We start from the raw sequence: 230,686 nt of genomic DNA, 5'->3' as shown, positions 1-230,686 counted from the left end.
CAAGGTCGCCCGCACGGTGCCGGATTGCGCATCCACCACCGGAGCAATGCGATTCAGCTCGGCCCGCAGTGGCGCATGGCCGGCCAGCTGCAGCAACACGCCCTGGCCTACTCTGGCCTGTGCCAACTGCTGCTCTGGCAGGTGCACCACTGCTTCCAGCCGTTGATTGGAAATCAGATGAAACAGCGATTTGCCGGTAAACTGATTGATCAGCTGGCCGGTTCTGGCATAACGGCGCGAAATCACCCCGGCAAAAGGGGCGCGGATTTCGGTTTCAGCCAGCGCCAGTTCGGCCAGGTCTACTGCAGCTTTGGTGGCATCCAGCTGCCAGCGCAGTTTGTCGTACACCTCGGTGCTGACCAGCTGGCGCTGGTGCATTTCACTCATTCGTTTCAGCTCGCCTTCCAGCCGGCTGAGCTCGGCCCGCTCTTTGGCTAGCAAGAGCCGCTGACGCTCGTTATCCAGCACCGCCAGCAACTGACCGGCCTCTACCGCATCGCCTTCTTCGACCAGAATTTTTTCAATCACGCCACTGGCCTTGCTGATCAAATCCGCCTCTTCGGTGGCCGCCAAAGTGGTGGTGGTGCGGTAGCTGCTGCTGATTTCGCCCTGGCGACTGATGGCCACTTCGACCGGAATGGCAATGTCATCTGCCGAGGCTTTGTTAGGACTGCTCTGCGCCTGATTGCAACCGGTTAAAACCAGACCGGCGGTGAATAGTGCGCTGACAAAGAGAAGCTTGTTCATGATGGTGTTCCTTGCTAAAAGCTGAATCATTTCACCAGCTAGTGCAGCCATCGTGCCAACACAAGAGAATTAACATAACAATATGAATTAAAATGAAATAATAGATTGCGCATAACAAGGGATGTCTGTTGTCATTTTGCTTAAATGGTCAAATCCCCCACTTTTTTGGTCAAATGATTCACCAATGCAGCAACCTGCCAGGCTTGGAGATAGTTGCCTCACTATGGCATAGTGTTTTAGATTGGACAGTGTCTTTGAGAACAGCAGCGATGCCAAAAATAGTGGTTTTTTACGACGGTGCATGCCCGGGCTGTGTGCGCGACCGGGCCTGGTATCAGAAGCATGCCGGCCAGGGTGTGCAGGTCGAATGGCTGGATATCAACGGACGTGACGACGAACTACGGGCACTGGGCATTGAGCCACGCGCTGCGCTCCTTGAGTTGCATGTCCAGGATGAACAGGGACAGATACTGCGTGCTCTGCCAGCCTACCAGCTGCTGCTGTCACGGCTGCCCGGCTACCGCTGGCTGGGCTGGTTGATTGGCCTGCCGCTAATACGATCTATTCTTTCCTGGCTGTACCGGCATTGGGTGCGCCACCGTCTGGCGCGGGAAGGGCGGCTTTAGTACGCTGCAGCAGCAACTTCAGCCATCAATCCCCATCATTTAAATCGAAAGCTTATTGATCTCAGCCAAAATTCGCTGATCCTGACTGCTGGCTTTTAATGGCTCCAGCAAAGCAAGAGCCAGCTCGGTTTCCTCTTGCAACAAATACAATTGTGCCAGGCGCAAATCTGCCCAGTCCATATCAGGCAGTGCTGTGAATTCGGCTGTATCCAACTGAGTGCGGTAATGCTGCAAGGCGGCAATGCCTTTATCCAGCTGGGTTTTCCCCACTAAGGCGCTACGCCCCAACTGATACCAGGCCGTCAACACCTGCGTTACGGCCGTCTTATCGTCTGGATCGATACTAAGCTGAGTCGCCTGCTCAAACTCGGCTATGGCCTGTTCATGCGCATCCTGCTGCTGTTGATAAAAACCGCGCAACACAAAAGGCTCCGGTCGCGCTTGCAACAACTCGGATCCGCCCACCAGGGCTTCAAAGGCCGTCAGATCCTGGTTGGCTACATGCACTTCGAGCTCCAGCAAGTCGCCTTGCAGCGCATCCAACTGCCTGACGCGTTGTGCAATCGATAAGGCTTCTTTTTTATCGCCACCGGCAATGGCAGGGGCCTGAATATGAAACTGAGCCAGCGCCCGCTGGTAGCTGAGATTTTCCGGCTCCAGTGTCGCTGCTGCAGCAAAGGCATCGCGGCAGCGAATGGCAAAGCCCCGTGCTCTTAGCATATTGACGTTTTGTGCCTGATTGCAGCTGCTTTGCCCGTACCAGAATTGATACTCAGCCTGATTGCTATTGAGCTCAGCGGCTCTTTTCAGATGCTTTTCCGCCGCAGCGGTATCGGACAAACCCATAGCAGCCCGCCCCAGCAAATACCAATAGTTGGCATCACGCCGGTACTGGCGCTGAGCTGGCTCCAACAATGCTTGCAGCTGTTGATAGTTCTTTTGCTCCAGTAATGCATTGGCTTGCTCTAAGGGCGAAGCGGCCGCCCAACCATAACCAGCCCAAATAAGTCCTGCAACCACGGCTATTTTTGTTGTCAATCCCATCGCTCTGCTCCTGTCCATTGCCATCGATTGATGGTCCGCTAGCTTTTGAGCAGTGGCATTACAACAAGTTCACGCTTCACACTGTAAAAATATAACTTTCTTTCAAAGTAAGGATGAGGCGGCAATCAGTTCTGTCTGGCCGGGGGACCGAATCGCATAATTAAAGCCTGGCTGCAGGCAAAAACTCCCCCAATCTCCCCTGTTATTGATGGCAATAAAGCCAATCTGAGTATCCGCAATGGCCGCATTCCGCAGTAGCAATTTCTGATGGATGCGCCGGACGGCCTCTTCACAGGCAGCTTGCGGCGTCAGCCCTTGCCGCATTAATTCAACCACCAAAAATGAACCGGTCACCCGGATCACTTCTTCGCCATGCCCTGTGGCTGTAGCGGCCCCGACTTCATTATCCACATAAAGGCCAGCGCCGATAATCGGGGAATCCCCGATTCGACCATGCATCTTATACGCCATACCACTGGTGGTGCAGGCACCGGACAAGTTGCCATGGCTATCCAGCGCCAGCATCCCTATGGTGTCGTGATTTTCAATATTCACCACCGGCCGGTAGTTGCCTTCTTTTAACCACTGCCGCCACTCCCGCTCTGACTGCTCGGTAAGTAAGTTTTCCAGCTTAAAGCCCTGCTCAAGCGCAAACTTCTGCGCCCCTTGACCGACCAACATTACATGGGGCGTTTGCTCCATCACAGCCCGGGCCACGGCAACCGGATGCTTGATTTGTTCTAACGCTGCCACCGAGCCAATGTTGGCCTGGTGATCCATGATGCAGGCATCCAGCGTGACTTTGCCATCCCGATCCGGTCGGCCGCCGTAACCAACACTGCGTTCGGTTGGATCCGCTTCGACCAGCATCACTCCCTGCTGCACGGCATCCAAAGCAGCCCCGCCTTGCTGCAGCAGTTGCCAGGCTACTTCATTGGCCTGCAGCCCAAAATCCCAGGTGCTGATCACCACAGGTTTAACCGCTGCCGATGGCTTGGCGGCAGTGGCTTGCAGCATGCTGTGTGCCGGCCAGCTGCTTGCCAAACCGAGGGCTGAAGCCAGCTTGAAAAAATGTCGCCGGGTCATCATAAGGTTGTCTCTCCTTATCCTGTCAGGATGCTTGTCCGATACATTGCAGTGCCTGAGCCAACAGCTCCGGTTGCAGCCGGTGTTGCTGCAATAAAGCACTGTGGAAATGCCAGTAGGCGGGCTTTAGCGTTTGTTGCAGCTCAGGAAGTAGCTGAAGGGTAAGGCCACCACCAAAGATCCATTGCACCTTGCTGCTTTGCTGCAAACGCTTGAGCTGTTCATAACCGTGCTCAATACCGAGACCTGATTGCCAACGACAGCCATTGGTTAAAATCCGCTCTAACGGGTAGGCTGCCAGCGCCTGCAGCATCACCTCGTGCGGCTGGCCGGCATCAAAAGCCCGATGAAAGGTGCTGCTTAATCGGTAATCGATGCAAAGCTGCATCAACAGATCCATCGCCTTCTGATCAAGGCCGCCATTTTCCGTCAGGCAACCAAACACCACCCCATCGGCGCCCAGGTCTGCGGCCTGGGCAATTTGCTGTGCCATTAATTGCCGCTCCTGCGGTCGATAACAAAAACTACCAGCTCTGGGCCGAATCATCACCCTCAGTTGGGTCCTACCCGTGCAGTACCGCCGAGCTAAAGCGATGGCTTCACCCGTTGGTGTCAAACCACCTGTATCCATAGCGGCACACAACTCTATGCTGCCCACACCGGCTGCACTGGCCAGTTGGATATTCTCAGCCAAAGGCCCCTGGTCGCTGGCCAGACAGAGCTCTAATTGTGCTTGCATGGTTTTACTCAATGATTAATTGCCCCAACCAGCCCCGATAATCCGCGCTGCCTTCAGGCAGATACATACCCAGCCGGATGATGTTTCTACCAGCATAATCTGCCAGCGAGAAGCGCTGCGGTTGCCAGTTGTCTTTGCCGGCCAGCAACTCAAAATACAGACTGCTGCCATCATCCAGCTCTAACCACAACTGCATAGCAGCGCTATCTGCTGGCTGCCAGCTTATGACTGTGAGTTGCTGCTCGCCCGTGAGCGCTAACTGAGTCAGGTACAGCGGGATCCTGACACTACCCTGGCGGGTATCGGCCTGCATCAGCAATGAGCTGCCACCTTGCCAGGCACGCTCAAAATCGTACTGCAGCTTGGCCAAACCTTGTCCTAACACCGCAAATTGCCAACTGGGCAACAGATCTTGCTGTCGGATATCATGCCAGCTGCCCGCCAATGGCTTGCCCTGATCGAAGGCATAATAACCATGGCCGGTATTAAAGCTGGTTTGGAAAGGGACTTGCTGGATCACGGTTCTTGCCGGGATAGAGCGTTGCAGCCCCGGCCAGGCACCGGCCCCGATACTGGCAGCGACATTGAGCTCGTCGCCAGCAAAAAATCGTTGCTCGGTCCGATAAAATTGCTGCACCTGGGTCGGATCCTGACTGAACTGATGAAAAGCGGCCTGGCGTTCATCGCCATCAAAACGGTAGCTAAAATTAACGCCAAACAAAGCCAGCGAGGTCCAGGCTTGCCCGGACTCCGGGTCAAACAATGCCTCTAACCACTGATGGTTACGAAAGGCTGGCTGATCGTTTCGCCCAGGCCAAACATCGGCCCCGGTGAAGATCTGAAAGGGATCGATGCCATGCAGCCTGGCCAGTTGATAACTGCGCTCTGGCTGGCCTTGCTGCCAGAAATAATTGAGAAAGACCGCATCAGCCAATAAGTCTTGTTCAGGCCGCAGGAACTCAGCCAGTGGCTGGTTGTATTCGTTTTGCCAGCGAACAGCGCCGGAGGTCAGCATGGCATCGTACCAATGGATTTCCATCCCCTCAGGCCGGCGCTGCATCAGATACGCCATAAATTGCTGCATCTTCGCAGCGATATGCCGCGCTTCTTGTTCAGGCAAAGCCGATAAGTCCGTTTCTTGATTTATCAACCAACCATCAAAGCCATAAAAGAGAGCCATTGCCAGCAGTTGATCAGCCAATGGAAAACCACCTTGCTCATCCTGCTTAAGCGCTGCAGCCAAGCGTTCAGGCTGCCCTCCCCAGGCGGTGGGAGCAAAAAACACCGAGCCTATCACTTTGACCCCATTCCGATGAGCTACATCCACCCAGGAAGCGGCTGGCAGATTCACCGTGTTATCCGCCGTACCGGCAAACCAATTCAACACATCAATGGAGCTCCAATGCCGGAACAGATAATGATTCATCTTGGTTTGAGGCTGCTCAAACGCCAGGTTATCCATGCCATCCGGGGCTATCAGCACTTGCAGACGTTTGTCCAGGTTAGGCCAGAGCTGACCGGCTGTGGGTGTACCTCGTGCCGCCAAAGGCTCTGTAGATCGGGCATGTTGCTTTACTTGTTCATCCTGCCCGCTCCATTCAAGCGCCTGCTCCAAAGTAAACGACAATGAGCCAGCCCAGGCATAGGAAAATAAACAACTTAAAAACAACCCCAAACACCATCTCATCCCATGCTCTCCTGTAATACGTCGGGAAATTCATACTGCCGCCGGGCCAACCAGATGGCACCTTCCAATGCCGAGGCTGCCGGTACGACCAATTGTTGACGTGTCGTTGTTGCAAGCCAGGGCGTAATGGATTCCGATACGCCGCCGAGCAAACACAAAGGCAAAGCCCCTTGCTGCTGCAAGCGATGGGCAACCTGATCGATAAAGGCCGCTCCCTGTTGCAAAATAGCGATGGCTATCTCATCTTGTCTGCTCGCGGCGGCAAAAACGAGCGGTGCCAAGCGGGCATAGTGCTCCGGAGTCGCCCCCAGAAACTGCTCAGCCAACCGATAGCGACTGCAGCCCAACTGTTGTTGCAACTGCTCAGTCAGTTGGGTAGCTGGCCCAACATGATCAATCGCCAGCAGTACCGCCTTAATGGCTTCCAGTCCCAGGCCAGCACCACTGCAGGTAGCATTGATGGGAAAACCATAGCCGCCAATCAATTGCTCTGGCTGCCCTTGCCGCAGCGCTATGGCGCTAAAGCCGGTGCCGAGAATAATCACGGCACCGTCCTGACCGGCATGAGCGCCCAGGCAAGCTGTGTGCAAATCTGTGGTCAATTGCCACTTAGCAAAAGGCAGCGACCAGCTTTGTGCCTGTTGCCGCAGCTCTGGCAGATGCGCACCAGCCATACCGGCGGCCACATGCAATCTGGCCATATCCGCTGTCGCCATGCCGGCTTGCTGCAGCAGCAGATGAACACCTTGCATAATCTCCTGCTGCACGCGTTGCCTGCCCAAGCCCAAATTCGCAGGGCCCGTTTGCGCTGTTGCCAGCAACTGGCCTGTCGCATCTTCCAACCGCAGACGACAGTGACTGCCACCTGCATCCACTCCAGCAAACAGCTGGCTGAGGCCGCTCATTCATCAGTTCCTTTGCTGCTGGCTGAAAAAAGCCGCCAAATCGGCAATATCCGTATCCGACAACCCTTCAGCCATTGCAGTCATCATCGCAGCCATGCCACCTTGGCGGCTCCCCGCACGATAATCAATCAGCGCCTGCGTTAACTCCGTCACCGACTGCCCTGCCAGCGTCGGATACATGGTTGGCACCGGACTGTTGCCATCGGCGCCGTGGCAGGCACTGCACACCGCAGCTTTTTGTAGGCCAGCCGCGGAATCGCCTGTCGCTTGTGCAGCAAAGCTGCTAAAACCAATCAATAACAACAAGCCAGCAAGGTGACCAAATCCTGTTCTTCGCATCGTTTTCCTCCTTTCGCAGGGCAGCGTTTGCTCTGCCCTGCTAGTTGCTGGTTAGAGTGCCGGGCCAATCAATTCAAAGTTGGCAACCTGCATCAAACTGTCATCACCTTTGTTTTTAGTGATTTCAATCCGGTAATGGCTAAAGTCACGACCATTCAGGAAGGGGAACTCACGTCGCTCAAAGCGCTGCGCAAAAGACTCCCCACTCCAGGTGCCCAATAACTGCCAATCGCTGCCATTGTCGGAGCCCAGCAAACGGAAGTTTTCCGGATCCCGGCTAGGGGCATCGTTGGCACTGGTGACTGCCAGGGTGTGCACAATCACCGACTGTGGCAGCACCAGTTCCACCCAGGCTGGTTCTTCTTCCGAAGGTACACCGGCATTGTCCAACCATTTGCTGTTTGGATTGTTGTCAAATGCCTTAGCACCGGACTCGCCTTCACTGATGCTGGCACGTTCAGTAATACTGGCTCCTCCAGTTAAGCTATGATTCACCGCTTGCCACACCGGACCAATCAGCTCAATTTCGGCCACCTGCATCAAACTGCTGTCGCCTTTGTTCTTGCTGATATCCAGCCGGTAATGGGTGAAACCTAACTGATTGGTCAGCGCAAAGCTTTGGCGCTGAAAACGCTCGTCAAAACTAACTCCGGTCCAATGCCCAAGGCGAACCCAATAATCGCCATCGTGCGAAGCCAGCAAACTAAAGTTTTCCGGATCGCGCTCGGGTGCATCATTGGCACTAGTCAACGCCAGCATGGTAACCGCCTGAGATTCAGCCAGTTGCAACTGGATCCAGGATGGTTCTTCGTCCGAGGGCACAGCCGTATTGTCCAGCCATTTGGTGGTACTATCGCCATCAACGGCATAGATGCCGGCTTCACCTTCACCGATAGCGCCCCGTTCCTCAATCTCTGCAGCATTGAGTGCATGATTTAGCGATGGTTGAGGCGAACCTATCAATTCAATTTCAGCAATTTGCATAAGGCTGCTATCACCTTTGTTTTTGCTGATCTCCAGCCGGTAATTACTAAAAGCCAGCTGATTATTCAAGGAGAACAAGCGGCGTTGAAAGCGATGGTCGAAGGCTTCGCCGGTAAAGCTGGCAAGCTCTAACCAGTTCGCTCCACCATCAGTGGATGCCAACAATCGAAAGTTTTCTGGATCTCGGTCAGGCGCATCGTTTGCACTGGTGATCGCCAGGTAGGACACTGACGCAGCTTCTGCAAAACTTACTTCAACCCAGGATGGATCTTCATCTGTTGGCACGGCAGTATTATCCAACCACTTGGTTTGGACATTTTTATCAAAAGCTTTGTCTGCTGTCTCACTGGCACTGATAGCGCCGCGGGCACTGATGCTGGCAGGCTGTTGCAACTGATGCGGATACACCGGGCCAAAAAGCTCAATTTCGGCCAGTTGCATCAGATTGCTGTCACCACGGTTTTTACTGATCTCCAACCGATAATGCTGATAGGGCAGCGTATTGCTAAAAGCAAAATCCCGCACTTCAAAGCGCTGCTCAAAGCGCTCACCGGCCCAGCTGCCAAGCACCAACCACTGCTCTCCATCCTGCGAGGCCAGTAGCCGAAAGTTTTCCGGATCGCGATCGGGTGCATCATTGGCACTGGTGATCGACAGCACATTGATGGCTACAGGCTCGGCATAACTGAGTTGGAGCCAACCTGGCTCTTCGGCTGACGGCACAGCGGTATTATCCAACCACTTGGTTTGCACATCGCCGTCAAAAGCGCTTAGTTCGTTCTCAGCTTCGCTGATAGCACCGCGGGCGGTGATGGTGGCACCTTGCAAATAGGCTGCTTTGGTGTAAGAGCGAATTGGGCCTGAGCTACCACTGGCTTGAAACAAAGGTAAGTCCAGATCCAGAATATCATCAACCTCAAAGCCCAGCTCAGTCAAAGCGTGATGTTGTGCTAGTGCAGCTGCTAATTGCTGACGTAACAGGATAGCAGCATCCACATCGCCTGCTGCCGCCAGTTGCAGCCACTCAGCAGCTTGTTGCATATGCGCAGCCAAAGTACTGTCTGCCTCAAAGCCAGCAAAGGCAGCATTTAGCAAAGATAATCGTTGCTCCAGTGGCGTAAGCTCAGCCAGTACCGTCGCAGACTCGGCACTATGAAGTGGCTGTTGAAACAGGTTGACCCCAATCAGATCGACTCCGAGAATACGCAATAGCTGGTTAGAAAACTCCAGTTGAGCTGGCTCGAAAGTCGCTAAAGCAGTTATGTTGCGTCCACCTGCCACAGCTTCTGTTAGTAATTGACTGGTAAAATGCGTCAGGGCATTCACCTGAAAAGCAACCGCTGTGCCGGCGTTGCTACCCAGCGGAGCTCGTAACCACAGCAATGTGTGCAGCTGCACAGCCCCCAAATCAGTCGCATCCAGCTCACCACCAGTAGGGGTATCCCCACAAAGTACCGCATCACAAATCATCTGGCTGTTGGCAACAACAGTAGCAGTTAGCCGGTGCATCCCATTGAATGCATAGCCTGGTGCTGTCGTCAAAATCGCGCTGACGCGACCTTGAGTATCAGAAACCAATTGACCACTGACACTGATCTGAGTGCCATTCAATGCCAGCACACCTAATTCGGCACCGGCTAAAGTACCTTTGATAAAATTGCCATCAATAGCGGCCGTTGTAGTTGCCGGCATGGGCACTGCCTGTACATCCGGATCATCACCCGAATCGCAAGCCGTCAAACCAGCCAGTGACACCAGCATAAATATCGCCAATTTCGATTTTTGTTTGTTCTTCATCATGATTCTGCCTTTTATTCTTGTCAGTTAGCGGACACCCTGTTTTTCACAGGCTGCAGGCATTAAAAGTTGTACGTAAAACCAGCATAGTAACGTCGTCCGCTGTAACTGTTGTTCAGCAACCTGGCTTTGGTGTCCTTACCAACACGAGAGATAGACTCAGATCGGGTCAGGTTGATCACCGAAGCTGTCAGCATAAAGTGGTCAGTCAGGCTGTACGATGCATTCAAATCCACCTGATCGTATGGGTCCTGATAAACGTTCAAACCACTGTTTATTCCAAGAACAGTCTGTCCACGCTTGTTATAGGAGGCCCTAAGGCTGTAACGGTCGGTTTCATAAAATGCTGACAGGTTGTATTGGTATTTAGCACTACCAACCAGCGGGGATTCCCCCACTTTTTCCCCCTCGACATTCACATCGGCTTGATTGGTACGGTTGTAGGTGTAATTGGCATACAGGCCAAAGCCACTGGCAAAACTATGCTGCAGAAACACCTCCAAACCTTTCGATTTGGCATTGCTGCCATTGCCAACCGTGCTGTAAGGACTGATGGTGATTTGCCCGGCTTCAACAATCCCCGGCATACCTGCAAAATCGCGGGTGGTTTCAATCACCAAAGGTACGACGAAATTATCAACATCTTTGTAGAACACGGCCATACCAACGGCAGAGCCCTCATCGTAATAATACTCCACCGAAACATCCGCCTGCGTCGACAGATAAGGCTTCAGGTTTTTGTTGCCGCCACTACCGCGAAAGCCTGGCAGCTCATTGAACTCGGCGCGATCTTTGGCCCATTCATCTGAAACAAAGGTAATGCGCTCCTGGCTACCCAGGGCATTGTAGCCAGGCCTTGATATCACCCTGGCTAAAGCCCCTCGCAATACCCAATCGTCGGCCAGGTCCCACACCAGATTAAGGCTGGGTAAAGCATAGGTATCGGTATTCACCTGGGTTATCAAATCCCAGCGCTCGATAAAGCGATCATCACCCGTTACCGGTTCACCGGTTTCATCGTCGGTATGATCCAGGAAATAGGTATATAAATCGGTAGAAGAGCCTGTGGTTTTAGTGCGGACCAGTCGTAAGCCCATATTGCCGCGGAAATCGCTGAACTCGAAGTCACCTTGCAGGTAGGCGGCAGTGATCCGTTCTTCGATATCGTAGACAAAATTGTCTTCAATCCGGGTGTAAGGTACGTAGTTACTCAAAATGATGTCCCGGTACTTGTCCCAGTCAATCACCGGCATCAGATTGGTAATAAAACCACCGGCGATATTGCCCTCTCCTTGAGGTTTAAACACATCTTTTGCCAACGGCATGCCACCGTTCCACTGATAGCTGTCAAAGACAGTGATGCCCCGACCACTGGCCAGTGCCGCTTCGATATCAAAATCTGGCGCTAAGAAAAAGTTATTACCTGTTTCGCGGTGCAGCTCTGCATCACGTAATTTGGCCCCAGTCCGCACAGTATGAAAAATACCCCAATCGACATCCACATCAATATCAAACTGTGCATAACGCTCTTGCAAAGTGCTGCGCACAAAGCTGGAACTCGAAGAACCAGGATCACGACCACCGCCCATGCCAGCCAACAGATTGTTTAAGGTATTCGGATCCATGTACATCGAAACCTTGTCGCCTAATGACCAGCCAGCAAACTGGGCAGCATTGATGATACTGTCTTCACCCTCACCCCAGTTTGAACTTTTGTATGCAGCCTCCCAACTTTCCGTCGGCCCTCCTTTCGCCTTCGTTTGGCCGGCTACGGCTCTGAAGGTAAAGCGATCGCCCTGATAACTAAAGTTAAAATCGAAGGTATCGGAGGTAGATTTCTCCCGAACATAGGTACCACGCATCCAGGGAAACTGCATGTCATTTTCGATACCGCCAGCCCCGGCGCTGTAATCCATACCGGTAATAATAGTGCCGGAAGCATCCACAGTGACGCCGGTAAGAAAGTTCGGGTTGAGTGACCATTCCGGAATATCGACTACCGATAGGGTATGATCCTGCCCCAGCCGAAAACCAAAATAGTTAAAACCAAGCTCAATGCGCTCAGAAGGGCGCCACTGCCCGGTCAGTTGCAGACCATCCCGCTCTCTGCTTTCTTTCGTAACAGCAGTTCGAACCACTTGTGGAAACCAATAGCCCTGATAACGGTTACCATCAGCATCATTGATTGGCCCCCAGCGATTGGTATTATTGACCGCATTGCCATCCACATCGACAGCGCCATCGGCACCATTCCAACGCCAGATATTGCTGCTGGTACCACCAGATAGAGTCCGGTTGGTACGGTGTTGCCTGGTAAATCCAACCAAAAGACCTAAAGACTCAGCGTCATTCTTCCAGGAGTAGACACCGGTAAACTGGGGTTCATGCTTATCGGTTACATCGGCGTAGGTCGACTCTAGATTTACAATGCCGGTACCAGAGGGCATCGCTAATGGCTTATGGCTGTGCAGCAATACGGTGCCACCAACACCACCCGCATCTAAACGGGCCTCTGGGGATTTAAACACTTCAACCCGCTGAATCATCGCCGATGGCAGCAAGGTATAATCAAACGATCGGGATGGCTCACCCGGAGAGGAGGCAATAAAATTACCATTTAGCTGGGTGAACGTTAAGTCCGACGACAAACCGCGAATACTGACAGTAGCTCCCTCACCGCCACTTCTTTGTATAACTACACCAGGCACCCGCTGCAGCGAATCCGCTACGTTCTTATCAGGAAACTTGCCGATGTCCTCTGCTGTAATCACATCCACCACCGCACTGGAATAGCGCTTTAGCAGCATGTTTTCGGCCATGCTGGCACGAATACCGCGAACCTGGATTACTTCAACTTCATCGTCTTCCGATTGCGTGGCTGCCGAGACTTCAGCCGCCTGGGCAGAAAGTGTGAGACTAGCGCCATACATTAAAATCATAGCGACATGATAGGCCAGTTTGTTTTTACGACCGACAAAGCCGGACTGTTTTACCCTCGTCTTGTTGCACATAATTTGCTCTCATTTTGGTTTTATTATCAAGTTCTGAGCAAGAGTTTCTCTAACTGCCTAAACGCAGCCCGAACCCTGTTGTGATAGTGTGAGCGGAGCTTCGCGCAAGGAAGCTCCTAAAGCGACGCCGACAGGCGCTTTATGACTTGAGTTTCAGCATACGCAGCACCTCATCAGATGGGCCTTCGAAGGTTTGCATCGGCCGGTTGCCAATATAGCCAATATCGGCCATGCCTTCGGTAGTGGTGTAGTAGGCGGTTGCAGTTAAATCCCGTACTTTGGTAAAGAAACGAGCGCCATACCGGTGTTCGGGTTTGGCTTTGGGTATATAGCAAATGTCATCGCAGATGGCTTCGCGCTGCTGGTTGCTCAGTTGACGAAAACCTTGACCAAAGCGTCGCTGCGATTCGGCGTTCAGCCAAACAATGCCGCCTCGCACTAAGACCAGATCACGCTCTTGCTGTGGGTAAGGCGCACTAACCCACTCATTGATAAAATCCTGGGCTCCCAAGCTGCTGGCAGCCGGTGATTTGTCATCGGCAGGAATAATCATATCTGCCAGCGCCGCCAGCTCGTCGAGCTCTTGCCGGGTCAGTTTTAAAGCCCAGTGGATCTGCGGGTTCAACAAGTCCGGATCGGTTGGGCTAAAGATGATCTCTGCCCCTTTGGTTTTTGCCTGGACAGCAGCTGAATTGGCTGCGAAACCAAGCAAAGGGGCTGAAGCAGCAGCGGCGCCCAATAACTTTAAAGTTTTGCGACGGTGTAAATTGGTGGTTGCCTCACTCATGTTAAATAGCCCTCTGCTTAAACTGTTCAACAATGTAATCGCTGGTACGCCAGGCCAGCGCCATAATGGTCAAGGTTGGATTTTTATCGGCTTTGGCCGGGAAAGGAGCGCCATCGGCCACAAACAGATTGGGCACATCCCAACTTTGACAGAATTGATTTAACACCGAGCTATTGCGATGGGCGCCCATAATAGTGCCGCCAATCTCATGAATGATGGAGCCACCATTGCTAATGGCATTGCGGCCATCGGTATGAAGGGTACTAGTGACTTTGCCGCCCATGTTTTCAATGATTTCAGCAAAGGTTTTATGCATATGCGCCACCATATTGGCTTCATGATCGGACCACTTCCAGTGGAACTTCAACACCGGGATCCCCCACTGGTCCACCCGCTCCGGGTCAATCTCACAAAAGCTGTCTTCATTCGGAATCATGGCGCCCCGGCCAGCAAAATGCACAAAGGTGCCGTAATAGCGACGGCAAGAATCTTTAAAGCCCGCGCCATAAGCCCCATCGGTTAGAGACTCCAGACCGCCAAAAACACCGGCCCCAGGCATGGTACGGCCACCACTCATTTCAATGTGATAGCCCTTGGCAAAATTCAGCTTGCCCGCTTTTTGCTCTTTGTACAGCCACCAGGGTTGATACAAATGGTGGCCTGAAGAGCCGTCCTCGTTCATGGGCGGCAAGCCCTCCAATGCCGGGATTTGGCCGGTAACACCACCGCCCACAGAATCCATCAGGTATTTGCCAACCAACCCTGAGCTGTTGGCAATACCATCCGGGAAAAGAGTGCTGCGTGAGTTTAAGAAAATGCGAGCCGTCTCTGCGGCACTGGCGGCCACCACCACAGCCCGAGCTTTGACTTTGCGCTCCTCGCGACTGGTTTTATCAATGTAAATCACGCCATCCGCTTTCCCCGCTGCATTGAGCGTCACTTCACGAACCATAGCGTTGGGGATAATATCCAGATTGCCAGTAGCAAGCGCTGGCGGGATCAAGACCGTGGTCGATTGGAATGCCGCTTTAATGGAGCAGCCCCGGCCACAATGGGTGGCCCAAAAGCAGGCCGCCCGGGACTGCATCGAGTCTGCGGTCACCTTTTGCCCTAAAGGGTTATTTGGAAAAAGTTTTTTTGGTAATACCCGATGATCCTGGCGCTCGGTTAAAATCGCCAGATGGCCGGGGATCACCGGAATATTCATCTCATTGCAGGCTTTTTTTGCCAACAGCTCGTACGCTCTGGGCTTTGGCGGGGGTTGCAAGATCCCAGGAGGTGAGTCCGGGATATTTTCCAGCTGATGACCGGTATCACCATAGACACCGATCAGCATCTCAGTTTTGTCGTAGTAAGGCGCTATATCCTCGTAACTGACCGGCCAGTCAAAGCCCAGACCGTCGCGGCTGTATGGCTTAAAGTCGTAAGGGCCATTTCGAAGTGAAATCCGCCCCCAATGATTGGTCCGACCGCCCATCATGCGGGCCCGCCACCAGCTAAACTGCCGCTTTGGATCCGAGCTGGCTTGGCTGTATGGCTCACCCGGTACCTGCCAGCCCCCATCCACGGTAGCATTGTAAAAACCAAAGGGCCGGTCTGGTGTGCCGGCATCACGCAGTGGCGCATCTTTCGGCCAGTTAAACATCGGGGTTTCTTTCACTGGATCATAGCTACGGCCTGCTTCCAGCATCAGTACTTTTAAACCGGCTATCGTCAGCACATAGGCCGACATCCCCCCCCCGGCACCAGAGCCAACGACGATCACGTCGTACTCCTTACCCTCGTTATCGGTCATTGCCATCTCCCCCTCCTTCCTCATTTTTTCTAGTTATTTTATTGTGCTCTGCACCCACTGTAACCGGTTACAGTGGGAATTAAAAATAGTTTTTATGCCAGGGCGTCAGCAGACCATAGCTTCGCTATAGTACGTTGCAGCAGTTGCTGACTTTGCCGAATACCAGCCACTTCATCCGGCTGCTCTCCTTCGTATTCAATGCCAATATACCCCTGATAGCCAGCTTGCTGAATACTCTGCATCAATCTTAAATAATCCATACTACTTTCGGTGCCATCTTCATTAAAAGCAAAAGTTTTAGCACTAATGCCTTTGGCAAAAGGGAGCAGCAATTCGGTACCCTGATACAAATCGCCCTTGAAATTACCAAAGTCGGGCAAACTACCGACATCACTACGTCCTACCCTGTTAAGAATAGCTGCCAGCCAGGCTGCATCCATCGAATGCCCCATGTGATTCTCGACAATGATCTGGATCGCATAATCTTTGGCAAAATCAGCCAAACGGTTTAGACCAGTCACGGCTGACTGCAGGGCGGCCCCTTTCTCTGTCCCTGAATCGCCAATACTGACCCGGATGGAATGACAACCCAGTGCATGAGCAGCTTCAACCCATGGATAATGATTCTCGATAGCCTGCTGCTGTGCCAATACATCGGTTGCCGCCAGATCACCTTCGCCATCGATCATAATCAATAGGCTTTTCACACCCACATCGTCAGCACGCATTTTTAACTGGTTTAGGAAGTGCTTATCAGCGGCTTTATCGGCAAAGAATTGGTTGACGTACTCCACAGCCTCCAGCCCAAACCAATCGCGGCTAGCTGCAGGGAAGTCCAAGGTGGTCAGTTTGCCCGCCCTTAAGGTACGATGCAACGACCATTGCGCCAGTGAAATAGCCGGAGCTTTTAATGCTGGCCGCACTGGGCTGCAACCGCCTCCACTTAACAATGTGGCGCTGGCCGTTAGGCAGGCGGCTAATTGTAAAAAATGTCGTCTATTCATAGCCCATCTCCAGCCTGGCGTCGCTTAGTCGAGCCGACGAATACGAATGTTGCGAAACTTCACCACATCATCATGGTCTTGCAACGCAATGTGCCCTTCCGACAGACGACCGAATAACTCGAGATCATGAAACTTACTGGCCGCAACCCGTTGGTTCCAGTCTGCAGAGCCCAGCGTATAACGAACCACTAAGACACCATTCAGCCAGTGCTCAACCTGTTGATTATGAATACGGATCCGGGTGGAGTTCCACTCACCGGCGGCTTTTGTCACACTTTGGCTTGGTGGATACAAATCGAAAACAGAAGCACTTTGCTGAATAGGATCCGGATGAGCAGGATAGTTGGCATCGTCCAGTAACTGATATTCTGGCCCGCTAAACCAGACTGGGCGAATATCGCTGTGTACCCGGTAGAAAATTCCACTGTTGCCACCATGAGCTATTTGCCATTCCAGCTCCAGCTCAAAATCACCAAAACTATCACGAGTCAGGATATCCCCGCCGCCAGCAGCAGTCAGCACCAAAGCACCATCGACGATTTTCCAGGGCTCTTGCAACGGACTGCCATCGGCTTGCATCCAGGCATCCATCGAGCGACCATCAAACAACCATTGCCAATTGCTATCCGAATCAGGCGACGCTTTAACACCAGAGTCGCAGCCCAGTAGCAAAAAGGCAAGGCTACACAACACCACACAACCAACATCTTTTAAACGCATTCCATCCCCCTGTTGTTTTTGTTGTTTAAATCACCACTGTAACCGGTTACATCAACCATAGAAGCTCTGCAACTAAATGTCAAGCTTGTTCTGCTATTCTGTGAAGCTAACATTCAACAAACTCTGGTACTGCCACGAATAACTAACTGATAAGGCAGCACCAGATGTGGCTGTGCCAATGGCTGTTGGTGCATCAATTGGTACAAAGCACGCATGGCCTGCCGGCCAATGGCTTCAGCAGGCTGATCAATGGTGGTTAAAGCAGGATCGGTATAGCCAGAAAATTCGATATTATCAAAACCAGCGACAGAAATATCCTTAGGGATGCGCAAGCCATGCGCTTTGAATGCGGCCATGGCACCTATCGCCATTTCATCATTCATCGAGAAAACTGCATCCGGCATCTGACTTAGTTGCAATAATTGCTGTGCTGCAGCAAAGCCAGAAGGCATGGAAAAATCTCCTGCTACAAGGTGCTCTGCTGCGAGTTCCAGACCCGATGCCAGCAGAGCATCCTGCATGCCTGCCAGGCGATCACGTACAATAGGACTTTCTGCCGGGCCGCTAATCACCGCAATGCTTTTGTGACCAGTTTCCAGCAGGTATTGCACCATGGCACGTGCAGCTCCCCTGTTGTCCAATTCCACCACCGGATAACTGGAGTCATTGCAAATACGCTCACATGCATTGACGAAAGGGACAGAGGCAGCCAAGGCTTTATCCTCTTCTGAAAATGGAAAGCGTCTGTCCAGTTGAATTAAACCATCGGCCTGACTGGTCAACCCCATCCGGGCGTACTCTTGTTCCCGTTCAACAGAACCCTGTGTATCCCCTAACAGGATCGCATAGCCTTTGGCTTGTGCTTCCTGTTCAATGCCTCGTATTACCCGTGAAAAAAAAGGGTTGGCAACATTAGGCACCAACACCACCACATTGTAAGAGCGACCAGAGCTGAAATTTTTTGCCAGCTGATTGGGACGATAGCCAGATTCTTTCACGGCCGCCATGACTTTTAGCCTGGTTTCCGGCGCCACCAGCTCAGGATCTTTTAAAGCTCTGGATACCGTAGCTGTCGACACACCAGCCAACTTGGAAACCATTCGAATGGTGCTCATAATATCTTGTTTTCCCTTCAATACTCAGCGATAAGCTTACACCAATTCAGCAAAAACCGGCAGTATTCGCTGCGCTTTTACCGCTTTACAGGAGCCCCAGGATCCGTCGGTTGCGCTTGCTATCGCTCGCTGAGCCGGCAAAGTCATCGAATGCACGCTCTGCCAGGCATATCAAGTGCTGACGAATAAAAGCAGCGCCTTCAGCCGCCCCTTGCTGCGGGTGCTTCAGGCAACACTCCCACTCAAGCACAGCCCAGCCCTGAAAGCCATACTGAGTTAATTTGCTAAAAATCGCAGTAAAATCAATTTGACCATCCCCAAGTGAGCGAAAACGGCCAGGTCTATCCCGCCAACTGGCAAAGCCGCCATAGACACCCGCTTTACCAGATGGTCGAAACTCCGCATCTTTCACATGAAAGGCTTTAATACGGGGATGATAAAAATCGATAAACTGCAAATAATCCAGTTGTTGCAACACAAAATGGCTCGGATCATACAAAATACAGGCCCGGGGATGTTGATTAACGGCCTGTAAAAAACGCTCAAAACTCAACCCATCGTGCAAATCTTCACCTGGATGTAACTCAAAGCACAGATCCACTCCCGCTTTATCAAACGCATCCAACACCGGTAACCAGCGTCTGGCCAGTTCAGCAAACCCCTGCTCAACCAAGCCTTCTGGCCTTTGTGGCCAAGGGTACACTGTATGCCAAAGCAAGGCTCCGGAAAAAGTCGCATGGGCCGTTAAGCCCAGCCGTTGCGATGCTTGTGCCGCCAATAGTAGCTGCTCTGTTGCCCACTGCTGCTTTTGCTCAACGTTATCCACCCCTGTTGGTGCAAAACCTTGAAACATATCATTGTAAGCTGGATGCACCGCCATCAATTGGCCTTGCAAATGCGTAGATAACTCGGTGATAGCCACCTGATACTGCCGGCACAATGCCAGCACTTCATCGCAATAAGCTTGGCTCCTTGCGGCCTGTTCAAGATCAAACAGTCGCTTATCCCAGGTTGGAATTTGCACACCAACGTAGCCTAAGTCAGAAGCCCAGCTCAGCATTTTCTCCAGATTAATACTGGCATCATCAGGTATAAATTGTGCAAGGAAAATCGCTGGTCCTTGAATTGCACTTTGCATAACAGTGGTCGACATGTAGGCTCCAAACTAAAAAATCGTTCTATCAGGCACTCTTTGCAGCAAGCAACGATGCTACAGATACCCAACTTGCATTCTGTTGGCTGCTGCTAACAGCAGCGCGAATAAATGCCATACCGCGCACAGCCGCTTCAATACCACAAACTGGCACTGATGAGGTTTCCTGCCGTATCAAAGCGGCAAAGTCACGGTACAGATTTGCAAAGGCTTCGATATAGCCCTCAGGATGCCCGGCAGGTGTACGACACGACTGTTGCACCGCAGGATCTAAATAACGGCAATCAGTCCCCGCGGTAAGTAACTGTTGTGGCTCACCACGCCGTTGCAGCCAAAGCTGATTTGGATGTTCCTGTTGCCAGTACAAAGATGCCAGCTCTCCATACACGCTAATCTGCAAGTTATTACCCAGTCCAGCGCAGGTCTGACTTGCAGTTAAGGTTGCTCTGGCCCCCTGGGTAAGGCGAAGCAAAGCCGCTCCGTCATCGTCCAAAGCTCTGCCCGGCACCTGACACAACAAATCGGCAGCGATCTCTTCTACCTGTAAACCTGTGATGTACTCTAGTAAGTGAAAAGCGTGCGAACCAATATCAGCAAAGCAACCACTTTCCCCGGATTGACTGGGATCAGTCCGCCAGGATGCCTGCACACTGGCATGGCTATCCGCCGCACTGGCCAGCCAACCTTGCGGGTAACTCACACTGACACGCCGAATGGCCCCCAGGATTCCTTGCTCAATCATCAAACGGGCCTGGCGCACCAGAGGGTATGCCGCATAGGTATGGGTTAAACCGTAATGCAGCCTGCTTTGCTGTACCAGCAACTGCAGTTGCAAAGCCTGCTCAAGACTGATGGTGGCAGGTTTATCACTAAGTACATGCAAGCCGGCTTCCAAAGCAGCTTTGGCAATAGGAAAGTGCAAATGATTAGGAGTGACAATACTCACAAATTCAATTCGTTCATCCACCGGCAAGGCAGCCTCAGCTTGCAGCATCTGCTGGTAACTGGCATAACAACGCTGAGCCGGCAAGCCAAGTGCTTTGCCCAACTCAAGAGACTTGTGATGATCGCGACTAAAGCAGCCTGCGACCAGCTCGACACGATTATCCAGACGCGCGGCCATGCGGTGAATACCAGCAATAAATGAGCCGGCAGCACCTCCTATCATCCCCATACGCACCTTACTTTTCATAATAAAACTCCTACTCGACACATCTGGCTTGCTGTTCACCAAAAAGAAACCGGTTACATCAAATCACATACCATTGCTCGGCTGTTGCCATCTTTTTACTGTGATCTGTCCTGAAAAAGTAGCGCAAACAAGAGCAACACCACAGCTGCAAATGCTGCCGGAAGCATCCAAATCTGGTACCACTGATACCCCGTTGCCACTGTATAACTATCCGTTACCCAACCTGCTAAACGAAAACCTATCAACATACCAACCCCGTAGGTGGCTAGGGTAATCAAGCCCTGTGCTGCCGCTTTGTGATGTGCCCCAGCTTTTTGCTCGGTGTAGATTTGTCCGGTGACAAAGAAAAAATCGTAGCAAATACCATGCAATAAAATGCCAACGAACAACATCCAGACCAATTCACCACTGTTACCGTAGGCAAATAATACGTAACGCAGTACCCAAGCCAAAATACCGATTAACAACGTCCATTTGATGCCAAAGCGTTTGAAGAAAAAGGGCAACAACAACATAAAAGCAATTTCTGACATCTGGCCCATCGACATCTTGGCAGCAGCTCCACTGATACCAATGTCATTTAAAAACAAGTTGGTATTTTGGTAGTAAAAAGCCAAGGGTATGCATATCAGCACAGACGTCATAAAAAAGATCAGATAACTACGATCACGCAGTAAGTTGAGCGCATCCAGCCCCAGCATCTGACGCAAGCCGGTGGCTTCTTCCCGCGCGGCTGGCGGCGTATGGGGTAAAAAGAAACTGAGTAAACCCAGCAAAACTGAAGCCGCAGCAGCCAGCATAAAAGTGTTCTGCAATTGTTGACTCGTTTCCCAACCGAAATAACCAATCAGCAAGCCTGCTACAATCCAGCCTAAAGTGCCAAACACCCGGATTTGAGCAAACTTTTCCGGCTGTTGCTGCAACTGCCTGAAAGAAATGGTGTTCACCAAAGCTAGCGTCGGCATGTAAAACAACATATAAAGCAAAATTAGAGGGTAAAAATTACTGAAGGTAGTACTGGTTACTACCAGAAATAACAACAAGCCCCCAAGTAAGTGCAAACAACCAAGAATTTTCTGCGCAGAAAAATAGCGATCGGCAATCAAACCAATGATAAATGGAGCCAGGATAGCGCCAATCGACTGGGTTTCATAAGCCATGCCCATTTGACCGCCAGTGGCAGTGAAACGCTGAGCTAAAAAAGTACCCAGCGTAACAAACCAGGCCCCCCAGATAAAAAACTCCAGAAACATCATGCTTGATAACTGAATTCTTGTTGTTGTTTTCATCGGCTGTCCTTTCAATCAAAAAAGTTGTCCAGAGCAATGCTTTGCATGAAGAAGTTGCATGCTTTCACGACACTGTAACCGGTTACACCAGACATTTCAAGCACTCAGTTTCCAATTTTTAACGGGCAAATTATGATGCAAATTGCTGTAAATCAGCCAAAGTGCCGGGCCTTGCCAGATAATAGCCCTGAAACTGGCAGCAGCCCATTTGTAGCAGCTCCTTGTTCTGGGCAGCGCTTTCCACACCTTCTGCGATAACGTCCAAATGCAGACTGTCCCTAGGGCTAGTATGGTACGAATGATGGCCTTGCCGAGGCGCATAGTAGAAATTCTGGTAATGATATAGGCTAAAGCTTATGCCATGCCTCTGAAAATGCATACATGGCCCGCTTTTACTTCATGCCGTCATAGCAGCCGAAATCCAACCTTATTTGCTTTCCCTTTCACCGCCATCTAGGCTTGATAAAGACAAAAAAAGATACAGAGGAAAGATAATGACATTACGGGTACTTGGCCTGAGCGGCAGCTTGCGGGCAAAATCCACCAACCGCGGGCTGTTGCGTTATGCCCAGGCCCATGCACCGGCGGGCATGAAAATCCATATTGCCGACTTGCTGGAAGTGCCACTGTACAATGCCGATTTGGCAGAAAAGCCACCCGCGGTTGTGCATTTATTGCAGGAATTTGCCGAAGCCGATGCACTCTTGCTGGCCTGCACCGAATACAATTATTCCTTGGCCCCGGCACTAAAAAATGCACTGGACTGGGCCTCACGCGAGCCGGATAACACTCTGCTGCGTGGCAAAGCGGCCGCTTTGGTCGGTGCCGGTGGTGGCATGGGTACAGCCCGGGCGCAGTACCATCTGCGTCAGGTGTGTGTCTATCTGGATCTGCAGGTGATGACCAAACCAGAATTTTTCGCCAGCGCCTTTAACAATCATTTTGATACCGATGGTAATTTGCAGGATGAAAAGTTGCAGGAAAAGCTGCTGCAAAGCCTGCAGGCATTGAAAGACTGGCATCAGCAGTTGCATGGGGTGAAATAAGTTCTGACATCTTTCGCTAGTACCAAAAGATACCCATAAAAAAGCGAAGGGGATCCCTTCGCTTTTTCTGATACTACGGCGTCTTTAACTACCGTAACGGTACATCACCCGGCCACGATCCAGTTCAATCACCTGGCCATTGACCACCGCATAAGGGATCTCCCCCTCGTCATTGCGCAGTAAAAAGGTGGCACTTTGCTGGCGCACCAAAGACTCCATTGGCAAACGACGGGCAGGGTTAAACAGCACGGGTAAACGGCTATTATTGCGCAGCAGCTCTTGATCACCGATAAAGTGGGTATAGCCTGCCCGCAGCAGCTCAATATAGGCATCCTGCTCCAGCGTCATGGGCTGAGTCAAGCGATAACCACGCCCGGCTTTAAAGTGCAGGCCTTCGGCATCAAAGCTATGATAAGCACCAAAGATAGATAAGTCACCAATATCGTCAATACGGGCACGACGGCTGGCTTCCCAATCCAGATCAAACGCCAGATCCAGCAATGCAGGCTGCTCATTCAGCGTAAAAGTCACATTGTGAATGAGTACATCTTTCATGCCACGCTGATTAAAGGGGATCGCATCATGATCAGCGACATCCGCAGTGCGGTAACTGCCACTGGCAATACCGTTTAACCACTTCACATACATCAGAAAGTTCAACCGGCGAGCAACCTGGCGGTTATCATCGTTGCGATGACCACCCGCTTCCACCAACACCGTACTAATACCAAACGAGGAAAAGGTATCGCCAAAAGATCGCACCGAGAAAGTATCGTCGTACCGACCCAGGTGATTTGGAATTTCCTGGTCAATCAGTGGCTTGACATAAGCAATCAACTGCATCGCGCGTTTACGGCTTTCATTGATGTCCCGTGCTTCATTGTAGGCAGGTGCCAGCAAGGAAATGGTGGCCGGGTTTTTCGCATCGCCCGCCGCATGAAAACGATTCTGATCATGCAAATTAAAACCATAATGCGGCTCGATACGTTTGGCCGCTTCCATCAGAATACGGCCTTCCGGGCTTTGCAGCACCAGTGCATCCCGGTTGATATCAATGCCCTGGGCATTCACCCGGGTATTTGCCTCGGCACCATCCGGATTGACCATCGGGATAATGTAAAGTGTAATGTGCTCCATCCAGCTTTCACGCCACATGCTCTGAGCATCATCGGCTATAAACTTCAGCAAATCAAAAATTGCTGCTGTTGCGGTAGGCTCATCACCATGCATCTGCGTCCAGGCCAGTACTTTGGTATCACCCCGCCCCATTTTTATCTGATAAATGGGGGTACCCAACAGCGAATGGCCTAACTCGGTAAATTCGAACAAAGGGTTTTGCCGGTGTTGCTCCAGCAAAGGCGCAATATCCCCGAAACGGATCACCGGCTTATCCAGCCCTTCTTGCTTAAAGGCGTCAAACTCATCAACCGTCATGGCGCTGACTCCTGTTATCAGTCCCAGACTTAGCCCCAGGGCAACCAACCACTTCATAGCAACTCCTTTCTTATTGTCAGGCCAGGCCTTGCACGAAATGCGCAAATGACTTCAGCATAGTACATCACCATTATCGAAGAACCGCTGTCACCTGTCGCCTTAACCTGCGTTTTGTCGAATATCTATCCATTCCAGTGTATTCATTATTTATTCCAACCTCAACACTAGATAGGAATATTTTAGTTTTAATGACAAGCCAAACAAAACTTAATCTGTATCAAAGTTTTGTCTTACAACCGCAGAGAACACATGGAAAGCTTGATCTGGAACAGGTTTTTAAATACGAACTTAAGCACAATAGCCACCAGAATCTATCCCAAATGGAGTACGCCATGCACAACAACAAACTGACTTCAGCGCTTAAAGTATCTGCCATCGCAGCCACCCTGTTCTCACCACTGGCTCTGGCCAATTTTAGCGTCAATGTTGGTGCCATCCATGTGAACCCGAATGATAGCAGCAGCTACCTGAATGCGGTGGAGAGTGCAGCGGGTTTGCCTGCGAACTCAGCCAAGGTGAGTGTAGACAGCAATACGCAGTTGGGCCTGACCTTTGATTACGCGTTGGATGATAACTGGAGCCTGCAATTGATTGCAGCGACCCCCTTTTCTCATAACATCAAAGTAAAAGGCTCAGCCGTCGATGGCCTGCCGGTGGGCAAAACCAAGCATCTGCCACCGACGTTTCTTGCGCAGTACAACTTTGGTAGCGCCAATGCGGACTTCCGTCCTTTTGTTGGTGCCGGCCTGAATTACACGCTGTTTTTCTCAGAAAAAGTCGCGCCAGAGCTAAAAGATACGCTGGTTGCTGTAGGTGCTGCGCAGGCAGGGGATGATGTATCTTTATCACTGAAAAATTCAGTCGGTATTGCCTTGCAAGCGGGTTTTAACTACAAGCTGAGCGCCAACTGGGGCTTGCACGCCATGATCGCATGGGCCGACATTGATACCGATGCCAAAGTGAAAGTCAACGGTCAGACTGTACAACCAGTCGATGTCAGCATAGATCCAACCATCGTCATGGTTGGCTTGCGGTATAGTTTCCGTTAAACACCGCATCACCTATTTGCACTTCAAGGAGCAGCCGGGCTGCTCCTTTTTTATTTTTACCGGAGCATGACAAGGCTCCACTCCTGCTCTACAGTAGTCCTGGCATTGCTGAACAGACAAATATTGATTTATTCCATATTTGCAGGCTTAATAAGAATAATTTAGTAAAAAGAACAAGCATTCTGGGGAGCTCATTTTGTCAGACTGGTTAACCATCCTGCCGGCCCTGGTGGCCATTGCGGTTGTGCTGTGGCGCAAAGAAGTGATTCTGGCCTTACTGGTCTCTTTGTGCAGCGCTGAGCTGTTGTTGTTGCTGCAAGCTGGTCAATTTGGTGTCAGCTCTGCCCTGCTGGATGGGCCGGTGCAAACTCTGGAACGAATTGTCGGCGTCACGTCATCGACCGACAACGCCCGTCTGTTGATGTTCTCCCTGATGGTGGGCGCTGTACTGGCTTATATGCGCTACTCCGGTGGGGTCTCGGCCATGGTCGAGCTCTTTGTAAAAAAAGGCATTGCCCGCAATCAACGCCAGACCGGCTTGCTGACGTTTTTTATCGGCATTATGGTGTTTATTGAATCCAACTTAAGCTCGCTCACCGCCGGTATTACCGCCCGCGGTCTGTTCGATAAATTTAAAATGAGCCGGGCACGGCTGGCTTACATTATCGACAGCACCAGTGCACCCATTTGTATTCTGATCCTGCTCAATGGCTGGGGCGCGTACATTCTTGGCCTGGTTTCCATGTACGAGTTGGAAAAAAGCACCATAGCGGTACTGATTGGCACCATACCACTGAATTTTTACGCCATCATCACACTCTGTGTGGTGCTGTACACCATTATCAGCGGCAAAATCTATGGTCCGATGCGCCAGTCGGAAAAAGATTTAAATACGTTGGATAAACACACCGAGCTGGAAATTGCGCCCAGTCATCCATCCTTTATGCTGGTGCCCTTACTGACCCTGGTATTTGGTATGGTGGGTTTTATGCTGTGGACCGGCAATGGCAACCTGGTGGATGGTTCTGGCTCGAAATCGGTGCTGTACGCCACCACCCTGGCTTGTCTGATTGCCTACAGCATGATGCTGATTAGCCGTCGTTTTAGCCACAAAGAGCTGGTGGGCATTGGTTTTAAAGGCATGAACGAATTACTGCCGCTGGTTACCATTGTGCTGCTGTCACTGGCACTTGGCGCCAGCATGCGCCAATTGGGTACCGGTGATTTTATTGCCTCCATTGTCAGCGATGCGCTGCCGCTGTTTCTGATCCCGGCGTTGTTGTTTTTAGCCGGTGCCATGATTTCTTTTACCACCGGCACTTCCTGGGGCACCTTTGCCATTTTAATTCCGATTGGCATGCCGATGGTAATGGTACTGGGCCTGCCGCCCGAGCTGGTGCTGGCCGCTATTTTAAGTGGCGGGGTTTTTGGCGACCACTGCTCGCCCATCTCAGATACCACCGCCGTCAGTTCCGTAGCGGCTGGTTGTGATCTGTTGGAGCATGTGAAGACCCAACTGCCCTATGCGCTGTTCTGCGGCATTCTGGCCTTTTTTGCCTTTATGACGGCAGGATGGATCATGATTTGATGGGAAGGAAACAGGGCATCGGTTGCTGCCCTGTCACTGAAGAAGTTTGTAAAAAGAACCAGGGCTAACGCAGCACCAGCAAGGAGCACTTGGCTTTGCTAATCATCGCCGTGGTGGTACTGCCCAAAAAGAACTGCCGGATGCGGCTATGGCCATAAGCGCCCATCACCAGCAAACCGATATCGTGATCCTGCTGGTACTGGTTCAGTACCACATCCGGCTCACCGGCCACAATCGCAACGGTCACTTCAAAGCCCTCGCTACGCAGCTTAGCCGCCGCCTGTTCCAGCTGCACCCTGGCCGCTTCCACATCGGCACCCGCCATCACCAGATGGCAAGGCAAGCCTTTGCATAAAGGACTTTCCGCCAGCATGTTCAGACTTTTCGTTGCGGTTTCACTGCCATCAAAAGCCATCAGCAAGCTTTTCGGCTCTACAAACTGCTGCTGCGTTAACAGCACCGGCTTATGAATGCTGCGAATTAAACCTTCAACATGCATCCCAAGCTGACCATGGGCATCGGCACTGCTAAAACCGCGTTTGCCCAATACCAGCAAACGGATGTCAGCTTCCAGCTCCAGCAGGCTGGTAACAAACTGACCATGGCGCAAGCGCTCATCCACTTCAGAGACACCAGCCGCTTCAGCTCGCGCCTTGGCGGCATCCAGTATTAACCGGCCGCGCTCCAGCGCCAGCTTGGCGTGCTTTTCATCCAGCTCGGCCAGTTGCTCCAGCAGGATCTCCTGCGAGCCAAGGCCAATGGTACCGCTTAAATCCGGCGTATTGGTGTGCTGGGCTCTGTCCAGAATATGCAGCATCGTCAAAGGCGCACTCAGACGATTGGCGGCCCACACACTGTAATCACAAACCGCCTCGGCGTAGGGCGAGGCATCAATGCAGGCCATTACTTTTTTAATCATGGTTATTCTCCTAATGTCCCATCAGTTTTTCGACCGCATCCGGGCGGTTGTGTACAGCAAATTTATCCACCAAAGTCGCGCTGGCTTCGTTCAAGCCAACCAACTCCACCTCAGTGCCTTCACGACGGAACTTGAGTACCACCTTATCCAGCGAACTGATGGCGGTAATATCCCAAAAGTGTGCCCGGCTTAGATCGATGCGGACTTTTTCAACCGCCTCTTTAAAATCAAAGCCTGCAATAAACTGCTCGGCCGAGCTGAAAAATACCTGGCCAACCACCTGATAACTGCGCTCCTGACCATCGCTCGACAAGCTGGAACCAATGTACAGGATCCGGCCCACTTTGTTGGCAAAAAACAGTGCACTTAACAGCACCCCCACCAGTACACCATAAGCCAGGTTATCGGTAAAGACCACCACCACCACGGTCGCAATCATCACCACACTGGAGCTTTTCGGATTGGTTCTGAGATCCCGCAATGAGCTCCAGTTAAAGGTACCAATCGACACCATAATCATCACAGCCACCACTGCCGCCATTGGGATCAACCCCACCCATTGATCCAAAAACACCACCAAGATCAGCAAAAAAATACCCGCCAGCAAAGTAGACAAGCGAGTGCGGCCACCCGATTTGACGTTAATCACCGACTGACCAATCATGGCACAACCGGCCATACCACCAATCAGACCTGAGCCGATATTGGCCACACCCTGGCCGAAGCACTCACGGTTTTTATTGCTGCTGGTATCGGTCAAATCATCGACTATAGTGGCTGTCATTAAAGATTCCAGGATACCAACCACAGCCAGCGACAGTGAGTATGGAAAGATAATGGCTAAGGTTTCAAAATTGAGGGGCACATTCGGCCACAGGAACACCGGCAAGCTGCTTGGTAGTTCGCCCATATCACCCACCGTACGGATATCCATACCAAAATACAGTGCCAGCGGAGTCAGCACCACTAAACAGACCAACGGTGATGGAATTGCTTTAGTGACATAAGGAAACAGGTATATGATGCCAAGGCCAAGCGCCGTCATGCCAAACACCAGTAAAGAACCATGTGGCCCGGTCAGCTCCTCTAACTGCACTAAAAAAATCAGAATGGCCAGCGCATTGACAAAACCGACGACCACAGAGCGCGAGACAAAGCGCATCAGTTGATCCAGTTTTAGCAGGCCAAAGACAATTTGCAGCAAGCCACACAGCAAAGTAGCCGCCAGCAAATACTCCAGGCCATGCTCTCGCACCAACATAACCATCAGCAGCGCCATAGCACCGGTAGCCGCCGAAATCATGCCTGGCCGGCCTCCCAAAAAGGCAGTGATCACGGCAATGCAAAAAGAAGCGTACAGGCCGACCTTGGGGTCAACTCCGGCAATAATGGAAAAAGCGATGGCTTCAGGAATAAGCGCCAAAGCGACCACGGTGGCGGCTACTACATCGCCACGTAGATTGGAAAACCAGTTTTGTTTAATAGAAGCAAGCAACTTGTTCATCCCGCGTCGTTCGGTTGAAAGTAAAGATAGCTGGCACAGGCATACAACTGATGACAGCGCGTACCTTTGACAGCAATTTCATTGGATCGTACGTAGGAAAAACCCTTACATTGGCCCGCGCCCTCACAAACTGGTGTCAGAAAAAGGCGCGTAGTGTAGTGGAAAGCCGGCTTAAAAACCAGAAATGCCACCCAAACAGAGGTATTTGATGTCCAGATAATCATCCAGCCCATACTTCGAACCTTCCCGACCGTAGCCGGATTGCTTAACCCCGCCAAAGGGGGCCGCTGCATTGGAAATCATGCCTTCATTGACCCCCACCATGCCAAACTGCAGCCCTTCGGCAACCCGAAAAATCCGGCCAATATCCCGGCTGTAAAAATAGGCGGCCAGGCCATAATCAGTAGCATTGGCCCTGGCCAGCACCTCGTCTTCAGTATCAAAGCTCTGCAATGCCAGCACCGGACCAAAGATTTCTTGCTGTGCTACCGCCATGCGGTCATCCACCTTACTGAGCACCGTCGGCAGATAAAACAGACTGTCCGGGCTTTGCCGCTGGCCACCACATATCAAGTTGGCCCCAGCAGCTACGGCATCTTGCACCAGCGCTTCGACCTTGCGACAGGCCGCGTCATCAATTAAGGGACCAAGGTCCACCTTGCTATCACAACCATTGCCGAGCCGCAAACTGGTTACCGCTTGTTGCACCTTCTGACTAAAAGCCTTCGCAACCGAGGCCTGCACATAAACCCGGTTGGTGCAAACACAGGTTTGGCCGGCATTACGAAACTTCGATGCCATCAACCCCTGTACGGCGGCATCCAGATCCGCATCCTCAAACACGATAAAAGGCGCATTGCCGCCGAGCTCCATCGACACCCGTTTTACGCCCTGAGCGCACTGTGCCAACAGGGTTTTACCAACAGCAGTCGAGCCGGTAAAACTAAACTTCGCCACCCGCGGATCCTGAGTGAGCACCTCACCGATACCTTGGGCATCGCTGCTGGCCAGCACATTAAAAACCCCGGCCGGGATCCCCGCCTGCAGCGCCAGCTCTGCCAGCGCCAGCGCAGAGAGCGGTGTCTGTTGTGCCGGTTTTACCACAAAGGTACAGCCTGCAGCCAAAGCTGCCGCCGCTTTACGCACAATCATCGCATTGGGGAAATTCCAGGGAGTAATGGCCGTGACCACCCCAACCGGCTGTTTCAGCACCAGAATGCGCTTATCAGCTGAGGTAGCCGGTATAGTATCGCCATACACCCGTTTCGCTTCCTCGGCAAACCACTGCACATAAGAAGCACCATAGACAATTTCACCTTTGGCTTCGGCCAGCGGCTTGCCTTGCTCCAGTGTTAGCAACAGCGCCAGCTCATCCTGATGCGCCAATAATAGTTGATGCCAACGCAGCAACAAGGCCGAGCGCTCGGCTGCAGACAATGAAGACCAGCTAACGAAGGCCTCAGCTGCAGCGCTAACCGCTTGCTGTGCTTGGGCTGGCGTGGCATCCGCCACCTCTGCCAGTCGCTCACCGGTGGCAGGGTTGGTGACGGCAAAACGTTGTGTGGCACCATACCAGTTGCCTTGCCAAAAATTCTCGGTTCTCAAAAGCTGGCTATCGCTTATCATAACGGACTCTCCTGATTGTGCCCGACCAAACTCCTTGTCGCAGGGTTAAACTTGCATTTAGTCGCTGGCATGCGAAGATGGTGTTTTCCTGCCAACATGATAGCAAGATGCAGCCAAAACACATTGCTGAATTGATTTTAAAAGGCTTTAAACGCCATTTTGCGCTGTTTGAAGACAGCACAGCCGCCGCCAGCCGCTATTTTAACCAGGCCGACTGGCCGGGCTTTTTGCAGCTCAGCTCAGAACGGATTTCCTTTTACGATCAACGAGTCAATGAAACGTTGCAGCAACTCAAACAGCAGCTGCCGGATCCGGGTGGCTCCGCTGGTTTCTGGCAGGATGTCAAACAGCAGTACAGCGACTTTTTGCAGATGCACCCGCAGGCGGAGCTGGCCGAAACCTTTTACAACTCACTGTTTTGTAGGCTTTTTGAGCGCAAGTACTTTCACAACCAGAATATTTTTGTGCAAACCACGCTCAATCGCCAGCAGTTGCCGGCTCCGCTCGCTTCGGTGTACGACAGCTACTTTCCGATCCAAAACAGCCTGAAACAAACCCTGCGTCACATCATTGCCGATTTTCGCTTCGGTCCCGCTTTCATCGATTTGGAGCGCGATATCCGTTATCTGGTGCGCAGCTTTTTGGACCAGTCCAGCCATGGCCGTTTCCCGCTGCACCTGATCCGCTTTGATATTTTAAAAAGCGCCTTTTACCGCAACAAGGCCGCTTACATCATTGGCCGGGTGGTAACACCCGAAGGCCAGCAGCCCTTCGTGATCCCGGTGTTGCATCAGCAGGCTTGCTCCACCGCCCCTAGCGAAGGGCTGTACTTGGATACCCTGATCACCGAGCCCGAGCAACTGTCGGTGGTGTTTGGCTTTTCCCGCGCTTATTTTATGGTGCAAAGCCCGGTGCCTTCGGCCTTGATCCAGTTTCTGCGTGAACTGATGCCGCACAAAACCCTGGCCGAGCTTTATGCCAGCATCGGTTTGCACAAGCAGGCCAAAACCGAGTTTTACCGCGAGCTGCTGCAGCATTTAACCCGCTCCAGCGATCACTTTGTCGCCGCGCCCGGGATCCGGGGCCTGGTGATGATGGTATTCACCCTGCCATCGTTTCCCTATGTGTTTAAAGTGATCCGTGATGAGTTTCCGGAAAGCAAACCCATCAGCCGCGCCACCGTCAAAGCCCGCTACCTGCAGGTGAAAAAACACGACCGGGTCGGCCGGATGGCCGATACCATGGAATACTCGGATGTGGCACTGCCCATCGACCGTTTTGCCCCAGAGCTGCTGGCGGAGCTTCAGCAAAGCATCGGCGGCTCGCTGCGGATTGAAGATGAGCTGGTGGTGATCAAGCATCTGTATATTGAACGGCGGATGATCCCACTTAATTTGTATCTGGAGCAGGTGGGCAGCGATGAAAAAGCCCGCATCATGAAAGATTACGGCCAGGCACTGAAAGACATCATTGCTGCCAATATTTTTCCCGGCGATATGTTGCTGAAAAACTTTGGCGTAACCCGCCACAAGCGGGTGATTTTTTACGATTACGACGAAGTGCAGTACCTGCTGGATGTGAACTTTCGCGCCCTTCCGAAAGCCGAAAGCATTGATGACGCTCTTTACAGCGATGTCTCTGTCGCACCGGGCGATGTCTTTCCGGAGCAAATCAGCACCTATGTTACGGCTCAGCCCGAGCTACGGGATTTACTGCTCAAGTCCCACCCCGAGCTGATGGACCCGGCTTACTGGCAACAGATGCAGCAACGCATCCGCGCCGGTCAGTTTGACGATGTGTTTCCCTACCCGGATGGCATGCGCTTTAGTGCCCGTTTTCACGAGAGCTCAGCCTGAGCTTGCCGGGCAAAGCGCCCAGCGACTTTGAAACTCACATCTTGAGGGTATATACTGCCGCCTCTTTGCCCTGGAGCCTGCCCTTTGACCTCTGCTGCCACACCACATAATGCCGTTATGGCGCTGCGCGAACGCGAATTGCTGGCATCCAAACGGGTGTTTTTGGCCCGAGGCGCCAAACTAAAGCGCTGCCCGGCCTGTTTGCTGGCCGAGGCCCACTGCATCTGCGCTGCCAAACCCGAGCCACAACAAGGGGCTGCGTTTTGCCTGCTGATGTACAAGGGCGAAGCCTACAAACCCAGCAATACCGGCCGGCTGATTGCCGATGTGATGGCCGATAACCATGCATTTTTATGGCAGCGCACCGAAGTAGCCCCTGATTTGCTGGCGCTGCTGGCCAACCCGGCTTATGCCCCGGTGCTTATTTTCCCGCACGAATACGTTGAGCCAGCCCGCTGCATTTATACTTCGACCCAGCTCGCCAACCACACGGATGGCAAGACCCCGCTGTTTGTGCTGCTGGACGGCACCTGGCGTGAAGCCAAGAAAATGTTGAAAAGCCCTTACTTGCAATCCTTGCCAGTGCTTGGCATCGCGCCAGAGCAGGCCTCGGATTACCGGCTGCGTGAGGCCGCCCACCTGCACCAGCTGTGTACCGCTGAAGTGGCCATCGAAGTGCTGCACCTGGCAGCTTTGCCTGAGGCAAGTACCGCCTTGCAGCAGTATTTTCGCGCCTTTCGCGCCGCTTACCTGAAAACCAAACCGCATTTGGATCCCGACAAACAAAAAGCCAGTTAACCCACAGCATCAGCCTGCTTGAAATCATCACGCCATATAAAAATTACTGCGGGCTGGTAATTTCTACAGACTCCCGCCTTTCAGTCTGCTTTGATAACCCAGCGCAAAAAATGCAAGATATTGATTTTAAATGACATTATCATACTAATTAACCTGGCGCAGCCATTGCTTAGTATTCCATGAGGGATTACACCAACAACTTTTGGAACAGAGCTGTATGCGAAATACAGTAAGGAGCAACCATGTTAGGCTGGGCATTAACTTTTTTAATTGTTGCCATTATTGCAGCTGCACTTGGCTTTAGTGGTATTGCCGGAACTGCGGCGGGTATTGCGCAGATTATCTTTTACATCTTTGTGGTGTTGTTGCTAATTTCATTAGTAGCAGGCGCATTGCGGGGCAGGCCACCCAGGATGTAGCTCCTGCCGGGGGCGCTCTTCTGGCACAGCGATCAATCGAACTGATACTTTTCCAGCTTGTTGTACAAGGTTTTGACGCTTACCCCCAACTGCTGGGCAGTATCGGTTTTATTCCCTCCATTTTGGGCCAGGGTACGTAAAATCACTGCTTTTTCCACTTCATCCAATCGAACACCTACGGGCACCGAACCTGATTCCAGCTCGCAATCATTCTGGCCCGGCATGCATTCATCCAATAAAAGATGGTTGGGCTCTATGATGTTGTCTGCCAGAATATAGGCCCGCTCAACGGCATGCTTTAACTCCCTTACATTGCCAGCCCAGCTATGGCTGGCTATCAAGCATTGCGTTTCGGCTGAAAATTGCTTGGTTTGCTGCTCCTGCACATTGCGATAAGCCAGAAAATGTTGTGCCAACCCCAGCACATCCTGTTCCCGTTCGCGCAGTGGCGGTACATGAATGGGGAACTGTGCCAGACGGAAATACAAGTCTTCTCTGAGCATACCATCAGCAATGGCCTGCATCGGATCACGATTGGTTGCCGCGGCAATACGCACCTGCGCTGAAAACACCTTGTCACTGCCCACAGGCCGATACTCACCATTTTCCAATACCCGCAACAGCTTGACCTGATGCTCAATGGGCATTTCGGTGATTTCATCCAGAAATAAGGTACCGCCTTTTGCCTGAGCAAAAACGCCCTGATGATCACGATGGGCGCCGGTAAAAGCGCCTTTGTTATGACCAAACAACTCGCTGTCAATTAACTCTGGACTTAAAGCACCACAATTAATGGCCACAAATGGTTTGTCCGCACGCATGCTAGCCAGATGCAACGTATTGGCGACTAGCTCTTTACCAGCACCACTTTCTCCTACAATCAGTACGTTGGCATCTGTCACCGCAACCTTACGGATAGTCCGGTACAGTTTTAGCATTGGTTTGGAAGAACCCACCAGTAAACCAAACTGATCGAGCTCACTGCAGGTTGCGCTCACATCGGTGCGCTTAGTACTTAACTGCTGATAAAAATCATGCAGCGTGTCGAGCAATGAGGCCACATCCAGCGGAGCTCTGAAATGGTAACCTGCCCCCTTGCGCATCAGTTGATCCAGTCTGTCATTAGGGGTACCGCTGCTGATAAAAATGAAATCGATTTCTGTCAGAATCTTACTGTCAAGCAGGGCCTGATGATCAGCATCATCATGTTGATCGGTCTCAATCAGTGCCAACTCGCAGTCTTGCTGCTGCAGTTGCTCTGACCAGGTTGAATCATCACCACTTTTCACAATGATAAACTGCCTGATTATGGCAGAGCGCTCTAATTCATCCGCCAGCTTAGGATCGCGCACATGAATAAATAACCTGGGTCTGCTCATAGCAACTCTCTGTGGTGTGATGCCCTACTCTAGACCAGCCATGTAAAATGAACAATGGTTTCCGGTAAAACTTACTTAAAAAGTGGGACAGGACAAAAGCAATACAGTTTTTTCTTTATAATTCATTAGTATAGAATTGGTACATGAATTGAATATGAATTTATGGAGACAGATACTTCAGGAGAGCACATTGTGTTGGATAACCAGCCAAAATCGATCATTCTGGCAGCACAGGATCAAGCCATCATCCGGGAAGTCGCCGCTATCTGCATACAAGCCAGACACTTTTATCAGCAAGTGATCCCCGAAATAACCAACAACAACATACGACGTTATTTTGTAGCGCTGGTACAACTTCATCAACTACCACCTGCATTGCGCACAGCTCAACGACCGAAGGCGGCAAGAGCCAACGACACTGCTACTCTCTGGCAGTGGTATCACAGTCACAGCAAGGCCATAACGGCAAACCAGGCTCATTGGAGCACAGAGTTGCCTCAGCAGCTACTTTTCCAATTGGCCATCTTTAAACGCCTTAGCCGTCAACTCGTTCAACCTGACCATGCCAGGGAACTGGCAAAGCTGACAGCCAGCTTACAAATACTGGCAGATGAGTTCATTCCATTGCTACTGAACGAGGAACTCTGAAATTTTTACCGATAGGCAGGTTAAAATTACAATCAAAAAATTAACACAAAATGAACGAAATCACTCATTCCACGATAAAACAAATACTTACGATACGACAAAATGTTGGCATCAAACTGGCAACCTTGAAAGTGTCCCACAACAAAAGGAGTCTATATATGAAACGCACACTTGTAGCCGCAATGATGACCCTGACCCTGGCTGGTACTTCTGCTGCTGTCTCTGCCAACGACTGGCAAGATACAGCTAAAGATGCCTGGATTGTTGGTAAAGCCGAAACAACCTTGCTGCTAAACAGCAATTTAAATTCCTTTAAAATCAATACCAATGTCGAAGACGGGAACGTTATCTTAACCGGTCAGGTTGCCACTGAAGTGGATAAAGCCCTGGCTGGCGAACTGGTTGAAAATCTGGAAGGAGTAAAATCCGTCGACAATCAGTTAACCGTCATGCCAGCCGACCGGGCGCGCAGTGACGATGAACAGGATAGCAACAGACTAACGGATGCCAAAATTGCCACCGTGGTAAAAACCCGCCTGCTGCTCGAATCCGAAGTCAGCGGCACCGCCATCAAGGTTGATGTCAGTAATGGCGTTGTGACCCTGCAAGGTGAGGTAGATTCAGCTTCCGAACGCGATCTGGCTGAAGCCCTGGCCAAAAAGTCAAAAGATGTCACTCGGGTAGATAATCAACTGCGAGTAGCCAGTTCCTGATTTATCCGCATAACTTAATTTCGGTAAAACTATCTGGCCGGCTTGGCAACAAGCCGGCTTTATTTTAGTTGAAAAAGATTGATCTGCATCAAATCTCACTTATAATACTTTCAGAAATTTCTGAATATTCAAAAAGAGGTACCCATGCGGATGACACCGATGATCGAGTCTTTTGTATTTCATTTTGGCGAGATGGGCAGTCGCTGGGGCTTTAACCGCACTGTTGGTCAAATCTACGCGCTGCTGGTGATAAGCGAACAACCACTGAGTGCCAATGATATCGGCGAAATGCTGGGGATTTCCCGTGGCAATGTCAGCATGGGTCTAAAAGAGCTACACAGTTGGCAACTGGTGCACACCACCCATCGCCCCGGCGATCGCAAAGATTACTACCAAAGCCGTGGCAGTATTTGGGATATGGCCAACCGGGTGTTTGAAGAGCGCCGCAAACGCGAAATGGACCCAACACTGTCACTGCTGCGCGATATTCTGCTGGATGAAGCAGGCAATGCCGAAGAGGCTTATGCCCAGGAGCGCATCGCCGAAATTCACGACTTACTGGAAAACATCACCGAATGGACGCAAAGCCTGCAGTCCTTGTCGCCGGAAAAGCTCAATACCTTAATGAAGCTGGGCTCCGGTGTAGGCAAGGTGCTGGAATTTAAAGACAAACTGATGGCAAAAAAAGCCGACTAACGAGGTCATTATGTTGGACACTCTTATCCTGTCGCGGATCCAGTTTGCCGCCAATATCAGCTTTCATATCCTGTTCCCCACCATCACCATTGCGCTGGGCTGGTTGCTGTTTTACTTCAAAGTCCGCTTTGATATCTCCAAACACCCGGTCTGGATGCGGGCCTACCGCTTTTGGGTGAAAGTCTTTGCCCTGAGTTTTGCCCTGGGCGTGGTCAGCGGCATTACCATGTCGTTTCAGTTCGGCACCAACTGGCCCGGTTTTATGGAAACCGTCGGCAATATTGCCGGCCCTTTGCTGGCCTATGAAATCCTGACCGCTTTCTTTTTAGAAGCCACTTTGCTTGGCATTATGCTGTTTGGCTTTCAGCGGGTGCCGGGCTGGGCTCATACCGGCGCCACCTTTTTGGTGGCGCTGGCCACCACCTTGTCGGCCTTTTGGATCCTGGCGCTCAATTCCTGGATGCAAACGCCAGTCGGCTTCGAAATGCGCGATGGCGTGGCACATGCCACCGACTGGCTGGCGATTATCTTTAACCCCTCTTTCCCCTATCGGCTGGGTCATATGCTATTGGCTTCGGCATTGACGGTCTGTTTTTTGGTGGCTGGCCTGTCAGCTTATCGCCTTTTGCGCGGGGACAGCAAAAAAGCACCGCAACTCACCTTAAAAACCGCCTTGTTCAGTGCTGCCTTGCTGGTTCCACTGCAAGCCTTGGTCGGTGACTTGCATGGTCTGAATACGCTGGAACATCAACCACAAAAAGTAGCTGCAATGGAGGGGCTTTGGCAAACCCAGCAAGGCGCCCCTTTTGTCCTCTTTGCCATTCCAGATGAAGACAGCCGCCAAAACCGCTTTGCGCTGGAAATACCCAAACTGGCCAGCCTGATTTTAACCCATGAACTCAATGGCGAGCTGCAAGGCTTAGATGACTTTGTCGGCAAACACCCACCGGTTGCACCGGTTTTCTTTAGCTTTCGTATTATGGTGGGCATCGGCCTGTTAATGCTGGCCATCGCCTGGTGGTGCAGCGCCCGTTTGTACCGCCATGGCAACCTGACACAGCTGCAACTCAAACTGCTTGTCGGTATGACCTTTTCTGGCTGGATTGCCACTCTGGCAGGATGGTATGTAACCGAAATTGGCCGCCAGCCATACCTGGTGTATGGCGTACTGAAAACCCGCGTTGCAGTCACTACCATCGCCAGTGAGCAGGTGGCCATTACCCTTACGTTGTACCTGCTGCTGTATGCGGTGCTGCTGTTTGCCTACATCAAAACCCTCTTTGTACTGGCCAAACGGGCGGTTGATGTCGAAGAGTATGATCTAACTCAGCCTGGCCTGCCCGAGCGCAAAGCCTGTGCACCAGCAGAAGGAGCCTCCGCATGAGCTGGTTAACCGCAGACAATCTGGCACTGGCCTTTGCGGCTTTCACTGCCTTGTCGTTGTTGCTGTATGGAATATTGGATGGCTACGATCTGGGGGTAGGCATTACCCTGCCGATGGAAAATGAAGCCTGGCGCGATACCGCCATTGCGTCGATCGGTCCCTTCTGGGACGCCAACGAAACCTGGCTGGTAATGGCAGTTGGCTTGCTACTGGTGGCCTTTCCTGCGGCCCATAGTGCTATTTTAAAAGCCATGTACTTACCCGCAGCCTTTTTGCTGATTGGTTTGATCCTGCGCGGTGTGGCCTTTGACTTTCGTGCTAAAGTCAAACCAGCGCAAAAACGTAACTGGGACTGGACCTTCAAAGCCGGCTCCTTGCTGGCCACCTTCAGTCAGGGTTTTATGCTGGGCATTTACGTGATGGGCTTGAACTACCAACTGAGCAGTGTGCTCTTTGCCAGCTTCAGTGGCTTGTGCGTCACCGCCGCCTACGCCATGATTGGCAATGCCTGGCTGATTGGCAAAACCAGCGGTGAGCTGCAACGCCACGCCATCGCCACCTGCAAAAAAGCCGGCGTACTGACCTTTGGCGGTATTCTGGCAGTCAGTATGATTAATCCCCTGGTCAATGCCAATGTCTATGCCGTCTGGACCGAGCCACCATTGGCGTATTTTTATGCTGCCATCCCACTGCTCTGCTTTGGTATGTTTGCTTTGGGCTATCTGGTGTTAAAACGCCTGCCACTGCCGGATGACAAAGGCGCCTGGCTACCCTTTTGGCTAACGCTGATTATTTTTATCTGCTGCTTTGCCGGCCTGGCACTTAGCTTCTACCCCTTTGTAGTGCCAAACGAAATGACGCTGTACGAAGCTGCCAGCTCGAAAGAATCCTTGCAGATTATTTTCTTTGGTGCTGTATTCGTATTGCCATTTTTGTTGGCTTACACGGCTGTGGCCTATTACGCCTTTCGTGGCAAGGCCGATGATTTGAAATACTACTGAGCTGACGTAGCTCCGAGTTTAACCGGGCGCTGCCATAAATTTTGATGCAGCGCCCATTCACCAATGTTATGATTCAGCCAATCAATGTCCAACCAAATAAGCATTGAACGGATGAATATCAACAAAGTCGATTTAAACCTGCTGGTCTATCTGGATGTGTTGCTGCGGGAGAAAAACGTCACCCGCGCTGCCAACCAGCTCAACATCACTCAACCGGCGATGAGCAATGGCTTAAAGCGCTTACGCGATTTGCTAAACGATCCTATTTTGGTCCGTACCTCCGAGGGCATGGTGCCCACCGAGCGAGCTAAAGAGCTGGCACCCATTGTACGCGGTGTACTGCTGACGCTGGAAGAAAGCCTGCAGCCACACAAGGATTTTGACCCCAGCCAGAGCAGCCGGGTGTTTCGCATTATGGCCAGCGATTACGCAGCCTCCACTCTGATCCCGGCGCTGCTGAAAAAAATGCGCGAGCAGGCACCGGCCACCACCCTGGATATTATGACGCCGTCCGATGTCACTTTTCACGATGTGGAAAACGGCAAGGTGGATATGGCGATTAACCGCTTCGATCAACTGCCGCAGTCATTCCATCAGAAAACCGTCTGGCGCGACAGTTTTGCCTGTCTGGTCAATCGGCAGAACCCGGTATTAAAGCAGTTTAATCTGGAAAGCTACCTGAAAAGCCGTCATATCTGGGTTAGTAAAACCGGTTTTGGCGTTGGGGTTGGCATGGATCCCAAAGACATTCAAAAGCTCGGCTGGGTCGATGAAGCCCTGGCCAAGCTGGGCAAACAGCGCACCATCAGCGTTTTTACCCGTAATTACCATGTCGCCATGCATCTGGCGGTGGAAATGGACTTAATCGCCACCCTGCCGCTGCGGGCGGCCCGGCTGTACGAAAACGACGACAGCATGGCGATTTTAGACCCGCCCTTTGCCATCCCATCCATCGAGCTGAAAATGATCTGGAGCCCGTTGCTGCATCAGGATGCCAGCCATATCTGGCTGCGCCGGCTCATCACTGAAACAGCGGATGAGATTAACGCCTGAAAGAATACAATAGAACCAATAAGCGTCTACACACCCTCAAAAGATCCAAGGAGAATATCGTATGATCGAAGTGTCTTATTCACACAACAAGGACGGCACAGGTGAACTGGTTGAAAAAACAACTCAGGTTACAACCTATCAGGAGTTGTGCGACCTTATTGATGCTTACCCATGGGATACTGAGATCGCGTTATTTGAAAAATCAGGCGTAGGTGGTGGTATCACAGTGGTCAGCGGGGATGTCAAACAGCAATGTGCCAGCTATTTGCTGATCCCTGTTGAGACTGGCAAAGCTTTGCTCAATTTAGACATCCTTTTAAAGCCTGGCTTTTTGGCGATCTTCGGTCGCAAGGCAACAAGTACCGATTTTGGTGAAATGACCGTTAAGGAGGCTAAACTCAAACTGAAAGAGCTGTTTGATCACTCCATCGCATCGCTTTATCAGAAGTATAAGTAGCGGCGACTGCTAACAAGAACCGATGTTCAGGTTATGTCACGGCTCTGCATTGGCTGGATCCAGACACAACGCCCACATAAGCTGATAACACCAACGATGCTCTGTGCGTTGGGCAGGCAGGCCAGAATAAGGATTCAATGGGAAATCAGATGACTGCAGCGTATCGGCTCCTGTTAAATCAGCCAGCAGTATTGCATGCAGTAAATGCAACTGGCTATCCAATCGAATCCTGTCAGCCAGGCCATGGTCCTTGGGGGGCATCAAGAGTTCAACCAGTTGGCCTCCCAGATAATTTCGATAGTGCCGCCGTAACATATCAAAGCCATCGACCGGGTAATAAAACTCATCCTGCTCTGCGTTCAGCTCGAGTTGCAGTTGCTGATACAACTCGGCCTTACTCTTCATCATTGCCGCCTCTGCTATACCGCTGCGCAAAAACAATGCATTGAGTGTCATCTTCGGTTTGTACCATTTATGGCTGTTTGATTGGGTATAAATATCTGGATCAACACTACTCAGCAACTGCACCGTGCTGGCAAATTCTCCCTGTTTGGCTGGTAAATTCGTCACCTCTGCCAGGGTCAATGGCTGTAAAACCGCTGCAAGTCTGGGTAAAGGTCCTGGCTGATGCTTTTTTAGTTCCAACACCAACGGCAAGATGTTTCCCTGCAAAGCAGCATAAATTTGCATGCTGTGCAGCAGGCTACCCGGCTGCTGCAATAACCGCCTTTGCTGCCCGATATAATCAACCAGCCGCTGCTCCGCTTCCGCAAACTGTTGCTGGAGTATCAACTGATAAATGGATAATGCATACAACTGTTGCAGCTGCAAAAGCTGCATCCAGTTGATCGACAACTGATTCGTATTGATGGCGGTCAGTTCAGTATTTGTCTGCAACAACTGATAGGAAGCCAGCAACTCAGAAAAAGAGCTCAACAACTGCTCCAGCTCAGTGCGGTGATGCTGCAACAGCTCCCGGCATTCTGTTGTTTCCAGTGAACACCAGAGCGGGTGATCATAGATGTGAGCCAGGCCAGGGAGTATTGGTAATCGATCACGTTGCCCCCCCAGCTCAGCTTGCTGGTAGCGCAATAAAGTGCTGGCGGGATCAAAACCCTGCTCCGATAGCGACATCAGTTGAATGTAATAATTAGCAGCGGTAGTCTGATCGTCAGCCAGCGGTGCAATCAGCGACGGAATACTTGGGTGCAGTGGCTCATCAGTCAGAATTTTGTAACCCAAAAAAACAGCCGCAGGAGCGATCATCGCATAACAAAAGGCCCCCACCAACAACAGTATTCGAAGATGTAATCGCATAAAAAACACAACAGCTGCAAACTAAACGCTATAGTAGTCACATCAGGTAACGAAAAACACTTTAATTTGACTATGATTGGTAAAATTCAGCCGCTGCCAACATCAGCAAGATCAGCAGCGGCTGCAGTGGCTCCCAGCATCCCAGGTTAGGAAGAGCCAAAGTCTTTAAAGGTGTTTGGTGTTACGGCAGTAAGTCGTAAGCCGGTAAGGTTAAAAAGTCCACCAGTTCATCGGCGGTGGTAATATCCAGCAGCAGGCTTTTGGCCCGCTCAAAGTTCTGGCTGGCCCAGGCGTCGCTGCCTACTTCCCCTTTCACTACCTCGGCTTCTTCATCCAGCATACGGGCAAACAACTGCTTGGTGACCAGTTGGCCGTTGCTCAGCGTTTTGCCATGCTGGATCCACTGCCAAATGGAGGCACGCGAAATTTCAGCGGTGGCGGCATCTTCCATCAGGCCATAAATCGGCACACAGCCTTTACCGCTGATCCAGGCCGCCAGGTACTGCAGCGCCACCCGAATATTGGTGCGCATCCCGACTTCGGTGCGTTCGCCCTCGCACGGCGCCAGCAAGTCGGCAGCCGTGACCGGCGCGTCCTGCTCGCGCAGCACCTGCAATTGATTGGGTTTGTCCCCCAAGTGCTTGTTCAGCACAGCGCCAGCTGTCGCAGCCAGGCCTGGGTGCGCTATCCAGGTGCCATCGTGACCATTGCTGGCTTCCAGCTCTTTGTCGGCGGTGACTTTGGCCAAAATGGCTTTATTTTGCTCCGGATCTTTCGCAGGAATTAATGCGGCCATGCCGCCCATCGCCAAGGCACCGCGCTTGTGACAGGTTTTGATCAGCAAACGCGAATAAGCGCTTAAAAACGGCTTATCCATGGTGACCACCTGCCGATCAGGCAGCACCCGATCCGGGTGGTTTTTCAAGGTTTTAATGTAGCTGAAAATATAATCCCAACGGCCACAGTTCAGCGCTACGATATGATCGCGCAGGCTATAAAGGATTTCATCCATCTCGAACACCGCCGGCAGGGTTTCAATCAATACGGTAGCGCGAATGGTACCGACCGGCACACCAAATTTTTGTTCAGTGTAACGAAACACATCATCCCACCATTTGGCTTCCTGGTGGCTTTGCAACTTCGGCAGGTAAAAATAGACGCCGGTACCCATGTTCTGACGCTGTGACAGATTGTGAATAAAGTACAGGGCAAAATCCATCAGCGCGCCCGGTATCACTTCGCCATCAACCTGCAGGTGCTTCTCCCAAAGATGCAGGCCCCGTACCCGGGCAATCAGCAAGGCAGGGTTTTCTTGCAGCGCATACTGCTTGCCACTGTGCGGATCGGTATAGCTGATGGTCCCCAGGTTGGCATCGCGCAAATTTATCTGGCCTTCGACCACCCCCTGCCAGGTCGGCGACTGCGCATCTTCAAAGTCGGCCATAAAGACTTTCACATCGGCATTCAGTGCATTGATCACCATTTTGCGATCAACCGGGCCGGTAATTTCCAGCCGGCGATCCTGCAGATCGGCTGGAATAGCAGCCACCTGCCAGACATCTTCCCGAATGGCCTTGGTCTCTGGTAAAAAATCCGGCAAAGCACCGGCATCAAAACGCGCCTGCTTTTGCCCACGCTCGGTCAATAACTGCTGCAAACGGGGCCTAAACTCGCGCGTTAGCTCCACCAGCAAAGCACAAGCCTCCTCCGTAAAAACCTGCTCCAATTGTTGTTGAAAGCCAGCATCGGCCGGATTGGTTTGAATAGACAGGTTTTGGCGTTCAATCATTGTGGTCGTCATGGGCGTCTCCTGCTCGGCCAGCAACACTGGCCAGATGATTAGTTTCTATCCTGAAATAAAGACTCAGGCGGCAACTTGTTAGCAATACCCCACTATAGGCTGCGGCACATCATAATTAAAATCAATGAGCGATATACTTGCGATTCATTTAGGAAATACACAGTACAAACAAAGCCATTAATGTTGGCACGCCTTATGCTTTATTCCGGTCAGAACAGGAAAGCACTTGTGTTTACGTCAATTTCTTGTCGGAGGAATCATGGAGTTTGTCTTGCTATTGCTGGTTGCCTTGGTGGTGGTTGCTGCACTTGTTGCCAGTCGCTTTGTTGAGCAGGGTAATCCATTCCCGTTTCAAAAGCGTGGGCCCATTTTCACTTCGGTAGAGCGCGGTTTTCTGCGTATGCTTGAACAGGCAGTAGACAACGAGTACAAAGTTTTAAGCCGGGTAAAGCTAGCCGATGTGCTGGAATTTAAGAAAAACACTAGCTCGAAAACCAAGCGCACAGCTTTGCTGAAAATGAACAACAAGTACCTGGATTTTGTGCTCTGTGATCCGAACGACATGAGCATTGTGGCGGTCATAGATTTGGTGAATCAGCACTCCAAACAGGGCCACAAAGCCAGCCACGACTGGTATGTCAGTGGAGCTCTGGAGGCGGCTGGTTTGCCATATCTACGGATGAAAATCAAACAAGGCTACAGTATTGGGGATATCCAGCAATGCCTGATTAGTCGCCTGGGTGCCACTATTAAAAAGACTGAGCCACTGATTAAAGGCCGGTTTAAAAAAGGCCCAACCCGTCCGGTCCGCCCCATGCGGCCAGTGATGCCTGCAGCCAATCCATCGGATACCATAGCAGCTCTGCCTTTAAAGCCAACCATGGCACGAATTACTCCAGGTTTATCGCAGTCGCAAATTAAAGCGCAGTCGACGGCCCTGGTACAAGCTTCTTAACGCATTGGAGAAATGAGTCACTCCTGCGATAAGTCGGATGCCGCCTGCTGCAACAGGCGGCATCATTTTTCCTTTCATAACACCGAAACCGGCAAAAAAGTGCTAAAGTCACACTCCGGGCTGCCGATAACCTGATGACGTTTGACCCAACCCAAGGAGGTTTTATGAGTCAATCTGTTGGCGCTACGGCTTCGGCCCAGGCGTTTGAAGTACTGGGAGCTGTGATGGCAAAGAAGCAGCAAAACCAGGAAGCACAAATGGCGACTTTGTTGGTAGAAAGTGCGATGCAGACCAGCGCTGCAGTTCAAAGCCCTTCGCCTGTTGGCAATCTGGGGATGAACATCAACATCAAAGTCTGATGTGGCAAAGGCAGTTCAGTAACGTCCCTTCTGGGCCATACTGGCTGCCTTTTTTATGGCAGAATTATGGTAAAGCACTATACTGGAAATGCAGTGGTTTTATTGATATTCTATTAACACAGCAGCACAGCAAAAGGAAATTGCGATGGACACCAACACAGCTCTGATCATTGATGACAATGCCACCATTCGTGAATTGCTGCGCCAAACCCTGAAATTACTTGGTTTCTCACACATCGTGGATGCAGACACAGGTCATCAGGGATTGCTGCAACTTGAAAATCAAAACTATGATGTGATCTTTCTTGATCTTGAACTGCCAGATATTCATGGCACCAAGCTGCTGCACCAACTGAAAGCGCGAGCACCGACCAGCCCTGTGGTTGTGGTCACCGCCCATAATACCGTAGAAAACCTGAAGTTTAGTGTACAGGCAGGGGCCGCTGGCTTTATCGCCAAACCCTTTTCTGCCGGTAAAATTCAAAGCATTCTGCAAAAAAACCTCAGCAACACTCCGCGTCCGGCTACTGCTAAGGGCTTTGGCTGGGCCAGCCGTAGTTAATTGCATCTGCGGGATCTTGCTAAAATGCTGCATCACCCGCTTAAAACAACAGCTGCACCAGCACAATTGTACAAAAAACACTCAAGTCATCCCCCCTTCAGCCGATAACCAGATATCATCCCCCAGCCGGAGCCTGTTATGGAACTTATGACAGCAACGCAACAACTCCGGGCGACGGAAGTCAGTGCAGTGTTTCAGGGTCGCCAGGAGCAACGAAGCCAAGTGCCTGCCAACCGGGCAGTTACACCTGTATTGCCTGCGCAAGCAACAGAGCGGGCGCAACAGGCACTGCAACGCAACCGCATTGAGCCAGCAGCAGAAGCCGTTGATAACCAACCGGCTGACGAAGAGCAAGCACTGGAAGAAAAAGCCTTCAATGCCTATCAGACTGTTGGCATGGTCAAGCGTATTCTGGAGCAGCTATCCAACCGCCAGATTGAACTCTACCAGCTCAGTCCAACTGGAGAAACACCTCAGATCAGAGCTGCAGAGCCAACCGGCAACGATGAGCTGATCCGCATTACCGACTGGGAGTTTGGCTATCAGGCAGTCTCTGCCAGTTTCAGTGGCTCGGCACAATTGGCTGATGGCCAGCAAATCAACTGGGACTTTTCGTTTCAGATGGAATACAGCTGGGCTACCATCAGCAGCCGAACTCTGCTGGCCAGCGAGCTGCAGGATCCTATCGTCATTAGCCTGAATGGCATGCCAGCGCAACTAAGCGGCGATACTTTCAGTTTTGATCTCTTTAATACCGGTGTGCCGGTGCAACTGCCCAACCTGGCAGCGCAGCAATTTTATCTGGGGCTGGATAAAACCGGCAATGGCAGGATTGAGTCCGGTGCCGAACTCTTTGGCCCCAGCACCGGTGAAGGTTTTGCCGAACTAGCTGCTTACGACCTGGATGGCAATGGCTTTATTGACCAGCAAGATGCCATCTGGCAAGACCTGTACCTGTGGCGGCCGGATGGTCAGCAACTCAGTATGACAGAGGCGCAAATAGGTGCCGTCTCGGTGCAGTCGGTCCCCACCCGGATGCCGCTGTTTTTTGACAACAGCGACCAGCTTGCTGGCATGCTGCAACGCAGCAGTGTCTTTTTAAACACCACAGGTAAAGCTGGACTGGTCCAACAAATCGACTTGCTGGTGTAAAACCAGCAAGGTACTTTGCCATTCACTGCGCTACTAGGCTGAGCTCTTGCTGGTAACACCGCTGCAGCTCGGTCAACGCATAAAAGAAACGTGTTCCCGGGTATGGCTGACAGCTGGCTTTAAAAGCTGTTTCAGCTTCATGATGCAGCATTCGGACCAGCAACTGGCCGGCAGCATTCTGGTAAATATCCCATTGCACATTGGCGGCCATTGGGGATACCAGCGCCGCACGCCAGGGATTGTTCTGATAGCTGTACAGCACTGTCTCAGGCATTTGCTGCGTTGCGCCAGCCACTCCAAGTAAGGTCGCAAAAGGGATCATCACTTGCGCATGGGTAAAACGCAGTTCCATCATGTACGGCTGCTCACCACGCTGCAGGGCCGCCACACTATCCAGCATGTCCAGCATCAACCTGGCTGCCATTTGAAAGGTCACATTCTCGCCAGCAAAAGCCGGGCCGCGCTGATAGAATGACTCCGCATCATCCAGATAAGCCATAAACTTTACGGCTTCTGGCTCCATAAAGTCGTGCAAGGTCCAGTCGCCTTCATAACTCAGGTTGGATGCGGTGACATACAGGCTGAACAAGGCCTGAGCTGCATCCATCACGCTGCGAAGCTCGGCATCATCCTCGCGGGCCTGAAAGCGATAATGACCCGCCGCCAACCGGGCGATGAAATCCTCCTGATAGACAGTAGCCAGTAGCTGCCGGGCTTGCTGCTGTGCCTGTGGTGACTGATGCAAGCGCTCCAGCACCAAAGCCAGTCTCGGATCCGACTTACGGTAGGCACTGTAGGCTTCACTGCCAGCCGATTTATGAAAATACAGACTATCCGTTGCAACGGCCGGTGCATCCAATAAAGCTTCAAGCTCTGGTACCAGCTCAAGCAAACGATCCGCAAATGCCAGAGCACTATCGACCGCCCGCTCCCGGCCTGAGTGCTGTAAACGCACACGACGTTGTTGCGCCTTTCCCTCTGCCAGCAAAGCAGGATGGCGCTGAAGCAAACGCTCAGCCATCTGCCGATGCTCTTCTATCCCTAATGCCGACAAATTGCCATAGCCCAATTGGGCATTGGCCTGCTGGAAACGCCTGAGTTGCTCACCCAACTGCTGCCCCTTTGCGGTCAGTTGCTGCTCCTGCTGTGCCTGCTGCCACAACTGCAAGCTGAGATCATCATCATCCGGGCTGGATAACCCCCGCGAGCCATGCCGCGCCACATGCTGCACCATGACAGCAGTAAACCCTGCGGGCGCCACTTCGTAGCTTTGCCAATGCTGGCGCGGCTGATAGGGTGCTTTGCTGCCATATAGCTGCCACTGCTCACCCCAGGGCTCACCCCATAATGTTACACTGCTGAGCGCACTGCTTTGCACAGTCGCCATGCATAGAGCGCTGCTGACACCAAGGACACACCCCAGGGCGAACCGTCTGGCCGCTGCTCCGGGCACAACAAATTTCTTAAGTACCTGCATGTTATTCTCCTGCGCCAAACGCATCGCCCTGCCAGCAACGGCCGGCCTCTCTGGTGGCTTGATCCGGGTTTTCACAAAAACGTGGCGCAACCAGGGATGAACCTGGTTGCAAAACTTTACTGCCATCGGCCTGACGCAGCAGGCTGAATGCATCGTACAAACGTCCGGTTGCAGTCAGCGCCTGATAGTGCAATTGGTTTTCTTCGACCGAGATCACCTGGAATAACTGAGTATCTTCAGCAACCGGCTGCATCTGCCGTTTGGCATCATCGGAAACCAGATACATCTTGGGGCCAGCTACCGACACCAGATAGACGGTGCCAGCCTGTTGTGCATTCTTGCCTTCGCTGACATTGCGGCCATAGACATGATCATGGCCCTGCAGCACCAGATCCACGCCATAGCGAGCAAACAGTGGCTGCCAATAGTGGCGCAGTCGTTCATTATCGCGCCCTTTTGATACAGAGAACATCGGGTGATGGTAGGTGACAACAGTCCAGCGGGCTTGATTCTGCTGCAGCACCTGCTCCAGCCATTCGGCCTGCAGCCTGGCCATCGCCTCGTTCATCAAAGCTTCGGTCGAATTCAAAGAAATAAAGCGCACGCCCTGATAGTCCACGTAAAAGACGGTATCCTGCAACGGGGCCGGGCCATTGCCGGGCACCGAAAACTGGGCAGGAAACTGTGGCACTAAAGTACGGCTATCCGATGCCGGGTCCAGCTGCACGTATTCATGGTTACCGGTCGTCACCAATTGATTGATCATCCTGGCCTGCCAGCCGCTGGCGTCAAACCACTCCCCCCACTCGTTATCCAGAATACCGTAGCGTGAATTGACCAGATCACCGGCATGCAGCATCAAGCTGGCATTCGGTGCCTGCAGCAATGCGGCCCGGGCGACTCTGGAAAAATGTGATTTCAACGCATTTTGTGCGTCCCCAAAATAAATAAACTGAAAGGGCACAAAGTCTGCGTGCGCAGTGCGAAACTGCAACCACTCACTCCAGGTATGCTGCCCCCGAACCCTGTAAGCATAGAGCGTATCGGGCTGAAGGCCTGTGACCAGCACCTGATGGTGATGTGCCAGCCCATTGTCGGTTTGCAGCGCCTGAGTCTTGCCTTCAAAGCGTACAGCTGTTTGGTGCAGGCCAGGGCCATCCACCGCCTCGGTCAGTTCCAGCTCAGCAAGCACCACCGCATGATTGGTTCGCCAGTTGATAAATTGACTGTGCGCCGGTGTCTGAGTGGGCGTCAGTACAATACGATCGGGGAAGGCCGTGGCCTGATAGCGGCTTACTCCTGCCGGAACTAATGTATTTTGTGCCTGAACCAGGCCAGATACTAACAGCGCAAAAACTGCAACATATTGTCGTAACATCATTAATTTTTTTCCTGTCAAAAAAAGACTTTCCTGGCAACGACTGACGGCCAGAATCTGACTGGCCGCAGAGGCTTTAGCTGGTCATTTTTATGCCAGCCAGAGTTCAGAACTGGCCTCGTACACCAAGTAGCCAGGTCCGTCCAAATTGCTCATGCTCATACACCCGACTCCGATCGCCCTGAAAACGTACAGCTTTGCTGTTCGTCAAGTTACTGGCTTCGGCATAGACCGTTAGCTGTGGCATCAAGCGGTAGCTTACCGATCCGTCGAGCGTGGCACGGCCATCCCACCAGATAGAAAAGTCAGGTTGCAGGGTGTTGAGTGAATCGATAAATTCAGAGCGATAGTTGTAAGCCAGCTGGCTGGAAAATGCCCCACGATCGTAACTCAAAGCCAGGTTGTAACTGGTGCGGCTGGTCCCCGGCAGTCTGGTTTTCACATCGGAATCCGGTAGCCTTGCTGCTGAATCGGTCAGGGTCAGGTTGGCCAGTAAGCCAACCCCTGGCAGGGCAGTCAGTTGCTGCTGCCAGTTGAGCTCCAGTCCCAGCAGATAGCCTGAGCGGCCATTCTCCTGCTGCGTAGCGATAAAGCCGCTAAAATCACCTTCGGTGATCAAACTGCGAGCGGTAAAAATAGGTTGGCGGATATGTTTGTAAAATAAACCAGCAGACACCAACCCCAAAGGTTCCATATAGTATTCAGCCATGGCATCCAGATTGTAGGCATAGGCCGGCTTGACCGACATATTGCCCTGGCTCAGGCGGCCGCCGGAGACGCCCCGCTCTTCAATCACCAGATAAGGCACCAACTCTTCAAAGTTAGGCCGGTTTAATCCGGTACTGAACGCCGAGCGTAACACCAGGCCAGAATCCAGCTCATAGCGCAGGTGCACACTTGGAAACAGCTGTTGCTGTCGGCGACTGGCCTGCTGCAACTCTGCCTCTTCGGTCTCGCTGTCAAAGCGAACAGCCTCGCCCCGGGTGTAGGAGTGCTCCAGTCGCACTCCATACAACAAGGTCAACTGCTCCCATTCCAGGGTATTCATGGCATAGACGGCATAAATATCTTCTGACACCTGGTAATCATTCACCAAAGAGGCTTCGATACGCTGTTGGTAGTCCATACCTTCCAGTGCAGCGCCATACAAGGCTACAAAGTCACGCTCAAGCTTGGCGCCATTGTGGTAACGGCCGCCAAATGGTAAAGATTGCTCTGTGCGAACCACGTCGGCATAGCCCGGAGCCAGCGAGGCATTGCTGTTACGAAAGCGATCTTCATCATTCCTTTTGTCTTTCAGGCGGGCTTTCAAACCAAACGACAAAGTGCTGTATGCTTGTCCCCAGTTTAGAGGTACCTCCAGATCCAACCCATAGGATTGCTCTTTCTCTTCCGACGCACCAAAGCGGCGCTCATAACGACGGAAGCCCCAGTCATCACCCAGCAGATCAAAACGATTGACAGCCTGCACACTGCCATCCTGGATCAGTTGGTACGATGGCAAATCGGTATCGCTGAAGTCATAGTGCAAGGCTGGCCGCTCATTCGCCCGGTACAGCAAGTAGTCCCTGTTCGGGTAGGTCTGGGTCGCTTTAGACCAGGAGGCATGGTAATTCAGGTTAAAGCGCTCAAAGACGGAGTGTCCGCCAAACTGAGTCGCATCGATGGTGTTGACCACGGTACGGTGACGTAACTCCTTTTCAAAGGTTGCGCGACCAGCTTCGCCCTGCACCGCATTGGCGTCATCGCCAAAACGCTCCAGGCTTATCACCAGCGCATCACGGTACTCGTCATCTTTGAAACGTGAATGATTGTGCAGCAGGTACAGGTGATGTTCAGGCGCTGGCCGCCAGTCCAGCCGGGCTGACAAACCATTACGGGTTCTGGTTAGCTGGTAATCTTTAAACACCGTTTCATCCACCAGGAAGCGACCATCGGGTAACACAGTCCAGTCATGCTCGATGTTGTTGGTTACCCGCTCTGTCGTACTGTGACTGGCAGAAATCAAGACACCCGCCTGCTGCTGGCTACCAAAACGGCTCCCCAGCGTCAGGCCGCCGCGATAGAGATCACCATTCCCAAGCTGGTTCTTACCGGCAGCCAGTTGGTAGCGGGCAATGCGTTCCGGGCTGTCCAAAGCACCCTGCGTGACGATATTGATGGTGCCGGCAATAGCATCAGCGTCCATTGCGGGTGTCAATGCTTTGGTTAACTCGAGCGTGGCTATCACATCCGCCGGTATGGTATCCAGTTCAATCGCGCGGGTCCCACTGTCTGGCGATGGCAACGACATGCCATTTAAGGTGACATTGGCAAACTCCACCGGAGCGCCACGCACATTGACATAGCGGCCTTCCCCCTGATCCCGTTGAATGGATGCGCCTGGAAGGCGCTGCACAGATTCCGCCACATTGTTGTCCGGAAAGCGTCCCAGTACATCAGCAGAAATCACCGACTTGATGTTATCCGAAGCTCGCTGCATGTTCAGCGCACGCGATTGACCACTACGACTTCCAAGCACCTGCATCACTTCGGTATCATCCCGTTGCAACCGTACCTGCAATAAGGTTCCCTGCTCCGCACTCAGTTCCACAGAGAGTTGATGCCGGCCATAGCCCAGATAACTGATTTCCAGTTGGTAGACCCCAGGCGTAAGTCCATCAAAGCGAAAACGTCCTTCACGATCTGTGCTGGTTTCCCGGTTTGTGCCCAGCACCCGCACTTGAGCGCCCTGTAAAAAAGAGTTTTGGCCATTTTGCAACTGACCACGCAAACCAGATTGCGGAATTGGCGAAACAGCGACCTGTAACCGGCCATCGGCCACAACCTCGGCTTGAGCTGGCCCCATAGTGGCGCACAAGCTCCCAATGGCCAGGGCGCTGAGCCGAAACTGAAAACGAGTGAGCATTCGCTGTTTTTTTATCGGTGTGCTGATCATGACATATCCTGTTGTAGAGACATTGAGTGACGTTTTAAAGTGGTATTGAATGGCGCTGAGTATGAGGCAGTTTTATGACAGCTCATGGTCAGGAAATGCAGCCAGTTGCTCCCAAATGACCCGGGTCCGGGCCGTTCACTTCAGCGGTGTTTGTGTCATTTTTTTGCAATAAACCTTTGGGACCATCATGCTTTTGCATCGGAACTCAACGCATGTGGCGTCTGCATCAAATCAAACTTGCACTGACAAGCCTGAGCCTGGTTATAGGAGCCTGGCTGGCGGTATGGCTCGGGCAACCAAAACCAGCGGCCATCATTGACTGGTTCGATGTATTAGGCGAAGGGACCACCTTGCTGGTCTGCCTTGGCTGGTTGCTGCTCATCGTCAGCCGCAGACCGAAAAGCCAGGTCACCAACTGGCTGTTTCTTGGCTGCAGCCTGCTGACATTTTCCTACCTGCTGGATGTGCTGGATGAGTTTTTCCGCTACCCGGAACACCTGCGGCTGATGAGCTGGCTGGAATCCATCCCTGCCCCCTTTGGCATGCTGGCGCTGACCCTTGGGGTGCTTGGCTGGTTAAAAGAGCAGCGGGTGATTGAACGGCAGTTGCAAAGCCGAGAGCAGGTACTGCGTGAGCACCAATGGATAGATCCCCTTACTCAACTCTACAGTGCCGCCTACCTGCAGGCATTACTGCAGAGGGAACAAGCTGCGCAGCAGCAGCTAAACCTGTTGGTGCTTGATTTAAAAGGCTTTAGCCATTACAACCGGCAACATGGTGTTGCCGCTGGTGATACCCTGCTGCGACACCTCAGTGAGCTCAGCCTGAGCCTGCTGCGACCAGCGGATGTGCTATGCCGCTTCGCCGGCGATCGTTTTGTCGCCCTGTTACCAGCAACCGGGACTACAGCAGCCGAACTGCTGGCTTTGCATCTGAAACATCAGCTGGATAAGCACCTGACAACAGGCGCCGCAGTCCAACTGCAATACGCCGTGCTGCCTGTCTCGCCTTCCGAGCGGATAGATGCCATCTTTACCAGGATTGAGCAGGTCCGCTTTCAGCCATCTCAGCCGTCACCAGTCACGCAGCCAGCCTGATGCACTATTTTCTGCAGGATGATCCTTGCCTGCCAGCCCGCAGCAGCCTGATGGAGTTATTGGCCCTGTGTGAGCGCCGTGGCCTGTCTGCGAATGAATTACTCTCCGGTACCTCCTTGTTTGCCGCCGATCTGCACAAACCCAATGCCAGATTGTCGCCCCGGCAACTGGATAAAGTCATCCAGCGCGCTTCGCGCATCAACTATGGCGACAGCCTGCCATTGCTGCTGGCCAGTGCAACCTTGTACCAACAGGACTTGCCACTTGGCAAATTACTGTTGCAGCAAAAAAATCTCGGCAAAGCACTCGCCTGTCTGTATTTTTTCCGTCAGCAGTTACAGCCCCTAGTATCACTGAGTGTGCTATGCCATCAGGGCCGTTTAAGCCTGTATTTCAGCGACAGCATCGGGCTGGCACCACTGCACCAATTTACCATTGAACACAGCATCAGCCTGCTGTTGGTGCTGTTTAGTCACTATGGCCTTGATGCCAACAGCTGTCGTCAGCAGGTGAGAATTGAACTGTGCCGGCCAGCCCCTGCACTGTTGCATGACTACCGGCATCACTGGCCAGCGGATATTCATTTTATGCAACGCCATAACCGGCTGAGCTTTCCGCTGGCCTTTTTACAGCAACCGGGCAGTACTGCAACAACAAAGGAAGTGCTCTGGCTGTGTCGCTTACAGCGCCATTACAGCCCCTCCGGCATGGGTCTGCTAAGTTACAGCCGGCGTTTCCTGCAGCGCTGCCTGCCGGTACAACCCACACCGGAACAACTGGCCAACGAACTTGGCTTAAGTCCTGCACAGCTAAAACGCCTGCTGCGCCAGCATCATAGCCACTTCAGCCAATTACTGGATGAAGCCAGGCAGCAACATGCTTTGCAGCTAATGCTAAAACCGAAACAGTCCAACCGCCAGTTGGCATCCGAGCTGGGTTATTCCGACGAGCATAACTTCCGTCGGGCTTTTAAGCGCTGGACCGGTCTGCAACCAAGCGCTATCAAAGACTGGTTTCTGATCTGAAGACACTTTGGAGTTGCTTCAATACCACTCAAGCTAGCCAAGACTTTTCATTCAGTGCCGGATCCGGCCAGTATGGTCCTGATAAGTTGGTATACTGCAGGTAATTTGATGATTGCAGGTGCCTGTGATGCTAAGTGCTGATGTATGCCAACAAGCCCGCCAAAGCCGCGACCCACGCTTTGATGGTGCCTTTTTTACCGCGGTAAAATCCACCGGCATTTTTTGCCGCTCCATCTGCCCAGCCAAAACACCGCTGGAAAGCAATGTCGAGTACTTTGCCAGTGCAGCTGCAGCCAGCGTGGCGGGCTATCGTCCTTGCCTGCGCTGCCGGCCGGACAGCGCACCGGGCTCTCCGGCCTGGCAAGGCAGCCACACCAGCTTACAGCGGGCACTGCGCTTAATTGATGAGGGCGCCTTGCAACAAAGCAATCAGGCCCAATTGGCCGAGCGACTTGGCATCAGCGAGCGCTACTTACGGCGCTTGTTTCAACAACATCTGGGGATTGCCCCCAAGCAGTATGCGCTCCATCAGCAAGTACTGTTCGCCAAAAAGTTGCTGCACGAAACCCAGCTTCCGATCCAACACATTGCGGTAATGGCTGGTTTTCACAGCATTCGCCGTTTTAATGATGCTTTTGTCAAGCAGTTGCAGCTAAGTCCCAGCCAGATAAGGCGCAGCACTGTGCCAACATCAGATGGTTTACTCACGCTGGAGCTTAGTTACCGCCCGCCTTTGGCCTGGCCATCCTTGCTGGCGTTCTGGCAAGCACGAGCGCTGGACAAAGTAGAATGGTGCACGGCTACCGGCTATGGCCGCAGCTTTCACTGGCAAGGTCATACTGGTAGTTTTTATGTCGAGCCTGGCACGGCCAACCAGCTTCGACTGCAACTTCGCTATCCGGCTGGCCACGAAATCTGGTCGCTTATCCGGCATATTCGGCGGCTACTCGATCTGGATGCCGACTGCACCCTGATTGAGCAGCAACTGCGTCAACATCCCTGGTTTCAGCAGCACTTGATCAGTGGCCTGCGGATCCCTGGTGTCTGGAGTTTGTGGGAGGCTGGTATTCGTGCCATTTTAGGCCAGCAAATTAGTGTAGTTGCCGCCAGAACCCATTTAAACCGTCTGGTTGCAGCGCTGGGTGAACCATTACCACAACAACCGGACAAGCGCTTGTTTCCAACGCCAGATGCGGTCGCTGACAGTGATCTGCAGATGTTGAAACTACCACAGACCCGGCGCCAGACCTTGCGTGATTTTGCCAGCCTGATGCTACAGCAACCAGAAGCCCCCCCTGAGCAATGGCTTGCGATCAAAGGCATAGGCCCCTGGACCTGCCACTACGCCAGTCTGCGCGGTCTGCAAGACAGTGATATCTGGTTAGGGGGCGATTTAGGCATCAAAAAAGCCCTGCAACGACACGACAACAATATGAGCCACCAACAGTTAGCTCCCTGGCGCAGTTATGCCACCTTGCAACTTTGGTTTCAAACAGCAGCGGTTGCAAACAACAACCCCCAAACAGGACAACGCCATGACTGAATGCATTATCCAAGGCCCATTTGGTGCCATCTCAATCCGTACCAATCAGCAAGGGATCAGCGCCATCCACTTTCTTAAGGAGGAAGCCGCTCTGATTGCCCCAACATCAGCCCTGCACAATGAAGCTGCCCGGCAGTTGACGCGTTACTTTGATGGCTCACTGCAAAGGTTCAGCCTGCCGCTCGCGCCAGCCGGCACCGCATTCCAACAAGCAGTCTGGCAAGCACTTCAGCAAATTCCCTTTGGTGAAACCCGCAGCTACCAGCAGATTGCCAATGCCATAGGTAACCCTAAAGCCGTCCGAGCCGTTGGTATGGCCAACAGCCGCAATCCGGTTGCGATAGTGATTCCGTGCCATAGAGTAATCGGTGCCAATGGGCACTTGACCGGTTACGCAGGCGGACTGGAAAAAAAAGCCTGGTTGCTGCAGCATGAACAACAACCAGGCCAGACGCGCTGCTGAAGGATGGGCAGCAGCACAGAACGAGGTGAAGTATCAGAACTGGTAAGATACACCCAGGCGAAACTCATTGGAGCGATTGCCACTGTTCAAAGCAACACTGGTCCGGGCTGCCCAATCCGGGCTAAAGTAAAAAGCAAGACCACCACCAAGGCTGGTATAATCACGACCAATAGTGTGGTAGCTCAGCTCAGTAAACCATTCCACTTCCGGCGTCAGCTTGTCGGTGATACCGACACCAGCATAAATACCGGTATCACTGGCATCTTCAAAAGCATGCTGCAGCCCACCGCGAATATAGGTTTGAATGGATGGTGCAAAATCCAGCTTAAATTCTGTGAGATAGTTGGCACCCAAAGAAAACTGACTGACATCGACCGAGCGCTTCGACACCCGCTCTAAATCGGCACGCACTACCCAGCGAGGCTCCAACTGATGGCTCAGGTTCAGGTAGGCACCAGAGCCAAAATGATCCACATAACCAACGCCAACATAATCCCAGTTCACAGCCGCAGCCTGAGCCGCAGCCATTGATAATGCCAACGCACAACTTATCCGGGTCAATTTTTTCATTTTAGATCCTCCTGGTCACTGCCTTGAAAATACCACCGTAATTCCGGCAGTTATTGATTTGTCTGATCTCAAGCTAACAAAAGCCAGCTTAACCAAGCCTGAACCCATACCATTCAATAAAATAGATTTATACATGCCAATATATGCAATTTTCTTTCGAATGATCTTGGGGTTTAATGCTACTACTTACTCCTTAAGGAACACGCCATGAGCATTCGTACATTGCAACAACTGATCCCCGCCCGGCAGGTTTCCGATGGTGCCGGCGTGAAAATTAAACGCAGCCTGGGTCTGAGCCAACAGCTGCGGCTGGACCCATTTCTGATGCTGGATTGCTTTGGCTCAGACGAAGCCAGCGATTACATTGCCGGCTTTCCAGCTCACCCACACCGTGGCTTTGAAACCGTAACCTACATGCTGCATGGCCATATGCTGCATCAAGACCATATGGGCAATAAAGGCCACCTGAAAAGTGGAGGTGTGCAATGGATGACCGCAGGCCGTGGGATTATTCACTCGGAAATGCCGCAGCAGGAATCCGGTTTGATGCAAGGTTTTCAGCTGTGGCTGAATCTTCCTGCGGCAGAGAAGATGAAAGCAGCCGCCTATGTGGATATCGCCCCCGAGCTGATCCCGCATGCCGCCTTACCCGATGGTGGTGAGGTCAAAGTAATTGCTGGTCGTTTCCAAACAGCTGGGCTCAAACTGGATGGCGCCATTCGGGGCCTGAGCACGGATCCCCAGTTTTACGATTTACACTTGCTTGCTGGTCAGTCCATCGCGGTGCAGTTGCCGACAGAGCACAATGCCTTGCTGTATGTATACGAAGGCAGTGTAGAACTGCCCTCAGGCCCGCAACCGGCAACCATCGGCCTTCACCATGCCGCCGTTCTTGGCCAGGGGGATGAAGTGCATGTCACAGCCCTGGTCGATACCAAGGTGATTGTGCTTGCTGGCAAGCCGATTGGTGAACCGATTGCGCAATACGGACCTTTCGTGATGAATACACCCGATGAAATTGAACAGGCCATACGCGATTATCAGGCTGGCAAACTGACCGGAGATCAACCCTTGCAAGCCATTCAAATCTGACAGGAAAAGCTGTATACCTAAGTAACTTCAAGATGCAGGATTCAGCGGGAGATAAAAGCACTTTAGGCAAGGCGGCTGTTGGAAGATTTGGTGGTTCCAAAGCAAGAACAGCAAACGCGGCATAAAGTGCTTTTAACCCCGCCCTACGGGAGCCGCTGGGCGCTTCCACTGCGGTGTTACCCTGGCTAGCAAGGTGGTCGACATTGCGTCGCCAGTGTGCCTTGCATTGAAAGCGCCCAGTAACTCTGAAACTCGCATCTTGAAGTTACTTAGGTATATACTGCGGCTTTCTCCTCCAGGAATACACATGACAATGCAGCGGATTGGAATCATTGGTGCCATGGAACCAGAAGTGGCGCTGTTAAAACAGCAACTGACCGACGCCAGTACAGAACAACTGGGGCCGTATCAGTTTTATTGTGGTCAGTTGGCTGGCATGGCGGTAGTGCTGGTGCAATCAGGTATAGGCAAAGTCGCTTCGGCACTGGCAACCAGCCTGATGATTCAGCATTTTCAGGTCGATGCCGTGATCAATACGGGCTCGGCTGGTGGCTTTGATCCTGAATTACATGTTGGCGATATCGTGATTGGTACTGAGCTGTGCCATCACGATGTTGATGTGACGGCCTTTGGTTATGCGCCAGGCCAGGTTCCGCAAATGCCAGCGACCTTTAGCAGCGATCCCCGCCTGGTAAAAGCAGCAGAACAGAGCATCCACCAATTGGGTTTTTGCCAGACCAAGCAAGGCCTGATTGCCACTGGTGACAGTTTCATGTGCGATCCGGTCCGGATTGAGCAAACCCGTCAAACCTTTCCCACCATGTTGGCGGTTGAAATGGAAGGCGCAGCCATTGCTCAGGTCTGTTACCAAATGCAGGTGCCCTGCGTGGTGATCCGCAGCCTGAGTGACATTGCAGGTAAGGAATCGCCGGACTCGTTTGAGGCCTATCTGGCAGTAGCATCGAAGAACAGCTCTGCCATGGTGGTGGGCTTGCTGCACCAGCTTAACGCCTGATACCTATGCCGGAGTTTGAGCTACTGCTATCTGGTCCGGTGTTGTTCTGGCTGACTCTGCTGATGGCAGCTTTGCTGCCACTGCCACAAAGTTATCAGCCACTGACCTTCTACCGTTTTTTTGCACAGAAACTGGCGCACAAGGTCAATCCCGATCCCAATCGCAGCAAGCAACAGCTCCGCTTATCCGGCACTCTGGCATTATTACTGGCTGTGGTGCCTTTTATTATCATTCTGGCTGCTTTTTCCTGGCTGATGGCCTGGCCGGAAGTGTATCAATTACTGCTGTTGTATCTGTGTCTTGATTTTGGTCCTTTGCGGCATCGCATCAGCCGACTGCAACAAGCACTGCAAGGCCGGCAACTCAGTCTCGCCAAAGATCTGGCCAGCCATGTTTTGCTGCGCCAAACCCAGCCATTATCGGCAGTAGGCCTGAGCAAGGCTGGTATTGAAAGCCTGTGGTTGCAGTTTGCCCAAATCTGGCTAACGACCTTGTTCTGGTACCTGATAGGTGGCATCTGGCTGGCCATCACCATTCGACTGCTGTTAATCCTGCAGCAAGAGTGGAGCCCGAAATTAGAGCACAATCGTCACTTTGGTGCTACTACAGCCATCTTAGCTCGCTACCTGCTCTGGCCTGGCTACTGGCTGTGTTTTGCCCTGGTTTGTATTCGTTTGCGTTGCCGAAGTACCCTAAGCCACTTTCGTCACAGCCGAACTACCTACTTTGATATCGCGCAACGTGCTTGCCTAATCAGTGCCTGCAGTAGCCTGCGCTGTCGCTTGGGAGGCCCGGCCATGTACAGCACCACTAACAAAATCAACCGGGATAAGCTGGCACCAGAGTACCCGGAGCCCAATCACTCACATTTACTGCATGCCCTGAGCGCACAACAACAATTGCTGCATTTTATGCTGGCTATTTTGCTGCTCTTTACCGCTGGCTGGTGGTTATTCACCATCTGAACTTGTTTCGCTTTAGAGGCTGGACTTATTTCTGCAGCTTAGTATAGTGAATGCCTGCTTGATTTACAGCAACAATGAGTGCGCGCAGATGGTTCAGCATAAAACAATAACAAGACTGTGGACTGAGGGGCGGCGGTGAATCTATTTAGCGTGGCTCTTGCCTTCGTTGTATGCCTGCTAGCTGGCATGCAAACAATACAGGCCCGGCCAGTGCTCCAGCCGTTAACACCTGAACATGGCCTGTCTCAGGGTACAGTGCCACATATGATGCTGGATGCTAAAGGTTTCTTATGGCTGGCCACCGACGGTGGTTTGAACCGTTTTGACAGTGCACGTATCAGCCAGTTAACCGATCCCCAGCAAACACTGCAAGATACCTACTTCTCCAAAACCGTGCAACTGACCGATGGCTCCATTTGGGCGGCAACACCAAGAGCCGGCATCTATCGTTATGATGCCACAGCTGGGGTGCTGGAACCCTACTTTTCACTGCCTGGCTTACATGAAGTCACCTCCTTGCAATATCTGACGGATCTGATTGAGCTGCCACAGCAACAACTGCTGGCATCAACTAATCTTGGTGTTTTTATACTGGATATCGAAAGCAAACAAAGTTCTTTGCTGTATCAGTTACCAGCAGCATCACATGCCAATGAGTTCATTCGAACCCTGCATCCTTATCGGGACTGGTTATTTATTGGAACCAACCGGCAATTGCTGTTGTTGGATCTTAGCAGCAGTCAGGTGCACTCTTTACCCTATTTGCCAGGCAATGCCAATGAGGACCAACGCCATGTCAAATTTTTCTCCATCCAGCAACAACAGCTTTGGGTTGGCACCGTAGAAGGCCTTTATTCGCTGCCGCTGGCTGGGATAGAAGCCTTTATCCGGCAAGGGACCACTTTAGCTGGCACTGCCCGTATTCAGGATCGCAATATCTGGCACCTTGAGTGGCAGCAAGATCATGCCCTGGTTGCCACGGAGCAAGGCTTGTTTCATTTTGAGCCCGAGCAAAACAGGCTGGAATTACTATGGCGCTTTAGTGACAGCGAGCATCAGCTAACAGATAACAACATCATCAGCATGGTCGCCGATCAGCATGGCGGTTTCTGGCTTGGTAGCCGTTTTGATGGCGCTTATTACTGGCATCCACGTACTCTGGCATTTCGCCATCTTGGCGCTGAGCCCGGAACCACAGAACAATTAAGCAGTATCCGGGTTCAGGTGGTGGCCGAAGAAAACCCCGAAACGCTCTGGATAGGCACCAACAATGGCCTCAATCGTTTAAACCTGCAAGATGGTAGTATGCAAGCTTACCTGCAAAACCCGGATCCAAAAGCAGTTTGGCATGACAGTACCATTTTGAATATTTTCCCGGATCCACAGTTCGGGATATTTTTTAGCTCCGCCACCGGGCTGCACTTATTTGACCCACAGACAGAGCGATTATTAGCCTTGCCATTGAGCGAAGATGCGGACCCAAGCTTGCTAAAAGGAGGTGCCAGGCATTTTTGGCGCGATCAGCAAGGCACTTTCTGGTTTGTTACCAACCGCAGCTTTTATCATTATCAGCCAACAAACGGCAGTATCAGGCCTGTGACCGCATTGAATCAGTTAGCTCTTGATCGTTTTGGTGGCTTTTTAGGGTATCTGCCAGGCTCGAACGAGCAGCTGCTTTTAACGACAGCTGATCGACTCTGGCTTTATCACCAAACGTCAGAGCAGCTGGAGCAGGTGTTCCATGCCGAACACCATAGCCCGGGTTTATTACGTATCGCTGAGAATACTTTACAAGATCAGTTTGGCCGGCTGTGGGTTGCTTTCAATGGCGTTGGCATTCTGGTATTTGATCAAAACTTTCAGCTGTTACAGCATTTTGATCAACGCAACGGCTTACTTAGTAATCTGGTATTCAGCCTGCAACAAGATCGTTATGGTTATATCTGGTTTGCTAATCACCACGGTTTGTTCCGTATGCATCCACAAAGCTTTCACCTGGAGCGTTTTAGCCGGGCCGATGGTTTGCTGACCCACGAGTACAATGGCAGAGCAGGAATCCGCTTAAGCGATGGCAGATTGGCTTATGGCAGCATGCGCGGCCTGACGTTAATTCAACCTGAACACTTGCAGGGCCACAGCGAAGAGAGCAGAGCCGTAATCACCGAGTTCAGTTTATTGGATGGCCGCTTTGCCACCCCCTATAGCCACCTGAATGACCAACATATTCAATTGCCGCACAATGCAGAAGGCTTAAAGCTTAACTTTAGCAGCATGAATTTTCGTGACAGTAAGAAAATGACCTTTCAGGTATGGTTGGAAGGCAAACAAGCGTTTCGCTTTCCCAGACAGTCTGATCACCAACTGATTATCCCCAAATTGCCGGCTGGCGATTACATTTTTAATGTGGTGTCCATCTCGCCCTTAACAGGGGAAGAAAGTGAGCCTGCCAGGCTTTTCATCAGCATCGCAACCCCCTGGTGGGCCTCTGGCTGGGCCTATCTGGGTTACACGCTGTTTCTATTGCTGATGTTACTGCTCTGGCGCAACAATCGAAGACAGCATCAGCGGATATTAGCGCAAGCTCATAGCAAATTAAAAGCCAGTGAACAACGAATGAAGCAAGCTCTGGCCGCGGTCGATAGCGGAGCCTGGGAATGGCATGCCAGTAAAAACAGCCTGTTTGCCTCACGTATTCACAGCATGCTGGGCTATCGCGAGTCACTCAACCCGCTGACGCTGGAACAGCACCTGTCGTTGATCCACCCACAAGATAAAACACAATTTGAGCAAAAGTGGCAGCAGTTTATTGCCCAAAAAACGGGCAGCTTTGATCACACCTACCGCCTGCAACACAAAGACGGCCACTGGCTGTGGTTTCGTGATATTGGCAAGATCGCAGAGCTGGATGATGAGCAAGAAGTGATACGGGTGATGGGCACCTTTAGCAATATCACCGAAACCCGCGCCAGCCAGGAAAAAGCACGGCTCTTTGGTGAAGCTTTCCAGAAAACCCGTGACTGGGTGGTGATTCTGGACGAACAGCAACGTATGATTGCAGCCAACCAATCCTTTGCCGATGCTTTTGGTCCGGTCGAGCACTATCTTAGCAACCCGCAAACCCATCACCTGGGTATCAGCCTGGATCGCCGCCGTTATTACAGCAATTTATTGCGCGAATTTCGTATCAACCAACATTGGCAAGGTGAAGAGCTTGTTATCACTCCGGACGGACGAGAACGCCCTACCCTGATCAACATCAGTGCTGTCGGGGAGCAGGATAAAGTCGGTTTCTTCGTGCTGGTATTTACCGACATTACAGATCAAAAGCTGGCTGAAGACGAACTGCGCTATCTGGCCAATTACGATGCTCTGACCGGTTTGCCAAACCGGGCCTTGCTGATGGATCGTATTCATCACGGTATTGAAAATGCAAAACGCAGCAAACGCTCTCTGGCCTTGTGTTTTTTAGATTTGGATAAATTTAAACAGATCAACGACTCCCTGGGTCATGATATTGGCGATCTGCTGTTAAGAGAAGTCGCCAGACGCCTCAACCTGGCCTTGCGTGAAAGCGATACCGTCGCACGCCTCGGCGGTGATGAGTTTGTCGTCCTGCTGGAGGGCTATAAGAGCAGCGACAATATCAGCCATGTGGCTCGGAAAATGTTGCAAATTATCGGTGAGCCCATGCAACTTGGGCCTCATACGGTTGGAGTCTCCCCCAGTATCGGCATTGCGGTCTATCCAAGCGACGCCTATACAGCCTTTGAGCTGATGAAGCATGCGGATGTCGCCATGTACCATGCCAAGGAAGCTGGCCGGAATAACTTCCAGTTTTTCACCAGGGAGATGAATGAAAAAGCTCACATGCAGCTGGCGCGTGAAACCCGGCTACGTAAAGCCTTTCAACAACAGGAGTTTGTCAATTACTACCAACCCATTATCGACAGCGAACACAAATGCATGGTGGGTGCAGAAGTATTGCTGCGCTGGTACAGCAGCGACGGCGTGGTATCACCGGTAGAGTTTATTCCGCTGGCAGAAGATCTCAGTCTGATTATTCCAATGACCCAACAGTTATTAGAGCGTGCCCTGGCAGATCTGCAAGGCTGGCATCAGGCTGGGTATCCACTGTATCTTTCCGTCAACTTATCGGCCCGTCACCTGGAACATGACAACCTGGCCGAACAGGTAGAGCAGATGCTAAGAAAGTATCAGTTGCCATCACACTGTCTGCGTTTTGAAGTGACAGAAAGTGCCCTGATGCGCGATCATAGCAGTGCCATTGCTACCATGCATGCATTGAGTAAACTGGGCATTAAACTGGCGTTGGATGACTTTGGTACTGGCTACTCCTCATTGAAATATTTAAAAGAACTGCCGATTGATGCCATAAAGATCGATCGAAGTTTTGTCAAAGACATCGGCATAGACCAAAACGACGAAGCCATCATCGAAACCATGCTCAGCATGGCAGCCAGTCTGAGCATGTACTGTGTGGCCGAAGGGGTTGAGACAGAACAACAACTGCACTTCTTTACCGAGCGGCGCTGCACTTTGATTCAGGGCTACTTTTTTGCTCAGCCGATGCCTGCTAATCAGCTCAGGCAACTGTTAGAAAGCAAACGGTTTGCGACCTGCGGTACCGCTGAACCGGAATCGTTGTAAAACAGCCTCAAGCTCCCCTGCACAAGCTTACAATCTGCTACAATGCCGGCTTTTGTAAACCGGGCCCATCATGCGAAATCCTCTCCTGCAAGGTGCTTTACTACTGTTATTGGCAGAAGCCTGTTTTGCTGGCATCGGTGCTTTGGTGAAATACAGCAGCGGCATGGCCACCGAGGCTCAGGTGGTATTTTTCCGCAATGCCTTTGCGTTGGTATTGATGTTGCCATTTTTGTACAGCAAAGGCTGGAGCCTGCTGAAAACAGAACGTTGGTACCTGCATGCCTTTCGTGCATTAACTGGCCTGGTATCCATGTACTGCTTTTTTTATGTGCTGGGCCAGCTGCCACTGGCACAAGCAATGGCGGTGCTACTGCTCACTCCCTTTATCATCCCGGTTATTGCTCGTATCTGGTTAAAAGAGCGTCCCAGTCAGCTTACGCTGATTGCGATTGCGCTGGGCTTTGTAGGCGTCTTGCTGGCTCTGCCAGCACCGGCACCAGGCATGACTCTGGTCCTTTTGGTGGCACTGGCTGCAGCCACCTTGGTAGCTATCACCAAGACCACCATCCGTTATATGTCGAGTACTGAACCTGCCGTTCGTACGGTGTTTTATTTCTCTCTACTGACGGCTGTGTTTTCGGTCATTCCGCTACCGTTTTACTGGCAACCACTGCCACACGAAGCCTGGTTGGCTTTTATCGGCATGGGCATCCTGGCAGCCATCGGCCAGTTGGCAATGACCCGGGCCTATGCACTGGCACCTGCCAGCGCCATTGGTATCTGGACCTACAGCAGCGTTATCTTCGCCGGCCTCTTTGGCTACCTGTTCTGGCAGGAGCCGGTCACCATGAGCTGGCTGGCCGGCGTGCTGGTGATTTTTTATGCCGGCTACGTCACTACCCGGCAACGTTTGCTTTAAGCAAACACCCAGCCGACAGGGCTGGCACTTCCGGTCTGGCTGGGCTAAAATATGCGCCCTTTATGCGCAGTAACGACACAGGGTCCATCAAAGCATGAGCAAAAAGCTACACATCAAAACCTGGGGCTGTCAGATGAATGAGTACGATTCGTCGAAAATGGCAGACCTGCTGGATGCCACCCATGGCTACAGCCTCACCGAACACGCTGAGGAAGCCGATGTGATCCTGCTGAACACCTGCTCAATTCGTGAAAAAGCGCAGGAAAAAGTCTTCCATCAGTTAGGTCGTTGGCGGCCACTGAAAGCCAAAAACCCCAATCTGGTGATTGGCGTGGGTGGCTGTGTCGCCTCGCAGGAAGGTGCTGCTATCCGTGAGCGTGCGCCCTATGTCGATATTGTCTTTGGTCCACAAACCCTGCACCGCCTGCCTGAAATGATCAAAGCGGTTACTGGCGATCGGGCGCCTGTGGTCGATGTATCCTTCCCGGAAATCGAAAAATTCGACCGTTTGCCAGAGCCCAAAGCCGATGGCCCAACGGCTTTTGTTTCCATTATGGAAGGCTGCTCCAAATACTGCAGCTTTTGTGTGGTACCTTATACCCGCGGCGAAGAAGTCAGCCGGCCGCTGGATGATGTATTGTTTGAAATCGCCCAACTGGCGGAGCAAGGCGTGCGGGAAGTCAATTTGCTGGGCCAGAATGTCAATGCTTACCGTGGCAGCATGCACGACGGCAGCATTTGCAGCTTTGCTGAATTGCTGCGACTGGTGGCCGCTATTGATGGCATCGATCGCATACGCTACACCACCTCGCATCCGGTTGAGTTTACCGACGACATCATCGAAGCCTATCGCGATATTCCGGAGCTGGTTGATCACCTGCACCTGCCGGTGCAATCCGGCTCGGATCGCATTTTAACCCTGATGAAGCGCGGTCACACAGCATTGGAATTCAAGTCGCAAATCCGTAAGCTGAAAAAAATCCGGCCCAATTTAAGCATGTCATCCGATTTTATCATCGGCTTTCCGGGCGAGACAGCCGAGGACTTTGCTGCCACCATGACCTTAATCCAGGCCATTGACTTTGATATGAGCTTTAGCTTTATCTACAGTGCCCGGCCAGGCACCCCAGCTGCCGACTTGCCGGATGATGTCAGCGAAGATGAAAAGAAACAACGACTCTATATTCTGCAGGATCGTATCAACCAGCAGGCACTGCGGATTGCCCGCGGTATGCTGAATACGGAGCAACGCATTCTGGTGGAAGGCCCATCGAAAAAGAACCTGATGGAGCTGTGCGGCCGCACGGAAAACAACCGGGTGGTCAATTTTGAGGGCGATCCAAAACTGATTGGTCAGTTTGTCGATGTGCTGATCACCGATGTCTATGCCAACTCCTTAAAAGGCACCTTGATCCGGACCGAACAGGATATGGGATTGCGCCGGGCGGTATCGCCGCAGCAAATTCTGGCGCGCCAACCCAAAGCCGATGAGCTGGGAGTGGCTCAGTTTGCCCCCTAAGCTCCCCTTCTTGCCAACAGGCTGGCGCTGCCAGCCTGAGCCATTGAGAATTTGCCATTGAGCACTGCAACCAGCCATAAAACCTTTACCGCCAGCCCGGCCGAGCAGCAACGTCTGTTGTCTTTGTGCGGCCCGTTCGATGAGCACCTGCGTCTGCTCGAACAGCGCCTGCAACTGAGCATAGCGCACCGTGATGAAGCCTTTAAACTCAGTGGCTCTGCCAGTGCCGTTCAGGCCGGCTACTTTGTGTTGGATCAGCTCTACCGAGAGACGTCACAACAAGGTAAAGTGGTGGAACTTAGCATTGAACAGGTACATTTAATGATTCAACAGGCGCAAAACGCCAGCACGGACCAAGAGACAACCGCGGACTTTAGCCTGAAAACCAAAAAAGGCTTGCTGACCCCGCGCAACCCGCACCAAAAAGCCTACGTCAAGCATGTGCTAAAGTACGATGTAATCTTTGGCATAGGCCCGGCCGGCACCGGTAAAACCTACTTAGCCGTCGCGTGCGCCGTCGATGCATTGGAAAAAAATCTGGTACGACGCATCGTACTGACCCGCCCGGCGGTGGAAGCCGGTGAAAAGCTGGGCTTTTTACCCGGTGATTTGTCGCAAAAAGTCGACCCCTACCTGCGCCCTTTGTACGATGCATTGTTTGAGATGCTTGGCTACGACAAAGTAGAAAAGTACCTGGAACGCGGCATTATTGAAATTGCCCCGCTGGCTTACATGCGTGGCCGCACTTTAAATGATGCCTTTATTATTCTGGATGAAGGCCAGAACACCACCGTCGAACAGATGAAAATGTTCCTGACCCGCATCGGCTTTAACTCCAAAGCGGTGATCACCGGTGATGTCACCCAGGTCGACCTGCCACGCGGTCAGTATTCCGGCCTCAAACATGCCATCGATGTGCTATCCAATGTTGATGCCATCAGCATGAACTTTTTTGATGCCAAAGATGTGGTGCGTCACCCTATCGTGCAAAAAATTGTCCTGGCTTACGAAGCACACGAAGCCGAAAAACTGGCTGCCGAAGCCGACGCAACACCGGCAGAAAAACGCCCGCGCAGGCCTAAAACATGAAGCTGGAGCTGGATCTGCAGCAAGCCAGCACTGCTTCCGACTTACCGACCGAGGCGCAGTTTGCCCAGTGGGCAGCGCTCGCTCTCGCCCCCTATCGTAGTGAGGCGGAACTGACCATTCGCCTGGTGGATAGCAGTGAAAGCCAACAGCTAAATAGTCAGTACCGCGGTAAAGACAAGCCAACCAATGTGCTGAGTTTTCCCTTTCAGTGCCCACCCGGCCTGAGCCTGCCTTTACTCGGCGACCTGGTGATTTGCAGCCAGGTGGTTGCCGAAGAAGCCAGCCAGCAAGGAAAAACTGCAGAAGCCCACTGGGCCCATATGGTGATCCATGGATGCTTGCATTTAGTGGGATTTGACCATATAAAGGAAGACGAAGCCGAGCAGATGGAGCAGCTGGAAATAGCGCTGCTGGCAGAGCTGGGTTTTACCAACCCTTACCTGACGGATGCAGAGTAAGATACCGATGATTAGCTGGAGCATACAGTTCATTAATGAGTGACGATAACCCCCACTCTAGCCGCGGCTCTGCGCCGAAATCCTGGCTGGATCGCATTGCCGGAATATTTAACGCAGAGCCCCAAGATGTCTCGGAACTTGAAAACGTGATCAGCGAGGCTGCCAATAACCTGCTGATCGACGAAGATACCAAAGGCATGCTGCATGGTGTGCTGGATGTATCCAAGATGCGTGCCAGGGATATTATGATCCCACGTTCACAAATGGCGACCCTGGATGTCGAACAATCCATTGCCGACATTCTGCCCATTTTATTGGAAAACAACCACAGCCGATATCCGGTGGTCAATGAAGACAAAGACCACATCGAAGGCATTCTGCTGGTAAAAGATCTGCTTAAATTCGCTTTTCAGCCCGATGCACCTCCATGTCATCTGCGTGATATCATGCGACCAGCGGTGATTATTCCCGAAAGCAAACGGGTGGACGCGCTGCTGAAGGAGTTTCGCCAAAAACGCTATCATATGGCGATGGTGGTCGATGAGTATGGCGGTGTTTCAGGCTTAGTCACCATAGAAGATATTCTGGAGCAAATCGTCGGTGAAATTGAAGATGAACACGATGATGCCGAAGATGCCGATATCAAAAAAATGGCCAGCAATGTGTTTCAGGTCAGTGCGCTGACGCCGCTGGATGAATTCAACAACCACTTTGGCAGCCACTTCAACGAAGAAGAAGCCGATACCATCGGTGGCATTGTGTTGCATGCTTTTGGTCATATGCCGGAGCGTGGTGAAACCATTGAGCTGGATGGGCTGTTGTTTAAAGTCAGTAAAGCCAACAGCCGGCGGTTATTGCAACTGCAAGTGATTAATGGCAAAGCACCGGTTAGTAGCGAGTCCGATTGAGGTGTTCAATCCGCCACAGCTGACAAGGGTGTTTGACTCACGCTGGCTTAGTGCCTGCTTGATGGCACTGACCGGTGCCATTAGCACCTTTGCCTTTGCGCCCTATAGCTTCACCTTACTCCCTGTGCTCACCATCGCCATACTGTGTTATGCCGCCTGTTGCAGCAGCCGCTGGCAGCAAGCCGCCTGGCTGGGTTTTAGCTGGGGGCTGGGTTACTTTGCGGCAGGCCTGAACTGGGTGCATATTCCGATTGAGCAATTCGGTGGTTTGCCCTTGCTGCTTAGCCTGGCGCTGCTGCTGCTGTTAAGTGCCTATCTGGCACTCTATCCCTTGCTGTTTGCCCTGCTGGCTTTTCGGCTGAAAGCACATTCGATGTTACCGCTTTATCTGGCCGCAGCCTGGATGCTGCTGGAGGCCCTGCGCTCCTGGTTTCTGACCGGCTTTCCCTGGCTCTCGCCGGGCTACAGCCAAACGGACAGCATTCTCAGGCACTGGGCCCCGCTGATTGGTGAAACCGGCCTAACCTTTGTTTTGGTGCTGAGTGCTGCTGCGCTGATGCAACTGCTTGCTAAGCGGCAGTTTTGGCCCACTGCACTGGCAGTACTGCTCTGGCTAAGCGCCCCATTGGTAAGTCACTGGCATGGGTGGCAAACTACCGGTGAAACACTGGATGTTGCGCTGGTACAAGGCAATATCAAACAAGAATTACGTTGGGACCCGGCCCTTGAAGTCAGCACCATGCGTCTGTACCTGGAGCTCACCCAGCCGCATTTAGGCACCCCCTTGATCATCTGGCCGGAAGCGGCTATTCCGCGGGTAGAAATTCTGGCAGAACCTTACTTGTTTGAACTCGATGCCATTCTGGCAGAGCATGGCAGCAGCCTGGTCACCGGTATCATCGAGTACAACTTTTACACGGAAGAGGCCTGGAACAGCCTGATCACTCTGGGGAAGCGCCAGCAAAGCGACGCTGGTGGCCATTATCAACCCAGCCACAGCAACCGCTTTGAAAAGCATCACTTACTGCCCATTGGTGAATTTGTCCCTTTTGAAGACCTGCTGCGCCCCTTGGCACCGATTTTTGATTTGCCGATGAGCTCTTTTAGCCGGGGCAGCTTTGTGCAGCACAATCTGCTGGCCAATGATCACAAGTTACTGCCGGCCATTTGTTTTGAAATTGCTTTTCCACGGCAGCTGGCAGCGAATTTCCAGCAGGATACCGGCCTACTGCTTACCGTTAGCAACGATGCCTGGTTTGGTGACAGCATAGGGCCGCACCAGCACCTGCAAATCGCCCGGATGCGGGCACTGGAGTTTGGCCGGCCCTTGCTGCGCGCCACCAACAATGGCATTACCGCTACCATAGCGGCCAATGGCCGCATTCAACAGCAATTACCGCAGTTTGAAGCGGGTGTTTTGACCGACCAGATGCAGCTTACCACTGGCCAAACGCCCTACAGCCGTTACCGGGATTGGCCGCTGTGGTATTGCTCTTTATTATTGTTACTGCTGGCAGGCTGGCAAAGCCGGCGCAAACCAGCTTAACGGATCACCCGGGTACCGACTTCCAGCTCCACCGGCTGAGCCAGCTTTTGCTCAATCAGGCTTTTGATGTCATCCATCTGGGTTTCATTAATGGTAGAGCGTGATACCAGCGTCAGCGAGATGCGGATTGGGTTGCCAGGCCTAACCTGCACCTGACGCAGCTGAATATCCTCCAGCACAATGCCTTCCAATTGCTGTTTAATGCGCCCTTCCTGCACCATATGGGAGAAACTAAGCGCCAGTGGAATACTCAGTAACACCACCAGCCCAAAGGTCAGGGCCAGGCCACGACGGGCCCGGTGAAATGGGCTGTAGCCGAGGAACAAAAAGGTCAGCACAGCGGCTAAGATAATACCCACCAGGTTGGTCAGATAAAGCAAAAACGCGCCCCAAAACACGGTGAAATCGGCCCAGCCCAGGCCAATGCCTGCCACCGCCAGCGGCGGCACCAATGCCACGGCGATAGCCACCCCAGCTAAGCTTTTGGCCACTTCCGCCCTGGCATGGGCATAGGCACCGGCAATACCAGAAACCACCGCTACACCTAAATCCAGTAAAGTGGGACTGATACGGGCAGCAATCTCACTGTTGATGGTATTGAGCGGAATAAGCCAGGTGGCGATCACCGCGCAACTGATGGCTAACGCTGTGCCTACGCCGATACTGCGGGCACTGGTTAGCATCAGGCCTTCATCCTGTCGCAGGGTGCCAAGCGCCATCGAAATAATTGGCCCCATCAATGGAGCCAGGATCATGGCGCCAATAATCACCGGGGTGGAGTTGGCAAACAGGCCAAAAGTTGCCAGCAAAGTCGCCAGCAGCATCAGCATCAAATACGACGGCGTAGCTTTGGCACTTTCCCGAAGCGCCAAAAATAAATCCTTAAACTCTTCGGTCGCAGCGTGATGGATCCAGGGCAGTGGATAGGTCACCAACTCGGTTTTTGCTTTACCGGCCGGCAAAGGCTGGGTTTTAAAGACTTCTTTTTGCTCGGGCAGTTTCTCCTCAACCGCCAGGTAACGGCCCGGCACCATCGTCAGACAACGCGGCTCGACCCTGAGCACCAGTTCTTTGCTTTTTTCAATCAAGCCATCGTGGGTGTAGCTGATGGTTTTCGGGCTTTGGATGCGTAAACTGCTGGTTTTTAAGTGCCCGACAAACGATGGGGTCCCTTTGTTCCAGTAATCCCGTAAAAACAGGGCGGCAAATAAAAAGCGCAACATCTCAAACACACTGCGTGGTACCAGTACCAGCGCATGCAGCATGCCATCGTTAGCGCTGGAGTCGGCTACCAGCCGACGCGATAGCACCGAACTGCGACCATGCTCTACCGCAACAATGCCAAGGGCAGCAGTATCCAGCTCTTTGCCTTTCTGGGTAGTCAGTTTAAAGGCACTGAAGGTGACCTGGCCCACTTTACTCAGCAAACGGAAAAAGCGCTTTAATCGCAATGCAAAACGCTCGGCCAGTGCTTCGCCCGGGATCAGTGAAAAGGTATCGCCCACTACTACCGAGTTAAAAACCGGTGTTTCGTTGCACAACATCAGATCCAGCTGCTCAGTCTCTCGATAAACAGCATCTTCCAGCGCCGAGGCCAAATCACCGCTGATGCCAAAACCATAACGGGCATGGCGCATCTCCGGGTGCGGCAACAAGGCCAGCTGCCAGTGGTTTTGCCGTGCCTGCTGCACCAGTTCACGCAAGGCCTCATCGGGTAAATAGCAGAGCAAGCGTTGCTCTGCACTAAACAAATGGCTGAGCTTGCCAGTCCAGAGCAACAGCTCAGCTTGCTGGCCATGTTCATCAATAAGAGGCAGAATGTGCTGACGCACAAACTGCTCATCCATCGGCTGGCACAAGAGGACCAGTTGCATACTTACCGGCTGATTAGTCATCATCGCTGCAACCATTGACAATTTCGGCAATCTCCGCCAGGCGTTTCAATACCATGGCATTCAGCGTTTTCTTCGGGTAAGCCCCTCGTTTTGACTGCTCACCAGCTTCAATGCCGGTCAGTAAATACAAGGCTTCATCGACATTTTTTACTACATAAATATGAAATTCACCGCGGCTTACCGCCTGCCGCACTTCCTCATTCAACACCAGGTTCAACTGATTGCTGGCTGGGATCACTACGCCCTGATCACCGGTCAGGCCACGCAGCTGGCAAAGCCGGAAAAAGCCTTCGATTTTTTCATTCACACCACCTATCGCCTGCACTTCACCATGCTGATTGATGGAGCCGGTCACCGCCAGGCTTTGCTTGATCGGTACCTGGGTAATGGCCGAAATCAGTGCACAAATCTCTGCCAGCGAGGCACTGTCCCCATCGATATGGCCGTAAGATTGCTCCATCGCAATATTGGCCGATAAGGTCAGTGGGAAGTCCCGCGCATAACGCGCGCCTAAAAAGCCGTTTAAAATCAATACACCCTTTGAGTGAATGGCTTTGCCAAGCTCGACTTCCCGCTCAATATCCACCACACCGGAAGCACCGGCAAACACCGTCGCACTGATGCGGGCCGGGGTACCGAAGGTGGTATCGCCAATTTCCAGCACCGTCAGGCCATTGACCTTACCGACCGCCAGCCCATCGCTGTCGATCAGAATCTGCCCTTGCTGGATATCCTCCAAAAAGCTTTCACTAATGCGACCGGTTCGGTACTGCTTGCCAGCCAATGCCTGACGGACATGCTCAGCAGTCAGGCTATCGCTGCCAGCCTGAGTGGCGTAATAACACGCTTCACGCACCAGCTCCAGCACATCGGCAAAACGAGCCGACAATTTGTGTTGGTGCTCGGCCTGACGAAAACTAAACTGCAACAGCCGTTCAAAACCGCACTCGGATAGCTGCTCCAGCCCCAGCTCGCGCATTTGCAGGCGAATTTGCCGCACCATGTAATTCATGGTTTGTTGCTGATACGGCAGGTAGTGTTCAAAATCCGCCAATACCCGAAACAGCTCATTAAACTCTTCATCCACTTCCTGGATCAGATAATACAGATCGCGTGAGCCCATCAGGATCACTTTGACCTGCAATGGCACGGCTTTGGGCGTAATGATGGTGGAGTTGGTAACGGCATGGTCACTGAGAGTATCTATCACCAGCTCGTTGCTTTTAAGCGCCTGCTTCAACGCTTCCCAAACCTGCGCCTGCGGCAGCAGTTTGTCCGCATCCAGAATCAAGTAGCCCCCATTGGCACGATGCAAGGCCCCCGGGCGGATCATGCGATGATTGGTGTACAAGGATCCGCCGCTGGTAGCGTACTCGACCCGGCCAAATAAGTTCCCGTAAGTAGGTAGCGGTTCAAACACTACGGGTGCTCCATCCATAGCGGCATGATGCACCAGCACATTGGGCACAAACTCTTCAATAAATAAAGTCCGGATATCCAGCTCTTCGGCTTTTTCCGGTTCAGTTTCTTCCGGCAGCAGTTCCAATACCAGTTTTACCAGATGCGGCCGCATATCACGCAGATAACGCAGCACACCCAGCTCAGCCACATAATGATGCTCCAGCGCTTTAAACAGCGGCTTAAACACCTGCTCGATGGTGGCTTTTCTTAGCTCACGTAGTTGCTCAGACACCTCACGCTTCCACTGTGGCAATTCAATCAACTGCTCGTTTAAAATGGTTTCCAGCTCGCCGACCAGATCGTAGAAATACTGCCGCTCTTCGTCACTCAGCTTGTTAAACTCGCTGTCATCCAGTGGTTTGCCATCGATCAGTGGGGCGAAGGTAACGGTGCCGTTTTCTTCGTACAGCACCACTTTTTTCTCCAGTGCCTTTTGTTCAACCGCCTCTAATGCTGCTTCGTAGCGGGTATCAAAGGTACGCTGAATGGCTTTTTTCTGCCGCTGGTAACCAGGGTTATCAAACGCAGCCGGAAAGGTATCCAGCACTTCGTCCACCAAATCTTCGATACGTTTCGCCAGCGCTCTGCCCTCACCAGGCAAAAGCCGCAAGGTGGTTGGCAGGCGCTCATCATCAAAGTTTCTCAGGTAACACCACTCGTCTGGGGTCGCTTTTTCGGCCGCTGCATGCTGCAGAATGTCCTGCACCAAGGTAAAGCGCCCCAGCGCAGGCTCCCCCATCACATAGAGGTTGTAACCCGGCATGTCCATACCAATAGCAAACTGCAGGGCCGCTTTCGCACGCTCCTGACCAATAAAAGCCGGGGTTAACTCGGTTTGTGAGATGCTGTGTTTCAGCCAGTCATTGCGCAGTTGCGGCGCCAGTTGGTGAGGGGCAAGCGCCAGAGTCTCGAGAGTTTGGGTCATGAAGTTCCTTGCAATCCATGGGGCTCATGTTGAATGAAGGGTATTATACGCACAGACAGAATGCAGCGACCAGTGAATTACTGGCCGCTTCGAGCCTTGGTTATTTCAACTTTAATCGAGTGGTACCCCTTCCCGGTTAAAACTCACCCCACCACAGTTGGTGCAGGCCAGTAATTCCGCCGGATGGTAATAATTGGCCCGCTCGCCACAGTGTTCACAGCGATAGCAACCCATACCAACTCGCTCGCCCTGAAAATAAACGCCTTTGTGCCGGAAGTCTTCCAGAATTTCCTGCCACTCCACCTGGCTGCGATCGGTGATTTGTGCCAGCTCATACCACAAGGCCTCTGGCCACAAGGATGGCTGCTCTTCAGCATCTGTCTCGGTATCCTGCCACTGGCGTTTTAAGGTTTCGACAAAAAGCCGGGTTTCATGGGCGGTTAAGTCTTTACCCGCCTGAAAATAAGCGCGGACTTGCTTATTCAATGCCATCAACTGGTCGACCGAGTCTTTCTCAGCATTGCTAACCATATCCGCCAACTGCGTTAACCAAGCCTGGTATTTCTTTTTTAGTTCCATCGATACTCCTGCTGGCTGCATTTGACTTCAGTATAGCAAAGCTGTTTTCAAGTTGTTGTAAGTCAGTGGCTGCGGTATCCTATAGCGAATTTTTCGCGCCCTCGAAAAGCTGCACTTTTTGCAGCAGAGAGCCCTTCGTTGATGCTTAGTTTGGAAGACCTTAATGCACGAACAGTACAATCCGCACCAGATAGAAACTGCCTTGCAGCAGCAGTGGGACAACGACCAGGTTTTTAAAGTGGTTGAAGATGACAGTAAAGAAAAATTCTACTGTCTCTCCATGTTTCCTTATCCAAGCGGACGTCTGCATATGGGCCATGTCCGCAACTACACCATTGGCGATGTGATCAGCCGCTTTCAGCGTATGCAGGGCAAAAATGTGATGCAGCCGATGGGCTGGGATGCCTTTGGTTTGCCGGCAGAAAATGCCGCCATTAACCACAAAACGGCTCCTGCCAAATGGACCTACGAAAACATCGACTACATGCGCACCCAGTTAAAGCGCCTTGGCTTTGGTTACGATTGGTCGCGCGAACTGGCCACCTGCAAGCCCGAGTATTACCGCTGGGAGCAGTGGTTCTTTACCAAGCTGTACGAAAAAGGCCTGGTGTACAAAAAAATGTCGACGGTGAACTGGGATCCGATCGATCAGTGCGTTCTGGCCAACGAACAAGTGATTGATGGCCGCGGCTGGCGCTCTGGTGCCCTGGTCGAACAACGCGAGCTGGCGCAGTGGTTCATTAAAATCACCGATTACGCTGAAGAGTTGCTGGCCGACCTGGATCAACTGGACGAATGGCCAGAGCAGGTTCGCACCATGCAGAAAAACTGGATTGGCCGCTCGGAAGGGGTGGAAATCACCTTTGATGTGGCTGACTCTGATCAGCAGGTCTCGGTGTTCACTACCCGGCCAGATACGCTGTATGGTGTCACCTATATGGCAGTGGCTGCCCAGCACCCGCTGGCGCTGCAAGCCGCGGCAAACAATCCGGCGCTGGCTGCCTTTATCGAAGAATGCAAAGGCGGCAAGGTAGCCGAAGCCGAGCTTGCCACTATGGAGAAAAAAGGCATGGCAACCGGCATCTACGCGGTGCATCCGCTGACCGGCGCCAAGTTGCCTATTTGGGTCGCTAACTTTGTATTGATGGATTATGGCTCTGGTGCCGTGATGTCGGTACCAGCCCATGACCAGCGCGACTACGAATTTGCCGGCAAGTACCAGTTGCCTATTCAGCAGGTGATAGCCCCGCTGGATGACAGCACAGCACTGGATTTAACCAAAGCGGCTTATACCGAGAAAGGCACACTGGTGAACTCGGCCGAGTTCGACGGCCTGGATTTTACGGCTGCCTTTAAGGCCATTGCCGATAAACTGGCGTCACTTGGCCGCGGTGAAGTACGGGTCAACTACCGGCTGCGCGACTGGGGTGTCTCCCGTCAGCGTTACTGGGGTACCCCCATTCCAATGCTCACCCTGGAAGATGGTTCTCAGGTGCCGGTGCCGGCTGAGCAATTGCCGGTTCGGCTGCCGGAAGATGTGGTGATGGACGGCGTACAATCGCCGATCAAAGCGGATCCTGAGTGGGCCAAAACCAGCTATCAGGGCCAGCCAGCTTTTCATGAAACCGATACCTTCGATACCTTTATGGAGTCGTCCTGGTACTATGCCCGCTACACCTGCCCGAACAACGACAGCAGTATGCTGGATCCGGCCAAAGCCAATTACTGGCTGCCGGTCGATCAGTACATAGGGGGCATTGAGCACGCCATTTTGCATCTGCTGTATTCCCGCTTCTTCCATAAGCTGTTGCGTGATGTTGGCCTGGTGCAATCGGATGAACCCTTTAAACGTTTGTTGTGTCAGGGCATGGTGCTGGCTGAGACCTTCTACCGTGAACACGACAATGGCAGCAAGAGCTGGTTCTCACCGCAGGATGTCAGCGTCGAACGTGATGACAAAGGCCGCATCCTAAGTGCCACCTTAAATAGCGATGGTCAGCCGGTGTTGTCGGCGGGCATGAGCAAGATGTCAAAATCAAAAAATAATGGCATCGATCCACAGCAAGTCATCGAGCAGTTTGGCGCGGATACCGTGCGGCTCTTTATGATGTTTACCGCGCCACCAGAGCAAACACTGGAGTGGTCGGACTCAGCTGTAGAGGGCGCTCACCGCTTCCTGAAACGGATTTATGCGCTGGTACATAACTACAGCCAGCATCAGGCAACCACAGCTTTGGATCTGCCTGCACTTACCAATGAACAAAAAGTGCTACGGCGTGAACTGCACAAAACCATTGCCAAAGTAACTGATGACCTGGCACGGCGTTATACCTTCAATACCGCCATTGCCGCCATTATGGAGCTAAGCAACAAACTGCAAAAAGCGCCGTTGGAGACTGAACAGGATAAAGCCGTAATGCAGGAAGCCGTGCTGGCCTTGCTGCAAATGCTGAATCCGATTACACCGCACCTTTGTCAATTCCTGTGGCGTGAGCTGGGTCAGCAAACCGCTTTGGAAGATGGCAACTGGCCACAAGTTGACAACAGCGCTCTGGTGGAAGACGAAAAGCTGATTGTAGTGCAGGTCAACGGCAAAGTGCGTGCCAAGCTGACCGTCGCCGCCGATGCCAACCAGGAGCAGGTGCTGGAGCAAGCCAAAGCCGATGACAATGTGCAGCGCTACCTGGAAGGTGTCAGCATTCGCAAGGCTATTTATGTGCCGGGCAAACTGCTGAACCTGGTGGTGGGTTAAGTGAACACTACCAAAGCGCTACGACTACTGTTGTTCGTAGTACTGGCCTGGCAACTGACCGGCTGCGGCTTTCAGCTGCGTGGCCAGTTGCCATTGCAATTGTTTGATGGCGTCTATTTGCAGGCAGAGCGCCACTCAGAGCTGGCGACCATTTTGCGCCAGCGCCTGCAAAGCCATCAGATTGTGTTGCTGAACCAACCCGAGCAAGACAGCCCCAGTGTCTACTTGCTGCACGACTCGCTGGAGCGCCGCACCCTGTCGCTTTTCCCCAATGGACAAGTGGCGGAGTACGAGCTGATTTATCAGGTGCGCTACAGCATTCAGACACCGGGCGCAGAAGCTCAGGTATTTGAGTTTGAATTGTTCCGTGATTACCAGGACGATCCAAACCGGGCGCTGGCCAAAGCACGGGAGCTGGAACTGATGCTGGCCGAGCTGCGTGAGCAGGCCGCGCAGCGCATCCTACGTCAGTTAGGGCGTATTGGTACATGAATAAGCTGTATGCCAACCAGCTGTCGCAGTATCTGCAACAGCAACTGGCTGGCTGTTATCTGTTGTTTGGTGAAGAACCGCTGCAAAAACAAGAGGGCCTGGATCTAATTCGGGCCAAAGCACGCCAGCAAGGCTTTGATGAACGTCAGCAATTTCGTCTGGAAGCTCAGTTTGACTGGGAGCCGTTGTACAGCGCCATCCAGAGCTTGTCGTTATTTAGCCAACGGAAGATCATAGAGCTGGATTTTCAGAACCAGAAATTAACCGCAGCCATTGGCAAAGAGTTGAAACAGCTGCTGGGCCTACTGCACCCAGACGTCCTGTTGCTGCTGCACGGTGAACGCAGCCCGGCAGAAATCAACAAATTAAGCTGGGTTAAAGCCTTGCCCAAAGACAGTGTATTTGTCAGTATTTATCCACTGGATGACCAGCAGTTTCAGAAGTGGTTGCAACAGCAATTGCGCCAAAACGGACTCCAACTTACCCCAGATGCCTGTCAGCTGTTTTTGCACCATTGCAGCGGTAACCTGCTGGCAGCAAAACAAAACCTGGACAAGCTGCTGTTGACCTTTGGCCGCGGCAGCCTGGATGAACATGCACTGGCCGAGTTTTTATCGGACCAATCCAGCTTCTCGGTGTTTCAACTGTGCGATGCCTTGCTGGCAGGTCAGAGGCAGCAGGCATTTCACCGGCTAGAGCGACTGCTTGGCCAAGATGAAGAACCAACGTTGCTGTGCTGGCAATTGCATCGTGAAGTACAGCACTTAGTGCAGCTGCAACAAGCCTCATCTACAGAGCGGACTGGGCTATTCAAACAATTGGGTATTTGGCCGAAACGTCAACCACTGTACCAGCAAGCCATGCAACGCTTGCCATTGAACTGGTTGCACTACCTGTTGCAAGAGCTGGCCAGCTTTGATCGTCAATACAAAGGTGGTCAATTAACTCAATTGCCACTGGCCTTAACCCACTTGTGTAGTCTGTTTTTAGCACCCGTCCCCAAAACTTTTTCGTTGCAGCGCCATGAACACTACTAATCCCCTGCTTGGCATCTTTGGTGGCACCTTCGATCCCATTCATTACGGCCATCTGCGCACAGCACTGCATGTACAGCAAACCTGCCAATTGGAGCAGGTGCGACTGATGCCGTGCCATCTGCCAGCACACCGCGCTAGCCCGGGTGTGAGTGCTGTGCAACGCGCAGAGATGGTTCAATTAGCCATTGCACCCTACCCTCAACTGGCATTGGAGCCACTGGAGCTCAGGCAACACCGTCCCTCCTACAGTGCTATCAGCCTGGCACAGCTGAAGCAACAATACCCAAAGCATCAACTGGCATTTATACTGGGAATGGATGCCTTTAATCAGTTTACCCGCTGGCATCGCTGGCAACAGATCTTGCAACTGGCCGATTTGATTGTCTGCCAACGCCCCGACTATGAACAACTTTCTGCTGAAAGTCAGGCCTTGCTGGTAAAACGGCAACTGCAGCAGCCCCAGGAGCTGCAACAACCCGGTCAGGGAAGGATTTTGGTGCTGGAAAATCCATTGCTGGCTGTTTCGGCCAGTCAGTTGCGTGCAGAGCTGCCCAAGCTGGCAAGCTGCCCGGAGTGGTTACCATCAGCTGTATGGAACTATATCCGCCAGCATGAACTCTATATAGCAGGGTAACCTCACAGCCATGAAGCTCACAGCTTAAGGCTATTTGGCTATAGTTACAGTGCCTGGAAGAAAGAGTCGGCTAAAGAGAGTACAAGTCGCGTTAAAAAGTGATAAAATTTAGTTTTTACCCCGTGATAAAGGAAAACAGGTGCAAAGTAGCGAATTACTTAGTTTTGTGCAGCAAAAAGTTGAAGATATGAAAGGCCGCGATATTGTCACACTGGATGTTCGCGGAAAATCCAGTATTACTGATTTCATGGTCATTTGTTCCGGTACCTCCAACCGCCATACCAAATCCATCGCCGATCATGTGGCTCTTGAAAGCAAGCAAGCTGGCATAGACATTATGGGTATTGAAGGTGACAAAGCCGGTGAATGGGTTCTGCTGGATTTAGGCGATGTGGTGGTGCATGTTATGCTGGACGATACCCGCAGCTTTTATCAGTTGGAAAAGCTCTGGAGCGCTTAAAAACCATGCAGATTAACGCTTTGCCACAGCAGGACTAGCACCAGCATGAAGCTGATACTGATTGCTGTGGGTAGTAAAATGCCAGCCTGGGTACAAAGTGGGTATCAGGAATATGCCCGGCGTTTTCCGCGTGATCTGCCATTGGAGCTGATTGAAATCCCTGCACAAAAACGCGGCAAAAATGCCGATATCAAACGTATTTTGCAGCAAGAAGGGGAAAAAATGCTGGCTGCTGTACCTAAAGGAGCTCGCATTGTCACACTGGAAGTAACCGGTAAGAACTGGGATAGCCCTACCCTGGCCAGCCAGCTTACCCAGTGGCAGCTGGATGGCCGCGATGTTTGTCTGCTGATCGGAGGCCCTGAAGGCTTGGCCCCCGAATGCATGGCAGCCAGTGAGGCCAAGTGGTCGCTATCGGCTCTGACCCTACCGCATCCCCTGGTGCGGGTAGTACTGGCTGAAAGCTTGTACCGGGCCTGGAGTATTTGTACCAATCACCCCTATCATCGCGAGTGACTATGCGCCGACAGCGAGAAGCCATCCAGGATCATGCCGCCGAAGCCTTGTTGTTCAAACGTCGCGCTTTGGTGGCTTTTTCCATCGTGGTGTTATCCTTCATGGTGGTGCTATTCAATCAGTATCATTTACAGATACGTTCGTACCATGAGTATCAAACCCGCTCAGAGGGGAACCGCATCAAGGTGGTGCCGGTAGCTCCCAATCGAGGGCTGATTTACGACAGAAACGGCATTTTGCTGGCGGAAAATACCCCGGTACATTCACTGGAGATCATCCCGGAGCAAGTGGCTGATATAGAGCAAACACTGGCGGAACTGGCTAAGCTCATTGATATCAGCCCGGAGCTGCAAGAAAGCTTTCTGCAGGATGTGCGTCGTCAACGCCGCTTCAATAGCATCGCTTTAAAAGAGCAACTCAGTGAGCAGGAAGTGGCCATCCTCGCCGTTAATCAACACCGCTTTCCAGGGGTTACTTTAGAGGCCCGTCTAAGCCGCACCTACCCTTTTGGTGATCTGTTCACCCACTCGATAGGTTACATTGGCCGTATCAATAGCAATGACCTGCAACGGCTTCGCGAGCAGGAACTGGCGGCGAACTATGCTGCCAGCCGTCATATTGGCAAAATTGGCCTGGAGCGCTATTACGAGCGATTGCTGCACGGCAGTGTTGGTTATCAGGAAGTCGAAGTCAACAATCGTGGTCGGGTCATTCGTACCCTGCGCTCGGATCCAGCCATTTCAGGTCAGGATCTGATATTGAGTCTGGATGTTGGCTTGCAGTTGACCGCACAGCAGGCACTGGAAGGTCTGCGAGGTGCCGTGGTCGCACTGGATCCACGTACCGGAGCAGTGTTGGCTTTTTACAGCAACCCGGGTTACGATCCCAATTTGTTTGTACATGGTATCAGTAGTAGCAACTACAACGCTCTGCTCAACTCTTTTGATCGGCCATTGATTAACCGGGTGACGCAAGGTATTTATCCCCCCGCATCGACCATTAAACCCCATCTGGCTTTAATTGGTTTGGATCAGGGCATCATCACGCCAAGCAGCCGCATCTGGGATCCTGGCTATTATCAGCTCCCAAACTATTCACGTCGCTTTCGTAATTGGCGCCGACATGGCCAAGGTTGGGTCAATGTGTACGGCGCCATTATCCAAAGTAATGACACCTACTTTTACGATATGGCTGTCCGGTTAGGTATTGATGCCATTTCGGATTCGATGAAGCAATTTGGTTTTGGCCAGCGCACTGGTATCGATATCCACGAAGAGTCTGCCGCCATTATGCCATCTCGTGGTTGGAAACGAGCTCGCTATAATCAGCCTTGGTTTCCGGGTGATACCGTCTCACTGGGAATTGGCCAGAGCTATTGGACTGCTACCCCACTGCAGTTAGCCACCAGTACCGCCATCCTGGTCAACCGTGGTGACAGTGTAGTGCCAACTTTATTGCAGGGCACGCGCTTTCAAGGCGAGTTTGAAGCTGTCTCCTATCAACGTGAGCAGGCGGTTCGTATCCAGGACCCACAGCATTGGCAAGTAATTCTGGATGCCATGGAACAAACGGTAAACACCAGAGAGGGCACCGCGTTTCGCGCTTTTCAGAGGACTAATTACAGCTCCGGTGGGAAAACAGGAACAGCCCAGATAGTAGGCATTGCCCAAGATGCTAAATACGATGCGGATGCCTTGCAGGAGCAGCACCGGGATAATGCCATGTATATTGGTTATGCGCCGGCAGAAGATCCCACCATTGTGGTTGCCATAGTGGTAGAAAATACCGGTGGTGGTGGCAGCACCGCAGCCCCTGTCGCCCGCCAACTTTTTGACTACTATTTCAGCGCTGGGGTGAATCAGTGAATGATGTAATCAGCGAATCTCAGCGGCCACGCGGCCTGGCTATTTTTCATATCGATGCACCTTTACTGCTCGGCTTATTGGCGTTGATGGGTTTTGGTCTGCTGGTATTGTACAGTGCCAGTGGCCAAAGCCAGGCGATGATGCAGGCACAACTGATCCGACTTGGTTTGGCTTTAGCGGTGATGGTGGTGTTTGCCCAAATCAGTCCGTTAACCTATAAACGCTGGGGCTTGCCGGTTTTTATCCTCGGTTTATTGATGCTGATCGCCGTCTTGCTGGTTGGAGAAGTAGGCAAAGGTGCTCAGCGCTGGCTAAACCTTGGTTTTATCCGTTTTCAGCCATCTGAACTCATGAAGCTGGCCGTACCGCTGGCCATTGCCTGGTTTATTTCCAATCATAACCTGCCGCCCAAAATTTGGCGTTTACTGGTAGGCTTTGTGATGTGTGTGGTTCCCACCTTACTAATTGCCAAACAACCCGATCTGGGAACTGCGCTGCTGATAGCCACTTCAGGTATTATGGTGCTGTTTTTAGCCGGCATGAGCTGGCGCCTGATCGCATTTATCGGGCTGTTAATTTCTTCGTTTTTACCCGTCATGTGGTTTTTTGTGATGCATGACTACCAAAAGCGCCGGGTACTGACCTTTTTAAATCCGGAAACCGACCCGCTCGGCTCGGGCTATCACATCATTCAATCCAAAATTGCCATTGGCTCTGGTGGCTTGCAAGGTAAAGGCTGGTTGCAAGGCACTCAGTCCCAACTTGAGTTTTTGCCAGAGCGTCATACCGATTTTATTTTTTCCGTGTTAAGCGAAGAATTCGGCCTGATGGGAGTGGTCCTGCTGGTGAGCCTGTATCTGTTTGTGATTGGCCGCTGCATGCTATTGGCTATCCGGGCACAGGACAGTTTTTCCAAGCTAGTCGCAGGTAGCTTAACCATGACCTTTTTTGTCTATGTATTTGTTAACATTGGTATGGTATCCGGGCTCTTACCGGTGGTTGGTGTGCCACTGCCCCTGATCAGCTACGGCGGTACCTCCATGGTTACATTGCTGGCGGCTTTTGGTATTCTGATGTCAATCAGTACTCACAAGCGTATTTTAGCATCCTCATAAACAGGAGTTTTTGTGATGCATCTTCGTTGTCTGACTCTGTCGCTTTGTTTACTCACCCTGGCTGCTTGTAGCCATCGCCCGGCAAATAATGACCATGTGTCTCCCAATGCCGGCCGCTATCAGTTTGAACAAGACCATAAACCGGATCGCTTGCCTTCACTGCTGGAAATGACCGATCCTGAACCCAGCATTCAACCACTAAGTCGGGGTGGCAATCACGCCTACCGGATTTTTGGTGTTGATTACCAGCCGAAAACTGATTTGACCGAGTACAAAGCAACTGGCATCGCCTCCTGGTATGGCATGAAGTTTCATGGCCATAAAACCTCTAATGGCGAGGTGTATGATATGTTCAGCATGAGTGCGGCCCATAAAACACTGCCCTTGCCCTCCTATGTCCGGGTCACGAACCTGGTCAACCAGCAAAGCGCCATCGTCCGGGTGAACGATCGCGGCCCTTTTCATCAGGAGCGTATTATTGATTTATCCTACGCCGCTGCCCATAAATTAGGCATGCTACAACAAGGTACAGCGCCAGTTCAGGTTGAGCTGATAGCATCGCCGGCAATGGTGAACCAAAGTGCTGATTCCGAAGTGTTGGTAGCTGCTGCCCGGCCAGAGTTTACTGAAAACCTGGTTGCTATCGAACCCGTAACGGCAACCACAGCACCAGCACAAGTTGCCGGCTCTTGCTACATTCAGGTCTTTGCCAGTCAAAACGACCAAAGAGCCAGTGAGCTCGGCCAGCAAATAGAGCAGCAACTGGCTTTTACCACCAAAATAAGTCACCATAACGGAATTTTCCGTTTGCTGGTGGGTCCTATTGCTGATCGCTCTCAGGCCCAGGACTGGTTGCAACAACTGCAAGCAGAGCTGTATCCATCGGCTTATTTTACCGACAGTCGCCTTTGCGGCTGATTCAGACAAGTTCCACTGTTAATAAAAGAAAAGGTGCTATGAAAACTGTTACCCGTTGTATTGCATTGATCATTGTTGCGCTGGCCTGTTCCCAGGTTCAGGCTGTATCCGTAGTGCCTGCACCTCCAGAAATCAATGCAAAAGGACATATTCTGCTGGACTATGATACCGGTAAAGTTCTATCAGAACACAATGCAGACATGTTGTTATCGCCGGCCAGTCTGACCAAAATGATGACTGCCTACATCATCGGCTCTGAACTAAAAAGTGGCAACATCGCCGATACCGATATGGTTACTATCAGTGAGCGAGCCTGGGCGCGAAACTTTCCGGGCTCTTCCCTGATGTTTATTGAGGTTGGCACCCAGGTAGCCGTGGCCGATCTCAATCGTGGTATTATGGTGCAATCAGGTAATGATGCCTGTGTCGCCATGGCAGAGCATATCGCCGGTAGCGAGAGTGCTTTTGTTGATTTGATGAATGCTCATGCTCAGCGCTTGGGCATGCACAGCACCACCTTTGGTAACAGCCATGGTCTGCAGCATCCGGACCAGCGCACCACCCCCCGCGATATGGCCATTTTATCCAAAGCCTTGATTCGCGATGTACCGGATATGTATGCGCTCTATTCCGAACGTGAGTTTAGTTACAACAATATCCGCCAATACAACCGCAACTCGCTGTTATGGGACCGCAACCTGGCCGTGGATGGCATTAAAACCGGCTTCACCTCAGAGGCTGGCTATAGCCTGATTACTTCGGCAACCCGTGATGATATGCGACTGATATCGGTTGTTATGGGCTCACCAAGTGAACAGATCCGTGCCCAGGAAAACCGAAAGTTACTGAATTATGGCTTTCGCTTCTTTGAAACCATCACACCTTTTCCTGCCAGCCAGGTCTTTGCAGAGCCCCGTGTCTGGCAAGGTGAAGTCGATAGCGTTCGCTTAGGTGTTGGTCAGCAAAGCCTTATCACTATTCCTCGTGGTCAGCAGCGTAATTTGCACACTGAAGTAAAACTGGAGCAGTCATTGGTGGCGCCGATTGAGCGTGGCCAGGTCGTTGGCCGCCTGCAGCTTAGCCTGGACGGCGAAGCTATTGCCGAATACCCATTGGTCACTCTGGATGCGGTAGAGCGCGGTGGCTTTTTCAAGCGCATGATGGATTACCTGAAGATGCAGTTTAACTGATTCCATCCGCTCGACCAGCTGCCTCTGTTACAACCCGGCGAAATGCAGTAAAATAGCCGGGTTGTTTGATCTGGAGGCCTGGCATGGTTACCCCTGTAAAAAATACCAACTTTGATGCACTGCTTGATTTCCCTTGCACCGTTCAATTTCGAGTGATGGGTGTGGCTCATGAACGCCTGGTGGACGACATCATTGGTGTGCTGCAACAACACGCCGAAGCCGCTGATTACAGCCCCAGCGTCAAACCAAGTACCAAAGGCAACTATCACTCCGTATCCATCGGCGTACGTGTCGTCGACAAAGACCACATAGAGTTACTTTATACCGAATTAAGTAAACTGGAACTGGTGCGCTACGTACTCTAATGACAACAGCCACCAATGCCCTGATCATCCGTCAGCTCGGTATTCAGCCGTACCTGCCGATTTGGCAGGCCATGCAAGCCTTTACCGATGAACGCAATGAGCATAGCCTGGATGAGCTATGGTTTTTACAGCATCAGCCGGTCTTTACCCAGGGTCAGGCTGGCAAAGCTGAGCATATTCTGGCCACTGGAGATATCCCGGTGGTACAGGTTGATCGGGGCGGACAGGTCACTTACCATGGCCCCGGTCAGCAAATGGTGTATGTGCTGCTGGATTTAAAGCGACGGAAAATCGGGGTTCGCGAGCTGGTGACCTTACTGGAGCAAGTACTGATTGATACTTTAGCCAGCTTTCAGATCCAGGCATACGCCAAGCCAGATGCACCTGGAGTGTATGTAGACAACAAAAAAATTGCCTCGCTTGGGCTGCGCATTCGTAAAGGCTGCAGCTTTCATGGCCTGGCACTGAATGTTGATATGGATTTATCGCCATTTTCCCGCATTAATCCCTGTGGTTATGCCGGCATGGAAATGATTCAATGCCGTGATTTTGGCCCTATGACTATCAACACCATTGAGCAACAACTGATTCAGCAGTTCAGCCAAAAGCTTGGTTGTGATGAACTGCGTTACCATACAGGATTGGACAGGCAGCATGACTAAAACCGCACGTATGCAACCCGGTGTCAAACTTCGCGACGCCGACAAGATGGCGCTGATCCCGATCAAGGTGTTACCAACCGAGCGCGACCAGATGCTGCGCAAACCGGACTGGCTGAAAATCAAACTGCCAAAAAGCTCCGAGCGCATTGACGAAATCAAAGGCGCGATGCGCAAGCACGGCTTGCATTCGGTCTGTGAAGAAGCGGCCTGCCCTAACCTGCCAGAGTGCTTTAACCATGGCACCGCTACCTTTATGATTTTAGGGGCTATCTGCACCCGGCGTTGCCCGTTTTGCGATGTAGCCCATGGCCGGCCACTGCCACCAAGCGCCGAAGAGCCAGAAAAACTGGCGCTCACCATCCGGGATATGAAGCTAAAATACGTGGTGATCACCTCGGTAGACCGGGATGACCTGCGCGATGGCGGTGCCCAGCACTTTGCTGATTGCATCCGCGAAATTCGCCTGCACAGCCCAGCCATTAAAATTGAAGTGCTGGTACCGGATTTCCGAGGCCGTATGGACACAGCACTGGATATTTTGACCCAGACCCCGCCGGATGTGTTTAACCACAACCTGGAAACCGCCCCTCGTCTGTACAAACTGGCACGGCCGGGCGCCGATTACAAATGGTCTTTGCAGCTGTTAAAGCGCTTTAAAGCCGCGCACCCGCATATTTCCACCAAATCCGGCCTGATGGTCGGCCTTGGCGAAACCACCGAAGAGCTGATTGAAGTGCTAAAAGACTTGCGGGCGCACGATGTCGATATGCTGACCGTTGGTCAGTACCTGCAACCCAGCAAGCACCACTTGCCGGTAGAGCGCTACGTGCCACCAGCCGAGTTTGATGAAATTAAGCGCATTGCTTATGAGCTGGGCTTTAAACATGCTGCCTGCGGGCCTTTCGTGCGATCCAGCTACCATGCCGATCGCCAGGCTGCTGGTGAAGAGATTGTCAGCAGCTTTAGCCCTGCTTAAGCAATGATGACTTGCAACGATAAGTAGCACGCTACCATGCTGTTCTCTAGCTCGCTTAACCGACCGGCATAGGCAATTGCCGGTTTTCTTACCTTTCACTTTACTGGTTGGTGCACTTATGCACCAATTTTAGCTTCAAAACAAAATATGCGATGTTACTCTGTTATTGGGTGGAGTTAGGAGGAGCGACGATTCATGTTACTGCTCCACCATGCTATCTAGCCGCTAACTTGTTTATATCGCCCGCTGCTTCGTAAATATTCAAACCGAAACGGGACATGCCACGCTACCTGGCGTGGGGATAGATGTTGTTCAAAAAACATCCATCCACAGACTGTCAGCATCGATATAAACATCAGCAAAAAAGAATCAAGCAGCATCGGAAACACCATCAGGTGCCAACACGAAACTATGCACCAACTACCTTTTTTAATACCAAAACTCAAGCAATCATAAAAATAGCGCCAGCCAGAAAGCGCCAGTCTTTGGTTGTAGTGGCAGTAATTCAATCCCCACTGTTTCATTGGTGAGGCTTGCCATAACAGGACAATTGCGCTGGCAACAAGGACGATTTGCGTCAGAGGTATGTTGTGTAGTGCCATCAGCATCAGGTTACACAGTAAGCCAACCACAAACCACAGCGATAAATAACCTAAACAAAAAAGCACGCTTCCTAAAAGGCGTAATCTCGGCAAACTCCGTTGCCAAATATGACGAATGGCATTGTGCAGCAGTGGAAACATCATGGCCAATACCATCATCGCCCAACCGGAAAGTTGAACAAGAGCGGAGTGAAGCAGCTCTCGGACCGGGGCAAGGGGTTGGCTGTACATTTGATGTTGGTGAGCCATTGGCATATCTTGCATGGTTGAGGAGAGTTGATGGGCAGTGTGCTCGTGACCACCAAAGTACAATAATAACCAGGCAATGGCTGAAATCAGGAGCAAAATCGGCAATGGCGGCTGAGCTAAAAACCAGATATAGCTTCTAATTTTCATAAGTTACCCTTCTCTAACGGCCTGCAAGGAGTGAGACCTGCATAATCTGCAATGGCTCTTGATCATTGCGCTTATAGCGTGGCTGCAACACCAGAGAACAGATGCTGTGGCGACTTAAACACTGCTGACAGAGCTGTTGTAACTCTGCCGATATATCGGTGCAAATCGATAGCCCGCCTGAGAACTTACTGGCACTTTTTAACCCGTACAGCCCCTCAGAGATCAGTAATATTGAGCTGTTTTCCGAGCGCAGATACACCTCAAGCGTAATACCTTCGCGAGCACCACTGATCCCTAGTATTTGCAGGTATATTGGGTGCTGGCTCTGTATCCATTCGCTTAATTCACTGACTTTACCTAATGGTAAAACCAAGTGTTGTGCAAAATGTAGCTGGGCATGGATTCGCCCAAAATGAACAGCCTGATTGTCTGCTGTGCTCATGCGCCAAAATCTCTGTAGACCAATGTATGATTGTTGGCAGCGGCAAAAAATTTAGTCAACCGCTGCCCGGTTTTTACTGCTGACGATAGAGACTAATGCGCTCAACACTTAAACCAGATCCTTCGGTGTTAGCGGTGCGTGGCGTGAGCTTCACCACAACATCCCTGAGGTTTTCAATACCCTTACTCTGATGCAGCTGATCAAACTCGTCGGTAACATCCAAAACAATGGTTAAACCGGCACCGCCATGCGCTAAGTCTTGACGTGAAGCATTTTTGATACCAAACAACCCCAGAGGTGCTAGCCTAACCTCTTTAGTATCTAGCAACAAATGCACATCAAGACTTAAGCCTTCACGGTTGGCTCGAATAGACTCCAGGTTAAGGAAGAAGCGATCGGGCTCTTGACTGGCCGACTCTACCAACACATCAGCTTTAAAACCACGGGCACTACGCTGCATCATACGATGATCAAGCTTAATGACGCTCTGTTGAGGACTGTCTAAAGTGATGATTGCATCGTTGGCTCCCAAAAGCTCTGTATGGGAAGGAGGCTCGGCTGGCGGTAACGCAGGTGCAACCAAAGCCCTTAAGCCCAACTGTTCCAGTCGAGAGCTTTTACTGCTTAGTGGAACAATATCGCCATTGTCTAATGGGTCGTAACGATAGCCAAGCTGCTCAGGGATAAGAACATCTTTGGGTGCATATACCCAGTCTTGCCCATTAGGCATGGGCATAATGAAGCGACGACTAACTGGACCTTGCAACCAGCTCTGATCGTTAGGGTTGGCACGGCCATCCCCCAGGCTGAGCCAAAGTGCCCATAGCCTGTCTATATTGGCATGGTGCAAATAAAAAATAGGATCCAATCCTGCAAGATCCGGATCGGCCATAAGACCCGCTCCGCCACCATACTCCTGTCCCACATCGACATGCACAATGTTATGAGGCAACGATTCTAAGCCACCAGAGAAGCCTCCACCATGATGAAAGGCTGTTTTAGGCCCGCCAAAACCGGGACTACCGCCGGAAGTGCCGACATAAGGAATGATGTTGAGGTTCTTTAGCGATACATCATCTACTGGTAAAGGTAACGTTGGAGGATTCACCATAGCACCATAACGTTGTTGGACAAACAAAGGGTTAGGACTGCCATCAGGCAGGGTTGTGGCGCTAAATGCTGGCGGTAAGCCCCTGGCAGTTGGGCTTGGGTTGCAGTAGTCCCAGTAAGGAAGTGCCCAATCAGATGGACCACCGAGTTTGACGATGGCGTCACGTACAATGGATTCTAACGATATCAAATAGCCGCGATGCCAAGGTAAAAAAAACCAAGATTGATGCTGACATTGATTCCAAAATGCATCTTGCTCTGCCTTGCTGGGTAATGACTCACCAGGCGTATAATAATGGTAGCGCTCCCAAAAGGAAGTCCCGCTGTTATTGCTAAAGTCTTCACCGTGGATAGCAGCTAGAAAACGCCAACTGGTTTTGTCGCTTAAAGGCCGTTTCATTAACTCTGCAACGCCTTTGGCATACCAAAATAGTAGCGGGTCGCTAAAGTCACCACCTTTTGCCCACACACTTTGCCGTAAAAACATAATTGAATTCCTTCTAGTTATTAAATACTGTACCAACCTTGCGCTTTTAGGGATAAGACATGAGCTCCCATTAAAGAAGTGAACGATTGCCTGCTTTAGAAAAAGCACGTCGGATTTTCTGAATGGTTTGCTACCTGCTGGGCATTGGCAGCAACATGCAGCACTGAAATCCAGCTTTCAATGAGCTTAGAGTTACAGCACATTGGTCACTTGCTGTTGAGGATCACAAGACTTCCGCTCTGCCACCTTGTGTCGTTCCAATATGCTACTTGAGTATAGACGAGATAATTAAAAAGATTGTTACAATAGTGCGCGTTATTTCGAACTGAAATTTACCAAACGCTCCAAATAATCACATTACTCCGAACCAGAACCATGCTACTTTCTTGCACTCGCGTACACAGCCAATAGAACATAGTGATGGAAATCTGGGGACATTTACGGCTGACTAGAGCAGGTAGAGTTTGAAAGCGGTTATGGAAGCCTAAAGACTATGCCGCACAATGAGCTGCCAGGCATTCTTCTTAACAGAGCCGTTCAACTTTTGATGTGCGTAATCAGAAGTTTTTTCATAGCATCCAAGTAAGCTCAACTCTTCACTGCTGCCTTGCGCTGCTGCTTCACCTGATACATGGCCTGATCTGCTTGCTGGATCAGGCTTTCCATATCTGCGCCTCCCGGCTGCCACAGTACCATGCCAATGCTGGGCCCAGCGTATTGCAACGATACCCCTTGTAAGACGAAGGTACCGCTGGTGGCTTGCTGCAGCTTTACGGACAGGCTATTACTAGCCCGATTGGCATCGTCCTCGGCTGCCAGGCAAGCCATCACAATAAACTCATCGCCGCCATAGCGCGCTACCAGATCGCCTTCACGCATCACGGCCTGCAGACGGCTAGCCAGCGCCACTAAAAAAGCATCCCCGATTTGATGGCCATGTTCATCATTGATCTGCTTAAACTTGTCCAAATCAATAAAAGCCAGCAACAACTGCCCACCATGGCGGCTTTTTTGCGCCATGGTGCGTTGCAAACTTTCCTGCAAATAACGCCGGTTGGCTAAACCAGTTAAGGGATCATGCAGTGCATGCACACTGAGTTCTTTGTTCATTTGCAGCAAACGGCTTTGGTCGTATAAGCGGGTAGCCAGCAGTGACAGGTAATTGGTGCAGCTAAGAATTAAGGATGGGTCCGGTAAGTCGTCGCTTTGGCTGAGCAATAAAATACCGCCTTCCAGTTCATCATGATTCTCGGCCGTAATACAGGCCACGGCACCGGTCGGTTTTAATCCCAGCATGGCTCGCATGGCACTGACCGCTTCATTTTCTTCCTGGCACAACCAGAGCACCTCGCCCTGCTCCATGGCTTTTTTGCTGTAACAGCGGATCAGGTAATACACGGCTTCATGTTGATCAGGCGTCAGTTTAAGCGTTACCAATAGTTCCGCCTTAGCTGCACGCTGCCGGAACGGCAGCACCAGGGGCCAGTCGGGCAAACGCTGTAATAAGACACTGGCTTTTTGCAGCACTTCGGTCAAGGAACTGGCCAATAAACACAGATCACCCAACTCGGCCAGTAATGACATGCCATGCAACCGATGCTCCGCATCCTGCGCCCGTTGAGATTGCAGCGACAATTGCCGTTCCCGTTCCAACTGCCAGGCAATCAGTTGAGCAAACAGCTGTAAAATCTTACTGTGTTTGGCCTCGACTTCGGTGGGTACCGCACTGGCTCCACAAAGGGTACCAAACAACTCACCATCACTTAAATACACGGGGACACTGACATAGGTTTGCAGCCCAAGCTCCCGGGCTGCATCCGAATCGCCCCATATCGCAGATACATCCTGAGTGACAAAACGCTCTTGTAAAATAGCCCGACGACATAGGGTATCTTCCCAGGGGACTTTAAGACCTTCAGGCAAGGTCAATTCAGCAGTATTCATTGCATAGAGAATTTGCTGGAAGCCAGCCGTTTGATCAACTTTGGTAAGATAGGTGGAGTCCAAACCGGTCATTTCCTGCAACAAAGCCAGTAAAGGCCTGGTCAGGCTTTCCAGGTCCGATGCGGTCGTTACCGACTGCGCCAACTGCTCCAGATAGACATTCATAGCCACCACTATCGATTGCCAAATATGCCGGATACCCAAAGTGTACTGCAGCGATTCGATGTTTGCCAATTCAGGCAGTAAAAGAGATGATAATGTGTACTGAACCAGCTATGCTTAACCAAATTCTTTCACGGGGTACTTTGATGGATAACCGCCGCTTTCATCGCATTTCATTTCATGGGCCGGCCAGTGTTAAAACGGCTACTAGCACTTATGCGACTGAGCTGTTGGATCTATCGCTCAAGGGTGCTTTGGTTGCAAGACCAGCAGATTTTCCCAGCGAAACTGACTTGCTGGAGTTACATTTCCCACTGCAAGACAGCGCTCTCTGCATTGTGATGCAGGCCCGGGTAGCGCATCAAACCGAGCAACTACTAGGCCTGCACTGTGAAAAAATCGATCTGGACAGCATCAGTCACTTAAAGCGGCTGGTGCAGTTAAATCTGGGCGATGATCAGTTACTGGAGCGGGAGTTATCGGAGTTAAGCCACGCTGACTAAGCAGCCGGCTGGCATCCGGATAGCCCAACAGTTCTGCTAATTGCATTAAACGCCACCAGTCTGCTTTCCAACCATGCACGCGTGCTTTATAGGCCAGATAATATTGTACCGGCATCAGCAACTCCGGTTGCTTTAATTGTTGCTGCACCAACTGCAGGTAATAATCCGGTAAATCCAGCTGATAAAACTCCATGCTGTTGCTTTCAGCGATTAGCCGGTAGGCCTGATAAGGGCTATGCAAACAAGTGGCTACCGGAGTGAGCACCAAAGGCTCAGGCAACCGGCCCCAGTGTTGTTGGTAGGCAGGTAGTTGCTCCTTTCCTATCAGAATATTCGGATAGATCTGCTCAGGCTGGCAGACTTCAGCTGCCGCTGCCGGCGGTAAAGCGTATTCGTCCATAAAGCGGAAAATGTGTAAAAACTCATGCCGCAGCAACGACAGTTCAGCACGCTCCGGCAACTGAATAATGCCATTGTTGTAGCTGGCCTTGCCACGCCCTGCCAGAATGACCAGTTGCTGCGCCCGGTGATCGCGAATATAGGGGACCAACTGTTGATAATCGCAAGCTATGCGGCTGTCAGAGCTTTCGCTGCAGGCAAGCTCAGTACTGCTCACCAATTGCAGTGCGCTAAAGCAGACCGGTAGCTGCGCCAATTGCGTATCCTGTTGCCAGGCCTGCTGTAAGCTTAACCACTGCTCGGCAGCAGCGGCATTAACGGCAACAGGCTGAATGGTCAACTGACAGCCCAGCTCGGGCTGCCAGCCAGGTTGGTCGGTCAGGCCTTGCTGCTGCCAAAAAGGCCAATCCATGCTTTGTTGCGGCTGTAAGTGCCAAAGCCCAAGTTCCGCCAACTCAAGCCCCTGCTCGCTTAATTGCTGCATTTGCAGTTGCTGCTCCAACCACTGAGCTGTTGCTAATTTTCCTGACTGGCGCTGCCTTAGCATCAAGGCAGGTGTTGCGGCAGCATTTTGCCCCAGTGCCCAGGCATGTTCAAACCAGTGCAATGCTGCATCCAACTCTTGCCGGGCCAAGCGCCGTTGTGCCAGCCGGTAAGCTGCTTCGGCATCCTGATGAGCAGCATCCATCAGTGCTTGTTCCGGGCTGGGCTGTTGTGGCTGGCACCCCAGCAGCAAACCAAGAGCAAAAAAGCCAGCAAGCTGGCTTTTCGATAAACAACGGTTGAGTTTAGAAGAACTCATCTTCCACGCTCAGAGGTTCATCACGCAACCGGGCTAACTCCAGCCGGGCATAGCGATGCTCGAGGAACTCGAACACATTGGTGGCCAGCGACAGCTTAAAGTTATGTATGGCACGCTCGGTATCTCCTTGCATGCTGTGCCATTTGGCCAGATAAAAATAAGCCTCACACAAACGCTCTGCCAGTTGCTTCTGGCTGGTCAGTTCATTGGTGACGCTATACAACAAGTCGGCTTCACTCAGGCGTCCTAAAAAGAAATCCGCTAACTGAGTCCCCCAGTTGTTGTCATTCAGAGTCGCGCGCTGCATAGCCAGCTGCTCTGCCGCTGTAGCAGGATCCAATTCCGACTGAGCCAGAAACAACCAGACTGCCCGGTATGGATCGGTCACATCACGCTGCTGAAACTCTACAAAGTCGTACAAGGACAAATCAATACGGCCGGCGTAGTACAGGGCCAGCGCCCGGTTTAAATAAGCAAATTCGTAACCTGGGTCCAGTTCCAACACAGAGTCAAAAGCCTCATAGGCTTGATCAAAGTTACCGGCCAGGGTGTAGTGAATGCCCATGAAGTTATAAGCACCCGCCAGATCCGGCTGCAACCGTAATGCCCGCATAAAGTCAAAGCGCGCCAGTGATGTCAGGCCAACACTTTCGTACATCACTCCACGATCATAGTGCAATTGCGCCGATTGCTGTTCCGTCAATTCCGCGCGATGCAGAATTTCCGTCAAACGGGCAATGGCCACTTCAGTTCGCTCTGGAACAGGCAAAGGTTCTGGCGTTAACCAGTAGGCAGGAGCATGGCTGTGCTGGGCAGCACAGCCAGTCAGTCCCAGCAGCAAAGCTGCTGCCAGGACACACAGCTGGATAGACTTAGGCATCAGCAGATTCAGCAGGCGCATCTTGCTTGCTTTGTGCTTCTTTGATGCTCAGGCGAACCCGTCCTTGCTTATCCACTTCCAGCACTTTGACCTTGACCTTCTGGCCCAGGGTCAAATGATCCGATACGGTATTCACCCGCTCTTCCGCGATTTGTGAAATGTGGACCAGGCCGTCTTTGCCAGGCAGCACATTAACAAAGGCACCGAAGTCTACGATACGGACTACTTCACCGTCGTAGATCCGCCCCACTTCCAGCTCAGCAGTGATCAGCATGATCTTATCGATCGCAACCTGTGCCTGCTTGCTGTTGGTGGCAGCTACTTTGACCGTGCCGTCGTCTTCGATTTCGATGGTACAGCCAGACTCTTCGGTGATCTGACGGATCACAGCACCACCTTTACCAATCACATCACGGATTTTTTCCGGGTTGATGCTTAAGGTGTAGATACGTGGCGCATGCTCAGATAGCTCTTCACGGTGCGAAGAAATCGCCTGATCCATCACTTGCAGAATGTGCAAACGAGCCGCTTTGGCTTGCTTTAACGCAATTTGCATGATGTCACGGGTAATGCCATCAATTTTAATGTCCATCTGCAGCGCAGTGATGCCTTCGGCAGTACCGGCTACTTTAAAGTCCATATCACCCAGGTGATCTTCGTCACCCAGAATATCGGACAGTACGACAAAGTTATCGCCTTCTTTCACCAGCCCCATGGCAATACCGGCCACAGAGGCTTTGATTGGTACACCGGCATCCATCATCGCCAGTGAAGAGCCACAAACAGACGCCATTGAGCTGGAGCCGTTCGATTCGGTGATTTCAGATACCAGACGAACCGTGTACGGGAACTCATCAAAAGCTGGCATTACCGCTTGCACACCACGCTTAGCCAAACGGCCGTGACCGATTTCGCGACGCTTCGGTGAACCGACCATGCCAGTCTCGCCCACACAGTACGGAGGGAAGTTGTAATGCAGCATGAAGTAGTCTTTTTTCTCGCTCAGCAAGTCATCGACGTTCTGTGCATCTCGGGCGGTACCTAAAGTACAGGTAACCAGCGCCTGAGTTTCACCACGGGTGAAGAGTGAAGAACCGTGGGTACGTGGCAGTACACCGGTCATCACGCTCAGAGCACGTACCATATCCGGCTCACGGCCATCGATGCGCGGCTCACCGGCAATGATGCGGCTACGCACGACCTGGCTTTCCAGGTTATGGAAAATCTCGCCAACTTCGTTTTCATCCAGCGTCTCGCCTTCGGCCAATTGCTCTTTTAAGGTAGCGATCAGCTCTGCTTTGATTTCGCCAACGCGCTCATAGCGTTTGGCTTTTTCAGTGATGCGGTAGGCTTCGCCGACAGCGTCGGCAGACAGGCTGCGGATTTTTTCAATCAACGGCTCGTTCTTCGCCGGAGGTTGCCAATCCCAAACTGGCTTGCCAGCTTCGGCTTTCAGTTCGTTGATGGCAGTGATAGCGACCTGCATTTGCTCATGGCCGTAGACAACAGCGCCCAACATGATGTCTTCCGACAGCAGGTTGGCTTCGGATTCCACCATCAGCACGGCATTGTTGGTACCAGCGACTACAAGGTCCAGCTTGCTTTCTTTCAGCTCTACTTCTGATGGGTTCAGCACGTACTGGTCGTTGATGTAACCAACCCGGGCGGCACCGATAGGGCCAGCAAACGGAATACCAGACAGCGCCAGCGCCGCGGAGGTACCGATCAAAGCCACGATATCCGGCTGGATTTCAGGCTGCACAGAGACCACAGTCGCAATCACCTGAACTTCGTTGGTGAAGCCTTCAGGGAACAGCGGACGAATTGGGCGGTCGATCAGGCGCGATGTCAGGGTTTCACCCTCAGACGGCCGGCCTTCACGCTTGAAGAAACCGCCAGGCACACGGCCGGCAGCGTACATTTTTTCTTGATAATTTACGGTCAGTGGGAAAAAGTCCTGACCTGGTTTTGGTTGTTTTTTACCAACTACAGTGACCAGTACGGTGGTATCACCAATGCTGGCCAAAACAGCTGCGTCGGCCTGACGGGCGATAACGCCGGTTTCTAAAGTACAAGTGTGTTGGCCGAACGGGAAAGATTTAATGATGGGTGTCACGTGGGATTTTCCTTACAATTAACGCCTCATGGCGCATTCTATCTGTTTTCATTTCATTCCTGGCTAGTATACGCGTTCAGCGCGGGAAAAAGAAGCAGTGGGCCAAGGTTTCATCGGATTGACATAATCGGCGGCAGGCTTAGCGGTCGTTTTCAAGCCCATGCCATACCCTTAGCACGATGATCGTGCTTGCATGCAGCGAATAACGCACTATGTACTTGCCAAAAATCATATCGCGGATGTCTGCGGGGACTGGTGCGCTTTGCACCGGAATGCCCATTTTGGGGGCCGTGGGCAGGAGTTCTATTTTAGCCACCAACTCGGCGGCTATGCGATGAGCTGCTGTTGGGTTATGTGCGGCAATAAAGGCCCGCAAGCGTTTTAAATCGTCAATCGCCTCAGCAGAATAAACAAGTCTCACTTGCCCGGCGCATCCAGCTCATTATCCGTGCCCCAACTGCTTAACCAGCGGTGCACTTCACTGGCATCCACCACTTTGCCCTGAGCAACCGATTCCATCGCATCCAGGGTTTGTTGCCAGCGCTGTTGCTCCCGTTGCTGCTTTTCAATGTATTCCGACAGAGCCTGGTTGATCACCCAGCCCTTGCTGCGCTGCAGCTTGTCCGCTATCGCTTCCAGTTGCTGCTCTACATCGGCCTGCAATCGAACTGTTGTCACGCCCATACTCATCACCCTCACACAACAATGTAATACATTGTAGTAAGCTGGGGGTTGGTATGCAATTTAGCGTTCAAAGCAACTGCGCGGTGTAATCAGTGGCAGGAATGGTGGGTAAGCTGTGTGAGTGTTGATTTTCAGGCATAAAAAAAGGGCTGAAATTCAGCCCTTTTCCTCTGCGTTGAATTAACGACGCAGGCCAAGACGCTTGATCAAATCAGCGTAACGGCTTTGATCTTTACCTTTCAGGTAGTCCAGCAATTTACGACGCTGGCTAACCATACGCAGCAGACCGCGGCGTGAGTGGAAATCGTGCTTGTGATCAGCAAAGTGACCTTGCAGGTGGTTGATGTTTGCAGTCAGCAAAGCAACCTGTACTTCTGGTGAACCTGTGTCACCTTCTTTTTGTGCGTAATCCGCAACGATTTTTGCTTTTTCAGCAGCAGTTAAAGCCATGGTGTACTCCAATTCTGAGTGAGTTAATGAATGTATTGCCGCCGATCACTCATTCAGCCAACAATAAAAAGCGGGCGCATTGTACCATGCCGGTACGGCTTTACAAGCTTTATTGCTTGTTGGTACTTAGCAAACGCCGCGGTTTCAGCTCGCCCTGCTCCCGTTTACCAATCCCAAGAAATTGCTGCTTGGCACTGTACAAACGCACGGCTTCGGCATCCGGCAGCTCGCAGCCAAAGCTTTGGCCGTGGGCAATACGGCGCTGCTGCTCGGCGCTTAGCGTTAAGGCTTCCAGGCCATGCAAGGCCGCATCGAGTGGCAGCAGCAGCTGATCCAACGTCGAAAAGTCCCGGCTTTGATGGCACGGCGCTGCCAGGGCTTCCAGCTTGGGCAGTGGCTGCATGGCTTCGGCCTGAAAAGGCCCGACCTGGGTACGGTGCAAGGCACTGACATAAGCGCCGCAGCCTAAGGCTTCGCCCAAATCATCAATCAGGGTGCGAATGTAGGTGCCTTTGCTGCAATGCACTATAAAATCGGCGTCAGTTTGCTCGCTGCTTTGGCGCAGGGCCAACAACTCAAAACGAAAGATGCTGATGGGCCTGGCTTCACGCGGTACCGTGATGCCCTGACGGGCGTACTTGTACAGCGGCTGGCCCTGGTATTTTAGCGCCGAAAACATGGTCGGCACCTGCAGGATATCGCCCCGAAAGGCCTGCATCGCCAGCTCCAGCTGCGGCTGGTTAAACGCCACCGGCCGGGTACTAACCACCTCACCGGCTGCATCGCTGGTATCGGTACGGATGCCAAAGCGGGCGCTGACCAGATAGGTTTTATCGGTATCCAGCAAAAACTGACTAAACTTGGTGGCTTCGCCAAAACAAATGGGTAGTAAGCCACTGGCTAAAGGGTCCAGTGCGCCGGTATGGCCGGCTTTTTGCGCCTGATACAGCCAGCGCACCTTTTGCAAAATACCATTGCTGGTAAATTCCAGCGGCTTGTCTAAAAGCAGAATGCCGTCAACGGCACGGCGTTTGTGTTGCTGTGTCATTTAATCCTGCTTGTCGGACTCGGTCGTGTTATCAGTGTCATGCTCTGCGGTATCATCGGCTGGACGCTTGGCTTCATCGGCGCGACGGGCAGACTCGACCAGCGCGGTCAGACGAATACCTTCATCCAGCGTGCTGTCGTAGTAAAACTGCACCTGAGGCACAATGCGGGTTTGGATCCGCTTGCCTATCAGGCTGCGAATAAAGCCCTTGGCATCGTTTAAGATCTTCAGGTTGTCTTTAACCTTGTCCTGCTCCAGGCCAAGAAAAGTGACGTAAATTTTGGCGTAGGATAAATCGCGCGACACATCCACCTGCGACACCGTAATCATATGATGCAAACGGGGATCTTTAATTTCGCGCTGCAGGATCACAGCCAGCTCTTTTTGCAGCTGCTGCGACAGCCGGTCGACACGGGAAAACTCTTTGTGTGCCATCTTTTTTTCCTTTAAAAAAACAAACACCACCAGAAAGCACAGCCCCTGATGGTGTCTGATTAAGCGGTCGGATTACAGCGTACGTTCGACCTGAACCACCTCAAAGACTTCGATTTGATCGCCTTCGCGGACATCGTTGTAGTTTTTCACACCGATACCACACTCGAAGCCATTACGAACTTCGTTGACGTCGTCTTTAAAGCGGCGCAGTGACTCCAGCTCACCTTCGTAGATCACCACGTTATCACGCAGTACCCGGATAGGGGCATTGCGTTTGATCACGCCTTCACTGACGATACAGCCGGCAATAGCGCCGAACTTCGGTGAACGGAACACATCACGTACCTGTGCCAAACCAATGATTTGCTGTTTGAACTCAGGGGCCAGCATACCAGTCATCGCCTGCTTCACTTCATCCAGCAGCTCATAAATGATGCCGTAGTAACGCAGATCCAGACCTTCATCTTCAACGATACGGCGGGCTGACGCATCCGCACGCACGTTAAAGCCGATAATAATGGCTTGCGAGGCAGCTGCCAGGCTAACGTCGGTCTCAGTAATACCACCCACGCCACTGCCGATGATTTTGATTTTCACTTCATCGGTCGACAGCTTGCTGAGTGATTCGGTGATGGCTTCCACCGAGCCCTGTACATCGGCCTTCAGTACGATGTTCAGTTCAGACACATCGCCTTCCGCCATGTTGGCAAACATATTTTCCAGCTTGGCTTTTTGCTGACGCGCCAGTTTCACATCGCGGAACTTGCCCTGACGGTACAGTGCGACTTCACGGGCTTTACGCTCGTCTTTCACCACGGTGACTTCATCACCGGCCTGCGGTACACCCGACAAGCCAAGGATTTCGACCGGAATGGACGGGCCAGCTTCGCTGACGTTACGGCCATTCTCATCACGCATAGCGCGAACTTTACCGTACTCGAAACCACAAAGTACCACGTCGCCCTGATTCAGCGTGCCTTCCTGCACCAGAATAGAAGCGACCGGACCACGACCTTTATCCAGGCGTGATTCAATCACCACACCACGCGCCAGACCCGCGCGAACGGCGGTCAGTTCCTGAATTTCAGCCAAATCAAGCACCGCATCCAGCAACTGGTCGATACCTGTACCTGCTTTGGCAGACACTGGCACGAACTGGGTATCACCGCCCCACTCTTCCGAGATAACATCGTACTGCGACAATTCGTTGCGCACCCGATCCGGATCGGCTTCTGGCTTATCCATTTTGTTGATGGCAACAATCAAAGGCACCCCAGCTGCCTTGGCATGCTGGATCGCTTCTTTGGTTTGCGGCATGACGCCATCGTCGGCAGCCACGACCAGAATAACGATATCGGTTGCTTTGGCACCACGAGCCCGCATCGAGGTAAAGGCAGCGTGACCTGGGGTATCCAGGAAAGTCACCATACCGCGATCAGTATCCACATGGTAAGCACCGATATGCTGGGTAATACCACCGGCTTCGCCATCGGCGACTTTGGCTTTACGGATGTAATCCAGTAACGAGGTTTTACCGTGGTCAACGTGGCCCATCACGGTCACTACCGGTGCACGTGGCTCCAGCTCACCGGTCTCGCCACGCTCGGACATTACCGCTTCTTCCAGCTCGTTCTCTTTGGTCAGCACGAACTTATGGCCCATTTCCTCACAGACAATGGCCGCAGTTTCCTGATCGATCACCTGATTGATGGTCGCCATAGCGCCCATTTTCATCATCGCCTTGATCACTTCCGTCGCTTTTACCGCCATTTTAGCAGCGAGTTCAGCCACAGTAATGGTTTCACCAATACGGACCTCACGCTCAACCGGCTGAGCTGGCTTGTTAAAGCCGTGCTGCATGCTGGACGGGGTTTTCTTTTTCTTGCTGTGTTTGTTGGCACGGTTGAAGGCTTCACGATCATTCCGATCATCTTTCTTTTTGCCTTTGGCCGGTGCTACTTTTTTCGCAGCAGCACCACGACGGCCAGCCCGCTCTTCGCGTGCATCGACTTCGTCTTCAGCTTGTTTGGCAAATTCGTTGCTGGTCAGGTGATAATCGCCATCTTCAGTACCTTTGGCTTTTTCTTCCTGCTCCCAACGCTCACGATTTTCTTCCGCCAAACGCTTGGCTTCTTCTGCCTGTTTGCGCGCTTCTTCTTCCAGCTTACGCAGAGCCTCCGCTTCTTGCTGTTGCTTCAAGCGCTCAGCTTCTTTCCGTGCTTCTTCACGGGCAGCACGACGGGCTGCTTCTTCAGGATCGTCTTTTTTCTGCTCTTCACGACGCTTGGCTTCAGCAGCTTTACGCTCAGCTTCTTCCTTCGCCCGACGCTCCGCTTCAGCTTTAGCCTTACGCTCTGCTTCCTGACGCTCACGCTCGGCACGTTCGGCGTCGGCCTTGGCCTTTTCTTCAGCCAGTCGTGCCTCTTCCTGTGCTTTTAAAGTGGCCTCATCCAGCATCGGCTTTTTGATGTACGTCTTTTGCTTACGCACTTCCACCGTCACTTCACGATTGCGGCCAGCACCGCCAGGAATACTCAGGGTGCTTTTCTCTTTGCGTTTTAACGTCAGCTTGGATGGCGTTGCAGCCTCCGCACCATGCTGCCGGCTTAAATGTTGCAGCAGGGTACGTTTTTCATCTTCAGTGACCATGGCTCCAGCAGTTTTACTGATACCGGCGTCTGCAAATTGTTGCACTAAGCGATCAACAGTTGTGTTTACATCTGTGGCGAGCTTTTCTATGGTGACATCTGCCATATAGGTTGTTACCTCCGTTGATCCATTAATTTTCTTCGCTGAACCAGACAATATTTCTGGCAGCCATGATCAGCGCCGCAGCCTGATCTTCACTCATTTCGGCTAAATCCAGCAGGTCATCAACGCCCTGCTCGGCCAAATCATCCAATGTCGCCACACCTTTGCTGGCCAGCACATAGGCGGTATGGGTATCCAATCCTTCCAGTGCTAACAGTTGCTCGGATGGCTTAGCACCTTCCAGCGACTCTTCTGAGGCAAGCGCCTGAGTCGTCAGATAGGCTTTAGCGCGATTACGTAGTTCTTCTACAATCTCTTCATCAAAACCATCAATGGACAACAACTCAGAGACCGGAACATAGGCAATTTCTTCCAAGGTGGAGAAACCTTCGTCTACCAGCACAGAGGCAAAATCTTCATCAAGCTCCAGCGTGCTGGTGAAAAGATCCATAACTTTACTGGCTTCTTCCTGATGCTTCTTCTGCATGTCAGCAACCGTCATCACGTTCAATTCCCAACCAGTTAACTGGCTGGCAAGACGGATATTCTGACCATTGCGGCCAATGGCCATCGCAAGGTTGCCTTCCTCGACCGCGATATCCATGGAATGCGCTTCTTCATCTACTACGATGGAGGCAACTTCAGCAGGTGCCATCGCATTGATGACAAACTGGGCATCGTTATCGTCGTACAACACAATATCCACCCGCTCACCGCCCAGCTCACCGGAAACCGCCTGCACGCGTGAACCACGCATACCAACACAGGCACCGACCGGATCGATACGACGGTCATTGGTTTTTACTGCGATTTTAGCGCGTGAACCCGGATCGCGGGCTGCACCACGCAGTTCAATCATTTCTTCACCGATTTCCGGCACTTCAATACGGAACAATTCGATCAGCATTTCCGGGCGGGTACGGCTTAAGAACAGCTGAGCGCCACGGGCCTCCGGCTTTACTTCAAATAACAAAGCGCGTAAACGATCGCCGGTACGGTAAGTTTCACGTGGCAACATGTGCTCACGGGTCAGAATCGCTTCGGCGTTGTTACCAAGGTCGACGATGATGTTGTCGCGGTTGGCTTTTTTCACCACACCGGTTACCAACTCACCCACCTGATCCACATACGCTTCTACCACCTGAGAACGTTCTGCTTCCCGTACTTTTTGTACAATGACCTGTTTAGCCATCTGGGTGGTGATACGGTCGAATACGATGGACTCAATTTGCTCTTCCACGTAGTCGCCTACGTTAAGTTCCGGCTGCTCATACTGTGCTGCCGATAAAGTAATTTCCCGATAAGGATGTTCAATCGGTTGATCATCCGGCACCACTTCCCAGCGGCGGAAGGTGTCAAAAGAGCCGGTTTTACGATCGATGCTAACCCGAACTTCAATATCGCCTTCATTTTTCTTTTTAGTGGCGGCGGCCAGTGCGTATTCCAGCGCTTCGAAAATTTTCTCTCTAGGCACGGACTTTTCATTTGAAACCGCATCAACAACCAATAAAATTTCTTTTGCCATTTTTTTGCTGCCTCTGTTGGACCTGTCTGCAATCAGAACACAGGTACAATATTTGCTTTTTCAATATTATCCATCAGCAAACGAAACTGCTTGCCATCGATTTCCATTACCAACATATCCTGCTCAATCGCCAGCAATTGACCTTTAAACTTACGACGCCCATCCTGCGGGATCGCAAGTTTCACCTCAACCTTACCGCCAACGGCCTTCGCAAAGTGCGCAGGCGTGAATAAAGGCCGATCCAATCCTGGCGACGATACTTCCAGCATGTATTCATGCGAAATAGGATCTTCAACATCCAAAATAGCACCCACTTCACGACTGATGTTGGCACAATGCTCGACGGTTACCCCGTCTGGATGATCAATGTACAAGCGCACGGTGGAATGCTTGCCTGCACGCAACACTTCTATACCAAGCAATTCAAAACCAGCTGCCGACACTGTGGGTGCAAGCAACTCCATTAACTGCTGTTCCTGCTTCGCCAAGAAAACCTCCAGAGCCACTGGCCGGAATCGTCTCCATGCCAGCTACAGGTGTTAAATAAAAAATGGGCGAAACGCCCATTCCACAAACTCAGTTTGCAGATATAAAAACGCCCCGAACAAGCGGGGCGAATTTACTATCCGTAAGCACTGATTTATCGCCAAAATCAATGCTGAATTAATCGTGGCGAGCATCACTACTGACGATCGCTCCACAGTTCGGTGACTGTGAATTGGTCAAATTTAAAATTAGTACAAATTTTAAATTGACGAAATTTGGTTGCGGGAGCCGGATTTGAACCGACGACCTTCGGGTTATGAGCCCGACGAGCTACCAGGCTGCTCCATCCCGCGTCCGTAATTGGCAGCTATTATATCGCTGTGAGGTTAGTATCGCAAGAGCTTCGCCTATTTAAGCCAGCGCTTGCTGATGTTGTTTGGTGCCGAGAGCGGGACTTGAACCCGCACGTCCGAAGACACTACCCCCTCAAGATAGCGTGTCTACCAATTTCACCACCTCGGCAGAAAAACTTGTATTAATTTCCTACTGGAATGTCGCTTTCAGCAGGACGCTGTGGTGCAGAATCGCTCATAGGAATGGACAGGTCTTGCCATGCATCAACCTGACTGCTTTGGCCTGCGGTATAACGACCCAACACAATACTGAGAACGAAGAAAACAACAGCTAAAATAGTAGTCATTTTGGTTAGGAAATTGCCTTTACCAGCAGAACCAAACACCGTAGAAGAAGCGCCTGCACCAAAGGCTGCGCCCATATCAGCGCCTTTGCCATGTTGGATCAGGATCAAGCCGATCAACGACAATGCCACCAACAAATACAACACCATAAAGACTTCAAACATATTCGTTAACCTTTTGCGCTTTGGCAAATCTGGAAAAATTCTTCAGCATTCAGGCTGGCACCACCGACCAAACCGCCATCAATGTCTTGCTGAGCAAACAGCTCTGCAGCATTTTTACCGTTAACGCTGCCACCATACAAAATGCGGACAGCTGCTGCCGCTTTGGCATCATAAGTCGCTAGCTGCTGACGGATACTGGCATGTGCCTGCTGCGCCTGCTCTGGGCTTGCTGCCTCGCCCGTACCTATAGCCCAAACCGGCTCATAAGCAATCACCGATTTGGCGATGAATTCGGGATGCGAAGCATACACTGCAGCCAGTTGTTTCGCAAGCACTTGCTCGGTTTTTTCTTGCTGACGCTGCTGCAGGTTTTCACCAATACAAAACACTGGAGTTAAACCATGGCCAATGGCAGCTTGCATCTTAGCAGCCAGCAGCTCATCACTTTCACCAAATAGCGTACGGCGCTCGGAGTGGCCTATCAATACGTATTGGGCACCGGCCTCCATAAGCAGGGAAGCACTCAGCTCTCCGGTATAAGCGCCGGATGAAAACTGGCTAATATTTTGGGCTCCGATCAGACACTGCCCAGTAGCAGCTAGCCCTGGCAATAAAGTCGCTGGAGGACAGAGCAATACATCTATTTTGGACCAGTTGGTGGATGCCAATAGCGCGGTAATCTCTGCTAGCAGAGCTTGACTGCCATTCATTTTCCAATTGGCGGCGACCAGTGGCTTACGGTGTGTCATGCCTGTTCCTTGTAATTGCTGCGGGCTGATAGTACCCAATGCCCGCTGCTATCTCAAGTTTCCTGTCGAATTTGCCGCTTTAACTGGCTATTTTTACTGCATCGGCGATGGTTCGGGCATAGAGTTCAACCTCGGTTAACACTTCCCCCTCCACCATCACCCGGATTAAAGGCTCAGTACCAGACTTACGAATCAGCACCCGGCCTTTGCTGCCAAGCTTAGCCTCTACATCGAGGATAGCTTGCTTAACGTTTTGTTTTTCCAACGGGGCAGTCCCCTTTTCAAACTTCACATTAACCAGGACTTGGGGCAGTTTTGTCATGCCCTGACTGATCTCAGCTAAGCTCTGCCGCTCCTGGATCATGGCTGTCAGCACCTGCAAGGACGCAATAATGCCATCTCCGGTACAGGTATGATCGAGATTCAACACATGGCCAGAATTCTCTCCGCCAATACGCCAATCGTGCTCGCGCAGCAACTCCATCACATAACGGTCGCCGACCTTGCTGCGTAAGAATGGAATATCCAACTCTGCCAAGGCCAGTTCAAGGCCCATATTGCTCATCAGGGTGCCGACCACCCCCCCATGCAGACGATTCTGGCGTTGGGCGGCACGGGCAATAATGTACACAATCTCATCGCCATCAATCACACGACCATGCTGATCCACCATCATAACCCGATCCCCATCACCATCGTAAGCGATACCCAGATCAGCCTTTAGCTCAACCACCTTTTCCTGCAACGGCAAAGTATGAGTTGCCCCACAATCTGCGTTGATGTTCAAACCATCCGGGCTGGCACCAATGACAGTGACCTCCGCCCCCAGCTCCCGAAAGACATTGGGTGCGATATGGTAGGTGGCGCCATGCGCGCAATCGAGCACCAAACGAAAACCTTTCAACGACATATGGTTGGGCAGATGACTCTTGCAAAATTCGATATAGCGGCCAGCGGCGTCATCCACCCGCACAGCTTTACCAAGCTGTTCAGACGACACACACACCATCGGTTGCTCAAGCTCATTTTCAATGGCCAGTTCTACCTCATCCGGTAATTTGGTACCATCGGCAGAGAAAAACTTAATGCCATTGTCATAATAGGGGTTGTGTGACGCGCTGATCACTATGCCAGCTTCGGCCCGGAAGGTTCGGGTTAAATAAGCTACAGCAGGAGTTGGCATTGGACCAAGCAAGCGAACATCAATACCGGCAGCTACCAAACCTGCCTCCAGTGCCGTTTCCAACAGATAACCGGAAATACGGGTATCTTTACCGATTAATACTTTGCGGGTACCGCTTTTCGATAGCACTCGGCCAGCGGCCCAACCAAGCTTCATTGCAAATTCCGGGGTGATAGGGAAATCACCGACTTTGCCGCGAACACCATCGGTACCAAAATATTTTCTGCTCATTGTTCTACTCCATGCAGGGTGGCATTGACCACAGCCAATGCGTCCACGGTTGCTTTGACGTCATGCACCCGGATTATCTGGGCTCCTTTCATGGCGGCTATTGTGGCACAGGCCAGACTACCTGCCAATCGCTCAGCTACTGGTTGATCCAACAAATGACCAATCATGGACTTGCGTGACATCCCCACCAATACAGGCAATTGCAATGCCTGCCATTGCTCCAGTTGTTGCAGCAATTGATAATTTTGTGCCAGTGTTTTACCAAAACCAAAGCCAGGGTCCAGCAGCAGTTGCTGACGTGCTATGCCAGCCGCTACGCAGCTTGCTATCCGCTGTTGCATGAAATCCAGTACATCAGCTGTCACATCCTGGTAGGCAGGCTGCTGCTGCATCGTTTTCGGTTGTCCCAACATATGCATCAAGCAAACCGGTACTCCAGTTGCCGCCGCTGCCGCTAAGGCACCATCACCCCGTAGCGCATAAACATCATTAATCATATCGGCACCAGCCTGAACCGCAGCTGACATGACGCTAGCTTTGCTGGTATCAATGGATATCACACAATCAAAACGGCTGCGGATCCCCTCAATAACTGGCAGCACTCGATCCAGCTCCAGTTGCAACGACACGGGCTCCGAGCCTGGCCGGGTGGATTCACCACCAATATCCAGAATCACGGCCCCTTGTTGCAGCATTTGCTCGGCTTGGTACAGCGCGTTATCCAGCCGTTCAAAATGGCCACCATCGGAAAAAGAATCTGGGGTGACATTTAAAATACCCATCACTTTGGGATGCGATAAATCGAGCTTACGCTGACGGGGTAAAATTAATTGCATGGCAAAGTCTCAGGTTAATCAGCCAGAAAAAAACCCGGCAAGCCGGGTTTTTTCAATCATTGAACTATCAGTGCAGCTTACCCTCAGATGGTTCAGCGCTCGGGCCAACTGCCTCTTCCGCATCTGAGTCATCGCTGGAGCTGCCTTTACCGCCTTTATCTCGTGGCTCCCAGTTTTCCGGGTCACGTACTGGCCGACGCTCCATCAAATCATCAATCTGACGGGCATCAATGGTTTCGTACTTCATGAGCGCATCTTTCATCGAATGCAGAATATCCATATTGTCTTTGATCAGATTCAATGCACGCTCATAATTGCGATCGATGAAGCTGCGAATTTCAGCATCAATGGTTTTTACCGTTTCTTCAGACATATGCTTGTTCTTGCTAACAGAGCGGCCTAGGAAAACCTCCCCATCTTCATCAGCATACAGCAAAGGTCCCAGCTTCTCTGAGAAGCCCCATTGCGTGACCATTTTCCGCGCCAGATCAGTGGCACGTTCGATGTCGTTCGATGCGCCTGTGGTCACCATTTCAGAGCCGTAAATCACATCTTCGGCGATACGCCCACCAAACAGGGAGCTGATCATGCTTTCCAACTGCTGTTTGCTGTAGCTGACCCGATCACGCTCCGGTAAGTACATAGTGACACCCAGCGCACGGCCTCGCGGAATAATACTGACCTTGTACACCGGATCATGCTCTGGTACCAGACGACCGACAATGGCATGGCCAGCTTCATGGTAAGCTGTCATTTCTTTGTCTTTTTCGGTCATCACCATGGAGCGACGCTCTGCACCCATCATGATTTTGTCTTTGGCTTTTTCAAACTCGTCCATCGATACCGTACGGCGGTTACCACGAGCAGCAAATAAAGCAGCTTCATTCACCAGGTTCGCCAGATCAGCACCAGAGAAGCCAGGAGTTCCACGGGCAATGACCGAAGCATCGACATCTTCGCCCAGAGGTACTTTGCGCATATGCACTTTCAGAATTTGCTCACGCCCTTTTACATCTGGTAAGCCGACAACGACCTGACGATCAAAACGGCCTGGACGCAGTAAGGCTGGGTCCAACACATCTGGACGGTTGGTGGCAGCAATCACAATAATGCCTTCATTGCCATCAAAGCCATCCATTTCAACCAGCATCTGGTTTAAGGTCTGCTCACGCTCATCATGACCACCGCCTAAGCCGGCACCACGTTGACGGCCGACGGCATCAATTTCATCGATGAAAATAATGCAAGGCGCTGCCTTCTTGGCCTGTTCAAACATATCCCGCACACGGGAAGCACCAACACCAACGAACATTTCAACAAAGTCAGAACCAGAAATGGTGAAAAATGGAACCTTGGCTTCACCAGCAATCGCCTTAGCCAGTAAGGTTTTACCAGTTCCTGGCGGGCCCACCATCAGAATACCAGTCGGGATTTTACCACCCAGCTTCTGGAAACGGGACGGATCGCGCAGGTAATCCACCAGCTCAGTCACTTCTTCTTTGGCTTCATCACAACCAGCCACATCCTTGAAGGTGGTTTTGATCTGATCTTCGCCCATCAACTTGGCTTTGCTCTTACCAAAAGACATCGCACCCTTACCGCCACCACCTTGCATTTGGCGCATAAAGAATATCCAGACGCCAATTAACAACAGCATTGGGAACCAGGAAATAAAAATGGTGCCGAGTAAACTGCCTTCTTCCGGTGGAGTGCCAACAATGCGGACGTCGTGTTTGTAAAGATCGTCTATCAGTTTGCTGTCATAACCGCCAGGGATCACCGTATCAAAACGATCACCATTGCGATTCACACCGCTGATAACGCCAGAGCGCTCAATCTTAACTTCACGAACTTGCCGTTGCTCAACCTGCTTTAGGAACTGATCGTAACTGGTCATACGCTCGGTACTATCTCCAGGACCAAAGCTATTGAAAATCGACATCAAGACGACGGCGATCACCAGCCAGACGATAAGATTTTTAGCCATATCACTCAAGGTTGTAACCTCTTTCTTGCCGTTAAATTAAATCAGGCCACTACTGCGACTTGAAACCTGTTGCCACTATGTAGGCTTCACGGGAGCGGGAGCGCGAGGAATCCGGCTTTCGTGATTTTACTGTGGTAAATGCTTGTCGGACCGCTTTCAAATAGTCTTCAAAACCTTCACCATGAAATACTTTGACCACAAAACTACCATTTTGCTTCAATACCTGATGACACATATCGAGCGCCAGTTCGACCAGGTAAATTGCCCTTGCCTGATCGGTTGCCAGATTGCCACTCATATTGGGTGCCATATCCGATAATACCACATCTACGTTACGACCTTCGATTCGGCTCAGTAATGCTTGTAGAACAGCATCCTCACGGAAGTCACCCTGTAAAAATGATACGCCAGGTAACGGATCCATCGGAAGTATATCACAAGCTATCACCCGGCCCGAACCCTGCACTAATTTTGCTGCCATTTGTGACCAGCTGCCTGGTGCGGAGCCTAAGTCTACCACTGTCATACCGGGTTTGATCAGTCTGTCTTGCTGCTGGATTTCTTCCAGTTTAAAAGCGGCCCGGGAACGTAAGCCCTGCTTCTGCGCTTTTTGCACAAAATGATCATCAAAATGCTCTTTCAACCAGCGGGTTGAGCTGGCTGAGCGCTTTTTTCGCGTCATCTTACTACTCTGAAATGGCTATGACCTTTAGATGGCGGTACAATAGCATGAATTCAAGATTAAATTGTGGAAATCGTATCAAGATGGCACTAAGCAATAAGCAAAAACAATTTTTAAAATCCAAAGCACACGACCTCAAGCCTGTTGTACTGCTTGGCAGCAATGGTTTGACAGAGGGTGTGCTGGCAGAAATCGACCAGGCATTAGAGCATCACGAATTGCTGAAGGTGAAAGTTCCTGGCGAAGATCGTGAGCAGAAAGTACTGGTGATGGATGCCATTATCCGTGAGACCAAGGCAGAAAAAGTTCAGGTGATTGGCAAAACTCTGGTGTTGTTTCGACCAGCAAAGGAGCCAAAAATTCAGCTGCCCAAAGCCTGAGACTCTTCCTGTTCAAGAAAACCAGCTCGCGTCAGGATAACGCGGGCTTCCGCTTTGTCAGCAACAATAGCTCGCTGATAATCCGCAGGCTTGGGGACATCGGTGGCCTTGGTAAATTGCCAGCGAAACAACGGATGCTCTGGTAATAGCACCACCCCAAACTTCAACTGATGTTGAAAGCACCAGCTTGAGTTGTCTTGCAAGGTTGCAAAAACATTAGCCGGACAAGCCTGCCAGCGGGTACCATCCAATATCATGGCCCATGGGGCCCCATCAAAAGTGCCCACCATCTCCCGCAACTGCTTGATGTAATCCTCGACCGTCCGAGTAGTCCAGGTATCCCAGGCCGTTAACCAGAGGGTATTGCTCTCTCTGACCAGCTCAAACTTGATTTTTCCTGAATGCATCAAACAACCTCATCACTTGGTAATGCAACTACTGTAATAGATACGCGGTCACTATCAGGTCTGACCCTGTGCCGTCGTGCGACCAAAGTGCAAAAAAAAGCGGCCGAAGCCGCTTTTCAGTTGTGCAGGATCAATTAAAGGTACTGCACATCGGTAATTTCAAACTCAACCATGCCTTTAGGTGTGTTGATGGTGACCACATCGTCCTGTTCTTTGCCAATCAGGCCACGGGCGATGGGTGAATTGACCGAGATAAGATTCTTTTTAATATCGGCTTCATCATCACCTACAATGCGATAGCTCACTTCTTCCTCGGTATCGAGGTTTAAGATCGTGACGGTGGCACCAAAAATTACCTTGCCATTGTTTGGCATGCTACTGACATCAATAATCTGAGCATTGCCAAGCTTGCCTTCGATATCTTGGATACGCCCTTCACAGAAACTTTGGGCTTCACGGGCCGCATGGTATTCAGCATTCTCTTTCAAATCGCCATGTTCACGCGCATCGGCAATGGCTTGAATAATCTGCGGCCGTTTCACCGATTTCAGTTCATTCAGTTCAGTACGCAGCATTTCTGCGCCCTGAACCGTCATTGGTATTTTCATCCGTTTACTCTCTTATGCAGCTCCTGCACCGAAGCTACCCGCTCAAAGGCACTGGCAGCACTGGCTTTACACGTTGCAAAAGCAGCATTTAATGTGGTTGTGTAATTGGCTTTATGCTGCAAGGCTCCACGACGCAATACTCTGGAGTCTTCAATCGCCTGGCGGCCTTCGGTAGTATTGACAATGTAGCTGTACTCACCGTTTTTAATTCTATCCAGAATATGCGGCCGGCCTTCCAGCACCTTGTTGACCACCCTGCACTCAACGCCTGCCTGTTGTAATGTGGCAGCAGTGCCCTTGGTAGCATCCAGCTCAAAACCTAGTGCCAACATATGTTTGGCTAGCTCAATCACCCGCACTTTATCGCTGTTACGGACCGAAAGTAAAGCACGGCCTCCGGTTGGGATCAAGGTACCACAGCCCAGCTCGGCCTTGGCAAAAGCTTCTTCAAAAGTATCGCCAACCCCCATCACTTCTCCGGTGGAGCGCATTTCAGGACCAAGAATAGGATCCACGCCTGGGAATTTGTTAAACGGGATCACCACTTCTTTTACAGAGAAGTAAGGCGGGATTATTTCAGTGGTCACACCCTGATCAGCCAGGCTACGGCCGGCCATGCAGCGAGCACCAACCATGGCTACCTGTACCCCAGTCGCTTTCGAAACAAAAGGCACAGTCCTGGCAGCACGCGGGTTTACTTCAATCAAATAAACTTCGCCATCTTTTACTGCAAACTGAGTATTCATCAAGCCAACCACGCCAAGCTCCAGTGCCAATTTACGCACTTGCTCTCGCATCACATCCTGAATGTCCGCGGATAAACTGTGAGGAGGTAAACTGCAGGCCGAGTCACCGGAGTGCACGCCCGCCTGTTCAATATGCTCCATAATGCCGCCAATCACCACCTCTTTACCATCGCAGATGGCATCGATATCGACTTCAATGGCATCATCAAGGAAGTTATCCAGCAATACCGGCGCTTCATTGGAGACACTGACAGCGTCAGTCATGTAACGCTTTAAATCGGTCTCATCATAGACGATTTCCATCGCCCGGCCACCCAGTACATAGGAAGGACGCACTACCATAGGGAAACCAATATCACCGGCTTTCAGCAACGCCTCTTCCAGGCTGGTTACTGTGGCATTTTTCGGTTGCTTCAGGCCAAGACGCTCTACCGCTTGCTGGAAGCGCTCGCGGTCTTCCGCCCGGTCAATCGCATCCGGCGAGGTGCCGATAATAGGCACGCCGGCAGCTTCCAGTGCCCGCGCCAGCTTTAATGGCGTTTGACCGCCATACTGCACAATCACCCCTTTCGGTTGTTCTTTGGCAACAATTTCCAGCACATCTTCCAGGGTAATTGGCTCGAAATACAACCGATCAGAGGTATCGTAATCGGTAGACACGGTTTCCGGGTTGCAGTTCACCATAATGGTTTCGAAGCCGTCTTCGCGCAGTGCCAAGGCCGCATGCACACAGCAATAGTCAAACTCAATACCCTGACCAATCCGATTCGGGCCACCACCTAAAATCATGATCTTATCGCGATTAGATGGCGCAGCCTCACACTCTTCATCGTAGCTGCTGTACATGTAAGCTGTGTTCGAAGCAAACTCAGCGGCACAGGTATCCACCCTTTTGTAGACCGGGTGCAAACCATAACCATGGCGCTTTTTGCGCACTTCATTTTCACTGACACCCAGCAGCTCGGCGATGCGCTTATCGGCAAAACCTTTGCGCTTGTATCGACGCAGGCTGGCTTCATCGAGGCCGGAGAAACCAGCATCGTGGATTGCCTGCTCTTCGCGCACCAAATCTTCAATTTGTACCAGGAACCAGGGGTCTACCTTGGTCAGCTCAAAAATTTCTTGCTGGCTCATGCCCATCCGAAACGCATCAGCAATGTACCAGATGCGGTGTGCGCCTGGTTCTTTCAGCTCACGCACAATGCGCTCTTTCGCATCGGCAGCCGTTAGATCCTGGATTGGATCCAGCCCGGAGACACCAATTTCCAGGCCACGTAAGGCTTTTTGCAGTGACTCTTGCTGGTTGCGGCCAATGGCCATTACTTCACCCACCGATTTCATCTGGGTAGTTAAGCGATCATTGGCACCAGCAAATTTTTCAAAATTAAAACGCGGTACCTTGGTCACTACGTAATCAATGCTGGGTTCAAATGACGCCGGCGTGATGCCACCGGTAATTTCATTGGCCAGTTCATCCAGGGTATAGCCAACCGCCAGTTTGGCAGCCACTTTGGCGATAGGGAAACCTGTGGCTTTGGAAGCCAAAGCTGAGGAACGTGAAACCCGCGGGTTCATCTCAATAATGACCATACGGCCATCTTCCGGATTGATACCAAACTGCACATTGGAGCCGCCGGTTTCTACACCAATCTCACGTAACACAGCCAAGGAGGCATTGCGCATCAGTTGGTATTCTTTATCGGTCAGGGTTTGTGCAGGGGCAACGGTAATAGAGTCGCCGGTATGCACGCCCATAGGATCAAAGTTTTCAATCGAGCAGACAATGATGCAGTTATCGTTTTTATCGCGCACCACTTCCATTTCATACTCTTTCCAACCAATCAGTGACTCGTCAATCAGCAGTTCTTTGGTGGGCGACAAATCCAGACCACGGGTACAGATTTCTTCAAACTCTTCACGATTGTATGCGATACCACCGCCAGAGCCACCCATGGTGAAGGACGGGCGGATAATGCATGGGAAGCCAATGTCTTCCAACACGGCATAAGCTTCTTCCATCGAGTGCGCCATGCCAGCGCGCGGGCATTCCAGACCAATGGCACGCATCGCTTTGTCAAAGCGGCTGCGGTCTTCCGCTTTGTCGATGGCATCGGCGGTCGCCCCAATCATTTCGACCTTGTATTTTTCAAGAACACCATGACGCTCCAAATCCAGCGCACAGTTTAGTGCTGTTTGCCCGCCCATGGTGGGTAACACCGCACAAGGCCGTTCTTTTTCAATGATTTTTTCCACCACCTGCCAGTGAATCGGCTCGATGTAGGTGGCATCGGCCATCTCAGGATCCGTCATGATGGTGGCAGGGTTGGAGTTCACCAGAATAACCCGGTAGCCTTCTTCGCGCAGGGCTTTACAGGCCTGGGCACCCGAGTAGTCAAATTCACAGGCCTGGCCAATGACAATAGGGCCGGCACCAAGGATAAGAATGCTTTTTAAATCAGTACGTTTTGGCATAATTTACTCTGTCTTTCCTCGCTAGCCTGAAATTAGTGCTGACGCTGACGCATCAGATCGATAAAGTGATCGAACAACTCGGCCGCATCGTGTGGCCCCGGGCTCGCTTCCGGGTGCCCCTGAAAACTGAACGCTGGCTTGTCAGTGCGGTGAATGCCTTGCAAGCTGCCATCAAACAAGGATTTATGGGTTGCCCGTAAATTGGCTGGCATGCCGTCCTCTTCCACCGCAAATCCATGGTTCTGCGCCGTGATCATCACTTTGTTGTTATCGAGGTTTTGTACCGGGTGGTTACCGCCATGGTGACCAAATTTCATTTTGGTGGTTTTAGCACCACTGGCTAATGCCAACAACTGGTGACCAAGACAGATGCCAAAAATAGGCAGATCGGTCGCCAGCAATGCTTTGATGGCGTGAATGGCGTAGTCGCAAGGCGCTGGATCGCCAGGGCCATTCGATAAGAAAATGCCATCCGGATTCAGCGCCAGCACCTCGCTGGCCGGTGTCTGCGCAGGCACCACCGTCAAACGACAGCCTCGGTCAACCAACATCCGCAAAATATTGCGTTTTACACCGTAATCGTAAGCCACTACATGAAAGGGGGTCGATTCCGGTTTGACAAAACCTTTGCCCAGTTGCCAACTGCCTTCAGTCCAACTGTAGGGCTCGGCGACTGTGACTTCTTTGGCCAGGTCCATGCCTTTAAGGCCAGGGAAGGCCTTTGCCTGAGCCAGGGCTTGCGCGGTATCCAGTTCAACACCCGCCATCAGGCAACCATTTAAAGCACCTTTTTCACGTAAAATACGGGTGAGCTTGCGGGTATCGATATCGGCAATACCTAGAATACCACGCTGTTTTAAATAATCGGAGAGTGATGTCTGATTGCGGAAGTTGCTGGCTAACAGCGGGAGGTCACGAATAATCAGGCCTTTGGCCCAGATCCGGCTGGATTCTTCATCTTCATCATTGGTGCCGGTGTTGCCAATGTGCGGGTTGGTCAAAGTGACCATTTGTTCAGCATAGGAGGGATCGGTTAAGATCTCCTGATACCCGGTCATCGAGGTATTGAATACCACCTCTCCGACTGAAACTCCTTCGGCACCGATGGCCGTACCATGAAATACAGTGCCATCTTCTAAAACCAGCAAGGCAGACGTCGTCAAAATAACCTCCAAACAGCAAAAAACGGGCTTAAACCTGTTCGTTCAACACCCGTTTTTAATCCAAAGCAACTAGCAGCCCAAAACAGAATAAATATGCTAATTAACTGCATACCTACCCCACATTGAGAGACTCTCAATTCGCCCAGGCAAATTCTCGATATTTTATGTCAACTTGGCTGATACGTCTAATGCTTTTTTGAAGTTTGTGGAAAACAATCACTTTCAGTGCTTTTTAGTAACTAAACAGCAAAAACTTAATTCAACTCTGCCAATCCAAGCACTTGTTGCATGGAATAAAATCCAGGCTGTTTATTTTGCAACCAGACGGCAGCCCTGATAGCACCTTGTGCGAAGGTGGTTCGGCTACTTGCTTTGTGAGTTATTTCTAATCTTTCGCCTAAATCAGCAAAGAGTGCAGTATGATCGCCAATTATGTCGCCACCACGAACCGTAGCAAAACCTATGGTGTTGTGCTCCCTTTCGCCAGTCATGCCTTCCCGGCCATAGACAGCGCAGTCTGCGAGATCGCGCCCAAGCGTTTTTGCAATGCTGGCACCAATGGCCATGGCCGTGCCGGACGGCGCATCTTTTTTAAAACGATGGTGTGCTTCAATGATTTCGATATCTGCCGTTTGCCCCATCACTTTGGCAGCGGTTTGCACCAGATGCAGCAATAAATTAACCCCCACACTCATATTGGGTGCCCAGACAACCGGGATCTGCGCGCTGGCCTGCTGCACGCGCTGATATTGCCCATCAGTCAGGCCGGTAACCCCAATCACCATCGGTTTTTTGGCTGCAACGGCCAGGGACAGATGCTCCAGCATCGGCTCCGGCATAGTGAAGTCTACCCAAACATCGGCACTTTGCACCGCTTCGGCAGAAGTAGCCACCAGCGGCAAACCAAAGCGGCCACAACCGGCTAGTTCACCGGCATCCTGTCCCAACCAACTGGATCCAGCCCGCACTGTAGCCGCAGCTAAATCCAACTGCTGCTCATGACAGACCTGCACCAAAGCACGCCCCATCCGGCCGTTGGCACCAAAAATTCCTATTTTTGCCATTGTGTTTTCTACCCATTGAATCATCGCGCAATATTAGAACAGAAGTAAGCCCAACTTTGAAGCAATAACACGGTCCACCAAGCAGCAGCCCCCATTGTTGTGCTGAAAAAATATTTATCAGAGATTTATCAGGTTTATTTTTTTCACTTGGTCTATGACTAATTTTATAACCTGCCAAATTGTGTTGCAGAGTTTTACCACGACTAAGGAGTCATTCATGATTGAAGCCTATTTGGGTGAAATACGGATGTTTGCTGGTAACTATGCCCCTGAAGGCTGGGCTTTTTGTGCCGGCCAGGAGCTTGCTATCAGTAGCAATACCGCGCTTTTTTCAATTTTAGGCACCTCTTATGGTGGTAATGGCACCACGACATTCAAACTTCCTAACTTGCAAGGACGCGTGCCCATTAGTGCCGGCCAAAGCCCTGGTTTTAGTCATTTTCAGGTCGGCCAAAGCGGGGGCCAAGAGCAGCAGAGCCTAACACCAGCACAGATGCCTCCACACAGCCACGCCATTGATTTGCATGCAACCGCAGCCGTTACCATAGCACAGCAAGCATCCAGTGAAGCTGCCAATGCCAGTACGCCGGGTGAAACTGTGGTGCCGGCCAAAATAATGTCTGGATTTAATGCGACCAATGCTTACAGCAATACACCCAACACCACTTTAAAGCCTATGAGCGGTAATGCCACTGTCGAGTTGAAAGGCAGCAGTGGCAACGCAGGCGCAGGAGCCCCTGTCAGCCTGATGCAACCTTATACGGCAGTGAGTTTTATTATTGCACTGCAGGGGATTTACCCAAGCCGTAGCTAGCCAACAGGTAGTGCCTTACCCAGGCTCCGCCTTAGATGCTTTCATGGTTCATGATGAACGATTGTTCAGTAAAAAGGATTCCGTGCGATGAGAACATGCCACAAGCACCTGATTAACCTGCTTCTATTATGCTCATCTCTGCTCTTTTCAGCGGCAGTAAGTGCCACCGAATGTACGATTACATCCACGGTCTCAAATATCTCTGAACTCATTATTGCAGACGCTAATGATCACGCTATCGGACAAAGCTTTACCGCTTGTAAAGATGGCCGTATTAAAGAACTGCGATTGCTCAGTTTTTATGATGGTTCAATGTATCAAGGTGCAGGCCGTAATGAACTGGCAATCACCCTTTATCGTGGCGATGGCCTGGCCGGTGACTTGTTGGGAACTTTCACTTTTGAAACGGCAGTGCTGCATGAAGCCGCAGCACTGGATGATTATTCCATTTTATCAATGAGCGATGAAAATTTTGTCTTAAACAACGGGGAAGCCTATACCTTTTATTTTGCTGGTGGCGGCACCAACACCTTTTATACTTATGTTAATGATGCGAACAATGCTGTACCTGCTCCTTATCCAGGCGGTTCGCTTTACTTCGAGGGTAACCAGTTTCTGGATCGTGATCTGATGTTCCAACTGGTGATGGAGGATGCGCCCGTTGCCAATGCCCCTCCCACCGATATTCTGCTAAGCAGCAGCAGTGTGGCACAAAGTGGCGGCGTGAATGCTGTGGTTGGCAGCTTAAGCAGTGTCGACCCGGATGATGGCGATACCCACAGCTACCAATTGGTTGCCGGTGTTGGTGATAGCCACAATGCCCAATTTAATATCAGCGGCAGTCAGTTGCGCACCAACAATGCAGCGGCCATGGCCGCTGGTGATTACAGCGTGCGAATTCGCACCACCGACAGCGCCAGCAATACCTTCGAAAAAGCCTTTACCATCACCGTGCTGGACGATGTCCCGCCGGAGGTCAGCTCAGTGTCTGTGCCGGCAGCTGGCATTTACCGGGCGGGCTTATCGCTGGATTTCACCCTGAACCTGTCAGAAAACGTCACCGTCAACACCGCCGGTGGTACCCCGCGCTTGCAACTGTTCATCGGTGGCACGATCCGTTATGCCAGCTACCTGGCAGGCTCAGGCACCTCCAGCCTGGTCTTTCGCCACTCGGTACAGGCGGGTGATAATGATCTGGATGGTATTACACTGGTGGAACTGCAACCCAACGGTGGTTCCCTGCGCGATGCAGCCAACAACAATCTGCTACTTAGCTTAAACAACATTGGCAATACCAGTGCTGTGCTGGTGGATACCATGGCACCGAGCATCAGCACCATTACCAACCAGGAAATTATGGTGGGGGCCAATACCGGAGCTCTGCCTTTTACTGTAAGTGACAACCTCACTGCAGCCGGCAGTCTGAACGTCAACAGAGACAGCTCCAATACCACAGCTGTTCCGCTTGGCAATGTGGTACTAGGAGGAGCGGACAGCGCCCGAACTGTTACTGTGACTGGCAGCAGCGTTGGCGCATCCACCATCGCGGTTTATGTGGAAGATGCTGCCGGCAATATCAATGTCGAGACCTTTGTTGTCACCGTTGTTGCCCCCGGTTACACCGTCAATTTTGTCGACTGGGATGGCAGCCTGCTTAAAACAGAATCCGTTGCGGAGGGCAGCAGTGCCACCGCCCCGGCCAACCCCAGCCGTACCGGCTACAGCTTCACCGGCTGGAACCCCGCCGACTTTAGCAATATTACCGCCGATACCACCATCACAGCGCAGTACAGCATCAATAGCTATACACTAACCTTTGACTCCGCTGGTGGCACTGCCGTTGCCGCCATCACTCAGAATTTTGGCAGTGCCATTACCCCTCCAGCCAATCCTAGCCGAACCGGTTATCAATTTGCCGGTTGGAACCCGGCTATTCCGGCCACCATGCCGGCAGCAAACCAGACCCTGACAGCGCAGTGGACTGCTGAAAGCTATACAGTCAACTTTGTTGACTGGGATGCAACGGTACTGAAAACTGAAGTCGTTAACCATGGCAGCGGGGCAACTGCACCAGCGAACCCCATTCGCCCGGGCTATACTTTTACAGGTTGGAGCCCCAGCGATTTTAGTGTGATTACCACAGATACCACCATTACGGCACAATACAATGAGGCCAGCTATACTCTGACATTCGACAGCGCAGGAGGCTCTGCTGTAGCTGCAATCACTGCCAACTTTGGTACTGCCATCACCCCACCCGAACCACCTAGCCGAGAAGGCTTTGTCTTTGTGGGTTGGCAACCGGAGCTGCCTGCAACCATGCCAGCTGAGGATAGATTGCTCACAGCACAGTGGGAGCAAAGTCGCTTTCAGGTTTCAGCAAGCATCCATGGCGAAGGCAGCATAACGCCAGCCAGTCAGCAAATCGACTTTGGCAACAGTGCCAGCTTTGCGCTCAGTGTGGCAGAGGATACATTTGTACAAATCGACAGCAACTGTGCCGCCGCTCGCTCAGGCAATCAAGTGATTACTGCGGCGATCAAAGCCGACTGCGATATCAGTCTAACCATCCATTTGGCCATAACGCTTGAAGTAGAAGACAGCAGCCCGGCAGCTAGCCAGGAAACACGACGTTTCCGCCTTAGCAATGGCGCAGGTGAGCAAGTGTTAAGCGCCCTGCAACAGACCCGTAGCGGCACCACCGATTTCCTCGACCTGGCCGATGCTGCAACGTTGCTTACCATGCAGGACGATGGCAGCTACCTATTTACTGCTGAGCGCACCGGGCGTTATAGCTTTGAATTTACCGACTCCGTTTCTGGTGAGCAAGTGATGGTCAGTTTTGACGTACTGCCATTTATTGCCTTTACCGCCGCCAGCCAACCAGTGCAGCAAAATGTTCCGGCTCAACTTAGCATTTGGTTAAGTGATGAGCCAATTGACTACCCGGTACAGGTGCAGGTTCAAGGCAATCAAGCTAATGTGGCGAGCCATTTCGAACTAAATGCAATCGATAACCTACGCCGTGCATACACCATAACCGCTACCAGCGGCGATGCAGGAAACATTTCACTGCAAGACAGCAACCTTACCCAGGCTTTGCTGGGCTCACCGCACCACCATCATTTGCTGGTACAAACAGCACCACTGCCTTTAGCACTTGATGCCACAGTGATGCAAGCGGGTACTGCAGGCTTGGTGGTGCAGCGCAGTGGTGGTTTGGTAGAGCTAAGTGCCACAGAGCTGTCAGGGATTGCCGCCGACTATAACTGGCAAGGTGCGGGGCTGGAGATTACTCAAAGCGGTGCCACCGCCAGCTTTGATCCGTCCAGCCTGGCGACAGGCCGTCACTACCTGCAACTGACAGCAGAAGCCGGCGACCGCTTAGGTGAGTTGGAGCTGGCACTAAACGTCATAGCCGATTGCCCGGTCGCTGACTGCAGCAACAGCGGCATCAGCGGCATCCCCTCCAGCCAGAACCAGTTCAGCAACCAACCCAACCGTCTGCCTTTATGCCCACAAGGTCATGGCAACAACCGGGTGGCTCAGTGTCAGGGCCAGGCTGTTCTCTTTGCTGAAATACCTGGTTTGTACCAACTAACGCTTGGTTTGCATAGTGAATTTGAGTCATGGCAAAGTGGCCAATTTGGCCTGGCACTGCGTGAGGGCAGTCTCAACGATACCGGTTTCCGTCAGTTGGGTTTTCTTGTTAATCTGGATGTGGTGGGACTGCAAAGCCCTGGCGAGTCGGTGCCAGTAGCCATCCCCTTACCTGCAGGGCAAAGCATTCCAGCCAACGCCGTCTGGCGGAAGCTGGTCAATGGCCGGTGGCAGAACTTTGTTGAAGACAACGCCAACCGCATCGACAGTGCTCCGCGCAATGCACTTGGCAACTGTCCGGTAGTTTCATCAGATAACTGGCGCACCGGCTTGAACCAGGGCGATGGCTGCATCCGACTAACGATTGAAGATGGCGGACCAAATGACGATGATGGCCGCGCCAACAGTGTCATTCGTGATCCGGGCGTACTGGCACAACAACAAATGGCCAGTGTTTCCTTTGACAGTTCTGGTGGCAGCGAAGTCGCCACCATCACGGCCTTGGTTGGTAGCGCGCTGACAGCACCAGAACCACCATCGCGTGAAGGTTATACCTTCACTGGCTGGCTGCCAGAGTTTCCAGCCACCATGCCAGAAGATGATGTACAGCTTACCGCACAGTGGCAAATCAACCAGTACGTGATCCGCTTTGATGTGGATGGGGGCCAGGCTATCCCTGATCTGCTGCTGGATTTTGGTGCCACCATCAGTGAACCGACAGCCACACGCTCCGGTTATACCTTTAAAGGTTGGTCACCGGCCCTACCCGCCACTATGCCAGCACAAGATTTACAGGTCACAGCTCAATGGCAACCGAGCAGTGTCACTGTGACCTCAAGTGGCAGTAGCCTGGGTTTCGTCAGTGCCATATTGCTGGTGGTGTTTGTGATGCTGCGCCGCTATCACCAAAACAACCGCCTTAGAAGTGGCCTAAAAATGTTGACTGCCAGCCTGTTACTGCTGCCCATGACAGTATTTAGTCAGGACTGGTATCTAGGCGTGCAAGGAGGTGAGGCCAAAAGCCATAGCTCTGGTCACCTGGCAAGTGCAGTGGAACGCAAGCTCAATACGGCAGGTGTCACTGGAACCGTCACGCTCGAATCGAACTCAGACAAAGCCTATCGTCTGTTTGCTGGCTACCGGTGGAATCACTGGTTAGCAACAGAGTTCGGCTGGCTGGATTTAGGTGAGGCGGTATTGCATTACGATGGCCTGCCGGAGAATCAGCCCCAAGCCACATTGAAGGCTCAACCACAACGAGGCAGAGGCGCCGAGCTCAGTATGGTCGGCTCCTTTGCTCTGAATGAGTTCTGGCAGCCATATGTCCGATTGGCACTCTTTGATAACCGTAGCCGCTATCGATTTGAAGGGACTGCCGCGCAATCTTCCGAGCGCCAGCATCGTATTCGGCTGGGGGCCGAACTCGGTATAGGTTATCAGCTTAACACACAGCTACAACTAAGTGCTGCTGCTGCGCACTACAATACCGAGAACTTCAATACACGGATGTGGAGCCTGGGCCTGCGCTATTCATTCTAAGCACAAGCCCAGGATGCTGTAGGTATGACGTTATAAAGCTGCTTGCAAAATACGCCGGGAAACATCCGGCGTTATATCGCCATGCTCGCCCAACTTCACCATTTTATGCTGTACCAGGCGATCCACCATGGTATCAATGGCACTGGCGTCAATGCCATAATCGGCTAATCGGGTTGGTACACCCATCTGTTCAAAGAAAGCGCGGGTATGACTAATGGCTTCATCAATCAAACGCTCTTCGTCCTGATGGGCTAACTGCCAAACCCGTTTGCCATATTGCAGCAACTTGTCACGCTTCTGCTGACGTTGCTGCTGCATCAGAGCCGGCAAAACAATAGCCAGCGTTTGCGCATGATCCAGACCGTGCAAGGCCGTGATTTCATGGCCTATCATATGAGTGGCCCAATCTTGCGGCACTCCGACCCCAATAAGGCCATTCAGCGCCATGGTTGCCGCCCACATCACATTGGCACGAACCGCATAATCCTCCGGCCGTTCCAGCGCCTGAGGTCCCTGTTCAATCAGGGTTTGCAGCAAGCCTTCAGCAAAACGATCCTGCACCGGTGCGTTCGCCGGATACGTCAGGTACTGCTCCATCACATGAACAAAGGCATCGACCACACCATTGGCAACCTGACGGGGCGGCAAACTAAAGGTGGTGGTCGGATCTAAGATGGCAAATTGTGGATACACCAGTGGGCTGGAGAAGGCCATTTTTTCCTGGGTGCTGTAGCGGGTTACCACCGAGTTCCCATTGCTCTCAGAGCCAGTGGCAGGCAGTGTCAAGACACAGCCTAGCGGGATCGCTTGCTGCACTTTGGCTTTACCACAGAGCAGATCCCAAGCATCACCATCATAGCAAGCTGCGGCAGCAATAAATTTGCTGCCGTCAATCACGCTGCCACCACCCACCGCTAAAATAAAATCCAGCTGTTCGCTTTTTAGCAAGTCCGATGCTTTTAGTAAGGTATCAAAGGACGGATTCGGCTCAATACCGCCAAATTCAAAATAAACTTTGCCTGTCAGTGCAGCCTTAACTTGCTCATAAACCCCATTTTTTTTAATGGAGCCACCGCCATAAGTGAATAATACTCGTGCCCCCTCAGGAATAAGCGCAGCCAGCTCAGCAATTTGCTGTTCTCCGAATACAATTCGAGTCGGGTTGTAAAAAGTAAAATTTTGCATAAAAACTCCTGAGTAAATTGACGCCTATAGTACGCAACGCTTGCTTAACAGTATCACTTTTACTGATAAAAACACCGTACCTTCCCCACCGTTTGCCGAACTTTTACCCAAATAGTGGGCTGTCGCTAAACCCTGTTACAAAAAGAAAGTAGGGCTTAGCGTCAAAGCTTAGTATAGTAGTGTGAACCAAGTTGCAATTTAAGGAAATCAAGATGTTGGCATTGGTCTGGTTTATTATTGCCATTGCATTTGGCATTGTGGAACTGATGACAGGTACCTTCGTTATTTTAGCTATCTCAATGGGGGCATTTTCAGCCGCTATTAGCAGTTGGCTGTTTGCGCTGAGCTTTACCCAATCGCTGTTTGTGTTTGCTTTTGGCTGTCTGATGTTTTTACCACTATCATTCTGGTTGCGAAAAAAAGGGTTGGGCACTTCCAAAGCCGTCAATCTGGCAGAACCGGGTTACCAGCAAAGTGTGGTGTTAGAGCTGCATGGCGACAAATTAGTCGCTAAAATGAGCGGCAGTTTCTATCCGGTAAAAGCAGAGCCAAGCGGTGATAACTCGAGCTGGTTGCAAGCTGGTCAGGAGGTGAAAGTCTGTCGTATTGATGGCATTACCTTGCTGGTCGCACCAAAAGACTAGATCAACTTAAACACAAGGAGCAAAGTATGGATTTAGCATTGATTTTATTACTCGGGGTGGCAGGTTTTGCCATCGTTTTAATTCTGAACAATATCTTTATCGTGCGAAACAGCGAATGCATGGTAATTGAGCGCTTGGGTACCTACAACCGTACCTTGCAATCCGGCATTCAGATTACTGTACCGTTTATTGAGAAACCGCGCCCTATCATTATGCTGCGCAACCTGAAATTCGTTGAAACACCCCGTATTGATCTGCGTGAAGCGGTCCTGGACTTTCCAGGCCAGAGCGTTATCACCAAAGACAACGTCACGGTCACCATCAATGGTGTGCTCTATTTCCGGATCCTGGATCCGGTCAGAGCAGTGTACGAAGTGGAAAACATCATCCAGGCAGTCGAAGTACTGGCTAAAACCTCATTGCGGGCAGAGATCGGCCGGATGGAACTGGACTCTATTTTCGAGTCGCGTGAGGAAATCAACGAACGGCTGCGCCTGGTGCTGGATGATGCCGGCAATGGCTGGGGCATCAAAGTAGTGCGGGTAGAGCTGCTGGATATTGCACCGCCAATCGATGTTGAGGAAGCGATGCGCAAGCAAATGACCGCTGAGCGTCAGCGCCGCGCCACCGTGACCGAAGCGGAAGGTGAAAAGCAAGCCGCCATTGCCCGGGCTCAGGGTGAACGGGAAGCCGCCATTTTAAGTGCCCAGGGTGAAAAAGAAGCCGCAATTTTGCGCGCTCAGGGTCAGCGTAAAGCAATTGAGGAAGTATTATCATCCGGAGATGGCCAGCTCAGCTCCGATACGGTTATTGGCTATTTGCTTGGTCGTGAATATCTGCAAACCCTGCCCAATATCGCCAAAGAAGGTGATCGCATCTTCCTGCCAATTGAAACCAGCAATGTGCTTGGCTCCGTCGGAGCCATTCAGGAATTGCTTAGTGGTAAAAAGTTCTAACAGTTTTACCTAAGAAACGGGCCGCATCGCGGCCCGTTTTTTTGCTTCGAGCTTATGCCCGTCGACGCAGGCGTATCAACATCAAACCAGCAACCAGCAACAGCAAGGTAGCAGGCGCTGGTACCTGGAAAGTCACCGTTTGACCGGATGCAAGTAAAGCATAGGCTTCGCGACCAAGTACCTGATGTGCCCGGCTGGTAGGATGGATTTCATCCCAAAACACGTAGGTATGGGCATTGGCACAGCTGACCTCAGAAGCAGCTCCGAGAAAATTTCTCCTAATAGAGCGGCATTCTCCGGTTGTATTTACAAAACCTTCAGAAGCAGGATCTGACAGGATTGAATTAAAAATACCAAAGACATCCAGCATATAGATATCAACCTGATATTGGCTCGCCAAACTGATCAACATAAGTTGCAATGCCTGATTCCACAAGGTACTAACTTCATTGCCTGAGCCACTGTTTGCCCCACTGCGAAACTCTGGAATACTGCCAAGATCCGGCAAATTTGGTACTAATAAAGTAGAGGCCCCCCCCAGGATCATTTCAGTCAGCATGGTCTGAAAGTTCCCCATGATAGAGGTGATCATCATTAGTGGCGCAGAGCTTCCCACCAGATCTCGCATATCATTGCCACCAGCCCAGACTACATAAAGTGCAGCAGGATCCATCACAGCGCCACCAAAGCGATTTTGATAGGTATCCCACTGACGAAGCACACCAGCGGATACACCAGTAGCATTGTCAATTCGAGCACCTCCGTAGGCAAAGTTATTACCTCCGGCACTGGAGCGTGAAGTACTTAATCCCAAATCATCTGCCATAAACTCATGCCACAGATCGCCATTGGAAAAGCGTCCATTCGAACCATAGCCAGCCTCGGCAGCGATAGGTCCCCAACTACCCAATGGAACTGCCGCTCTGGTATTACCGGTATCGGACAAACTATCACCAAAGATATACATATCCGAGAACATCGGTGCAGACAGTGCGGGAGTTGCCAGTAAAGTGAAGACCAGTGCGGTGAAAAAGGTTTGAAGTCTTATGAGTTGTTGCTTAAATAGTTTTATTTTCATAGTTATCTACCCTGTTTGTTGTTTTTATTCAGGCGTTAAACACGCCGTCCAAGGTTCATCGCAAAAATTATGCCTGTTTTTTAAACAGCATGATTTATCAACTTATCGGAGGTCTTATCAGATGAGAAACAGCTGAACTGTAAAGTTATTTGACATAGCCGATTCCTGCAAATTTGCTAACACCACAAGCGGCAGCTACTGATCAGAGCAGTTAACCGTTTAAAAGCATTGAATGCACAAAGAAAATACCGTAAAGGATAGTGACAGACAGATTGATAAGGCGTTGACAGGACGTCTGGACATCTATATAGTCAGCGCATTTTACTGGTCGGAGATGATGCATGCCAGAACATTTGATGGTTACCCCACGCCAGTATGGCGCCCTCGCCTTTTTACCACTGGCCAGTTTTGTGCTGCTGTTTTTAGGCGCCGGGCTTTACTACCAAAGCCAGGGAGTGGATTATGCCTTTTATCAACTACCGGCCCATATTGCTGTATTACCGGCGCTGATCATTGCCATGCTGCTGCACCGCACCTCGATGCAACAAGCGGTGGAAACCCTGATCCGCGGTGCCGGCCAGAATACCATTTTAACCATGTGCCTGATTTACCTGCTGGCCGGTGCTTTTTCCAGTGTCGCGGTAGCCACCGGTGGTGTTGATGCCGTGGTCAATGCCGGCCTCAGTTTGGTGCCGCCTTCCCTGTTGGTCCCAGGGTTGTTTCTGATTGCTGCTTTAATCGCTTTGGCGATGGGTACTTCCATGGGTACCATTGGCGCTTTAGCTCCTATTGCCGTGGTACTGGCAGAGCAAACTGGCTTATCGCCGGTATTGCTGGCTGGAGCCTTACTGGGCGGTGCCATGTTTGGCGATAACCTCTCCATTATTTCCGATACCACCATTGCCTCCACCCGTACCCAGGGCGCACGGATGAAAGATAAATTTCGCGAAAATCTGAAACTGGCACTACCGGCTGCTGCTATCGTGCTATTAGGCTACATCTGGTTTGGCAGTGTACCGGTCGAGATTGCTGCCAAAGAGTTCAGCTGGAGCGCAGCCCTGCCCTATGTAGCGATTTTGGTGCTGGCAGTAGCGGGACTCAATGTTTTTGCGGTGCTGGCACTTGGTATAGTGCTGGCAGCTTTGCAAGGGGCCTGGTTTGGTGACTATCCGCTGGGCAACCTTGGCCAGGATATGGCCTCTGGCTTTGCCTCGATGCAGGAGATTTTCTTACTATCGATGTTTATTGGTGGTCTGGGCGAGTTTATCAAGCAGCAAGGTGGCCTGGGCTGGCTGTCATCCCGGCTCAGTGCTTTCTTTGATAAAGTGAAAATGAAAGCCGAGCGCAGTGGCCAGCTTGGCATCGCCAGCCTGGTGTTTGGTACCAATCTCTGCGTCGCCAACAACACCGTTGCCATTGTGATCAGTGGTGATATCAGCCGTAAACTGGCAGAAAACCATGGCATTACGCCCAAACGCAGTGCCAGCTTGCTGGATATTTTTGCCTGCATCAGTCAGGGCCTGCTGCCTTATGGTGCTCAGGCCCTGCTGCTGGCTGCCAGCTTTGGTTTAAGCCCCTGGCAGGTGGTCAGTGCCAGCTTTTACTGCATGGCGCTGGCAGTAGTAGCCTTGCTTTGGTTGCTGTTAAAGCCAATCACAGCAACCAAGCCTGACTTACAACAGTAACTGGCAGAGTATTACAGCGGGCCCGGGCTGCCACAGTTCGGCAGATTACCCTGAGCCCGGCGCTGCTGGTAAGTCGCTAACGCTTGCGGCATCCGTTGTTGCAGTGCCCGGATACGGTTCTCAGGTACCGGGTGGCTGGATAGCAGTTCAGGGCTGCGCTGGCCGCCACTGGCCGCTGCCATATTGCGCCATAAATCCACCGCCTGCTCCGGGTTAAAGCCGGCCTGCGCCATCAGATCCAGCCCGATAATATCGGCTTCGCTCTCATGTTCACGGCTAAAAGGCAGCAACAAACCGACCTGTGAACCCAACCCCAGCCCAGCCATCATCTCCTGTTGAAAACGAAGATTGGCAGCACGGGTTGCCGCATCGGTTAATACCAACCCGGTTTGCACCAGTTGACTGCGTGATAATCGCTCATTAGCGTGCCCAGCCATCACATGACCAATTTCATGGCCCATCACCGCTGCTAATTGATGCTGATTCTCTGCTACTTTTAGCAAACCGGTGTAGACGCCAATTTTACCGCCAGGTAGGGCAAAGGCATTGACCTGATCATCGGCAAACACCACTACTTCCCACTCATTACCCATGTACTGCTCTGGCGTGACTTTCAGCAAAGCATCGGCGATGCACTGCACATAACGCTGCGTTTGACGGTTGTCTGAAATGGTCAGCTCTTCTTTCATGGCTTCAAAGGTCTGTGCTCCCATGCCACTGAGCTGGCTTTCATTGAACAACATAATTTGCCGGCGCCCGGTTGGTGACTGAGCGCAGGCGGCCAAGATAAGTACTGCCACTACGGCAATCAGGAAAAACTTACGCATGATGATATCCCTATGAAAGACTGTTTATTTATTGTATCTGAGGCTGGCAGAATCACCAATGATAAAAAAAACCGCAGCACTATTGCTGCGGTTTAGGACTGCGGTTTTGAGCTGTGGTTTCTAACAAAAAACCAAGCAATGATTTAACTGGTTAAATCATCAAAGAACTTTTTCACGCCATCGAAAAAACCTTTGGATTTGGGTCTGTGCCTGGCTTCGCTGTCACCGGCCATGGTCGCATCCAGTTGGCGCAACAGCTCTTTTTGCTGCTCGCTCAGATTGACCGGGGTTTCAATCACCACCTTGCACACCAGGTCGCCAACTCCACCGCCACGCACCGACTGCACGCCTTTGCCGCGCAAACGGAACATTTTCTCGGTTTGGGTCTCAGCCGGAATTTTCAGCTTAACCCGGCCATCCAACGTCGGTACCGCAATTTCACCACCGAGCGCTGCTGTGGCAAAGCTAATAGGCACATCGCAGTACAGGTTGTTGCCATCACGCACAAAGATGGGGTGCTCTTTCACATGGACCTGCACATAGAGATCACCTGCCGGTGCACCATGCATACCCGCTTCGCCTTCGCCACTTAAACGAATGCGATCGCCGGTATCAACACCGGCCGGAATTTTCACTGACAGGGTTTTGGTTTTCTCCACCCGGCCTTCGCCATGGCATTTACTGCATGGGTCCGGAATAATTTTACCGCGGCCATGACAGGTCGGGCAGGTTTGCTGCACGGCAAAAAAGCCCTGCCGCATGGTAACCTGACCCGCACCATGACAGGTTGGGCAGGTCTTGGCCGAAGTGCCTTTTTTCGCACCACTGCCATCGCAGCTGTCGCAAGACACCCAGGTTGGTACCTTGATATCCACCGACTTGCCACGCACGGCATCTTCCAGGCTCAGTTCCAGGTTGTAGCGCAGATCGGAGCCACGCTGCGCCCGCGACTGACCGCGACGGCCACCGCCACCAAAAATATCGCCAAACACATCACCGAAAATATCGCCAAAGTCGGCATTGCCACCAAAGCCACCAGCACCACGGCTTGGATCCACGCCGTCGTGACCATAGCGATCGTAGGCCGCACGCTTTTGCTCATCCGTCAGAACTTCATGCGCTTCCTGGATTTCCTTGAATTTCACTTCAAGATCCTTATCGCCTTTGGTTCTGTCCGGGTGATACTTCATCGCCAGACGTTTGTAGGCCTTTTTGATGTCTTTGACATCGGCGCCTTTCTCGACGCCCAGTACTTCATAATAGTCACGCTTTGACATAGATACGGGCTAACTTATGTTAGAGGGCTGCGCCAGAGCGCAGCCCGGGTGGAACATTACTTGTCGTCTTTGACTTCTTCGAACTCAGCATCGACCACATCGTCGGCTGCACCGGCATCACTGGCATTGGCTTCACCACCGCCTTGCTGGGCCTTCTTCTGCGCCGCCTCCATCAGCTTTTGCGCCGCCTGCATCAAAGCTTCCGACTTAGCTTCAATATCCGCCTTGTCGTTGCCTTTGATGGCCGTTTCCAGCTCGCTGATCGCCGCTTCAATGGCTTCCTTGTCGTTAGTTGCCAAATCGCTGCCGGCTTCTTCCAACTGCTTGCGGGTACCATGCACCAGCGCATCGGCTTGGTTACGGGTTTGTACCAGCTCTTCAAACTTTTTGTCTTCCTCGGCATGGGCTTCAGCATCGCGCACCATGGCCTGGATTTCGTCATCGCTCAGGCCAGAAGACGACTTGATGGTAATCTTTTGCTCTTTGCCGGTGTCTTTGTCTTTGGCCGACACATGCAAGATGCCATCCGCATCCAAATCGAAGGTGACTTCAATTTGTGGCTCGCCACGACGACCGGCACGGATACCTTCCAGGTTAAACTGCCCCAGCGACTTGTTGTCGGCCGAGCGCTTACGCTCACCCTGCAGCACATGAATCGTTACTGCCGACTGATTGTCTTCTGCCGTGGAGAACACCTGCGACTTCTTGGTCGGAATAGTGGTGTTTTTCTCGATCAGGCTGGTCATCACACCGCCCATGGTTTCAATACCCAATGACAGTGGGGTAACGTCCAGCAGCAGCACGTCTTTAACATCACCTGACAGTACAGCACCCTGCACCGCAGCACCTACCGCAACGGCTTCGTCCGGGTTGACGTCTTTGCGTGGCTCTTTGCCGAAGAATTCAGTCACCGCCTGCTGCACTTTTGGCATCCGAGTTTGGCCACCGACCAGAATGATTTCGTCGATGTCACCGACGCTCAAGTCAGCATCGTTCAGCGCTACTTTCAATGGGTCCAGCGTACGCTTCACCAAATCTTCTACCAAGGACTCCAGCTTGGCGCGGGTCACCTTGATATTCAAGTGCTTAGGACCGGAAGCATCGGCCGTGATGTACGGCAGGTTGACTTCGGTCTGAGAGGCAGAAGACAGCTCAATCTTGGCTTTCTCGGCCGACTCTTTTAAGCGCTGCATCGCCAATGGATCGTTGCGCAGATCAATGCCCTGCTCTTTTTTGAACTCATCGACCAGGTAGTTGATCAAGCGGTTGTCGAAGTCTTCACCACCTAAGTGAGTGTCACCATTGGTGGCCAGTACTTCAAAAGTTTGCTCGCCATCAACATCGTCGATTTCGATGATGGAAATATCAAAGGTACCGCCACCTAAATCGTACACTGCGATTTTGGCGTCGCCTTTTTTCTTGTCCATGCCATACGCCAGTGCTGCTGCCGTTGGCTCGTTGATGATGCGTTTTACATCAAGGCCTGCAATGCGACCGGCATCTTTGGTGGCCTGACGCTGTGCATCGTTAAAGTAAGCTGGTACGGTAATAACGGCTTCGGTCACTGCTTCGCCCAGGAAATCCTCGGCGGTTTTCTTCATCTTTTTCAGCACTTCGGCAGAAATCTGCGGCGCTGCCATTTTTTTGCCTTTGACTTCAACCCAGGCATCGCCATTGTCGGCTTTGACAATTTTGAATGGCATGATGCTGACATCGCGCTGCACTTCTTCGTCTTCAAAACGACGACCAATCAGACGCTTGATGGCAAATAAGGTATTTTGTGGGTTCGTCACCGCCTGACGCTTGGCTGGCTGGCCGACCAAAGTCTCGCCATCATCGGTGTAGGCGATGATGGAAGGCGTGGTGCGGGTGCCTTCGGCATTTTCAATCACGCGTGGTTTGTCGCCGTCTAATACAGCAACACAAGAGTTGGTTGTACCCAAGTCGATACCAATAATTCTACCCATAACGGCTCTCCAAATCTAATTCAGAACAGATAATTTCGTGTTAGCAGCTTAATGGGGATTAACCATACTGGATTCAAGGATACGGATTTAAATTTTTTCTACCTCCGGCCACGGTTCAGCCATCCGACAGAGCAAAGGGGCACCAAGTCCCCTTTTATCTGCCGCTCATGTGTGGCTAAAACAAAAAGTCGGTCGAGACAAAGTGCGAGCTGCGTTGCTGCACCATGGCTTTGATCAGCTCGATATCTGCCGGTTGGTACTTGGCAGCCACCACGGTCGGGGTAGAGAATTGCCGCAGCGCATCCACCACAGAGAGCGTGCCTTCGGCCGAGTCTTTACGGCCATTGAACGGAAAGCTGTCCGGTCCACGCTGACACTGACTGTTGATATTGATGCGACCCACCTGATTGCTAAACAGATCCACCAGCTCACCCAGTTGGACCGGATCCTGGCCAAACAGGCTCAATTGCTGACCAAAATTGGAGTGAATCACATAATCAATCGCCTGCTGCACATCCTGATACGGTACCACCGGAATCAAGGGGCCAAACTGCTCTTCATGATACAGCCGCATCTTGGCATTGACCGGATACAAAATCGCAGGCCGAAACAAAGAACCCATACGTTCGCCGCCGTCGGCATTGCAAACCCTTGCACCCTTTGCGGTCGCATCGTCCAGCAACGCCCGAAGAAAGTCGGTTTTGCCTGGCTCTGGCAACGGAGTAATTTTCACACCCGACTGCCAGGGCATGCCCAGGGGCAATTGCTCAACCGCTGTGGTCAGCGCCGCCAAAAACTCATCGACCAGGCTTTGATGCACAAACAAAATTTTTAATGCGGTGCAGCGCTGGCCATTAAACGACAAAGTACCGGCCACGCATTCTGCCACGGTGCGGTTAAGATCAGCATCCGGTAGCACGATGGCCGGATTTTTAGCATCCAGCCCCAGCACAGCACGCAGTCGGTGCGGTTTGGGGTGCATTTTTTTCAGATCACTGGCCCCTTTGTTGGTGCCAATAAAAGCGAAGAGGTCAATCTTGCCACTTTCCATCAAAACACCAACCGTATCGCGGCCCCGGCCATAAATCACGTTGATCACCCCGGCAGGGAAGCTGTCGCGAAAGGCCTGCAACAATGGCTCTATCAACAAGACACCGTACTTTGCCGGCTTAAAGATCACGGTATTGCCCATAATCAGCGCTGGGATCAAGGTGGTAAAGGTTTCATTCAATGGGTAATTGAAGGGCCCCATGCACAAGGCAACCCCCACCGGCACCCGGCGAATCTTGCCTAAGGTCCCCTCTTCAATCACAAAGTGGCTGGCTGCTCTGTCCTGCTGTTTCAGCGCCACTATGGTATCGCGGATGTAATCGCAGGTGCGGTCAAATTCTTTGGCTGCATCGGGGTAGGTTTTGCCGATTTCCCACATCAGCAGCTGGATCACCTGATCGCGTTTTTGCTGCATCTGTGTCAGAAACTGTTCGACATGCTGAATGCGTTCCAGTACCGGCATGCGTGGCCAGACACCGCGCCCTAAATCGTAGGCTGCTACCGCTGCATCCAACGCTTGCAGCGCTGTGTCGGCATCCAGCAGTGGCGTATAGCCGAGCAACAACGGCTGTAACGCCTCACTCTCATCGTGCTGCACTCGTTGCTGGACAGGACTATACACTGGGCTAAGCTCACCGGGCCATGCCAGCAACTCACCATTAAGCAAATAGTCCCGCTGGGTCAGCGGATGCTGTGCCGGACAATCGGCCGGCAGCTCGGCTGCCGTTGGAAAAAAGCGTACTAAACTCATGTTGGACTCCTTCGTTTGCAGGGTTGCCTGAGGAGTGGCCTGGTTGTTGTTGTCCGGTCGTCCGGATCTTGCTTTATTAACTGATAAAAGTGGATGGGCGATGGCGTGACCAAAAGCGCTGAAAATGCTCTTTATTGACGATAGCGCCGGTATGCTCCACCACAAAAGCTGCCAGCCTGGCGGCGTATTTCACTGCATCTTCCGGCGCGACGCCGGCCAGCCGGGCCGCAAGATAACCCCCATTAAAAGAATCACCTGCCGCAGTGGTATCCACCACTTTTTTCACCTGATGCGCCGGCGCGGCAAAGCCTTCATCCAGATAAGTCCCAACCACGCCATTTTTGCCATCTTTCACAATAATCTCAGCCACATCCAGTTGCTGTAAAAATGCCTGCACCTCGGCCACAGTGCTGTGTTCAAACAGCACCTTGTGATCGTCCAGCCCCGGCATGGCAATGTCCGCCAACTGATAGGCCTCGGTAAAGGCTGCACGGCATGCGTCCTGGCTGCTCCAAAGCGCTGGCCGGTAGTTCGGATCAAACACCACCTGGCTGCCATGGGCTTTTAGCTGGTGAATCAGGTCGAACAAAGCCCGCCGATCGGCATCGGATAAAATGGCCAGGCTGATGCCGGAGAAATAAAACATGTCCGCCCCCAGCAACTGCTCCACAGAGGACTGGCTGGCAAAGCACTGCATCACCTGACGGGCCGCTGAGGTTTCACGCCAGTAGACAAAACTGCGCTCACCATAAGCATCGGTGTTGATCATGTACAGGCCTGGCCGGGCACCTTTGGCTCTAAGCATCAACTGAGTATCCAGCTTCTCACGCTCGACCGCCCGCACCAGTTTATCGCTGATCAAATCGGTGCCGACCGCGGTAAAAAACTGCACGTCGACCGGCTGTTCGCAGCTGCGCTTCAGATACACAGCAGTATTAAACACATCACCGGCAAAGGACTGATGGTAGACATTCTCAACCAACTGATACATTTCCACCATGCACTCGCCCATCATCACCATGCGTTTTTTCATCCATTGCTCCTTAAGCCGCTGCCTTTTGTTGATTGGCGAGCTCGGTCGCCTGCTGTGCCAGTGCCGTGATCTGCGACCAGGCCTGAGCTTTCACCAGCGTAACAGGCGTTAGCCAGGAACCGCCAGCCACAAATACATTCGGCAATGCCAGAAAGTCTGCCACATTGTGCTGGCTGATGCCGCCGGTCGGACAGAAACGCACCTGCTGAAACACGCCACGCAAGGCTTTCAGCATCTCGATACCGCCGGACAAATGCGCCGGAAAAAATTTCACTTCATGAATACCCGCTTCCAGTGCCATCGCAATTTCGGAGGGCGTCGCCACCCCGGGAGCCAGCGGCAAACCAGTTGCCAGCATGGCATCCAACAGCGCCGGCGTACTGGCCGGGCTCACCAGAAACTCAGCACCGGCCGCTTTAGCGGCCAGGGCATCCCCGGCCGACAAAATGGTACCGGCGCCAACCAGCAGCTCGGGTAAGGCATCGCGGATGGCGGTAATGGCAGCCAATGCCTGACGGGTACGCAGTACCACTTCAACCGAGCCAATACCGCCTTGCTGCAAAGCAGCGGCAATCTGTACTGCTTCGTCCGGGCTATCGGCCTGAATAATGGGCAACAAGGCCGGTCCACGCAGTAGGGGAGATAATGCAGCCATCAGGCAACTCCTGTGTAATGCGACAAGGCACTGACCACCCCGTCAGTTAAATGCTGATACGCTTCGGTCAAAGCCTCGACAAAACGTGGTTCGGTAGCTAAATCGCGGCCAAAGACAGCGCTCAGACGCAAAAATCGCGCTACATCGGCGGTTGCATCGCCGGTGCAACTGGCAGCGACCGCCAGCAGTTGTTCGGCCAAAGGATCGACCAGAGGCACTGTGCTTTGCTGACGCAGACAGATAAAACGACACCAGGCCGCCACTGCCAGTGCCAGGTAGCGAATGGAGCTGCCACTGGCCAGATTGTCGCGCACTGCAGGCAGCAACCGCATCGGCAGCTTTTGCGAGCCATCCCAGGCAATTTGCGCCAGCAAATGACGAATGGCCGGATTTTGGAAGCGCTGAAGAATATCGGCGCTGTACTGACCGGTATCGAGCTCGGCTGGTGCGCGAAAGGATGGCATCAGATCCTCAGCAATCATCCGCTTGATCAGCGCAACCAGGGTGTCATCCTGCATCGCATCGGATACCGTTTCGTAGCCCAGCAAACACCCCAGGTAAGCCAGCGTGGAGTGCGGTGCATTCAACAAGCGCAACTTGGCTTTTTCAAAAGCACTGACATCAGCAGCAAAAATCACACCGGCACTTTGCCAGTCGGGCCGCTCTGCGGGTAGATCGTCTTCAATCACCCACTGCAAAAAGGACTCACGCTTAATCGGCCAGGCATCGGCCAGACCAAGCTCATTGGCGACCTGCTGCCGCAGGGTATCATCGGTGGCGGGAGTGATACTATCCACCATGGTGCAGGGGCTTTTCATGCTCTGCAACCAACTGGCAAATACCGGATCCCATTCCCGGGCAAAACGGACCAAGGCGCGCTTTAGTTTATGACCATTGTCGGTCAGATTGTCGCAACTGATCGCACAAAAAGGCGCTTCCCCGGCCTGATACCTGGCTTGCAGTGCAGTGACCAGTAAGCCAATGGCGGTGATAGGTTGGGTCTGACGCTTCAGATCCTGACGGATCTCCGGGTGCTGCAGATCCAGCTCGCCGGCGGCATTCAGACAATAGCCTTTTTCAGTAATGGTCAAAGTGACAAAACGGGTTTCGGCAGCGCTTAGCTGCGCCAGAACCTCGGCATACTGCTCTGCCGCCACCAGCACCTTTTGCACGGCCCCAATGACCTGATAGCGGATCTCGCTATCCAGCTCCACCAGGGTATAGAGCCCATCTTGCGGGTTCAGCGCTTTAGCCACCTCGCCCGAGCGCATCGATACCGCACAAATACCCCAGTCACCGCCTTGCTTTAGAGCCTGCTCAGTGTACCAGGCCTGATGGCCACGAAAAAAAGCACCAGGCCCTAAATGCACCATGCCGATGCCTGGCTGCCGGGCTTGCAGCCGGTAGTCAGGCAAGGTCACCTTGCCTTGCAAACTGCTGAGCGTCTGATTGGATAATGGCTGCATAACGTTGTCTTGTCCCATGTTGTGGTACTGCCCTTTACGCCAGTTGATAGGCTTTTTTCACCAGACCATAGGTCAGATCGTAGGCGACCTGCATGGCCTCTTCTTCCGTCAACCGGTGCTCAGCGACCAGCGAGGCCAGAAAGCGGCAGTCAATACGACGCGCCACATCGTGCCGGGCCGGGATCGACAAAAATGCCCGGGTATCATCGTTAAAGCCAACGGTGTTATAAAAACCAGCCGTTTCGGTAACCTGATGACGAAAACGCAGCATGCCCTCCGGGCTGTCGTGGAACCACCAGGCCGGGCCCAGCTTTAATGCCGGATAATGGCCTGCTAATGGCGCCAGCTCACGGGCATAGGTGGTCTCATCCAGCGTAAACAGAATAATGGTCAAACCCGCTTCATTGCCATACTTTTGCAGCAGCGGCTTCAGGTTGCTGACAAACTCCGTCGGGCTGGGTATATCGGCGCCCTTATCCGGACCGAAGCGCTCAAAAATAATGGTATTGTGATTGCGGTGAGCGCCCGGGTGAATTTGCATCGTCATGCCATCTTCCAGGCTCATACCAGCCATTTCGGTCAGCATCTGGCCGCGAAACAGTTCGGTTTCAGCCGGGCTGGCTTCACCAGCTAGGCAGCGCTGGAACAAGGCCGCCGCTTCATCGGCAGGTAAATCAGCGGTGATGGCCGTTGGGTGGCCATGATCGGTCGCAGTGGCACCGTGCTGACGGAAAAATGCCCGCCGCTTTCGCAATGCCGCCAGATACCCCGGCCAGCTGTGGGTATCTTCACCGGTCAGCTCACCAAGTTTGGCAATATTGGCAGCAAAGTCGGCTCTGTCGGCATCTACTACATCGTCGGGGCGGAAGGTGGTGATCACCCGCTGCTCATAGCCACTGCCTTTCAGCTTGGCATGATGACGTAAATCGTTTAATGCCCCTTCTGTGGTGGCAATCAGTTCAATGTTAAAGCGATCGAGCAAGGCCCGCGGTGCAAACTCTGGTTTCACCAGCTGCGCATTGATGCTGTCGTAATAGTGATCCGCCGTATCGGCTGATAAGGTTTCAGTCAGGCCAAACACATCATGAAACACGCTGTCGAGCCAGATGCGCGATGGCGTACCACGAAACAGATAATAGTGACTGGCAAAAATCCGGAAGATTTTGCGGTAATCCTGCTCCACCACCACACCATCGCGACGACGTATACCCAGCGACTCCAACGAGATCCCCTGGCTATAGAGCATGCGAAAGACGTAATGATCCGGCAGCAGCAGCAAACTGGTGGCATTGTCAAAGTTGGTATTATCACCAAACCAGCGCGGATCCGTATGACCGTGTGGGCTGACGATTGGTAAATCTTTAATGTGCTGATACAAGCGCTGTGCAATGGCCCTTATGGTCGGATCCGATGGGAACAAACGATCCGGATGCAGGGTTAAAGTACTGTTCACGGATATCCTGCTGCTAGCTGATGTCATAGTGCATTCCTATCTTGTCGACTGTGAGCCATGCTCACCAGGTTATTCATTCTGTCCGGCTAACCACCTGACAGGAGTTTCGTTGTGTCGCCTTTGTCTGCTCTTATCAGAGCGTGACGCCATTTTTCCAGATCGCAATTTCCCGGTTGTCGGACACTTCATTACGGGTTTGCCGGCCAGAAGCAACGTCGAGCAGATAGCGGAAAAAGGCATGGCTAAACTCGGTGGCATCCTGGCCTTGTCGCAACAAGCCACCGGCATCAAAGTCAATCCACTGTGGTTTGCGGGCCGCCAAGGACGAATTGGACGAAATTTTCACCGTGGGCGCCGGAAAACCGAGCGGCGTGCCACGTCCGGTGGTAAACAGCAGCAAGGTAGCACCAGCGGCGGTTAAAGCGGTTGAAGACACCGCATCGTTGCCAGGCCCTTCCAGCAAGGTAAGTCCTGCCTTGCTGACCGTTTTGCCATAGCGGATCACCTGCTGCACCGCTGCACTGCCGCCTTTTTGAATGGCGCCGAGTGATTTTTCTTCCAACGTGGTCAGGCCGCCCTCTTTGTTGCCAGGGCTTGGGTTTTCATACACGGGTTGCTGGTTGTCGATAAAGTACTGCTTAAAGTCATTAACCAGTTGCACCAGATCATCAAACACCTGCTGATTGCTGGCTCTGGCCATAAACACCTGCTCGGCACCAAACATTTCCGGTGTCTCCGTCAGCACTACCTTGCCATTCGCGGCCGCCAGCAAGTCGGCGATGCGCCCGACCAGGGCATTGGCCGTGAGGCCACTTAAGCCGTCTGAACCACCGCATTTCATGCCCATCACCAGTTCGGAAACCGGACAGGCCGTGCGCTGATCCTGGCTCATCTGCTGCAGCAGTTCGCCGACAGCCGCCAGGCCCTGCTCGATTTCGTCTTCCACTTGCTGTGCATTAAAAGCGCGGATGCGGCTGGCATCGATGTCCGGGCTCGACTTCAGCAAAGTGGCCAGTTGGTTGTTTTCACAACCCAGGCCCAGTACCAGTACAGCACCGGCATTGGGGTGCTGAATTAAACCAGCCAAGAGTTCGCGGGTATTGCTGAGATCATCGCCCAATTGCGAACAACCAAAGGGATGGGTAAAGGCATGAATGCCATCAATCGACGATTGTGCCAGTAAATCGGCAAACTCTTTGCGGGCCAGCTCTGCAATGCGGCTGGCAGCTCGATTGACACAACCAACGGTATTAATGATCCAAAGCTCATTGCGGGTTCCTACCTTGCCATTGGCACGGCGATAGCCCTGAAACTCGGTGGGTAGCCCAGCCGGGTACTCTGGCTGGCGGGCTTCACAGCCCTGGTAGCGGTACTGCTGCTGACCACTTAACAGCGTGGTTAAGTTGTGCGAATGTACCTGCTCACCGGCCTGAATGGCGCAGCTGGCGGCACCGATGGCAAAACCGTATTTGATCACCGGCTGGCCTTTGGCAATGGCTTGTAAAGCCACTTTGTGACCGGCCGGAATGGCCTGGCTGGCTGTCAAATGAGCAAAAGGCTCCGGCAAGGCCGCACCTGCCGGCAATGGCTGCAAGGCCACCAGCACATTGTCGCGAGGATGCACCTGCAGTACCTGCAACTGCGCTTCCAGCCCATCGGCGCTGCCGGGCGTTGTCGTCAAACGAATACTGCAGCCTGCTTGTTGCTCTGTACTCATGATGTTACCTGTTGCGTTATTCAGCCAAAGTTTCTTGCAAAAAGTTATTGGCAACCATTATTTGCCAGCGGTGGCATTTTTTTGCTGCCCAAGCTCAGGGCAGCGAAAATGGCTTGCCATTGACCGTGACATCGTAGTGCTCAATGCCGGCGACATTATCCAGTAGTCCCAATGACTCCACCTGCTTAAAGTGGACATGGTGCAAGGTGACGCCGCTAATCGGAGCCCGCTCAAAGCCGCGCAGCTCAAAGGCCCGTTGCGCTTTGGCAACCCGTAAGTTACTGATATGCAGGTTGCGCACCTCAGGCATAAAGTCACCGGCATCCCCCTCTTCGTAAAAGAAGTTGATCACAATGGCATCCTGCACTTCACCGATATCAATATCGCGGATGTAGATGTTTTCAATCAGGCCACCGCGCACCGAGTTGGTTTTAATACGGATACCGCGCTTTAAATCCGGGCTGCTCATGCGGCAACGGCGGGCAAAAATATTGCGGGCACCACCGGAGATTTCACTGCCCATCACCACGCCACCATGGCCAGAGTGCATCACGCAGTCCTGGATCACCACATTCTGTATTGGGGTGGCCAGTCGGCGGCCGTCATTGTTGCGGCCTGATTTCAGCGCAATGCAGTCATCGCCGGTGTCGAACAAACAATCTTCAATCAACACCCGGTTGCTGGACTCTGGGTTGCAGCCATCGGAGTTCGGCCCATGGCTGATGCAATTGACAGAGCGCACCACCACATCTTCCGAGAGCACCGGATTAATCAGCCAAAAAGGTGAGTTACGAATAGTGATCCCTTCAATCAGTACCCGCTTGCAGCGATAAGGCTGAATAAAAGGTGGCCGTAAAAAGTCATTGTCCATCTGCCGCTCAGTAACAGGTACGCCCTGCTCGGCCATCTGGAAAATAGGGGTACGGGTTTGCACCTGATCGACCGAGGCGTCGTATTCCCAGTTGCGCCGCTCCCAAACCCCTTTCCACGGCCACCAGTTGGTCGCACTGCCATTGCCTTCTAATATGCCGTCACCGGTTACAGCAATGTTTTCCTGCTCAAAGGCATAGATCAGCGGCGAATAGCCAATCAGCTCAACGCCTTCCCAACGGGTAAATACTTTCGGTAAATAGTGCGCGGCATCGGTATAAAACGACAGCACGGCATCGGTTTGCAGATGCAGGTTGACATTGGATTTCAGATGAATGGCCCCGGTCATAAAGCGGCCGGCCGGTACCAGTACCCGGCCACCACCAGCAGTGGCACAGGCAGCGATGGCAGCAGCAATGGCCTGGGTATTATCGGTGTGGCCATCGCCAACAGCACCAAAGTCCGTGATCGGAAAGTCCTGTGCCGGGAACGAAGTCGGGGCGATGCTGGCGATGATGGCATCGGCTTGCTGCCACAAAGCTTCATCAGCGGCATCGCTGGCATCCTGCATCACGGTCGGGGCTGGGTTGCAACCAGTCAGAGACATCAGGCTCAGGCCGCCGGTCAATGCTCCCAGAGTTTTCAGGCTTTGGCGTTTCATCAAATCGGTCATGGTACTGTCCTATCCTGTTAGCTGTGTTGTGGTAGTGGCCGCTGCAATCCACTGGATGCAACCAAAACGGACACCTCGTATGCTTCTATCATAATCAATTTGCCACCGGTGGCAAGTAAAAATCAAAAAAAATGTCTATCGGTGGCAGTCTACTGCTCTGCACCAAACAAAAGCAGAGCAGCGTCACGTTTAAAGTACTGATTTTTTCAAGCGCAGAGGGTTCAGGACTGCCGGACTTTGGCTGTAGACTCCCGTACCACCAGAGTCGGTGCTACCTTAGCCGCCACCTGCTCAGCGCCTTTATCGTTGTTTTCAATCGACATAATCATTTTGGTCGCTGCCAGCAATGCCATCTGTCGAACCGGCCGGCGAATGGTGGTTAAGGATGGAATCACCCGCGAGGCCAGCATGTTGTCGTCGAAACCAGCCACCGATAATTGTGCCGGCACTGCAATGCCAAGTTCGTGTGCTACTTTCAGTACCCCTGCGGCCATCTGATCATTGTTGGCATAAATCGCTGTGGGGCGTTCACTGGCAAGCAAGAGTTGCCGGGCACACTCAATGCCTTTTTCGTAGCTGTTATCGCCTTCGACAATCCAATCCGCACGCAGCTGAATGCCATAGGCTGATAACCCCAGCTGAAAACCTTCCATCCGCTCGATGGTCGACTTATAGGCCTGAGGGCCCGTAATAAAAGCAATCTTTTCATGGCCCAGCTGGGCAAAATAGCGCGCCATTTCAGCCGAGGCCGCGCGGTCGTCCGATACCACGATGTGACAGGGTTCATCCAGTGCCACCGAGCTGAGCCGAACATAGGCCCGGCCGGAGTCTTTCAGTGCCTGAGCCAGCTCTTCGAGCTCCGATACCGGCGGTAACACAATAATGCCATCCAACTTGGAACGACTGATAAAGCGCAGGCAGTCCTGCACCAGGGTCGGGCTTTGGTAGCGGCACGGATGCACCACCAGTTCATAGCCCAGGTTGGAGCACACCTCCAGCACACCACGCTGCACCGAGTCGAGGTAAAGCGCATCCGGGTTGTCGTAAATCAGCCCCAGCAGATAAGAGCGGCTGGATGCCAGTCCTCGGGCCTGGGTATTGGGCGAGTACTTCAGCTCGTTGATCACGTTCTGGACCTTGGTACGGGTATGCTCTCCAACGCTGAGAGAGCCATTGATTACCCTGGAAACAGTTCGTTTTGACACGCCGGCTATGCGGGCAACGTCGTTGATGGTGGCTTGCTTCATTTTGATCATCTTTATCTGCACCTGTGCAATTGAGCCAACACTACTTCCCCATAGCCATCAGTTGTGGACGATAGGTTGCCAGGGAGATCTCGATGGCAGCTTGTTTGACTTGTGCAGCAATCTGTTGGATTTGTTGTTTTTTAAACAGTATCGCAGGCGCACTGACCCCGACGGCAGCAGCGACTTGTCCCAGCTCATCGCGAACCGGTGCCGCCAGGCAACGCACATCCGGGTGATACTCCTGCTCATCGGTAGCATACCCCCGAGCCAACACCCGCTGCAACTCCGATTTTAACGCTTCACCCGCCAGTAAGCTGTGTTCGGTGCGTCTGACAAAGCTGGCTTGCAGCGCTGGATCGTGCAAACGGTCGAAGCAGCGAAACGCCAGAAACACTTTACCGGATGCCGAGCAGTTCAGCGGCACTACGGTGCCGGGTCTGGCAGCCAGCCGCAGTGGATTCGGGCTATCACAGACTTCAACCAGCAGGGAGCCATCGGCATGGGGCAAAGCCAGATGACAACTAAAACCGGTACTCAGTGACAATTGCTGCAACATCGGCAAGGCCTTTTGTTTTACCGGCATTGAGCTGAGTAAACTTAAGCCAAGACGCAGCAACTGACTACCAGCCAGGTATTTTTTACCATGCTTTTCAATCAGCTGCTGCTGGCAAAGCGTTTGCAAAATACGAAAGGCGGTGGTGCGTGGCACCGCCAGTTGCTGCTCCAGCTCGGACAAACTCAACCCTTGCTCGGCACGGCTGATTTCATCAATCATCCGGCAGGCATTGGCCAGATTCGGGATCACGTAACTTACCATCATTGCCTCCTAAAGCAGCAGTTGCTGCTTAGTACAAGCCAAAGAGTTTCGGCAGAAACTCACTGATCGCCGGTACATAAGTCACCAGCATCAGCACCGCAAACATCGCCAGATAGAGCGGTAACAAGGGCCGGATAATGGCTTCAATCCGCGTTTTGGCAATGGCACAACTCACAAAAAGCACGCTGCCAACCGGTGGGGACACCAGGCCAATCGACAAATTCAGCACCATCATGATGCCAAAATGCAATGGACTCATGCCCAGCTCCACCGCCACCGGCAGGAAAATCGGCGTGAAAATCAACACCGCTGGTGTCATGTCCATAAAGGCGCCCACCAACAGCAGGATCAGGTTGATCATCAGCAAGATCAGCAGTGGATTCTCACTTAAGGTCAGCATGGCAGCACTGATCACCTGCGGGATCTGCTCGTAGGACAAGATCCAGGACATCGCTGAAGAAGTGGCGATCAGCGCCATCACGATGGCCGTGGTTTCCGCCGCTTTCATCAGCACCGCCGGCAGTTCATTTGGTTTCACTTCCCGGTAAATGCCCACAGCCAGAATCAGCGAATACACCACAGCGATGGCGCCTGCTTCAGTGGCAGTAAAAACGCCGCTGATAATGCCGCCAATCACCAGAAAAATCATAAACAAGCTGGGCAGCGCTGCTGCTACTTTTGGCACCACCAGTTTGAGCGGCAGCCGGGCACCAACCGGATACCCTTTTAGTTTGGCGTAACCGGCACAAACCAGCATCAGTGCCATGCCCAATAAAATACCCGGCAGGTAGCCAGCGACAAACAAGGCCGCAATGGAAACTCCGCCACTGGCGATGGCGTAGACAATCAGAATGTTGCTCGGTGGGATCAGCATCCCGGTGGTGGCAGCCGAGGCGGTGACCGCCGCGCTGTAATTGACATCATAACCCTGCTTTTTCATTTCGGGCAGCATAAAGCTCCCGATGGCCGAGGTCGCAGCAACCGCCGAGCCGGAAATGGCGCCAAAAAACATGCAAGACACCACATTTACCAGTGCCAGGCCACCCGGCAACATGCCAATCAAAGCCATGGCGCATTCAATCAGCCGACGGGCGATGCCACCCCGCCCCATAATCAGGCCAGACAGTATAAAAAACGGAATAGCCAACAGCGCAAAGCTGTTGATGCCACCGGCCATACGCTGTGCCATGGTGGTAACAGCCGGCATAAAATCGATGCTGAGCAGCATGGTGGCTAGAGTAGCCAAACCAATGCAAAACGAAATCGGCACATTCAGCAGCAACAGGCCAAAAAACACCACCAGTAAGACTATAATTGCCAATTCCATCAATGCATCCCCTCTACCGGCTGCATCGGCTGCTGCCGAATACCAAAGTACAACTGGCTCAGACCATAAAACACAATCAACATGCCGGATAATGGAATGGCGATGTAGATGTACGCCATACGAATACCCAAGGCTGCCGACATCTGATTCAGTTCATAGGTCAACCACACCAGGTTGCCACCACCAATCACCATCACATTGAAGGCAAACAGCACCACAGCCGCCGTTAAAACCAACTGAACATGCCGCTGACGCTCTACTTTTAAGCGCCGGGTCACAATATCCAGCCCCAGATGCACGCCGGTTCGATAGGCAAAGGCCGCACCTATCATGCCAATCCAAATCAGCAAACAGCGTGATAGCTCCTCAGTGATGGAGCTGGGTGCTCCTAACACATAGCGGGACACCACCTGCCAGCACACCACCACTACAATGCCAGCCATCAGACTGGCCAGAAACCACTTCAACAGGGTATCGACCCAATGCACCAATTTAGTCATGCTCGCTCTCCTTGGGGCTCGACTGCGGTGTATCCAGCTCTGCAATGCGCTGCAGTAAAGGACCAATATCGGTCTGCATCAGGCTTTGATGAAAAGGCTGCACCGCCTGACGAAAGGGTTCTTTATCCGGGTAAATTACCGTAACTCCCGCCGCTTTCACCGCAGCCAGTGCTTCATCCGAGGCCTGCTGCCAGGCCTCGCGCTGGTACACAATGGAGTCCTGTGCCGCCCGGGTCACCCAGGCTTGTTGCTGTGGACTCAGGTTTTGCCAGACATGCAAACTCATGATCAATACATCCGGGACCGCAGTGTGTTCATCCAGGCTGTAGTAACGGCTGATTTCATAGTGGCGGGACAAGTAAAAACTGGGCGGGTTGTTCTCGGCCCCATCGACCACGCCTTGTTGCAAGGCGGTGTAAAGCTCCCCCCAGTCAATGGGCGTGGCTGCGCCGCCTAAAGCTTCCACCATCCGCACTGCGGTCTGGCTATTGAGCACACGGAATTTTTTGCCACGCAAATCGGCCGGGCTATCGATGCGGGTATGGGTGGAGTAAAAGCTGCGGCTACCGGCATCGTAGTAGCCCAAACCATGCAAGCGGGCTTGTTCGATTTCCTGCAACAACTGCTGGCCCAAGTCGCTTTCCAGCACCCGCCAATAGTGATCGTTATCGCTGAAAATATAGGGCACACTGAACACCCGCATCGCCGGCACAAAGCCTTCCAGCGGACTGGCCGAAACTTTGGTCATGGCCAGGCTGCCAATTTGCAGCAGTTCGACCAGCTCGCGCTCGCTGCCCAGTTGACCGCCGCTGTAGATTTCGATGCTCATGCTGCCATCGGAGTACTCCGCCAGTCGCTCCGCCATCAGCGCCATGGCTTTGTGCACTACATGCTCCTGATCCAAGGTGTGAGCCAGGCGTAAGGTAGTGTGTTCAGTATCCGGCTGACACCCCAACAGCCCCAGCAGCAAAACCGCTGCGGCCATCCGGTGTCGCCAGCCTGAGACAACGTCATTCTTCATAGTCAGTCCAACCCTGTTGCAGTTATGGCGCATCTGCTGTGCGCCTGATTTATGGGACTTTCCTTCTGGATGCTTAACGCATGGCACTGGCCGGAAATTTATCCATATCGTGGTAATCCAGGTTTTCACCTGCCATGCCCCAGATAAAGGCGTAATTGCTGGTGCCACAGCCACTGTGAATGGACCAGGCCGGTGATACTACGGCTTGTTCGCTGGCCACCCAGATATGGCGCGTTTGTTGCGGTTGCCCCATAAAGTGACAAACCCGCTGATCGTCTGCCAAATCAAAGTAAAAATAGGCCTCCATCCGCCGATCATGCTGATGCGCCGGCATGGTATTCCAGACACTGCCCGGCTTAAGCACGGTCAGGCCCATTTGCAGCTGGCAGGTTTGCACCACATCCCGGATCATCAATTGGTGAATGGCGCGCTCATTCGAAGTTTGCTGCGATCCCATTTGCAGCACGGTGCAATTGTCCATCGTTAGATGTTTGGTGGGGTAACTGCAGTGCGCCGGCGCTGAGTTCAGATAAAACTTGGCCGGTGTGCTGGCATCGTCGCTGTAAAAGCTGACATCCTTAGCACCCATACCGACATAGAGCCCTTCTTTGGTTTGCAGTGGGTACTCGGTGCCATCCACCACCACTTTGCCAGCACCCCCCACATTGATAACCCCAAGCTCGCGGCGCTCTAAAAAGTAATCGGCTTTGAGCGCATCTACCGCTTCCAGTACGATGCCGGCCTTTACCGGCACGGCACTACCGACCAGAACCCGCTCGTAGTGGGTGTAACACAGCACCAGTTTGTCGGCCTGCATCAGGTTATCTACCAGAAAGTGCTGGCGCAGTTGTTCGGTATCGTACTTTTTCACGTCATCCGGATGGGTTGGGTAACGGCTTTCAAATTCAACAGTCATAACTTTCCTCACAAAATAAATAGGTGGCCGATGGTTAGCGGGCCAGCCAGCCACCATCAACAGCCAGAACATGGCCATTCACATACTGACTAGCTGCCGAAGCCAGAAAGACAGCTGCACCTGCCAAATCGGCTGGCTCGCCCCATTGACCAGCCGGGATCCGATCCAAAATAGCAGCATTGCGTGCTTCATCCGCCTGCAAAGCCGCAGTATTGTCCGTGCGAAAGTAGCCTGGCGCTATCGCATTGACCTGAATGTTGTGTTTGGCCCACTCATTGGCCAGGGCCTTGGTGACACCGGCAATGGCATGCTTACTGGCTGTGTAAGCGGGTACCGTGATGCCACCACTGTAGGACAGCATCGAAGCAATGTTGATGATTTTTCCCTGCTTGCGGGCAATCATGTCACGGCCCAGCAACTGGCTAAGTAAAAAAGCGGCGTCAAGATTTACCGCCATCACCTTGCGCCAGGCATCCATCGGGAACTCATCGGCCGGCGCCCGGAAAATCGTGCCACCACAATTAACCAGAATATCCACTGCGCCCTGTTCTGTCGCGGCGGCAGCTAAGGCACGCACTGCAGCTTCATCCGATAAATCGGCCGCCAAAGCCAAGCCTTCGCCACCTTGCTGCTGAATCGCAGCCACCGTTTCATAGCTGCCAGTTGCTGATGAACTGGCGCACAACACCCGTGCTCCCGCTGCTGCCAGTGCTAACGCGATGGCCTGCCCCAAACCTCGGCTGGCGCCCGTGACCAAGGCGGTTTTGCCCTGCAGTGAAAATAATGCGCTCATGCCACACTCCTTCAGCTTTTAACCGTTACCACAACGCTTGCCCGCACCATGGCTTTTGGTAAATCGTTCAAATATGGAACAGTTGCACTATTCAACCAACCAATATAAATTAAATAAATCAAACACTTAAAATGAAATAACCGATTTTCCATCCCCAAGCGGCTGAATTTATCGATTGGTTGAATTGACAGCAATTATCCGTTGGTGCTAGCTTTTTGCCATCGGTGGCACAAAATTGCAAGCTTTTTTTGCCACCGGTAGACAATGCTGCATAATCAGCCTAGTATTCGATACAGCAGTTTGCAAGCAAAGCGACGAAGACAAACAAAATCAACAGGGGCAGCCAGGCTGTTCCCATATAAAAAAGCCGCCAAGCGGCAAAACGACAAGATCTAGGAAGAGGTGAACAACATGGCTACCCCACAGAATTTATTTCGACCACACAAGCTCAGCCGGGCTTTAACCTTAGCCGGCCTGGTGACTTTATTTGGCGCCACACCACTGCTGGCGGATGAAGCCAACAGCGACCAGCAAGCAGAACCGGAAGAGCAGATTGAAGTGATCTCTGTGATCGGCAGCTTCCGCGGTAGCCTGGCCAGTGCACTCAACCAGAAACGCTTTGAAACCGGTGCCACCGACACCATCAAAGCAGAAGATATTGCCGACTTTCCGGATCTCAACCTGGCCGAGTCACTGCAACGGATTCCTGGTGTCGCCATTAGTCGGGTGGCTGGTGAAGGCCGGCAAATTTCTGTCCGCGGTCTGGGGCCGGATTTTACCCGGGTGCGGATCAATGGCATGGAAGCACAATCCACCAGTGGGGGTACCGATGCCATTGGCGGGGCCAACCGCGGCCGTGGCTTTGATTTCAATACTTTCTCATCGGATCTGTTCAGTGAATTGACGGTGCGTAAAACCGCTTCTGCCAATGTTGAGGAAGGCTCCTTAGGTGCAACCGTCGACTTACGAACCGCCCGCCCTTTTGATTACGATGGCCTGACGTTTGCAGCCAATGTGCAGGCTGGCTACAACGATCAATCGGAAAAAATCGATCCCAAAGGTTCTTTTTTATTCAGCAACATCAATGAGGATCGTACCTTCGGTTATCTGATTTCCGCTGCTTTTTCCGAGCGTAATATTGTGGATGAAGGCGCCAGTACCGTGCGCTGGAACAATGTGAACAACTTTGGCAGCTACCGTGGCGATGCCGAAGCCTCGGAGCTGGAAGAGATTAACGATGCTTTCCGCCCTCGGCTGCCGCGCTACGACTCCTATGTCCATAATGTAAAACGTATTGGTCTGGCATCGGCGCTGGAGTACCGGCCAACTCTGGAAACCCGCTTTAATCTGGATGTGCTGTACTCTAAAGATGACTCCACCCGGCAGGAGGCTTTTATGCAAGGCATCCTGAACAACAGCAGCCTGACCGGTGCGATGAATGTGCTGGATTATGAAATTGATAACACCAATACCGTGACCTATGCCTCTTTTGAAAATGCCCTGGTTCGCAATGAGCTGCGTTACGATGAACTTTCTACCGAATTCTTGCAGTTTACCTTAAGTGCGCAGCATCAACTGACGGATAACCTCAGAATTGATGGCATGATTGGCCGTGCTACCTCCAAGTTCGATAACCCGATCCAAACCACAGTGGTAATGGAAAAAGCCGGATTGGACTTTAGCTACGACTATCGCGGCAATAGACGCGAAAACCCTGAGCTGATTTTTGGTGCCGGCGCTTATGATGCAGCGGGTTGGGTGACCAACAGTGTGCGTCTGCGTCCACTGGGGGCAGAAAACACCTTTGATAGTGCGGCCATCAACCTGGAATACATGCTGAATGACTACCTCACCCTGCGTGGTGGCTTGCATTACAAAAATTTTGAGTTTGAGACCTTTGAAGCGCGTCGTCAGTCCGAAAACGCCGCTGGCGTGGAAATGACACCAGACCTGATTATGAACTACAGCGCTGGCGTAGGAGCTTCAACCTGGTTAGTCCCTAACCTGGATGCTATTAATGCCCGCTACAACATTTACAGCAATACCGGTGATTTTGTGGTGAGCTCTGACTTCCGCCGGGTTGATAACTTTTCTGCCGAAGAACAAACCTTAGGGGCATACCTGCAACTGGCGTTTGAAACTGAAGTCGGCGACACCGTGATCCGCGGTGATTTTGGTGGCCGCTACGTTAGCACCGATCAAAGCTCTACTGCCTGGGCCACTATCGGTGGTACGCAGGAGCTAATTACCGCCAAACACAGTTACAATGAGTTTTTACCCTCACTAAACCTGGTATTCGAACCAATGGATGATGTCATTATCCGTTTTGGTTATGCGGAGGTGATGTCACGGCCTGGCTTATCCGGCATTCGCCCTAATGTGTCGGTGTCAGTCTCCGGCGGTGCCCGTACCATCAGTGGCGGTAACCCAACACTGGAGCCAACCCGGGCCAAAACCTATGATTTGGGCTTAGAGCTCTACTTCGATAACGAGTCTTTGCTAGGCGTTGCTTTATTCCGTAAGGATATTGAAAGCTACATTCAAAACCTGCGCGAAACCAAGCCATTCACTGAAACCGGCCTGCCGGTGCAAGCAGCGATTGATGCCTGTAATGCCGGGCCTGGTTATGGTGAAGCTTCTGGCTGTAACGAAAATGTCGAGTGGCAAACCACTACGCCACTGAACGGCCCTGGTGGTAACCTGTATGGCTACGAAGTCCAGTACCAGATGCCATTTAGCTTCCTGCCAGAATTCTGGGATCGCTTTGGCTTTATTGGTAACTACACTTACGTGAAAGCTCAGATGAACTATGTCAACAACACCGGTGTTGTGCTGGCTACCCGCGATCTGAACGGCTTGTCGGAAAATACCCGCAGTGCCACCTTGTATTACGAAGATGACAAATTCGCCGCCCGGGTATCCATGGCGTACCGCTCGCAGTATCTGACCAACGCCATTGGCCGTGATAACAACGATATGGAAGGCACCAATGCGACCCGTAATATCGACGCAGCGCTGTCGTATCAATTAACTGATAACTGGAAACTTACCTTCGAAGCGTTGAACCTGACCAATGAAGTCGATGATCAGTGGGTGGATTCGAGTGGTAATCGCTTAACCTACTACCACGCCACAGGCCGGCAGTATTATCTGGGCGCCCAGTACAAGTTCTAAACTTTGCCCTAAGGATCCCGTTGAGCCATGGATGGCTCCTTTTTATCCACCTTACTGATGCAAGCACAGGTAGAGATCGTGAAAATACACATGCAAGCAAGATCCCCTTTTCTTTCACTGACAGTGCCTTTATTCGCGCTGGCAGTCCTTAGCGGCTGCGATAGCAAACAACCTCAAGCCAGTACGGTTGCCGAATCGACCAACAGCACCGCAGTGCAGCAGATTGCCAGCCTGGAGGTGCAAAACCCATCCGACTTTGCCCGGCCAGATCAACCGCTGCTATTGCCTTTTACCGATTTGGGAATAACCGCTGCTGAAGCAACTGCTCTGGTGGTGATGCAACAAGATCATCTGATCCCAAGCCAGTTGATCGATCACAGTGGTGATGGCGAAAAAGACACCTTGTATCTGCATCTTTCGATGGCCGCTGCTGAGCGCCAGCAATTGCAGGTACTGCAGGATCCCAACCGCTTCAGGCAACAAGCCTGGCCTGCCCGTACTCAGGCGGAAATATCCCATAAAGTCGGCGGTGAATGGCAGGGTGCCAAGTACCATGGCGGTGATTTTGTCAATGTGACTGAACTCACAGCTCCGGAGCAATACACCGATCACTCCGAATGGATCCGCTATGAAGGCCCTGGTATCGAATCGGATCGGGTTGGCTACCGGATTTATCTGGACTGGCGCAATGGCTTTGATATTTTCGGCAAAAAAACGCAACAGCTGGTACTGCAGGATGTTGGACAGGATGGTTATCAGTCCTACCATGCTATGGCCGACTGGGGCATGGATATTCTGAAAGTAGGCCTGACTTTAGGCGCTGGCGGCTATGGTTTCTGGGATGGTGAGCAGGTGCAACTGGTATCGGAGGTAGGCCAGCACAGCGCCCGCATTCACGAAAGTGGCCCCCTCTATTCCGGCATGCAGATCCATTATCAGGACTGGAAAATTGCCGGCAAAACCCTGGATTTAACGGCCAATTTTTCCATGACGCCGGGCAGTCGCCTGGTGCATACCCGGCTGGAACTGTCCGAGAGCTTGCCGCATATGGCGATTGGCTTGGTGAAGCACCCGGGAACCGAAGTAATCCATGGCCCGCACGAGATAACCGGTCACGCCTGGACCTATGTCGCTACCTGGGGCGACCAAAGCCTGGCTGGCGATCAACTGGGCATGGCACTGCTGTTTAAGCGCAGTACCCGGCTACAGCAAACCGAAGATGAACACAATCTGGTGTCGTTGATCCGGGTTCCCGACCAGCGGATGGAGTATTACTTTCTGGCCGCCTGGCAAGGCGAGCCGGGCGGCATTCAAAGCAAAGACGAATTCGTAGCCTATCTGGACCAGCAGATTGAAGCACTGACACTTACCCCCAGGGTACGACTGAATACAGCCCTGACCGATGCGCTGGTGCAGCAACCTCTGACGGCGGAGCGGGCACTGGATTGGTCTGAGCGACTGGCTGCCAGTGAAATGATCCGCCAAACCCCTTATTACCGCTACGGCGGCTGGGATTTTGAGCGCCGTAGGCCCGCTACCTGGGAATACACCACCGGCCTGTTGTTGCAAGCCTACGATGATTTATTCGAATTGCGTCCAAATGCTGAGTGGCAGCAAGTGATTGTCGATGTGGTCGACTCCTTTATCACCGAGCAAGGCGATATCCACACCTACGACATCAAAAAATACAACATCGACAGCATCAATACCGGTTTGATTCTGTTGCGTCATTACCTGCGTGATGCCAAACCTCATCACCGTCAGGCACTGGATTTGCTGCGCCGGCAACTGGCCGAGCACCCGCGTACTGCCGATGGTGCTTTCTGGCATAAACAAGTCTACCCTCATCAGCTATGGCTGGATGGCGTCTACATGGGCATGCCCTTCCTTGCCTATTACAGCAGCGAGTTTGAAGATGGCAAGGCACTGAAAGAGGTGGTGAAAGAGTTTGAACTGGCTTATCAGTTGCTGCGCGATCCAGCCACCGGCCTGTATTACCACGCCTGGGATGAAGCCCGTCAGCAAGTCTGGGCCGACCCAGAAACCGGTTTATCGCCGCATTTTTGGGGCCGTGGTCTGGGCTGGCTCACCATGGCACTGGTCGATGTGCTGGACTACATTCCTGCCGAGCAAACCGAGCTGCGTGAGCCTCTGCTGCATATGATCAGCGATTTGGCAGCGACTTTGGCGCGCTATCAGGACAGCGAGTCCGGCACCTGGTTTCAGATCCTGGATCAACCGGAAGCGACCGGCAACTATCTGGAAGCTTCTGCCAGCGCCATGTTCACCTACTTTTATGCCAAAGCTCTGAATCAGGGATACCTGCCGCAGCAGTACCGGGATACCGCCTTAAAAGCCTATCAGGGCTTGCTGCAGGAGTTTGTGCTGGTGCATCCGGATGATAGCATCAGTTTCGTCAATACCGTACAGGTGGCCGGTCTCGGCTTTGGCCGCGATGGCAGCTACCAGTACTACATGAGCGAACCGGTTTTTCGTAATGACGCCAAAGCCAACGGCCCTTTCATCATGGCCGGCGTGCAAATTGCCAGGCTGCTTGGCATCGACCACTGAGTTCTTCTAAGGGTTGGGCCAGCGCAAGCTGGCTCTTTTTTTGGTAACCACATGCAGAAATGGCTTTTTCTTATCCTTGTTTGGTTTGGTCAGGCACAAGCAGCCGAACCGATTCAATTGCGGGTGGCCCAACAGGGACCGGCCGATTACCGCAGCATTCAACAAGCCATTAATCAGCTACCAGCCAATGACCAATGGGGCATCATCCGGATTGGGCCCGGAGTTTACCCGGAAAAAATCTACCTGACACGGGACAGAGTGGTGCTGGCCGGTGCGGGCAAAGACCAGACCATCATTCAGGTCGCTGAGCTGCGGGCCAACTGGCTGGCGCAGCATCCAACGGACTGGGGCAGTGCTGTGGTCAATATCAACGCCACAGACATTGCTTTGGTCCAATTGACGGTACGCAATCACTATGGCGCTTTGACCGGCGATCACCGCCATCAGTTTGCCATCCGGGGTTTTGAGCGCGCCAGCCGTATCATCACAGCCGACTGCGTCGTGCTAGCCGACGGTGCTGATACCCTAAGTCTGTGGAATAAAACCGATGGGATGTATTACCACCATCAATGCCGTTTTGAGGGCCACACCGATATGGTGTGCCCCAGAGGCTGGGCCTTTTTCAGTCAAAGCCACTTTATCAACCATCGACGCTCTGCCACTCTGTGGCACGATGGAGAGCTCGATAGCCAGCAAAAGCTGGTGGTACGGGATTCGCTATTTGAAGGGATCGATGGCTTCCTGCTGGGTCGTCGCCATTACGATGCGCAGTTTTATCTGATCCACAATGAGTACAGCAACAACATGGCCGATCGGGCTATTTTCCGGGTTAATTATCCGGATGAGCCAGGGCGTGACCAAGCCAATCAGTGGGGAGACCGTATTTACATCAGTCAGGCCGAAGGGAGCACTGCGCTCTACCCATGGCTGACAGATAACTTAGCCACCCACCCGCAGCAGCTCAGCGCCGATGACATCACTCCCCGCTGGGCATTTGAAGGCCGCTGGGATCCCGAGGCTGATTTGGCCCAAATTCAGCACTGGTTGGAGAGCGAGCCATGACCCTATCATCTGCCCTTATGGCAGCTACTCTAACATTGGCGCTGGCGCTTGCCAGCTACGATGCAAATGCTGCCCGCCTGCATCTGGTGGGCGATTCCACCATGTCCAATAAAGTCAGCCAGGCTTATCCGGAGCGTGGCTGGGGGCAGCTACTGCCGGATTTTCTGCAACCAGAACTGCAGCTGTTCAATCATGCCGCCAATGGCCGCAGTACTCGCCGCTTTGTCAGCGAAGGCCGCTGGCAGGCCTTGCTTGACCAATTGCAGCCCGGCGATTATGTGCTGATCCAGTTTGGCCATAACGATCAAAAAGCCGATGATCCCAGCCGTTATGCCGCCGCCGATAGCGACTACCCGGATTTTCTGCGTCAGTTTGTGCAGGATGTACGGCAGCACCGGGCGCAGCCAATGCTGGCCAGCTCAATTTGCCGGCGACACTTTAACGCCGATGGCAGTTTGCAACGCAACCTGGCCGAGTATGCGGCTGCGACAGCGATGGTAGCACAACAGATGGAGGTGACTTTTGTCGACTTGCAGCAACTAAGCTGTGATTACTTGCAAACTCAGGGCCCCGCCGCCAGCCAGGCTTACTTTATTCAGGTACCGGCCGATTTGTACCAGAAGTTCCCAACAGGCACAGAGGACAATACCCATCTATCGGTACAAGGCGCAGCCAGAGTTGCCCAGCTTTTTATCCGCGAGTTGCGCCGACAACAACACCCGCTGGCGGCCTTTATCGAGCGGGAGCTATTACCATAAAAAAACCGGCCAAAAAAGCCGGTTCTTCTTAGACAAAAAACAAAATTACTCAGCAGCCGGCGCCTTGGACACACCCACCATAGCCGGGCGCAATAAGCGGCCGTTTAGCTCATAGCCTTTTTGCATCACAAAAGTGACGGTGTTTGGTGCCACATCGGCGGTTTCCATCATCGACATCGCCTGGTGCTGCTCCGGGTTAAACGGCTGGCCTTGTGGATCCAGTTGCTGCACGCCGAATTTTTCCACGGTGTCGAGGAAGCTTTTCAGCGTTAGTTCCACCCCTTCGGCCACGGAGTTCATGGTGTCGTTGTCTTTGTCGATAAAACCGAGTGCACGCTCCAGGTTATCTACCACTGGCAGCAAGTCGTTGGCAAATTTTTCCAATGCAAACTTATGGGCTTTTTCCACATCCTGACTGGCGCGGCGACGGGCATTTTCGGCATCGGCTTTAATCCGCAACATTGCATCCTGCTGATCGGCGACCTGCTTACGTAGTTGGGCAATTTCTGCTTCCAGTTTGTCGATCACGCTTTGCTCGGAGGATACCTCGACCGTATCTGCCGTATCTTGCTCTGCCTGCTCCGGATTGCTCTGGGCCTGCACTTCCTCTTCCGGGGTCTGGGGGGCTTGTTGCTCAGTCATTCACTCAATCTCCAAAAATACCTGCTTCTTGGCTTAGCCAAAGGTCTGGTTGCTATATGGGGATGGATTTTACGGATTCAAGTTTAAATTTAACTGCCGGCTGCAGGCTTCAATTAAAGGTACAAATTGGCCATACGGCATGCGCCTCGGGCCCAACAGCGCGATAAAACGATGCGGGCTTTGCTGATAGCGCTGCACGATAAGACTGACACTGGAAAGCTCGGCAAAACCAGTTTCTTTGCCCAGCACTAGCTTGACATGGCCATCGCTGCTGAGTGTTTGCAGAAAACGCACCAGACCAGCCGGGTTTTCCAGCATGGAAAATACCTGCTGCAGCGCCGGATTACGCTGATACTCCGGCGAGAGCAGCAGTTGATGCTGGCCATAGATCAGCGGCTGATGCTGCTGCATTTCATCCAGCCCCAATTGGCCGAGCACCCGGCTAACCAGCTGCTGCAGGGTCCCCTGCTCACGCTGCGCCATAATTTCCAGCCGCGACATGCCTTCTTGCCACTGCACGCCGGATAAAGCCGCATTCAGCAAGCACAGGCCCTGGCTTAAGGTGGCGTTATCCACCTGGCTTTTGTGATGCAATACCCGGTGCAATATATCGCCATCTTCATCGATCACCACCAACAGCAGGCTATCGGCGGCAAGCCTTACCAAATCCACCTGGCGGATAATCCGCTCACCGGCCTTGGGTGGGCTGATAATGGCGACGCAACCGGTTAAGTTGGTCAGCAACTGGCCGGCGCGCTGGCACAGTAAAGACACCGGCAGCTCCAGCGGTAACTGCTTTTGCACCTGCTGCAGCCAGCGCATAGGCAGTGGTTGCAGTTGCAGCATACGATTGAAAAACTCACGAATGCCCTGGGTGGTGGGAATGCGGCCGGCCGAGGTATGAGGGGAGCGGATCAGGCCGGATTGCTCCAGCTGCACCATGGTATTGCGTACCGTGGCGGGGCTGACGTCCAGTCCTTCCTGAGCGGCAATAAACTTCGAGGATACCGGCTGGCCATCGGCCAGGTACTGCTCCACGATCATTTTTAAAATTACATCGGCGCGCGCAAGACGGGCATTCATAATCACTACCTGTGGTTGGTTCTGCTTAATCTGGGGGCACTTGTGTCAAAAACAAGTCAGCGCTAAAAACAAGTCAGCAGTTGTGACGGCTTTATTTCCGGGTATACTGACCATAAGAACCCGCAGCAACAAAGAATGCCATGACCTCCGCATTTCAAACCATTGGCCTGATTGGCAAACCAAACCACGAAGGCGCCAACCAAACGCTGGTGGCCCTGCATCGTTTTCTGGAAGCCCGTGGCCTGACAGTCTATCTGGAACAAAAAGTAGCCCGCACGCTGGAGCTGACTGAAGCCAGGGTGCTGGACTTGGTCGATATCGGCAAACGCTGCGATCTGGCCATAGTGGTAGGTGGTGATGGCAATATGCTGGGTGCTGCCCGGGTCTTGGCCCGCTCCGATATCGCCGTGCTTGGTGTTAACCGTGGTAACCTGGGCTTTTTAACCGATCTGTCGCCTGAGGGCTTCGAACAGCCACTAAGCGAAGTGCTGGCCGGCAATTTCAAAACCGAGCTACGCAATTTACTGGAAATTTCGGTGCACCGTCACGGCACTATTAAAAGCAGCAACAGCGCAGTCAACGAAGCCGTACTGCACGCCGATAAAGTGGCGCATATGATTGAGTTCGAAGCCTACATCAACGACGAGTTCGTGTTTAGCCAGCGCTCAGACGGCTTGATCATCAGCACGCCGACCGGTTCCACCGCTTACTCTTTATCCGGCGGAGGCCCAATCCTGACACCGGATCTGGATGCGATGACGCTGGTGCCGATGTTTCCACACACCCTAAGCAGCCGCCCTTTGGTGGTAGCAGGCAACAGTGAAATTCAGTTAAAAGTGGCCGACAGCAACGACGCGCATCTGCAGATCAGCTGCGACAGCCATGTGATCCTGGCCGTCATGCCGGGCGATGATATTTTTATCCGCAAACATCCACGGCCACTCAGACTGATCCACCCTCCAGGCTACAGCTACTACCATGTTCTGCGCAATAAGCTTGGTTGGGGCAGCCGGCTGTATTAAAACGCTGTTGGCGTACCGCCACTAGAATCGAAACCAACCTAAGCAAAAAATCAGCAGTGTGCTCTTGCAAAATGGCAAATTACTGTATAGATTTACACTGTCTATTTAAACAGTAAACTAGCCTTGCGAGGTGCCCCATGCTGTCCCATCTTCATATCAGTAATTTTGCCATCGTTCGTGCACTGGAGCTGGACTGGCAGCAGGGCATGACCAGCATTACCGGCGAAACTGGTGCCGGCAAGTCGATTGCACTGGACGCCTTAGCACTTTGCTTGGGAGAGCGGGCGGAAGCTTCAATGGTTCGCCCTGGTGCCGATAAAGCCGATATCGTCGCCAGCTTTGATGTCAGTCAATTGCCAGCGGCTCAGCAATGGCTGGAGCAGCAAGATCTGGCCATGGGCCAGGAGTGCATTATTCGCCGGGTGATCAGCAGCGAAGGCCGTTCCCGCGGCTACATCAATGGCGTGCAGGTACCGGCGCAGCAACTGAAGGCCCTGGGCCAGCATCTGCTAAGCATCCATGGCCAACATGCCCATCAGTTGCTGTTAAAGCCGGATTATCAGCGCCAGCTGCTGGATGCCTTTGCCAACCACAACAACAGCCTGCAGCACACCAAACAGCATTGGCAGCAGTGGCAGCAACTCAAACGCGAACAGCAGCAATTGCAACAAGCCTGTCAGCAGCGTGAAGCACAGCAGCAGTTGCTGGAGTATCAGGTGGCCGAACTGGATCAGTTTGCACCGGGTGAGCAGGAATTTACCGAACTGGAAGCAGAGCACAGCCGACTGAGCCATGGCCAGCAGCTGCTGTGTGACAGCCAGAGCGCGCTGGCCCAGCTGTACGATAGCGATGACACCACCATTTATCAGGCCCTGAGCAGTACCTGCCAGCAACTGGAACAGCTGGCTGGGCTGGACAGCAGTTTGACGCCGGTGCAGCAGATGCTGGCCGAGGCCTTGGTGCAGGTTGAAGAAGCCAGCCGCGAGCTTCGGCATTACAGCGAAAAGCTGGAGCTGGATCCAGAACGGTTGCAACTGGTAGACGAGCGGATGAGCCAGTGGCTGCAACTGAGCCGCAAACATCAAATCAGCGAACACGAACTGTATCAACAGCATCAGGAACTGAGTGAGCAATTGCAGGCGCTGAGTCGTGATGATGCCCGGCTGGATGAACTGGCCCTGCAACTGCAACAAGCCGAACACGACTACCAGCAAAGCGCAGCCATACTGACGGAGCAGCGTCAGAGCGCGGCCGAAAAACTCAGTGCGATGATCAGCCAAAGCATGCATGAACTAAGCATGCACAATGGCCAGTTCCGGATTGAAGTCAGCCCGCAGCCACTGGATAAAGCCAGTGCCCTTGGGCTGGATAAGATCGAATTTCTGGTCTGCACCAACCCAGGCCAGCCACTGCAACCGCTGCATAAAGTCGCATCCGGTGGCGAGTTATCCCGCATCAGCCTGGCGGTGCAGGTGATTCTGGCCGATCAAATCACCACCCCAACCCTTATTTTTGACGAGGTCGATGTTGGGATCAGTGGCCCGGTCGCAGCCGGTGTTGGCCGCTTGTTGCGTCAGCTTGGCGAGCGCTGCCAGGTGATCTGCATTACCCACTTGCCGCAAGTCGCCAGTCAGGGCCATCAGCAATTGTTTGTGGAAAAATATACCGATGGCATTGCCACCGAAACCCGAATTCGTAACCTGAGTGACGAAGAGCGGGTTAGTGAGATTGCCCGCTTGCTGGCCGGCGAGAACATCAGTGCCAGCGCTCTGGCCAATGCCCGTGAACTTTTGTGCGCACCTTAAGTCTGAGGTTGTACGCTATTGGCCGCTTCAGGTATGATAGTGCGAATGAAACGGACAAGAAGATGAAAAGCATGAATGTAGTAGCAAAATGGCTGATTATCCTTAGCAGCGTGATCACCTTAAGTGCTTGCAGTAGCTGGATTTACCGGATTGATATCCCACAGGGCAATTACATGGAGCAACGCGACGTTGATAAGTTGCGGGTGCAAATGAGCAAAGAACAGGTACGCTTTGTGCTTGGCAACCCGGTGGCGCAAAATAGTTTTGATGACAATGTCTGGCATTATTATTACGCCATCCAGTACGGTAATGGCAATAAAATGGAACGTGCCTTAGTGGTCCATTTTGACGAAGGCCGGCTGGCAAAGGTCGAAGGTGATTTTGAGCTGTCGGAAGAGTTTGATACGCCGTTGGATAACTAAGCCCAGTGCTACAATCTACGCGAAAGAAACCGGCTGAATGCCGGTTTTTTGTTGGTTGAACAAATATTCTTTGCCGCGGAAGCAACTATTACGTTTCGCTCTCTTTAGCCGAGTTGAGTGGCCTGCCACCGGTGACCTGATTGGCACGCCCTTCCTGTTTGGCTTTTTCTGCCCGTTTGCGGCGCAGCTCCTTTGGATCAGCAATCAAGGGCCGGTACAATTCGATGCGATCCCCTGCTTTGAGTGGATCAGCTAGCTTTACTGCCCTGCTCCAGATCCCTACCTTCTGCGTTGCCAGCTCCAGCTCCGGATAAAGCTCCAAAATACCAGATAAGCGGATTGCTTGTTCGACACTGGCATCTGCCGGCACGGTCACCGTTAACAAGGATTGTTTGTCCGGTAAGGCATAAGCCACTTCAATGGTAATGCTGTCAGACATTCGGGGCTCCATACACCTGTTTTGCCCGCTCGGTAAAGGCATTGACCATGGCTGCAGTCAGCTCTTTAAAAATTTTGCCAAAGGCCAGTTCCACCAAACGACTGCTAAATTCAAATTCCAGTTTCAGTTCAACTTTGCAGGCATTGCTTTGCAGCTCGGTAAAGGTCCAGCCACCCTGCAGCTTTTTAAAAGGCCCATTCACCAGGCTCATCCCAATACGATGGGGTGCTTCCAACTGATTCAAGGTGGTAAAGGATTTGCCCAAGCCTGCTTTGCCAAGCTCTAGCTCGGCTTCCATTTGCGCTTCACTTTGGCGTACAATCCTGGCAGCTTTGCAACCGGGCAGAAACTCAGGGTAGCGACTAACGTCATTCACCAGATCAAACATCTGCTGCGCACTGTAAAATACCAATGCACTGCGCTCTATTTGTGGCATAGTCTTTCCTCGTACAAGCAAGTCGCAGATTGTAACAGAAAAGTTCGTACCAACAAGGCTTCGACCATAGCAAAGCAAGCATCGGATCCCGTATACTAGACAGCTATGACAAAAAAGAAACCGAAAACTCAAAGCAGTACCATCGCGCTGAATAAAAAAGCCCGCCATGAATATTTCCTCGAAGACAAGTTTGAGGCCGGTATCAGTTTGCAGGGATGGGAAGTAAAAAGTATTCGACTGGGCAAAGTAAACCTGTCGGACTCCTACGTCATTATCAAACAAGGCGAAGCCTATTTGTTTGGCGCGCAAATTCAGCCACTGAACAGTGCGTCCAGCCATGTGATTTGCGATCCGGAGCGCAGCCGTAAACTGCTGCTAAAAAAACGCGAGCTGGCCAAACTGATTGGTTTGACCGAGCGCGATGGCTACACCTTGGTGGCAACCGCCATGTACTGGAAAGCCTGTTGGGTCAAAGTCGAATTCCACCTGGCTAAAGGTAAGAAGCACTTTGATAAACGCTCCGACTTAAAAGACAAAGACTGGGCGCGGGAAAAAGAGCGGATGATGAAACACACCCATCGTTAATTTCGCTTTGGGCTTGAAACTTTGACCGCAAGCCCTCATCTAACTAATAACGGGTTGAAATAACCCGCAATATACCGGCAGTATCTCTTGTACAGCTTGCGACAAGCCCGTACAATGCCGGTCACACGCTGAGTGGGCGTAATCACTACCGAATTCGGGGCTGATTCTGGATTCGACGGGATTCACGAACTCTTAGGTGCATGCCGAGGTGCGGTAGGCCTCGTAAAAAAACCGCAAACCAATAGTCGCAAACGACGAAAACTACGCAATCGCTGCCTAATAAGCAGTAGATAGCTCTCCCGCTCTTGCATGCCTGTAAGCAGAGGTAACGGGGGATCACCCTAAACAGGATCGCGTGGCGGCTTCGCCTGGAGCCAAGACGTTAAAACCAATCAGGCTCGCCCGACGATAGCCTGCCATTCGGCGCTCATAGGGTTAACTAAATGAATTGGCTAAGCATGTAGTACCGAGGATGTAGGTTTTTCGGACGGGGGTTCAACTCCCCCCAGCTCCACCAAACCAGAAGGCCAGCTCAATTGAGCTGGCTTTTTTTATTTAGCCTATGGAACCAAAACTGCGCGCATTGCACTAAGACTTGCGCTGAATATGCACCGTCACTTCTTCGCGGTCGTGGTACAGGTGCTTAGCCTGCAACTGATAGCGGATGCCGGCTTCGTGCAAACGCAGATGCACCTGTTCCAGCACCTGCTCCACCATCTCGTAGCGCTTTTTCATCGGCAGTTTCAGGTTAAAGATACTTTCCTGGCACCAGCCATTGCTCAGCCAATCGCACATCAGCATCGCCACCCGATCAGGTTTCTCTATCATATCGCACACCAGCCAGTAGACATTTTGCTTGGCCGGCTGGAATTTAAAGCCATCAACCTGCAGATGCTTGACCTGACCGGTTTCCATCAGCGCCGGATCCATCGGGCCATTGTCGATGGCGGTCACCATCATGCTGCGCCGCACCAGTTGGTAAGTCCAGCCCCCCGGGCTGGCTCCTAAATCCACCGCATTCATGCCAGACGCCAGCCGCTGCGGCCGCTCACTGGCCGGAATAAAGGTTAAAAAGGCCTCTTCCAGCTTTAAGGTACTGCGGCTGGGCGCATCCTTGGGCGACTTTAACCGCATAATGCCATTTTCCAGCGGGCTGTTATTTTTCGGATAGCTCAGCCCCAGCATGGCCTCACTGCCGGAGAGTAAGAACAAATGCAGGACCGGCTTATCATCCCGCTCTTTGGCCGTTAAAGCCCCCTGATTACGGAGCGCCAACCGCAGCGGCACCGTCAGTTTTCGAGCCAGTGTCGATAAAGTTTTGCCGTCATTGGTTTCCGGATATTCCACCCGCAGTTGACCGCAACCCTGTAGCTCATGGTTTGCCGCCGCCCCCAGCACGGTACTGACACGATCATGCGGCTGCAGCTCTAATAAAGGCTCCAGCAGCAAACACCACTGACGGGCAAACACCAATTGTGTTAAAGAAAAAGTGCGAAAGAAGTGCACCAGGGCTTCGCCATCATAGGCTTCAAAAATGACATAAGCACTGTGGTTGCTGAGCTTACAATAGCCAAACACATCGTGCTGAGCTGCTTTGTCCTGAATTTCAGCCGCACAGTCTTTTTCAAAACCAGAGCGACAGTAGAGCAATAATTGCTTCATGCGCGTTTCCCAAACCAGGGGCTGATGGCAAGCAGCAGCCAACCCAGGATCATTAATTGTCCACCTATAGGTGCTAACCGGCTAAAATGCAGTGGCAACAACCAGGCACCAGCCATTAAAGTGTATACAAAGAGCCAGCTACCCAAATGCCAACACAGCAAGGTAGCAGCAAGCAGTCGCCCAGCTGCGGGGCGGGCTGACACCGCCAGAATAGCCACTGTATGCAGCGCCAGCATCGACAGCGCACTGATCACCACGCTCAGTTCAGCAGCATCTAGTCGCTGTAAACCAAGGTGCATGGTAACAGCCGATAGCCCTACCACAGCCGCACCATACACAGCCGCCAGACTGAAGCTTATTTTATACAGCATAGTTTCTCCATCCAGCGCCGGGTCACCGCAGCCGCCTCCACGATCAGTTGCTCCTGGCTGTAGCCACTTTTTTTCCGAGGCTTAAAGCTGTGATCACCATCGTTCAGCCAATGCAAGGCGACAGACGGCCAATGCTGGCCTGCCATCTCCTGCTGATGACCAAAGGTATCGCGCTGACCTTGCAGGATCAACAAAGGTTTACTCAGTTCATTAAAATGCCCGGTACGATATTGCTGCTTACCCGGGGCGTGAAATGGATAGCCGTATGCCAGTACACCGGCCATTGGCAAGCTCGCATCAACAGCCAGCATGGAAGCAACCCGTCCCCCCATGGATTTACCCCCAATAAAAAGCGGCAGATCCGAAGGGCACTGCGCAAGCACATCCCGAAAGTCTTGCAGCAATACCGGCATAGGGTTTGGCGGTCGTTTTTTTTGCTCCACAACTTGCTGCTGCATGTACGGAAAATTGAAACGCCATACTTCGATATTCTGAGCCACCAAGGCACTCGTCAACCACTGCATAAAGTCGCTTTGCATGCCAGCACCTGCACCATGCGCCAACAACAGACGAGCTATTGGCTGCTGCGGACGCTCAATCAACGGCGACGGCATTGGTAAATTGCTGCTCATTAAATTGTTCCTGCTCTTGCTGCACTACAGCAGTTAACCATTGGCGAAAGGCGGTGATTTTTCCCAGGTCGGCCTGACTTTCCCGGCACACCAGGTAGTAGGCATCTTTGGACAAAAGCACATGATTAAAGAGCACCATTAAACGACCCGAGCTAATATCCGGACGGGCCAGTACATTATGCGCCAAAGCAACACCCTGGCCATGAATAGCGGCTTGCAATACCATGGAGGAGTGGCTAAAGATTGGCCCCTGATTGACGTTAAAGTGTTTGTAGCCCTGGCTGGCAAACCAGGATTTCCAGGCTTTGCGCGAGCCATCGTGCAACAGGTTATGAAAGCGCAAATCCGTGACTTCTGCTAACGGCTTGCCTGAGCTTAGCAGTAATGGCGAGCAAACCGGCAACAGATACTCAGCCTGCAGCTTGTCTGAGCGCAGATTACGCCAGTTGCCACGGCCATAGTAAACAGCTACATCCACATCATCCGTTAACGAGCCTTCGTCCTGATCGACCGCTTTAATGCGCACATCAATATCCGGATGCTGTTCACTAAACAAATTTAGCCTGGGTACCAGCCACTGAATGGCAAAGCTAGGCTGCATACTAACCGTTAGTGAGCCTTTAGCACCGCGCGCCAATAGCTTTTCGGTGGCATCGTGCAGTTGCAGGAAAATTTCCCGGATATCCTGAAAATACCCTTGCCCTTCTTCCGTCAGTAGCAAGGAGCGGTTTTTTCGTAAGAACAACTTCAGTCCCAGATGCTCTTCCAGTGCTTTAATTTGATGGCTGATAGCTGCCTGGGTTACAAACAGCTCTTCGGCGGCACGGGTAAAGCTCAGATGCCGGGCTGCCGATTCAAAAGCTTTTAAAGCATTCAGCGGGGGTAATCGTCGCGCCATGGCTTGGCCAGGTCTCCCATAAATCCGATGGAAAAAGCCGCATCAGCTTTTTGGCGGTGTATAGCCTTCAATAGCAACCTCTTTGCCTTCAAACAAGAAAGCTTTCATTTCAACTTCCAGTAGTTTGCGGTGCTCAGGGTCCATCATATTGAGCTTCTTCTCATTGATCAGCATGGTTTGCTTGGCTTGCCACAAAGTCCAGGCCTCTTTGCTGATCGAGTCAAAGATTTGTTTGCCCAACTCGCCCGGATACAACTGAAAATCCAGGCCGGCGGCTTCTTTTTTTAAATACTGACAATAAACAATACGTGACATCACAACGCCTCTTCAGCTGTCTTAACCTGCTAGTTCCACTTAGTTTATCTTAATCCAGATCAGATTGCTTTAACTGCTGTTCAATCCACTTCCGAATGGGGGCCGGCAAGGCAATGTTGGCCAGTTGCCGACTGGCATACCAGCCATGCTGCGCTGTCTCTTGCACCTGCAATTGTGGCTGCCAGATGGTCGCATCCAACTGATAGTGACTGAACTGGTGACGAAAGCTGCCTATCGGCTTAGCCTGTTGCAACAGCGGGTGCTCCGGTTCCACCTCTGGCAAGGTTAGTAACGAAGACCAAATGCCTTTATCCGGCCGCTGCTCCAGCAACAACTGACCTTGCTGTTGTACCCATAGAAAATGGCCCTGCCGGCTCGGCTTAGCTTTTTTCGGCTTTGGCATTGGAAATTGTTCTACTTGCTGCAACGCATAGGCCTGGCAACCAGACTGTAACGGACAACTGTCGCAATCAGGCTGACGGGCCGTGCAAAGCGTAGCCCCTAAATCCAATAATCCCTGGGCAAAGCGGCGGTTGTGCTGTGTTGGAGTTAACTGTTCGGCCAATTGCCATAGCTGCTTTTCCAGCCGGCTCTGGCCGGCATAGCCTTCTAAGGCAAACAAACGGCAAAATAACCGGCGTACATTGCCATCGACAATTGGACCATAACTGTCGTAGGCAAAGGATAGAATAGCGCCGGCGGTATAGCGGCCAATTCCGGGTATTTGCTGTAAGCTGTGCAGATCATCAGGGAAGCTGCCACGTGCAGCAATGGCCTGCGCTGCCTTGTGCAGATTACGGGCCCGGGCATAATAACCAAGCCCCTGCCATAGCCCCATCACTTCGTCTTGCCCGGCCATGGCCAAAGCCTCAATGGTTGGGAAGCGCTGTAACCAACGCTCAAAATAGGGGATTACGGTTGCAACCTGGGTTTGCTGCAGCATCAACTCGGAAACCAGCACCTTGTAAGGCGTAATATCAAGCTGCCAGGGCAAGTCATGCCGCCCTTGCTGCTGTTGCCAGCCAATCACCAAAGCGGCAAACCGCCCGGCACCAAACGGATGAACATCGGATAAATCAGTACTCTGCACACAGCCTCCATAGTATTGCCCGCTAGTATACCCCAGCCCGGTAAAGCCCGGCTATGGTGGAAAAAAGCGGGTTGAGCTTCTGCTTCAGAACACCGATAATACGCGCCCTTATTGAAATGCCGGAGCCCGCCATGAGCGAACAGCCAACTACAGCCGCTGACGAAAGCGCAGAAACCACCTCTTATATGCGTAAAATTCGTAGCTTTGTGCTGCGGGAAGGTCGCTTAACCAAGGCACAAAAGCTGGCGCTGGAGCAGCATTGGCCTACCCTGGGCGTTGATTACCAGCCCGAGCTGCTGGATTTAGCTGCTTTGTTTGGTCGCCAGGCCGATACAGTATTGGAAATCGGTTTTGGCATGGGTAAGTCCCTGGTACAAATGGCAGCCGCCGCTCCGGAAAAAAACTTTATCGGTATTGAAGTACACCGCCCAGGTGTTGGCGCCTGCCTGGCCGATGCTGCAACAGCCGACATCAGCAACTTGCGGGTTTTTCAACACGATGCCGTCGAAGTTTTGGCCCAAATGATCCCAGATCACAGCCTGGCCACTATCCAGTTATTTTTTCCGGATCCCTGGCCGAAGAAAAAACACCACAAACGCCGAATTGTCCAAGCCGACTTTGTGCAGCAACTGCGACACAAGCTTGCCATAGGTGGCGTTTTTCACATGGCAACCGATTGGCAGCATTACGCCGAACATATGCTGGAAGTCATGCAGGCGGCAGAAGGTTTTAGCAACCTGTCGGCCAGCGGCGATTATGTCGAGCGCCCGGCGCATCGCCCAATCACCAAGTTTGAGCTGCGCGGTAAAAAGCTTGGTCATGGTGTCTGGGATCTGATGTTTAAGCGGGAGCACTAAGATGTTAAGTTCTGCCAGCCAGATGCTGCTGCGTAACCTGGCCGATTTAGCCGGCTCCAGCCTGTTGATGGAACCACCTCTGGACCAACTGGCTGGCCAGTTGCCCGCCAGCTGGCGTCAACAGGTTGCTGTATTCAGCAGCCAGGTAACTGTAGCCTCACGCTGGCAACAGGCCGGCTACCGCTGTAGTACAGGGCTTAAACCTGACTTTCCTGAGCGCTTTCAGACAGCCGTACTGTTTTACCCGAAAAGTAAAGAGCAACTGACTTTAATGCTGCAGCAGTTGCAACCGATGCTGGCTGAAAATGCTGATATTTTTGTAGTAGGTGACAATAAAAGCGGTATCAAGACACTGCCCAAACAGCTACAAAACAGCGGGCTTAGCGCCCATAAACTGGACAATGCCCGCCATGCGCTCTGGTTTGTAGTCAATGGTCGCCCGGCAGACTGCGCTATCAAAGCCCAAACCTTTGATGTCACAGTAAATAGTATTCAATTGCGCATGCACTCCTACCCTGGAGTATTCAACCATGGCAGCCTGGATCAAGGCACTGCCTTATTGCTGCGACATCTGACACACATTCAATCTGGCAAGGTGCTGGACTTTGCCTGCGGCTCCGGTGTAATCGGGGCTTACCTAAAAGCAAGCCAGCCGGCAATTGAGCTGTATGCCTCCGATGTCAGTACACTGGCTACTGCCGCGACGGAAGCGACCCTGGCAGCCAACCAGCTGTCTGGTACCGTGCTGGCGGCAGATGGTTTGCCAGAAGCTCCTGCTCAATTTGAGCATATTGTCAGCAACCCGCCCTTTCACACCGGCCAAAAAACAGACTACAGCATTGCTGAAAGCTTTATTCGCGCTTGTCCCGACAGGTTAGTACTAGGGGGCAGCCTGACCTTGGTTGCCAACAATCATTTGCCTTACCAGAGCTGGCTGCAGGAAAGCTTTGGCCATTGTACTATACTGGCACAGGAGCATGGGTTTACCATTTACCAGTGTTTGAAAACGAGGAAATAACGCTATGGCTGTTAGGGCAGTATTGCTGGGGGCAGGGCTGTATGGGCTGATTTTCTCAGCCGTTGCCACAACGGGAACGGAAACTTGCCTGCAACAGCCTAACCGAACCACCCCTTGCCCGCATCAGCTGTATCGGCTGATGCATTTGCCGGATCAGCCAACGGCTGGAGTCCGCTGCATCTGTGTAACCGATTTTCAGCCATTTTTACAACAACCGGGATCGGAAGTGGCACAAATCCGTCAACGCATGGACAGGCGGCAACTGGAAGCACAACTGGGTATGGAGCTGGAACCCATACTGCGTATATTACGACGCGAGGATTAAACGTTGCTCAAACTGCCCCAAAGCTATGGGCTCTGCTTGCAGCAAAACAGGCAGTAACCACAGCTCCCCCTGTTCGACCCAGTAGATAGCATTTTGCTGCCAGGCCAAAGCATATTGTAACGCCTGCGCCCGGCTACAAAATACTGCCCAGCTGGCCTCCTGAAATGTCAAGTCGACCGATGCACCTATGATCTGGCGGTAACGTAGCGAGGTGTCGTGCAGGCATGCTGCAAATGCCATATTACGGCAGTGATTTAAACCGGGCTCCGCAAGCTTACCGGCGGGATTAGCCACACTGATGATGGAAAAACTATTTTCAGCGGTAAAAGGTTGATAACTGATAAATACAACATTCTGATAAAGTTGCCACAGGTCCATCATTGCGCCATCACTCCGAATGCAGGCCCCAGCTAAAAAAGCAGAGTACCGGTTTGCGTAATTGTGGTTTTCTGCATAACATCATAGTCAGGTAAATACTAGCATCCCATGCTGGCCTTGGATATGACAACTCTATGATGCAAAGAACTTTTTCAATAAAAGGTATGCTCATTGGCATTGTGATGCTGATCTGCAGCCTGACATTAATTGCATCACTTGTTATATCCGGCTTACACGATATCAATACCCAACATAAGAAGCTACAGCATCAGTTGCAGGCGTATGCCACCATCATCGCAAACAGTACCTCATCGGGACTGTATCATAAAGACAGCGATGCGTTGGAGCGCCAGTTAAAAGCATTTGCAGCCGTGCCAACCATCAATAATATTCATATTTATCGTATGGATCCTGACAGCCAGGAGCCATTTTTTTTTACCAGCTACAACAGGCAAACCGTTGGCCCGCATCCAACCCAATTTCATCGGATTGAGCAACTGCAGTCGCTGGTTCAAAGCCCGCATTATCTTGAGATGATGGTGCCTATTGAGCATTTGCAGCAAGTGATAGGTTATGCCTACCTCAGAGCAAATAAAGCCGAGTTATCCGGTTATACCCAAAACCGGGTTTTAACCGATATCATCATTGCAACTCTGGCACTTTTAAGCGCATTTGTTGCAGCTAACCGGTTGCAGCTCTGGCTGACCAAACCAATAGAAACCTTATTGCTTCAGGTGCAAAACATCACCAAAACGCAGGATTTCAGCATACGGGCACCAGAAACAAATTTAGATGAAATCGAATCCTTTAGTAAAGCTCTGAATCTGATGTTGGAAAAGATTGAACGTCAATTTGACAAGTTACAAAGTGCCGAGCAGGAAATACGTAAATTGAACCTAAGCCTGGAACAAAAAATTTCTGAACGTACTCAGGCATTAAAAGAGTCAAATCAGGAGCTGCTGAATACGTTGGAAACCCTGCATCAGTATCAGAGCCAAATTGTCGAAACAGAGAAAATGTCCAGTCTGGGCCAAATGGTTGCGGGTATTGCCCATGAAGTGAATACCCCCATAGGCCTTGGTATTACGGCCTCGACCTTGTTGCAGGACCGATTGAAAGTCATTGAACAAAAATTCCAGGATAAACAATTAACCTCTACTCAGTTAAACCGCTTTCTGGCGGAGTCTCATGAAAACCTGGGCATTGTTTATCGTAATCTGGAACGGGCAGCCAGCCTGATCCGTAGCTTTAAACAAGTCGCAGTAGATCAATCCAGTGATAGTGCCCGCGAGTTTAATATGCTGCAACTCATTCAGGAGGTACTGCTGTCCCTGCGACCCAACCTGAAAAAAACAGAGCATGAAGTCATCATTAATTGCGCTGATGATCTGTGGCTTGAGAGCAAACCGGGGCCTATCAATCAAATCTTAATTAATCTGATTATGAATAGCCTGATCCACGCTTTTGCCGATGGTGTACAAGGAAAAATTATTATCACCGTTGCCATAGAGAACAATCACTGCCAATTAATGTATCAGGATAATGGCGCTGGGGTACCAGAGCAAATTCGCAAGCGTATCTTTGATCCTTTTGTCACCACCAAACGTGGCGAGGGTGGCAGCGGTTTAGGCTTGCATTTAGTCTACAACCTGGTGACTCAGGCATTGCGAGGCAAAATTCAATTGGAAAGCTCAATTGGCGAAGGTGTGCACGTTTTTATTGAGTTCCCTGTACTGATTAGAAAAAATAAATAATTATAACTTACTGATTTAAAATGACTATACACCCAAAGAATGGCCCAATTATTTAGAAGCGCTAAATGTTAACAAAACCACTTGTTAACAAAGGGAAGTAAAGCTATAATTGAACACTAATTGACAATGTTCTGTCATATCAAAGCATCGCATTGAGTCATTAATTTAAACACAGTTCACATAAGGTTAATTGTATGCAGACCCCTGTCGTTCTAATAGTTGAAGATGAAGAAGTTACCCGCTTAAACCTGGTCAGCCTGTTTCAGGGTGAAGGCTACGATGTAATTGAAGCCATCAACGGTGAAGAAATGAACCAGCGACTGGCTGACAATAAAGTCAACCTGATCGTTATGGATATTAATCTGCCAGGCAAAAATGGCTTGATCTTGGCCCGTGAGTTACGCCAGAAAGAAAAAATTGGTCTGATTTTCCTGACAGGCCGCGACAGTGAAGTTGATCGCATCCTTGGCCTGGAAATCGGTGCCGATGATTATCTGACCAAGCCATTCAATCCACGCGAGCTGACCATTCGGGCGCGTAACCTGTTAAACCGCACGGTTGCCCAGCCGGTCGTGGAAGAGCACAAAAGTGTTGTAACCTTCAATGGTTGGACCCTGGATGAAAACAGCCGTAACCTGACATCGCCCAAAGGTGAGTCACGTCGCTTACCAAAAGGCGAATACCGCGCTCTGCGTCTGATGCTGGATACTCCGGGAAAAATCTTTACCCGGGAGCAATTGATCCGCCATATGACCGGTCGTGAGTTACGCCCGAATGATCGTACTGTGGATGTCACCATCCGCCGCATTCGTAAGCACTTTGAAACGGATATGGATACACCAGAGTTAATCAGCACCATCCATGGTGAAGGCTACCGCTTTGTTGGTAACATCGACAAAGACTAATTAGCTGTGCTGTTCCAGGTAATCGTACAGAGCGGCCAAGTGCCGCTCTGTTGTTAAATGAAAGTCTACCAACTGGCGTTCAAGCTGAGGCCAGTTCGGCTCAGTCAGAGCCTCATACTTCTTCGCTTGTCGTTGTACCCACTGCAAACCAACCGAAGCAGCAGCACCTTTTAAGGTATGAGCTGCATCCTGAAATTGTTCCAGATCCTGATGCACGGCTTCTTCCAGCATTTTATTGATGTAGCCTGGCAAGAGTTGGGCAAATAGCTTAGCACTACGCAGCATGGTCTCTTTGCCAAGAGAGTTCATATAGTCATCAAGGATAGCCAGATCCAGCATATAATCCGAGTCGTATACCGGCTTTGCAGAGGCTGTTTTCACCGCACTGGGCGAAAACAGCTGGGCAAGTAATTGATCAAGGTTATTGGTGTTGATAGGTTTAGCTAAGGAACCATCGATACGGATCCCATTTAACTGTTCTTCTGCTTTGCGAACATTGGCACTTAACACCACAATAGGAATATTTTTTAAATGCATTTCCTGGCGCATAATGCGGGCAATTTGGTCACCGGTCATATCCGGCAACTGCATGTCCAGCAACACCAGATCCAGATCATCTTCAGTTTCCAGTAATGCTAGCGCATCTTCGCCAGTTTCAGCATGAATTACAGTATGCCCGCGTTGTTCAAGTAAACTTATGGCAATATCTGCATTCAAAGGCACATCCTCCACCAACAAAATCGTAAGCTCAGGACAATCAATCCGCTCTTGCTCCGGGCGGCTTGCCATCCGGGTTGGTAACAGAATCTCGAAACAACTGCCCTCACCTACTTTACTTTGCAAACTGAGTTGTCCTTCCATCGCTTCCACCAAAGCTTTGGACACCGACAAGCCAATGCCAGAACCCACCACACTTAACCGCCGGCCATCGCTTGATTTATAATACATATCAAAGATGCGGGACTGTTCATGCAGGCTGATCCCTATGCCGGTATCTATCACTTGCAACAGCAACTGGTTGGTTTCATGTTGCAACAGCTCACAATAAAGGCGGATTTTTCCCTGACTGGTAAATTTAACGGCATTATTAATCAGGTTCCATAACACCTGACGAACCCGGGTTGGATCCAGCTGCAAATAGCAATCTGCCGGTATCTGCGCGTCCAGCTCAAATTCCAGTCCTTTTTGTTGGCAAATCAACTCTGCGAAATTCTGAATATCAATAACGAAGCTGTTTAATTCAACGCTCTGATATAAGATATCAAGATCTTGCCGATCAATTTTATCCAGATCGATAATATCGTTAAAAATATTACCCAGAGTTTCAGCACTGGTAAAAATAGTCTGCCCCCAGCTACGCTGCACTTCAGTCAAGTCGCTGTCGAGCAAGCGCCTGGTCAAGCCTACAATGCCATTTAAAGGAGTGCGCAGCTCATGACTTAAGGTAGCAATAAATTTTCCTTTATCCTGATAGGCTTTCTCCAAAGCCTGTTCGGCAAGTTTACGCGATGTAATATCCCGACCAAATCCAAGTAAACCTATGTAACGCCCTTGCTTATCGAAAAATGGTACTTTCCGCATTTCAAACCAGAGGCTCTGACCTTTACTATCGGTAAATTCAACATCGAGAATAAGCTCAGATTGTTGTGCCGTTACTTCATGATCACTCAAAATCGCAGAAGGTGCGCTATCGTCGTTGAAAATATCCGAGGGGTGCTTACCTAGCAAGGCACTGGAGGATTTGCCCATAATGGCTTCAAACATTTTATTGAAGAATGCAAAGCGTCCGGTTTCATCCCGGTAGTAGAATAAATCGGGCGAACTATCCACAATAGAGCGGATCAACAACGTTTGCTCTTCCAGCTCTTGCTGTGCTTTCTTTCGCTCTAAAATCTCTTTTCGTAACTCATCAATGGCTCGCCGCTTCGCCTGAAACGCTTTTTTACGTTCTTCTATTTCAAAATTTAACTGACGAATATTTTCCTGCAAATGCTGATTCAAAACTTTTTCCTGATGACTGGAGTCCTCCAGGTACAAGAGCGTAGCATCCAGTTGTTCAATCAGATAAAACACCAAGGCCAGCACCAGAGGTCCTAGCAGCATCGCCAACAAAAGCACAGCATGAACGGTATCCCAGTGAATGCGGGACTCCAGCAAAAAAGATATCCCCAGTGCAAGCAATACTGCCGCCATCACCACAAACAACTGCACCAACGCCATCAGCTTCAACCAGCCCCACTGACGCAAGCGTATTGCCAGTCCTTTCACCATCGGGTGAACAGGTTCAACTGCCATAGAGGCCTCTTTTGATTTTATGTACTGACTTCATGGCTTCATTTTATTGGTTATCGGATGGGATTGGGCTGTTTTTGTGATTATTTTTTATCGTCGCCTAGAGTATCCTGTATTGACTTCCTTGCCAATTAGAGATAAACCTATAGGACAGTATTTGACGCATTTTTGTTCCAGGGTAGCGATATGCTGAAAAAAGCCGTACAGCTTAGTTCATATCACTATTCGTCTTACTACCTCTCTGAGTGGTTTAACGAATAGCACAACCGGTCAGCCTTTGACCGGCAGGTGTTATTGGTTCCTGCCCACTAAATTTTACCTATATTAACAATAAAATTTTCGACGCCAGTCGCTTGTCTGCCTGTGTATTGCTATACCGGTCAGTCGTTGTGTCTGGTGCTCGAGCAGCACAGGTGTAACATCATGCGTAAAATCTCTGTATTAGCAACAGCTATTGCTTCAGCTCTGGTTTCAGGCTCCTTGTTTGCTGATGAGCAAACCATCGGCGAAGCAAAGGTTGAACGAATTGAAGTCACCGGCTCCCGTATCCGTGGGGTCGATCTGGAAGGTACTCAGCCTTTGGTAGTGATTTCCAATGAGGATATTAAAAACTCTGGTGCCAGCGATATTTATGAATTGCTGCGTGATCTCGGACAGGTACGTGGCGGTAGCGGTACCTTCTCCACATCTGAAAGTGGCGCCACCTCCACCTCCACCCCTGGTGGCCAGGCTGCCGCGTCATTGCGTGGTCTTGGCCCGGCTTCGACGCTGACTCTGATCAATGGTCGCCGGGTGGCAGCCTCTTCATTTGCGGCTGGCACCCAGAACTTTGTCGATATCAACAGCATTCCCCTGGCTGCCATTGAGCGGGTTGAAATACTGGCCACCGGTGCATCCGCCATTTACGGTGCTGATGCAGTAGCCGGTGTTATCAACTACATTTTAAAAAGTGATTACGACGGCGCTGAGCTAAACCTGAGCTATGGCAACAGCACCGCTTCGAGCAATGATGGCCGAGCCAATGTTAACTTTGTAATCGGCCGTCAGGTCGCTGGCGGTAACCTGACCGTTTTTGCGGATTACTTTGACCGTAAAATGCTGACCGCGCAGGATCGCAGTTTTACCCGTGATCCGGCACTGGTCAGCAACTATTCGTATTTACCCAAGCTACAGGACGGCGCAAATATTTATTACACTTACATTGGCCGCATAGGGCCCGGCGGCTACTTTCAACCTCGGGGAGCAGGCGATCAATACGAAGTAAATCCTCGCTGTAGCAATGAGCTGACAGAAACTGAGCTTGATGAACTAATTTGTGCATACTACCCAAATCAGGATGATGTTCTGACATCTCCTTTCAAAAGCGCTTCCGCTGGTTTTATGTTCAATGTTGAACTAGGCAAAGTGCGTTGGAGCACCGACTTTTTCTTTAGTGAAACAAAGTCTTCTGCGTTTTCAAGCCCAGCTCCCATCGACCAGGTGAACGATGCGGAAGGGCCCATGGCTCACTTGTCAACTTTGGATATCTTTCGTGACACCAATGGCGCTTTCTTTATGCCAGCCATCAACCCAGACTTTTTAGCCGGTGTTGCTGGAGCTCCTAAATACATTGCTACTGAAGACTTTGATCTGGTCTGGGATGACTTCTTCGACACCCCTATCCACGATCGCTGGGTTGGTTATGGCCTTGGTTTTGATGCGCGCTTTAATGATCCTCGTACTATTGATATCAGATCCAGATCCTTCCGATTGGTTAGTGGACTGCAAGGCGAAGTCGGCCACTGGGATTGGGAAACTGCACTTACCTATTCCCGCTCAAGCTCGAATCAAGAGGCCAGCCGGGGCATCTACAACCGCTACAAACTCCATGCTGCTTTAGGTGGTGAGCTTTGCTCAGATGGACAAATTTCCAGTTACAATGCCGATACCGACACCCTGAGTTGCAGCGGAGGAGCCGAGCTGCTCGGTTATTTCAATCCATTCCTGGTCGGTGATGCCACCAATGATGCCCAGCTTGCTCTGGCACAAGAGGTGCCAACCCGTAAAGGATTAAGCACGGTATTAGGCTGGGATGCTCGCTTCAGTGGCGAATTGTTTGAAGTGCAACACGGCTTTGTCAGCGCAGCACTTGGCCTGGAGTTGCGCCGGGAAAAAATTACCGATACGCCATCGCTGAATGCCAGAGCACGCTTTGAAAATGACTACCTGGTCGATGTATTTGGTTTTGGTTCCAGTTTGTCTGCTGCCAGCCGTAACCAAGCAGCGGCTTTTGCCGAAATCTATGCGCCACTGGCCGAGCGGGTTGAGCTGCTTGCAGCCGGTCGCTACGATCACTACAACGACTTTGGCGGTACTTTCAACCCGAAAGTAGGTCTGACCTGGCGTCCGGTCGATGAGCTTATCCTGCGTGGTTCCTGGGCCACCTCGTTCCGGGCTCCCTCATTGACTCAGGCCGGTGTACAACTTCGCACGACCACCGCCACTTACGATTGCTCTGCCAACCAAACCGTATCGGACTTGTACTGTGATGGTCAGAACTTTAGCAGCAGCCCCAATGTGCTCGAGCTGGGTAACCCGGACCTGCAAGCTGAAACATCTGAATCGATCAGTTTGGGACTAGCCTGGAGCCCAAGCCGCGATACCACCATCACCGTCGATTACTGGCAGTTTGATCACAAACGGCTGGTTGATACCGATATGACGGCCATGTTGGCCCGAACAATTACCGATGCATCTGTGCGTCATTGCGGCCTGGTCCCTCAAGGACAAACAGGCATTGCCTACACCCCATCTGTCTGCAATGTGACCGATGGGTCCGGTTTGCGTATTGATCAACAAGGTGCCAGCCTAAGTGAGATCCTGGCTGCATTTATCGAGGCGGTTGAGCCACGGGATAATGTTTTACCTTTGATGCGTGATCATGTGATTCAGTTAGAAAACGTTGGTAAGCAAGAGGTTAAAGGCCTGGATATCAGCTTTAAGCACACACTGGACTTTGCCGGCGGCCGTTTAGGCCTGGATATCGACTGGACCAACTACTTGTCGTTTAAGCGCAACAAAGCAGGCTCAGATGAAATTGAGTCGCTGGTTGGAACTTACCACTATCCCCGTAATATTGGTAGTGCCCGTGTCTCCTGGCGTAACGATGACTTATTTCTGGGGTTAACTGCACTCTATACCTCTTCCTACCAAGATGATATTGGCCGTTTGAGCCGTCGTAATATCTGGGAGCTGGAAGACTTAGGTGAGCTAGATGCTGATGGTAACCGTCAAGTAGCATCCTGGACCACCCTGCGGGCCAGCGTCGGCTACGACTTTGACAACGCCGCCATTAATCTGAGCATCGACAACTTGCTTGATCGGGACCCACCACGGGTATTCGGCAGCAGCCGTGGCTTTGATTCCATCAATCACAATGCCATGGGCCGCAGTTATCGTTTATCCTTTACTTACTTCTTCTAAGAAGCAATCTCAGGGGAGCTTTGCTCCCCTCCTTCTTTCCAACAGAACGATACAGGCTAATTCGTTATGAAAACCGCGGTGAAACAACCGGTCAACATGCCTGATGCTTTTGTGATCCTGTTTTTCGTGATGGTGCTGGCCGCAATTGCCAGTCATCTGATCCCGGCAGGCAGCTTTGGCATGCAGCAGGTAGAAGTTGAACAAAACGGCGAGATCGAGCTGCAACAACGCATCGTTCCGGCCAGCTTTGCACTGGACACCGGGCAACAACATGGCGTGCCCCTCTTCGCTGAAGGCGGTGGCATAGGCTTTTTAAATTATGCCTTTGAAGGCATGGTCTCTGGTTCCAAATGGGGCTCGGCGATTGGCGTGATTGCTTTTATTCTGCTGACAGGTGGCGCTTTTGGCATCATCATGCGTACCGGCGCCATCCACAACGGCATCCTGGCATTGATTGAGAAAACAAAAAACATGGAGGCGCTGTTTATCCCCATCATGTTTGTGCTGTTCTCGTTAGGTGGCGCTATCTTTGGTATGGGCGAGGAGGCGATTGCCTTTTGCATCGTGCTATTGCCGCTGATGTATGCCCTGGGCTACGATGCCATTACCACAGTGCTGGTGACCTATGTCGCGACTCAAATCGGCTTTGCCGCTTCCTGGATGAACCCTTTTAGTATTGCAATTGCTCAGGGGATTGCCGATATCCCTTTGATGTCCGGTGCAGAGTTTCGCTATGGGTTATGGCTGGTGCTCACGGTATTTGGTACCATCTTTACCATGCGCTACGCCAGCCGCATCAAAGCCAACCCCGAGCTGTCGCCCAGTTATGCCAGCGATGTGCAAGTGAAAGCACAGCAGCAAGGCAAGCAACAGGAACACAGTCATTACACCGGCGTGGATACGGTCATTTTACTGGCTTTCTTTGCTGGCCTTAGCTGGATCATTTGGGGTGTCACTACGCGTGGTTACTATATTCCGGAAATTGCCAGTCAGTTCTTTACCATTGGTTTAGTGGTAGCAGTACTGGGTATTTTAGGCGGCCGCTTAACCGTCAATGGTGCTGCGGATGCCTTTAAGCAAGGTGCCGCCGAGCTATTGCCTGCCGCCCTTATTGTTGGTATGGCCAAAGGCATCGTGTTAATTCTGGGCGGTGATAATCCGGAAACCCCGTCTGTCCTCAATACCCTGCTGCACTACTCCGGCCAGGCGCTGGGCGATTTACCAGCCTGGCTATCGGCCTGGTTTATGTTGGTACTGCAATCGGTATTTAACTTCTTTGTTGCCTCAGGCTCTGGTCAGGCAGCGCTGACCATGCCTTTGATTGCTCCTTTGGCAGATCTTGTCGGTCTCTCCCGACAGATTGCGGTGCTGGCTTTTCAGCTCGGCGATGGCCTGACCAACATTATTATCCCAACCTCAGCAGCACTGATTGGCTGTTTGGGGGTAGTACGGGTGGACTGGACCCTGTGGGCCCGCTTTGCCTGGAAACTGTATTTGTGGCTGTTCTTACTGGCCAGCCTGGCGATGCTGCTGGCTGTAGCAATCGGCTACCAATAACGAGGTGTCTGTGAACGGATTAATTTTATTTAAAGGAGCCGAAGTACTGGCTCCAGAGCCACTGGGTCAAAAGGATGTGCTGATTGCTGGTGGTAAAGTTCTGGCAATTGCTGAATCGTTATCGCTGGGTACCAGCAATGTACCGGTGACCGAAGTCGATGCCAGTGGGCATTATCTGGTGCCCGGCTTTGTCGACTCGCTGGTGCATTTTATTGGTGGCGGCGGTGAAGCAGGTTTTGCCAGCCGCACGCCGGAAATGCAACTGACCGATGCAACCTTAGGCGGTGTCACTACCGCTATTGGTGTGCTCGGCACCGATGCGACCACCCGCACCCTGACCAATCTGTTGGCCAAAGCCCATGCGCTGGAAGCCGAAGGTATCAGCACCTGGTGCCACACCGGCTCTTACGAGATCCCCTGCCGCACTCTGACAGGCAATATCACCGACGATTTAATCTTGATCGATAAGTTTATCGGTGTTGGTGAAATTGCCATCAGCGATCACCGCTCGTCACAGCCGACCATCAGCGAAATTCGCAAAGTGGCGGCAGCGGCCCGTGTAGGTGGCATTCTGTCAGGGAAAAGCGGTATTGTCAGCGTGCATATGGGGGCTGGCGACAGCATATTGCAGCCGATTCTTGATGCAGTCAGCGGCAGCGAACTGGAACTGACCCAGTTTTATCCCACCCATATGAACCGAAATCAGGCGGTGTTTGCAGCTGGCCTTGCTTATGCCAAACAAGGTGGCTATCTGGATTTTACCACCAGCACCACCGCCTATGACTTAGCCCATGGCGAAGTTGCCGCGGCCGAGGCGTTAGCACTCAGTCTGGCCGAAGGGATCCCGGTTCTGCAACTGACCATGAGCTCTGATGGCAATGCCAGCCTGCCGATTTACGATAAGAAAGGGACTATGCTGGGGCTGGAAGTTGGTCAGGTACAAACCTTGTATCAATCAGCCCGTCAGGCCGTGCAGCAATTTGATGTTGCTTTAACGGATGCCATTTGCAGCATTACCGCCTCCCCGGCCGATATTCTTGGCTTAAAGCACAAAGGGCGTATTGCCATGGGTAAAGACGCCGATTTGGTGCTACTGCGCCGGGACGATCTGGTGATTAACCAGGTCTGGGCCAAAGGCCGGCAAATGGTAGCCAATGCTAAAGCCGTGGTCAAAGGGACCTTTGAAGCCTAAACGCATAGTTTAAGAATAATTTGGCATTTACCAAAAGCTGCTTCGGCAGCTTTTTTTCAGTTTTCAGCACCATAGATAGCCGAAATAACCGCAATTCGTGTAATTTATTTTCACATTCAACTGCTTACTTTCTATACTTTAAGGTGCGAAAAGTCTGCTTGCTTTTTCACATCAAAGCCGGTATACCTATAGCTTGATATTATTTAGACGGCTAGACGCTCTAAGAGCTTTTACTCTAGAAACACTGAAAAGCTGAATGTATTTTGTTGTTTTATTTCAGTTTAACGCCGCGCACACAAATAGAATAAAAATTCATAAAATCTATATTTATATCCATTTGGACAAGTTTGGAGGTGTGTTATGGCGTTGTACCAACACGCACAAGCCCGGGAAAACTGCGGCTTTGGCCTGATCGCCCACTTAGAGGGAGTAGCCAGTCATAAGCTGGTGCGAACTGCCATCAATGGTTTGGACCGCATGCAGCATCGCGGCGGGATTTCCGCCGATGGCAAAACCGGCGATGGTTGCGGCCTCTTGATGCAAAAACCCGACAGTTTTTTTCGCGCTATTGCCGAAGAAAATGGCTGGAGCTTAGGCAAAAAATACGGCGTTGGCATGTTGTTTTTAAGCCAGGATCCGGACAAAGCGGCTTTTGCCCGCAAAGTGATTGAAGAAGAAGTGGGCCATGAAACCCTGAGCCTGGTGGGTTGGCGTAAGATGCCGATTGATGCATCCGTGCTAGGCCCTATTGCGTTGGACTCGATGCCACAAATTGAGCAGGTCTTTGTCAATGCCCAGCCCGGCTGGCGCAAGCGCGATCTGGAGCGCCGCCTGTATATGGTGCGCCGGCGCATTGAAAAACGGCTGGCCGATGACAACGATTTTTATATCCCCAGTTTTTCCTGCCTGGTGACGGTCTTTAAAGGCCTGATGATGCCAGCCGACTTGCCACGTTTTTATCTGGATCTGGCCGATATCCGGCTTGAAACCGCCATTTGCGTGTTCCATCAGCGCTTTTCCACCAATACCATGCCACGCTGGCCACTGGCGCAGCCGTTTCGCTTTTTGGCGCACAATGGCGAAATCAACACCATCAAAGGTAACCGTCAGTGGGCCCGTGCCCGCCAGTACAAATTTGGCTCGCCGCTGCTGCCTGATCTGCAGCAAGCCGCTCCTTTTGTCAAAGAAGACACCTCGGACTCCAGCTCACTGGATAATATGCTGGAGCTGTTTTTAGCCGGCGGCATGGATTTATTCCGCGCCATGCGCTTGCTGGTGCCACCCGCCTGGCAAGGTAACCGGGTGATGGACGATGATTTAAAAGCCTTTTACGAGTTTAACTCCATGCATATGGAGCCCTGGGATGGCCCGGCCGGTATCGTCATGACCAATGGCCGCCATGTCGCCTGTAACCTGGATCGCAATGGTCTGCGCCCGGCCCGCTTTGTCATTACCAAAGATCAGGTACTGACACTGGCCTCCGAAGTTGGGATCTGGGATTACAGCCCGGATGAAGTGCAGGAAAAAGGCCGGGTTGGCCCGGGCGAAATGCTGGCGGTCGATACTTACACCGGCAAGGTCTGGCGCTCCTGCGATATCGATGAAGATTTAAAGCAGCGCCATCCATACCGGGCCTGGCTGAATGAAAACGTGCAGCGCTTAATCCCCTATGAACAGTATGAGCTGGATCTGATTGGCAAGCGGGTGTTTGACGATGCCACCATGCAGGTCTACCACAAGCTGTTTAACTACAGCTACGAAGAAATCGATCAGGTGATGACGGTACTGGCCAAAGACGGTCAGGAGGCTGTCGGTTCGATGGGTGACGATACGCCGATGGCGGTGTTGTCGCAAAAGCCACGCACCCTGTTTGATTACTTCCGTCAGCAGTTTGCTCAGGTCACCAACCCGCCCATTGATCCGCTGCGGGAAAACCACGTGATGTCGCTCGCCACCAGCATTGGTCGTGAGCACAACGTATTCAGTGAAACCGCAGGATACGCCCGCCGCATTCAGTTTGAGTCGCCGGTGATGATGTACTCGGATCTCAAGCAGTTAAAAGCAGCTGACGACGAGTTCTATCGTCACCGCCAGTTCGCGCTGAACTTTGACCCAGAGCAGCAGACCCTGCAACAGGCGCTGGAAAGACTGTGCCAGGACGTAGTGACCGCAGTGCGTGAAGAGCAGGTGGTGCTGGTGATGTTATCCGATCGCGCCATTGCTCAGGGCAAGCTACCCATTCCTGCCGCCATGGCTGTCGGTGCTGTACAGCAAGCGCTGGTGAAAGCACAGCTGCGCTGCGACTCCAACATCATTGTTGAAACCGCCACTGCCCGCGATCCGCACCACTTTGCTGTGCTGGTAGGTCTGGGCGCCACTGGGGTCTACCCCTTTATGGCGTACGAAACCGTCGAGCAACTGGTGGAAAAAGGCGTGCTGAACTTAAGCGCCCGTCAGGCAGTACTGAATTACCGCAAAGGCATCAATAAAGGGCTGTACAAGATTATGTCGAAGATGGGGATCTCGACCATCGCCAGTTACCGCTGCTCCAACTTGTTTGAGATCATCGGCCTTGGCAACGACATTATGCAGCTGTGTTTTGCCGGCATCGACTCCCGCATTGGCGGCGCCAATTTCGACGACATTCAGCAGGATTTACAGCAACTGGCGCATGTCGCCTGGCTCAAGCGCAAACCACTGAATCACGGCGGCCTGCTGAAATACGTGCACGATGGTGAGTACCATGCCTACAACCCGGATGTGGTGCAAACCCTGCAACAGGCAGTGCGTAGTGGCGAGTACCGCGATTACCAGCGCTACAGCCAACTGGTAAATGAACGGCCTATTGCTCATATCCGCGATCTGCTGCGGATTAAGCCGGTGGATAAGCCACTGCCGCTGGAGCAGGTGGCGCCCGATAGCGAGCTGTACCCGCGCTTTGACAGTGCGGCCATGTCGATTGGCGCCTTAAGCCCGGAAGCGCATGAAGCCCTGGCCATTGCGATGAACCGGCTGGGTGGCCGCTCGAATTCCGGTGAAGGCGGTGAAGATCCACGCCGTTTTGGTACCGAGAAAAACTCCAAAATCAAGCAAATCGCCTCCGGCCGCTTTGGCGTGACGCCACATTACCTGGTCAATGCCGAAGTGCTGCAAATCAAAGTCGCTCAGGGCGCCAAGCCTGGTGAAGGCGGCCAGTTGCCGGGCGAAAAAGTCACCGCCGAAATCGCCCACCTGCGTTATTCGGTGCCTGGCGTGACCTTAATCTCACCCCCGCCGCATCACGATATCTACTCGATTGAAGATTTGGCGCAATTAATTTTCGATTTAAAGCAGGTCAACCCCAAAGCTCTGGTCTCAGTAAAACTGGTCTCTGAGCCTGGCATCGGCACCATTGCTACCGGCGTGGCCAAGGCCTATGCCGATTTGATTACGGTGTCCGGCTACGATGGTGGCACCGGTGCCAGCCCACTCACCTCGGTGAAATACGCTGGCAGCCCCTGGGAATTGGGTCTGGCTGAAGTGCATCAGGCACTGGTCGATAACGGCCTGCGCCACAAAGTACGGTTGCAGGTCGACGGTGGTCTGAAAACCGGCCTCGATGTGGTCAAAGCTGCGATTCTAGGCGCTGAAAGTTTTGGCTTTGGCACCGGCCCCATGGTAGCGCTTGGCTGCAAATTCCTGCGGATTTGCCATTTGAACAACTGCGCCACCGGGGTAGCGACGCAAGACAGTACCTTGCGCAAGAACCATTTCAATGGTTTACCAGAAATGGTGATGAACTACTTTACCTTCCTGGCGCGCGAAGTGCGTGAGCTGTTGGCACAACTTGGGGTCGAGAAACTGGAAGATTTAATCGGCCGCACCGACTTGTTGGAGCTGGTGGAACCGCAAACCCAGAAACAAAGCCGGTTGGATTTAAGCGAAATTCTAGAGTCCTCTGGCGTGCGCTCTGAAAAACCACTCTATTGCGTTGAGCCCAATACGCCTTTTGATGCCGGCGATCTGAACTTAAAGCTGGTGGAGCTACTGGGCGATGCGGTCAAGCGCAAGGCTGGCGGCAGTGTTCGGCTGCCCATTCGCAATACCGATCGCTCGGTTGGCGCTATGCTATCCGGCTTAATTGCCCGCCAGCACGGCAATCAGGGCATGGCGGTCGAGCCGGTGCAGGTCCGGTTAACCGGCACTGCCGGCCAGAGCTTTGGTGTCTGGAATGCCGGCGGCCTGCATTTATCCTTGCAAGGCGATGCCAACGATTATGTCGGTAAAGGCATGACTGGTGGCCAGATTTCGGTGTTCCCGCCCAAGGGCGTGGGCTATGCCAAAGAAGGTGCCACCATTATCGGCAACACCTGTTTGTATGGTGCCACCGGCGGACGGCTGTTTGCCGCTGGCAAAGCCGGTGAGCGCTTTGCCGTGCGCAACTCCGGTGCTATCGCTGTGGTGGAAGGTACCGGCGATAACTGCTGCGAATACATGACCGGCGGTGTGGTGGTGGTGCTGGGTGATACCGGTGTCAACTTTGGCGCTGGCATGACCGGGGGTTTTGCCTACCTGCTGGATGAGCAAAATGATCTGGAGCTGCGGGTCAATCCGGAGCTGGTCGAATGCCTGGATATCAGCATGCCGATTTTGCAGGAACACCTGCGCAGCCTGCTACACCAACACGTTGAACAAACTGGCAGTGAACTGGCGCACCAGATCCTGTCGGACTTTAAAACCTATTTACCCAAATTCCGTCTGGTCAAACCGAAAACCAGCGATGTACACACCCTGCTAGGTCACCGGGCTCGTTCTTCCGACGAGCTGCGTGTGCAAGCGATGTAAGGAGACGGTGATGGCGCAGAATGTTTATCAGTTTATTGATGTCGAGCGGATCGATCCGCCCAAGCGCTCCTTGCAGGAGCGCACTATAGAGTTTGTTGAGATTTACCAGCCAATGACCGATACCCAGGTAGCCGGTCAGGCCGATCGTTGCCTCGATTGCGGCAACCCTTACTGCGAATGGAAGTGCCCGGTGCACAACTACATCCCGCAGTGGCTGCAGCTGGCCCATGACGGCAAAATTATTGAAGCGGCCGAGCTGTCGCACAAAACCAACAGCTTGCCGGAAGTCTGTGGCCGGGTTTGCCCGCAAGACCGGCTGTGCGAAGGGGCCTGCACTCTGAATGAAGGCTTTGGTGCCGTTACCATTGGTAGCATCGAAAAGTACATTACCGATAAGGCCTTTGAAATGGGCTGGCGGCCGGATTTATCGGATGTGACCAAAACCGATAAAAAGGTCGCCATTGTCGGTGCCGGTCCGGCCGGATTGGCCTGTGCCGATGTGTTGATCCGAAATGGCGTCACGCCAGTGGTGTTTGACCGTAATCCGGAAATTGGTGGTCTGCTCACCTTCGGCATTCCGGCCTTTAAGCTGGAAAAAGAAGTGATGCAGCTACGCCGGCAGATCTTCAGCGAGATGGGCATTGAGTTTCGCTTAAACACCAGCATTGGCAGCGACGTCGCCTTTGACTCTCTGGTGCAGGAGTACGATGCGGTCTTTCTTGGGCTTGGCACCTACACGCCGATGAAAGGCGGCCTTGCCAACGAAGAAGCACCAGGGGTGCTGGAAGCCCTGCCCTTTTTGATTGGCAACACCAATCAGTTAATGGGCTGGCAGACCGAGCATCCGTTTGTCAGCATGGAAGGCAAGAAAGTGGTGGTGCTAGGCGGTGGCGATACCGCCATGGACTGCGTGCGTACCTCCATCCGTCAGGGCGCGCACCAAGTGATTTGTGCCTACCGGCGTGATGAAGCCAATATGCCGGGCTCGCGCAAAGAAGTGCAAAATGCCCGCGAGGAAGGCGTTGAGTTCCAGTTTAATCTGCAACCTCTGGGGATTGAGGTCGATCCGGCTGGCAATGCCTGCGGTGTGCGGGTGGTGCAAACCAAACTGGGCGAGCCGGATGCCAATGGCCGCCGCAGCCCAGAGCCAATTGCCGGCTCTGAGCAGGTGCTGGAAGCCGATGCCATCATCATTGCCTTTGGTTTTCAGCCAAGCCCACCAGCCTGGTTGCAGGACTACGGCATTGAGCTCGATAGCAAAGGCCGGGTCAAAGCCAGTGAGCAAAGCACCTATGCGCTGCAAACCAATCAGCACAAGATCTTCGCCGGCGGCGATATGGTGTTGGGCTCTGACTTAGTAGTCACCGCCATCGCCCAGGGCCGAAAAGCAGCCGAAGGCATACTGGATTATTTGCAGGTGTAGTTATAGCGAGGGATATACCATTGACATATCCCTTGCTTGATTTCTAAACTGACAAAAGCATCGCAACCCCAAGCGGAGGTCTGTATGGACTGGACAAACATCAATACAGCTGATGAACGCTGGGACTCATGGTTTGACGATGAAGGTGTTTCAGATGATTTTATGCCCAACCGTGAGCAACCGGAACATCAAGCAGTTCGAACAGGTACCCGGCATTCGCCTGACCAATTGGGTGGGCACCTGAACAGCCAATCCTAGCCAGACGGAGTGCCAGAAAGTAACTACTTCAACACACGCAGTAAATTGCTAAAATCATCCGTCCACTGAATAGCCGGGTTTAGCTGTGTCGGCCAATTGCCTACCGCCTGCTGAGTAGCTTCTTGCCGGATAAAGTCCTGATTCCTGGTGAGCAACACCCATTCGGTCGCCGCCGGGTTTTGGCTATCGGCCGGGGTGTGAAAAAACAGCGCGTCCAGCCCAAAGTGATGGGCGTGATTGCGCACCACTGAAGTCAAGTCCAGGTAGTTATTCGAGATATGCACTGCCAATACGCCATCGGCGCGCAGATGCTGCAGATAGAGTGCAAAGGCTTCGCGGGTGAGTAAATGCTGCGGGATAGCATCGCTGCTAAAGGCATCCAGCACCAGCACATCAAACTGCTGGCTGCCCTGTTGCTGCAGTTGCTGTTGCAGCACCAAGCGGCCATCGCCCAGCAACACCTCAACGGTCGCAGCGCTATCGGCCAGATAACTAAAGTGCTGCTGCGCCATGCGGATAACCGCCGGATTCAGCTCGTAAAACTGAATGCGATCCCCGGCCCTGCCATAGACAGCCAGAGTACCAGCCCCCAACCCAACCATACCAAAATGCCGGCCTGCGTTTTTCGTGCCATCCGATGTACTTAGTTGCGGTTGACGATACTGCAGCGCCAGCGCCACGCCGGTACCAGGCCGGTAGTAGCTCAGCGCCTGTTGTCGTTTATCCGCGGCCAGATACTGAGCACCATGACTGGTGGTGCCATCAATCAGAATGCGCTGTAACTCACCGGCCACTGGGATATCCCGCACCACCAGGCTACCGTAAAAATTACGCTCTTGATGCACGGTAAACTGGTTTAGCAGCAAGTGCAACCACATCGCCAACAGCACAAAACTTGCAGCGCCACTCAGCCAGGCAACTTTTCGCCACAGCGCCAGTTGACGCTGCCAGGGCAGCACTGCCAGCAGCAGGATAGCCAGCAAGACGACTGGGAATTCATGAAAATCGTTTAAAAGAGCCGGGGCTAACAGATTAACCGATAAGCCGCCTAACACACCGCCAAGTGCCATCGCCAGATAAAACCGGGTGAGCTGACTTGCAACGGGCTTTAATCGCGCCAACTCACCATGACAGAGCATACAGCCGCTAAACAGGATCAGCAGATACAAAGCCAGTTGCGAATAGAGATCAAACAAACGGCCAAAGTGGATCAGCACCAGCGCCAGCACCAGGCCAATACCAAACAGATACAACCAAAGTGCACGCTGATACCAGCGCTCGCGATTAAATACCAGAATAAAGCTCAGCAGGTAGAGCGCTAGCGGTACTACCCACAAAAATGGCACTGGCGGTACGTTTTGCGTCAGTTGCTGCGTCACAGCCAGCAATAACACCACCCCTGCGGCCGATAAACTGAGCCAATAACCCCACTGCCTGCTACTGGCAGCAGCAACAGCTTCAGAAGTAGTACTGGCCTTCGGCAACTGCCATCTAAGTAAGACCAATAGCAACAAGGCCAGGCCAGTAAAGCCCCACTGCCAGCCGAAAAACTGCAACGACAATGGCAGCCAGGGCTCAACGATAAAAGGGTAACCGAGCAAAGCCCCTAAGGAGCCGACATTGGATAAGGCGTACAGCCGGTAAGGCGAGCGCAGTGGAAAACGATCGGCAAACCAGCGCTGCACTAAAGGAGCACTTGCCGCTATCACCAACAACGGCAGACCAAATAAAAACAGTAGCCAGCTCAAAATACTGAGCAATGGATAAGCAGATGGCTCAGGCGTTGAGACGGCACTGCCAGCCCACCATAACCAAAGCAAGGCCAACAGCACCAGACAGCCGTGCACAGTCCGTTGCTGCTTTAATCTGAGCGTATCAGTCAGCCAATGGGCATAGCTGTAACCGGCCAGCAGCATCAGCTGAAAGAACAGCATGCAAGCAGTCCAGACCGCAGCGCCACCACCGTAATAGGGCAACAACCAACGCGCTGCCAACGGCTGGATCAAAAACAGCAACAGTGCACTGAGGAAAATAGTGACAGCAAATAAAGGCACAACAGCATCCGGCTGATATTACAAGGCGCTAAGCCTATCCAAAGCAGCCTTGCTGTGCAAGCTTGTCAAAGCACAACAAAAAGCCAACAAGCCCTTGGTTGCCTTTAGCGCATCAGGTAGACTTGGCGGGTTTGTATTCACAACCATAACGAAAAAGGTCTTTCCATGAAGAAAGCATTCAAGGTACCCCATACCCTCACCTTACTGTTTAGCATGATGATAGTGGCAATGATTGCCACCTGGATCGTGCCGCAAGGTTTTTTTGAAACGGCCCTGACCGATACCGGCCGCACGGTAGTCATCCCCGGTACTTATACCCTGGCTGAAGAGCGTGGCTTACTTACCCCCTGGCAACTGCTGACTGCAGTACCCCGCGCCTTTGCCGCTGCCCAGGATATTATTTTCTTTGTATTCATCGTTGGTGGCGTACTGGCTATCGCCCGAAAAACTGGTACTGTCGATGCGTTGATTGGTCGTTTGCTGGAAAAGCACAGTGACGCACCGCATAAATTGATTTTTATGGTGATCTTCTTTTTCTCACTGGCATCTGGCGCCATCGGCACTGCCGGTGAGTACATTCCCTTTGTACTGATTTTAGTGGCACTGTGCAAAGCGATGCGGCTCGATAGCATGACAGCGGTCGGTATGACTGTAGCAGGCTATGGTGTCGGCTATGGGGTGTCTGCTTTTAACCCCTTTACCGTGTTGATTGCTCAGGGTATTGCCGAAGTACCACCTTATTCCGGTATGTGGCTGCGCCTGGCGCTGATCCTGCCATTTTGTATTATTGCCTTCCATCATGTCTGGCGATACGCTCAGAAGGTCATTGCCGATCCAAACGCTTCCATGGTGGCCGACTTGCCCTGCCCGGTTGGTGATATCAGCAACAAGAACTACCCCAGCCTGAACAAGCGGCATCAACTGATCCTGGCAACTTTCCTGGTAACTATTGGCATTGCGATTTATGGTATTTCCCAGCACGGCTGGTATCTGTATGAACTGGGTGCTTGTTTTGTCGGCTGGGGTCTGCTGACCACCCTGATTGGCCGGCTAAGCTTTGACGAAGCCTCCGATAGCTTTATTGAAGGGGTCAAAGATTTAACCACCACCGCCGTACTGATTGGTATTGCCCGGGGTATCGCGCTGATTTTAGAAGATGGCCAGATCCTGCATAGCATCGTGCATGGGCTGTCGCTTCCACTGTCGCATGTGCCGGCTACCATTTCTGCTTTTGGTATGTTGGTGATTCAAACCATTTTAAACCTGTTTGTGCCCTCTGGCAGCGGCCAGGCCTTTGTGACCATGCCGCTGATGGCACCTTTAAGCGATTTAGTGGGCGTACCGCGCCAGGTGGCAGTGCTTGCCTATCAGTTTGGTGATGGTTTTTCCAATATGATCGTCCCCACCAATGCGGTTTTGATGGGCATTATTGGTATTGCCGGGGTGCCTTATGATCGCTGGTTCAAGTTCTGCATGCCACTGTTGTTAAAGTTAATGGCTGCAGCGACTGTAGTACTAATGCTGGCGGTGGTCTTCGGTTATGGTGCCGATGTACAGCCCGAAGTTGTACTTGCACCGGTGGAAGCAGTCACTGCCCTTACCTCAGGTTCTGAATGAAAACACCAAAACGCATTCAACCCCTGATCGATGAAGGTCTGGTTGATGAAGTAGTAAGGCCGCTGATGAGCGGTAAAGAAGCCGCAGTGTACATAGTTCGCTGCGGTCACAGGCTGCGCTGTGCAAAAGTCTATAAGGAAGCCAGCCAGCGCAGTTTTAAAAAAGCGGTGCAATACCAGGAAGGCCGTAAAGTCCGAAGCTCCAGACGGGCCCGGGCCATGGAAAAAGGCTCAGGGTTTGGCCGCAAGCAAGCCGAAGAAAGCTGGCAACATGCCGAGGTAGACGCTTTGTACAAGCTGTCAGATGCAGGAGTGCGCGTACCTACCCCCTACGGCTGTTTTGATGGTATTTTGCTGATGGAGTTGATTCTGGATGAAGACGGTGATGTCGCGCCGCGCTTAAATGATATTGAGCTAAGCGCCGAGCAAGCACGGCGTGATCATAAAGGCATGATGCAAGACATCCTGCGGATGCTGTCCGTCGGTTTGGTGCATGGTGACTTGTCTGAATTTAATGTGCTGCAAGCGCCAGAAGGCCCGGTCATTATCGATCTGCCCCAGGTGGTGGATGCCGCCGCCAATAACAATGCCCAATGGATGCTAGCGCGTGATGTTAACAACATCACTCAGTACTATGCGCAGTTTGCGCCTGAACTTGCAAACACCCAGTATGCTAAAGAAATCTGGGCTTTGTTTGAAGCCGGCAATCTGAACCCCGATACCGAGCTAACCGGAGTGTTTGATGAAGTTGAGCAAGCAGCAGATGTGGCTGGCGTGCTGGATGAGATCAATGCCGTATTCGAAGAAATGCAAGAACGAAAAGCCCGGCAACTGTCGGCAAAAGAACAGGATTAATTGATTATAACCGGTACCATCAATCTTGGTACCTGTCTCCCCTTCACTAGCTTACTCAAAGCGATTTAAAGTCAAAATTAAAGGGTGTAACAGAAGTGGCGGAGCGGACGGGACTCGAACCCGCGCCCCCCGGCGTGACAGGCCGCTAAGTTCGTAGCAAAAAGCTAACCAACTGAACTACCGCTCCGCGAAAAGCGAAAGCGATTTGGCCATAAGCTGGAAATTAAAGGGGTGTAAAGAAGTGGCGGAGCGGACGGGGCTCGAACCCGCGACCCCGGCGTGACAGGCCGCTAAGTTCGTAGCAAAAAGCTAACCAAATGAACTACCGCTCCGCGAAAAGCGAAAGCGAAAGCGATTTGGCCATAAGCTGGAAATTAAAGGGGTATAAAGAAGTGGCGGAGCGGACGGGGCTCGAACCCGCGACCCCCGGCGTGACAGGCCGGTATTCTAACCAACTGAACTACCGCTCCGCGAAAAGCGATCTGGCATCAAAGCCAACTAGTGTGATGTACAAATAAATGGCGGAGCGGACGGGGCTCGAACCCGCGACCCCCGGCGTGACAGGCCGGTATTCTAACCAACTGAACTACCGCTCCGCAGCGGTATACACCAACTAATGTTTTGCAACGGTCCGATAGTGGCGGAGCGGACGGGGCTCGAACCCGCGACCCCCGGCGTGACAGGCCGGTATTCTAACCAACTGAACTACCGCTCCGCTATCGGATGCTGCAAAAAGGTTTGGCGGAGCGGACGGGGCTCGAACCCGCGACCCCCGGCGTGACAGGCCGGTATTCTAACCAACTGAACTACCGCTCCAAACCAAGGTGCACTTCACATCATGTCAGGGATGTTGCAGTGCGGCGGGAATGATAAGGGTTCGGGTTTTCTGCGTCAACTCCTTTTTGGCCGCAATTGCGCAAAGCTTAATCATCCGGTAGCGATAAGTCGAGAATATCATCCAAATCGGCTTTTTTTGCCGCTGGGCCCTCACTTTTCCCTTCGCTGCCTTGGGTGTTTTCTTTATTCTTTGAGGCCGCAGTCGTTTTCTTTAATTTCGACGGCATCAAATCACGCCAGGATTTTCCGGTCAGCATAAAAAAGATAAATACTCCCCCAACCGCCAAAATCAAAACATTCACGGTGATAACCCAACCCCACGGGAATGTCTGTTGCTGCTGCTGTTGCAATCTGGCAGCTTCTTCGGCCAATATCTCCTCAGGTAAACGCTCCAACTCTGGTGCTAAAAAGGTCTCCAGATTGACAGAGAAATCGACATTCGGTAATGCCAGCATAAATTCACGACCATTTGCCAGCTCGCCAAAGGCCTCGGCTTCAACCATATAACTACCATAGCCACGATGTTCTAGCTGCAGGCGGTGCCCACCCTGTTCAGGCCGTTGCAAACTAAAGGTTTCGGTATCCCCATCGGGATAACGTATCCGACCTTGCAAAATCAACGAACGAGCTTTGACTTCAGGATCCACTACCACAAAGTTCAATTGATGAGAATCTTCGGTATGCTCTGCTTTTATCAATTCAGGCTTCACCGGTATTGGATGAATTAACACTGCCGCTTGTTCCACTTCCCGGGTGTACAGCGGTGTTTTCACCAGATACTTAGGAACCCATTCACCAGCCGCAAAATTCAGCTGGAATTCACCGGTAAAAACACCATCACGGGCACGCTCATCCAGACCTCGCCCATCATCCCTAAATTGGGCAACCTGGATAATACCCCGGCCAAAATTATCGTAATCCGGATTATTGGTGCTAATAAAAATCACTTCCAGTGTCAGAATCTCCCGAAAATCCCTGGCATTAATCGGTTCTCCGGCATTTTGTAACCGAGCCGTCACCTTGAGGGTTTCACCACTCATCAGATGCTCGGGCAAGGGATCGACATCCAGAATAATATCACTTAACACCATAATGCGACTTTCCGGCAAAATGCGCCCCAATGCTTGCCAGGGACCGGCCATTGGCTTTGGGATATGGATCAAGTCGTAGTTACGGCTGGCATGCCACTCTACATTCTGTGCTTCTGCATTGTGCAGATTGATCTTACTGCCATCAGGACGCACCAGAATAACCGCAGGCGATCCTGGTCGACGGAACATCAATAAGGTAATTTCGTCGACATCATTGTCAATGCGAAAACGATTATCAAACATGGCGATTTGATTGCGGGTTGGTAATTGCTGCAGCATTTCAAAACCAACATCAGGGAGAGCCTCTGCTACCACTTGTGGCAATGTCAGCTCCATCAGCTCCAATTGCTCAATATCAGGCTCTGGCTCTGCATTTAGCGATACCATAAAAAGCGTGAATAGCACTGCACAGATCATGCCTCTGGCCATAACAAGGCTCCTGATTTTTTAGCAATCACTTGTAGACGCTCCTGATGTGCCTGCAGCTCCTCGGCGCTGGCAGGAATGACTTTCAGTGCACCATTACGGCGGATCTGAACAGGTTGATTAAGATTTGTCGATTGATCCTGCTGCCGATCGGCGGATAAGTTAAGGCTGACCTGACCGCCCGTCATCCGCAAATAGACATCGGCCAGAATTTCCGCATCCAACAAAGCGCCGTGCAAGGTACGGTGACTGTTGTTGATATCGTAACGCCGACAAAGTGCATCCAGATTATTTTTCTGGCCAGGGTGTAAATCCCGCGCCAGCTTCAACGTATCCAAAATAGCGCAGTAACCAGCAACTGCAGGCAAGCTTGGCCGTAACATGCTGAATTCATGGTCAATAAAACCAACATCGAAGGCTGCATTGTGAATAACCAACTCAGCCCCCTGAATGTACTGGTAGAAATCCTGTGCAATGTCGCGAAACTTCGGTTCATGCATCAAGCGTTCATTGGTGATACCGTGTACTGCGATGGCTTCGGCTTCAATCTCACGCTCAGGGTTAATATATACATGGTAATTGTTGCCGGTAAAACGCCGGTTAATCAGCTCGACACAGCCAATCTCAATGATTCGGTGCCCTTCTTTCGGGTTGATGCCGGTTGTTTCTGTATCAAGTACTATCTGACGTTTTGCCATCTTTGGTTCCGCTGCCATCGCTTTTACGGTAAATTATAACAAGGAAGCCACTGCTCTGCGCTACTTGCCTGCTCAGCCAACTTATTTCGTAGGACATCTGTATGCAAAAAAACGTTACCATCTTTACAGATGGCTCTTGCCTTGGCAACCCTGGGCCTGGCGGCTACGGTATAGTGTTGCGCTACCAACAACATCAGAAAGAGTTAAGCGGCGGCTTTGTGCAAACCACCAACAATCGAATGGAGCTTCTGGCGGCTATTATCGCGCTGGAGACATTAAAAAAAGACTGCCAGGTAGACTTGTACACCGATAGCCAGTACGTACGGCTGGGTATCACCCAGTGGCTGGCAGGCTGGAAACGCAACAACTGGCGTACCAGCCAGAAAAAACCGGTGAAAAACCAGGATTTATGGCAGCGGCTGGATGCCGCCAGTCAACGTCATCATATCAACTGGCACTGGGTGAAAGGCCACTCTGGCCACCCTGAAAATGAACGCTGCGACCAACTCGCACGTGAAGCGGCAACGCACGGCGCTACCGCGGTTGATCAGGGGTTTACACTCAACCAGGAGTGATTAGACTTAGCCCCCCGAAGCCAATAGCTTTTCCAGTTCGGCAACAAAAGCTGGATCCGTGGGGCTAACCCGGCTGCCAAAGTGCAACACCGTTTGCTCATCGGCACTCACCAAATACTTGTTGAAGTTCCAGGACGGTTGCTCCCCGCTTTTATCAATCAAAGCACGAAACACAGGGTTGGCGTTGCGTCCTCGCACAGGAGTGGTTGAAAACATCGGAAATTCAACCCCGTAATCTAAATAACAAACCTCCGCAGTTCTGGCTTCATCGCTGTGTTCCTGCCGAAAGTCGTTGGAAGGAAAGCCCAAAACCACCAAGCCCTGCTCGCGATAGTTTTGATACAGCTGCTGCAAAGCATCAAACTGCGGAGTGAAACCACAACGACTGGCAGTATTCACTACCAGCAATGTTTTACCTTTGAATTCCGAACACAGATCCACGGTTTCTCGGGTATTCAGTTGCTGCATCGAATGACCTAACACAGCCCCACATTGGCTAGCCAGCAGTTGACCACTAAAAACAATGGCAGCAACTGCTACCCCAAATGATGCTTTCATCGGAAAACTCCATACCATTAGCGAACATAAAGTCTGAGTGATACGCGGCGGCTTTGCAACCGGATCGGCTTTTACAGCATTAAATGTTTGATTGGTCTACAATACAAAATAATGATCGCCCTAGCCTCCCATTAAGCACGATGCAACAGCGGCTTACTGACTAACCAAAGACTCATGAATACATTGCGCACCTTATCCCAGTTGAAGTACCACCCAGCTGCTCTTGCCATTTTAGTTGTAACTTTGTTGCTCAATGCTGCCTTTGTCTGGTACCTGGATGCTCAACGCACCAGCCGGCAGCAACTAACCAGTGCTCAGATGGCTCAGTCGTTTATCAATCAATTACAGCTGCGTTTTGAACGCAATATCACCGCGGCTTACGCCATTGCCGCAGGTATCAACCAATCCAACCAGGTTGACTTTACCGTCTACGCCAGCCAATTGCTAAATTATTACCCGGATATCCTAGCCATCTCATTGGCACCCGATGGTATTATTCGGCAGGTATATCCGCCGGAGACAAATGAAGCTTTGCTTGGTTTTGATATGTTTGCACACCCAGAACAAAGCCGGGAAGCAGTACAGGCCAAAGCCGCAGGAAAACTTCAAGTGAACGGCCCCTTTGCTTTGCTGCAAGGCGGGCATGGCGTGGTAGCTCGCTTGCCGCTCTTTGATGGCGGCAAGGATGCTTTTTGGGGCTTTATCAATGTCACTCTGTTACTTGATCCAATACTGGACAGCTTGCATCAGGATTACTTTGCAGACCGCAGGATCCATTATCGATTATGGCGTAATGGTACAGAGCAGCCACAAAAGACTATTCGACAACATCAGAACCTAACCACCCCTCAGCAACAATTCTCCATTGCCATGCCTGATACCTCCTGGCAACTGGCGATTTCCTATCAGCCCAGTTGGCAGGAGCGGCTTCCTTTTTGGCTTGAATTGTTATTTGGTTTGCTGTCGAGTCTGCTGCTGTATGGCTTCACCCTACTTTATTTGCAACTCAGACGTCAGCACCTGTTGCTAAGCCAGCAGGTTGCAGAGAAAACCAGTGAGCTACAACAAACCTTGCAGCGCTATCGCTCTTTTATTCAGGCATCCAATACCGGGGGCTGGGAGTACGACCATAACCGTCACTTCTTAAAATGCAGCCAGGAATACTTCAGTATGCTCGGCCGGAAACGACAGCATTATGATCAATCGGGACAGGAGAACCTGACAGCGACCTGGCTGGATTTACTGCACCCAGATGATGTTACGCCTGCCAGCCAGGCTTTTATTCATTATCTGCAGCAAGCCAATGGCATGTACGAGAATCAATTCCGTATGCGCCATCAAGACGGGCACTGGGTCTGGATTTTGTCACGTGGGCGAACCTTGCTTGATCACGATGGCAATCCGACAGCAATTACCGTGGGTACCCATATTGATATCAGCGCGCAAAAACAAACCGAGATGAAGCTGCGGCTGCTGGAGCAGTTGTTTGAGCAAAGCTCTGAAGGCATGCTGGTGACGGATCCAAACCACACCATTGTATTAATAAACAAAGCTTTTACCACCATCAGTGGCTACAGCAGCGCCGAAGCAGTGGGCCAAACACCCAAACTGCTCTCCTCTGGTAAGCACAACAAGGATTTTTACCAGGCAATGCAGCAAGCCATTCAGCGCCATGGTAATTGGCAGGGCGAGATTTGGAATCGTCGCAAAAATGGCGAGCTTTACCCGGAGTGGTTAAGCATTTCACAAATCAAAGATGCCAAAGGGCAACTCAGTCATTATGTGGCGCTGTTTAGCGATATTAGTAATTACAAGCAAGATCAGGAAAAGCTCAACTTACTTGCACATTTCGACTCCCTGACTCAGTTACCAAATCGCACTTTGCTGATTGACCGCACCGAGCAAGCGATACAACGAGCCAAGCGCATTGGCCAGCAAATTGCCATGCTGTTTATTGATTTGGATCGTTTTAAGAAGATCAATGATGCGCTTGGTCATGAAGTTGGCGACGAAGTTCTGGTGCAAGCAGCAAAGCGACTGCAGGCCATGACACGAAGTCAGGATACCCTGAGCCGCCTAAGCAGCGATGAGTTTATTTTATTACTGCCGGATACCAATCAGGAGGCTGCCGGCAGATTAGCGAAACGCATCCTTGAGAGCATGCAATCACCCTATCAGTTTGCCAAAGAGCCGCTGAGTATCTCAGCTTCGATCGGCATCGCTATTTACCCTAATGATGGCGACAACTTCTTTGAGCTAAACAAGCATGCTGATATCGCTATGTTTAAAGCCAAAGAAGATGGCCGCAATAAATACTGCTTTTTTACCGCAGGCATGCAAAGTCAATTCAACCGGCAATTGCAACTGGAAAACGCACTAAGGCATGCGATTGAACACAACCAGTTGCAGTTGGTCTATCAACCTCAGTTCTGCCTGCATCACAAGAAACTGAGTGGCTTTGAAGCCCTGCTGCGCTGGCAACATCCGGAACTGGGTTTTATCTCACCGGCAGAGTTCATTCCGGTGGCAGAGCACAGCGGTTTGATGATCCAATTGGGGGAGTGGGTATTGCAGCATGCCATCCAGCAGCAAAAGCGCTGGTACCAACAAGGTTATTCCGGGCTGGTAATGGCCATCAATTTATCACCGGTACAATTTCGTCAACCGGAGCTACTGACTATCATCAGTGCTCAACTGGAACTGGCCAAGCTTCCGCCCCATTGCATTGAGCTGGAAATTACTGAAAGTGCCATGGTAGAGGATGCCGAACAAGCCATCAAAACGGTGGATGCAATCCGGCACAAAGGCATCAGCATTGCCATTGATGATTTTGGCACTGGTTACTCCTCACTCAGTTATTTAAAGCGTTTTCAGTTAAACAAGCTGAAAATCGATCAGTCTTTTGTGCGTGAACTGTTAGAGAACCATGAAGACAGAGCCATCGTTACCGCCATTATTCGCATGGCGCAAAGCCTGGGGTTAAAAACCATTGCCGAAGGGGTGGAAACAGCCGAGCACCAAGGTTGGCTGCAACAACTGGGTTGTGATGAAATTCAGGGATATCACTATGGCCGCCCGATGTCGGCGGCAGAGGCAAGCCAATTTATCATCAAGCATCTATCTGACAGATAAGCCTGCCCTAAAAAGCAAAAAAGCCGACATAACATGCCGGCTTTAAACTGGAACAGCGATGAATTAGCTTAACCGTGAAAAAAACTCGGAGCGGGTACGGGCATCTTCGCGGAATGAGCCGCCAAGGGCTGTGGTTTGGGTTTTGGAGTTGGTGTCCATCACCCCTCGGGCTTTGACGCAGTAATGCACCGCTTCAATGCTAACCGCCACATTGTCGGTTTCCAGCAAGGTTTGCAGCGCTACCAGCACCTGCTCGGTTAAACGCTCCTGCACCTGAGGGCGCTGGGCAAAAAAGCGGACAATCCGATTAATTTTTGACAGACCAATCACTTTGTTGTCTGGGATATAAGCCACTGTGGCGGTGCCATCTATGGTAATGAAGTGATGCTCACAGGTACTGGAGACACTGATATCCCGTACCTTAATCATCTCTTTGACCTTCATTTTGTTGTCAATCTGAGTGACTTTGGGAAAATGACGGTAATCCAGCCCGGAGAAAATTTCATCGACATACATTTTGGCGATACGGTGCGGCGTTTCGGCCAGGCTGTCGTCGGCCAAGTCCAGCCCAAGGGTTTGCACTACCTCAGTCATTAGTGCTGAAATTTTCTGGTACTTCTGATCACGACTTAGGCCTGTCTCCAACATCGGAGTTTCCAGACCTTTTTTCTCAAGTGCGCTGCGAACGCGAATGGCTTCTTCAGATAACATAGCTTTTCCAAAACAGAGGGCAGTCAAACCCTTTATACAGTGGCGGCCTGCAGCTGGTTCAATCGGAACAGGTGCAGGCGCAGCACTACCACTTATTGTACCAGACGAAGCGCAGCCAGCAAAACAGTTGGCTCTACCTCAGGGCCGCTCAGCTCACTGTCCCAATTGGTGCCAATCAACAGGCCGTCGTCGTACATTTCTTTCAACCAGCCATCACAGAATACATCCAGCGGAATAGCCTCAGGCTGATAACTGGCCCATTCATCGCTGCAATGCGCTTTGGCATCGGCTTCAGAGGACCAGAATGGGATCACATCGGTTTCTTCGTATTCAACCGACTCTACCACCAGCAAATCTTCGCCTTCTGCCAGAGCATAGACCACGCCATTGGTTTTCGCGGCTTCGACAAACTGTTGATATTTCGGATCGTGTTGAGCTTCAGACATAAGACTTCACAAAGTTGGCTGCAATACCGTCTATTAGAACAGAAAGCAGGGGCAAAGTGCCAGTATTATTGGCGCGCCTTCGGCTTCACTGCGTGTATGAAATCACGTACAATCCCTGCAATTGCAACCAATGATGTGGACGCTATGGCACAGTACATTTACACCATGCATCGGGTCTCGAAAGTAGTCCCGCCGAAAAAAACCATTTTAAAAGATATTTCGTTGTCGTTTTTCCCTGGCGCCAAGATAGGCGTACTGGGTTTAAATGGCGCCGGTAAATCCACCCTGCTACGGATTATGGCTGGGGTAGATCAGGACTTTGAAGGCGAAGCCCGGCCACTGACCGGCACTAAAATTGGCTACTTGCCGCAGGAACCTCAGTTGGATACCAGTAAGACCGTGCGGGAAATTGTTGAAGAAGCGGTCGCGGATGTAAAACAGGCCTTCAGCCGGCTGGATGAAGTCTATGCCGCTTATGCCGATGAAAATGCCGATTTTGATGCGCTGGCCAAAGAGCAAGGCGAGCTGGAAGCTTTAATTCAGGCCAAAGACGGTCATAACCTTGATAATACGCTGGAGCGGGCAGCCGATGCGCTGCGTTTGCCCGCCTGGGACGCCAAGATTGAGCATTTGTCCGGTGGTGAGCGACGCCGGGTAGCTATTTGTCGCCTGCTGTTAGAGCGCCCGGATATGCTGCTACTCGACGAGCCAACCAACCACCTGGATGCCGAGTCCGTTGCCTGGCTGGAGCGCTTCCTGCACGATTACCCCGGCACTGTGGTAGCTATTACCCACGACCGTTATTTCCTCGACAATGTGGCGGGCTGGATTTTGGAGCTGGACCGTGGTTACGGCATTCCATGGGAAGGCAACTATTCTTCCTGGCTGGAGCAAAAAGAAGCCCGCCTGGCTCAGGAAGAACGCAGCGAGCAAGCCCGCCAGCGCTCCATCAAGCAGGAACTGGAATGGGTACGCACCAACCCGAAAGGCCGCCATGCCAAGAGTAAGGCGCGGATGGCCCGCTTTGAAGAGTTGCAAAATACCGACTTCCAAAAGCGCAATGAAACCAACGAGCTGTTTATTCCACCAGGCCCTCGCCTGGGAGATAAGGTATTGGAAGTCAGCCACCTGCGTAAGAGTTTTGGCGACAAGCTGCTAATTGAAGATTTAAGTTTCAGCATCCCGAAAGGCGCCATTGTCGGCATTATCGGCCCGAACGGGGCTGGTAAATCCACCCTGTTTAAGATGATCACCGGCTCCGAGCAACCGGACTCCGGCAGCATCGAGCTCGGCGATACCGTGCAGGTAGCGTCGGTTGAGCAGTTCCGTGACAGCATGAACGCCAAAAACACCGTTTGGCAGGAAATCTCCGATGGCCAGGACATTTTACAGATCGGCAATTTCCAGCTGCAAAGCCGGGCTTATGTCGGTCGCTTTAACTTTAAAGGCAACGATCAGCAAAAATTTATCGGCGACTTATCCGGTGGTGAGCGCAACCGGGTGCATCTGGCCAAGCTGCTGCGCGCTGGCGGCAACATGCTGCTGCTGGATGAGCCCACCAACGATCTGGACGTGGAAACGCTACGGGCTTTGGAAAACGCCTTGCTTGACTTCCCGGGCTGCGCCATGGTGATCTCGCACGATCGCTGGTTCCTGGACCGTATCGCCACCCATATTCTGGATTACCGCGATGAAGGTCAGGTTAATTTCTTTGAAGGCAACTACTCGGATTACGAAGCCTGGATGAAGGAAACGCTGGGTGCGCAGGCACTGGAGCCGCACCGCATCAAGTACAAGAAAATCTAAGCCATACCGGCACAATAGCCACGCTCTACTCCGGGCGTGGCTGTTTTTTTTCCAACGCTTTCATAATATCACGCCAGCTGACAATACCCAGCGGCCGGTTAAAGCTATCGACCACCGGAATGCAAGAGACCCGCTCGCTGTTGAACAGCCGCACTGCATCCATCACCTCGGCACCAACCGACAGACTCACAGGCTGGCGATGCATCACCTGATGCACCCGCTTCTTCAGGGTGGCCAGATCCTTCGTCGTCTCAGCGGCAGTGCCCAGATTCGGGCTTAAGGCTTTAAACAAATCCCGATCAGAGATCACCCCTAGTAACTGTTGCTTTTCCACCACCAATAAGTGATGAAACTTGACCTGATCAAAGATTTCTTTCACCACTTCCAGAGTATCGTCCGGCTCGACACTGACCGGGTTGCGGCTCATCAATTGGGTAATAGCTGTCATTAGTAAGGTCCCTGTAACACTCTCTAGCCTAAGTGTATGATCATTTGCTGGAAAGACAAAAGCCGCAGCACTACCAAAAAAGGAGTAACTGCGGCTTTTTGCGAACCGCTACAACTTACTTAAGAACGGTCGCAACTGACTTGGCAAAGTAATCAATATTGCTGTGGTTCAGGCCGGCAATACTGACTCGACTGGAACCCACCATGTAGATGCTGAACTCATCCCGCAAGCGGTCGATTTGTGCTTTATTAATACCCAGGAAGCTAAACATACCATGCTGGCGGGTAATAAAACCGAAATCCTGTGCAATGCCTTCGGCTTTAAATTTATCCACAATCAACTGACGGTAATCATTAATACGATTGCGCATCTCCGCCAATTCCTGATGCCATAAACCGGTCAGCTCTGAGCTGTCTAAGATAGCACCAACAATAATGGCCCCATGCGCCGGTGGCATGGAGTAAATACTCCGCACCACACTCAGCAGCACAGAGCGGGCCGTTTCGGCGGCTTTGCTGTGCTCGGTTAACACAGTGCAGGCACCAATGCGCTCACGATACAACCCAAAGTTTTTCGAGCACGAGCTGCACAAAATCAGCTCTGGCACTGCAGCGGCCAGATGGCGCAGGCCAGCAGCATCTTCATCCAGACCAACGCCAAAGCCCTGATAGGCCATGTCCACCAGCGGGGTAAAACCGCGCTCTGTAGCAAGGGCAGTAAACCGCTGCCACTGTGCAAAGGTTAGATCCAAACCACTTGGATTATGGCAACAGGCATGCACCAGCACCACATCACCAGGTTGCACATGCGCCAACTCAGCAAACATCTGCTCTTCCAGGAGCTCTTTGCTGCTGTAATCGTAATAGCTGTATTCTTTCACCTGCAGGCCTGCAGCCTGAAACAACGAAATATGATTGGCCCAGGTCGGTGTGGTCACCCAAATGGTAGCGGTGGGGTTAGCACGCTTAATAAATTCTGCAGCTACCCGCAAGGCACCAGTCCCACCCGGAGTGTGGGCTGTAGTCAGACGCCCTGCCAGCAAGGCGGGATGATCATTGCCAAATGCCAGTTTTTCGATGTGCTGGTTAAAGTTCAGATCGCCAGCCATACCAATGTAGGTTTTGCTGTCTTCTTTGGCCAGGCGCAAGGCTTCGGCTTTTTTGACACACTTGAGCACAGCCGTATGGCCTTGCTCATCTTTGTACACCCCAACCCCCAAATCAATTTTATTTGGATTTGGATCCTGCTGATACGCAGCCATCAGGCCAAGAATTGGATCTGTTGCCACCGGCTGTAACTGAGAAAACATAGCGCTCACCTGTTTTAATCACTGCATGGTTGATCTGCTGCAGGCAAATAAGCTGGTACCATCAGACAGACAGCAACCAACAAAGCCAGCACAGCAGGGTTAAAGACGTTTTTTTGAAATGCTTCGGCATCGATAATGCCAACTATTCTGCCTGAATGGTCAAACAGAGGCAAACAGGCTTCCGCCTGCACTTTCGGATCGCAGGTGTAATAATCCCCCCCACGCGCCAGATACTCGGGAATGTCATTAATCACCCGCCCAAGCCCCGTTATTCCGACCGTGCTGTTGTTACTCATCCGGGCAAACTCGGCCGTTAATGGGAACTCAGGCCGGGATGGTGCCCCATAGTATGCGAGCTTAACCAGAACGGGTTGTCCTTCAGGGTTCTTTCTTGCCTGATAAATGCCAAACCATTCCATACCGGTACGCGCTTCAAAGGCCTGACAAAATAACTGCAATTGGGACAAGCGCTGCTCGTTCTGGGCAGAACGCCCATTCAGGATCAATGATAAATCATAAGGTTCATCAGCTAACTGACCGAATAAAGAGCAGGCTCCTCCCTCGCCAAGTTCCGGTATTAGATACTGCCAGCAAGCCTCGGGTAATGCAGACTCATCCAGGTAGTGTTCCAACCACAAAATTTCCCGCTGAATTTCCAGTTCATGGATCTCAAAAGTTTCAGCCAGACCACTCTGCAGTAAATACTGCGCCACCACTCCACTTCCACCAAACATTTTAGACATCCAGATTTCTAAAAAAGACACAGCCATTCTAGGCAAAAAATGGCAAAATGCCAACTGGATTTGCAGCACTGACCGCCACAGGAATCATCATGAATCGTAAAACCCTCTCCCTGGCCGATTGGCAACAGCAACAACAGAGTGATACGCCGAGGTCTGCCCCGGTCACGTCAACTTCTGAGAACCTGATTTACAGCACAGATGGAGGTAACCTGACGCAACCGAAACCAGCTAAAGCAGGCGGAGAGGCCTATGCCGATGGCAAAGTGCGCTTGCAACGACAAACCAAAAAGCGTGGCGGTAAAGCAGTGATTGTGGTTCGGGGGATAGCTAAATCGCACGATGAATTGACTGTTATTTGCAAAGCACTCAAACAATCCTGCGCCTGTGGCGGCACCGTCAAAGATGGCACCATTGAGTTACAAAATGACCAGCGTGAACGTGTAGAAGAGGCTTTGAAAAAGCTGGGCTATAGCACCCTTTGGGCCGGCGGCTAAGTCTTCGGGCAGGGTGTCGCTCGACACCCTGCCCGAGTGTTAATTACGGTATCGTTGCTGATAACGCTGATGCAGTTGCTTGTGGCGGTTATCCAGATCGACCTGGCGGCCGTCTATCCACATCTGCTCAACGCTGTGTCCCAGATAATCAAAGATATCACCGTTGGACACAACCAGGCTGGCACTCTTACCCACCTCGATAGAACCCAGACGGTCAGCCACTCCGGCGATACGAGCGGCATCCAGCGTTAATGCTTTTAGTGCATCAGCCTGGCTCAGGCCATAGCGGGTGACATGGCCGCTGGCAAACACCAGATTGCGGGTGTCCCAGAAACCATCCAGGGAAAGTGCAAGCCGCACTCCGGCATCACGCAGAATTCCAGGTGCTGCAAAAGCTTGATCATAAGCTTCATCACCCCGGGTTGGCAAACCAAAAGGAGCGGTGTAAATTACATCGACCTTGGCGGCCGCCAATTCATCCGCCATGCGCCAGCTGTCCCGACCTCCCACAATGACCAGCCGTGCCTGATACTGATTAGCCAGCAACATGGCCTGCCGAATTTGCCGTGGATCATCGGCATGCACAAACAGCGGCAGCTCGCCGGTGAAAAATGGCAACATCCGGTGCCAGCGTGAGTCCAGGCCATGATTCAAACCAGCCTGCTCCGCTATGAAATAAGCCTGAGCCTGTTCAAAGTAACGGTGCAACTGCTGCAACTGTTGTTGCTGTTGTTCCCGCTGCTTATCCGGACTTTGGCTGGCACGCCAACCGGTACGAATACTCATCGAAGGCCAGTTGATGTGCAAACCAACATCGGATTGCACCAAGGCATCCTGCCAGTTCCAGCCATCCAACTGCATCAAAGCAGAGCGACCGGTAATCATGGCACCGGAGGGATAAATCAGGCTATGACTGAAGCCATTGCTGCGAATGGTCGGGATCACCACAGAGTCGGCATTAAAAGCCACTTCTACCCGAAGATCCGGATTGGTATTGCTGGTTTCCCGATCATCTCTGGTCGCACGCACAGCTTCCACTTCAATCAAACCCAACTGGTTGATCAGCGCAATAAGCCCTGGATACAGATGTTTCCCAGTCAAATCGTGCAATTTGGCATTGGCTGGCACCTGCAATTGCAAACCAATAGCGGCGATCTTGCCATCGACCAGTAACACATCCTGCACCTTCGGCTCAGCATCAATGACCGTATGCACCAGCGCGTTTTGCAATAGGATCGGCTGTTGCTGTGATGTACCAGGAACCGGGTTAACCGCCAGTACCGGCAATGCTAATGACATTGCCAGCAAGCAACCACAAAGTTTAGAGAAAATTGTCTGCAGCTTCATTAGTGTGCTCCTGCTTGCTGGTGGTGGCCGTGGGAGTGACCATGCTGATGGTAACGCTGATGCCCAAAGCGGATTTGCAACCAGTCTTCATGATCATCGCAATGCCAGATAGGATCCTCATCTTTATATCCCTGACGGCTGCCCTGACGCGCGGACTCACCAGCGGTCAGTACTTTTTGGATCAGTTGCAGGCGCTCCTGCTCCAGCTGTTCACGAAGGGCCAGATCACTGGCGCGATCAAAGTAACGAGCTCCTTCAATCCAGGTTTGTTGCACCTGGCTATAAACAGACAGTGGATGACCATCCCACAGCACAAAGTCTGCCCGCTTACCGGCTTCAATAGAACCGACCTGATCGGCAATTTTTAACTGCATCGCCGGATTGATGGTGACCATTTTCAGGGCTTCGTGTTCATCCATGCCGCAGTACATCACGGACTTGGCAGCCTCTTGGTTCAGACGGCGCAACAAGCCCGGATCATCTGAATTCACACTGACATTCAGGCCTTGCTCATGCATCAAACAGGTATTGGTTGGAATGGCGTCGTTCACTTCCATTTTAAAGCCCCACCAATCGGCAAAGGATGACACAGAAGCCCCATGCGCTTTCATTTCACTGGCAACCTTGTAGCCCTCCAGAATATGCGTGAAGGTCTGAATACGGAAACCCATGTCTTCAGCCAGTTCCATCAGCATCAAAATTTCAGAGGCGACGTAAGAGTGGGTATGAATGTGGCGCTCACCATTGAGTATTTGTACCAGCGTATCCAACTGATAATCGCGTCGAGGTGGTGCTACCTGAGCCCTGTCACGCCGCGATAGGCGCTCATAAGCCTGCCATTTTGCCTGATACTCTTTGGCGGCCTGGAATTGATCGCGGATAAAGGTTTCCACCCCAACCCGGGTTTGAGGGTAGCGGCTACTAAATTGCGCTCCCCAGTTTGATTGTTTAACATTCTCACCCAGTGCAAATTTAATACTGGGAGGTGCGCCTGAAAACTTCATGCCTTCGGCATCCTGACCCCAACGTAAGCTTAGAATTTGTGCCTGACCGCCAATGGGGTTGGCACTACCGTGCAACAGCTGCACCGCAGTCACACCACCGGCTAAGCCACGGTAAATATTGATGTCATCGGGGTTCACCACATCGCCTAAACGTACCTCCGCGGTATTAGCATGCGAACCTTCGTTAACCCCCTGCGCTGTGGCAATATGGGAATGTTCATCAATAATACCTGGTGTTAAATGCATGCCTGTCGCATCAATCACACTGTACCCTCTGGGCGTCGACAAACCCTGGCCAATACGCTGAATACGACCATCCCGGATAATCACATCGGTTTCAGTTAACACACCGGCATCGGTAGCCGTCCAGACAGTGGCATTACGAATATGCAGGTTTTGCCGGGCTGGCAGCTCTGCCAAGCCAAAAGCACGATTTGGATAGGTAAGTTGTGACACCAGTGGAGCTGCCGCCAGCACCTCTTTGGCTTCCTTTTCCGCAAGCGGCTGCCGATTGGCGAGCACGGCACTGCGCGTACCATTGCCCTCAAGCCAATGCCCCGTTAACTGATTGTCGGATAGAGCACCACTGAACTGCATCACTTCGCTGCGTTGCAACAGATCGTTTAAAGCAACGCTGAACTGCAACTGGGCGCCTTGCTGCTGCAGATGTTCCAGCTTTACTTTGTTCTCCGCCAGGCTTAGCTCCCCCTGGTAAGCCCCGGAGCGACCAGTTAACGTTAACTCAACTGGCTGGCCAGCAAGTTGAAGCTGGTAGGTACCAGAGAAATCCGGTCCTGGTGCCAGATGGTGCACCGGCTGGCCTCGCAGCCAGGTCGCGACGATGGTCCCATCATCGAACACATTGCCCCGGCTCACCACTAAGTCCGCCTGATAACCAGGTTGCACCTTACCAAGCTGACTGCCAAGACCCAATAAATCAGCTGGTACTGTGGTTAAAGCCGCCAATGCTTGCTGCTCCGTTAAGCCGTACTGCATCGCCCGGCGTAAATTTGGCCAGAAATCGGCGGTTTTTGGCAGACCATGGCTGGTTAGAGCAAAGCGAATGCCAGCTTGTGCGACCGCAGCCGGGTTTGCTGGTGCCCGCTCCCAATGACGTAAATCGGCCAGATTCACGTCCAACTGAGCATCGACATAGTGTACATCCGGTGCTGCCGGGAAGCTAAGTGGCAACACCAGGGGCCGGTTACTGGCTTTGACCTGAGGCAAACGACTGTACTCATGGCCAGAACCCAGTAACACCACCTGGCCTAACTCAAACTCAGCGAATAAACCATGAGCCCGGAGCAAAGACTGCTCATCACTGGCTTCAAACAGCACTCCTTGCTGTGGCAAAGCTGCCAGGGCCGCCAGAGCAGCATTGTATTCAATCGGCTGGCTATGAAAACGCAGATCCGTTTTGCCATAAGCACTTTGGTACCAGTTGGCATCAGACAGAGTTTGCCGAATCAGCGCCATGCTGCCCATCAGTGATGAGGGATAACTCTGCGTAGAACTGCCTTTACTAAAAGACATAAACTGCTGGCCCCGGGCCTGCAAGATCACTTCGTTAGGCAAGCCTTCAGCCAGGGAGGCTACCACCGCCGTACCGCGGAAGATACCATCGTGCCGAGCTGCCTGAACGGTGGTAAAGCCCTGCTCGATCAGTGGTTTTGCTTGCTCACTATTAGGACGGAACTCATCAGCCCAGCGACGCTCAGCATGGATAGCAGCATTGCTGGCATTGCCACCTTGCCGCTCATTCTCATACTGAGGTGGCTCGCCAAAGCGAAAACCACCCGAAGCTTTCGCCTGTTCTACCCCATACTGGGTAAAAGGGTCGATAAAGCCGGCATAGACATAATGGCCGGTTAAGTCCTGCTGTTGGTATCCGGCGGGTACAGCACCACCGGAGCGCACGGACTCTATCACCCCATTCCGGATCAGGATGGTAGCATTGCTCAGGGTACGGCCAGGCTCTGTCACAACAGAAGCATTGGTCAAAGCAATCAGGTTGGGGGTTTTATCCCGAATACCCAATTGCGGGGTTGTTTGTGCGGCATAGAGGACAGGCGTCGCCAATGCAACGGCCACCATACCAACCCAGGGGAGTTGTCTCGTCATTGTTATGTTCCTGATGTTGGATCAATTTATTGTGAAGTCAAGCAGGCTAAGTTCTTGTTCAGCCAAAGGTATACTGAAATAATAACCTTGTACCAAAGTGCAGTTATGTTGCTTTAAAAACGTCAGCTGTTCGGCAGTTTCAACCCCTTCGGCGACCACCCGCAAATTCATTTGCTGTGCCATGGCAATAATGGCAGAAACAATATCCATATCATTGCGATCACCGGGGATATCCTGTACGAAAGAGCGATCAATTTTAAGCTCATCCACCGGAAAGCGTTTTAAATAACTCAGCGAGGAATAGCCTGTACCAAAATCGTCGATAGATAAAGAGACCCCCAGGCTTTTCAACTGATTTAACTGATGAATAGCCGCATCGGTATCCCCCATCAGCATGCTTTCGGTAATTTCGAAAATAATCCGGCGCGGCTCCACCCCGGTTCGCTGCAGTATACGTGCTATCGTTTCCGTTAACGTATTATCGCGAAACTGACGGGCAGACAAATTAATGGATAGGTCTACATCCAGGCCCCGGCTAAGCTGCCTGGCCAGAAAGCGGCATCCTTCCCACAATACCCATTCGCCAATACTGACAATCATACCAGTGCTCTCAGCGACCGGGATAAAGCGACCGGGCGGTACTAACGTCTGGTCTGGCAGCCGCCAACGGAGCAATGCCTCGTACCCCACCACACTATTGGTTTGTAAATCAATTTTTGGTTGGTAGTGCAACAGAAACTGATGATCGCGTATGGCTTCACGCAGCTGATTTTCCAGCTCCAATCGATCTTTGGCCGCATCCTTTAGATCCTGGCTAAAGAAGTGAAACGTATTTTTCCCGCGTGCTTTGGCTTCATACATGGCCAAATCAGCGTGTTTAAGCAACAGCTCTTCTTCCATCGCATCCTCAGGAGCCATAGTAATGCCAATACTGGCACTGATAGCTACCTCACGCGAGCCCAGCTTCACTGGCGCACTAAAGGAGTGTTGTAAGTTTTCTGCTATCAGTGCGGCCTGTTCGCGGTTTTCAATGCCACTTAAGATCACCGCAAACTCATCTCCACCCAAGCGGGCAATGGTGTCTTCTTCCCGTAAGCGGCCGATCAAGCGCTTCGCCACTTGCTGTAACAACTCATCACCGGCATCGTGACCAAGCGTATCATTGATTAACTTAAACTCATCCAAATCGAAGTACAACAAAGCAAAGGCATAGTGACCACGCTGCGACATCGCCAAAGCCTTACGCAGTTGTTCTCGGAAATACCCCCGGTTCGCCAGCCCCGTTAGCACATCATAGTAAGCCAGCTGTTCCATCTTTTGCTGGCTTTCTTTGATAAAGGAAATATCCTGCAGAGCACAGACGTAATTAGTGACACTGCCTTTCTCGTCCCGGATTGGCGCTATTGCCATCGACATCCAATAATGCTGGGCCTGATGCGCTAACAAGATGTCACCACGCCAGTGATGGCGTGATAATATCGTTTGCTGAATATCCTCCCGGGCAAACTCCATCTCTGAGGCGATAAAATCAGTGATCAGCTTCCCTTCCGCCTCCGCAGGTTGCAGCAACAGTAAGTCTTCAAGAAAAGGGTTTAAGTATTCAATCTGCAATTGCGCATTGGTCAGCACAATACCAGAGCTGGAGAATGCGACTGCTTTCGTCAACTTTTTAGTGGAACGTTCGGCTTGTTCCTTTTCAGCAATGCGGGTATTTAAACCAGCCAACAATTCACTGATTTCATCGGACATCGCCTCTACGGCCCGATTAAGTACCCCTATTTCATCGCGGCTCTGATCCAGTTTTAATGTATGGTAGCCTCCGCGCCCCAGCCGTTGTACAGCTTCAGACAGCCGATTTAGCCGGGTCAGCACCAAACGATAAATAAAAAACTGCAACAACACTGCGACAAGCAATGCAATGAATACAAAAAGTACCATGACTTTGGAGTGAATGCTCTGAAGCACCTGAAAGACATCATCTTTTTCACGATATACCGTTATAAACCAGTCCAATCGTTCAACGGAAGCTGCATGCAACAAATACCGCTCCGTACTGGCACTGGCAAACTGCTTGCGCTCTGGTTCTGCCAAAAACTGCTGCTTAAATGCAAGTAAATCAGGATCGGACAATGCCATGTCTTGCAGCAAAGTATTCATGCGAGCGTCCTGATCCGGTTGATGGCCCGGAGCCAGCAGTAAATTACCAGAGCGTTCAAACACCAACAATTTGTGCTGCCTGGCCAGCAATGCCACCAAGGCTAAATCGTCAAAGAGATCATCCAGCACATAGTCGGCCCCGGTAACCCCAACAAACACATCATCAATATAAACTGGGACAATCAGGCTGGTCATCCACCGCTGCCAAATGGCATCAAAATAAACCGGTGTCCAACGCGGGATCCTGGCAGGGTTGTGCTCGGGGGTGGCCAGCTTAAAAAAAACATCCTGATGGAAATTGTGTTCCGCATCAATCTCCAGTGCCCAATCGGCGGGTGAGATCCGAATAAAATGATCGTAGCTAATAAAATAAAAATTAAAGAAATCTTGCCGCATCATGGTCGCAATGGCTTCCCAACTACCCGCCGTAGCGACAAACCAATGCTCTGCAGAAGTACCGACCTGCTGTCGGGATAAAAAAGCGCCGGAATCCGAGTACGGGTCCCTGACCCGGATGGCGCCATCATCCTGTGGCGCAGGCGCTGCGGCAGCAGGCGTATGTGCAGCCATTAATGACCGGCTAAAGAGCTGATTGGCAACCAGCGCTTTCTTTTCTTTTTGGCGAATGAGCTGCTCGATATGTTCTGCAGTACGATGCGCCAGCAGCGATAAGCTAGCCTGCTCTTGCTCCAACACTACAGCCCGCTGCAAATAAAGCACGCCCCAAAGTACCAGCCCCCCGGCACCTAAGGTACACAGAAAGACCAGCAGTGCCAGTTTCATACTCAATGAGCGTAGCCCGGTGGGTTTTTGGAAGTGCAGTTCTTTCACTACGAAGTGCCTGTGGTTGTTATCACTAATGGCCTAAACACTGGTTACGCTTTGAGCATACCATAAGATACTACACTTTTAGCGGCAAGTCCTTTAGTATGCCAACAGGACAAGACAACAGGAGTCACCATGAAAAAAAACCTGCTTTCAATTGCCTTACTCTGTTCTGGCGTAATGCTGAGCCAACCAGCTTTGGCCAATGCCTTTGAGAATGGCGAAGATGCTGTGACTTACCGTCAGGCAGCTTTCCAGATGATTCGATTTAATTTAGTCGATATCAATGAGATGTTTCGAGGCAATGTGCCTTACGATGTCGAGCGGGTGCAGCGTAGAGCTGAAGCGCTGGCTACGTTAACGCAACTGCCCTGGGAAGCTTTTACTATCCCGGGAGCCGATCATGCCAGCGGCAAGGTTAAAGCCGCCTTGTGGCAAAACCTGGATGACTTTAATCAGCGCGGAGAGAAGTTTGCTGCCGATGCTGCAGCGCTGCATGAAGCTGCACAAGGTGGTGAGCGTCGGGCTATTCAAGGAGCCTTCCGTGAGTTTGCCAACAACTGCAAAGCTTGCCACGACAACTATCGGGCCGATTAAGCCTGGCTTGACCAGCAGGGGCCTATGGCCCCTTTGACCTCTGCCCCTTTGATTAGTACGACAAGATCCGGATCAAGTCCGCCCCTTGCCACCAATAAAATGCCAGGCAAAAAAGCAAAACCAACCCAAAGAAGCTCCACCCCGTTTTCGGTGCCGGCACCTTCAGCTCGTCGGGAGCACTCAACTTGCCATGCAGCATCCCCATAATGACGTTATGATGACGCCAGCTATGCCAGATAGCAGCAACGATATGCACCAGCACTGCTATCAGTAAAATATCAATCCCAAGCTTGTGCCATCGGGTGGCCAAAGACACCATGTCGCTTGAGACATAACGCACCAGAGGGCCATCGGTAAAAATGTGATCGGTCGTCATCAGGCCCGAGACAAACTGTAACAACACCAATAGCAGCAAAGCGAAAATCATGTACGACGAAGCCGGGTTGTGCCCCATGACAGGTTCTGGCTGCCGTAAATAACGGATGGCTTTGAGCGGATTGGCCGCAAACTGGCTGAAACGGGCACTTTGGCTGCCATAAAATCCCCAACAAATTCGCGCCAACAATACTGCGGCCAGGGTATATGCCAGCAATTGGTGCCACTCCATCAATCCCTCGGTGCCGGTATACCAAAGCCCGGCCAACAGTGCTACTTGGCTCCAATGGAAAAAGCGCACCGCAGGATCCCACACTTTCTTCATAACCTTCATGCATAACTCCTGAATGTTACCCAATGGATTGCTAATTATGGCTGGATAGATACCCGCTAATGGCCACCCACTCAGTCAATGGGTTTGCAGCACAACCAACAACCTTGTGCCTGCGATTCTAGCATAAGCCATTAGTTGGCCACAGGATCACAAAAGAATATCAAACAAAGATACAACCGACAGCTATTTATTAGTTGACTTTAGCCATCCAGACTGATAAAAAAACCAGATGAAACGACGCACATTCAACACTTTCTTTTTTAGCTTCTTTACCACCCAATCCGGGAGGTAGTGTTGCGCGCGTGCTGAACACCTAAAACCTCCCACCATGGGAGGTTTTTTTTTGCCACCAAACACCGACACACTAATGCAACGAGGATGATCCGTGATGGAACTTACCGAAGTACGACAACAAATCCAACAGACTGATCAGGAGTTGCTGCAACTGCTGGCCAAACGACGCAAACTGGCTCTTGCGGTTGCTGAGGCAAAAATCAGCCAGAACAAACCCATTCGTGATCAACAGCGTGAGGAAGAGTTACTGCTGCGACTGATCGAGAGTGGCAAAACAATGGAGCTGGATGCACATTACGTCACCCGTTTATTTCATGTGATTATTGAAGACTCTGTACTGCAACAACAAGCCAAACTGCAGGGGGAGCTGCGGGGTATGCAAGGACCATCCGTCAAGGTTGCTTATCTGGGAGGTCAGGGTTCATACAGCTACTGGGCAACACAAAAATACTTTACCCGCCGTGCTGAGCAGATTATCGATATTGGCTGCGACAGCTTTAATGAGATCATCAAAGCGGTTGAAACCGGCCATGCCGATTATGCCGTACTACCGATAGAAAATACCTCTTCCGGCAGCATTAATGAGGTTTATGATCTGCTGCAACACACCCGTTTATCCATTGTTGGTGAGCTGACCCACCCGATAGATCACTGTGTACTGGGCCTGCCCGGCGCAGCCCTCAACCAAATCCGGCAAATCTGTGCTCACCCTCAGGTGATTGCTCAGTGCAGCCAGTTTTTGTTAGGCCTGACCAACATCAAGGTAGAGTATTGCGACAGCTCCTCCGATGCCTTTCAGCGGGTGCAGCAAAAACAGGACCCGACCATCGTAGCGATTGGTGGTGAAGCTGGTGGTAAAATCTATGGCCTGGAGGTACTGGCCCGGGATCTGGCCAATCAAAAAGACAATGTCAGTCGCTTTATCGTGGTCGCCCGTAAAGCCATCAGTGTGGCCAAGGCTATACCCGCCAAAACCACCTTTATTATGTTTACCGGCCAACAACCCGGTGCTTTGGTAGACGCCTTAACGGTGTTAAAACGCCACGGCATCAGCATGGCTAAGTTAGAGTCACGGCCAATTCCGGGCAATCCATGGGAAGAAATGTTTTATGTCGATGTACTGGCCAATGCAGGCGACTACGCCATGACCCGGGCACTGGAAGAGCTAAACCGCATCACTAAATTTATTAAAGTACTTGGCTGCTACCCAAGTGAAGATATACAGCCAACTGAAGTACCGGCTTAGCACACAAAAAGAAGGCGCCACTCGGGCGCCTTCTATAAAACAGGGGGGCTACTTAGCTGTTAGCACGGGCACGAATGGATTCAATCACTGGCGAGCCAGAAAAGCCGTTGCTTTCTGCCCACTCAATATCACCAGAATTAGCAACCTGGCTGCCTGGTAACTGACGGATAATAAAGTCCGCAGTGTCGTTGGCATTGTGACGAATAGCATGACGCACCAGCGGCAAGCCATCACATACGATACCATCATAAACGTTGCGCAAGCGCAGACGGTGATCGCTAAGGGTTTTGCGTAAATCGTTACGGCTATCTGCTGCAACGTAGGAGCAAATAGACAGGGCAAGTTGTTGATCGGCCTGAGCCTGTGAGCTGAACACACCAGTGGCTGCAAGAACAGACGCTAAAGCTACAAATTTCAATTTCATTTTCTGGCTCCAAAAACAGTAATTAGTCAGAATCCATTCATCTTTGAATGGTGATTAGCTTGTGCTTGCGAAAGGTCGATATGACTACTGCTGTTTGCAGTTCACATTAAGGTCAGGACGACGCTTAATGGCAGCCCAGCTATCATGGGAAACGATGTTTCCTTTAGACCTGAAGCTTTGCGTGATCACCCTTTCGGATGTCTTGCCTTTCGAAGTGTGCACATAGTAACCAGTTCAAACGACTTTGGCAATAGCGTCATAAAAATTTCATCGTTTAAATAAGTGAACCGGTCGAACCGGTTAAAGACTTATTTGCTGGCCCTGTGAGGCTATCTCAACCTGGAGCCCGCGCTGGATCATTTCCTGCTGCAAGGCCTGTTGCGCTTTACTCTCACCGTGTACCAACCAGAATTTTGGCTGACCACCAATGGCCTCAGCCCACTGCAACAACTCACTTTGGCCAGCATGGGCAGAAAAGCCCCCTATGGTGTGGACTTTGGCTTTAACCACAATATCTTGGCCAAACAGCTTAATACGCTGCTCACCATCCACCAGCCGGCGTCCTAAAGTGCCTTGCGCCTGAAAGCCAACAAAAATCAGATGGTTCGAGTTCTTCCACAGATTGTGTTTGAAATGATGCACAATACGACCGCCATTGCACATCCCACTGCCAGCAATGATGATAGCCCCTTGTTTAAAGCGGTTAATGGCCATCGAGTCTTCCACTGTTTCCGATAGCTTCAGGATCGGTAAAAACGACGCCAGATCGCGCACGTTCTGCTGTTTTAAAACCCGGGTATCGTCAGGATCCATACTGTGGAAAAAGCGGTCGTAAATTTCAGTGATGCTAATGGCCATCGGACTGTCCAAAAACACAACTTTTTGTTTCAATTTACCCTGATGATACAACACCCCCAGGTAGTACAAGATTTCTTGCGAGCGGCCCAGTGCAAAAGCCGGAATATAAACATTACCGCCGGCCTCGTAGGCGGCATCCAGTGCCGCAGCAAACTCCGCGACGGTGTGCTCCACATCCTGATGATTGCGATCGCCATAGGTACTTTCCATCAGCACCACATCCGCATGCTCAATCTGCGCCGGATCGTGCATCAACACCGTAGCAGGATTTCCCAAATCACCGGAAAACACCAGATGCCGCATGCCTTGCCGGCCCTTCAACCAGAGCTGGACAATGGCCGAGCCCAGAATATGGCCTGCATCGTTAAACTCCAGCTCCATGCCGGGCATTGGTACCAACCGCTTGTTGTAGGGCTGAGGTTCGCATAAAGCCACTACCCGTTCAGCATCGCTTAACTGCATCACCGGCTGTATCTCTTTTTTTCCTGCCCTGGCTGCTCGTTTATTCTTCCATTCCAGATCTTTTAAATACAAATGTACTGAATCTTTTAACAACACAGGCAGTAACTCAGCGGTACCTTTGGTACAGTAAATTTTGCCATGAAAACCTTTGGCGACCAGCAAAGGCAATAAGCCACTGTGGTCAATATGAGCATGCGACAAAATCACCGCATCAATATCTTTGGGTCGGAACTGAAAACGGAATTTGTGCCACTCGCGTATCTGATCGCCCCCCTGCACCATACCGCAATCAAGCAGTATCTTTTTATCGTTTAATTCCAGTAAATAACAGGAGCCGGTGACTTGGCCAGCCCCTCCGATAAAGGTAAGTTGCGCATTAACTGGCATCGAGCTCTCCTATTTCTGTCGCTGTGCTCACGGCCTCTTGCTGCCGCTCATAGTATTGCTGGATCTGGGCAACCCCCAGCATGGCCTTGGTCAGGTGATGATCAAAACGACGCAGCTCAGCCAATCGTAACAACCACTCCCCCCCATGACCACTGTGCAAGGCTGCACTTAATTGCGCAGGGGCCACCAGTTGCTGTTTCTCCGCAGTACGCCAACGGCTAATCTCGCGATACAAGGCTGAAATCTGGCCTGTTCCGGCCGGTAAATCCAGCGCAGCTAACTGACGCCAGAATTCGGCTTCCAGCCGGATCCCGGCGCGATCATGTTCAAAGCGATGCTCCAGTTGCGGCAGCATTTGCAGCAAAAGCTCTACCCTCAGCTGGCTTTTCGCTAAAGCATTCAACAAATCGGACTCAGCAGATTGCAGCGGTTGTTGACCTAACTGGCTACTGAATCGGGCAATGGTGCGTTGCGACTGACGCAACTCATCCAATACCGACTGCTCCATCGGTTTATGATCCATACTGCCAGCCAGGCGACAAAACTGCTGCAACACATGCTGCTGCTCCATGGTCAATGTTTTAAGCGCCAATGCAGGGATCGCCAGACTGGACTGATCCAACATCCGCAACCGATCGCTCGGCTCTCGACGAAAACGCCCATTTAACCACAACACCAGCCGGTCACTGATCGGCCACATCAGCAGTACCCCAAGCACGTTGAATAAGGTGTGAAACAAGGCCAGACTAAAAGCCGCATGGTGCACATCAAATAGCAACTGCTGCAACCACAATAACAACCACAGCAAAGGCTGCAGTAACATCAGCGCAACCACGGCAGTTATTACATTAAAAATCACATGCAACATCGCCAGCCGTTTGGCCTTGGCTGTTGCCGCCAGAGCAGAAAGAATAGCGGTCGAGGTAGTGCCCAGGTTAGAGCCAATGACAAAAGCAGCCCCCAGACTAAGGGGTACCACCCCACTGGCAACGGCGGTGATCACCAAAGCAATCACCGCCGCCGAAGCTTGCATCACAGTGGTTAGCAAAGCGCCAATCACCACAGCCAACAACAGTCCAAGCCAACCAATATCTACCAACCAGCCAAATTCGATATTGACAAAAGCTGCATCAAAACTGTCTTTCAACAGGCCGATGCCCAAAAACATCAAACCAAAGCCGGCCAAGCCCTGGCCACTGCCTTGCCAGCTTCGCTGCTTAACAAAAGATTTCAGCAAAATACCAATGCCAATCAGCGGCAGGGCCAGCGCATCAATTTTAAATTGCAAGCCAACCAGAGCAACAAACCAACCGGTAAAGGAAGTCCCCACATTGCTGCCATAAATGACATAAGCAGCATTGCGCAGTGATAGCAGGTTGGCGTTAACAAAGCCAATGGTGGTGACAGTCACAGCGGTAGATGATTGCACCGCTACCGTGGCCCCTGTACCTATCAGCAAGCCATGCAACGGCTTGCCGGTCCAGCGTTGTAAGCCCGTCACCAGATTATTGCCAGCAGCTTTTTTCAGGCCGAGTGTCATCCACTCCATGCCAAGTAAAATAAGGCCCAGGGCGCCGAGCGCCATTAATCCATCGGTCATCATCTGGCTGCTAAAATTCCTCTACGGTAACACTGCGTCATTGTGACATAGTTCAATGCCAGTTAATCTTAGTTTAAATCAAAGCAGGTCGCACTTTTTACTGCACTAGACCGCTTAAAAAACAACCACTTATTCCGGAGGAATTATGTCCAACAACCACCACAATGCATTGCACCGGCGCCATTTCAACAGTGCGCAAGACTCGGTGGATGCGATTAACCAATTGCAGGATCATGCATCCTATCGACTGGCATTTGCGGATCATAGCTTTTTACTGCAGGATGAGCTACGCCATGTCCGACTGCAATTGGAGTATTTAAAACCACAGTTGGTGCTGGAGCAACACGGCATTGATGCCACCTTGGTTGTATTCGGTAGTGCCCGCTTCCTGGCTCCGGAAGCAGCCAAAGCAGCATTGGAGCAGGCAGAAATCGCGCTGGAGAAAATGCCGGAAGATCACCATCTTCAGCAGAAAGTTCAACAAGCTAAACGACATCTGATAAATAGCCGCTATTATCAGGCATCGCGTGATTTTGCTTACCTGGTGGCAGAGCACAGTCAGCGTAAGCCAGAAGAAAAGTTAACCATTATCAGTGGTGGTGGCCCTGGTATTATGGAGGCTGCTAACCGAGGCGCAATGGAAGCAGGTAGTGCCAGCATTGGTCTGAACATTGTGCTACCGAAAGAGCAACACCCCAACCCTTACATTACACCAGAGTTTTGCTTTCAGTTTCACTACTTTGCTATTCGTAAAATGCACTTTTTACAGCGTGCCCGCGCTCTGGTGGCTTTTCCGGGCGGCTTTGGCACCCTGGATGAATTGTTTGAAACCCTGACCCTGCTACAAACCAAAAAAGCCGAAGCAGTGCCAGTGGTGTTGTACGATGAAACTTTTTGGCGACAACTGATCAATTTTGATCTGCTGGTAGAGACCGGGGTGATCAGTGCCAGTGATCTGGCACTGATCAGCTTTGTCGATACACCGCAACAAGCCTGGCAAGTGATCCGTGATTTTTATCAGTTGGCAAACATCTAAGCTTTGTGCAGCTAACTTCTTCCATCGGTTGCCTTTTGCAGCAATTGCCGGCTTTCATCCAGAAACTGACCAGCCAGTTCACCAAAGAAGGCTTTGCCTTTTGTGAACTCCGCCATCAGTGCCGCTTTATCGGCGCTTTGCACCAGGCCTAGTACCTGCGAAAAGCGCTGCAGATAACGCTCAAGCAATTCTGATGTTTGGGCTGACGACAGCATAATATCAGCATATAGCTCGGCATTTTGTGCAAACAAACGGCCGATCATGGCCAGCTCCAACCGGTAAATTGGCGAGCTAAGAGCAAGTAACTCACTGAGCTCTGCCTGCTCTTCCGCCAGATGAACACCATACACCAAAGAGGTAAAATGGCGCATGCCCTGGATCAACTGCATCCGCTCATCGTGCACGGCGGCGCTTTGTTCGACCAGTTCCGCCCCCCACACCACCAGTTGCTGCCGCAACCAGTCGCTTTGCCCGGCAAAACGGCCATCACACACCACGATCACCTGCTTTACCAGATTGCTGACATCAGGACCAAACATCGGGTGCAGCCCAAGTACTGGGCCAGCATGCTTTGCCAGCATGCACGCCAAAGGTTGCTGTTTTATACTGGTAAGATCCGCCAACACACAATCGTCCGGCAATTCAGGCAGTTGTGCAATCAACTGGCACGTCAGCGTAATGGGGGTTGCCATTAGCACCAGCGCAGCATCCAGGCACAACTGTGACGCTTTGGGCCAGTCATTGGCTTCCAGCACCTCGACCTGATAGCCAGAACGCTGAAACAAACTGACAAAGCGGCTGCCAAGGGCTCCGGCACCACCGACCACCACCACTTTACCACCGCCTGGCCGGCAACAGACAAAGCTGTGTTCCTGTGTTTGGTAAGACTCGCGCATCACCCGGCGCAGTACATCCTCGATCAACTCTGGCGATAAAGCATGCTGCTCTGCTTGCGCCCGCCGGGCTTGCAATAAAGCCTGCTCACGCGCGGGCATGTAAACGGGTAAGCCAAACTGCTGTTTCACCCGTCCGACCTCGGCAGTAACCTTGGCACGCCGAGCCAGCAGTTGTACCAACTCAGTATCTATGGCATCAATCTGCTGGCGCAAAGGCGTTAGTGCCTGTTGCTCCGGTGTTTGACTCATGCAGCTGCCACCTGAGTTTGCATGCGCAGATGGCAGTCAGCCAAAAGCTCAGCCGTGGTTGCCCAATCAATGCAGGCATCAGTCACAGAAACACCATACAAAGGCGCTTTACCATCAACAATATCCTGCCGACCAGCATGCAGATGACTTTCCAGCATAATGCCAATAATGGCCGTATTGCCAGCCTGACGCTGCGCAATCACTTCTTTGGCAACCAGGCCCTGCCGATTATGATCTTTATTGGAGTTGCCGTGGCTGCAATCCACCACTATGGCAGTGGCCAAATCCAGTTTATTCAGCGCCGCCACTGCCTCAGCCATGCTGGCTGCATCGTAATTGGGCTTCTTACCGCCGCGCAGAATAATATGGCCATCCGGGTTGCCCTGAGTTTCTACCAGTGCTACTTCTCCATTTTGGTTCATACCAATAAAGCGATGTGGGCTGGCTGCCGATTGCAAGGCATTTAATGCAATGCTCAGGTTGCCATCGGTGCCATTTTTAAAGCCAACCGGCATCGACAAACCACTGGCCATTTCGCGGTGCGTCTGGGACTCTACTGTGCGGGCACCAATGGCGGCCCAACAAATCAGATCCGACATATACTGCGGGCTGATAGGATCCAGTGCTTCAGTTGCCGTTGGCAGCTCCATATCCACCAGTTTGAGCAACAAATCACGTCCCCAGGTCAGGCCGGTTTCCAGATCAAACGAATCATTCAAATGGGGATCATTGATAAAACCTTTCCAACCTACCGTCGTACGCGGCTTTTCAAAGTACACCCGCATCACAATGTAGAGGCTATCGCTGTAACGCAGTTGCAGCTCTTTTAAACGCTCAGCGTACTCCAGTGCAGACACCGGATCATGAATCGAGCAAGGCCCCGTCACCACCAGCAAGCGGGGATCCCGGCCATGAATAATATCGGCAATGGTCTGCCGCGATTGCTGTACAAACAAAGCCCCTTGCTCGGATAGCGGTAAAGCCTGTTTCAAGACATTGGGGGGACTTAAAGGTTTTTCTGCGGTGATGCGCAGATCGTCAACTCGGGTTGTCATCTCAGTAGCTCCTGGGAAAGCACCCTTAAGTGTATGGCAGACTCGACCATGTTGCCGTCTGATCGGAGCAGGCGACGCCAGCCGTAAACTTAAAGATACATTATGTATTTAATTAATTACACAAGGCCAGTGTAACCAGATAAAAAGGCACTTTCAACCCCTGCAAAGCCATTATTTGCAAGGCGCAAGCAGAATAAACGCATCATGGATGATTGTAATTTTTTATGTACAACAGAGAGGTGGAAAAATGGCTATTAGCGCAATTCCGCGCTAAGTTGCTGATAGGCCAAACGGATCTGCACAAAGTGCTCAGCATCACCACCGCGATCCGGATGATGCTTTAATGCCAAAATACGATATTGCCGCTTTAACACTGCTAACTGGCAGGGCCAGCTAAGCTGCAGTAGCTCGCAAGCTTGCTGATGACTAAACTGCGGCGTGACTACCGTCCTGCTGGCAAACTGTTGCCAGAAATCATCCAGTTGCTGCGCCAGAGTGGCCGCATCCATCCGGTAAAAGTTTTGCCAATCCAGATAATACTGTGCACGGCCTTGATCCTGGGCCGATAGCTGCTGGCCCTGATAGGGTAAAAGTTCAGCTTTGGCCAGACCAATATCCAGCCAGGCTACCTCTTCGGCCAGCCATTGCTGCTGAATGCAATACAACAGGTGCTGCAGCACGAAATGGCGCTGAAACAGCGCATACTGCGGATCCGAAGGCGCATTGGTCAGCTGCAGACCCAGGCGCTGCAACAACTGCTGTTCAGCCACCATGCCACTGCTTTGCAACAGAATGGTTTCCAGCTGCCCTTGCAGTAACTGTAACTGTGGGGTAGGAAGTGGTGCTTGCATAGTACGTACAGTGCCAGAGCCTTGTATTAAGTGCAAGCAAGCGAGTTAGCGGGATCTCAAAAGTAGTTGTAATGCAGCCCGGTTTCTTCATCAAAATACTGCCCCGGAAAACGCAGATGATTCTCTACAATGGCTACCTGCACCTCGGCTTTACCAAAGCCACTGTACTCGGCCTGCCATACCATTGACTTACCAATAAATACGCCAGTCTGATTTTATTTAATAAAAATAATAATGTCAGCATCGCCATCTTCCCAGCCCGACCAATAATCGCGCAAATGAACATGATCCTGCTCGGATTGTTTATCAACAGCAGCTTGAATGACCCCTATTAGCCCTTGCAGTGACTCAACAGAGGCACTGATACTGATTTCATCCAACGCTATAAAATTGCCTATTCTTTCATCAAATGCGGTGATTTTCATAAATAACCTATATGCATTCATTAACAATAGGATGGTTACCGGATAGCAGTCACCATGCTAGACACGGCCATAAATGTCATATCATTACAACGCTACTCATACTCACACTCTTGAAGTGATGAGTTCCATCGACCACCGTTATCTAGGCACTTATCAATTGTTATGTAATCTGAAAAAACGACAAAAAGTACAACAGAAAATAAAACAACAATTAAACAAATAGATAGAAACAACTTGCCTTCCGTTGAGTTTTTATACTTACTATTTGAAAGCACAAGAACTCCGACAGTCATTACAGACAAAACAACAATTATCAAAAACATAATGACCTCACTCAGTAATGATTAGGTAAGCCATTTGGCCGAAAGGGAATGCAAATCTTCGCACAATCCCCATGAGAGGCATTCGTACCATGTTTTCGGCCATAGTCATTTGCTTCACGGTCAGCATCGCACTCCATTCGTGAGTCCCCTTTGAAATATTGATCTAATAGCTCTCTTATTTCACTAAGTAGATAAGACTCAACTCTGCCACCAAGCCCTCGGCTTGCTGCTTGGCAGTTTGCTTTACAATGGAAATATTTATCCGCTCCAATAGTGTTAGCTTCTCTCATATGGCGATAATTTCGATAAAAATCAAAATCGGCACCAATTGCACTCGGGATAAATTCAATGATCTCTTTCCCTGGGTAGAGACCATAGAAATCGGTGTAAATTAGCGGATTACCCAGAACATACCCATAAGTATTAATCCCACCAGCCAACCCAATCGGGTCACTTTGTAGATACCGCCCAGTCTCCGGATCATAATCACGAAAGTAGTTGTAATGCAGCCCGGTTTCTTCATCAAAATACTGCCCCGGAAAACGCAGCTGATTCTCTACAATGGCTACCTGCACCTCGGCTTTACCAAAGCCACTGTACTCGGCCTGCCATACCACCTGCTGCTGGGCATCACTTAGCAGTAAGGGCGTGCCCAGGTGCGAATTGTGGTAGTAATACAGTTGCCCGTCTACCAGCATCGCCAACGGCTCGCCTTCCAGGTAAATGTATTCTTTGGCGACCGTTCCATCGGCGGCTATTTCCGCCACCAGCAAGTTGTCCTGATTGTAGAGGTAATAACGGCTTTGACCATCCTCTATTTTTTCAGCACGCTGCCCTTTAAAGTTATAGCGGTAGCTTAGCTCCCGCTCAGGAGTGCTGACTTCCGCCATCCGCCCAAAGGCATTGTATTCAAACTGCTGCGCTCCGCGCTGCACCACGTTGCCTGCTGCATCGTACTGATACAAGGTGACATTGTGTCAACCAGTTATCTCGGCCATGCTCTTCACCTTGCAACTTTTTGCGCTGATAAATGAACATAGCCATTTTTGCTGCGAAGTCAAAATTCAAGGCCTGAACCCGCTGGCCTTTATGTATTGTGCCTGAGCATCATCTTGTTGCCAGATTTCTGTCGCCTCTATATAAATAGAGGTCTAAATCTAAAGAGGCTCCGATACTGTTCAACCAGATAATGATCTCCTTCTCAAAAAGTAACTGCGGTTCATCCTTATAATAAACTGAACATGATAATTGAACCTCACAATCAGTGACATCTGACAGGGTCTTGAAATTACTCTCACACCCCCTTATAAGCTCCCTTATGTTATCAATATGGTCTTCTAATTCCGTGGATTTTTCTCTCTTAGAATGAAGCATCCAGCCATTTTCTTTTTCTAAAATAGCTGTATTTTTCCTCTTATCACCAATTCTCCAAGTTTCATCTCCAAGCATGCCGAGCTGACTACTAATCTGTTCAGGAGAGGCACTTTCGCTGAGAACCATTAATCGAACATAATTTTCCATTGGAACACTCTAAAGATTATTTATATTTAAGCCTGTTGGATCACCTGGGCCATTGCCTTTTTTAGGCTTGACAATAATATTGCCATTCTTGTCTTTGAATAAATCAAATTTCGAGCCACCTTTTTTAGGCTTCAAGTCATGAGGGTCAAACCCAGCATCTTTAAGCTTGTCTATTTCACCATTAGAAAGCTTTTTATCGTCTGGACAGCCTTTTTCTGAATCTAACGGAGTATCACTCGACATCACGGCTATAGCAAGCGCACCTGCCCCCACTACAGCACCTGTACCCCAAAAACCTAAGCCGCCGACGGCTGTCCAACCTGCTGCAGTTGCACCGCCGCCGCCAACAAAAACCGGAATTAGAAACCACGCCTCACCAGTTGGATCAATTCGCGTTAACGGATTCCCCCCAACATACCCATAAGTATTAATCCCACCAGCCAACCCAATCGGGTCACTTTGTAGATACCGCCCAGTCTCCGGATCATAATCCCTAAAGTAGTTGTAATGCAGCCCGGTTTCTTCAT

193 protein-coding genes, 8 tRNA genes, 1 other RNA gene and 1 riboswitch (1 of these 203 cut by a window edge) are annotated in these 230,686 nt (G+C 51.8%); of the genes, 81 read left to right on the top strand and 121 right to left on the bottom strand.

All coding sequences use genetic code 11. The annotated features are described in order from the left end of the window. Nucleotides 1-747: the 5' portion of an efflux RND transporter periplasmic adaptor subunit gene (locus ABC502_RS06295; protein WP_345915265.1), read on the bottom strand. It extends 312 nt beyond the left edge of the window; 747 of the gene's 1,059 nt are visible here — the first part of the coding sequence; the start codon lies at nt 745-747; its stop codon lies beyond the left edge, outside the window. 269 nt (nt 748-1,016) lie between these two features. Here ABC502_RS06295 and ABC502_RS06290 point away from each other — a divergent pair, with 269 nt between their 5' ends. Further along, nucleotides 1,017-1,373 carry a DUF393 domain-containing protein gene (locus tag ABC502_RS06290; protein WP_345915264.1) on the top strand — a complete coding sequence of 119 codons (357 nt, stop codon included), beginning with the start codon at nt 1,017-1,019 and terminating at the stop codon, nt 1,371-1,373. Between the two features lie 39 nt (nt 1,374-1,412). Here ABC502_RS06290 and ABC502_RS06285 read toward each other — a convergent pair whose 3' ends face one another. The 17 genes from ABC502_RS06285 to ABC502_RS06205 all read right to left on the bottom strand — a co-directional run bounded on the left by ABC502_RS06285 (nt 1,413) and on the right by ABC502_RS06205 (nt 22,399). Beyond that, entirely contained in the window at nt 1,413-2,417 is a 1,005-nt protein-coding gene (locus ABC502_RS06285; protein WP_345915263.1) for a hypothetical protein, read from the bottom strand. A gap of 102 nt (nt 2,418-2,519) precedes the next feature. Further along, on the bottom strand, nt 2,520-3,506 hold the full coding sequence (locus ABC502_RS06280) for a N(4)-(beta-N-acetylglucosaminyl)-L-asparaginase (RefSeq protein WP_345915262.1): 987 nt from the start codon (nt 3,504-3,506) through the stop codon (nt 2,520-2,522). Between the two features lie 22 nt (nt 3,507-3,528). After that, nucleotides 3,529-4,242: a copper homeostasis protein CutC gene (locus tag ABC502_RS06275; RefSeq protein WP_345915261.1), complete on the bottom strand. Its 714-nt coding sequence runs from the start codon at nt 4,240-4,242 to the stop codon at nt 3,529-3,531. Between the two features lie 4 nt (nt 4,243-4,246). After that, nucleotides 4,247-5,929, bottom strand: a complete 1,683-nt coding sequence (locus tag ABC502_RS06270; RefSeq protein WP_345915260.1) for a glycoside hydrolase — start codon at nt 5,927-5,929, stop codon at nt 4,247-4,249. Beyond that, nucleotides 5,926-6,834 (bottom strand): BadF/BadG/BcrA/BcrD ATPase family protein, encoded by a 909-nt coding sequence (locus ABC502_RS06265; protein WP_345915259.1) that lies wholly within the window; start codon nt 6,832-6,834, stop codon nt 5,926-5,928. Before ABC502_RS06265 ends, ABC502_RS06270 begins: the two co-directional genes overlap by 4 nt. A 3-nt stretch (nt 6,835-6,837) precedes the next feature. Continuing rightward, complete coding sequence (locus ABC502_RS06260; RefSeq protein ID WP_345915258.1) at nt 6,838-7,173, bottom strand: cytochrome c; 336 nt, start codon at nt 7,171-7,173, stop codon at nt 6,838-6,840. A gap of 51 nt (nt 7,174-7,224) precedes the next feature. Beyond that, complete coding sequence (locus ABC502_RS06255) at nt 7,225-9,957, bottom strand: discoidin domain-containing protein (RefSeq protein ID WP_345915257.1); 2,733 nt, start codon at nt 9,955-9,957, stop codon at nt 7,225-7,227. A 59-nt stretch (nt 9,958-10,016) separates the two neighbouring features. Next, the gene (locus tag ABC502_RS06250; RefSeq protein WP_345915256.1) at nt 10,017-12,965 is read right to left on the bottom strand and encodes a TonB-dependent receptor; all 2,949 of its coding nucleotides are present in this window, start codon (nt 12,963-12,965) and stop codon (nt 10,017-10,019) included. Nucleotides 12,966-13,104: 139 nt separating this feature from the next. Beyond that, complete coding sequence (locus ABC502_RS06245) at nt 13,105-13,752, bottom strand: gluconate 2-dehydrogenase subunit 3 family protein (RefSeq protein ID WP_345915255.1); 648 nt, start codon at nt 13,750-13,752, stop codon at nt 13,105-13,107. Nucleotide 13,753: 1 nt separating this feature from the next. After that, nucleotides 13,754-15,553: a GMC family oxidoreductase gene (locus ABC502_RS06240; RefSeq protein WP_345915254.1), complete on the bottom strand. Its 1,800-nt coding sequence runs from the start codon at nt 15,551-15,553 to the stop codon at nt 13,754-13,756. A gap of 86 nt (nt 15,554-15,639) precedes the next feature. Continuing rightward, nucleotides 15,640-16,551 (bottom strand): TIM barrel protein, encoded by a 912-nt coding sequence (locus ABC502_RS06235; protein ID WP_345915253.1) that lies wholly within the window; start codon nt 16,549-16,551, stop codon nt 15,640-15,642. Nucleotides 16,552-16,575: 24 nt separating this feature from the next. Then, a complete protein-coding gene (locus ABC502_RS06230; RefSeq protein WP_345915252.1) occupies nt 16,576-17,271 on the bottom strand; it encodes a DUF1080 domain-containing protein in 696 nt (231 codons plus the stop codon). A gap of 113 nt (nt 17,272-17,384) precedes the next feature. Next, nucleotides 17,385-18,386 carry a LacI family DNA-binding transcriptional regulator gene (locus tag ABC502_RS06225; protein ID WP_345915251.1) on the bottom strand — a complete coding sequence of 334 codons (1,002 nt, stop codon included), beginning with the start codon at nt 18,384-18,386 and terminating at the stop codon, nt 17,385-17,387. A gap of 85 nt (nt 18,387-18,471) precedes the next feature. Next, on the bottom strand, nt 18,472-19,539 hold the full coding sequence (locus ABC502_RS06220) for a sugar phosphate isomerase/epimerase (protein WP_345915250.1): 1,068 nt from the start codon (nt 19,537-19,539) through the stop codon (nt 18,472-18,474). 28 nt (nt 19,540-19,567) lie between these two features. Further along, nucleotides 19,568-20,731, bottom strand: a complete 1,164-nt coding sequence (locus ABC502_RS06215) for a Gfo/Idh/MocA family oxidoreductase (RefSeq protein WP_345915249.1) — start codon at nt 20,729-20,731, stop codon at nt 19,568-19,570. A 95-nt stretch (nt 20,732-20,826) separates the two neighbouring features. Then, nucleotides 20,827-22,020 (bottom strand): MFS transporter, encoded by a 1,194-nt coding sequence (locus tag ABC502_RS06210; protein WP_345915248.1) that lies wholly within the window; start codon nt 22,018-22,020, stop codon nt 20,827-20,829. Between the two features lie 130 nt (nt 22,021-22,150). After that, entirely contained in the window at nt 22,151-22,399 is a 249-nt protein-coding gene (locus ABC502_RS06205) for an EAL domain-containing protein (RefSeq protein WP_345915247.1), read from the bottom strand. Nucleotides 22,400-22,514: 115 nt separating this feature from the next. On the opposite strand from ABC502_RS06205, the gene ABC502_RS06200 reads away from it, so the two are divergent. After that, a complete protein-coding gene (locus tag ABC502_RS06200) occupies nt 22,515-23,066 on the top strand; it encodes an NADPH-dependent FMN reductase (protein WP_330086183.1) in 552 nt (183 codons plus the stop codon). A gap of 84 nt (nt 23,067-23,150) precedes the next feature. Here the strand turns inward: ABC502_RS06200 and ABC502_RS06195 are convergent, their stop codons facing one another. Continuing rightward, nucleotides 23,151-24,557, bottom strand: coding sequence for a M14 family zinc carboxypeptidase (locus tag ABC502_RS06195; RefSeq protein ID WP_330086182.1), 1,407 nt, complete (start codon nt 24,555-24,557; stop codon nt 23,151-23,153). Between the two features lie 335 nt (nt 24,558-24,892). On the opposite strand from ABC502_RS06195, the gene ABC502_RS06190 reads away from it, so the two are divergent. Beyond that, nucleotides 24,893-25,609: an OmpW family outer membrane protein gene (locus tag ABC502_RS06190; RefSeq protein WP_330086181.1), complete on the top strand. Its 717-nt coding sequence runs from the start codon at nt 24,893-24,895 to the stop codon at nt 25,607-25,609. Between the two features lie 196 nt (nt 25,610-25,805). After that, the gene (locus tag ABC502_RS06185; protein WP_345915246.1) at nt 25,806-27,197 is read left to right on the top strand and encodes a Na+/H+ antiporter NhaC family protein; all 1,392 of its coding nucleotides are present in this window, start codon (nt 25,806-25,808) and stop codon (nt 27,195-27,197) included. 64 nt (nt 27,198-27,261) lie between these two features. Here the strand turns inward: ABC502_RS06185 and ABC502_RS06180 are convergent, their stop codons facing one another. From ABC502_RS06180 to ABC502_RS06170, 3 genes are all read right to left on the bottom strand, one after another. Continuing rightward, nucleotides 27,262-28,116 carry a universal stress protein gene (locus ABC502_RS06180; RefSeq protein WP_330086179.1) on the bottom strand — a complete coding sequence of 285 codons (855 nt, stop codon included), beginning with the start codon at nt 28,114-28,116 and terminating at the stop codon, nt 27,262-27,264. 10 nt (nt 28,117-28,126) lie between these two features. Further along, nucleotides 28,127-29,611, bottom strand: a complete 1,485-nt coding sequence (locus ABC502_RS06175) for a SulP family inorganic anion transporter (protein WP_330086178.1) — start codon at nt 29,609-29,611, stop codon at nt 28,127-28,129. Between the two features lie 180 nt (nt 29,612-29,791). After that, nucleotides 29,792-31,246: an NAD-dependent succinate-semialdehyde dehydrogenase gene (locus tag ABC502_RS06170; protein WP_345915245.1), complete on the bottom strand. Its 1,455-nt coding sequence runs from the start codon at nt 31,244-31,246 to the stop codon at nt 29,792-29,794. Between the two features lie 107 nt (nt 31,247-31,353). Between ABC502_RS06170 and aceK the strand changes: the two genes are divergently transcribed. The 3 genes from aceK (at nt 31,354) to ABC502_RS06155 (ending at nt 34,319) form a co-directional block, all read left to right on the top strand. Next, the gene (gene aceK, locus ABC502_RS06165; RefSeq protein WP_345915244.1) at nt 31,354-33,102 is read left to right on the top strand and encodes a bifunctional isocitrate dehydrogenase kinase/phosphatase; all 1,749 of its coding nucleotides are present in this window, start codon (nt 31,354-31,356) and stop codon (nt 33,100-33,102) included. 117 nt (nt 33,103-33,219) lie between these two features. Beyond that, nucleotides 33,220-33,900: a DTW domain-containing protein gene (locus ABC502_RS06160; protein WP_345915649.1), complete on the top strand. Its 681-nt coding sequence runs from the start codon at nt 33,220-33,222 to the stop codon at nt 33,898-33,900. Between the two features lie 242 nt (nt 33,901-34,142). Beyond that, a complete protein-coding gene (locus ABC502_RS06155; protein ID WP_330086171.1) occupies nt 34,143-34,319 on the top strand; it encodes a DUF1328 domain-containing protein in 177 nt (58 codons plus the stop codon). 32 nt (nt 34,320-34,351) lie between these two features. Here ABC502_RS06155 and ABC502_RS06150 read toward each other — a convergent pair whose 3' ends face one another. Further along, nucleotides 34,352-35,698, bottom strand: coding sequence for a sigma-54 dependent transcriptional regulator (locus tag ABC502_RS06150; RefSeq protein WP_345915243.1), 1,347 nt, complete (start codon nt 35,696-35,698; stop codon nt 34,352-34,354). Nucleotides 35,699-35,890: 192 nt separating this feature from the next. Here ABC502_RS06150 and ABC502_RS06145 point away from each other — a divergent pair, with 192 nt between their 5' ends. The 7 genes from ABC502_RS06145 (at nt 35,891) to ABC502_RS06115 (ending at nt 41,650) form a co-directional block, all read left to right on the top strand. Further along, nucleotides 35,891-36,346, top strand: coding sequence for a hypothetical protein (locus ABC502_RS06145; RefSeq protein WP_345915242.1), 456 nt, complete (start codon nt 35,891-35,893; stop codon nt 36,344-36,346). A 158-nt stretch (nt 36,347-36,504) separates the two neighbouring features. Beyond that, nucleotides 36,505-37,059 carry a BON domain-containing protein gene (locus ABC502_RS06140; RefSeq protein WP_330086168.1) on the top strand — a complete coding sequence of 185 codons (555 nt, stop codon included), beginning with the start codon at nt 36,505-36,507 and terminating at the stop codon, nt 37,057-37,059. A gap of 144 nt (nt 37,060-37,203) precedes the next feature. After that, entirely contained in the window at nt 37,204-37,755 is a 552-nt protein-coding gene (locus ABC502_RS06135) for a GbsR/MarR family transcriptional regulator (RefSeq protein ID WP_330086167.1), read from the top strand. 10 nt (nt 37,756-37,765) lie between these two features. Next, a complete protein-coding gene (locus ABC502_RS06130) occupies nt 37,766-39,139 on the top strand; it encodes a cytochrome ubiquinol oxidase subunit I (RefSeq protein ID WP_345915241.1) in 1,374 nt (457 codons plus the stop codon). Next, nucleotides 39,136-40,140 (top strand): cytochrome d ubiquinol oxidase subunit II, encoded by a 1,005-nt coding sequence (cydB, locus tag ABC502_RS06125; protein ID WP_330086165.1) that lies wholly within the window; start codon nt 39,136-39,138, stop codon nt 40,138-40,140. Before ABC502_RS06130 ends, cydB begins: the two co-directional genes overlap by 4 nt. 111 nt (nt 40,141-40,251) lie before the next feature. Next, nucleotides 40,252-41,193, top strand: coding sequence for a LysR family transcriptional regulator (locus ABC502_RS06120; RefSeq protein WP_330086399.1), 942 nt, complete (start codon nt 40,252-40,254; stop codon nt 41,191-41,193). Nucleotides 41,194-41,254: 61 nt separating this feature from the next. Continuing rightward, a complete protein-coding gene (locus ABC502_RS06115) occupies nt 41,255-41,650 on the top strand; it encodes a hypothetical protein (RefSeq protein ID WP_345915240.1) in 396 nt (131 codons plus the stop codon). A gap of 36 nt (nt 41,651-41,686) precedes the next feature. Here ABC502_RS06115 and ABC502_RS06110 read toward each other — a convergent pair whose 3' ends face one another. Together ABC502_RS06110 and aceB are read right to left on the bottom strand one after the other, a co-directional pair. After that, nucleotides 41,687-42,967 (bottom strand): hypothetical protein, encoded by a 1,281-nt coding sequence (locus ABC502_RS06110; RefSeq protein ID WP_345915239.1) that lies wholly within the window; start codon nt 42,965-42,967, stop codon nt 41,687-41,689. A gap of 181 nt (nt 42,968-43,148) precedes the next feature. Then, on the bottom strand, nt 43,149-44,768 hold the full coding sequence (aceB, locus tag ABC502_RS06105) for a malate synthase A (protein WP_345915238.1): 1,620 nt from the start codon (nt 44,766-44,768) through the stop codon (nt 43,149-43,151). 259 nt (nt 44,769-45,027) lie between these two features. Between aceB and ABC502_RS06100 the strand changes: the two genes are divergently transcribed. From ABC502_RS06100 to ABC502_RS06085, 4 genes are all read left to right on the top strand, one after another. Next, nucleotides 45,028-45,723, top strand: coding sequence for a DUF2726 domain-containing protein (locus ABC502_RS06100; RefSeq protein WP_345915237.1), 696 nt, complete (start codon nt 45,028-45,030; stop codon nt 45,721-45,723). A 164-nt stretch (nt 45,724-45,887) separates the two neighbouring features. Beyond that, the gene (locus ABC502_RS06095) at nt 45,888-46,082 is read left to right on the top strand and encodes a hypothetical protein (protein WP_330086160.1); all 195 of its coding nucleotides are present in this window, start codon (nt 45,888-45,890) and stop codon (nt 46,080-46,082) included. Nucleotides 46,083-46,227: 145 nt separating this feature from the next. Continuing rightward, complete coding sequence (locus ABC502_RS06090) at nt 46,228-46,644, top strand: response regulator (RefSeq protein WP_345915236.1); 417 nt, start codon at nt 46,228-46,230, stop codon at nt 46,642-46,644. A gap of 138 nt (nt 46,645-46,782) precedes the next feature. Further along, nucleotides 46,783-47,796 carry a hypothetical protein gene (locus ABC502_RS06085; RefSeq protein ID WP_345915235.1) on the top strand — a complete coding sequence of 338 codons (1,014 nt, stop codon included), beginning with the start codon at nt 46,783-46,785 and terminating at the stop codon, nt 47,794-47,796. 22 nt (nt 47,797-47,818) lie between these two features. Here the strand turns inward: ABC502_RS06085 and ABC502_RS06080 are convergent, their stop codons facing one another. The 3 genes from ABC502_RS06080 to ABC502_RS06070 all read right to left on the bottom strand — a co-directional run bounded on the left by ABC502_RS06080 (nt 47,819) and on the right by ABC502_RS06070 (nt 53,589). Further along, nucleotides 47,819-49,273, bottom strand: a complete 1,455-nt coding sequence (locus ABC502_RS06080; protein ID WP_345915234.1) for a histidine-type phosphatase — start codon at nt 49,271-49,273, stop codon at nt 47,819-47,821. Nucleotide 49,274: 1 nt separating this feature from the next. Beyond that, nucleotides 49,275-50,654, bottom strand: coding sequence for a metallophosphoesterase family protein (locus ABC502_RS06075; RefSeq protein ID WP_345915233.1), 1,380 nt, complete (start codon nt 50,652-50,654; stop codon nt 49,275-49,277). Nucleotides 50,655-50,757: 103 nt separating this feature from the next. Next, nucleotides 50,758-53,589: a TonB-dependent receptor gene (locus ABC502_RS06070; RefSeq protein WP_345915232.1), complete on the bottom strand. Its 2,832-nt coding sequence runs from the start codon at nt 53,587-53,589 to the stop codon at nt 50,758-50,760. 212 nt (nt 53,590-53,801) lie between these two features. Between ABC502_RS06070 and ABC502_RS06065 the strand changes: the two genes are divergently transcribed. From ABC502_RS06065 to ABC502_RS06050, 4 genes are all read left to right on the top strand, one after another. Continuing rightward, nucleotides 53,802-54,686, top strand: a complete 885-nt coding sequence (locus ABC502_RS06065; protein ID WP_345915231.1) for a GGDEF domain-containing protein — start codon at nt 53,802-53,804, stop codon at nt 54,684-54,686. Further along, entirely contained in the window at nt 54,686-55,711 is a 1,026-nt protein-coding gene (locus tag ABC502_RS06060; protein ID WP_345915230.1) for a helix-turn-helix domain-containing protein, read from the top strand. The genes ABC502_RS06065 and ABC502_RS06060 overlap by 1 nt, the downstream gene beginning before the upstream one ends. Nucleotides 55,712-55,838: 127 nt before the next feature. Then, a complete protein-coding gene (locus ABC502_RS06055) occupies nt 55,839-57,254 on the top strand; it encodes an AlkA N-terminal domain-containing protein (RefSeq protein WP_345915229.1) in 1,416 nt (471 codons plus the stop codon). Beyond that, nucleotides 57,247-57,717, top strand: a complete 471-nt coding sequence (locus ABC502_RS06050; RefSeq protein ID WP_345915228.1) for a methylated-DNA--[protein]-cysteine S-methyltransferase — start codon at nt 57,247-57,249, stop codon at nt 57,715-57,717. Before ABC502_RS06055 ends, ABC502_RS06050 begins: the two co-directional genes overlap by 8 nt. A gap of 33 nt (nt 57,718-57,750) precedes the next feature. Here ABC502_RS06050 and ABC502_RS06045 read toward each other — a convergent pair whose 3' ends face one another. After that, nucleotides 57,751-58,287, bottom strand: coding sequence for a hypothetical protein (locus ABC502_RS06045; protein WP_330086148.1), 537 nt, complete (start codon nt 58,285-58,287; stop codon nt 57,751-57,753). A 207-nt stretch (nt 58,288-58,494) separates the two neighbouring features. Here ABC502_RS06045 and ABC502_RS06040 point away from each other — a divergent pair, with 207 nt between their 5' ends. The 10 genes from ABC502_RS06040 (at nt 58,495) to lnt (ending at nt 72,466) form a co-directional block, all read left to right on the top strand. Beyond that, nucleotides 58,495-59,379 carry a pirin family protein gene (locus ABC502_RS06040; RefSeq protein WP_345915227.1) on the top strand — a complete coding sequence of 295 codons (885 nt, stop codon included), beginning with the start codon at nt 58,495-58,497 and terminating at the stop codon, nt 59,377-59,379. Between the two features lie 313 nt (nt 59,380-59,692). Beyond that, nucleotides 59,693-60,394, top strand: a complete 702-nt coding sequence (locus ABC502_RS06035; RefSeq protein WP_345915647.1) for a 5'-methylthioadenosine/adenosylhomocysteine nucleosidase — start codon at nt 59,693-59,695, stop codon at nt 60,392-60,394. Between the two features lie 5 nt (nt 60,395-60,399). Continuing rightward, complete coding sequence (locus tag ABC502_RS06030; RefSeq protein WP_345915226.1) at nt 60,400-61,359, top strand: cobalamin biosynthesis protein; 960 nt, start codon at nt 60,400-60,402, stop codon at nt 61,357-61,359. Nucleotides 61,360-61,545: 186 nt separating this feature from the next. Continuing rightward, a complete protein-coding gene (locus tag ABC502_RS06025; RefSeq protein WP_345915225.1) occupies nt 61,546-66,027 on the top strand; it encodes an EAL domain-containing protein in 4,482 nt (1,493 codons plus the stop codon). 70 nt (nt 66,028-66,097) lie between these two features. Next, complete coding sequence (locus ABC502_RS06020) at nt 66,098-66,946, top strand: DMT family transporter (protein ID WP_330086143.1); 849 nt, start codon at nt 66,098-66,100, stop codon at nt 66,944-66,946. A gap of 94 nt (nt 66,947-67,040) precedes the next feature. Beyond that, entirely contained in the window at nt 67,041-68,465 is a 1,425-nt protein-coding gene (gene miaB / locus ABC502_RS06015; protein ID WP_330086142.1) for a tRNA (N6-isopentenyl adenosine(37)-C2)-methylthiotransferase MiaB, read from the top strand. 57 nt (nt 68,466-68,522) lie between these two features. After that, on the top strand, nt 68,523-69,554 hold the full coding sequence (locus tag ABC502_RS06010) for a PhoH family protein (RefSeq protein WP_345915224.1): 1,032 nt from the start codon (nt 68,523-68,525) through the stop codon (nt 69,552-69,554). Beyond that, a complete protein-coding gene (gene ybeY / locus ABC502_RS06005) occupies nt 69,551-70,012 on the top strand; it encodes an rRNA maturation RNase YbeY (RefSeq protein WP_345915223.1) in 462 nt (153 codons plus the stop codon). Before ABC502_RS06010 ends, ybeY begins: the two co-directional genes overlap by 4 nt. Nucleotides 70,013-70,047: 35 nt before the next feature. Further along, entirely contained in the window at nt 70,048-70,920 is an 873-nt protein-coding gene (locus tag ABC502_RS06000; RefSeq protein ID WP_330086139.1) for a CBS domain-containing protein, read from the top strand. Continuing rightward, on the top strand, nt 70,886-72,466 hold the full coding sequence (lnt, locus tag ABC502_RS05995; protein ID WP_345915222.1) for an apolipoprotein N-acyltransferase: 1,581 nt from the start codon (nt 70,886-70,888) through the stop codon (nt 72,464-72,466). Before ABC502_RS06000 ends, lnt begins: the two co-directional genes overlap by 35 nt. On the opposite strand, the gene ABC502_RS05990 is transcribed toward lnt, so the two are convergent. The 3 genes from ABC502_RS05990 to ABC502_RS05980 all read right to left on the bottom strand — a co-directional run bounded on the left by ABC502_RS05990 (nt 72,463) and on the right by ABC502_RS05980 (nt 77,326). Beyond that, the gene (locus ABC502_RS05990; protein WP_345915221.1) at nt 72,463-74,364 is read right to left on the bottom strand and encodes a TIGR00341 family protein; all 1,902 of its coding nucleotides are present in this window, start codon (nt 74,362-74,364) and stop codon (nt 72,463-72,465) included. The two genes, lnt and ABC502_RS05990, sit on opposite strands and share 4 nt — an antisense overlap. Then, nucleotides 74,354-76,747: an ATP-binding protein gene (locus tag ABC502_RS05985; protein WP_345915220.1), complete on the bottom strand. Its 2,394-nt coding sequence runs from the start codon at nt 76,745-76,747 to the stop codon at nt 74,354-74,356. The genes ABC502_RS05990 and ABC502_RS05985 overlap by 11 nt, the downstream gene beginning before the upstream one ends. 111 nt (nt 76,748-76,858) lie before the next feature. Continuing rightward, the gene (locus ABC502_RS05980; protein WP_330086135.1) at nt 76,859-77,326 is read right to left on the bottom strand and encodes a hypothetical protein; all 468 of its coding nucleotides are present in this window, start codon (nt 77,324-77,326) and stop codon (nt 76,859-76,861) included. Nucleotides 77,327-77,489: 163 nt separating this feature from the next. Here ABC502_RS05980 and leuS point away from each other — a divergent pair, with 163 nt between their 5' ends. From leuS to lipA, 13 genes are all read left to right on the top strand, one after another. Next, nucleotides 77,490-80,078, top strand: a complete 2,589-nt coding sequence (gene leuS / locus ABC502_RS05975; RefSeq protein WP_345915219.1) for a leucine--tRNA ligase — start codon at nt 77,490-77,492, stop codon at nt 80,076-80,078. Beyond that, nucleotides 80,079-80,570: an LPS assembly lipoprotein LptE gene (gene lptE / locus ABC502_RS05970; RefSeq protein ID WP_330086133.1), complete on the top strand. Its 492-nt coding sequence runs from the start codon at nt 80,079-80,081 to the stop codon at nt 80,568-80,570. It abuts the gene before it with no gap. Further along, on the top strand, nt 80,567-81,607 hold the full coding sequence (gene holA, locus ABC502_RS05965) for a DNA polymerase III subunit delta (protein ID WP_330086132.1): 1,041 nt from the start codon (nt 80,567-80,569) through the stop codon (nt 81,605-81,607). The genes lptE and holA overlap by 4 nt, the downstream gene beginning before the upstream one ends. Continuing rightward, nucleotides 81,594-82,241, top strand: coding sequence for a nicotinate-nucleotide adenylyltransferase (gene nadD, locus ABC502_RS05960; RefSeq protein ID WP_345915218.1), 648 nt, complete (start codon nt 81,594-81,596; stop codon nt 82,239-82,241). The genes holA and nadD overlap by 14 nt, the downstream gene beginning before the upstream one ends. A gap of 139 nt (nt 82,242-82,380) precedes the next feature. Further along, the gene (gene rsfS / locus ABC502_RS05955) at nt 82,381-82,701 is read left to right on the top strand and encodes a ribosome silencing factor (protein WP_330086130.1); all 321 of its coding nucleotides are present in this window, start codon (nt 82,381-82,383) and stop codon (nt 82,699-82,701) included. Nucleotides 82,702-82,746: 45 nt separating this feature from the next. After that, entirely contained in the window at nt 82,747-83,217 is a 471-nt protein-coding gene (rlmH, locus tag ABC502_RS05950; protein ID WP_330086129.1) for a 23S rRNA (pseudouridine(1915)-N(3))-methyltransferase RlmH, read from the top strand. Nucleotides 83,218-83,219: 2 nt separating this feature from the next. Continuing rightward, nucleotides 83,220-85,082, top strand: coding sequence for a penicillin-binding protein 2 (mrdA, locus tag ABC502_RS05945; RefSeq protein WP_345915217.1), 1,863 nt, complete (start codon nt 83,220-83,222; stop codon nt 85,080-85,082). Next, nucleotides 85,079-86,197, top strand: a complete 1,119-nt coding sequence (gene rodA, locus ABC502_RS05940) for a rod shape-determining protein RodA (RefSeq protein ID WP_345915216.1) — start codon at nt 85,079-85,081, stop codon at nt 86,195-86,197. Before mrdA ends, rodA begins: the two co-directional genes overlap by 4 nt. Before the next feature lie 15 nt (nt 86,198-86,212). Continuing rightward, nucleotides 86,213-87,115 carry a septal ring lytic transglycosylase RlpA family protein gene (locus ABC502_RS05935; RefSeq protein ID WP_330086398.1) on the top strand — a complete coding sequence of 301 codons (903 nt, stop codon included), beginning with the start codon at nt 86,213-86,215 and terminating at the stop codon, nt 87,113-87,115. Nucleotides 87,116-87,153: 38 nt separating this feature from the next. Beyond that, entirely contained in the window at nt 87,154-88,305 is a 1,152-nt protein-coding gene (locus tag ABC502_RS05930) for a serine hydrolase (RefSeq protein ID WP_345915215.1), read from the top strand. Between the two features lie 83 nt (nt 88,306-88,388). Further along, complete coding sequence (ybeD, locus tag ABC502_RS05925; RefSeq protein ID WP_330086125.1) at nt 88,389-88,670, top strand: DUF493 family protein YbeD; 282 nt, start codon at nt 88,389-88,391, stop codon at nt 88,668-88,670. Beyond that, entirely contained in the window at nt 88,670-89,332 is a 663-nt protein-coding gene (gene lipB, locus ABC502_RS05920; protein WP_345915214.1) for a lipoyl(octanoyl) transferase LipB, read from the top strand. The genes ybeD and lipB overlap by 1 nt, the downstream gene beginning before the upstream one ends. Further along, nucleotides 89,325-90,308 (top strand): lipoyl synthase, encoded by a 984-nt coding sequence (gene lipA, locus ABC502_RS05915; RefSeq protein WP_345915213.1) that lies wholly within the window; start codon nt 89,325-89,327, stop codon nt 90,306-90,308. The genes lipB and lipA overlap by 8 nt, the downstream gene beginning before the upstream one ends. Before the next feature lie 218 nt (nt 90,309-90,526). Here the strand turns inward: lipA and ABC502_RS05910 are convergent, their stop codons facing one another. The 4 genes from ABC502_RS05910 to ABC502_RS05895 all read right to left on the bottom strand — a co-directional run bounded on the left by ABC502_RS05910 (nt 90,527) and on the right by ABC502_RS05895 (nt 95,454). After that, nucleotides 90,527-91,306 carry a DUF2182 domain-containing protein gene (locus ABC502_RS05910; RefSeq protein WP_345915212.1) on the bottom strand — a complete coding sequence of 260 codons (780 nt, stop codon included), beginning with the start codon at nt 91,304-91,306 and terminating at the stop codon, nt 90,527-90,529. A 13-nt stretch (nt 91,307-91,319) separates the two neighbouring features. Further along, nucleotides 91,320-91,679: a hypothetical protein gene (locus ABC502_RS05905; protein ID WP_345915211.1), complete on the bottom strand. Its 360-nt coding sequence runs from the start codon at nt 91,677-91,679 to the stop codon at nt 91,320-91,322. A gap of 142 nt (nt 91,680-91,821) precedes the next feature. After that, entirely contained in the window at nt 91,822-93,381 is a 1,560-nt protein-coding gene (locus tag ABC502_RS05900; RefSeq protein WP_345915210.1) for a tyrosinase family protein, read from the bottom strand. Between the two features lie 552 nt (nt 93,382-93,933). Continuing rightward, nucleotides 93,934-95,454: a sensor domain-containing diguanylate cyclase gene (locus ABC502_RS05895; RefSeq protein ID WP_345915209.1), complete on the bottom strand. Its 1,521-nt coding sequence runs from the start codon at nt 95,452-95,454 to the stop codon at nt 93,934-93,936. A gap of 110 nt (nt 95,455-95,564) precedes the next feature. On the opposite strand from ABC502_RS05895, the gene ABC502_RS05890 reads away from it, so the two are divergent. Then, nucleotides 95,565-95,954 (top strand): PilZ domain-containing protein, encoded by a 390-nt coding sequence (locus ABC502_RS05890; protein ID WP_330086121.1) that lies wholly within the window; start codon nt 95,565-95,567, stop codon nt 95,952-95,954. On the opposite strand, the gene ABC502_RS05885 is transcribed toward ABC502_RS05890, so the two are convergent. The 19 genes from ABC502_RS05885 to rlmE form a co-directional block, all read right to left on the bottom strand. Next, on the bottom strand, nt 95,866-97,155 hold the full coding sequence (locus ABC502_RS05885) for a hypothetical protein (protein ID WP_345915208.1): 1,290 nt from the start codon (nt 97,153-97,155) through the stop codon (nt 95,866-95,868). The genes ABC502_RS05890 and ABC502_RS05885 overlap by 89 nt on opposite strands. After that, nucleotides 97,142-98,056, bottom strand: a complete 915-nt coding sequence (nlpI, locus tag ABC502_RS05880; protein ID WP_345915207.1) for a lipoprotein NlpI — start codon at nt 98,054-98,056, stop codon at nt 97,142-97,144. Before nlpI ends, ABC502_RS05885 begins: the two co-directional genes overlap by 14 nt. Continuing rightward, nucleotides 98,028-100,151 carry a polyribonucleotide nucleotidyltransferase gene (gene pnp, locus ABC502_RS05875; protein ID WP_345915206.1) on the bottom strand — a complete coding sequence of 708 codons (2,124 nt, stop codon included), beginning with the start codon at nt 100,149-100,151 and terminating at the stop codon, nt 98,028-98,030. Before pnp ends, nlpI begins: the two co-directional genes overlap by 29 nt. 139 nt (nt 100,152-100,290) lie before the next feature. Continuing rightward, nucleotides 100,291-100,572 carry a type II toxin-antitoxin system RelE/ParE family toxin gene (locus tag ABC502_RS05870; protein ID WP_345915205.1) on the bottom strand — a complete coding sequence of 94 codons (282 nt, stop codon included), beginning with the start codon at nt 100,570-100,572 and terminating at the stop codon, nt 100,291-100,293. After that, a complete protein-coding gene (locus ABC502_RS05865; protein ID WP_345915204.1) occupies nt 100,569-100,835 on the bottom strand; it encodes a ribbon-helix-helix protein, CopG family in 267 nt (88 codons plus the stop codon). The genes ABC502_RS05870 and ABC502_RS05865 overlap by 4 nt, the downstream gene beginning before the upstream one ends. Nucleotides 100,836-101,015: 180 nt before the next feature. After that, nucleotides 101,016-101,285 (bottom strand): 30S ribosomal protein S15, encoded by a 270-nt coding sequence (rpsO, locus tag ABC502_RS05860; RefSeq protein WP_228589725.1) that lies wholly within the window; start codon nt 101,283-101,285, stop codon nt 101,016-101,018. Between the two features lie 109 nt (nt 101,286-101,394). Continuing rightward, nucleotides 101,395-102,333 (bottom strand): tRNA pseudouridine(55) synthase TruB, encoded by a 939-nt coding sequence (gene truB, locus ABC502_RS05855; protein ID WP_345915203.1) that lies wholly within the window; start codon nt 102,331-102,333, stop codon nt 101,395-101,397. Next, a complete protein-coding gene (rbfA, locus tag ABC502_RS05850; RefSeq protein WP_345915202.1) occupies nt 102,334-102,768 on the bottom strand; it encodes a 30S ribosome-binding factor RbfA in 435 nt (144 codons plus the stop codon). Between the two features lie 72 nt (nt 102,769-102,840). Continuing rightward, entirely contained in the window at nt 102,841-105,522 is a 2,682-nt protein-coding gene (infB, locus tag ABC502_RS05845) for a translation initiation factor IF-2 (RefSeq protein ID WP_345915201.1), read from the bottom strand. Between the two features lie 25 nt (nt 105,523-105,547). Further along, complete coding sequence (nusA, locus tag ABC502_RS05840; protein ID WP_330086110.1) at nt 105,548-107,044, bottom strand: transcription termination factor NusA; 1,497 nt, start codon at nt 107,042-107,044, stop codon at nt 105,548-105,550. Nucleotides 107,045-107,076: 32 nt separating this feature from the next. Then, the gene (rimP, locus tag ABC502_RS05835) at nt 107,077-107,532 is read right to left on the bottom strand and encodes a ribosome maturation factor RimP (RefSeq protein WP_330086109.1); all 456 of its coding nucleotides are present in this window, start codon (nt 107,530-107,532) and stop codon (nt 107,077-107,079) included. A 274-nt stretch (nt 107,533-107,806) separates the two neighbouring features. After that, nucleotides 107,807-107,883 (bottom strand) — tRNA-Met (locus ABC502_RS05830). A gap of 84 nt (nt 107,884-107,967) precedes the next feature. Continuing rightward, nucleotides 107,968-108,052, bottom strand: a tRNA-Leu gene (locus ABC502_RS05825). Nucleotides 108,053-108,065: 13 nt separating this feature from the next. Then, a complete protein-coding gene (gene secG / locus ABC502_RS05820; protein WP_330086108.1) occupies nt 108,066-108,392 on the bottom strand; it encodes a preprotein translocase subunit SecG in 327 nt (108 codons plus the stop codon). Between the two features lie 5 nt (nt 108,393-108,397). After that, complete coding sequence (tpiA, locus tag ABC502_RS05815; protein WP_345915200.1) at nt 108,398-109,141, bottom strand: triose-phosphate isomerase; 744 nt, start codon at nt 109,139-109,141, stop codon at nt 108,398-108,400. Nucleotides 109,142-109,220: 79 nt separating this feature from the next. Beyond that, complete coding sequence (gene glmM, locus ABC502_RS05810) at nt 109,221-110,555, bottom strand: phosphoglucosamine mutase (protein ID WP_345915199.1); 1,335 nt, start codon at nt 110,553-110,555, stop codon at nt 109,221-109,223. Further along, on the bottom strand, nt 110,552-111,391 hold the full coding sequence (folP, locus tag ABC502_RS05805) for a dihydropteroate synthase (RefSeq protein WP_330086105.1): 840 nt from the start codon (nt 111,389-111,391) through the stop codon (nt 110,552-110,554). The genes glmM and folP overlap by 4 nt, the downstream gene beginning before the upstream one ends. Nucleotides 111,392-111,458: 67 nt before the next feature. Next, complete coding sequence (gene ftsH / locus ABC502_RS05800) at nt 111,459-113,387, bottom strand: ATP-dependent zinc metalloprotease FtsH (RefSeq protein WP_330086104.1); 1,929 nt, start codon at nt 113,385-113,387, stop codon at nt 111,459-111,461. A 40-nt stretch (nt 113,388-113,427) separates the two neighbouring features. Then, the gene (rlmE, locus tag ABC502_RS05795; RefSeq protein ID WP_330086103.1) at nt 113,428-114,060 is read right to left on the bottom strand and encodes a 23S rRNA (uridine(2552)-2'-O)-methyltransferase RlmE; all 633 of its coding nucleotides are present in this window, start codon (nt 114,058-114,060) and stop codon (nt 113,428-113,430) included. Nucleotides 114,061-114,143: 83 nt separating this feature from the next. Here rlmE and yhbY point away from each other — a divergent pair, with 83 nt between their 5' ends. Then, a complete protein-coding gene (gene yhbY, locus ABC502_RS05790; protein ID WP_330086102.1) occupies nt 114,144-114,440 on the top strand; it encodes a ribosome assembly RNA-binding protein YhbY in 297 nt (98 codons plus the stop codon). Here the strand turns inward: yhbY and ABC502_RS05785 are convergent. The 5 genes from ABC502_RS05785 to dapB form a co-directional block, all read right to left on the bottom strand. Beyond that, complete coding sequence (locus ABC502_RS05785; protein ID WP_345915198.1) at nt 114,422-114,847, bottom strand: hypothetical protein; 426 nt, start codon at nt 114,845-114,847, stop codon at nt 114,422-114,424. The genes yhbY and ABC502_RS05785 overlap by 19 nt on opposite strands. Nucleotides 114,848-114,981: 134 nt before the next feature. Continuing rightward, nucleotides 114,982-115,455: a transcription elongation factor GreA gene (greA, locus tag ABC502_RS05780; RefSeq protein WP_330086100.1), complete on the bottom strand. Its 474-nt coding sequence runs from the start codon at nt 115,453-115,455 to the stop codon at nt 114,982-114,984. Then, nucleotides 115,452-118,673: a carbamoyl-phosphate synthase large subunit gene (carB, locus tag ABC502_RS05775; protein WP_345915197.1), complete on the bottom strand. Its 3,222-nt coding sequence runs from the start codon at nt 118,671-118,673 to the stop codon at nt 115,452-115,454. Before carB ends, greA begins: the two co-directional genes overlap by 4 nt. Nucleotides 118,674-118,705: 32 nt before the next feature. After that, nucleotides 118,706-119,836 carry a glutamine-hydrolyzing carbamoyl-phosphate synthase small subunit gene (gene carA, locus ABC502_RS05770; protein ID WP_345915196.1) on the bottom strand — a complete coding sequence of 377 codons (1,131 nt, stop codon included), beginning with the start codon at nt 119,834-119,836 and terminating at the stop codon, nt 118,706-118,708. A gap of 254 nt (nt 119,837-120,090) precedes the next feature. Then, nucleotides 120,091-120,900: a 4-hydroxy-tetrahydrodipicolinate reductase gene (gene dapB / locus ABC502_RS05765; RefSeq protein WP_345915195.1), complete on the bottom strand. Its 810-nt coding sequence runs from the start codon at nt 120,898-120,900 to the stop codon at nt 120,091-120,093. 217 nt (nt 120,901-121,117) lie between these two features. On the opposite strand from dapB, the gene ABC502_RS05760 reads away from it, so the two are divergent. Together ABC502_RS05760 and ABC502_RS05755 are read left to right on the top strand one after the other, a co-directional pair. Further along, the gene (locus ABC502_RS05760) at nt 121,118-121,714 is read left to right on the top strand and encodes a tail fiber protein (protein ID WP_345915194.1); all 597 of its coding nucleotides are present in this window, start codon (nt 121,118-121,120) and stop codon (nt 121,712-121,714) included. Nucleotides 121,715-122,026: 312 nt separating this feature from the next. Next, nucleotides 122,027-126,853, top strand: a complete 4,827-nt coding sequence (locus ABC502_RS05755; protein ID WP_345915193.1) for an InlB B-repeat-containing protein — start codon at nt 122,027-122,029, stop codon at nt 126,851-126,853. 30 nt (nt 126,854-126,883) lie between these two features. On the opposite strand, the gene ABC502_RS05750 is transcribed toward ABC502_RS05755, so the two are convergent. Further along, on the bottom strand, nt 126,884-128,038 hold the full coding sequence (locus ABC502_RS05750) for an iron-containing alcohol dehydrogenase (RefSeq protein ID WP_345915192.1): 1,155 nt from the start codon (nt 128,036-128,038) through the stop codon (nt 126,884-126,886). A gap of 212 nt (nt 128,039-128,250) precedes the next feature. Here ABC502_RS05750 and ABC502_RS05745 point away from each other — a divergent pair, with 212 nt between their 5' ends. After that, nucleotides 128,251-128,682: a hypothetical protein gene (locus ABC502_RS05745; protein ID WP_330086093.1), complete on the top strand. Its 432-nt coding sequence runs from the start codon at nt 128,251-128,253 to the stop codon at nt 128,680-128,682. Between the two features lie 26 nt (nt 128,683-128,708). After that, on the top strand, nt 128,709-129,638 hold the full coding sequence (locus ABC502_RS05740; RefSeq protein WP_330086092.1) for an SPFH domain-containing protein: 930 nt from the start codon (nt 128,709-128,711) through the stop codon (nt 129,636-129,638). A gap of 52 nt (nt 129,639-129,690) precedes the next feature. Here the strand turns inward: ABC502_RS05740 and ABC502_RS05735 are convergent, their stop codons facing one another. After that, nucleotides 129,691-130,716 (bottom strand): SGNH/GDSL hydrolase family protein, encoded by a 1,026-nt coding sequence (locus ABC502_RS05735; RefSeq protein ID WP_330086091.1) that lies wholly within the window; start codon nt 130,714-130,716, stop codon nt 129,691-129,693. 341 nt (nt 130,717-131,057) lie between these two features. On the opposite strand from ABC502_RS05735, the gene ABC502_RS05730 reads away from it, so the two are divergent. Beyond that, the gene (locus ABC502_RS05730) at nt 131,058-132,401 is read left to right on the top strand and encodes a Na+/H+ antiporter NhaC family protein (RefSeq protein ID WP_345915191.1); all 1,344 of its coding nucleotides are present in this window, start codon (nt 131,058-131,060) and stop codon (nt 132,399-132,401) included. Nucleotides 132,402-132,412: 11 nt separating this feature from the next. Here ABC502_RS05730 and ABC502_RS05725 read toward each other — a convergent pair whose 3' ends face one another. The 17 genes from ABC502_RS05725 to kduD form a co-directional block, all read right to left on the bottom strand. Next, the gene (locus ABC502_RS05725) at nt 132,413-133,228 is read right to left on the bottom strand and encodes a M48 family metallopeptidase (RefSeq protein WP_330086089.1); all 816 of its coding nucleotides are present in this window, start codon (nt 133,226-133,228) and stop codon (nt 132,413-132,415) included. Nucleotides 133,229-133,371: 143 nt separating this feature from the next. Continuing rightward, nucleotides 133,372-134,505 (bottom strand): molecular chaperone DnaJ, encoded by a 1,134-nt coding sequence (gene dnaJ, locus ABC502_RS05720; protein WP_330086088.1) that lies wholly within the window; start codon nt 134,503-134,505, stop codon nt 133,372-133,374. 56 nt (nt 134,506-134,561) lie between these two features. Continuing rightward, nucleotides 134,562-136,472 carry a molecular chaperone DnaK gene (gene dnaK / locus ABC502_RS05715; RefSeq protein WP_345915190.1) on the bottom strand — a complete coding sequence of 637 codons (1,911 nt, stop codon included), beginning with the start codon at nt 136,470-136,472 and terminating at the stop codon, nt 134,562-134,564. Between the two features lie 175 nt (nt 136,473-136,647). Further along, nucleotides 136,648-138,273 carry an NADP-dependent glyceraldehyde-3-phosphate dehydrogenase gene (locus ABC502_RS05710; RefSeq protein WP_345915189.1) on the bottom strand — a complete coding sequence of 542 codons (1,626 nt, stop codon included), beginning with the start codon at nt 138,271-138,273 and terminating at the stop codon, nt 136,648-136,650. 76 nt (nt 138,274-138,349) lie between these two features. Then, a complete protein-coding gene (locus ABC502_RS05705) occupies nt 138,350-139,306 on the bottom strand; it encodes a sugar kinase (RefSeq protein WP_330086085.1) in 957 nt (318 codons plus the stop codon). Nucleotides 139,307-139,316: 10 nt separating this feature from the next. Further along, the gene (gene eda / locus ABC502_RS05700; RefSeq protein ID WP_330086084.1) at nt 139,317-139,961 is read right to left on the bottom strand and encodes a bifunctional 4-hydroxy-2-oxoglutarate aldolase/2-dehydro-3-deoxy-phosphogluconate aldolase; all 645 of its coding nucleotides are present in this window, start codon (nt 139,959-139,961) and stop codon (nt 139,317-139,319) included. Beyond that, nucleotides 139,961-141,427: a mannitol dehydrogenase family protein gene (locus tag ABC502_RS05695; protein ID WP_345915188.1), complete on the bottom strand. Its 1,467-nt coding sequence runs from the start codon at nt 141,425-141,427 to the stop codon at nt 139,961-139,963. Before ABC502_RS05695 ends, eda begins: the two co-directional genes overlap by 1 nt. Before the next feature lie 34 nt (nt 141,428-141,461). Continuing rightward, entirely contained in the window at nt 141,462-142,907 is a 1,446-nt protein-coding gene (uxaC, locus tag ABC502_RS05690; RefSeq protein WP_345915187.1) for a glucuronate isomerase, read from the bottom strand. Nucleotides 142,908-143,013: 106 nt separating this feature from the next. Continuing rightward, nucleotides 143,014-144,597 (bottom strand): altronate dehydratase family protein, encoded by a 1,584-nt coding sequence (locus ABC502_RS05685; protein ID WP_345915186.1) that lies wholly within the window; start codon nt 144,595-144,597, stop codon nt 143,014-143,016. A gap of 94 nt (nt 144,598-144,691) precedes the next feature. Further along, entirely contained in the window at nt 144,692-146,140 is a 1,449-nt protein-coding gene (locus ABC502_RS05680) for a glycoside hydrolase family 28 protein (protein ID WP_345915185.1), read from the bottom strand. A gap of 221 nt (nt 146,141-146,361) precedes the next feature. Beyond that, nucleotides 146,362-147,396: a LacI family DNA-binding transcriptional regulator gene (locus ABC502_RS05675; RefSeq protein WP_330086079.1), complete on the bottom strand. Its 1,035-nt coding sequence runs from the start codon at nt 147,394-147,396 to the stop codon at nt 146,362-146,364. A gap of 31 nt (nt 147,397-147,427) precedes the next feature. Further along, nucleotides 147,428-148,207, bottom strand: a complete 780-nt coding sequence (locus ABC502_RS05670) for an IclR family transcriptional regulator (protein ID WP_345915183.1) — start codon at nt 148,205-148,207, stop codon at nt 147,428-147,430. Nucleotides 148,208-148,232: 25 nt separating this feature from the next. Then, nucleotides 148,233-149,531, bottom strand: a complete 1,299-nt coding sequence (locus ABC502_RS05665; RefSeq protein ID WP_330127356.1) for a TRAP transporter large permease — start codon at nt 149,529-149,531, stop codon at nt 148,233-148,235. After that, nucleotides 149,531-150,031 carry a TRAP transporter small permease gene (locus tag ABC502_RS05660; RefSeq protein WP_330086076.1) on the bottom strand — a complete coding sequence of 167 codons (501 nt, stop codon included), beginning with the start codon at nt 150,029-150,031 and terminating at the stop codon, nt 149,531-149,533. Before ABC502_RS05660 ends, ABC502_RS05665 begins: the two co-directional genes overlap by 1 nt. After that, a complete protein-coding gene (locus ABC502_RS05655; protein WP_330086396.1) occupies nt 150,024-151,016 on the bottom strand; it encodes a TRAP transporter substrate-binding protein in 993 nt (330 codons plus the stop codon). The genes ABC502_RS05660 and ABC502_RS05655 overlap by 8 nt, the downstream gene beginning before the upstream one ends. Nucleotides 151,017-151,125: 109 nt before the next feature. Then, on the bottom strand, nt 151,126-151,968 hold the full coding sequence (kduI, locus tag ABC502_RS05650) for a 5-dehydro-4-deoxy-D-glucuronate isomerase (protein WP_330086075.1): 843 nt from the start codon (nt 151,966-151,968) through the stop codon (nt 151,126-151,128). 34 nt (nt 151,969-152,002) lie between these two features. Next, complete coding sequence (kduD, locus tag ABC502_RS05645; protein WP_330086074.1) at nt 152,003-152,761, bottom strand: 2-dehydro-3-deoxy-D-gluconate 5-dehydrogenase KduD; 759 nt, start codon at nt 152,759-152,761, stop codon at nt 152,003-152,005. 411 nt (nt 152,762-153,172) lie between these two features. Here kduD and ABC502_RS05640 point away from each other — a divergent pair, with 411 nt between their 5' ends. Genes ABC502_RS05640 through ABC502_RS05625 form a run of 4 tightly spaced genes read left to right on the top strand, consistent with a single transcriptional unit; the run spans nt 153,173 to nt 160,326 of the window. Further along, a complete protein-coding gene (locus ABC502_RS05640) occupies nt 153,173-155,935 on the top strand; it encodes a TonB-dependent receptor (protein ID WP_345915182.1) in 2,763 nt (920 codons plus the stop codon). A 27-nt stretch (nt 155,936-155,962) separates the two neighbouring features. Next, nucleotides 155,963-158,506, top strand: coding sequence for a glycoside hydrolase family 88 protein (locus tag ABC502_RS05635; protein ID WP_345915181.1), 2,544 nt, complete (start codon nt 155,963-155,965; stop codon nt 158,504-158,506). Nucleotides 158,507-158,557: 51 nt separating this feature from the next. Then, nucleotides 158,558-159,568, top strand: a complete 1,011-nt coding sequence (locus tag ABC502_RS05630; protein WP_345915180.1) for a pectinesterase family protein — start codon at nt 158,558-158,560, stop codon at nt 159,566-159,568. After that, nucleotides 159,565-160,326, top strand: coding sequence for a rhamnogalacturonan acetylesterase (locus ABC502_RS05625; protein ID WP_345915179.1), 762 nt, complete (start codon nt 159,565-159,567; stop codon nt 160,324-160,326). The genes ABC502_RS05630 and ABC502_RS05625 overlap by 4 nt, the downstream gene beginning before the upstream one ends. Nucleotides 160,327-160,371: 45 nt before the next feature. Here the strand turns inward: ABC502_RS05625 and grpE are convergent, their stop codons facing one another. Both grpE and hrcA read right to left on the bottom strand, forming a co-directional pair. Then, nucleotides 160,372-160,968, bottom strand: a complete 597-nt coding sequence (gene grpE, locus ABC502_RS05620) for a nucleotide exchange factor GrpE (protein WP_330086070.1) — start codon at nt 160,966-160,968, stop codon at nt 160,372-160,374. 69 nt (nt 160,969-161,037) lie between these two features. Next, the gene (gene hrcA / locus ABC502_RS05615) at nt 161,038-162,051 is read right to left on the bottom strand and encodes a heat-inducible transcriptional repressor HrcA (protein WP_345915178.1); all 1,014 of its coding nucleotides are present in this window, start codon (nt 162,049-162,051) and stop codon (nt 161,038-161,040) included. Nucleotides 162,052-162,191: 140 nt separating this feature from the next. Here hrcA and nadK point away from each other — a divergent pair, with 140 nt between their 5' ends. The 3 genes from nadK (at nt 162,192) to bamE (ending at nt 165,300) form a co-directional block, all read left to right on the top strand. After that, nucleotides 162,192-163,073 (top strand): NAD(+) kinase, encoded by an 882-nt coding sequence (nadK, locus tag ABC502_RS05610; protein ID WP_330127348.1) that lies wholly within the window; start codon nt 162,192-162,194, stop codon nt 163,071-163,073. Between the two features lie 137 nt (nt 163,074-163,210). Further along, nucleotides 163,211-164,878: a DNA repair protein RecN gene (gene recN, locus ABC502_RS05605; protein ID WP_345915177.1), complete on the top strand. Its 1,668-nt coding sequence runs from the start codon at nt 163,211-163,213 to the stop codon at nt 164,876-164,878. A 62-nt stretch (nt 164,879-164,940) separates the two neighbouring features. Further along, nucleotides 164,941-165,300, top strand: a complete 360-nt coding sequence (gene bamE / locus ABC502_RS05600) for an outer membrane protein assembly factor BamE (protein WP_345915176.1) — start codon at nt 164,941-164,943, stop codon at nt 165,298-165,300. A gap of 88 nt (nt 165,301-165,388) precedes the next feature. Here bamE and ABC502_RS05595 read toward each other — a convergent pair whose 3' ends face one another. Together ABC502_RS05595 and ABC502_RS05590 are read right to left on the bottom strand one after the other, a co-directional pair. Beyond that, a complete protein-coding gene (locus ABC502_RS05595; RefSeq protein WP_330086065.1) occupies nt 165,389-165,739 on the bottom strand; it encodes an RnfH family protein in 351 nt (116 codons plus the stop codon). Next, nucleotides 165,732-166,175, bottom strand: a complete 444-nt coding sequence (locus tag ABC502_RS05590; protein WP_330086064.1) for a type II toxin-antitoxin system RatA family toxin — start codon at nt 166,173-166,175, stop codon at nt 165,732-165,734. The genes ABC502_RS05595 and ABC502_RS05590 overlap by 8 nt, the downstream gene beginning before the upstream one ends. Nucleotides 166,176-166,280: 105 nt before the next feature. Between ABC502_RS05590 and smpB the strand changes: the two genes are divergently transcribed. Together smpB and ssrA are read left to right on the top strand one after the other, a co-directional pair. After that, entirely contained in the window at nt 166,281-166,760 is a 480-nt protein-coding gene (smpB, locus tag ABC502_RS05585) for an SsrA-binding protein SmpB (RefSeq protein WP_330086063.1), read from the top strand. A gap of 156 nt (nt 166,761-166,916) precedes the next feature. Continuing rightward, nucleotides 166,917-167,277, top strand: a transfer-messenger RNA (tmRNA) gene (gene ssrA, locus ABC502_RS05580). A gap of 71 nt (nt 167,278-167,348) precedes the next feature. On the opposite strand, the gene rlmM is transcribed toward ssrA, so the two are convergent. The 6 genes from rlmM to mutY are packed head-to-tail and all read right to left on the bottom strand — an operon-like array spanning nt 167,349 to nt 171,728. After that, nucleotides 167,349-168,422, bottom strand: a complete 1,074-nt coding sequence (gene rlmM / locus ABC502_RS05575) for a 23S rRNA (cytidine(2498)-2'-O)-methyltransferase RlmM (protein WP_345915175.1) — start codon at nt 168,420-168,422, stop codon at nt 167,349-167,351. Next, nucleotides 168,419-168,793 (bottom strand): DUF423 domain-containing protein, encoded by a 375-nt coding sequence (locus ABC502_RS05570; protein WP_330086061.1) that lies wholly within the window; start codon nt 168,791-168,793, stop codon nt 168,419-168,421. The genes rlmM and ABC502_RS05570 overlap by 4 nt, the downstream gene beginning before the upstream one ends. Next, the gene (locus tag ABC502_RS05565; RefSeq protein WP_330086060.1) at nt 168,778-169,425 is read right to left on the bottom strand and encodes an alpha/beta family hydrolase; all 648 of its coding nucleotides are present in this window, start codon (nt 169,423-169,425) and stop codon (nt 168,778-168,780) included. Before ABC502_RS05565 ends, ABC502_RS05570 begins: the two co-directional genes overlap by 16 nt. Next, nucleotides 169,388-170,323, bottom strand: coding sequence for a transcriptional regulator GcvA (locus tag ABC502_RS05560; RefSeq protein ID WP_345915173.1), 936 nt, complete (start codon nt 170,321-170,323; stop codon nt 169,388-169,390). The genes ABC502_RS05565 and ABC502_RS05560 overlap by 38 nt, the downstream gene beginning before the upstream one ends. A 42-nt stretch (nt 170,324-170,365) precedes the next feature. Further along, a complete protein-coding gene (locus ABC502_RS05555; protein WP_345915172.1) occupies nt 170,366-170,638 on the bottom strand; it encodes an oxidative damage protection protein in 273 nt (90 codons plus the stop codon). Between the two features lie 49 nt (nt 170,639-170,687). Continuing rightward, a complete protein-coding gene (mutY, locus tag ABC502_RS05550) occupies nt 170,688-171,728 on the bottom strand; it encodes an A/G-specific adenine glycosylase (RefSeq protein ID WP_330086057.1) in 1,041 nt (346 codons plus the stop codon). Between the two features lie 131 nt (nt 171,729-171,859). Between mutY and trmB the strand changes: the two genes are divergently transcribed. The 3 genes from trmB to ABC502_RS05535 are packed head-to-tail and all read left to right on the top strand — an operon-like array spanning nt 171,860 to nt 173,928. Continuing rightward, the gene (gene trmB / locus ABC502_RS05545; protein ID WP_345915171.1) at nt 171,860-172,585 is read left to right on the top strand and encodes a tRNA (guanosine(46)-N7)-methyltransferase TrmB; all 726 of its coding nucleotides are present in this window, start codon (nt 171,860-171,862) and stop codon (nt 172,583-172,585) included. 1 nt (nt 172,586) lies between these two features. After that, nucleotides 172,587-173,603, top strand: coding sequence for a methyltransferase (locus tag ABC502_RS05540; RefSeq protein ID WP_345915170.1), 1,017 nt, complete (start codon nt 172,587-172,589; stop codon nt 173,601-173,603). A gap of 4 nt (nt 173,604-173,607) precedes the next feature. Then, on the top strand, nt 173,608-173,928 hold the full coding sequence (locus ABC502_RS05535) for a hypothetical protein (protein ID WP_330086054.1): 321 nt from the start codon (nt 173,608-173,610) through the stop codon (nt 173,926-173,928). Here ABC502_RS05535 and ABC502_RS05530 read toward each other — a convergent pair. After that, the gene (locus ABC502_RS05530; RefSeq protein ID WP_345915169.1) at nt 173,911-174,309 is read right to left on the bottom strand and encodes a DUF3293 domain-containing protein; all 399 of its coding nucleotides are present in this window, start codon (nt 174,307-174,309) and stop codon (nt 173,911-173,913) included. The genes ABC502_RS05535 and ABC502_RS05530 overlap by 18 nt on opposite strands. A gap of 131 nt (nt 174,310-174,440) precedes the next feature. On the opposite strand from ABC502_RS05530, the gene ABC502_RS05525 reads away from it, so the two are divergent. Beyond that, nucleotides 174,441-176,060 carry an ATP-binding protein gene (locus ABC502_RS05525; protein WP_345915168.1) on the top strand — a complete coding sequence of 540 codons (1,620 nt, stop codon included), beginning with the start codon at nt 174,441-174,443 and terminating at the stop codon, nt 176,058-176,060. Between the two features lie 194 nt (nt 176,061-176,254). Next, on the top strand, nt 176,255-176,965 hold the full coding sequence (gene arcA / locus ABC502_RS05520) for a two-component system response regulator ArcA (RefSeq protein ID WP_330086051.1): 711 nt from the start codon (nt 176,255-176,257) through the stop codon (nt 176,963-176,965). On the opposite strand, the gene ABC502_RS05515 is transcribed toward arcA, so the two are convergent. Continuing rightward, a complete protein-coding gene (locus ABC502_RS05515) occupies nt 176,966-179,260 on the bottom strand; it encodes an ATP-binding protein (protein ID WP_330086050.1) in 2,295 nt (764 codons plus the stop codon). It lies immediately after the preceding gene. A 420-nt stretch (nt 179,261-179,680) separates the two neighbouring features. Between ABC502_RS05515 and ABC502_RS05510 the strand changes: the two genes are divergently transcribed. The 6 genes from ABC502_RS05510 to ABC502_RS05485 all read left to right on the top strand — a co-directional run bounded on the left by ABC502_RS05510 (nt 179,681) and on the right by ABC502_RS05485 (nt 191,973). Next, nucleotides 179,681-182,719 (top strand): TonB-dependent receptor, encoded by a 3,039-nt coding sequence (locus ABC502_RS05510; RefSeq protein ID WP_345915167.1) that lies wholly within the window; start codon nt 179,681-179,683, stop codon nt 182,717-182,719. Between the two features lie 66 nt (nt 182,720-182,785). Further along, the gene (yfcC, locus tag ABC502_RS05505) at nt 182,786-184,276 is read left to right on the top strand and encodes a putative basic amino acid antiporter YfcC (RefSeq protein WP_345915166.1); all 1,491 of its coding nucleotides are present in this window, start codon (nt 182,786-182,788) and stop codon (nt 184,274-184,276) included. A 10-nt stretch (nt 184,277-184,286) separates the two neighbouring features. Further along, entirely contained in the window at nt 184,287-185,468 is a 1,182-nt protein-coding gene (gene iadA / locus ABC502_RS05500) for a beta-aspartyl-peptidase (protein WP_345915165.1), read from the top strand. 360 nt (nt 185,469-185,828) lie between these two features. After that, nucleotides 185,829-190,292 (top strand): glutamate synthase large subunit, encoded by a 4,464-nt coding sequence (gene gltB / locus ABC502_RS05495; protein WP_345915164.1) that lies wholly within the window; start codon nt 185,829-185,831, stop codon nt 190,290-190,292. 10 nt (nt 190,293-190,302) lie between these two features. After that, complete coding sequence (locus ABC502_RS05490) at nt 190,303-191,715, top strand: FAD-dependent oxidoreductase (protein WP_345915163.1); 1,413 nt, start codon at nt 190,303-190,305, stop codon at nt 191,713-191,715. An 84-nt stretch (nt 191,716-191,799) separates the two neighbouring features. Then, nucleotides 191,800-191,973, top strand: a complete 174-nt coding sequence (locus ABC502_RS05485; protein ID WP_345915162.1) for a hypothetical protein — start codon at nt 191,800-191,802, stop codon at nt 191,971-191,973. A 23-nt stretch (nt 191,974-191,996) separates the two neighbouring features. Here ABC502_RS05485 and ABC502_RS05480 read toward each other — a convergent pair whose 3' ends face one another. Continuing rightward, on the bottom strand, nt 191,997-194,027 hold the full coding sequence (locus ABC502_RS05480) for a fused MFS/spermidine synthase (protein ID WP_345915161.1): 2,031 nt from the start codon (nt 194,025-194,027) through the stop codon (nt 191,997-191,999). Between the two features lie 165 nt (nt 194,028-194,192). On the opposite strand from ABC502_RS05480, the gene ABC502_RS05475 reads away from it, so the two are divergent. Together ABC502_RS05475 and ABC502_RS05470 are read left to right on the top strand one after the other, a co-directional pair. Continuing rightward, the gene (locus tag ABC502_RS05475) at nt 194,193-195,644 is read left to right on the top strand and encodes a TIGR00366 family protein (protein WP_330086039.1); all 1,452 of its coding nucleotides are present in this window, start codon (nt 194,193-194,195) and stop codon (nt 195,642-195,644) included. Then, complete coding sequence (locus tag ABC502_RS05470) at nt 195,641-196,498, top strand: PA4780 family RIO1-like protein kinase (RefSeq protein ID WP_345915160.1); 858 nt, start codon at nt 195,641-195,643, stop codon at nt 196,496-196,498. Before ABC502_RS05475 ends, ABC502_RS05470 begins: the two co-directional genes overlap by 4 nt. A 96-nt stretch (nt 196,499-196,594) precedes the next feature. Here the strand turns inward: ABC502_RS05470 and ABC502_RS05465 are convergent. The 8 genes from ABC502_RS05465 to dnaQ form a co-directional block, all read right to left on the bottom strand. Then, a tRNA-Asp gene (locus tag ABC502_RS05465) sits at nt 196,595-196,685 on the bottom strand. Nucleotides 196,686-196,740: 55 nt separating this feature from the next. Beyond that, nucleotides 196,741-196,830 (bottom strand) — tRNA-Asp (locus ABC502_RS05460). 61 nt (nt 196,831-196,891) lie between these two features. After that, nucleotides 196,892-196,968, bottom strand: a tRNA-Asp gene (locus ABC502_RS05455). Between the two features lie 49 nt (nt 196,969-197,017). Next, nucleotides 197,018-197,094: transfer RNA gene (locus ABC502_RS05450), tRNA-Asp, on the bottom strand. 42 nt (nt 197,095-197,136) lie between these two features. Continuing rightward, nucleotides 197,137-197,213: transfer RNA gene (locus tag ABC502_RS05445), tRNA-Asp, on the bottom strand. Between the two features lie 24 nt (nt 197,214-197,237). After that, nucleotides 197,238-197,314: transfer RNA gene (locus tag ABC502_RS05440), tRNA-Asp, on the bottom strand. Nucleotides 197,315-197,421: 107 nt separating this feature from the next. Then, nucleotides 197,422-198,855, bottom strand: coding sequence for a TIGR03503 family protein (locus ABC502_RS05435; protein ID WP_345915159.1), 1,434 nt, complete (start codon nt 198,853-198,855; stop codon nt 197,422-197,424). Further along, a complete protein-coding gene (gene dnaQ / locus ABC502_RS05430) occupies nt 198,840-199,550 on the bottom strand; it encodes a DNA polymerase III subunit epsilon (protein ID WP_345915158.1) in 711 nt (236 codons plus the stop codon). The genes ABC502_RS05435 and dnaQ overlap by 16 nt, the downstream gene beginning before the upstream one ends. A 101-nt stretch (nt 199,551-199,651) precedes the next feature. Here dnaQ and rnhA point away from each other — a divergent pair, with 101 nt between their 5' ends. Then, nucleotides 199,652-200,125 carry a ribonuclease HI gene (gene rnhA, locus ABC502_RS05425; RefSeq protein ID WP_345915157.1) on the top strand — a complete coding sequence of 158 codons (474 nt, stop codon included), beginning with the start codon at nt 199,652-199,654 and terminating at the stop codon, nt 200,123-200,125. 6 nt (nt 200,126-200,131) lie between these two features. On the opposite strand, the gene ABC502_RS05420 is transcribed toward rnhA, so the two are convergent. After that, nucleotides 200,132-200,683: a glutathione peroxidase gene (locus tag ABC502_RS05420; protein WP_345915156.1), complete on the bottom strand. Its 552-nt coding sequence runs from the start codon at nt 200,681-200,683 to the stop codon at nt 200,132-200,134. 174 nt (nt 200,684-200,857) lie between these two features. Between ABC502_RS05420 and ABC502_RS05415 the strand changes: the two genes are divergently transcribed. Continuing rightward, nucleotides 200,858-203,815: an EAL domain-containing protein gene (locus tag ABC502_RS05415; protein WP_345915155.1), complete on the top strand. Its 2,958-nt coding sequence runs from the start codon at nt 200,858-200,860 to the stop codon at nt 203,813-203,815. Between the two features lie 63 nt (nt 203,816-203,878). Here the strand turns inward: ABC502_RS05415 and folE are convergent, their stop codons facing one another. Together folE and ABC502_RS05405 are read right to left on the bottom strand one after the other, a co-directional pair. Then, nucleotides 203,879-204,526, bottom strand: a complete 648-nt coding sequence (gene folE / locus ABC502_RS05410; protein ID WP_330086032.1) for a GTP cyclohydrolase I FolE — start codon at nt 204,524-204,526, stop codon at nt 203,879-203,881. 92 nt (nt 204,527-204,618) lie between these two features. Then, nucleotides 204,619-204,972: a DUF2750 domain-containing protein gene (locus tag ABC502_RS05405; RefSeq protein WP_330086031.1), complete on the bottom strand. Its 354-nt coding sequence runs from the start codon at nt 204,970-204,972 to the stop codon at nt 204,619-204,621. A gap of 144 nt (nt 204,973-205,116) precedes the next feature. On the opposite strand from ABC502_RS05405, the gene ettA reads away from it, so the two are divergent. Continuing rightward, nucleotides 205,117-206,778: an energy-dependent translational throttle protein EttA gene (gene ettA / locus ABC502_RS05400; RefSeq protein ID WP_330086030.1), complete on the top strand. Its 1,662-nt coding sequence runs from the start codon at nt 205,117-205,119 to the stop codon at nt 206,776-206,778. Nucleotides 206,779-206,803: 25 nt separating this feature from the next. Here the strand turns inward: ettA and ABC502_RS05395 are convergent, their stop codons facing one another. From ABC502_RS05395 to ABC502_RS05385, 3 genes are all read right to left on the bottom strand, one after another. Then, nucleotides 206,804-207,226: a CBS domain-containing protein gene (locus ABC502_RS05395; RefSeq protein ID WP_330086029.1), complete on the bottom strand. Its 423-nt coding sequence runs from the start codon at nt 207,224-207,226 to the stop codon at nt 206,804-206,806. A gap of 115 nt (nt 207,227-207,341) precedes the next feature. Next, nucleotides 207,342-208,535, bottom strand: coding sequence for an amino acid aminotransferase (locus ABC502_RS05390; RefSeq protein WP_345915154.1), 1,194 nt, complete (start codon nt 208,533-208,535; stop codon nt 207,342-207,344). 14 nt (nt 208,536-208,549) lie between these two features. Then, a complete protein-coding gene (locus tag ABC502_RS05385; protein WP_345915153.1) occupies nt 208,550-209,278 on the bottom strand; it encodes a histidine kinase in 729 nt (242 codons plus the stop codon). A gap of 89 nt (nt 209,279-209,367) precedes the next feature. Between ABC502_RS05385 and ABC502_RS05380 the strand changes: the two genes are divergently transcribed. After that, the gene (locus ABC502_RS05380; RefSeq protein ID WP_330086026.1) at nt 209,368-209,772 is read left to right on the top strand and encodes a translation initiation factor; all 405 of its coding nucleotides are present in this window, start codon (nt 209,368-209,370) and stop codon (nt 209,770-209,772) included. Nucleotides 209,773-209,811: 39 nt separating this feature from the next. Here ABC502_RS05380 and ABC502_RS05375 read toward each other — a convergent pair whose 3' ends face one another. Genes ABC502_RS05375 through ABC502_RS05365 form a run of 3 tightly spaced genes read right to left on the bottom strand, consistent with a single transcriptional unit; the run spans nt 209,812 to nt 217,232 of the window. Continuing rightward, complete coding sequence (locus ABC502_RS05375; RefSeq protein WP_330086025.1) at nt 209,812-211,119, bottom strand: amidohydrolase family protein; 1,308 nt, start codon at nt 211,117-211,119, stop codon at nt 209,812-209,814. Next, complete coding sequence (locus tag ABC502_RS05370) at nt 211,119-214,244, bottom strand: amidohydrolase family protein (protein ID WP_345915152.1); 3,126 nt, start codon at nt 214,242-214,244, stop codon at nt 211,119-211,121. The genes ABC502_RS05375 and ABC502_RS05370 overlap by 1 nt, the downstream gene beginning before the upstream one ends. 21 nt (nt 214,245-214,265) lie before the next feature. Further along, entirely contained in the window at nt 214,266-217,232 is a 2,967-nt protein-coding gene (locus ABC502_RS05365; protein WP_345915151.1) for an EAL domain-containing protein, read from the bottom strand. Nucleotides 217,233-217,361: 129 nt separating this feature from the next. On the opposite strand from ABC502_RS05365, the gene ABC502_RS05360 reads away from it, so the two are divergent. Continuing rightward, nucleotides 217,362-217,823, top strand: a complete 462-nt coding sequence (locus tag ABC502_RS05360; protein ID WP_330086022.1) for a cytochrome c — start codon at nt 217,362-217,364, stop codon at nt 217,821-217,823. A gap of 52 nt (nt 217,824-217,875) precedes the next feature. Here the strand turns inward: ABC502_RS05360 and ABC502_RS05355 are convergent, their stop codons facing one another. After that, nucleotides 217,876-218,532, bottom strand: coding sequence for a cytochrome b/b6 domain-containing protein (locus ABC502_RS05355; RefSeq protein ID WP_330086021.1), 657 nt, complete (start codon nt 218,530-218,532; stop codon nt 217,876-217,878). 388 nt (nt 218,533-218,920) lie between these two features. Between ABC502_RS05355 and ABC502_RS05350 the strand changes: the two genes are divergently transcribed. Further along, nucleotides 218,921-220,072, top strand: coding sequence for a chorismate mutase (locus ABC502_RS05350; protein WP_330086395.1), 1,152 nt, complete (start codon nt 218,921-218,923; stop codon nt 220,070-220,072). Nucleotides 220,073-220,124: 52 nt separating this feature from the next. Here the strand turns inward: ABC502_RS05350 and ABC502_RS05345 are convergent, their stop codons facing one another. The 3 genes from ABC502_RS05345 to ABC502_RS05335 form a co-directional block, all read right to left on the bottom strand. After that, nucleotides 220,125-220,496: a DUF3718 domain-containing protein gene (locus tag ABC502_RS05345; RefSeq protein ID WP_330086020.1), complete on the bottom strand. Its 372-nt coding sequence runs from the start codon at nt 220,494-220,496 to the stop codon at nt 220,125-220,127. Between the two features lie 126 nt (nt 220,497-220,622). Continuing rightward, a riboswitch (cyclic di-GMP riboswitch) is annotated at nt 220,623-220,713 on the bottom strand. A gap of 83 nt (nt 220,714-220,796) precedes the next feature. Beyond that, on the bottom strand, nt 220,797-222,203 hold the full coding sequence (locus ABC502_RS05340; RefSeq protein WP_330086019.1) for an MBL fold metallo-hydrolase: 1,407 nt from the start codon (nt 222,201-222,203) through the stop codon (nt 220,797-220,799). Then, nucleotides 222,193-223,806, bottom strand: coding sequence for a Na/Pi symporter (locus tag ABC502_RS05335; RefSeq protein ID WP_345915150.1), 1,614 nt, complete (start codon nt 223,804-223,806; stop codon nt 222,193-222,195). The genes ABC502_RS05340 and ABC502_RS05335 overlap by 11 nt, the downstream gene beginning before the upstream one ends. Before the next feature lie 142 nt (nt 223,807-223,948). On the opposite strand from ABC502_RS05335, the gene ABC502_RS05330 reads away from it, so the two are divergent. Further along, the gene (locus ABC502_RS05330) at nt 223,949-224,839 is read left to right on the top strand and encodes a TIGR00730 family Rossman fold protein (RefSeq protein ID WP_345915149.1); all 891 of its coding nucleotides are present in this window, start codon (nt 223,949-223,951) and stop codon (nt 224,837-224,839) included. Between the two features lie 11 nt (nt 224,840-224,850). On the opposite strand, the gene tyrA is transcribed toward ABC502_RS05330, so the two are convergent. From tyrA to ABC502_RS05290, 8 genes are all read right to left on the bottom strand, one after another. Beyond that, the gene (gene tyrA / locus ABC502_RS05325; RefSeq protein ID WP_345915148.1) at nt 224,851-225,984 is read right to left on the bottom strand and encodes a bifunctional chorismate mutase/prephenate dehydrogenase; all 1,134 of its coding nucleotides are present in this window, start codon (nt 225,982-225,984) and stop codon (nt 224,851-224,853) included. Further along, nucleotides 225,981-227,039: a 3-deoxy-7-phosphoheptulonate synthase gene (locus ABC502_RS05320; RefSeq protein WP_345915147.1), complete on the bottom strand. Its 1,059-nt coding sequence runs from the start codon at nt 227,037-227,039 to the stop codon at nt 225,981-225,983. The genes tyrA and ABC502_RS05320 overlap by 4 nt, the downstream gene beginning before the upstream one ends. A 254-nt stretch (nt 227,040-227,293) precedes the next feature. Then, nucleotides 227,294-227,890: a DNA-J related domain-containing protein gene (locus ABC502_RS05315; RefSeq protein WP_345915146.1), complete on the bottom strand. Its 597-nt coding sequence runs from the start codon at nt 227,888-227,890 to the stop codon at nt 227,294-227,296. Between the two features lie 56 nt (nt 227,891-227,946). Further along, nucleotides 227,947-228,075, bottom strand: a complete 129-nt coding sequence (locus ABC502_RS05310; protein ID WP_345915145.1) for a hypothetical protein — start codon at nt 228,073-228,075, stop codon at nt 227,947-227,949. 30 nt (nt 228,076-228,105) lie between these two features. Beyond that, the gene (locus ABC502_RS05305; protein ID WP_345915144.1) at nt 228,106-228,315 is read right to left on the bottom strand and encodes a hypothetical protein; all 210 of its coding nucleotides are present in this window, start codon (nt 228,313-228,315) and stop codon (nt 228,106-228,108) included. Between the two features lie 334 nt (nt 228,316-228,649). Beyond that, nucleotides 228,650-229,528: an RHS repeat-associated core domain-containing protein gene (locus ABC502_RS05300; RefSeq protein ID WP_345915143.1), complete on the bottom strand. Its 879-nt coding sequence runs from the start codon at nt 229,526-229,528 to the stop codon at nt 228,650-228,652. A gap of 217 nt (nt 229,529-229,745) precedes the next feature. Beyond that, nucleotides 229,746-230,159 (bottom strand): DUF4279 domain-containing protein, encoded by a 414-nt coding sequence (locus tag ABC502_RS05295; RefSeq protein ID WP_345915142.1) that lies wholly within the window; start codon nt 230,157-230,159, stop codon nt 229,746-229,748. 9 nt (nt 230,160-230,168) lie between these two features. Further along, a partial coding sequence (locus ABC502_RS05290; protein WP_345915141.1) for an RHS repeat-associated core domain-containing protein occupies nt 230,169-230,686 on the bottom strand: 518 nt, incomplete at its 5' end.

Origin of the sequence: Alkalimonas sp. NCh-2, from assembly GCF_039631345.1 — a bacterium.
Classification (GTDB): Bacteria; Pseudomonadota; Gammaproteobacteria; order Enterobacterales; family Alteromonadaceae; genus Alkalimonas; species Alkalimonas mucilaginosa.
The sequence above is the reverse complement of the archived record's forward strand: the minus strand, read 5'-3'. Positions and strand labels throughout refer to the sequence as shown.

What these genes read in the sequence shown, in the direction of transcription:
- ABC502_RS06290 (WP_345915264.1), top strand. Translation starts at nt 1,017, where the DNA reads ATGCCAAAAATAGTGGTTTTTTACGACGGTGCATGCCCGGGCTGTGTG.
- ABC502_RS06285 (WP_345915263.1), bottom strand. Translation starts at nt 2,417, where the DNA reads ATGGGATTGACAACAAAAATAGCCGTGGTTGCAGGACTTATTTGGGCT.
- ABC502_RS06280 (WP_345915262.1), bottom strand. Translation starts at nt 3,506, where the DNA reads ATGATGACCCGGCGACATTTTTTCAAGCTGGCTTCAGCCCTCGGTTTG.
- ABC502_RS06275 (WP_345915261.1), bottom strand. Translation starts at nt 4,242, where the DNA reads ATGCAAGCACAATTAGAGCTCTGTCTGGCCAGCGACCAGGGGCCTTTG.
- ABC502_RS06270 (WP_345915260.1), bottom strand. Translation starts at nt 5,929, where the DNA reads ATGAGATGGTGTTTGGGGTTGTTTTTAAGTTGTTTATTTTCCTATGCC.
- ABC502_RS06265 (WP_345915259.1), bottom strand. Translation starts at nt 6,834, where the DNA reads ATGAGCGGCCTCAGCCAGCTGTTTGCTGGAGTGGATGCAGGTGGCAGT.
- ABC502_RS06260 (WP_345915258.1), bottom strand. Translation starts at nt 7,173, where the DNA reads ATGCGAAGAACAGGATTTGGTCACCTTGCTGGCTTGTTGTTATTGATT.
- ABC502_RS06255 (WP_345915257.1), bottom strand. Translation starts at nt 9,957, where the DNA reads ATGATGAAGAACAAACAAAAATCGAAATTGGCGATATTTATGCTGGTG.
- ABC502_RS06250 (WP_345915256.1), bottom strand. Translation starts at nt 12,965, where the DNA reads ATGTGCAACAAGACGAGGGTAAAACAGTCCGGCTTTGTCGGTCGTAAA.
- ABC502_RS06245 (WP_345915255.1), bottom strand. Translation starts at nt 13,752, where the DNA reads ATGAGTGAGGCAACCACCAATTTACACCGTCGCAAAACTTTAAAGTTA.
- ABC502_RS06240 (WP_345915254.1), bottom strand. Translation starts at nt 15,553, where the DNA reads ATGGCAATGACCGATAACGAGGGTAAGGAGTACGACGTGATCGTCGTT.
- ABC502_RS06235 (WP_345915253.1), bottom strand. Translation starts at nt 16,551, where the DNA reads ATGAATAGACGACATTTTTTACAATTAGCCGCCTGCCTAACGGCCAGC.
- ABC502_RS06230 (WP_345915252.1), bottom strand. Translation starts at nt 17,271, where the DNA reads ATGCGTTTAAAAGATGTTGGTTGTGTGGTGTTGTGTAGCCTTGCCTTT.
- ABC502_RS06225 (WP_345915251.1), bottom strand. Translation starts at nt 18,386, where the DNA reads ATGAGCACCATTCGAATGGTTTCCAAGTTGGCTGGTGTGTCGACAGCT.
- ABC502_RS06220 (WP_345915250.1), bottom strand. Translation starts at nt 19,539, where the DNA reads ATGTCGACCACTGTTATGCAAAGTGCAATTCAAGGACCAGCGATTTTC.
- ABC502_RS06215 (WP_345915249.1), bottom strand. Translation starts at nt 20,731, where the DNA reads ATGAAAAGTAAGGTGCGTATGGGGATGATAGGAGGTGCTGCCGGCTCA.
- ABC502_RS06210 (WP_345915248.1), bottom strand. Translation starts at nt 22,020, where the DNA reads ATGAAAACAACAACAAGAATTCAGTTATCAAGCATGATGTTTCTGGAG.
- ABC502_RS06205 (WP_345915247.1), bottom strand. Translation starts at nt 22,399, where the DNA reads ATGCATTTTCAGAGGCATGGCATAAGCTTTAGCCTATATCATTACCAG.
- ABC502_RS06200 (WP_330086183.1), top strand. Translation starts at nt 22,515, where the DNA reads ATGACATTACGGGTACTTGGCCTGAGCGGCAGCTTGCGGGCAAAATCC.
- ABC502_RS06195 (WP_330086182.1), bottom strand. Translation starts at nt 24,557, where the DNA reads ATGAAGTGGTTGGTTGCCCTGGGGCTAAGTCTGGGACTGATAACAGGA.
- ABC502_RS06190 (WP_330086181.1), top strand. Translation starts at nt 24,893, where the DNA reads ATGCACAACAACAAACTGACTTCAGCGCTTAAAGTATCTGCCATCGCA.
- ABC502_RS06180 (WP_330086179.1), bottom strand. Translation starts at nt 28,116, where the DNA reads ATGATTAAAAAAGTAATGGCCTGCATTGATGCCTCGCCCTACGCCGAG.
- ABC502_RS06170 (WP_345915245.1), bottom strand. Translation starts at nt 31,246, where the DNA reads ATGATAAGCGATAGCCAGCTTTTGAGAACCGAGAATTTTTGGCAAGGC.
- aceK (WP_345915244.1), top strand. Translation starts at nt 31,354, where the DNA reads ATGCAGCCAAAACACATTGCTGAATTGATTTTAAAAGGCTTTAAACGC.
- ABC502_RS06160 (WP_345915649.1), top strand. Translation starts at nt 33,220, where the DNA reads ATGGCGCTGCGCGAACGCGAATTGCTGGCATCCAAACGGGTGTTTTTG.
- ABC502_RS06155 (WP_330086171.1), top strand. Translation starts at nt 34,143, where the DNA reads ATGTTAGGCTGGGCATTAACTTTTTTAATTGTTGCCATTATTGCAGCT.
- ABC502_RS06150 (WP_345915243.1), bottom strand. Translation starts at nt 35,698, where the DNA reads ATGAGCAGACCCAGGTTATTTATTCATGTGCGCGATCCTAAGCTGGCG.
- ABC502_RS06140 (WP_330086168.1), top strand. Translation starts at nt 36,505, where the DNA reads ATGAAACGCACACTTGTAGCCGCAATGATGACCCTGACCCTGGCTGGT.
- ABC502_RS06135 (WP_330086167.1), top strand. Translation starts at nt 37,204, where the DNA reads ATGCGGATGACACCGATGATCGAGTCTTTTGTATTTCATTTTGGCGAG.
- ABC502_RS06130 (WP_345915241.1), top strand. Translation starts at nt 37,766, where the DNA reads ATGTTGGACACTCTTATCCTGTCGCGGATCCAGTTTGCCGCCAATATC.
- cydB (WP_330086165.1), top strand. Translation starts at nt 39,136, where the DNA reads ATGAGCTGGTTAACCGCAGACAATCTGGCACTGGCCTTTGCGGCTTTC.
- ABC502_RS06120 (WP_330086399.1), top strand. Translation starts at nt 40,252, where the DNA reads ATGAATATCAACAAAGTCGATTTAAACCTGCTGGTCTATCTGGATGTG.
- ABC502_RS06115 (WP_345915240.1), top strand. Translation starts at nt 41,255, where the DNA reads ATGATCGAAGTGTCTTATTCACACAACAAGGACGGCACAGGTGAACTG.
- ABC502_RS06110 (WP_345915239.1), bottom strand. Translation starts at nt 42,967, where the DNA reads ATGCGATTACATCTTCGAATACTGTTGTTGGTGGGGGCCTTTTGTTAT.
- aceB (WP_345915238.1), bottom strand. Translation starts at nt 44,768, where the DNA reads ATGACGACCACAATGATTGAACGCCAAAACCTGTCTATTCAAACCAAT.
- ABC502_RS06100 (WP_345915237.1), top strand. Translation starts at nt 45,028, where the DNA reads ATGGAGTTTGTCTTGCTATTGCTGGTTGCCTTGGTGGTGGTTGCTGCA.
- ABC502_RS06095 (WP_330086160.1), top strand. Translation starts at nt 45,888, where the DNA reads ATGAGTCAATCTGTTGGCGCTACGGCTTCGGCCCAGGCGTTTGAAGTA.
- ABC502_RS06090 (WP_345915236.1), top strand. Translation starts at nt 46,228, where the DNA reads ATGGACACCAACACAGCTCTGATCATTGATGACAATGCCACCATTCGT.
- ABC502_RS06085 (WP_345915235.1), top strand. Translation starts at nt 46,783, where the DNA reads ATGGAACTTATGACAGCAACGCAACAACTCCGGGCGACGGAAGTCAGT.
- ABC502_RS06080 (WP_345915234.1), bottom strand. Translation starts at nt 49,273, where the DNA reads ATGCAGGTACTTAAGAAATTTGTTGTGCCCGGAGCAGCGGCCAGACGG.
- ABC502_RS06075 (WP_345915233.1), bottom strand. Translation starts at nt 50,654, where the DNA reads ATGATGTTACGACAATATGTTGCAGTTTTTGCGCTGTTAGTATCTGGC.
- ABC502_RS06070 (WP_345915232.1), bottom strand. Translation starts at nt 53,589, where the DNA reads ATGATCAGCACACCGATAAAAAAACAGCGAATGCTCACTCGTTTTCAG.
- ABC502_RS06065 (WP_345915231.1), top strand. Translation starts at nt 53,802, where the DNA reads ATGTGGCGTCTGCATCAAATCAAACTTGCACTGACAAGCCTGAGCCTG.
- ABC502_RS06060 (WP_345915230.1), top strand. Translation starts at nt 54,686, where the DNA reads ATGCACTATTTTCTGCAGGATGATCCTTGCCTGCCAGCCCGCAGCAGC.
- ABC502_RS06055 (WP_345915229.1), top strand. Translation starts at nt 55,839, where the DNA reads ATGCTAAGTGCTGATGTATGCCAACAAGCCCGCCAAAGCCGCGACCCA.
- ABC502_RS06050 (WP_345915228.1), top strand. Translation starts at nt 57,247, where the DNA reads ATGACTGAATGCATTATCCAAGGCCCATTTGGTGCCATCTCAATCCGT.
- ABC502_RS06045 (WP_330086148.1), bottom strand. Translation starts at nt 58,287, where the DNA reads ATGAAAAAATTGACCCGGATAAGTTGTGCGTTGGCATTATCAATGGCT.
- ABC502_RS06040 (WP_345915227.1), top strand. Translation starts at nt 58,495, where the DNA reads ATGAGCATTCGTACATTGCAACAACTGATCCCCGCCCGGCAGGTTTCC.
- ABC502_RS06035 (WP_345915647.1), top strand. Translation starts at nt 59,693, where the DNA reads ATGCAGCGGATTGGAATCATTGGTGCCATGGAACCAGAAGTGGCGCTG.
- ABC502_RS06030 (WP_345915226.1), top strand. Translation starts at nt 60,400, where the DNA reads ATGCCGGAGTTTGAGCTACTGCTATCTGGTCCGGTGTTGTTCTGGCTG.
- ABC502_RS06025 (WP_345915225.1), top strand. Translation starts at nt 61,546, where the DNA reads ATGCAAACAATACAGGCCCGGCCAGTGCTCCAGCCGTTAACACCTGAA.
- ABC502_RS06020 (WP_330086143.1), top strand. Translation starts at nt 66,098, where the DNA reads ATGCGAAATCCTCTCCTGCAAGGTGCTTTACTACTGTTATTGGCAGAA.
- miaB (WP_330086142.1), top strand. Translation starts at nt 67,041, where the DNA reads ATGAGCAAAAAGCTACACATCAAAACCTGGGGCTGTCAGATGAATGAG.
- ybeY (WP_345915223.1), top strand. Translation starts at nt 69,551, where the DNA reads ATGAAGCTGGAGCTGGATCTGCAGCAAGCCAGCACTGCTTCCGACTTA.
- ABC502_RS06000 (WP_330086139.1), top strand. Translation starts at nt 70,048, where the DNA reads ATGAGTGACGATAACCCCCACTCTAGCCGCGGCTCTGCGCCGAAATCC.
- lnt (WP_345915222.1), top strand. Translation starts at nt 70,886, where the DNA reads ATGGCAAAGCACCGGTTAGTAGCGAGTCCGATTGAGGTGTTCAATCCG.
- ABC502_RS05990 (WP_345915221.1), bottom strand. Translation starts at nt 74,364, where the DNA reads ATGATGACTAATCAGCCGGTAAGTATGCAACTGGTCCTCTTGTGCCAG.
- ABC502_RS05985 (WP_345915220.1), bottom strand. Translation starts at nt 76,747, where the DNA reads ATGACCCAAACTCTCGAGACTCTGGCGCTTGCCCCTCACCAACTGGCG.
- ABC502_RS05980 (WP_330086135.1), bottom strand. Translation starts at nt 77,326, where the DNA reads ATGGAACTAAAAAAGAAATACCAGGCTTGGTTAACGCAGTTGGCGGAT.
- leuS (WP_345915219.1), top strand. Translation starts at nt 77,490, where the DNA reads ATGCACGAACAGTACAATCCGCACCAGATAGAAACTGCCTTGCAGCAG.
- holA (WP_330086132.1), top strand. Translation starts at nt 80,567, where the DNA reads ATGAATAAGCTGTATGCCAACCAGCTGTCGCAGTATCTGCAACAGCAA.
- nadD (WP_345915218.1), top strand. Translation starts at nt 81,594, where the DNA reads ATGAACACTACTAATCCCCTGCTTGGCATCTTTGGTGGCACCTTCGAT.
- rlmH (WP_330086129.1), top strand. Translation starts at nt 82,747, where the DNA reads ATGAAGCTGATACTGATTGCTGTGGGTAGTAAAATGCCAGCCTGGGTA.
- mrdA (WP_345915217.1), top strand. Translation starts at nt 83,220, where the DNA reads ATGCGCCGACAGCGAGAAGCCATCCAGGATCATGCCGCCGAAGCCTTG.
- ABC502_RS05935 (WP_330086398.1), top strand. Translation starts at nt 86,213, where the DNA reads ATGCATCTTCGTTGTCTGACTCTGTCGCTTTGTTTACTCACCCTGGCT.
- ABC502_RS05930 (WP_345915215.1), top strand. Translation starts at nt 87,154, where the DNA reads ATGAAAACTGTTACCCGTTGTATTGCATTGATCATTGTTGCGCTGGCC.
- ybeD (WP_330086125.1), top strand. Translation starts at nt 88,389, where the DNA reads ATGGTTACCCCTGTAAAAAATACCAACTTTGATGCACTGCTTGATTTC.
- lipB (WP_345915214.1), top strand. Translation starts at nt 88,670, where the DNA reads ATGACAACAGCCACCAATGCCCTGATCATCCGTCAGCTCGGTATTCAG.
- lipA (WP_345915213.1), top strand. Translation starts at nt 89,325, where the DNA reads ATGACTAAAACCGCACGTATGCAACCCGGTGTCAAACTTCGCGACGCC.
- ABC502_RS05910 (WP_345915212.1), bottom strand. Translation starts at nt 91,306, where the DNA reads ATGAAAATTAGAAGCTATATCTGGTTTTTAGCTCAGCCGCCATTGCCG.
- ABC502_RS05895 (WP_345915209.1), bottom strand. Translation starts at nt 95,454, where the DNA reads ATGAATGTCTATCTGGAGCAGTTGGCGCAGTCGGTAACGACCGCATCG.
- ABC502_RS05890 (WP_330086121.1), top strand. Translation starts at nt 95,565, where the DNA reads ATGCTTAACCAAATTCTTTCACGGGGTACTTTGATGGATAACCGCCGC.
- ABC502_RS05885 (WP_345915208.1), bottom strand. Translation starts at nt 97,155, where the DNA reads ATGAGTTCTTCTAAACTCAACCGTTGTTTATCGAAAAGCCAGCTTGCT.
- nlpI (WP_345915207.1), bottom strand. Translation starts at nt 98,056, where the DNA reads ATGCGCCTGCTGAATCTGCTGATGCCTAAGTCTATCCAGCTGTGTGTC.
- ABC502_RS05865 (WP_345915204.1), bottom strand. Translation starts at nt 100,835, where the DNA reads ATGGGCGTGACAACAGTTCGATTGCAGGCCGATGTAGAGCAGCAACTG.
- rpsO (WP_228589725.1), bottom strand. Translation starts at nt 101,285, where the DNA reads ATGGCTTTAACTGCTGCTGAAAAAGCAAAAATCGTTGCGGATTACGCA.
- truB (WP_345915203.1), bottom strand. Translation starts at nt 102,333, where the DNA reads ATGACACAGCAACACAAACGCCGTGCCGTTGACGGCATTCTGCTTTTA.
- rbfA (WP_345915202.1), bottom strand. Translation starts at nt 102,768, where the DNA reads ATGGCACACAAAGAGTTTTCCCGTGTCGACCGGCTGTCGCAGCAGCTG.
- infB (WP_345915201.1), bottom strand. Translation starts at nt 105,522, where the DNA reads ATGGCAGATGTCACCATAGAAAAGCTCGCCACAGATGTAAACACAACT.
- nusA (WP_330086110.1), bottom strand. Translation starts at nt 107,044, where the DNA reads ATGGCAAAAGAAATTTTATTGGTTGTTGATGCGGTTTCAAATGAAAAG.
- secG (WP_330086108.1), bottom strand. Translation starts at nt 108,392, where the DNA reads ATGTTTGAAGTCTTTATGGTGTTGTATTTGTTGGTGGCATTGTCGTTG.
- tpiA (WP_345915200.1), bottom strand. Translation starts at nt 109,141, where the DNA reads ATGACACACCGTAAGCCACTGGTCGCCGCCAATTGGAAAATGAATGGC.
- glmM (WP_345915199.1), bottom strand. Translation starts at nt 110,555, where the DNA reads ATGAGCAGAAAATATTTTGGTACCGATGGTGTTCGCGGCAAAGTCGGT.
- folP (WP_330086105.1), bottom strand. Translation starts at nt 111,391, where the DNA reads ATGCAATTAATTTTACCCCGTCAGCGTAAGCTCGATTTATCGCATCCC.
- rlmE (WP_330086103.1), bottom strand. Translation starts at nt 114,060, where the DNA reads ATGACGCGAAAAAAGCGCTCAGCCAGCTCAACCCGCTGGTTGAAAGAG.
- yhbY (WP_330086102.1), top strand. Translation starts at nt 114,144, where the DNA reads ATGGCACTAAGCAATAAGCAAAAACAATTTTTAAAATCCAAAGCACAC.
- ABC502_RS05785 (WP_345915198.1), bottom strand. Translation starts at nt 114,847, where the DNA reads ATGCATTCAGGAAAAATCAAGTTTGAGCTGGTCAGAGAGAGCAATACC.
- greA (WP_330086100.1), bottom strand. Translation starts at nt 115,455, where the DNA reads ATGAAAATACCAATGACGGTTCAGGGCGCAGAAATGCTGCGTACTGAA.
- carB (WP_345915197.1), bottom strand. Translation starts at nt 118,673, where the DNA reads ATGCCAAAACGTACTGATTTAAAAAGCATTCTTATCCTTGGTGCCGGC.
- dapB (WP_345915195.1), bottom strand. Translation starts at nt 120,900, where the DNA reads ATGGCAAAAATAGGAATTTTTGGTGCCAACGGCCGGATGGGGCGTGCT.
- ABC502_RS05760 (WP_345915194.1), top strand. Translation starts at nt 121,118, where the DNA reads ATGATTGAAGCCTATTTGGGTGAAATACGGATGTTTGCTGGTAACTAT.
- ABC502_RS05755 (WP_345915193.1), top strand. Translation starts at nt 122,027, where the DNA reads ATGTATCAAGGTGCAGGCCGTAATGAACTGGCAATCACCCTTTATCGT.
- ABC502_RS05750 (WP_345915192.1), bottom strand. Translation starts at nt 128,038, where the DNA reads ATGCAAAATTTTACTTTTTACAACCCGACTCGAATTGTATTCGGAGAA.
- ABC502_RS05745 (WP_330086093.1), top strand. Translation starts at nt 128,251, where the DNA reads ATGTTGGCATTGGTCTGGTTTATTATTGCCATTGCATTTGGCATTGTG.
- ABC502_RS05740 (WP_330086092.1), top strand. Translation starts at nt 128,709, where the DNA reads ATGGATTTAGCATTGATTTTATTACTCGGGGTGGCAGGTTTTGCCATC.
- ABC502_RS05735 (WP_330086091.1), bottom strand. Translation starts at nt 130,716, where the DNA reads ATGAAAATAAAACTATTTAAGCAACAACTCATAAGACTTCAAACCTTT.
- ABC502_RS05730 (WP_345915191.1), top strand. Translation starts at nt 131,058, where the DNA reads ATGCCAGAACATTTGATGGTTACCCCACGCCAGTATGGCGCCCTCGCC.
- ABC502_RS05725 (WP_330086089.1), bottom strand. Translation starts at nt 133,228, where the DNA reads ATGCGTAAGTTTTTCCTGATTGCCGTAGTGGCAGTACTTATCTTGGCC.
- dnaJ (WP_330086088.1), bottom strand. Translation starts at nt 134,505, where the DNA reads ATGTCAAAGCGTGACTATTATGAAGTACTGGGCGTCGAGAAAGGCGCC.
- dnaK (WP_345915190.1), bottom strand. Translation starts at nt 136,472, where the DNA reads ATGGGTAGAATTATTGGTATCGACTTGGGTACAACCAACTCTTGTGTT.
- ABC502_RS05710 (WP_345915189.1), bottom strand. Translation starts at nt 138,273, where the DNA reads ATGAGTTTAGTACGCTTTTTTCCAACGGCAGCCGAGCTGCCGGCCGAT.
- ABC502_RS05705 (WP_330086085.1), bottom strand. Translation starts at nt 139,306, where the DNA reads ATGAAAAAACGCATGGTGATGATGGGCGAGTGCATGGTGGAAATGTAT.
- eda (WP_330086084.1), bottom strand. Translation starts at nt 139,961, where the DNA reads ATGGCTGCATTATCTCCCCTACTGCGTGGACCGGCCTTGTTGCCCATT.
- ABC502_RS05695 (WP_345915188.1), bottom strand. Translation starts at nt 141,427, where the DNA reads ATGCAGCCATTATCCAATCAGACGCTCAGCAGTTTGCAAGGCAAGGTG.
- uxaC (WP_345915187.1), bottom strand. Translation starts at nt 142,907, where the DNA reads ATGACATCAGCTAGCAGCAGGATATCCGTGAACAGTACTTTAACCCTG.
- ABC502_RS05685 (WP_345915186.1), bottom strand. Translation starts at nt 144,597, where the DNA reads ATGAGTACAGAGCAACAAGCAGGCTGCAGTATTCGTTTGACGACAACG.
- ABC502_RS05680 (WP_345915185.1), bottom strand. Translation starts at nt 146,140, where the DNA reads ATGACCGATTTGATGAAACGCCAAAGCCTGAAAACTCTGGGAGCATTG.
- ABC502_RS05675 (WP_330086079.1), bottom strand. Translation starts at nt 147,396, where the DNA reads ATGATCAAAATGAAGCAAGCCACCATCAACGACGTTGCCCGCATAGCC.
- ABC502_RS05670 (WP_345915183.1), bottom strand. Translation starts at nt 148,207, where the DNA reads ATGATGGTAAGTTACGTGATCCCGAATCTGGCCAATGCCTGCCGGATG.
- ABC502_RS05665 (WP_330127356.1), bottom strand. Translation starts at nt 149,531, where the DNA reads ATGGAATTGGCAATTATAGTCTTACTGGTGGTGTTTTTTGGCCTGTTG.
- ABC502_RS05660 (WP_330086076.1), bottom strand. Translation starts at nt 150,031, where the DNA reads ATGACTAAATTGGTGCATTGGGTCGATACCCTGTTGAAGTGGTTTCTG.
- ABC502_RS05655 (WP_330086396.1), bottom strand. Translation starts at nt 151,016, where the DNA reads ATGGCCGCAGCGGTTTTGCTGCTGGGGCTGTTGGGGTGTCAGCCGGAT.
- kduI (WP_330086075.1), bottom strand. Translation starts at nt 151,968, where the DNA reads ATGACTGTTGAATTTGAAAGCCGTTACCCAACCCATCCGGATGACGTG.
- kduD (WP_330086074.1), bottom strand. Translation starts at nt 152,761, where the DNA reads ATGAGCGCATTATTTTCACTGCAGGGCAAAACCGCCTTGGTCACGGGC.
- ABC502_RS05640 (WP_345915182.1), top strand. Translation starts at nt 153,173, where the DNA reads ATGGCTACCCCACAGAATTTATTTCGACCACACAAGCTCAGCCGGGCT.
- ABC502_RS05635 (WP_345915181.1), top strand. Translation starts at nt 155,963, where the DNA reads ATGGATGGCTCCTTTTTATCCACCTTACTGATGCAAGCACAGGTAGAG.
- ABC502_RS05630 (WP_345915180.1), top strand. Translation starts at nt 158,558, where the DNA reads ATGCAGAAATGGCTTTTTCTTATCCTTGTTTGGTTTGGTCAGGCACAA.
- ABC502_RS05625 (WP_345915179.1), top strand. Translation starts at nt 159,565, where the DNA reads ATGACCCTATCATCTGCCCTTATGGCAGCTACTCTAACATTGGCGCTG.
- grpE (WP_330086070.1), bottom strand. Translation starts at nt 160,968, where the DNA reads ATGACTGAGCAACAAGCCCCCCAGACCCCGGAAGAGGAAGTGCAGGCC.
- hrcA (WP_345915178.1), bottom strand. Translation starts at nt 162,051, where the DNA reads ATGAATGCCCGTCTTGCGCGCGCCGATGTAATTTTAAAAATGATCGTG.
- nadK (WP_330127348.1), top strand. Translation starts at nt 162,192, where the DNA reads ATGACCTCCGCATTTCAAACCATTGGCCTGATTGGCAAACCAAACCAC.
- recN (WP_345915177.1), top strand. Translation starts at nt 163,211, where the DNA reads ATGCTGTCCCATCTTCATATCAGTAATTTTGCCATCGTTCGTGCACTG.
- bamE (WP_345915176.1), top strand. Translation starts at nt 164,941, where the DNA reads ATGAAAAGCATGAATGTAGTAGCAAAATGGCTGATTATCCTTAGCAGC.
- ABC502_RS05595 (WP_330086065.1), bottom strand. Translation starts at nt 165,739, where the DNA reads ATGTCTGACAGCATTACCATTGAAGTGGCTTATGCCTTACCGGACAAA.
- ABC502_RS05590 (WP_330086064.1), bottom strand. Translation starts at nt 166,175, where the DNA reads ATGCCACAAATAGAGCGCAGTGCATTGGTATTTTACAGTGCGCAGCAG.
- smpB (WP_330086063.1), top strand. Translation starts at nt 166,281, where the DNA reads ATGACAAAAAAGAAACCGAAAACTCAAAGCAGTACCATCGCGCTGAAT.
- rlmM (WP_345915175.1), bottom strand. Translation starts at nt 168,422, where the DNA reads ATGAAGCAATTATTGCTCTACTGTCGCTCTGGTTTTGAAAAAGACTGT.
- ABC502_RS05570 (WP_330086061.1), bottom strand. Translation starts at nt 168,793, where the DNA reads ATGCTGTATAAAATAAGCTTCAGTCTGGCGGCTGTGTATGGTGCGGCT.
- ABC502_RS05565 (WP_330086060.1), bottom strand. Translation starts at nt 169,425, where the DNA reads ATGAGCAGCAATTTACCAATGCCGTCGCCGTTGATTGAGCGTCCGCAG.
- ABC502_RS05560 (WP_345915173.1), bottom strand. Translation starts at nt 170,323, where the DNA reads ATGGCGCGACGATTACCCCCGCTGAATGCTTTAAAAGCTTTTGAATCG.
- ABC502_RS05555 (WP_345915172.1), bottom strand. Translation starts at nt 170,638, where the DNA reads ATGTCACGTATTGTTTATTGTCAGTATTTAAAAAAAGAAGCCGCCGGC.
- trmB (WP_345915171.1), top strand. Translation starts at nt 171,860, where the DNA reads ATGAGCGAACAGCCAACTACAGCCGCTGACGAAAGCGCAGAAACCACC.
- ABC502_RS05540 (WP_345915170.1), top strand. Translation starts at nt 172,587, where the DNA reads ATGTTAAGTTCTGCCAGCCAGATGCTGCTGCGTAACCTGGCCGATTTA.
- ABC502_RS05535 (WP_330086054.1), top strand. Translation starts at nt 173,608, where the DNA reads ATGGCTGTTAGGGCAGTATTGCTGGGGGCAGGGCTGTATGGGCTGATT.
- ABC502_RS05530 (WP_345915169.1), bottom strand. Translation starts at nt 174,309, where the DNA reads ATGATGGACCTGTGGCAACTTTATCAGAATGTTGTATTTATCAGTTAT.
- ABC502_RS05525 (WP_345915168.1), top strand. Translation starts at nt 174,441, where the DNA reads ATGATGCAAAGAACTTTTTCAATAAAAGGTATGCTCATTGGCATTGTG.
- arcA (WP_330086051.1), top strand. Translation starts at nt 176,255, where the DNA reads ATGCAGACCCCTGTCGTTCTAATAGTTGAAGATGAAGAAGTTACCCGC.
- ABC502_RS05515 (WP_330086050.1), bottom strand. Translation starts at nt 179,260, where the DNA reads ATGGCAGTTGAACCTGTTCACCCGATGGTGAAAGGACTGGCAATACGC.
- ABC502_RS05510 (WP_345915167.1), top strand. Translation starts at nt 179,681, where the DNA reads ATGCGTAAAATCTCTGTATTAGCAACAGCTATTGCTTCAGCTCTGGTT.
- yfcC (WP_345915166.1), top strand. Translation starts at nt 182,786, where the DNA reads ATGAAAACCGCGGTGAAACAACCGGTCAACATGCCTGATGCTTTTGTG.
- gltB (WP_345915164.1), top strand. Translation starts at nt 185,829, where the DNA reads ATGGCGTTGTACCAACACGCACAAGCCCGGGAAAACTGCGGCTTTGGC.
- ABC502_RS05490 (WP_345915163.1), top strand. Translation starts at nt 190,303, where the DNA reads ATGGCGCAGAATGTTTATCAGTTTATTGATGTCGAGCGGATCGATCCG.
- ABC502_RS05485 (WP_345915162.1), top strand. Translation starts at nt 191,800, where the DNA reads ATGGACTGGACAAACATCAATACAGCTGATGAACGCTGGGACTCATGG.
- ABC502_RS05475 (WP_330086039.1), top strand. Translation starts at nt 194,193, where the DNA reads ATGAAGAAAGCATTCAAGGTACCCCATACCCTCACCTTACTGTTTAGC.
- ABC502_RS05470 (WP_345915160.1), top strand. Translation starts at nt 195,641, where the DNA reads ATGAAAACACCAAAACGCATTCAACCCCTGATCGATGAAGGTCTGGTT.
- ABC502_RS05435 (WP_345915159.1), bottom strand. Translation starts at nt 198,855, where the DNA reads ATGGCCAGAGGCATGATCTGTGCAGTGCTATTCACGCTTTTTATGGTA.
- dnaQ (WP_345915158.1), bottom strand. Translation starts at nt 199,550, where the DNA reads ATGGCAAAACGTCAGATAGTACTTGATACAGAAACAACCGGCATCAAC.
- rnhA (WP_345915157.1), top strand. Translation starts at nt 199,652, where the DNA reads ATGCAAAAAAACGTTACCATCTTTACAGATGGCTCTTGCCTTGGCAAC.
- ABC502_RS05420 (WP_345915156.1), bottom strand. Translation starts at nt 200,683, where the DNA reads ATGAAAGCATCATTTGGGGTAGCAGTTGCTGCCATTGTTTTTAGTGGT.
- ABC502_RS05415 (WP_345915155.1), top strand. Translation starts at nt 200,858, where the DNA reads ATGAATACATTGCGCACCTTATCCCAGTTGAAGTACCACCCAGCTGCT.
- folE (WP_330086032.1), bottom strand. Translation starts at nt 204,526, where the DNA reads ATGTTATCTGAAGAAGCCATTCGCGTTCGCAGCGCACTTGAGAAAAAA.
- ABC502_RS05405 (WP_330086031.1), bottom strand. Translation starts at nt 204,972, where the DNA reads ATGTCTGAAGCTCAACACGATCCGAAATATCAACAGTTTGTCGAAGCC.
- ettA (WP_330086030.1), top strand. Translation starts at nt 205,117, where the DNA reads ATGGCACAGTACATTTACACCATGCATCGGGTCTCGAAAGTAGTCCCG.
- ABC502_RS05395 (WP_330086029.1), bottom strand. Translation starts at nt 207,226, where the DNA reads ATGACAGCTATTACCCAATTGATGAGCCGCAACCCGGTCAGTGTCGAG.
- ABC502_RS05390 (WP_345915154.1), bottom strand. Translation starts at nt 208,535, where the DNA reads ATGTTTTCTCAGTTACAGCCGGTGGCAACAGATCCAATTCTTGGCCTG.
- ABC502_RS05385 (WP_345915153.1), bottom strand. Translation starts at nt 209,278, where the DNA reads ATGTCTAAAATGTTTGGTGGAAGTGGAGTGGTGGCGCAGTATTTACTG.
- ABC502_RS05380 (WP_330086026.1), top strand. Translation starts at nt 209,368, where the DNA reads ATGAATCGTAAAACCCTCTCCCTGGCCGATTGGCAACAGCAACAACAG.
- ABC502_RS05375 (WP_330086025.1), bottom strand. Translation starts at nt 211,119, where the DNA reads ATGAAGCTGCAGACAATTTTCTCTAAACTTTGTGGTTGCTTGCTGGCA.
- ABC502_RS05370 (WP_345915152.1), bottom strand. Translation starts at nt 214,244, where the DNA reads ATGACGAGACAACTCCCCTGGGTTGGTATGGTGGCCGTTGCATTGGCG.
- ABC502_RS05360 (WP_330086022.1), top strand. Translation starts at nt 217,362, where the DNA reads ATGAAAAAAAACCTGCTTTCAATTGCCTTACTCTGTTCTGGCGTAATG.
- ABC502_RS05355 (WP_330086021.1), bottom strand. Translation starts at nt 218,532, where the DNA reads ATGAAGGTTATGAAGAAAGTGTGGGATCCTGCGGTGCGCTTTTTCCAT.
- ABC502_RS05350 (WP_330086395.1), top strand. Translation starts at nt 218,921, where the DNA reads ATGGAACTTACCGAAGTACGACAACAAATCCAACAGACTGATCAGGAG.
- ABC502_RS05345 (WP_330086020.1), bottom strand. Translation starts at nt 220,496, where the DNA reads ATGAAATTGAAATTTGTAGCTTTAGCGTCTGTTCTTGCAGCCACTGGT.
- ABC502_RS05340 (WP_330086019.1), bottom strand. Translation starts at nt 222,203, where the DNA reads ATGCCAGTTAATGCGCAACTTACCTTTATCGGAGGGGCTGGCCAAGTC.
- ABC502_RS05335 (WP_345915150.1), bottom strand. Translation starts at nt 223,806, where the DNA reads ATGATGACCGATGGATTAATGGCGCTCGGCGCCCTGGGCCTTATTTTA.
- ABC502_RS05330 (WP_345915149.1), top strand. Translation starts at nt 223,949, where the DNA reads ATGTCCAACAACCACCACAATGCATTGCACCGGCGCCATTTCAACAGT.
- tyrA (WP_345915148.1), bottom strand. Translation starts at nt 225,984, where the DNA reads ATGAGTCAAACACCGGAGCAACAGGCACTAACGCCTTTGCGCCAGCAG.
- ABC502_RS05320 (WP_345915147.1), bottom strand. Translation starts at nt 227,039, where the DNA reads ATGACAACCCGAGTTGACGATCTGCGCATCACCGCAGAAAAACCTTTA.
- ABC502_RS05315 (WP_345915146.1), bottom strand. Translation starts at nt 227,890, where the DNA reads ATGCAAGCACCACTTCCTACCCCACAGTTACAGTTACTGCAAGGGCAG.
- ABC502_RS05310 (WP_345915145.1), bottom strand. Translation starts at nt 228,075, where the DNA reads ATGGTATGGCAGGCCGAGTACAGTGGCTTTGGTAAAGCCGAGGTGCAG.
- ABC502_RS05305 (WP_345915144.1), bottom strand. Translation starts at nt 228,315, where the DNA reads ATGAAAATCACCGCATTTGATGAAAGAATAGGCAATTTTATAGCGTTG.
- ABC502_RS05300 (WP_345915143.1), bottom strand. Translation starts at nt 229,528, where the DNA reads ATGGCGGAAGTCAGCACTCCTGAGCGGGAGCTAAGCTACCGCTATAAC.
- ABC502_RS05295 (WP_345915142.1), bottom strand. Translation starts at nt 230,159, where the DNA reads ATGGAAAATTATGTTCGATTAATGGTTCTCAGCGAAAGTGCCTCTCCT.